The organism is Cohnella kolymensis, from assembly GCF_000829465.1.
GTDB lineage: Bacteria > Bacillota > Bacilli > Paenibacillales > Paenibacillaceae > Cohnella > Cohnella kolymensis.
Map to the genome: position 1 here is coordinate 1 of NZ_JXAL01000003.1, position 230,686 is coordinate 230,686.

Below are 230,686 nucleotides of genomic sequence, written 5' to 3' on the forward strand. Positions count from 1 at the left end.
ATGGCACCTACAATGGTCTCGCCTTACGAAATGGGTCCCAGTATGATGATGCCGACAATGGTGTCGCCTTACGAAATGGGTCCCAACATGATGATGCCGCCAATGGTCTCGCCTTACGAAATGGGTCCAAACTTGATGCCGCCGCCGATGGTCTCGCCTTATGACATTTCACCGTATCCCGCGGCTCCAAATGTATCACCTTACGAGACGTCGCCTTATCCTTACGGGCCTAATCTCATGCCGCCCACGCTATCACCGTATGCATCGCCATACGGCTTGTCGCCGGCATCAGGCTACTTCCCGCAGCCGGGATTTTATGGCGGCGAAGGTATCCAAGGCATTCCTCCAATGCCCGGAATACCTCCGATGCCGCCATTAGCCGCTTGTGATGACCGCGCCGTTGAAAGCGAAGAAATCAAGGAAAATAAAAATAATGATAAAGCAAAGGTGTCGGCATCCCCGGCCAAAAAGAGAAACGCAAAACCGAAATCAAAACCTGCATCGATCCGCAAAAATAAAGTCATACGGAAGCAAAATCTTCCTTGGATTAAATGGTAAGTTAAAGCGCATAACACCGGAACTCCCAGGCAACAATAGAAAAAAAGGAAGAGAAGGGATTCCGGTGTTTCGCTTTCGCATTCTTAGAGAAATCAAAAAGAGATTAAAACGTAAACGCCGCCACATCTGGTCTCTCGGGATTGGGGCCGCAGTCTTTGTGCTAGCTTCTCTCGCCGGTTCCTGGGCTGCTCACCGAATGGTTGCCTCCGGGCCGTGACTGCCTCTATATTGGACGAGTCGTCGGTTGTGTGGTCGGAGAATCTCGGTACGGACCCCGAGCAAAACAACAGCAGCAAGCAGCGAATTTTTACGGCTCTCCGACGATGGCAGGGGCAAGTGGAAATCGTGCTGCACCGTTCCTATCTGTGCGGAGAAGAGACGAGAAAACTGGGCACACACACGACGACACAAGCGGCCGATCTCCTTAAAAGTCACCGGACATGGGAAGGCACATTTGACTCGCGAGGGCAGCTGCTGATCGAAGAGACGGTCGACGATTTATCGCCGTTATGCCGTAAAACGGCTTACATCGGAATGGATGAGAACGGCAATCTGGCTTTATTCGACGGCCCGCCCGGCAAGGAAAATATAATACGCACCTTCTTTCAACTCGATGTTGAAACGCTTGAAACCAATTTGACGGAGGACAGGCTTCATGAGCTTGCTCATGGAATCCGTGTCTCGGATCGGGATGAATATAACAGCGTAATATCGACATTCAGCGATTTCGCCAAGTTTAAATCGCAGCAAGCGATTCAGACGGAAGAACAGGGAAATGAACATTGATTGCACGAAAAATGCGTAAGGGCGCTCTGCCGGAGCGCCTTTTTTCTTTGCTACCAAAGGACTATTTTGCACGAACGGCTGCTTTGTTCTTCCTTGCGGCAGTAGCGCCCATGCCGAACTTACGGCGATGGCCGGGCGCAATGTGTTCTCCTTCTGTTCTCATAGGCAGTAACATTTGCTATAATCAATGAAGCTAGAATGCTAGAGAGAGCGGGGCACCGACATGAGAGTTTTGGGTATCGATCCCGGAATCGCGATTATGGGCTTCGGGTTTATCGACAAAACGGGACATCGCCTCACTCCGGTGCAATACGGATGCATTGAGACGGAAGCCGGTACGCCTACTGAAATACGCCTTAAACAGATCTATGAGTCTTCATGCAAGTTGTTGGACGAATACAAGCCGGATACTGTGGCCGTCGAGAAATTGTTTTTCAACAAGAACGTGACGAACGCCTTCAGCGTCGGACAAGCGCGCGGTGTTTTTATATTGGCTGCGGCTCAGCGGGGACTGCCCATTGGCGAGTATACGCCGATGCAGGTCAAACAGGCGGTCGTGGGCTACGGCGCCGCCGAGAAACGGCAAATTCAGGAAATGGTCAAAATGCTCCTCAAATTAACCGCCGTCCCGAAGCCGGACGATGTGGCCGATGCGCTTGCGGTGGCGATCTGCCACGCCCATTCTACCGTCCTGCATGATAGATTGAACGGAGTGACTCATTCATGATCGATTTTTTGAGGGGACGAGTGGCTCATTGTGAGCCCGAATATGTGGTGATGGATGTGCGCGACATCGGTTACCGTGTTTTTACACCGAATCCCTACGCCTTGGCGAGAAACGAAGAGCCGATTCAACTGTACATACATCATCATGTGCGTGAGGATGCCATTCAGCTATTCGGCTTTGTCACTCGGGAGGAACAGACTCTGTTCCGCAAGCTGCTGGAGGTATCCGGCATCGGACCGAAGGTTGCGCTTGGTGTGCTGGCAGGCGGACGTCCGGAAGCGGTAGCCGCTGCCATCCGGCAAGAGAACGTTGCTTTCTTGACGAAGCTTCCGGGTATCGGCAAGAAAACGGCGCAGAGAATGATTCTGGACTTGAAAGAGAAGCTCGGGGCTGTGGACAGCAATTGGGCGGCGGCGGCAGTCGTGGAACTGGACGGCCCGATTGTGAGCGACAGCGGGTCGGCCTGGGGGGCGGCTCGCGAAGCTCTGGCCGGTCTTGGTTACAGGGATGCGGAGCTCGATCGGGCTTGGCACGTGTTAAAGGATCAAGTCGCAGATGATGAAGCGCCGGACGTACTGATGAAGAAAGCACTGCAGCAATTGTTCCAGGGATAACGGCAAGCGGGAGAGGGGGCCGGAACGATGGAAGACCGAATTGTCACCGCCCATTTGATGATGGAAGACCAGACGGTGGAGTACAGCCTGCGCCCACGTTATTTGGCTGAATACATCGGCCAAACGCAAGTGAAGGAAAATCTGAAGATTTACATAGAAGCCGCGAAGCTGCGGCGGGAGCCGTTAGATCATGTGCTGCTGTATGGCCCTCCAGGTCTCGGCAAAACAACGCTCTCCAATATCATCGCCAACGAGCTTGGCGTCAATATTCGCACCACCAGCGGGCCTGCGATCGAGAGACCCGGGGATTTGGCGGCAATTTTAACGAATTTGCAGGAAAACGACGTCCTGTTCATCGACGAGATCCATCGGCTTCACCGTACCGTCGAGGAAGTACTCTATCCGGCGATGGAAGATTTCGCGCTGGATTTCATTATCGGCAAGGGCCCGAGTGCGCGGTCCGTCCGCCTGGATTTGCCGAAGTTTACGTTGATCGGCGCTACCACACGGGCCGGGCTTCTCTCGGCTCCGCTAAGAGACCGGTTCGGCGTCGTCAGCCGGTTGGAATTTTATACCGAGGATGAGCTGGCTTACATTGTCAGCCGGAATGCGGAGCTTTTCGGGGTCGGTGTCGTAGGGGAAGCGTCGCGCGAGATTGCCAGGAGGTCCAGAGGTACTCCCCGGATCGCGAACAGGCTGCTGAAACGGGTGCGCGATCATGCTCAAGTCAATGGAGACGGTATCATAACCGATGACATCGCACATGGCGCACTGGAACGAATCCAGGTGGATCCGATGGGACTGGACAGCGTGGACCACAAGATGCTGCGTTCGATGATACAGAACTATCGCGGCGGCCCGGTCGGGTTGGATACGATTGCAGCTTCCATAGGCGAAGAAAGCCAGACGATTGAAGACGTATATGAGCCCTATTTGATGCAAATCGGTTTTTTGCAGAGGACGCCGCGCGGGCGCGTCGTTACCCCTTCCGCGTATCGCCACTTAGGGCTGCCTGTACCGGAATACAACGGATGAAACATGACGGAGGCGAATTCCATGACCCAGAAAGCCAGGTTCCCGGTTTCCCGTTTGATGATGTTAGTGCTTATACTTGCTGTCGTTGTTTCCGGCGCCGCGCCGCTCACTTCTTATGCGGCGGTTAACGTGCCGGACCGGATCCGCGTTGCTCTGTTTCTGAATTTGGGAACCAAATACCAAGCCATTACTGCTGCGGCGACTTTGTCATCGTCGGGAGGGCTCGCCCTATCCTGGCGCGATTCGCAGAATTCGCTAAGCGCCGATTCCATTCCGGCCGGACAACCTGCCCGGTTTTCTCTGGACGGCTATCGGGCGATTGTGGCGGAGACGTATGAATTGAACGCAGCGCTGGTCGTTCTGAAGAAGCTTCAAGCGTCTTCGCAAGCGGCATTCGTTACGAAGCTCAGCAAATCCGGCAAGACGGTTTACCAGGTTACCGAGGGTGTGTATCCCACTGCCGGCGCCGCAGCCACGGCTGTGACCAAATGGACGAATGCCGGCGCCGCCGCAGGAGTACAAAGTCTGCAAACCCCAAAAGTCGCCGGTCCTTGGGCGGTAGAAGCCGGTCCATACACGGGCAGGGCGGAGGCTGAAGCGGCAGCGGAGTTGATCGGAGCTGCCGGCCTGGATACCTTTGTCGCTCTCAAACCGCAAAACAACGTGATGAGTTATGTCGTGCGGGTAGGTCAAGAGAAAGACGCATCCTCCGCTGCAGCGCTGCAGCAAGCGGCTTCCGCGGCAAGCGGAGCCAATGTGCGGCTGCCCGCGGCAAGCGAGCCTTACGCCGTTATCCGCAATGATATGACTTACTATGGTTCGGCGAATAGACCCGTGAGCTTGTACGCCGTTCCGCTCACGGGAAACGGTATCCTCAGGGCTGATCCTGAGGGAGAAGCGGGCATTCATGTTGCGGAGCGATCGAAGAGGACATACCGGGGCAGTATGGAAATCAGCGCCGAGACCGGGTCGCTCGCGGTTATTAACGATGTTGATCTCGAGCAATATTTGTACTCCGTCGTAGGTACGGAGGTCAGTTCCGGCTGGCCGCCCGAGGCTCAGAAAGCTCAAGCGGTGGCGGCACGTTCGTACGCATTGGCCGGTGGAATGGGGTTCAAGCTCGCTAACGTCGTGGATACGACGGTAAGCCAGGCGTATTACGGTATCGGAGCCGAGAATCCCAATTCAACCGCGGGCGTTAACGGCACGAAGGGTGAAGTGTTAACCTTTAACGGCAGGATTATCAGCGCGCTCTTCTCTGCGAATGCAGGAGGCATTACTGCGGATGCAGCAGAAGGGTGGGGCAATCCCGATCCTAAAATGGCGAGTGCGGCGATTAGTCCGGATTCAGGTCCGCAGAACGGTAAAATGCAGTGGTACCGCGTTGCTACTTCGACAGGAGACACCGGCTATGTACGCGAAGACTTGGCCGCCGACAGCGGGCAGAAAAACGCGGCAGGCATCGCGCAGCTCCGAGTGACTGGAGACGGCGTTATCGTGCGGTCAAAGCCTCTTGTGGACAGCACTGCGGTGGCGCGCCTGTCAGCAGGCACATTAGTGGTTTCCTTGGGTAAGGTGCCGGAAGTGACGGTGTACAGCTGGGTTGAAGCTCCTAAGACAGCGGAAGAATTGCTCGCTTCGCTGAATAAAAGAGCCAAGACTCCGATCGCAGGGCCTCTCAACACTCTTGAGGTATCTCGCAGAGGACCGTCCGGCCGCGCGATCGAACTTCAAGCGAACGGCGTGAAGGTTGCGATTGAGGATCCGGACAACTTCAGAAGCGCATTGGGCGGTATACGCAGCACATTGTTCTCCATTGAAGAAACGGGCCGGCTCACGGTGAGAGATGCCGACGGCACAGAGCGTCAGCTGGCGGAACAGACGGGTTCGGTGCAAATTCAAGGCGCTGCCGGCGAAGCCAGAACCATCAGCGACGGCAGCTTGTTCGTGTTGGACGGCAGCGGTCAACTGAGAGCTGCGACCGCTAAACCCGAATTCGTAATTTCCGGCAAAGGCTGGGGCCACGGGATCGGGATGTCCCAATGGGGAGCAAGGGGAATGGCGGAACAAGGGTATGACTACCAATCGATACTGAAATACTATTATAAGAATGTTTTGATCGAAAAGGATGCAGATTGATGAATGTTTCTGATTTCGACTTCGAGTTACCGGAGTCTTTAATTGCTCAAGCACCTCTTGCCGAAAGAACCTCTTCGCGCCTTTTGGTACTTCACCGAAAGGAAGGGAGTGTAGAGCATCGCTCTTTTACGGATTTGGCGGAGTACTTGAAGCCGGGGGACACTCTCGTGTTGAACGACACGAGAGTGCTCCCCGCCCGTCTGTTCGGCGTAAAAGCCGAAACCGGCGCGAAGGCTGAAGTTCTTCTGCTGAAAAACCTGGACGGGGACCGCTGGGAGGCGTTGGTGCGTCCCGGCAAGAAGATTCACAAAGGGACGAAGCTGCTGTTCGGTATGCAAGGCGATGAAGCACCCAGTGGCGATCAAGCCGCTCTTACTGCGGTGATCGAAGAAGAAGGCGAAATGGGTGCGCGCACCCTTCGTTTCGAATATGACGGTATTTTTAACGAGCTGTTGGATCGTCTCGGGCAGATGCCGCTCCCGCCGTATATCAAGGAACGACTGCCGGACCGCGAGCGCTATCAAACCGTTTATTCCAAGCATGAAGGCTCCGCGGCGGCTCCGACCGCAGGACTGCATTTTACAGACGACTTTCTTCAGCAATTGCAAGATTCCGGCGTAAAACTTTGTCCGATCACCCTTCACGTTGGATTAGGCACCTTTCGCCCCGTTTCCGTGGACAATCTGGAAGAACATGCCATGCATGCGGAATGGTATTCGGTATCCGAGGAAAGCGCGTCAATGCTGAACGAGGCCAAAGCCGGGAGCGGCAGAATCGTGGCGGTCGGCACAACCTCGGCAAGAACGCTGGAGACGATCGGTCAACGCTTCCAAGGCGGCCCGGTGCAGGCGTGCAGCGGATGGACCGATATTTTCATTTATCCCGGCTACGAATTCACGATGGTGAACGCGCTGCTCACGAATTTCCACCTGCCGAAATCGACTCTTGTTATGCTGGTCAGCGCCCTCGCGGGGCGGGAAGCTGTGCTGGGCGCCTACCGGGAAGCGATAGAGCGCAGATATCGCTTTTTCAGCTTCGGCGACGCCATGTTCATTACCTAGTTTAGAGAGGACAAAACGAATGGCTGTTACTTATGAGTTAATCAAGACCTGCCGGCAAACCGGTGCGCGGCTGGGCCGGCTGCATACGCCGCATGGCGTCATCGACACGCCGACGTTCATGCCGGTCGGCACCCAGGCAACCGTCAAGGGGATGAGCCCCGAAGAGCTGAAAGATTTGGGTGCTCAAATCATACTCAGCAACACATACCACTTGTTTCTGCGCCCCGGCCATGAGCTGGTGAAGGAAGCAGGCGGGCTGCACCGGTTCATGAACTGGGATCGCCCGATTTTGACGGACAGCGGCGGTTTTCAAGTGTTCTCCTTGAGCGAGATGCGCAAAATTACCGAGGAAGGCGTCGCGTTCCGCTCGCATATTAACGGCGACAAAATGTCGCTCACTCCGGAAAGCGCCACTCATGTACAGAACGCATTGGGCGCCGATATCATGATGGCGTTCGATGAATGCCCGCCTTTTCCGGCCGATTATGAATATGTGAAACAATCGACGGAACGCACGAGCCGCTGGGCGGAAAGGTGCCTGAGAGCTCACCAGCGCCCGGGCGATCAGGCATTGTTCGGAATTGTGCAAGGCGGAATGCACAAAGATTTGCGTAAGAAAAGTGCGAAGGATTTGACTTCCCTGGATTTTCCGGGGTATTCTATTGGTGGACTAAGTGTGGGCGAGCCCAAAGCGCTTATGTACGAAGTGTTGGAGGAGACCGTGCCTTTGCTGCCGGGCAGCAAGCCGAGGTATTTGATGGGCGTCGGATCGCCGGATGCCCTGATCGAGGGAAGCATTCGCGGCATCGATATGTTCGATTGCGTCCTGCCGACGCGCATTGCACGCAACGGCACGCTGATGACCAGTCAGGGCCGCATGGTTGTCCGCAACGCGAAGTACACCGGTGATTTCGGTCCTCTCGACCCGGAATGTTCTTGTTACGCCTGCCGCAGCTACTCCCGCGCATACATTCGCCACCTCGTGAAAGCGGACGAAATGTTCGGTCTCCGCTTGACCACGATACATAACCTGCATTTTTTGGTTAACCTCATGCATGAGGTGCGCCAGGCGATTCGGGAAGACAGGCTGGCAGATTTCCGGGATCAATTCTTTGAGAAATACGGCATGGCCGAGAACGAAAGCGGATTTTGAGAAAGGGGGGAATACAGATGTGGTTAGCGGCAACGGGTAACGGCGGCAGCAGTCTATGGATGACACTGCTTCCATTTGTATTGATGTTCGCCATTTTTTATTTTCTGCTGATTCGTCCGCAGCAAAAGAAACAGCGTCAGCGCGGCTCCATGTTGAATGCCTTGAAAAAAGGCGATAAAGTGGTCACAATCGGAGGTTTGCACGGCACCATCGACACGATTACGGACGACACCGTGGTGTTGAAGGTCAACGATGCGACGAAGCTCACTTTTGACCGCGGTTCAATCAATAACGTGACTGCGCGCACCAGCGACGCAACAGAAAGCCAAGCATAAGATTTCGTGCCTTTATGCATTATGCAAAGCCCTCAGCCCGGACAAGCGGTATCCGCTTACCCGAAGCTGAGGGCTTTTCTTCGTTATGAACCGAACGATTCTCTCGTTTTAAGCTTCGATTCGGATTCTAATTGCGGCTTTTCGAGCGAAGAGCGCTCTCCCCAGCTCCGATTTTTAGCCCGATCGCTGCCGCAGCTGTGCCCAGCACGAGGCCTGCGACCATATCCGTGAACCAGTGAATTCCCAAATAGAAAATGGAGAAAATAATAATTATCGCGTTAATCCAAGTAAAGGCTGCCCATTTGCGTATACCGGATCGACCCGCCAGAACGGCCATGGTCACTGAAATCGAAGTGTGCAGGCTCGGGAAACAGTTGTTGATCCCCGATAAAGCCCGGTATTGCTGTTCGAAGGCAGGGAAAGCGTCAAGCATGAGAAATTTCACGTCCGAATGTGCGAACCAGACTTCGTTAACCGGTACAAAAAGATAGAAAGGCACAGCGATAAAATAATTCAGGAGCAGAGCCACGCAAAAAGCGTAAAAAAGCTTCAAGTTCTGATGATAAGTATAAATGCCGACTGAGGCGATCATGACGGATTGGAAAACAACCAAGTAAAAAAAGGCGCATACGAGCGTCAGAATATCGGAGTGTAAAGCGGTCTGCAGCCATACGACCCAACTGCCTTCCCAGCCTGTAACAACGGGTGTCAGGTCATACGATACGCTGATCCACTGCTCCAGCTTCAGCTCATGCTTGTTGAGCAGCAGAATGGCCAGCATACCCGCAAAAACAAGCAGATACTTTTTTGACGACAACATCGATTGCAAGAACATCCGCACCGTGACGAAAGGCTGCCGCCCCGTCCCAAACCAGATCAGCAGGATGACGGTGATGATCGTCCAGATCGACACAGTGGACATGCTATGGAACAAAACCATTTTGCGCCTCCCGTACCCCTCTGGTTGATAAAAGCACCGACTTATTATAGCACATACGGGGGCGGTTATCGCATCACTTACCTCTTGAGCCGGTGTTTACTCCGAGCATTCCGCCGAAGGCTCCGGCAAAGCAGGTTACGGCCAGCAAGATGGGCACGGTCACGGTCCATGCTGCGTCAGCTGCCAGGAAGCTGATTATTAAAATCAGCAAGGTGTAGAACAAACCGTTCGCGGCTCCGAAGTACCAGCCCCGCCGTCCGGAGCGGCGGGCAGACACGAACCCTCCTGCCAGAGAGGAGAAACCGTGGACGCCGAATACCCAAGGAAGAAGCTCTGCCTCGCTGATCGACGAGCCCATCAGCAGAATTGAAATGATAATTGCCCCGATCGCGAGCCATATTGCGGACCAATACAATCCCGAAGCTACCGGTGAAGCCATGCGAAACCCGAGCAGGCGTGAAAGAGGATTCAATGGACAACACTCCTTTATTAATAAACCGTTTGTATCAGCTTATGGCGAAGGTGCAGACGCTAGTACAGGCTGCGCCTCCGTGCAGCGCGGATTGCCAATTTTTCCGCAGGCGGGGTTGGGTATGAGCTCCATGGTACGCGGTGACACTACAAGCGCAAGCACTCAGGATCGGCAAATTAATGCTTCCAAGCCGGGATGGAGGGAAAAGCATGGAAGTGGCAGCGACACTGTTGCGGACTCTGGGTATGTATGTGTTCGTGTTTCTCGTCTTAAGGCTGATGGGCAAACGCGAGATCGGCAAGCTGTCCGTTTTTGATCTGGTCATCTCGATCATGATCGCGGAAATTGCCGCTATGGTGATCGAACAACCCGCCAAGCCCGTGTGGATGGCAATAGCGCCGATCGCCCTCCTTCTCCTCATCCAGATTGGCATTGCGTATATTACATTGAAAAGCCATTTTTTTCGCAGGTGGTTTGAAGGCACGCCGACCGTGATAATACGGCACGGACATATCAACCGTAAGGTCATGGGGAAAGAAAGATACAATCTGAATGATTTGATGACTCATTTGCGGCAGAACAGAATAACGAACATAGAGGATGTGGAGCTGGCCGTTCTGGAATCCACGGGAGAACTTTCTGTAATTCCACGAAGAACCGGCGAGGATGACGGCCGCGGAAATCGTGATGCTCATCCGGACAAGCCGGACGCTTATCCGAAGGTTCGATACGAAATGCTGCCGCTCTCGCTTATTCTTGACGGCCACGTTCAGGATGAAAATCTTCAGAAATTGGGCAAGACCCGATTCTGGTTGAAAACGGAGCTCCAGAAATACGGCATAGATAACTTTAAACATGTTTTTTTCTGCAGTGTGGATCACAGAGGCAAGCTGTATGTGGATAAAAAGTAAGGTCAAGTCCGGCCGGTAACCCGGAACAGCCTGCCGATAATGGGTACGCGTGCGGCGTCATGGCGGTCGATCAGGTTCATCCAGATGAGCAGCAGCAAGTAGATGATTGTGGCTGACAAACAAGCCGTCCCCAAATTCAGGACGCTTAACGGCAGCCAGTGCCGGTTCCAGACCCACATCGCGGCAGCGCTCATAATGGCCGTCGCGGCACTCAGTTTAAGGAAGTCCAGCGGGTGCATGCGAAATCCGGTGAGACGGGCTACGCTTATCCAATTTAACAGCGTGACGAGTACGATATTAACGCCGATAGCGATCACGGCGCCGAGTATGCCGAATTCCGGTTCGGTAGCCAGCTGCACGATCAGGATGATCTTCACGGCGGCCCCCGCGAATGTATTAAACAACGCAGTGCCGGGCCGATTCAACGCTTGCAGTGCGGCTTGCAGCGGCGCTTGCATATACAGGAAAATCGCAATCGGCGCAAACCACTGCAGCATGCCGGCCATCGAATCGTCACCGTACAAAAGCGCACACAGCGGCGCGGCGAGCAATCCCATCAATACGACGAACGGCGCTCCGGTTATAACGGCGAGCCTCATCGATTGATGCAGCCTTTTGTGAATAGTCGTCCAATCTCCCCGTGAAGCGGCTTCGGATAACGAAGGTACGAGAGATACGGCGAGCGAGTAGGTCAGCGCACCCGGCAGCAGCAGCAAGGGGATGACCATGCCCTGAAGGGCGCCGTATTGAGCGGTCGCCTCTGCTGTGCCGATGCCGGCAATCGCCAGACTTCTGGCAGTCAGAATCGATTCCAGCAAATAAGAGAGGGATCCGATCATTTTGCTGCCCGTCACCGGGATAGCCGTACCCAGCAGCTGTCTTACATAATTTCGCTCCATCCTGCTCTCTGTCTTTTCAATCGCGATGTCTGCGGATTTGCTGTTCGCCGGTATGTGATCACGCTTTATTTGAATCCAGAGAACCATCAGCCCGGCTAATTCCCCCGCAACCATTCCGAGCACGGCCCCCGCCGCTGCAGCCTCCAAGCCGAAAGGCAGAAACATCCACGCGAACATGAGGGTGAGCAAAATGCGCACGATCGTCTCCACGGTTTGGGAGAATGCCGTAGGGATCATATTTTGTTTGCCTTGAAAATAACCCCGCCATACCGAAGAAATTGCCACCAGCGGAAGCACCGGTATCATCGTCAAAAATGCGGTATGCACCCTGGCATCCGTCATAATCTGGGAGGAGATCCACTCCGCCAATGCCAGGCACACCGCCCCGGCCGCTAAACTTACGCCCAGCGACAAAGTGAGGGCGATATTCAATATTTTGCGAATCGCTTTTTGATCGCCTCGAGTATCGGCTTCCGCCACCATTTTGGCGACAGCCAGCGGCACTCCGCCGGCAATGAGCGTAAGGACAACGATTGTGAACGGATATACCAATTGAATAAGGCCTACTCCCTCGGCGCCGATCATCCGCGGCAGCGCGATGCGGGGAACAAATCCAAGCAGACGGTTCAAGATCCCGGCTGCTAGAAGAATCATGGCGCCTTGGATAAATGATTGTTTGCGCAATGACAAAGGCATCCCTCTTCTCCCTGGTGACTCTTGCTCTCATATGTATGCAATGGTTGTCCTTCTTCATGACTTCGGCAGGAATTTCGGCTTAAATATAGAATGATAATAGAGCAGGCGAACTCGGAAGCACTCGTCACGGCAGGGAGGGAACACGAGGGTGGAACAGAACGAAGACATTACTCCATCGCTAAGCAGCTCGGAGGCAATGACCGAAACCGAAATGAACGAAATGATCGAACAGCTTTGCCTCAGTAAAGCCGAGGAATTCCGCATGATCGGATATGAACAGGTGACCGGAGCCGACGTGTGGGAATGTGTCAGCGATAAATACCATAAGAAAGGCACACCCCCACTATATCAAGTGGTGAATGATATTTTGTCCCTGAAGGTTACTCAGTTCATGAACTTCATCACTTTGAGCATGTACCGCGGGGAGATCCGCTGAATTAAACAATTGGAAACAGTCTTCTCCTTAGGGGAAGGCTTTCTTTTTGACTTCTTTTTGGGCGGCTAGGTATAATAGGAATATTGAGAATCGAAAGGGGACAGCATCAGAGATGAAGCGATTGGTGGCTTTCGTGCTCGTAGTTGTCATAGGATTCGGGGTAATGGCCTTTTTCACCCCCGGATTACTGCAAGGTACGAAGCTCGGTCTTGATTTAAAAGGCGGTATTGAAATACTTTATCAAGCGCACCCGCTGACCAAAGGCGGAACCGTGACTCCGGAATCTTTGAACAAAACGGCGATGAGCCTTGAAGACCGGGCAAACCGTACCGGTGTCGCCGAGCCGGAAGTTACGACGGAAGGCAAAGATCGAATTCGGCTCAGAATTGCCGTAGATACCGGCAAAACTCCTCAGGAGAGAGATCAAGCGATCCAGAAAGTCCGCGACTTGATGAAGAAGCCCGCCGACTTGCAATTCCGCAGCGCTACAGGCTGTGCGGACGGGTCTTTTTGTAAACCTGAATTGCTGGGAAATGACTTCGTCGAAGGTGCGGCCAAAGTCGAATTTAATGATTTGAACCAGCCTTTGGTAGCGATAAAGGTGAAAGATAAACAAAAATTCGCCGAGATTTCTACGCGCTTGGTGGGGAAGCAGCTCGCTATCTTTTTGGATGACAAGCTTTTGTCGGCTCCGGTGGTGCAGCAGCCGTTAACCACCGGCACCGCTACAATAACCGGTCAAGAATCCCGCCAAGAAGCTCAAGATCTCGCGGATATCATCAACTTGGGCGCTCTGCCGTTAAAACTGACGGAGAAGTATACGCAAAGCGTCGGCGCCACATTGGGACAACAGTCGCTGCATCAAACACTGTTCGCAGGCATTCTGGCGTCTGCACTTATCCTTTTGTTTATGCTCTATTTCTATCGCATACCGGGGTTCGTCGCCACCATTTGCTTAATTGTGTTTGTGTGGCTGCTTTTAGGCGTCTTTTATCTGATGCACGCCACATTAACGCTGCCGGGTATAGCTGCGTTCGTGCTTGGGATCGGGATTGCCGTCGACTCGAATATCATTACTGCTGAGCGAATCAGGGACGAGCTTCGCAGCGGCAAGACGATCTCGTCTTCGCTTCGCGCAGGTGCCAAGAACAGTTTCCGGACGATCATCGATGCCCACATCACTACGATTATTGCCGGCGCCGTGCTCTATTTCATGGGACATGGCATGGTTAAGAGCTTTGCTATCGTTCTGATAGCAAGTATCGTAGTTAATATTGCCACCAACGTATTCCTGCCGCGGTTTTTACTGCAGCTGCTCGTCCAAAGCGGCAAATTCAAAAAACCAACCCAGTATGGTGTGAAGGAGAGTGAAATCAGTGCGCTCTAACGGTAAATTCGATTTCGTACACACAAGCCGCCGGTTTCTGCTCGTCTCTGCCGCCATCCTGTTGATCGGCCTGATCATGCTGGCAGCCAAGGGCTTGCACTACGGCATTGATTTCAGCTCCGGAACTTCGATCGATATTTCAACGAGCAAACCGGTTTCCGAACAGACGCTTAGATCCTTTCTCGATGAACAGAATCTTGGCGGATATGGGTTGACCCCTTCGGAGACCCGCGATACCGTTCGCTTCGAGCAGGCCTTAACCGAACAGCAGGAAAGGCAATTCACGACAAACTTCACCTCGCAGATCGATAAAGATGCATCCTTCGAAGTGAACATCGTGGATGTCGACATCGCCAAGGAACAGCAGACCAACGCCTTGATCGGTCTCGCCGTTGCAAGTCTCGGTATCATGCTCTATGTAAGCATCCGCTTTGAATGGCGGTTTGCGGTTGCCGCCATCGCGGCGCTTTTGTACGATGCATTATTCGTCATTTGCATATTCTCTATCTTTCAACTGGAGGTCAATCTGCCGTTTATCCTGGCCGTCTTGACCATCATCGGTTACTCCATCAACGATACGGTCGTTATTTTCGACAGAATCAGGGAAAACCTGCGTTTTACCAAAATTAAAACCGGCGCAGATTTGGACGCTTTGGTGAACAACAGCATCTGGCAGACGCTGCACCGGTCCGTGAACACGGTAATCACCGTTCTGCTCGCTGCAGGCTGCTTATTCATATTCGGCAGCGAGTCGATCCGGTTGTTCTCGCTCGCATGATCGTCGGTTTGATCAGCGGTGCGTATTCTTCGATCTTCATCGCAAGCCAGCTGTGGCTGTACCTGAAGAAGAAGCAGCCGGTTAAGAAAACGGTAAAAGCGCCGGTTACGCCTTAACGTTACAGAAAAAGGGGTGGCTCTTATGACAATGGAACGACGCTCCGCATTTGCGGAACGCGGCGCTTTGGTTTCTTTCTGGGGGCTGCTCGGTTTGTTTGTCATGAAAGGAACTGTCGGTTGGCTTACAGGCAGCAAAGCCTTGATGGCGGATGCCTGTCAATCGGCTGCCGATTGTGCGGGCTCGGTCACCTCTTACCTTGGGATGCGTAAAGCCGGAGCCTATCCGACTGCCGCATCAAGCCGGGAACAAGGCGCCGCTGCAATTACCATTGTGCTGTCGGCAGTCCTTCTCGTTGCTTCACTTGAGATCGGGATTTCCTCCGTACGGGCCGTCGCCGATGGTGCAGACGAAGCCCCGGGCTGGGGAGCTGTCGCCGCTATTGCGTTAAGCATCGGACTTCGTGAAGGGCTCTTCAAATACAAGCGCAGCCGGGACAGCCGAGTCGGTATCCGCAGTGACCGCACGGCGGATAACCGTTCCGATATTTTCTCTTCGCTCACCGCTCTTGTGGGCACCTCGGGAGCTGCGGCAGGCGAGGCGTTCGGTATGCCGTTCCTGTACGTGCTTGATCCCGCGGCCGGACTGGTCATTGCGGTGTTCGTCCTGCGGATGGGCTACCGGCTTGCCGCCGGAGTTGTGGCAAATCCGGAGCGGCGCATACTGGATCAAGCCGACAACCAGATGCTGCTGGAAGCCGTTCAGCGAATCGACGGGGTTGTCGCGGTGGACGGACTGCAAGCGCGGGAGCACGGACATTATGTCATACTCGACGTGGTCATTCGGGTGAATCCGAGAATCTCGGTGATCGAGGGCCATGATATCGCGCTGCGGATCAGGCGGCACTTAACGAAACGGTTCCTGCATGTATCGGACGTGAACGTTAAGGTGGAGCCTTACGATCCCGGATATCCGTACAAAAGCAATCATCACGATGAAGAGTTGTCTGCGCTGCTGCAGTGACCTTCCCGGTGAACACCTGAATCCGCCGCTTTTGACGGCGGATTTTGTCTTACCTATTACAGAAGTCGTTGATGGAGGAAACAAAGTGATTGCATCCAAATATCGATGGGACGTCCCGGCACCGGATGAGCGGATCGTGCAGCAATTGGCGGATCAGCTGCAAGTCAGCCGGCTGGCTGCGGGAGTATTGGCATCCCGGGGATGGTCGGCTGTCGAGGAAACCGGCGCTTTCCTGCAGCCCAGCGAAGACCAGCTGCTGGATCCTTTTCTGATGAAAGGTATGGCTTCGGCTGTGGATCGCATCTCGCGCGCAGTCACGAATGGAGAGCACATTCGCATCTATGGCGATTATGACGCCGACGGGGTGACCTCTACGACATTAATGAGCCGCCTGCTGCTGCAATTGGGCGCCCGTTTCGATACCTATATTCCCCATCGAAGCAAAGAGGGCTATGGGCTTAACCGGCATGCGATCGATTTGGCTGCGGAAGCCGGAGTCGCTCTGATCGTCACCGTGGACAACGGAATCAGCGCTGTGGAGCAGATTGCCTATGCCGCCGAGCGAGGAATAGACGTTGTGGTGACGGATCATCACGAACCGCCGGACGTTTTTGCCTGAAGCGGTTGCGCTTGTAAATCCCAAGCAGCCGGATTGCCGTTATCCTTTCAAAGGATTGTGCGGAGCAGGGGTTGTGTTTAAGCTCGGACATGCGCTTTTGGGACGTCCGGTTCTGGAGTATGCCGATCTGGCGGCCATCGGAACGATTGCCGACCTGATGCCGCTCACCGGTGAGAATCGGATCATCGCAAGGGCGGGCTTGGAGCTGATGCGGCGCCGGCCATCTCCCGGCATCCGTGCTCTATGCAAGGCTTGCGGGGTGGAGCCAGAGCAGCTTACCAGCGGACGAATCGGCTTCGGACTTGCTCCGCGGCTGAACGCGGGAGGCCGCCTGGAGCATGCCGACAGCGCAGTAAAGCTGCTCTCGGCTGATAATGAGCAGGAAGCGGAGCTTCTGGCGATAGAGCTTGACCGCCTTAACGGCGAGCGGCAAAGGCTGGTCGAACAGACACTCATTGAGGCCGATGATAAATGGCAAAGCAGCTGCGCATCCGAAGGCATGCGCAATGTAATCGTGATCGCGGAAGAAGGCTGGAACGCCGGTATTGCCGGGCTGGTCGCCTCCAAGTTGGTCGAGCGGTATTACCGGCCTGCCGTCATTCTCGCTTGCGATCCGGCGACCGGTCTTTGCAAAGGATCCGCCCGTTCGATCGACGGGTTCGATCTGTACGAGGCCCTCACTGAATATGCCGGCTTAATGGAGCATTACGGAGGCCACCAAGCGGCGGCCGGCTTGACCATTGCCCGGGATCGCGTGGATCAGCTGAGGGAAGGTCTCCATAAGCTGGCTGGGGAGCGGCTCAGCCCTGAGCAATGGCAGCCTAAGAAACGCGCGGATCTAAGCTGCAGTTTGGAGGATCTGACGATTGCAGCTCACGAAGAACTGGCTCGACTTGAGCCGTTCGGCCAGGGCAATCCGACTCCGCGTTTTGTTCTGTCCGGTGTCCGAATCAGCGAAACTCGAACGCTGGGTAAAGAAAACAAACATCTGCGGCTCACCGTGGAGCAGAACGGACGCAAGATCGAAGCGCTAGGCTTCGGTATGGGAGAACACCGTCAGCGCTTGACGCCGGGCTTGAGCATCGATTTATTGGGTGAGCTGGGCGTGAACGAATGGAACGGTACGCGGCGGGCTCAGCTGGTATTTCAGGATTGGAAGACCGATCAATTGCTCATTCACGACAGACGATCGGAAAAAGCGGTTTGGCCGGCATTGGAGAAGCTCCTGCTGAATCGCACCGAAGGCTGCATCATCGGATGCGCATCGCAAGAACTCTATCAAGAAGCTTTATCCAGACTGAGTCATACCGGAATCCCGATTTATCCGCTTGCTCCCGGCGGAGCAAACGCAGCGACCGTATCGGAAACGGCCTCCGCGCAGCAGCGGACTCGACCGCTGAGCGGTTGGAGGGAGTTATTTTTGATCGGGCTGCCCGATAACGAACAAAATGTCCTTATTTTAAAACATTGGCTGCATCCCGAATACGGCGGAGAAACCGTTCATATATATTCCGAGCATGGCAGCCCGCAGGCGGAGGAACCGTATACCGCGTTCCCGGAGCGCAGCCACTTTGCCGAAGTATACGCCAGATTTCGTGACCAGGGCACCTGGTTGGACAGTCCGAACGGCTTCTTGCAGGCAACGGCTTCCGCTGCCGGATGGCCGCTGGCGGTCGTTCGCATGATGGAGGAAGTTTTCATTGAGCTCGGCTTTATTACAGTGCAAGGAGTGACGCGGAAAGTCGAGGCTAAGCCCGCCCGCAAGGAACTGGATGAGTCGGCCCGTTACCGTCGGTCGCGAACGCAGTTCGAAGCGTCCGCACTCGCGAAAATGTCTTCCCGGGAGCTGCATAATTGGCTCACTGCCTGCCATACTGTGAACACCGGCTCCATCCGATGACTCGCCCCGTTACCCTAGCCAGAAGATGGGGAAAAGTGTATAATGCTGTTCGGAAGACAACCAAAGGAGCATGATAAACTTGGATTTTAAAGACTATATTCGGGTAATCCCCGATTTTCCTCAGCCGGGCGTTCTTTTTAAAGATATTACGACATTGCTGAAAGACGCCAAAGCCTACCGCGCGGCCATCGATACGCTGAAGGACCAGGTGTCCGCAATGGATATCGATTTGATCGCCGGTCCTGAAGCTCGGGGATTTGTCGTCGGAGCTCCTCTGGCGCTGTCGCTCGGCAAAGGCTTCATTCCCATTCGTAAAAGCGGCAAGCTGCCGGGCGAAACCGTGGAGGCATCATATGATCTGGAATACGGCAAAGATCGTCTCTCTATACATAAGGACTCGATTCAACCGGGGCAAAAAATATTGATCGCCGACGATCTCCTGGCAACAGGGGGCACAATCGCGACCACCATCAATCTCATCCAGCAGCTTGGCGGACAGATTGTAGGCGCAGCGTTCCTCATCGAGTTAAGCTACCTCAATGGCCGCGAGAAGCTTCCGGGAATCGAAGTCGTATCCTTGATGACTTACTGACCGATCATAACAAAAATGCCGGAATTCATTGCATAACAGCAATGGATTCCGGCATTTATTATTGCAAGGCAATAGAAGTTAATGCGCTTCTTCTTTGTCGTTAGACCAGCCTATGACTTCAAAGAGCTTGAACAATAAGCTCAGCACGATCGCGACCACGGTAGCCAGAGCCATGCCGGATAGCGAAAAACTTCCGAAAGCTACACGAACACCGCTTAATCCGGTTACAAGCACGACGGTCGTTAACAGCAGATTGACGGGCTTCCCGTAATCCACCTTCGATTCGACCAGCATGCGAAGTCCGGAGGCTGCGATCACTCCGAACAGCAGCAAAGATACTCCGCCGATGACAGGCTTCGGGATGTTCGTAATCAAGGCAGAGAATTTACCGAAAAAGGATAGCAAAATAGCCAATACTGCGGCGCCGCCGATCACAAAAGTCGAGTACACACGGGTAATTGCCAGCACTCCGATATTTTCGCCGTACGTCGTGTTAGGCGTTGAACCCACGAAGCCTGACAATATGGTGGACACTCCGTTGCCGAGCATCGAGCGGTGCAGGCCGGGGTCCTTGGACAAATCTTTGCCCACAATGTTGCCGGTGACGACCAGGTGGCTGATATGCTCGGCGACGACAACGAGCGATGCGGGAACGATTACGGCAAGAGCGGCCCATTCGAACACCGGAAACGTAAACGCAGGCAGCTCGAACCAAGCTGTCTTCTGTACGGAACTGAACTCGGCCATGCCCATAGCATATGCCAGCACATAACCGGTGACGAAGCCGATCAGAATCGGAATGATGCGGAGAAATCCGCGCAGCAGAACCGATCCGAATACCGTAACAGCCAAGGTGATGGTGGAGAGCGCAATTTGTCTCGGGTCGGGAGTCCACCCTTCGGATCCATCCGGGATCCATCCTGCCATTCCGGCTGCCACCGGAATCAGTTCCAGACCGATGACGGCAACGATCGCCCCCATGGCCGCCGGCGGGAATACGATGTTGATCCATTTCGTTCCCGCGAGACGAATCACAAGCGCGACCAGCATAAATACGACACCCGACGCAATGAAGCCGCCCAATGCCGCCGCATACCCTGCGGCAGGATTGCTGTGCGCTGCAATGACGGCGCCTGCCGGCGTAATAAAAGCGAAGCTGGATCCTAAATAAGCGGGGATTTTGCCGCGGCAGATCCAGATGTAGAGCAGCGTGCCGATACCGTTCATGAGCAAACAGATTGCCGGATCCACACCCAGCAAGGTCGGAACGAGTACCGTAGCGCCAAACATCGCAAACAAGTGCTGCAAGCTCAGTAAAAGGCTCTGACCGATGGGCGGCCTTTCTAGAACCCCAATTTCTCGACGCATGTCCATTTTCCTCCGTATATTGTTAATCTGACCGTTCACGATTGTATCCGATTCGCGAAAACTCGACAAGCCATTTGTTCCTATTTCTTTATACAGTATTTAGCTGCGTAAATAACCTCATTCGCAATCCCCACAATGAGTCCCAGGCACCATTAGTTGACGTTTCCTGCCGGAAAGAGGCATAATGGAAGGAATAACTTCAGGGGAAACTTCCGGCGCCGGGCGCTGGAGGAAAGGAATTTGGCATGGGCATGGAGCTGTTGCTCGAAAAGGCGTCCTCTTATATGAAAGAACAGGATTTGCAAAAAATACGGGACGCCTATGAATATGCCGAGGAAGCACACCGCGGCCAGTTGCGCAAATCAGGCGAACCTTACATTCTGCATCCGGTAGCGGTTGCCGAAATTTGTATGAGCATGCAGATGGACGTTATTACGGTCATGGCAGCGCTTCTGCATGATGTCGTAGAGGATACCAAAGTGACTTTGGACGATCTCCGCGCACGTTTCGGTGAAACGCTCGCCGGTCTTGTCGACGGTTTGACGAAGCTGGAGAGAATCCAGTTCCGTTCCAAGGAAGAGCAGCAAAACGAAAACTATCGTAAAATGTTCGTGGCCATGGCCAACGACATTCGAGTCATATTGATCAAGCTGGCGGATCGTCTTCATAATATGCGCACGTTGAAATTCCAATCGGAAGAGAGCCAGCGGCGCATCGCTCACGAAACGCTGGAAATCTATTGCCCGATCGCCCACCGGCTCGGGATTAGCGCGATCAAATGGGAGATGGAGGATATCGCCCTGCGTTTCCTCAATCCGCAGCAATATTACCGTATCGCCCACCTGATGAAGCAGAAGCGGACGGAGCGGGAGCAGCACATCTCCGAGTTGATGGACCGGATCCGCGAGAAGCTTGATGAAATGGGCATACAAGGGGATATTTCCGGGCGGCCGAAGCATATTTACAGTGTTTATAAGAAGATGATGTCCCGTAACAAACAATTTAACGAAATCTATGATCTGCTTGCGATTCGCATATTGGTCGATAACGTGAAAGACTGTTATGCGACGCTCGGGATCATCCATACGCTGTGGAAGCCGATGCCGGGACGTTTCAAGGACTACATCGCCATGCCCAAAGCGAACATGTATCAGTCGCTGCATACGACCATCGTAGGCCCAACGGGCGAACCGACCGAAGTCCAGATCCGCACATGGGAAATGCACCGCACCAGCGAGTACGGGATCGCTGCGCATTGGGCATACAAGGATGGCAATGCGGCGGGGGTCGCGCCGGGCAGCTTCGGCGATAAAATGAACTGGTTCCGCGAAATCATCGAGCTGCAGCAGGAGACGCGTGACGCCGCGGAGTTCATGGAATCTCTGAAAATGGACTTTTTCACGGATCTCGTGTTCGTGTTCACGCCCAAAGGCGAGGTGTTCGAGCTTCCTGCGGGCTCGGTTCCACTTGATTTCGCTTACCGTGTGCACACTGAGGTCGGCAACCGGACCATCGGCGCTAAGGTGAATGGACGGATCGTTCCGCTCGATCACAAGCTGAAGACCGGCGATATCGTGGAAATTCTGACATCCAAGCATTCCTACGGACCCAGTCAGGATTGGCTGAAGATCGCGCAATCGTCCCATACGCGGACCAAAATCAGGCAGTGGTTCAAGAAAGAGAAGCGCGAGGAAAGTGTGGAGAAAGGCCGGGACCTGCTGGAGCGGGAGCTTAAGCGCCTCGGTCTCGAACCCCACGAATGGATGACGGACGAGAAGCTGCTCGAGGCGGCCAGGAAATTCACCTTTACCGACATTGAGGATATGATGTCCGCCATCGGTTTCGGAGGCATTACCGCCGCGCAAGTATGCACGAAGCTTACGGAGAAGCTGCGCAAGGAAGCCGAAGAAGCGCAGCAGATCCAATTGACGACGGAAGTCAAGGAAATGAAATCCGGTGCCGGTGCCGCGGAACGCAGACGCCCGACACATGGCGTAAGCATTAAAGGCGTAGATAATTTACTTGTCCGTTTTGCCCGCTGCTGCAATCCGGTGCCCGGTGACGACATCATCGGATATATTACACGGGGACGCGGCGTGTCGGTACACCGGACGGACTGCCCCAACATTCCCGCCGGGGAAGAAGGGGAGGAAGCAGCCCGCGTTATCGAGGTCGATTGGGAGAACGCCGGGGAAGCGAACTACAGTGTGGAAATCGAAATTCTGGGCCATGACCGCCGCGGTTTGTTGAATGAAGTGCTGCAAGCCGTGTCGGAGAGCAAGACACATATTGCTGCAGTGTCGGGTCGTTCGGACAAGAACAAGATGGCCATAATGCATATGACCATTCTCATCCGCAATAAGGAGCACCTTCAGTCGGTGGTAGAGAAAATCAAGCGGGTGAAAGACATATTCTCGGTTCAGCGATTGATGCAGTAGCGCGTCGGCAAGGATGGTGGAGAAGCGTTGAAGGTTGTCGTACAGCGGGTTTCGGAAGCTCGCGTTACCGTAAACGGTGAGCTCGCCGGGCAGATCGGCGCAGGCTTGATGCTGCTCGTAGGCATCGGCCAAGAGGATGGCGAGAAAGATACGGTCTGGATGGCTGACAAGCTGTCGGGCCTCAGAATATTCGAAGACAACGAAGGTAAAATGAATCTTTCCGTACAAGAGACCGGCGGCGCTGTCTTATCGGTATCGCAGTTTACTTTATACGGGGACTGCCGCAAAGGAAGGCGTCCCAATTTCATGGGCGCCGCCCGGCCGGAACACGCCGAGCGATTGTATGAGCATTTTAATGAACAATTGCGTGCGAGAGGGCTGCAGGTGCAAACCGGGCGATTCGGCGCAATGATGGACGTCGCGATTGTGAATGACGGTCCGGTTACGTTAATCGTGGACACCGCGGCGATTGAAAGCTTAGGTGAATGGCAACACTACATGTCGAAGCCTTCTTTGGATAGGAAAGGAAGTTCGACATGAGACAAACGGGCAAGGACGCAAAGCTGCAGCGGCTCATGCGGGAAGTTTTGCTGCCGGATCGCCGCGAAGCAATGGCGTTCGGAGATGGAGGCCGCAATGCGCTCGCTGACCCATCCGGCACCGGAACCGCCGGCGCGGGCCAAGGCAGGCGGCATCCCCCGGGCGTTCGGGGCTAGTATATACTTTGTAATGAAACTGTAATCTGCTGTTCATTGTTCCTTAAAGTTTAAAGACTACTATGTAGATGACCCCCTTTTTTCAATATATTATTGAATGGGCCTGCCGGGATTTCCGGCAGGCTATTTTCTTGACATGACTTAGGGAAAAGCATACAATAAGTAACAATTCTAATTTGCCTTTGATTCGAAGACGGGACAGAGTACTCCGGACCCGCGCCCCCAGAGAGGAAAGCCTTATGGCTGCAAGCTTTCCGGCGACGAACGGACGAAAGACCTCCCCGAGAACCTGATGCGAACGGCACCGGTCGGCATAGTCGACAGCGGGCTCACTAGTATTGCGGCGCAGCCGGGCGTTAACCGGATGAAGCGCAAGCTGAACATCGTTGTTCCGGACCGGAACAGCCTTGATCCGGCTTGAATGACGGGTGGCACCGCGGGAGCATACAGCAGACACGCTCTCGTCCCCGACGATCTTACAACGATCGTTGGGGACGGGAGCTTTTTTATTTTCATGCTGGAATCAGGATCCTCTTTAAGCGAGAAAGGATGAAACCAATGAATTTTCAAAAGCCGCCGGGTACGCAGGACATACTGCCCGCTAACGCCGGACTTTGGCAGTTCGTCGAGAGCAGAGCTCGCGAGCTGTGCCGCCGATACCGGTTCCAAGAAATACGGACACCGATCTTCGAAGCGACGGAGCTGTTCGAACGAGGCGTCGGCGAGACGACCGACGTTGTCGAGAAAGAAATGTACACCTTCACGGATCGCGGCGGACGCAGCATGACGCTCAGGCCGGAGGGAACGGCAGGAGTTGTCCGGTCCTATGTGGAGAACAAGCTGTACGGCGAACCGGATATCGCCAAGCTGTATTATATCGGGCCGATGTTCCGCTACGAACGCTCGCAGGCGGGAAGGTACCGGCAATTCCACCAATTCGGGGTGGAGGCTATCGGCTCAACCGACCCGGCATTAGATGCGGAAGTCATCGCGTTCGGTTACAGCTTCTTCCGGGATGTGGGTTTAACCGGCGTAACTGTGGACTTGAACTCGGTAGGTACTCCGGCGGTTCGAGCGGTATTCAGGGAAAAGCTGCTCGCTTTCTTGCAGCCTATGAAGAAGGATTTGTGCAATGACTGTCAGTCGAGAATGGAGCGGAATCCGCTTCGCGTGCTTGATTGCAAGGTCGATCAATCTAAATTTACAGACGCTCCGTCTATTTTGGACAGTCTGGATGAGGAGTGCGCCGAGCATTTCGCCAAGGTGAAAGCGTGTCTGGATGAGATGAATGTGCCTTATGAAATCAATCCCCGATTAGTGCGCGGTTTGGATTACTACACTCACACCGCTTTCGAGTATAAAGCCCAAGGAATCGGAGCCATCGACACGATTGGCGGCGGCGGACGTTATAACGGGCTCATCGCGGAACTCGGCGGTGATGACCGGCCTGGCGTCGGAGTTGGAATCGGTTTGGAGAGAACGCTGCTTTTGCTGGAAAGCCAAGGCGTGAAACCCGATCTCGGCACAGGCCTCGATGTGTACCTTGTCGCACTTGGCGAACGTGCAGAGAAGGCGTCGGCCGCTGTGCTGCAGCAGCTGCGAGACGCAGGAGTGGCTGCGGACAGGGATTATCAGGGCCGGAAACCGAAAACCCAGTTTAAAGCGGCGGATCGCATCGGCGCGCGTTTCGTAGCCGTGCTTGGCGACGACGAGCTGGATCGCGGTGAAATTTCGCTCAAATTGCTGGCGACAGGCGAGCAGCAGTCAGTACCGCTGAACCAATTGGCCGATGCCATACAAAGTCACACTTCAGAAGTGGAAAAGGGGAACAACTAATCATGATGCTCAAAAATACCGATTGTGGAAAATTGTCCAAGGAGAATGTCGGCCAGACGGTTGTTCTGAACGGATGGGTACAAGGCTGGCGCGATTTCGGCGGCGTCTTGTTTATCGACCTGCGCGACCGCAGCGGCATTGTGCAGGTTGTCTTTAACCCTGCTTTCTCCGGGCAGGCTTTGGAGCTCGGAAATCGTGCCCGGAATGAATATGTACTCGCCGTGAAAGGTAAAGTGGTAGAACGAGATGCCGAGACGGTTAACCCGAACTTGGCCACCGGAGACGTTGAAGTTCAAGTCCATGAGGTCGAAATCATCAACTCCGCCAAAACCCCTCCTTTTCCGATTGAAGATGAGGTGGAAGTCGATGAATCGCTCCGGCTGAAATATCGTTACCTTGATCTGCGTCGTCCCGAAATGCAAAAAACGCTGCAGCTTCGCGCCAAAGCAATGCGCGTATTCCGCAGCTTCTTGGAAGAACAAGAGTTCCTTGAAGTGGAAACTCCGATCTTGACGAAAAGCACCCCCGAAGGTGCCCGCGACTACCTTGTGCCAAGCCGTGTGCATCCCGGTGAGTTTTTCGCTTTGCCTCAATCCCCGCAGATCTTCAAACAACTGCTAATGATCGGCGGAATCGAACGATACTATCAGATTGCGCGCTGCTTCCGCGACGAAGACCTACGGGCGGACCGTCAGCCGGAGTTTACGCAAGTGGACATCGAGACCTCATTCATGTCTCAAGATCAACTGCTCTCCACGATGGAGAGCTTGTTGGCGCGTTTGTTCAAGGAAACCATCGGTGTGGAAGTTCAGACGCCGTTCCAAAGACTCACTTATCACGATGCCATCCATAAGTACGGTTCCGATAAACCCGACCTCCGTTTCGGACTTGAAATTCAAGACGTCACGGACATCGTCCGCAGCAGCGACGCCAAAGTGTTCGCTTCTATCGCCGCTTCAGGCGGTGTCGTCAAGGCGCTCAATGCCAAAGGCTGCGCAAGCTGGAGCCGCAAAGAACTGGACGACCTGCAGCCGTTCGCATCGCGATACGGCGGCAAAGGCATTGCATGGATCACCGTGAAGGACGGCGAATGGCGCGGTCCGATCGTGAAATTCTTCAAACCGGAAGAGATTGCCGCTTTAACGGAGAAACTCGGAGTCGAAGAAGGGGATCTGCTTTGCTTCTCGGCGGACAAACTCAAGACGGCGGCCGACGTCATGGGCAATCTGCGGCTTAAAGTCGGCCGCGACCTCGGGCTGATCGACAACAGCGTCTACCGCTTTGCCTGGGTCGTCGACTTCCCGCTGCTCGGCTGGGACGACGCCGACCAGCGCTGGGTGGCGGAGCACCACCCGTTCACCCGTCCGCGCGAGGAAGATTTGCCCTTGTTCGAGACCGATCCGGGCGCAATCCGTGCGCAAGCTTACGACATCGTGCTTAACGGCTACGAAGTGGGCGGCGGCTCCATGCGGATCTATCGCCGCGATATACAAGAGAAGATGTTCCAAGCGCTGGGCTTTTCGCTCGAGGAAGCGAAGGAGAAATTCGGTTTCTTCCTTGAAGCGTTCGAATACGGCACGCCTCCGCACGGCGGTATCGCCTTCGGCTTCGACCGTTTGGTCATGCTGATGTCAGGCCGCACGAACCTGCGCGAGACGATCGCATTTCCTAAGACGGCGAGCGCAACCGATCTGCTGTCCGACGCGCCGTCGCCTGTTTCGGGTAATCAGTTGGAGGACCTTCACATTCGCCTGTCCGCCAAAGCGGTTGCCGCTCAAGCGAACGGCTAAACAAAGGAGCGAAGCTTACCGATGCTGCATCAGTTCTCCCGCACGGAATTGGCTATCGGGCCGGAAGGGCTGGAGCGCCTCAAAGCCAGTACCGTCGCCGTACTCGGAATTGGCGGTGTCGGCGGTATCGCCGCTGAAGCGCTCGCCCGTTCCGGCATCGGCCGGATTATCTTGATCGACAAGGACGTTGTCGATATTACGAACATTAACCGTCAGATCCACGCCCTGACGACGACAGTCGGACAAGCCAAGGCGGATTTGATGAGAGACCGCATCAAGCTCATCAATCCGGAGTGCGATGCCGTCGCTTTGAGGATGTTCTATACCGAGGAAACCTATGAGGAGCTCTTCAAATATCCGCTGGATTATGTGATCGACGCTTCCGATACGATCGGTTATAAGATTCATCTGATCAAACAATGCCTCGATCGCCGAATTCCGATCATTTCAAGCATGGGGGCAGCGAACAAGATGGATCCGACGCGTTTTCAGGTAGCGGACATTTCGAAAACTTCCGTCGACCCGATCGCTCGTGTCATTCGCCAGAAGCTGCGCAAGGACGGAATCAAGAAGGGTGTCAAGGTCGTATTTTCCACCGAGCTGCCGATGAAACCGCGAGAGGATGTCACTCAGCGCATCGTACCCGATACCGCGCCCAAAGACATCCGCAAGGCTCAGCAGCCGCCTTCGAGCAACGCGTTCGTGCCGCCTGTGGCCGGGTTAATTATGGTGAGCGTCGCCGTTCGTGAGCTTCTGGAAAAAGGAGAGGCATCGAATGGATGAAGCATTGGTCAAAAAGCTGAAGCTGCCGCAGTCCGGGAAAGTGGCCGTTATCGAACCGCCCGAGGGATTTCTGGACCTTATCGGCAGAACGGCGGAAGACACATCTTTAGATCAGAACCAAGCGGCAGCTTACGATTATGTACAAATGTTCGCGAAGGGCGTATCGGATGTGGAACGGCTGGCACCGCTGGCTCTTCGGGCCGCTAAACCCGATGGCATGCTTTGGCTATGCTATCCGAAAGGCACTTCCAAAATCAAAACGGATTTGAATCGCGATCGCGGATGGGAAACGGTAGCAAGTGCCGGCTGGGAAGGCGTTGCTCTCGTATCAGTGAATGATACATGGTCGGCGATGAGATTTCGTCCGCACAACGCGAGCGGAAAAACCCGAGTGCCGCCATCCGAACGACGCGCCGTAACCTCCGTTTCGACTGCTGCTTTAGAGGTTCCAGACGATATGAGAGAGGCGCTTGATGCCAACCCGGAAGCGAAGGCATATTTCGACAAGCTGGCTCCATCGCATCGGAAGGAATATATTAGCTGGATCGTCGAAGCGAAGCGGGAGGAAACGCGCCTTTCCCGCCTCGAGAAGACGATAGAGAAGCTTCGAAGCGGACTTAAACGGCCTTCGGACAAACATTAAACAGCGACCGTTCTCCATCAAGGGGAACGGTCGTTTTTTTTGCTGCGCTGATGTGTAATCGCATTCCTAGATCGATTTAAGGCCTGCTTGGTTGAGCGTCCAAATATGGATTCCTGTACGTTGACCGTTTGTGGTGTAACACATAACTTAGTATGAGCTTTTGAATGACACTCGTGAAAGGATCGGTGAAATGAAGAAATCAACTCAATTCAAGCAGCTTATCCAATCGCCTCAGACTGAATATTTAATGGAAGCACATAACGGTTTGTCGGCAAAAATCGTGCAGGAAGCCGGTTTTAAAGGAATTTGGGCCAGCGGGCTTTCCATCTCCGCTGCATTGGGAGTAAGGGACAACAATGAAGCTTCTTGGACGCAGGTAATGGATGTACTGGAATTTATGAGTGATGCAACATCGGTTCCCATCCTTCTTGACGGAGATACCGGATATGGAAACTTCAACAATGCCCGGCGCCTGGTTAAAAAGTTGGAGCAGCGTCAAATTGCAGCCGTCTGTATAGAAGACAAGATTTTCCCGAAGACAAATTCTTTTATTAATGGTGAAGCGCAGCCGCTTGCGGATGTGGATGAGTTTTGCGGGAAGATAAAAGCGATGAAAGATGCCCAAAACGATGAAGATTTTATGGTCATAGCCAGAGTGGAGGCCTTTATAGCGGGTTGGGGGTTGGATGAAATGCTGCGGCGTGCGGAAGCTTACCGGCAAGCAGGAGCCGACGCCATTCTCGCACACAGTAAAAGGTCCGATCTTGCGGAAATTGAAGCGTTCATGAAAGAATGGAGCGGCAGACACCCGGTCGTCCTTGTGCCAACCAAGTATTATTCAACGCCGACAGTCCGCTTTCATGAATTGGGAATCAATGCGATTATTTGGGCCAACCATAATTTAAGAGCCTCAGTAGATGCCATGCAAAAGATTACCAAAAAAATATTCACCGAGGCGAGCCTCATTCATGTAGAGAAACAGGTCGCACCTCTCGAAGAGATTTTCCGGCTGCAGGATGCGGAAGAACTCCAACAAGCGGAAAAGAAATACCTTCCCTAAACAGATTCTACGAATTAAGCGAAAGTGATTACCCTCGCCAGGCTGAGATGCCTGGCTTTTTACATACATGCATGTCCCTCAATCAAGTGTGATGAGGCGGATTTGTCGGCTTTTCCACGTTTAACTAACACAGGAATTACATCGATTGCATTAACTAACATCAACTCTAATGAAAGGTGACTAGCCCCAACAATCATCCCTAACAACATGAGAGGAGAATCATGAACATGCCAGTGAGATATACCACGAATGTGGACGAACTTCCCGGATTAACCGCTGACGAGAAAGCTTCGTTAAAGCACGTCACGGAGAAGTTCGTATTTCGGCTGAATGATTACTATTTGAAGTTGATCGATTGGTCTGATCCGAACGATCCGATAAGGAGACTGGTCATACCAAACGTAAATGAACTTAGGGAATACGGGCGATGGGATGCTTCCGATGAGGATACCAACTATGTTGTAAAAGGATGTCAACATAAATACGGTACAACCGCGTTATTGCTCGTATCGGAAGTATGCGGAGCTTATTGCCGGTTCTGCTTTCGTAAAAGGCTGTTTCGCGAAGATGTAAAAGAGGCTATGCCGGACGTTCAGCAGGGCCTGGATTACATTGCAAAAACCCCGGAAATTAACAACGTCCTGCTCACAGGCGGAGATCCATTGATTCTCGCAACCGGCAAACTTCGCAATATTTTGGAAGCCTTAAGATCCATAGAGCATGTGCAGATTATCCGGATCGGTTCAAAAATGCCCGTGTTTAACCCCATGAGAATCTATGAAGATCAACAACTCCTCGATGTGATCCGTACTCATTCCACTCAAGATAAACGCATTTACATTATGGCTCATGTTAACCATCCTAGGGAAATAACAGCAGAGGCCATGCAATGTTTTAAAGCGCTCTACGATGCCGGTGCGATTGTGGTTAACCAGACTCCCATATTGAAAGGAATTAATGATGACCCTGTCGTACTCGGTGAATTGCTTGATAAACTCTCATGGGCGGGCGTGACGCCGTATTATTTTTTCGTAAACAGGCCCGTTGCGGGAAACAGCGGCTTCGTTCTTCCGCTGGAAGAAGTTTATCGTATCGTTGAAGAAGCAAAAGCGAGAACTTCGGGATTAGGCAAACGGGTAAGGCTTTGCATGAGCCATACATCAGGAAAACTGGAAATCCTGTCCATCGACAGCGGTAAGGCCTATTTAAAGTATCATCAATCGCGGGATGGAGATTACGGCAAACTGATGATTTTAGATTGTCCTAAAGAGGCTACGTGGTTTGACGAACTGCCGGGCAACGAAAAGTATTGGAGTAAACCGTCTAAAAAAACGACGGACGTCATTTCTGTGAATGAACTGCCGGATGTACCTCAGAAAAGCAGGTGAAAAAATGGATCGATCAAGCAAATCCTCTTCATTCCGGCCTGTTGTCAGTGTCTATTTAGGCAACAAATCCATTCCGCTTAACCGCATGAACAATTATGTGAGATTAATAAAACTTGTGGAAGCTAACAAAGAGGCAAATACGATCCTCAATTTCTTTACGGCAGAGGATGTCGATTTCACTGAGCGGCGAATTAACGGAACTTATTTCAACTATTCGAGCAAGACATGGCAAAAAAAAGAGTTTGGACTTCCTGATGTTGTTTATGTCCGAGGCGGCGGAGAAGAGATAGAGAAACTGCTTGCTGCATTCGACAGTTGGGGAGTTAAGAGGCTAAATCCCATTCCTGCCTTTAATAAAGGTGAACTTTTCGAGCTTTTAAGCCAAGACCATAATGTCAGCCGATTTCTTCCTCCGACCGTAAGTGTTGAAAGTATGAATGATATCAGAAGCGCGATTCAGAGGCTGGGAACCGTATACGTAAAAGCTCGGCGCGGACGAAAAGGAACACAAGTCATGCGAATTGAAAGGCTGGCTAAAAAAGGATATTTATACAGTTATTCAGTATTGGGCAAATTGGTGCGCAGAAAAGTGGCTAGTATGAACGGCGTGGAAAAAGCGATTGTAAATTTTTTCAGCGACAAAAAAGTGATCGTTCAGCGGGCTATTAATTTGGTCAGGGTGAATAAGAATCGCCTCGTCGATTTTCGGGCCGAAGTACAAAGAAATAAAAAAGGAGATATCGATATTGTCGGGATATGCGTAAGGATCGGACGGCAAAATGCCCCGATCACTACCCATGCCACAGCTTACCGATATGACACCTACCTCAAAAAGTTATTCCCGCATTATTCGAATCAACAGATAAGAGCGCTGATTAATAAAATAAAAGCTTTCTTAATAACGGTTTATTTCGGTGTGGAAAAAAAATATGGTCAGTTCGGAGAAATGGGAATCGACTTTGCGGTCGACAGAAAAGGAGATATCTGGCTTATTGAATGCAATGCTCAATCGGCCAAAGTGTCGATCGTCAAAGCTTACGGATCAAAGGCAAACAGAGTATTTTTAAACCCTTTGCAGTATGCAAAGGTCATTGCCAACCTTGACAGGGGCACTGACCGGCAGCACAACAACAGAAGCCAATCGAAGAGCAACAGAAGTCAATCGAACAACAACAGAAGCCAATCGAACAACAACAGAAGCCAATCGAACAACAACAGAAGCCTGTTCAATTATTACAAGAGACATTTCGTCAGGGACAGAACCCGCTCGGAACATGAGATGAGCCATACAAATCATAATGCATATTTCGGCGGTTGGTGACAGGAAGGTGCGACTCATCCATGATTAACACTCGGCGTTTCGGAAAAGAGCTGCAGAGAATCGGTTTCGCTTTTTACAGCGGCGTTCCTTGCTCTTATTTGAACAGCTTAATTAATTACGCCATCAATGAAGGCGAGTATGTGGCGGCGGCCAACGAAGGAGATGGGATCGCCATTGCTTCGGGCGCCTTGCTTGGAGGCAAAAAACCGGTTGTGCTGATGCAAAATTCGGGACTGGCGAACGCCGTATCGCCGCTGGTGTCGCTTAATTACCCATTTCGAATCCCCATACTCGGGTTTGTCAGCTTGCGGGGCGAACCCGGTATCTCTGATGAACCGCAGCACGAGCTTATGGGGCGAATCACGGAAAAGCTGCTTGATTTAATGCAAGTGAAGTGGATCTATTTGTCTTCGGATTTAAAAACGGCCAAGCGCCAGCTTTTATTAGCGGCAAAGTATGTCGATCGGAACCAGCCGTTTTTCTTTGTTGTCCGAAAAGGAACGTTCGAACAAGAGCCGTTGAAAGAGCAGGAATTCTCTTTGCGTGCAAACCGGCAAAAGGCGGTAAAACAGACGATCGATGAATTGCCCACCCGTCACCAGGCGCTGAAGGTGATAGACAGTTGGAAAGACAGCAAGACGGTCCTGCTTGCCACAACAGGAAAAACCGGGAGGCAATTGTATGAAATTAAGGATGCTCCCGGTAACCTGTACATGGTCGGATCCATGGGATGTGTCGGTTCGCTGGGGCTGGGACTGGCGCTGACCAAACAAAGCTTCGATATCGTCTCCATTGACGGAGACGGCTCCATCCTTATGCGTATGGGCAGCCTGGCTACAAACGGATATTACAGTCCTTCCAACATGATTCATATTCTTCTGGATAATAACGCCCATGACTCAACAGGCGGCCAGAGGACGGTTTCTCATAACGTTAATTTCGTTGAAGTCGCTTCAGCTTGCGGTTATGCAAAATCCATCTACGTGCACAACCTCAATGAATTGCATGCGCGCCTGAAAGAATGGAAAGCCGCGAAGGAATTAACTTTTCTTTATATGAGAATCTCTTCAAGCTCAGAGGAACAGCTGGGCCGTCCTGCGATGAAGCCGTACGAGGTCAAGGAAAGATTGCAATTCTATTTGAATGGCGGGAGCCCCCAAGCAATCGGCGAGGGAGAAGAATCATGAAGGAAAGGAGAGGAGCACCTTTGAAGCACAATGTTATTCGCAGCAAAATGAAAAAAGGATACCCGCTTATGACAGATCCGATCCTTTCAAGTCATTTTCCGGATACAGACTGGTTTCAGGAATCAAGCCTCCGAAAAATGCTGCGAAACCATACTGCCGTTTATATCAAGCCGGATGTCGGGAGAAAAGGCAATGGAGTCATCAGGCTAAAAAGGCTGAATCGTTATGAACACGAGATATCACATGGGGAAACCACAATCATTTGCCCGTCGAAAAAACTTTACTCCGAATTAACGAAGATGCTGAATCCCAAAAAGAATTACCTTGTCCAACAGGGCATCGATTTGGCCACCTATCGTAAACGTCCTTTTGATGTGCGTGTCGTCTTGCAAAAACCTTTGAATACATGGCGTGCCACCTTAATGAGCGCAAAAATCGCGCCTAACGAATCCTCTGTCGTCACTAATGTTGCTAAAGGCGCGAAGGACTTAAATGTATATAAAGCGATTAACGGAATCGATCAATCCGTTAACCGGCCGGAAGTTTTGCGTGATTTGCTGGATGTCTCGCATCAAATTGCTCAAAAATTAGACTCCGTGTTTCCGCTCAGAATTTTAGGGTTGGATATGGGCATCGACAAAAAGGGAAAAGTGTGGTTTATCGAAGCCAATACCAAACCGGATAATGTCGGATTGGAGAATATTGACAGAAAGCTCTATCGAAAATATCGCGCAGCGAAAAAATGGATGCGTAAAGGGTGAGTGCTCGTGTCTGTACAGGAATATCATATTAAAAGCAAGCTGGCGGTCGCCTATCAGCTGATCCACTCGCCGGAAGTGTCCCGGCATATTCCCGATACGGATCTGCTGCGTGAATATTCCTTCAAAAAAATGACCAAAAAGTATGACAAAGTCTATATAAAACCGGATCGCGGAAGAAAATCCAGAGGCGTTATAAGAATTGAAAAAGGGAAAAACGGGCTTTACAAAATGCGCCATGGAACGCACACGCAGGAGGTCGATTCAAACGACCTTTGGACAAAAGTTAAGGAAATTGCAGGGGATACCAAATATGTCATTCAACAAGCCGTTGAGAGCGTAACGAATGGCGGACGGCACTTTGATCTTCGCTGCCACGCTGTGAGAGTAAACGGCAAATGGAAAGTCGGCGGTATTTGCGGCCGGTTGGGGCAGCGCGGGAGCATTATCACAACTTCTCATCACGGCGGAACGCGACGCTGCTTGAAACGCTTTTTTAGCCGGCACTTGGGTTATTCCAAGCAACAAAGCTTGAACATGAAGCGAAGACTGGATAAATGCGTTCTAAACACCGTCAGACGCGTAAGCCAAATGTATCCGAATCTTATAGAGTTCGCGGTGGATATCGGAATTGACCGCAAGAAAAGGATCTGGATCTATGAGGTTAATATCGAACCGTTGACCAGAGGCAATTTCAAAATGCTGCCTGACTTGACCTTGTATCGGAGAATTCAATCCATGAGAAGGAAAGCAAAATAATGATGAAAGGAGTGTTTCTGTGTCCGGTATATGGGATCCGTCGAAGTGGGAATTGCACAAGCTTTATTCCAAACATCCCGACATCGGCCGACTAGTGCCTCCTACGGAGGTTTTAAGCTTAAAAACCTTGAAGCGATTGTTGCATGACTACAAAAAGGTTTATATCAAAGGAAAGAATTCGCATACGGGATCGGGAATCATAAAGGCGTGGAAAACCGGTACCGGGTATCGATTTGTTCGAGTAAAGGGCAAGCCGGTTGATGTGCCATCGATAGCCGAACTATATACGAATGTGAAGCGAGGCAGACCGGACAATTCGGTAATCGTTCAAAAAGCAATAGATTTGGCCAAGGTCGAAGGACGCCCTTTTTCGATCCGTCTTATGATGATGCGGGATGGACAAAGGAAGTGGCACTACACGGGAATGCTGGCGAAGGTGTCGGGAGAAGACAGCATCATTACAAATGTTCGGCGCGGCGGAGGTTATGCAACGACAATTGATGAAGCCTTGGCCAAGTCGCTCGGATACAGTCGGCAGCAAATTGCAAAAGTGAAACGGAAGCTTGTACGTATCGGTTTTGATATTATTGACCATTCCATTAAAAGAGGCTATTTATCCCATGAGTCTGGCTTAGATCTCGGCATCGACCGAAAAGGGAAAGTTTGGATTATTGAAGTTAACCTGTGCTACCCTTCCTATGGAATATTTAACCGATTAGAGGATAAAACGTTTTACAATAAAATAAAAAGATTGGCAGCCGATTATAAAAAGAACCGTTAATAAAGTCAGGGGATGACATATACGTGGATGAAAAAACCACATATACAGTCATCCCCTACTATTTGTCATCGGCCGCGTTCGTTTTGATTTAAGGCCGGTGTATCGTTTTGACATGATCCAAATGAATGAATGTGCTGGCGCCGTCCGCCGTTACCAACTCGAGAATGTTGTGGCGCACCGCCTTGAGCAAACCGATTTTCTCGGGGTGTTCTCCTAAATCCAGAATAACAAATTCTCCTTCGAATTTTTTCAATTGCTGGTCGAAGGTGCGGGCGAGTGAAGCGGTGGTCGGGTGAACGGGAAACTTGCCTTGTTCAAGGGCATATGGCGTTGTGTGAGCGTCGTACGGCACAAGCATTTTTAAATGCCGCATGGAAACGTAGAGAGAGCGGTACATAGGAGAATAAAAGACGAAAAAGTCATTCATTATGCTGGTAACATAACCATGAACGGTTTGATTTCCGGCAATATACAGCTCCGAAAACATTCCTTTCGCATTTAACAGCACTTTGCGGTAAGACAACTCCATAGCCAGGTCTAGCGCCGGGTCGGGTGGCGGAGCGAAATTGGATTCGCTGGCCGGGCACTTGGTTAGCTGCTGGATGTGGACTAATGGCACGTACAAAAATTGAATGCCGTTGTGCAGCACGAGTACGTCAGTTCCGAGGTCAATGAGAGTTCCTTTTACAGGCACACGGGTTCCGGAAACGGTAAGAGACACGGGTTGGTTCAGATACATCTCCATGGGATCAGCGGAAGCACCTCCTTTGCTGTCAGGGTGTGATGAGTGCCGTTAGGGGTTATTCACTGCTTATCTGCCGCCGCGTCCGCCTTTGCCCCCGCCGGATCGTTTGCTGTTTGATTTGCTTCCTGATTTGTTCTTATTCCCGCCGGATCCGCTTTTATTGTTGTTTTTGTTTTTGTTTTGATCTTGGCTGCTGGATATCATGACGGTCTTGATATGAAAGGTAGGGATACGAACCAATTCGCGGTCTACAATCAACAATACGTTATCAGAAGCAACTTCTGCCAGGAACCCGTCCAGTTTTTCAGGTCCGCCGCGGTTAATCTGGATGTGCTTGTGGCGCATACGATGGAGCAGGGATTGGAAGCTGGAAGCTGACACATAGCTTCTCGAGCGTCCGTATCTGGAACGATTGCCGCCGGAACGGCCTCCGCCGGAACGGCCTCCCCCGGATTTACCTTCTGATTCTTGCACTCCTTCAGTGATACTTTTCACGTGTGCGCCGTTAACATAGACGATTCCCTCATCAGTGAGAACGACAAGATAATCGCTTGGAATCGCAACCAGTACCCCTTCTACGCTGTCATGCCCGCCTCGATTGATGCGAACCAGACGGCCTACCAGATGCGATGCCTGCCTCGCATAGAAATTATGCTTGTGCGTGTGATGAATAGGGTATACAGGACCCGAATACATGGATCATTCTCCTTTCATAATAGGAAGAAAAATTTTTGTTGATAGATTGACGAACTATTAAACCGGCAGCGTTAAGCTGTTGACAAGCTTGTTTCAATTGAACTCCGCTTTTTCGTCGGTGTGTGTTTTGTCCCTCCTTTGCACTTGTGGGGGAAGTGAATTTATGTTCTATATCTATGTGTACCATCGATTAAAGGACCCGGTTGGTTGTCCGATTAGACTGCAAAATCCGCTAACGGGAGCGGTAATCCGCCCTTCCAGTTCATTATGCGCCTGGCACCTCGGGTGCCTTTTTTTTTATGTTTATGCGGGTCAGCCGCTCATCCGGAAATTTGACTAGACAAGGGCCGTTTCACACATGGCGGGGATACATACGCTAGAAACATATCGGGAGAATCGCGGAAAGGGGGAGAGGAATGTCACTGCCTGTCAGAACGCTGCGAATCAGCGACTCGACAATTGAAACGATGGAGGACAACATATGGAATGACCGTTATTCTTCCGCGTGGATGAAGACAAACGGGAGAACCTCGGCAGTTTCGGTACGTTACCGCGGCGGGCATACCAGAGAATATCCGAAACGCTCTTATGAGGTCGTCAGAGAAGGCCAAACATTCCATTACAACGCAGAATATGATGATCCGTCGATGATTCGCAACTCTCTGTCGTTTGCCTTTTTCCCAATGATCGGGGTACCTGCACCTAGAACTAAGCATGTGCTGCTTTATCTCAACGATGAGCTTCTCGGGCTCTATCTTGAAATAGAAGGTGTTGAAAAATCATTTTTCCGCAGGAGGAAGATCGGCGCATCTTCACTCTTCTATGCGGTGAACAATAAAGCGGATTTCAACCGCTATTTGCCTGATTCTAACAAGCTCAAAAGCTCGCTTCTCGCAGGTTACGAGCACCGATTCGGCGGCCGGCAAGAAAAATTAAAATTAACGTCGTTCATTAGCGGTTTTCATCGAAGACAAGGAAAGGAACTAAGAGAATTCCTTAACGCAAAGTTGGATGTGGACAATTATTTACGATGGCTGACAGGCGCGGTGTTGACCGGCAATTATGACGGCTTTGAGCAAAATTATGCTCTGTACAGGAACCGGAAAAACGGAAAGCTGCGGATCATTCCTTGGGATTACGAGGGAACCTGGGGACGTAACTGCTATGGAAAAATTGTCGACAGCGATTTGGTGTCAGTAGGCGGGTACAATTCTTTAACCCGAAAAATGCTGGAACTGCGGCAATTTCGCGCGCAATACAAATCGATATTGCGTTCCGCATTAAACGGTCCTTTTACAGAAAAGAAATTAATGCCCCTGATCGAAAAGAAGATCGCCGCACTGGCACCGTATATCAGGGACGATCCAAACAGGCGATGGTCCTATCATGAATTCCTTGGAGAACCTGAGGTTTTCCGCAAGTACATTCGTGAAAGACGGTCGATCGTGAAGACGGAACTTGAAGGCCGGAAATAGAACGTACGTTCCTAATATTCTTCCGATTATACAACCTTTCTGTTATGATGAAGTGACAGGAAGGCGGGAGAAAGATGGATTTGTTCAGCTATCGGACGGAATCCGAGCCTCGGGCTCGGCTATTGGCGGATCGAATGCGGCCGGAGTCGCTGGAGGAATATATCGGGCAAGAGCATCTCGTGGGTCCAGGCAAGCTGCTGCGGCGCGCGATTGAGGGAGATGTCGTGTCATCGATCCTGTTGTTCGGACCCCCAGGCTGCGGTAAAACAACACTGGCTCACATCATATCGAAGCAGACGGAAGGCGATTTTGTCAGATTGAACGCGGTAGACGCTTCCGTGAAAGACGTTCGTGAGGTCATCGAGCAGGCCGAGAATAACAAAAATATGTACGGGCGAAAAACAATTCTTTTTCTTGACGAGGTACACCGGTTCAACAGCGCCCGGCAAGACGCGTTATTGCCGGCAGTGGAGCGGGGGACCATTGTTTTTATCGGGGCGACGACGGAAAATCCGTTCCATTCGGTTAACGGAGCGTTGTTGTCCCGTTCGACGCTGTTCCGTCTGCAGCCGCTGGCGAAGGAACATTCTATGACCGCTATGCGAAGAGCGTTGGCGGATCCCGTCAAAGGCCTCGGCTTCATGAAGCTTTCCATAGACGAGGAAGCGCTGGAGCACATTGCCGCTATGGCCAACGGGGATATTCGCCGGGCGTTAACGGCGTTGGAACTCGCCGCGGTGACCACGCCTTCGCAGCCGGACGGTGCGGTTCACATCACGCTTGAGGTCGCGGAAGAATCGATGCGGCAGCCTACGGTACAGGCGGATGAATCGACGCAATACGACGTGCTGTCCGCGTTCCACAAAAGCGTGAGAGGCTCAAGCGATGCGGCGCTTTTCTGGTTTTTATACGCGGTCGAGAAGCTGGGCATGGACCCGATGGTGTTCCTGCGCCGATTGACGGTTGCCTGCAGCGAAGATATCGGGCTCGCGAATCCCCAGGCAATGGTGCAAGCGGTCAGTGCCATGGAGGCTTACCATCGGATCGGCTGGCCGGAATCGAAATATATCGTCGCGCAGGCCATATTGTTCGCGGTAGAAAGCCCCAAATCGAATTCCATCGGCGTAGCGATTGGAGGGATTATCGCCGCTTTCGAGGAACTGAAGTCTGCGGAGGTTCCGCTGCATTTGCGTGACGGACATTACAGCGGCGCCAAGAAGCTTGGACACGACGGTTACAAATATCCGCACAACTACCCCGGTCATTATGTGGAGCAGAATTATTATCCGGACAAGCTTTCCGGCAAAGCATTCTATGAAGCGACGGAGCAAGGGATGGAAGATAAAATCCGGCAGAATCAGCGCACGCGCCGAGGCAAGCAGAAGTGACGGTTTCGGAGCGGCGGCTGTTTTCCGGCGGCCGAATATGGTTAATAAAATAAAAAACCGTTCATATATCCTTGAAATTCGTGATATGAACGCCTTTCGTTTGAAAAATCGGCATAGCGGGCAGGCTCAGTCGAATAGAGATGGTTACTACGGCGATTTACGCGGTTAGCCGTCGTTTGACGGGCGTTTGCAAACCGTCTAAGCTATAATAAAGTCCAAAAGTCTGACTTTTATTGATTTTCACAGTTAATCATTTTCATCATATTTTTTCTTCATCATAAAGGAGGTGTACCTATCCTTTCCGCAAGGCGAGGATAGGAATTATTTGGAAGGTGACCCCTTACCGCTAAGTGTTGACTTGATCTTGATTGCTTTTCTGGTATTTCTGAACGCCTTTTTTGTGGCCGCCGAATTTGCGATGGTGAAAGCCCGCGGATCACGGATCGATACGATGGTTCAAGAAGGGCATAAGAGAGCCAAAATCGCAGCCCATGTCATGGATAATTTGGATGCGTATCTGTCCGTGTGCCAATTGGGAATTACTCTGGCCTCGCTGGGTCTGGGCTGGATCGGCGAACCGGCGATCGCAGCGATGCTTATGCCTGTGTTCGAATCCCTGAATATAAGCGACAGCTTCATTCATCCATTAGCTTTCGTGATCGGTTTCTCGTTTATCACTGTGCTGCATATCGTGCTGGGCGAATTGGCTCCAAAGTCGGTAGCCATCCGCAAAGCCGAGGCGGTAACCCTCCTGACGGCAGCTCCTTTGCATATGTTCAAGAAGCTGATGAATCCTTTTATTTGGCTTCTTAACGGAACCGCCGGACTGCTGCTGAGGCCATTCGGTATCGATACGTCCGAAGTGTCTTCATCCGCTCATACGGAGGAAGAAATTCGTATTCTGGTGAAGGAAAGCCATAAGAGCGGTTTCATCGACAAAACCGAATTGACGCTCGTGGACAACATCTTCGACTTTGCGGATACGAATGCAAGAGAGATTATGATCCCGCGTACGGAGATGAGCTGTTTATACGGCAACCTTTCATTCGAGGAGAACAAGAATATCGCTCTCCGTGAGATGCATACCCGTTATCCCCTATGCGAGAAGGACAAAGACAACATTATCGGCTTTGTCCACATCAAAGATTTGCTGAAAGCTACCGACGGCTCCATTCACGATATCAGGGAGCTGATGCGGCCGATTACCAGCGTGCCGGAGAGTATGCCGATCAGCGCACTGCTCAAGCTGATGCAGAAGCGCAAATCGCAAATCGCCATCTTGATCGATGAATACGGCGGTACTTCTGGTTTGGTAACACTTGAAGACATCATGGAGGAAATCGTCGGAGAGATTCAGGACGAATTCGACGAGGAACGGCCGGATCTCGAGAAGAGAGACGAGAGCACTTACTCCATCAACGGTATGATGCTTATTGAAGAAGTGAACAATCTGTTCGGGCTTGATATTCCGACCGTCGACTTCGATACGATCGGCGGATGGATCTACTCGCAGATTGAAATCCCTCCGAAGAAAAACCAGTATGTGGAGTCTGAGGAAGGCTTCCGCTTCACCATAGAAGAAACGGACCATCTGCGAATCTCCCGGGTGACCGTTACGAGGATAGACGAAGCCGAGTGGGAGCCGCAGGCCGAGACCGGTTGAATATAACAAAAGCTGATCTTATAAGTAGCGATCTACTTATAAGGTCAGCTTTTCTGTTATGGCCTGATTGAAGGATCGCTCCGGTTTACTTCACAATGGTCAGAATTTGTTCGACTTCCTTGCGTGGAAGCTTCCCGGGAACTTCGGCGGGATGACCGAGCGCAATGACCATGTTGACCTGTTTGGTCTCGTCCAGTCCCAAGAACTCCTTTAAAGGTTTCTCTGCGAGCAGTACCGGTCCTGTCATCGGACATGTGGCCAAGCCGCGGGCATGCGCCGCAAGCATAAGATTCATCGATGCGAGGCAGCTGCTCTTGATCCCTTCTTCCCGCCATACTTCATCCTCGACCAGACCGATCGGATCGAATATTCTTTCGCGGAATTTGGATTGATAAGGTGTTGCGAGACAGACAATCAGGGCCGGAGCGTCCGAGAACGCCGTGGCGTAAGGACCGAAAGATTTGACGAGCAGGCGGCCTTCCCTGCTCAGTCCCTTCTGTTCCGCTTCAGCCGCGCGGCGGTGAAGCTCATCCCACGTCATCTGCTCAATGGCTTTGATTTTGTCGGTGTTCGTGACGACGACGAATTCCCATGTTTGCGAGTTCGTATCGCTGGGGGCATACCGTGCGCAGTCGATCAATTCGATGATGTCAGAGTCGGATACCGGACGGTCTGCAAATTTGCGCACGCTGCGGCGTTCCTGTATGAGCTGCTTTAGTGAATCGTAATTCATGTTAGTCTCTCTCCTTCTCCACTATTATAGTGATGGCCGTCGTACGTATCAAGGCATAGAATCGCGTGTCGGAGATGTCCCTCGGAAGTACAGATACAAGAATCCGCACATGGCGGCAAGGGCAAACACAGCTCCGGTGCGGAAAACGTAGGCGAGTCCTAAACTGTCATAGAGGGCGCCGCCTACCGTTCCTGCAATCACGCCTGCCACACCTGTCCAAACCATTGCAAACAAGGCTTGGCCGGAAGAACGGAATTCATCGGGAATGAGCGTCTGCAGAAAGCGCAGGGCCGTAATATAGAAGATAGCAAAAGTGACGGAATGCATCGCCTGCAGTGCAACCATCATCCATGGCTCCGTTGCAGTGCTCAGCAAACCGAGCCGAATCATATACAGAAAGCTGGCGATTGCCAACAGCGTTAATTCCTTGAACCGATGTCCAAACTTAGCCAGCAGGAAAAACATCGGGATTTCACTGACGGAAGAGGCGAGCGATGCCGCTCCGATGACAGTGTCCCGCGCCCCGAGCTCCCGCATGGCAATCGAAAGAAAACCTTCATTCATGCGATGAGCGACGGATACCAGCATGATCATCGCGAAGAAGCCGATCGTATCCACGCGCCTCAGAATGCCCCATAAACCTCCGAATTCGAACTTCTTTAACGAAGCTTGGTAATCGCCTACGATAAAAGAAAATATGAAAGAGAGCCCGATCGTGCACAGCGCAATGACGATAGTCCAGTTCGACCCATACTGCTGCAGCAAGTAACCGAAAGCGACCGCAGATACCGCATATCCGAGTGAACCGAACATCCGTATGGCCGGGAAACTGCGATTCAGCTGATCGGCGGCGAGCAGGGTCATACTGTCCAGCATCGAGTTGACAGGGGTTTGAAACAAATAGAAAAGCGCCATGACACCCGCCATGATGCCGAATTCCTTCTGCGGCAGAAGCAGGGCCAGCGCTAATATTTGACCGGCGAACATCAGGCTTAGAAGCCGGCGCAAGCTTTTCGTCACATCGCTCAGTAAACCGACGATCAGGTTAGCCGCAATGGATAAGATGGGGCCGACGGAATAGATGGCACCGATCTGGAGCTTCGAAAACCCGAGGCTTTCAAAATATAAGGGAAAAAAAAGTCACCACTAAAACCATGCTGGAATAGTGGACGAACTGAAGAATTCGAAGGACAAGAAGCTGCCCTTTAATACTGCTTGAATGATTCATTTACGCGCCTCCCGACAGTCGCGGAACTTCAGATAGAGCCGCCGGTGCCCGGTGTGCACGCCTGAACAGCCAGACCAGCAAGGCTAATTCAGCGAACAATCCTCCCGATAAGGCCAAGGAGCCGATAGCCCCGCTCCAATCCGGCAGCAGAATGGCGAGAACGATGACCACAACGGTGCTCACAACGGCATTCGTTGTTTGTGACTTGAACATGAGCTTCGTTTCTCCATGCGCCATGACGATTCCATTCAACGTATCCAGCCAAGGAAACACAAGCACAAAAGGAAGAAATCCCCGAAGCGCGTGAATGCTGGCTTGCAGCAGTTCGCCTTCGACATCGAGCGCATGGTAGAACATCCAGGAACCGACCGGCGTAAAAGCCATGAGCAGCATAAGTATAGTAGGGATGAATCCGAGCAGCAGCGTGAACTTACGTACTTGATCCGGATTTGTTTTGAAAAATAAAAGCGCGATTTGGTGGAAATACGTGAAAAAGCCGAGCATCAAATTCATCAGACTGCCCGCAATCGCCAAAGATGCCACCGCCAGTGTCGGTCTGTCCGTCGTGCCGAGCAGCACATTCAGAATGGGCATCGCCCAGACGACGATAAGGCTGGAATACAGGAGCGGACTGTAGAAGCCGAATACCTGCTTCGAAGTGGTGACGGCGCAGTCATCGGCTTTAGCCGGCATCTGAGCAAGCAGTCTGCGGGCTTCCAGCCAGCTGATTAAGGCTTCTATCATCATTCCGAACAAAAAAATAACGGCGCCTTGCAAAGCACTGTCGACGCCGACATATAAAAAATACTGGGCAAGGACGAACATGCCGATGAGACGGAATAACATCCCAATCGTCAGCCAGCGTGTTCTCATTTTATAAATAATGACTCCTTGATATAAACAGCGCAAACCGGAGAAAACCGACAAGAACATTAAAGCGTAGAACACGTGGATGGCTTCTCGTTCGACGTCCGGAGCGGCGCCGAAGGCTGTACCGAAAATCAAGTGTCCGACCGGCGTGTAGGCGATCAATGCTCCGAAGACCAGCGTCGAGCCGAATACAAAGAAGCCTATTTTTTTGACAGCCTGAAAGGAGGTTCGGTCTCTCACCAGCGCCGAGCATGTCTGTCTCAGCAGCACAGCCGGTCTCTCGGCTACCGCAAGCATGCTCATCCCGAGAGCGTAACCCGCGAGAATAATTTCCTCGTTGCTCGATCGGGCTAACGTTCCGTTGATGATAACATGAGAGAGATTGATCAGAACGACAGATAGACCCATAGGTATGAAAAACATGAAAAGCCGTCTCAGAGAGACCGGCTCGTTGGAAGTGTTCATCGGGTCAGCTCCTTGGACATGAACGCTGTGTGCGATTGGTAGACAGCTAGTATTATAGCAGATTTTCGGCGATTTTCGGGGATGAAATTCGCAGGTTTAAAAGCTGGATTTCACAAGTGTGAAATGATAAATTAAAGGATGATGCTTTTTGGAGAGGCTGCAAGCAGGTGATAATGTGAAAACGACGACTGATACAAAGGACTGGCTGGAGAGCCAGTTCGTATACAGTGAACGACTCGGAATCCCCGTCCCCCGCCTGGCGGCCGACTGGGATGAGTTAAGCTTGGACATGCAAGCTGCTGTATTGGAGCAATGGGAAATGATTCGCGGCGTCATTCCGGAGCGGGTGATCCGTCTCGAGGCACAGATTCGAATCAAGCAAGACCGGCTGTTTGAAGAGGAAGATTTTGCCGCATCTTGTCGTTTGAATGGAGACATTGCCGATCTGGCCAGCCGGATTAATGATTTGCATATTTGGTTCCGTACCCAGCAAGATCTGGATATGGGCACCAAAAGGCACGGTTGAGCAAGCAAGCGGAGGGCCCTTACACAATGAACAATGGACTATTGGCAGGCCGGCCCCCGCGCGGGCCGTTGACGCTGATGATAAGAGTGTACCGTTACATTCTGCCGGAAGTGCGTGCCGAACTGAAAAGATGGCGCAGGATGGCCGAAGGCATTCCCGATCCGGAGCTGCGGAAGCAAGCGCTGGACAGCATGAACACGAAGCAATTTCATTGTGAAGGCGGCGGTGTGTACGCGGCCGCCAACCTGGAACAGCGGCATGTGCTGATTCCGTTAATCGTAGCCTTGCAAACGATCAGCGATTATTTGGACAATTTGTGCGATCGAAGCACTTCGCTGGATGCGGACGATTTCCGGCTGCTTCACCAGAGCATGCTGGACGCCGTGACTCCTGGAGCGCAGCTTAGCAATTATTACGCGCTGCGAAGCGAGCAGGAAGACGGCGGCTACCTGCAAGCCTTAGTCCTGCAATGCCGGCAATCCATAGCGCAGCTGCCTGCGTATTCGCAAGTGCAGCAGCATGTGAGGGATCTGGTTCAGCTGTACGCCGACTTGCAGGTGCACAAGCATATCTCGCAGACACGCCGCGAAAAGGCGCTGCAGGCATGGTGGGAGCAGCATTGCGAGGAATATCCGCAGCTCAAGTGGAATGAATTCGCCGCGGCGACAGGCTCGACACTGGGAATGTTTATGTTGTTTTTGGCGGCCACCGATTCATCGCTCGATGCACGTCAGGCCGCTTCCATAAGAGAGAGCTATTTTCCGTCAATTTGCGGGCTTCACATCCTGCTCGACTATTTGATCGACCAGGCAGAGGACAGAATGGGCGGAGATTTGAATTTCTGCAGCTACTACAAGGATCAGCAAATGCTGAACGAACGCATGGGCCGGATGGTTGAATCGGCTCGTACGGCTGCGGACCGTCTTCCGTTCGGCTATTTTCACCGGATGATCGTGGAAGGGCTTGTCGCTCTTTATTTATCGGATCCCAAGGTGAAAGACCAGCACGACGTGATGCGTACGGCCAAGCGTTTGATGAAGGGGAGTCCTTGGACCCGGTTTTTTTTCTGGCTGAACAGCAGCTGGATCCGCAAGGCCATGTAACGGCTTCCAGACTTGAGGGAGGAATTGGATATGAGTGCAGTAAAGAAAATAGCCGTTTTGACGAGCGGCGGGGATTCACAAGGGATGAACGCCGCGGTGCGCGCCGTAGTGCGCAGCGCCTTGTTCCGCGGCTTGGAAGTGCACGGGATTCAGCGGGGGTATCAAGGCTTGCTGAATGAGGAATTGAGACCGATGGATATCCGAAGCGTCGGTGATATTATCCAGCGGGGAGGCACGATTCTGCAGACGGCGCGGTGCAAGGAATTCACGTCGCCCGAAGGGCAGCAGCGCGGCGCGGAGGTTCTGCGGAAGCATGGAATAGACGGGCTGGTCGTCATCGGCGGTGACGGCTCCTACCAGGGAGCGAACAAGCTCAGCAAGCTCGGCATCAAGACGATGGGTCTGCCGGGTACGATCGACAACGATATTCCTTTTACCGATTACACCATCGGCTTCGATACGGCTGTCAGCGTAGCAGTAGACGCCATCAATAAACTCCGCGACACCATGACATCGCATGAGCGCTCTTCCGTGGTGGAAGTTATGGGCCGTCATTGCGGGGACATTGCGCTATATTCCGGCTTGGCGAGCGGAGCCGAAGCGATCCTCGTTCCGGAGGTTCCTTTTGATGTGAAGCAGATCGCTTTGCATATGAAAGAAAACTTCAAGAACGGCAAGCGCCACGGCATTGTCGTCGTAGCTGAGGGTGTTTGCTCGGGCGAAGAGATCGCCCGTACGATTGCGGAGCACAGCGGCATCGAACCGAGAGTGACGGTTCTCGGCCATATCCAGCGCGGCGGTTCCCCGACGCACAATGACCGCATTCTGGCCAGCCGATTGGCCGATTACGCGGTGCATAAGCTGCAGGAAGGCGATTCCGGGAAAGCCATCGGAATTCACCGCGGCGAGTTTACCGCAACCGATATAGATGTCGTGGTATCGACGAAGAAGCCTTTTAACACGGAGCTGTATAACTTGGCGATGAGATTGTCTCAATAAGGAGATTCATAATCTGCTCTAAGGTGAACATACGGAGGGCTGCCCCTAGGAAGAACTTGCCGGGGGCGGCCCTCCCGTTTTTTTGGGGCTTTTGCAGCAGGGACGTGAAAGGACGCCGATAATTTCCTCCGTGGACGGGCTGCCTTTTTCCGCATAAGCGATTTTTCCGTCAGACCCGATGATGAACACGGTGCGGGACTGCATGAACAAACCGAGGATTTTACCGACTCCGTAAGCTTTACGGATTTCATCATCCTCATCGGCGACGATCGGAAAATCGTAACCGTACTTGTCGGCGAAGGTCCGATGTTCCTCCACTGTACCGGGATTGACCGCCAGCACCTGAGCATTGTATTTGTCATAGAGCGACTTTGAGTCTCTGACGGCGCAAAGCTGCTTCGTACATCCGGGGGTAAAGTCCTTCGGATAAAAAATGAGCACGACGGGCGAAACCCCGAGCCAATCGCTCAGGTTGACCCTGCCGGCCGTACTGTCTGCAATGAATACCGGTGCGATGTCTCCTATTCCTAACATATGAAAACACCTCCAGTCCTTTTAATAACAGTGTATAATATTCCGGTGAAGTCCAACAAGCGTAAAGAGGCCAAGCTATCGCGTAATCGATAAATAAATCCTTTTGACGCATCGACACTTTTTAAACTATTATGTATGTAAAGTAGTTAAAGTGAGGTGCGAACATGAAAATCGCGATTATTGCAGGAAGCAATCGCAGAAGCTCCACCAGCACCCGTATGTGCTTGTTTATCGGAGAAAGATTAAGTTCCCTGGGTCATACCGTCGAGTTATGGGATTTGTACCGCAAGCCTTTGCCTATGTATGATCCGGATGAGGAATCAGTCGGCGAAGCGGCGGCCGAACTGGGCGCTGTCGTAGCAGAGGCCGATGCCGTCGTGTTGGCGTCGCCTGAATATCACGGAAGCGTATCGGGCGTATTCAAGAATGCGCTGGATCATTTGGATACCGAACATTTTGACGGCAAAATGGTGTTAAGCGTGAGCTCCGCCGGAGGTGCCGTAGGCGTGAGTACGCTGCAGCAGATGCAAACGATCGTGCGGAACGTGCATGGCGTGAATTGTCCGGAATGGATTTCGATCGGCGGTGACCAACGGCGCTTCGACGAGAATGGCGAACCGGCGCACGCGGCTGTTCGGGCGAGGGTGGAAAGAGTATTGAATGCATTCGTCAGTCTGGCGTCTAAATTACGCACCTGAATTACACTTATAAATTGCGGATAACAAAGCCGGCGTCCCATTCGGGGACCCGGTTTTTCTATGTAATTTTACCTAGCGCATATGTCGAAATTCCTTTATAATATCTGCTGAGAACATAATTTCATTTGTACTGAACATAATTTCAAAATGAAGTCTGAAAGTGTTGTGATTTGTTGCAAAACGACAAATTCAAGAAGGTCATCGAAGCGGCGAAAATGTATTACCAGCTGGATTACAGCCAGAACGAGATTGCCGCGTCGCTCGGAGTTTCCCGTCCCACCGTGTCACGACTTCTTCAACAGGCGAAAGCCGAAGGGATTGTCAGCATCGAGATTGTGGATCCGACCGAAGACACGGAACGGCTGAGCAAGTCGCTGCAGCAACGGTTTCAGCTTAATCAAGTGATCATCGCTTTTACGCCGTCCTATGAGGACAGCATTGTTAAAAGGTACATAGGGCAGGCTGCTGCGGCGTATCTGAACGAACTGGTGAAAGACGGAGACACGATTGGAGCTTCATGGGGTTCGACGATGTATCAGGCAGCGCTGCATTTGAATGCGAAGGCGCTCAGAAATTCGTTTGTCGTCCAGCTCAACGGCGGTGTGACTGACGCGGATGTGAGGATTTCTCCATCGGAGATCGTTCATTTGTTCGGCCGTGCTTTTAACGTCACGCCATACTTCATGTATTTGCCCGCTATTGTAGATCATATTGTTGTGAAGCAAGCGATGCTCACCGACCGGCATATCCGCAGCGTTATGGATAAAGGGAGAAACGCGAATATCGCCGTTTTTACCGCAGGCGCGCCTACCCCGGATTCCGTGCTTATCAATTCCAATTATTTGCGTGATGACGAACTCGAAGGGATAAGAAACCGGGCCGTGGGAGACATTTGTTCCCGCTATTATGACTTGAACGGGGATATATGTCTGCCTGAATTGGATGGAAGGACGGTCGGTATTGAGCTCGCGGATCTCCGCAGTAAGGAGCATTCGATTCTTGTTGCCGGAGGGGCTTCCAAAGTGAATGCGATTTACGGAGCGATCAAAGGAAAATACAGCAACACTTTGGTAACCGACCAGATTACCGCAAAAGCATTATTAGACAAACTACAGACACAGGAGAATTGACCTTATGACGCCAGACCGAATTGCAGGAATGATCGATCATACTTTGTTGAGTGCGGTAAGCACGGAAGCGGAGATCGTTCGCATATGCCAAGAAGCTAAGGATTACCGATTTGCGACAGTTTGTGTCAACCCTTATTGGGTACCCGCTGCGGCGCGGGAATTAAAGGGAAGCGGCGTAGGCTTGACTACGGTGATCGGTTTTCCCCTTGGTGCGAGCAGGATGGAAGTGAAGGCTGCGGAAGCGGAAGACGCCATTCAGGCAGGTGCTACGGAAATCGATATGGTACTTAATGTAGGCGCGCTGAAATCCGGACAAAATGACGCGGTAAAGCGCGATATCGAACAAGTGGTGAAGGTTTGCAAAGGAAAAGCGGCTGTGAAGGTCATTATTGAAACCTGCTATTTGACGGACGAAGAGAAACGGTCGGCAGCCTTGATGTGCAAAGAAGCCGGCGCGGATTTTGTAAAAACGTCCACCGGATTCGGAACGGGCGGAGCGACGGTGGAGGATATCGCGTTGATCCGCGAGATTGTCGGTCCGGAAATGGGGATTAAGGCGTCCGGCGGCGTACGGGATCTGGAATTCGCACGGAAACTGGTTGAAGCAGGGGCCACACGGCTCGGCGCAAGCTCATCCGTTGCCATCGTCACCGGCGGCGAAGGTCAAGGCTACTAACCATAGGGAGGTTTGCCTTCAATGAGAACGGTGGATTTAATTACGAAAAAACGCGACGGCGGCGAGTTGAGCGAGCGGGAGATTTATGATCTTATAATCGGATATACGGAAGGCACTGTCCCGGATTATCAAATGTCGGCGATGGCCATGGCTATTTTCTTCCAGGGTATGACTCCGGAAGAGAGAGCGCATCTGACGATGGCGATGGTCCGTTCAGGCGACGTTATCGATTTGTCCGGAATAGCCGGCACCAAAGTTGACAAGCACAGCACGGGCGGCGTCGGGGATACGACAACTCTGGTGCTGGCTCCGCTGGTAGCGTCGATCGGTGTGCCGGTGGCGAAGATGTCCGGCCGCGGCCTGGGACATACCGGCGGCACGATCGATAAGCTGGAGTCCGTCCCGGGCTTCCATGTTGAAATTGACAACGAGCAGTTTCATCGGCTGGTCAATGAGAACGGGGTGGCCGTGATCGGGCAAAGCGCCGACCTCACTCCGGCAGACAAGAAGCTTTACGCGCTTAGAGACGTAACGGGCACCGTGAATTCGATCCCGCTTATCGCAAGCTCCATCATGAGCAAGAAAATTGCGTCCGGTGCGGACGCCATCGTATTGGATGTCAAAACCGGAGACGGCGCCTTCATGAAGACGCTGGAGGAGTCCGAAGAATTGGCCGCCAGTATGGTAGACATCGGCAACCGGGTAGGCAGACGTACCGTTGCGGTGCTTTCCGATATGAGCCAGCCGCTGGGCTATGCGATCGGCAATGCGCTGGAGGTTAAGGAAGCGATCGACACGTTGAAGGGTGCCGGACCGGAAGATCTGACCGAGCTCTGCCTGACGCTGGGAAGCCATATGACAGTGCTTGCCGGTGTTGCCGGCACAATGGAAGAGGCCCGCGGCTTGTTGGAACAATCCATTGCGAACGGCAAAGCATTGGAGAAATTCAAGACGTTCCTCTCGGCCCAAGGAGGCGACGCTTCCGTTGTCGATCATCCGGATCGGCTGCCGACTGCGAAGTACCGTTATGAGGTTCCGGCGAAGGAGGCAGGATTCGTATCGGCGATTGCAGCTGAAAGAATCGGCACCGCGGCTATGCTGCTCGGTGCGGGTCGTGCCACCAAGGAATCGAAGATTGATCTGGCGGTGGGAATCGTGCTGCAGAAAAAGATCGGAGATCCGGTGAACGCCGGAGAATCCTTAGCGGTCATCCATGCGAATACTGAAGAAGTACGGCAGGTTTTTGACGAAATTTACACATCCATTAAGATAAGCCGGGACTCTGTCACACCTCCTTCATTATTAGTTGGAGAAATTAGCTGAAATAAGGACAAGCCGGGCAGAAAATCGGTTATAATCTGAAAGGGGTGATTTGAAATGGGCCAGTTGCTAGGTCGAATGGAAGAAGCGAAATCGTTCATTCAGGCGCGAATGAAAGAAGCGCCGCAAGTCGGTCTCATCTTGGGATCCGGGTTGGGTGAACTCGCCGATGACATTCAAGACGCCGTGCGGATTCCTTACGAGTCGATCCCGCATTTTCCGGTGTCGACAGTAGAAGGGCATGCCGGACAGCTTGTAACGGGCCGACTGCAGAACAAGACGGTTATTGCGATGCAAGGTCGTTTTCATTACTACGAAGGTTATTCGATGCAAGATGTAACCTTCCCGGTACGTGTTATGAAATCACTGGGGGTACAGCAGTTAATCGTCACCAATGCCTGCGGAGGGATGAATCCCGCATTCAAGCCCGGCGATCTGATGATCATCAAGGATCATCTGAATCTAACCGGGGCAAATCCGCTGATCGGCTCCAATGAGCCGGGATTGGGACCGCGGTTCCCGGATATGAGCCGAGCGTATACACCAGAATTGCTCACTCTTGTCCGCGACACTGCGCAGTCACTCGGAATCGAGGTCCAGCAGGGCGTGTACGCCGGAATTTCCGGTCCGAACTATATGACGCCTGCGGAGCTCACGATGCTTCGTACGCTGGGCGGGGACGCTGTGGGCATGTCCACTGTTCCTGAAGTTATCGTTGCCAGCCACATGAGCATGCAAGTCATCGGCATTTCCTGCGTTACGGATATGGCGATCGGGGAAGAGTTGGAGCCTTTGAGCCACGAACAGGTCATCGAGGTAGCCAACCGCGCCAAACCGCGCTTCATCAAGCTTGTGAAAGAGATTGTCGCTCGGTTGTAATCAAACATAAAACCGGTTCATGGAGAATCTCTTTAAGCTGATAAGAGGTTCTCACAGGTCTGCGTTCGTACTTAGTCTATTCTATGGTTTCACGTAATTTATTCCTATATGATTCATAATTCAGGAGGAGAGTTTTTCAATGAGAAAAACAGCAAAAATTTTTACCGGTATTATGCTAGTTGCTTCTTTGGCATTAACCGCTTGCGGCGCCAAGAACAATAACGGCGGAAGCAGCAGCAGCCCGAGCACAAGCCCGAGCCCAAGCGCGACGCCTTCTGCGAGTGCAAGCGCGCCTGCGAGCCCAAGCGCAGCTCCTGCCAGCTTCCAAGTCGGTATGGTTACCGACTCCGGTACGATCGACGACAAATCTTTTAACCAAGGTACTTGGGAAGGCGTACAAAAAGCAGCAAAAGACTTAGGTCTTAAAGAAAAATACTTAAAACCTACCGGAACAACTGAAGCGGATTATATGAAAGAAATCGGTAACCTTTTCGATGCCGGCTACAAATTTATTGTAACTCCAGGCTTCAAATTCGAAACTGCAATCTTCAAAGCTCAAGATAAATACCCAGATGCAAAGTTCGTTCTGATAGACGGAGGTCCACATGCCGGCGACTTTAAATATGTCGTGAAGCCGAACACAGTTTCCATCTACTTTGCAGAGCACGAGTCCGGCTACCTCGCCGGTGTTGCAACAGCGCTTCAAGTTAAGGAAGGCGATGTCGGCTTTATCGGCGGTATGGAAATTCCACCGGTTCAGAAATTCAACTGGGGCTTCCAGCAAGGCGTGAAATATGCCAACGATAACCTCGGAACCAAGATCTCCATTAAGAAAGACAACGTCATTTATCAAGGCAGCTTTGACAACGTAGCTGCAGGTTCCCAACTGGCGGCTCAAATGTACGATCGCGGCGTGAAAGTTATCTTCGCAGCAGCTGGCGGCGTAGGCGTCGGTGCGATCAATGAAGCTAAAACACGCGCAAAAGCAGGTAAAGAAGTTTGGATCGTAGGCGTTGACGTCGACCAGTATGCTGACGGCGTTTACGATGGCGACAAATCTGTCATTCTTACTTCTGCGATGAAGAAAATCGACCATGCTGCTTACGATATGATCAAAGCTGAGACAGAAGGAAAATTCCCAGGCGGACAAACATTGATCTTCGATGCTAAAAACGACGGCGTAGGCCTTCCTGTGGAAAATCCGAACCTGACTCCTGAAACGCTTGCGAAAGTGGATGAGGTGTTCAAGAAAATTCAGTCCGGCGAAATTAAAGTCGCTGCTGAACAAGGCGATCTGCTCAAGTAATCGAATAAAAAAAGACGGTTCGACCGTCTTTTTTTGTTCAACAGACACGATAAGTTTAATGCTTATCGTGCCTGTTGAACCAATGTTAATCATCAGGCAGTCCTGAGGTTTTATAGTCGATTTGGTCAACTATTTTGTCCTGTTCAGAGGGAGGAGCATTCCGTGGACTATGTAGTGGAAATGCTGAACATCAGGAAAGAATTTACCGGTATCGTAGCGAATGACGATATCACGATTCGCTTGAAGCGCGGGGAGATTCACGCGTTGCTCGGCGAGAACGGGGCTGGTAAGTCCACGCTGATGAGTATTTTATTCGGCATGTATCAGGCGGATCGCGGTTCCATTAAGGTGAACGGCAAGGAAGTCCGGATATCGAATCCGAACGTTGCCAACCAGATGGGGATCGGCATGGTCCACCAGCATTTCAAGCTGGTGGAGGATTTTACGGTTACAGAGAATATCATTATGGGCAGCGAACCCCGGAAGTGGTTGGGTCTGGTGATGGACACCAGGAAAGCCGGCAAAAAAATTGAAGAGCTTTCCAAACAATACGGTTTAAATGTAGATCCGTACGCCAAAATTGAGGATATTTCGGTCGGTATGCAGCAGCGTGTGGAAATATTAAAGATGCTGTACCGGAAAGCCGAGGTTCTTATATTGGACGAGCCTACCGGTGTATTGACGCCGCAGGAAGTTCAAGAACTGGGCCGCATTATGAAAAATCTTATTAAAGAGGGCAAATCGATCATCTTGATCACCCACAAACTGAAGGAGATCAAAGCTTTTGCCGATCGCTGCACCGTAATCAGACGCGGTAAGACGATCGGTACGGTCGACGTGGCCACAACTAGTGAAGGCGCTATGGCGGAAATGATGGTTGGCCGGCAGGTGTCATTCAAGGTGGAGAAGACCGACAGTGTGCCGGGTGACGTTGTGCTTCAAGTCAAATCGCTGACGGTGAGGAATAGCAAGAAGAGCCTCGCGCTTAATGACTTTTCTTTAGAAGTCCGCGCAGGCGAGATCGTAGGAATTGCCGGCGTCGAAGGCAACGGACAATCAGACTTGGTGGAAGCGATCACCGGACTGCGCAAGGCTGAATCGGGCAGCATCGATCTGAATGGACAAAATATCACTGCAAAGTCGATCCGAGAACGGATTGAAAGCGGGATCGGCCATATACCGGAGGACCGTCAGAAGCGGGGCTTGATTCTCGACTATACGCTGGCTGAGAATATGGTGCTGGAAGTCTATCACCGTGAGCCTTTTTCACGAAAAGGTGTATTGAAGAATTCGGCTATACGGCAGTATGCGAACCGAATTATCGACAGCTTTGACGTCCGTTCCGGAGAAGGAGCTGTTTCGGCTGCCCGATCGCTGTCAGGCGGCAATCAGCAGAAAGCGATCATCGGCCGCGAAATCGAGCGCAATCCGTTATTGCTCATCGCTGTGCAGCCGACCCGCGGACTTGACGTCGGATCCATCGAGTATATCCACAAACGGCTGATCGAGCATCGCGACAACGGTAAAGCCGTGCTGCTCATCTCACTGGAGCTGGATGAAATCATGAACTTGTCTGATCGCATTGCGATCGTGAATCAGGGAGAGTTGATCGGTGTGGTTAACGCTTCCGAAACGAACGAGAACGAAATCGGTTTGATGATGGCCGGCGTCAAAAGGGAGGAAGGCGCATGAACAGAATAGTCGTCTCCTTGGTCGCCGTACTGTTCGGTTTGTTGGCTGGAGCTGTGCTCATGGCGGTAACGGGGCATAACCCGATTACCGGATACTCCTATTTGTTTGAGGGTGGGCTGAAGAATCCGGAGAGGATAGGGAACACGATGGCTACCGCCACGCCGTTGGTCTTCAGCGGCCTCGCAGTAGCATTCGCTTTCCGGACGGGGTTATTTAATATCGGCGTGGCCGGGCAATTGCTGTTCGGCGGTTTCTGCGCGTCTGCGGTCGGTTTGAATTGGGCTCTTCCGAAGCCGCTGCTGCTCATTGTCATGCTGATTGTGGGATTCCTGGGCGGTGCTCTCTGGGCAATTGTTCCCGGTCTCCTGAAGGCCAGATTCAATGTGCACGAGGTAGTCTCGTCCATCATGATGAACTGGGTGGCCTACTGGACTGTTTATTACGCTGTCCCCGCTTACTTGAAGGCGCAATACAGCGAGACGGAATCGGCGCAGCTTCCTGAAGCCGCATCCTTGAAGGTGCCGTTCTTGACGGAGATGTTCGACGGCTCTTTTATCAATCTCGGACTGTTTGTTGCGGTCATTATCGTTCTTGTCGTTGGTTTCATCATTAACAGAACAACGTTCGGCTACGAGCTGAAAGCAGTGGGTCATAACCGGAGCGCAGCCGAATATGCGGGCATTGCCGTGAATCGCAGCATTGTATTCTCGATGGCGATCTCGGGTGGGCTTGCCGGGTTAGGCGGTGTGGCTCTGTATGCCGGCAATGCGTCCAACATTCAGATCGGCGTGCTGCCTTCTCAGGGTTTTGATGGAATTGCCGTTGCCTTGCTTGGAGCAAATACACCTATAGGCGTTTTCTTATCCGCTATGTTTTTTGGATTGTTGTATTCAGGCCGGGGATTTATGAATGCAATGACTGAGATTCCGCCGGAGATCGCGGATTCGATCATCGCCATCATCATTTACTTCGCTGCCACGAGCATTCTGATCGAACGTCTGATCAGATGGTTTATACGTCGTCGAAGAGCGAACACAAAAGCGAGCACGTCACAAGAAGGGAAGGTGGGAATGTAGCATGTGGACAACGATTACGCAAATCACTCCCTACGCCATTATTTTCACCATTCCGCTTCTGATTACGGCGCTCGGCGGACTGTTCAGCGAGCGAAGCGGCGTCGTTAACATCGGCCTTGAAGGACTTATGATCATCGGTGCTTTTTCCGGTGCATTCGTGATTTTCAAAGTAAATGAAATGTGGCCGGACAACCCTTATGTGCTGTGGTTAGGGATACTCGGCGCTCTAGTTGCGGGTGCGTTATTTTCTCTGCTTCATGCTTTTGCAAGCATTAACCTAAGCGCGGATCAGGTCATTAGCGGTACGGCGATTAACATGATTGCCGGAGCGCTTACGATATTTTTAGCGAGGAACATGACGGGCAGCGGAAATATCGAGCTGACCGGTTTTCAGCCGTACAATGTGCCGTACCTTTCCGATATCCCCGTCATAGGGCCATTGCTGTTCACCAAAACGTATGATACGACCTGGTTAATCTTGCTGGTATTAGCAGTTAGCGCCTACATCTTATACTTGACGCCGTTCGGGCTGCGCTTGAGGGCATGCGGGGAGCATCCGCACGCTGCGGAAGCCGCCGGCGTGAACGTGCAGAGAATGCGGTATATCGCCGTTATCATCTCGGGTGCTTTCGCCGGTCTTGGAGGAGCTATTATTACGTTAACCTACGCGGGTCAATTCACCGGCAGCGTGTCGGGTTTAGGATTCTTGGCGTTGGCAGCCCTCATTTTCGGACAATGGAGACCGCTCGGCATTCTTGGGGCAACCTTGTTCTTCGGTATTGCAAGTACCGTCGCTAATGTGTCCCAGGTCATTCCAGAGCTGGCCGTCATTCCACCGGTCATTCTCAAGGTATTCCCGTACGTTGTAACTTTGATCGCACTCATCGTCTTCTCGAAAACCTCCCGAGCACCGAAAGCGGTAGGGGAACCGTACGATTCAGGCAAGCGGTAAACTGATGTTTAGATGTAGAGGTTCTGCGGAGTGTCACTGCAGAACCTCTTTTTTGTGGAAGGACAGTATGCAATGCTGCCGCGCAGTGTCGAAGTGTCGCGTAAGGCGGTTTAGCCGCCTTACAGGCCGCGCACGGAGCTGAACTCACGCTGTAAGACGGTTTAGCCGCCTTATAGACACCGCCGCGCGGAGCCGAAGTGACGCGTAAGGCGGTTTGGCCGCCTTACATGCTGTACGCCGAGCTGAACTCACGCTGTAAGACGGTTTGGCCGCCTTGCAGGCTGTACGCCGAGATGAAATTTGTGCTCTAAGGTCGGCTACCGGACTTAGAGGCTGTTTAGCGAGCTGAAGTTTGTACTGTAAGGCCGATTTGCGAACTTACAGGCTGCCAGGGCTACCGAGCGTGCTGGAGCTGGTTAGCGGACTTATAGTTGCTTCTGGAACCGAATTAAGGCTGTAAGGCGGTATACCCACCTTGCAGGTCGTGCGCGCCTTACAGGCCGCGTCTGAATAAGAAAGGGCTGACCCCGGCAGATGATCTGCTTGGGACAGCCCTTTGTTCATGTTATGATAGCTTAATATTTCACGCCTGGTGTGTATTTGTTGCCGGCGCTCCAGAGCAGGTATTCCTGAACGCCGGAATCGTTCAAGGCTTTGATTTGCGCTTGTACCTGAGCGGCTCCGTACTTCGTGTAGTGGCCTTTGCCGAGCCAGCTTGCCGTGAAATCCTGAATCCAAGGCCTGATGATCGGCTTCTCTTCGCCCAGAGGGGTAAGTTTCTTGTGCGTGTCGTCCATTGCGCCTTTGATTGTCGCATAAGGGGCTCTGTCAGGATCCTTCTGCTTGAACCACCCTGTGCTGTAATGGCTCGGATAAATCATCGGACAAATGACGTCGACGCCTTTGGAAATTTTCACGAAATCTTGACCGATGCCTTCCGCTGCGGGTACCGAAGCCGCATAACCGAAAATATCGACCGATACCCGTACGCCTAGTGGAGACAGCTCTTTTTTGGCTTGCTCCACGAAAGCCGACACGATGTCGACGCGGGATTGTTCATTCTTGGTAAACTTGAGCGAGCTTGCTTTTTTCTCGAAGCCTTCGGGAAAGCGGACATAGTCGAACTGTATTTCCTTAAAGCCTAGCTTAGCGGCCTCTTTGGCAATTTCGATGTTGTAATCCCACACCTCTGTGCGGTAAGGATTAACAAATCGGTCGCCGCCGCCGTTTTGCCACACCGAACCGTTCTTAGTTACGAAGGAGAGGTCCGGACGTTTTTTGGCCAAAATGCTGTCTTTAAATACCACGATTCTGGCAATCGGATAAATTTTATGCTGTTCCAGTGTCGCCATCGTCTTGCCGATATCCTTGATGAAAGGCTGCGGATGCCCCAGTTGCTTCAATTTCTCATTATCCGTCTTGTATGTTATGTAGCCTTCGTCATCCTTAATGTCGATAACCATGGAATTCAGTTCTGTTTTATCGAGCAAATCGATGAGACTCGCCATTCTTGAACCGCCTGCACTGTATGCCGTTACATAGATACCTTTAACCGTCGGCGCATCCTTCTGAGGATCGCCGGAAGCGGTTTGCTGTTCTGCGCTGCCTGAATCTGCGATTTGTTGATGGGACGCGTTGGCCGCATTGTTCCACATCTTGCCTATTGAACTTGCATCTTGCTGCGGTCCGCTGATCGCCGAGTTAAGAAGCAGGAACAGCGTGAAAATAATATCCATGTTTTTCTCTCCCTATAAGCTCTGTAAGAAGATTATAAACGAGTACAGAGGGTTCAAACACGGGTATTTTGTAGTGTTTTGTAGAATTTTGCCGGGACATTATAAAATTTTTTCTTATATTTCTAATGTATTCTCCACCCAAGGATTCATGAATTTATGACTAACCCATATGCCGGCGAAAAGAGCCAATGACTTCGACCGTCGGCACGATGTTAACGAAAGCTTTCGGATCGATCTCTTTAACTAATCTTTTCAGTTCGGCCAGCTCATAACGGGTGGTAACCGTCATGAGCAAATCCCTCTGCTCGCTGGTGTATGCGCCTGTTGTTTGGATAATGGTAACCCCGCGCGGGATTTGCATCAGGCGTTGGCGGAGCTCCTGCGATTGATTGGTCACAATAAGAGCAGTCACCTTAAGATGGGGGGTATGCATCATGTCGATCACTCTTCCCGTTAAATAGATGGAGAGCATAGAATAGAGAGCGGCATTCCAGTCTTTTTGCATAACACCCAAGGTAACAATGACAAAAGTATTCAAGACGACTGTCAGAATTCCGATAGGAACGTCGCGATAACGGGTAATAATGGCTGCGAGGATGTCGAAGCCGCCCGAAGATCCTCCATATCGAAAAGTTACAGCCGTGCCGAGTCCGACGAGCACTCCGCCGAATACGGCCGCCAGCAATCGATCGTTTGTGATATCCATCAGGGGTATGAATTGCAGAAATACTGTGGTCGCCACAACCGTCACCATGCTGAGAGCAATGAAACGTAAACCTAAAGCCCGGTACCCCCAGAGCAGAATCGGAACATTCAGGGCAAAATACAACCAGCCGATATTCCACCCGCTCAAGTATCCGACGACCATAGCCACGCCGGACACGCCGCTGCTGAGCAGCTGCTGGGGGATGAGCAGCATCTTGAAGCCGCAGGCGACTAATGCGGCACTGATTATCATTAAAAATACGGGTCCGAGTGCGGAAATTCTCTTCATCACATAGCGCTCCTTTTGACAGCATGGAACAAGTATAACGTTAACGTTCCCATGGGAAAAAGATGTCATCCTTAATTGGTCCGTTTTTCCCTGTGCTGGAGTTTACAAACAGGTTTGTGCTATAATGAACTGATTATTTTTTTGGAAGCCGTACTTTCTAGGCCCAACAAGAAGGAGATTGAAAAAGTTTGAGTACATTTGCAGAGTTTGGTTTGGAGCCCGACGTACTTCAAGCCATATCGGAGATGGGGTTTGAAGAGGCGACGCCAATCCAAGCGAAAGCGATTCCTGTCGCCATCGCAGGCAAGGATATGATCGGTCAAGCGCAGACTGGTACAGGTAAAACCGCCGCGTTCGGTATTCCCCTGATCAGTAACATTGACGCTAAGGAAGATCGTATCGTGGCGTTAATCATGGCGCCAACACGCGAGCTGGCCATTCAGGTGGCTGAAGAAATCGAGAAGCTTGGACGTTTCAAGGGACTTCGTTCCTTGGCTATATATGGCGGTCAAGACATCTCACGTCAAATCCGGTCATTGAGACGGAAGCCGCAGATCATTATCGGAACACCCGGTCGTTTGCTGGACCACATTAACCGCAAGACCATCAAGCTTGACGATGTTCGCACCGTTGTATTGGATGAAGCGGACGAAATGCTGGACATGGGCTTTATGGAAGATATCCAATCCATCCTGAGCCTTGTTCCCGATGAACGCCAGACATTGCTGTTCTCGGCGACCATGCCGGCGAACATCCAGAAGCTTGCGCAGAAATTTTTGAGGAATCCGGAACATATCTCCGTTATTCCTAAGCAAGTCAGTGCGCCTTCGATCCAACAATTCTACATTGAAGTGCAGGAACGGATGAAATTCGACGGCCTGTGCCGTTTGCTGGACATGGAGCCTCCTGAGCTTGCAATCATTTTCGGCCGTACGAAGCGCCGCGTAGCGGAGTTGTCGGAAGCGTTGATGAAGCGCGGCTATGCCGTCGACGGACTGCATGGCGACCTGTCGCAGAACCAGCGCGACACCGTTATGCGCAAGTTCCGTGACGGAAGCATCGATGTATTGGTGGCGACGGACGTAGCGGCGCGCGGTTTGGATGTATCCGGCGTAACACACGTTATCAACTTCGACTTGCCGCAGGATCCGGAAAGCTATGTGCACCGGATCGGCCGGACGGGCCGCGCGGGTAAAGAAGGAACGTCCTGGACGTTCGTTACTCCGCGTGAAACGGATCACCTGCATTTGATCGAGAAGGTTACACGCCACCGTATCGCCAAGAAGGCTCTGCCTACCATATCCGAAGCGATGGAAGGCAAGCAGAAGCTGATGGCCGAGCGAGTGATGGAGGTCATCAAGAGCGAAGAGGACGTCACCGAATACAAATGGGTGGCTATGCAGCTGTTGGAGCAATACGATTCCGTCCAACTGCTTGCGGCGGCAATGAAGCTGCTCACTGGAGACAAGAAAGACGTTAACGTAGCCCTTACGCCTGAAGATCCGATTCGCTCGAAGAGACGGAAGTTCGACGGCAATCGCGGTCCCGGCGGAGGCGGCGGTTACGGAAGCGGCGGGCGCAGATATGGCGGCGGCAGCGGTCAAACCGGCGGAGCTTATCGCCAGGGACAAGGCCGCTCGGATTCTCGCGGCGGTTCGACTTATGGCGGGCAGCAACGGAAACCGTATAATGGCGGACCCCGAGGCAGCAGCAGCACCAGCAGCACAACATCACGCGATGACAGCTATCGCGAGGGCAATCGCGGGGGGCGTAACGAGCGCCGCGATGAGGGAAGAAACAGCCGTTCCCAGAGCGAAGACTACGTGAACATCTAAATATTACTCGACTCCATCAGGGAGGACATATACCCCATGGAAATGCGGGGATTGATGGGCGGCTTTTACCGGCTGTCCGAATGGATTATGAGACTGTCGGTCACGAACCTTTTGTGGCTGTTCACCTCTCTGCCGTTTTGGCTGCTCGTGTTCACCTTGTTTATTCCAGGAGCCGTTGCTCAGTGGCAAGCGACAACGGTCATACTGGCAATACTAGCACCTTTTACTTTATTTCCGGCGACCTCGGCTATGTTCTCGGTCGCCCGGAAATGGGTGCTTGGGGACACGGACGTGCCGCTGCTTCGGACATTCTTCAAAAGCTACAAGCAGAATTTCCTGCAGGCGATGATCGGCGGAATTTTGTATGCCGCATTGTTCGCGATACTGATCATCGACTTTCAAGTGTATTGGAAGCAAATCACGCAGTTTCAAGTGATCGCTTACCTGTTTCTGGCGTTGATGCTGCTGATGTTGATCTCACTGCTGCATTTTTTCTCTCTGCTGTCTCATTTTCATATGAAGACAGCGCAGCTGCTGAAGAATGCGCTCATTTTGACAATCGGCCGTCCCGTTCGTTCTCTTATGATGGCCGTCGGGGTAGCAGCCGTACTGTTTCTAAGCGTGAAGTTCCCGTTTCTCATCCCGTTTTTCTTCGGAAGCATGATCGCAGTGTACACTTTCTACAACTTTAATCTGATCATCCAGAAGATGATGCTGCTTAAAGACGCTGCAGATGAGGCAAATGCCGAAGATGCAACGGACGAAGGTAAAGACAACCAGCATATCCAGACTTAGATGATTTACTTTTACGCTCAGTCTGCTTATAATTAAACTATTCCTGCGATGTACGTGACGGCGTTTTATTGTTTTGAACCAATGTTTGTTTCAAGGGAGCTTTATATTGCCAACCGGCTGACATGCCCCCGAAAAGGGACGTCAAAAGCTTGGCTGCGGGCACCCACCTGCTAAAGCAGGTTCAGAAACATGCACGTCGAACGGCATAAGCGGGTTTTTTTTGTTTACTTACCCTTTAATCCCCGGGTCAAGCGTGGTAAGATTATTGGTAGCGCGAATGGCACCCGGAGGGAGAGAGAGCATTGCTGAAGCGAGTGCTGGTCGGATTAATCCGCAGCCACGAACATACGAGTGACAAAGCGAAAGATCCCAAGCTGAAGTCTCATTATTATCGGCTTACAAGAGACCGGGCATGGGAAGAAGTAACCTCGATCTTGAAGAAAATGCAAGGGTACCGGGTATTGCATGAAGTGCCGACGGTTGGCGAAATTGTAATGGAGAAAAAAACAATTTCCGGCCGCACGATGGATATCACCATTCAGATCGTCAGCGAATCACCGGGCAGTACGGCCATCGACATCTATTCGGCCTCCCGCGGATCTCTCGGAGATCTGGGCGCGAACTACCGGATCATCCAGGAAATTTATAGTATTTTGGATCGGAAGCTTGCTTCCTACAAATCCTGAATAAATGTCAAAAAGCGAGCAAGGCGGCTGCCTTACTCGCTTTTTTTGTAGCTCTTGCAAATTAAATTAGCTGCTTAGCCGCCGAAATAGCCGATTCATAATCCGGATGTTCGGTCATTTCCTTAAGTACTTCTACATAAGTGATTTTATCGTTGGTATCCAGTACGAAGATGGCTCTCATGTCAAGGTGCACTTCCTTGATGAATACGCCGTAAGCCTTGCCGAAGCTGTTCTCTTTGTAGTCGGAGAGCAATACGACACGATCTACGCCGGCAGCTGCGCACCAGCGGGCTTGAGCCATTGGCAGATCCGCACTTACGGTTATGATGACGACATTATCGCCCAGCTTGGACGCCTCTTCATTGAAACGGCGGGTTTGCGCATCGCAAACGCCGGTATCGATCGAGGGAACGACACTGATCAGTTTCACTTTGCCTGCGAAGTCTTTGAGTGAAGAAGTTTCGAGCAAGTTCTTGTTGAGAGTAAAATCAGGTGCCGAATCTCCGGGTTTGAGCTCTGGCCCAACCAGAGTGATGGGGTTCCCTTTCAATGCTGCTTGACGTTCTTGGGACATGAATTTGTTCCTCCTTCATTGATAAGACTTAACCTATTCATTATAATCTTTAGCGAAGACCCTTGTCCAATCGCTGAAATCGACGGAAGAGGGCACGGAAGGGGCTATCATATTGGAACTGCGGCAGCTGCAATATTTTGTTCAAGTAGCTAAGCTACAGCATGTTACTAAGGCGGCGGAGGCGCTGCATGTCGCCCAATCGGCGGTCAGCAGGCAAATTCACCGGCTGGAAGAAGAACTGGGCGTCAGGCTCTTTATGCAAAAAGGAAGAAACGTCCAGCTCACACCGATCGGGCAGTTATTTCTGAGGCGTGCGGAAGCGATATTATCCGATCTGGATCGTTCTGTCATGGAGATTCAAGAATTTCTGGATCCGGAGGTCGGCGAAATTCGTCTCGGCTTCCCGCATAGTCTGGGCATTCACCTGGTTCCGCAGGCGGTTGCGGCGTTCCGCAAGCTCCACCCGAACGTTAAGTTCCGTTTTCGGCAGGGGATGTTCGCTTCCCTCATCCGCGATGTCATTGAAGCGGAGGTGGATCTTGCCTTTATCTCTCCGTACCCGGACAAGAATGAAAATGTGAGCGGTGAAGTCGTCCTCACCGAAGAGTTGTTTGCCATACTGCCGGAGAGTCATCCTTTGGCGCTGGAGAATTCCATTCGTCTCATCGATCTGAAGGACGAGAACTTCGTATTGTTCAATTCGGGGTATTCACTGCGAATGCTCGTCGTCGATGCTTGCAAGGAGGCCGGGTTTACACCGAAAATTGCGTTCGAGAGCGAAGAGACGGACACCATTCGCGGCCTGGTTGCCGCAGGTATGGGAGTGAGTCTCCTGCCGGAGATGGCGCTTTTCCAGACCAGCTCTATGATGCCGGCATCCGTTAAAGTGACGGAACCGCATGTGACCCGGACAATCGGTCTGATCAGACGCGCAGGGGAGAAGAAGCCGGCGATGGTCGTGCAAATGTTCCACAGTTTCTTGCTGGAATTCTTTAAAAACCAATACAAAACCCGATGAGACCGGGATGCCGCTAGGGGCCTCAGTACCTTAACTCCCGCATCAGCAAACAAAAAACCCGCCGGAGCTTCATGCTCCGGCGGGTTTCGTATTTCATCCGTTATTCGTCCCTGCTGCTCGTGAAGATCATGATGTACTTGATCAGCTCGAGAAGCGAGATAAGGGCTGCGGCAACATACGTCAATGCTGCGGCATTCAATACTTTGGCTACGCCGCGTTCTTCGTCATTCGTAATGAAGCCTTCCGCGATCATGAGATTGCGTGCGCGAGAGCTGGCATTGAACTCTACGGGCAGCGTGACGAGCTGGAAAGCTACGGCTGCCGCGAAGAAAATGACGCCGGCCAGAATCAAGTTTGCGGCTTGGAATATAAAACCTGCAATCAGCAGAAACGGAGCCGCTCCTGAGGCGAAACGCACCACTGGGAACATGCGATGCCGCAATACCAGCATCGAGTAGCTTTGAGCATGCTGAATGGCGTGACCGACCTCATGACAGGCAACGGAAACCGCTGAGATGGAATTTTCATAATAGACCGGTTCGGACAAACGTACAACCCTGTGTATCGGATCATAGTGGTCGCTGAGAACGCCGGGCACCGGTTCAATCGGAACATCCTGCAGCCCGTTACGGTCGAGCATTCTGCGAGCTGCGTCATAGCCGGTCATACCGCTCATCGTCCGTACCTCCGACCAACGGTTAAACGTGCCTTTCACCCGAAACTGAGCCCACAAGGCAAGGAAGAAAGCAGGAATGATCAGTAAGTCCATAGGGTGAAACCAAATAGGCATTTTCATTTCCTCCATATAGTGAAATAAATTTGTCTTCTTATTTACATCAAATTACTTTTGCTCAAAAGCAGAAGCAGCGCTTCCACGCATGCCGCCGTCTGGGGAGTGAGCGCCCGGAACAGCCGCTTGGCTTGTTGGGGCTTCAGCTGATCCAGCACCGGCTCGAGTTCCTTGACTTCGCGCTCCAGCTGGGTCAAATGACTCTGCAGCTCGGTAAGCTTCCGGCTAATCTCCTGGTCGTGTGTGACCCTGTCCCATGAGGACAGCTGCTCCTGGATTTCTTCCAGGGAGAACTTTTGAGCTTTCAATATTTCTATACGGCGAATTCGGCTTAAGGTTTCATCGTCATACAGCCGGTAATTTCCGGTAGAACGTTTGGCCGGCGCCAACAGCCCGAGTCCCGTGTAATAATCAATGGTTCGAGGGCTCACACCGGCCAAATCGGCAAGCTCGCCGATCCGGTACAGTCGCGGCCCATTCAGGGATCCCTTTGCCACCGATCTCACCTTTCTTTCATCTCTATGCTCTATAAATCCTACCTTTATCATACTCATGCCGAACCATACAGTCAAACGTGATGCTTTCATTTTAATTAAAATAGATAAATCTCGTGTTATGTATGTGTTAGGTTAATATAAATTTTACAGTTTAGGATCGTTTTTTGTTGTCAAATTCTTCGTACCTGACTATAATGACAATAAGTCTTTCTTAATATGTGAGGAAATATAACATTAGAGGAGTGGTTGTAGTGATTAAAAAGACTTTAATAGCCGTGGGTGCGCTTCTGATCCTGTTCCCGACCATGGCGTTCGCGGAAGATCCTTCGGCCGCTCAACTTAACATGGGGCTTAATGCATTATGGATCATGATGGCGGGTGTATTGGTTCTCCTTATGCAAGGCGGGTTTATTTTACTGGAAACCGGCTCTACGCGCATGAAGAACGCAGGTCATGTGGCAGGTAAGACAATCTTTACGGTAGGCTTATGTTCCTTGGTTTACTGGGCTGTCGGTTACGGCTTTACGTTCGGCGGCGATGCAGGAGAAGTGTTGAACAAATTCATCGGCATCGGCAGCTTCTTGTTCGAGCCCGGCTTAGCGGCAGGCGAAGGCGAGAATTATCCGTCCTCCATATTCTTCGTGTTCCAATTGGCCTTCGCTGCCGTGTCCTTGTCGATCGCATGGGGCGGGTTTGCCGAGAGGGCTAAATTATCCGTCTATCTGATTTTTACCGTCGTATTCTCCGCTGTTATTTATCCTGTTATCGCTCATTGGATCTGGGGCGGCGGGTGGCTGGCGGCAGACGGCGCTCAAGACTTTGCAGGTTCAACGGTCGTTCACCTCACCGGCGCTATGGCGGCCCTGGCAGCAACAATCTTACTTAAGCCAAGGATCGGCAAGTTCAACAAAGACGGCTCTGTCAATGAAATTCTCGGACATAACCAGGTGTACACCGCACTCGGCGTACTTCTTCTGTGGGTCGGCTGGTTCGGTTTTAACGCGGGCAGCTGGCTGGCGGTAGGCGACGGATTCTTCGGCTTTGTCGCTTTTAATACGCAGCTGGGGGCGGCCGGAGGCGCTGTGGCAGCCATGCTGATCGCTTGGATGTTGACCGGCAAGGCGGATATTACATCCATGCTGAACGGCGCGTTGGCCGGTCTCGTTGCCATCACGGCGTCATGCGCTTACGTGGATCCATGGGCTGCGGTGGTCATCGGCCTGATTGCCGGAGTTCTCGTTTTTTTCAGCGCGAAATTTTTCGAGAAAATGAAAATCGACGATCCGATTTATGCTCTGTCGGTGCATGGGGCGGCAGGAGTCTGGGGCACGTTGGCGAATGGTTTCTTTGCAACGGAGGAATTAGTGACCAAAGTCGGCATCGGCCAACCCGGTTTGTTTTACGGCGGCGGTGCTCAGCAGCTGTGGGTGCAATTCGAATCCGTCGTCGTTTGCGGCGCATTCGCATTCGCTGCGGCCTTCGGGGTGCTGTGGATCGTCAAGCGGATGTTCGGTCTTCGTGTCACCGAAGAGCAGGAAATTATCGGGCTGGACTTGAGCGAGCACGGAAGCTACGGGTATCCGGAGCAGATGAAAAAGACGGGCATGTCGGCATAATCAAGCGGCTTGCCCCGCATGTTCAAAGGAGGGCAACCCCGATATGCCGGATTTTGAGTCGGAGAACAGGCTGCGGCGTATAGCCGGCTGCCAAGATCTTGAACAGCTGAAATCGATAAGAATTGCGGAACAGCAGAAGTTGGAGGAGGAACTGCACTCCTCGGACTCCCCGCTGCTGGTGAATCGCTTAAATAAGCTACACGACGGCATTATAAGCAAAGCTGTGCATCTGGCGGAAAACGACTTGGCACGGAAGGGGCACGGGGCTCCTCCCGTGCCTTATGCGTATTTGCTGTTCGGCAGCGGAGGCCGGTCGGAACAGACGATGCACAGCGACCAAGACAGCGGGCTTGTTTACGCCGACTCCTTAGACGCGGGCACCGCCGAACGATCCCGGACCTATTTTACTCAATTCTCGGAAGCTGTAGTGGACTCTCTTCTGTTCCTGGGTTACCCGCTGTGCGAGGGCAAGGTTCTTTCCTCCAATGCGGACTGGCGAATGACCTTAGACGAATGGCGAAACAAATTGGACGGCTGGTTTGCCGACCCGAGCTGGGAGAGTGTGCGGTATCTTTTAATTACGGCGGACGCCCGGGCGGTTACCGGCGATACCGGCTTGGCCGCGCAGCTTCAGGAGCATTTTTACAACGAGCTTGCTAATCATCCGTCGATTGCGGGGCGAATGCTGGAAAATACGCTTCGTCATAAAGTTCTGGTTGGATTCTTCGGGCAATTGCTGCCTGAGAGATACGGATCGGATGCCGGAACCGTGGATATCAAATATGGAGCCTACATTCCTATGGTTAACGCTTTCCGTTTATTAGCTGTAAGGGAGGGTATCCGGGCGACAGGCACCCTGGAGAGAATTGAAAAACTGCAGCAGGCACGCGCTTTGAGTTCCGAAGAGGCGGAGGAGGCGAGACAGGCGTTCGCCTTCGTGCTCAAAATGCGTTTGATCGGCAAAATAATTCCGGCGCAGCTTGGCAGAGAGCTGACGGTATCCCTTAAAGAGTCGCTTAAAGCAGGCCGAAAAATCCAATCGAAGCTGCAAGGGGAGATGAAGCACCGCTTCGGCGGGAGGTGACAGGAATGAAAGAGCCCAAAGCCCCGAACGGAATGGGGCGAATGTGGAATCTGTATAAGATGGGGGGATTCACTCCGGCGATTGCGTCCATGCTCGGTTCCTCCAACGCGCAGCAAATGGCGTTCATCCGTTCCATGTCCAGGGAGCAGCGCAAGGAAAGCTCATTGGAGCTGCCGCTGTCGGATATGGAAGCCGTAGTATTCGATCTGGAGACAACGGGTTTTAATGCTTACAACGGAGATGAAATTCTGTCTATCGGCGCTGTGTTAATTCGGGGTGACCGTTTGCAGGAGGCGGAACCGTTCTATCGATTGGTGAATCCGAAAAGAGCGGTGCCGCCGCACATCACGGAACTAACCGGAATTACGAATGATATGGTTGAAAATGCCGCGGATTTAATGAAAGGTTTGCACGATTTCCTGGATTTTGCGGGTAAAAGGGTACTCATTGCGCACGGGAGCGCTCACGACAAACAGTTCCTCAACGCAGCTCTGTGGCGTACGTCGAAAGTGGGTCTCACCCATCGGATGCTCGACACGATGATGATTGCCAAATGGCTGGAGCCTAAGGCCTCGCAATATGGATTGGACGAGGTTCTTGAGCGATACGAAGTGGCGGTCACCCAGCGCCACCATGCGCTTCACGATTCTTTAATGACTGCGGCTTTGTATTTCAAATTTCTGGAGATCATTACGTCGAGGCAAATGATGACTTTGGGAGAGCTGTACGCTTATTTAAGCAGACATTAGCCGTTAGACTCATCCCGCTGTGCCGACAAACGGACCCACTGCCGGCGCGAGTCCTTGCGGTAAGCGGTAACGGCGCCTCTCTCTCCAGCCAGGCTTACAACCCAATATGTACCCCATGGAGTCCATGCGCGTCCGTCTTCCGCGCTCGGCTCGACGCCGCCATCGGGGTGTGAATGAAAAATACCGACGATGCTTCGTTGGTTTTTTTCTGCTTCATAAAAAATGCCGATCCATTCCTCAGGGTGGAAGAAAAACGCATGGGAAGGGTTTGGAGCGGCGTTGCGAACGACTGCAAACCCTTCGGCGATAACCGTGTCGTTAACGATCGCGCCGTAAATCACGCCGCACGTCTCATTCGGCAGCCGTGAACGGCAAACGTCAATCAGATCGGCTTCCACACACGGTAAATAGGATACTCTCCGTATTTCGCTCATTCTGACGCTCCTCCGTCCCGCTGCTGTTACTGTTCCAGTATGCGGGATTTCGGAAGGCCAGACAACGTTACTGAACTTGCTTGTCCGGTTTCACCAGGAAAAATACCAAGCACAACGCGATTAACGATAAAATCGATACGGTAATGAACACCGTTTCATCCGAGATCCCCATCATCCAGCCGAACAAAGGCGGACCGAATGCGACACCGAAAAATCGCAAGCTGCTGTACAACGACGTGATCATGCCTCTCTCCGTTTTCTCCACGGCGCCTGTAATCATCGTGTTCAGACAAGGAAGCACCATACCGGTGCCGATGCTGCTGAATGTCAGCAATGTGATGAACCCGATCAAGTTGTTATTGAACCAGATCGCCAGTCCCAGCGCCACGACCATCATCGAGAGACCGATATTCATGAGCAAGCGCATGAGTACGCCGTTCTTCCGTATGACGCTGCCGGTAATGTACGCGGTAGTTACCATTCCCAGCAGAGGAATGGCGAGGATGAGCCCTTTGCGGACTCCGTCAATTGAGTGGGGAGGCTTCTCCAGAATATCGGACAGGTAGAAAAGAACACCGAACAAGATGAACAGCGCGAGGGATCCGACGAAAAACGAGGCAATCATCCATCTTCCGTGTTTCGCAAAAACCTTGCGAACATCCTTGATGTAGCCTTTCACATTCTTGGGTTCCTGGCGTTCGGGTTCTTTGAGTAGGAATATGACGGCCAGCAGAGACAACACACAGAACACGGGGAACGCGAAGAAAGGCGCATACCATACGATTAGAGCAAAGAGGGCGCCGAGTATAGGGCTCACAACTTTCCCGGAGCCGTTAGCGGCTTCGATCAGTCCAAGCGCCTGGCTTTCCGTGCCCTTCTTATATAGGTCGCCGACAAGGGCCATTGCGATCGGAGCCGTGCCCGCCGCACCTATGCCTTGTATGGCTCGAGCGGTAATCAGAGTCCCGTATGATTCCCATAACGCGCCGAAACCCGCCAATATCCCCGCACCGCCATAAATGATCAATGCCGGTATCATGACGGATTTGCGCCCGAATCGGTCTGACAAATATCCGGCAATCGGAATGATAATCGCTGCCGCCACGGAAAATAAGGTGATGACAAGGCTGCTCTGGAAACGGGTTATATCCATCGCACTTTGCATCGTGGGAAGGATCGGAACGAGCATCGAGTTCCCCAATACGAGCACCAACGGCACGGTTGCCAGGGCGGTGTACTCCCACGCTTTACTTTTACGTCCGCCTTTCGGACCGGTCCGCGACTTGGATTTGTTCGCGTGAGCGTCTTCGGAGGCCGTGTCGGTTCTGAAGCGGGCCCTGGACCTTTGATTGTCGTTCGTTGTTGTGGCGGACATGCTGCTCCTCCTTGTGGGCGAAATGCCGGAATAGAACAGCAATAATTTGCCCCCGGGCACAAGGCTGTATTCACCATTAGTCCCAATGTCCTGTTCCGCTGCGGCTGTCCTCGGCTAAGGTTAGTTGGAACGACAGGCAAAATTGCGTTAAGATGAAGGTAATATGACAACGCGGAAAGAGTGAGGATAGACTTGAATAGAAATGTGCTGATTCTGATCTTTGTCTTGATTGCGGTTGCAGGTGTTCTGGTGTGGAATGGAACGAACCGGAATGCCGCCGAGAATAAACCGGGAGCTGAAGTTACCGGCTCTCCTGCGGATGATAACCGGGCGGCCGCACCGAAAAAAGGCTCCCTGGCGCCCGCTTTGAATCTGTCATCGCTGGACGGCTCATCGTCATACAAGGTCGAGGGCAAGCGGGATAAGGTTCTGATCATCAATTTCTGGGCGGCGTGGTGCGGTCCTTGCGAGTTAGAGGCGCCTGACTTGAGGGATATTTACGACAAGTATAAGGATAAACTGGATCTATATGCGGTGAATGCGACGAACTTCGATAATGTCCGAGATGCCAAACTTTTCGTGAAGGAGCAGAAATTTGTGTTCCCGGTGCTTACGGATGCGAAGGGCAAGGCGGGTGAGGCGTATAAGGTTTACGCTTATCCGACGAGCTTCATTGTGGACATGGACGGAGTCATTCGGCAAAGAATCGATGGCGTGATTTCCCGGGAGCAGTGGCAAAAGTATTTGCAGGAACTGTTGTAACGACGCGAAAAAAGGCTTCGGAAACCGATGGCACCCATCGAGCATCCGAAGCCTTGTCCAAATTCGCGCGCTTAGTGATTCACCAAGCCCAAGGTTTCACGATTCATTGCTTTGATCGTGTCATTCTTTGCCATGCCAAGCAGCGCGTATCGAATGCTGTCAACCAAAGCTTCCCAGCTGGCCGCAATGACGTTCGAGGATACGCCGACCGTGCTCCATGTGTCTTTGAAGTCCGTCGATTCGATCAGCACGCGAACTTTGGCCGCGGTCGTATCTTTCTCGTCCAGCACGCGCACTTTGTAGTCGGTAAGGTGGATATCGCTGATGCCGGGATAAAACGGCTCCAGCGCTTTCCGAAGGGCGTTGTCCAGCGCGTTCACAGGACCGTTACCTTCAGCTACCGTGTACACTTGCTCGCCGCCGACCGTAATTTTCACGATCGCTTCCGTCACCACGGCGCCTGCGGTTTTCTCAACCATGATTTTAACGGAATCGACAGTGAAGACTTCCGTCGAATCTCCATAAGCGTCCCGGAGCAGAAGCTCCAAAGAAGCGTCGGCGCCTTCGAACTGATAACCCTGATGCTCCAGCTCCTTGATCCGGTCGATCACGCTGCGGGATTTCATACTGTCTGCATGAATATTCAGCCCCATCTCCTGAGCCTTGGACAGAATATTGCTTTGTCCGGCCAGTTCGGATACGAGCACTCGTTGCTTGTTGCCGACCAGCTCCGGCGAAATGTGTTCGTATGTTTTGGAATCTTTCATGATGGCCGAGACGTGTATGCCGCCTTTATGCGCGAATGCGGCGCTGCCACGTACGGCTGGTTAACCGCCAAATGTACATTCGCAATCTCGCTCACATACCGAGCGGCGTTGGTCAACATCTTGAGCTGATCATCCGTCACGCAGGAGTAGCCCATTTTCAGTTGAAGATTGGGGAGGATGGAGCACAAATTCGCGTTGCCGCAGCGCTCGCCGTAGCCATTGATCGTTCCTTGCACCTGGCGGGCGCCGGCGGAAATCGCGGCCAGCGTATTCGCCACGGCCAGCTCGCAGTCGTTGTGCGCGTGAATGCCGATCGGCGCGTCAATGACGGAGACGACACGGGAGACAATCTCGCTGATCTCGCCCGGAAGCGTGCCGCCGTTGGTGTCGCAAAGCACGATCCACCCGGCGCCTGCTTCCTTCGCCTTGTACAACGCGGCTAAAGCATACTCGGGATTCGCTTTGTAGCCGTCAAAGAAATGCTCCGCATCGAACAAAGCCTCCATGCCGCTATTCTTCACGAAGGCAAGCGATTCGTAAATCATCGCCAAATTCTCGTCCAGCGTCGTCTGCAACGCGGTATGAACGTGAAAATCCCAAGTCTTGCCGACGAGAGTCGCGGCCTGGGCGCCCGATTCAATGAGATGCTTCAGATTGACGTCTTGTTCGCAGGAGCTGTTCTTGCGGCGGGTGCTCCCGAACGCCGTCAACTTGGAGCGCAGCTTCAGTTCACGGATTCTGCGGAAAAACTCGATATCCTTGCTGTTGCTTCCCGGATTGCCTCCTTCAATATAATGGACGCCCAAAGCGTCGAGCTTGAGCGCAATTTTTTACTTTGTCCTCTGCGGTAAGGCTGATGCCTTCGCCTTGCGTGCCGTCACGCAGCGTTGTATCGAAGATAACTATAGATTTCGACATGGTTGAAGCGGGATGCCTCCTTCGAAAAAACAGGTGAAACTATTATAGCATGGCTATCCCGAAATGTTGAGTATGTTCTTCTGCCGGCTGCTGCCCGGTTTGGTATAATAGAGTGCGACTATAGGAGGTGGGCACGTGAGCGAGAGCAAGCGCAGAATCATACTTCATATCGACATGAACGCTTTTTACTGCTCCGTTCACGCCGCCGAGCAGCCGGAGCTGTACCGCGGCAAGCCTACCGCCGTGGCCGGAAGCGTCGAACTGCGCAAGGGGATCGTCGTTACCAGCTCTTATGAGGCGCGGGCCCGCGGGGTGCGTACGGGAATGACGGTCCACCAAGCGATGAAGGCTTGTCCAGAGTTGATTGTTATCTCACCCGATTTTGACCTTTATCGTAAATACAGCAGGGGATTTATGCGAATTGCCGGCAACTACACGCCGTTAATAGAGGCGGTGTCCATCGATGAATGCTTCCTCGATATCACGGGGAGTTCACAATTCGGCACACCGCTGGAGATTGCGGAGACGATCCGCAGGCGCGTGCTTGAAGAGCTGACCCTGCCCTGTTCCATCGGAGTTGCCCCCAATAAGCTGCTCGCCAAAATGGCCTCCGACATGCGTAAGCCGAACGCCGTCACTGTACTGCGCAGACGCGAGGTGCCGGCGCTGCTCTGGGGCAAGCCTTGCCAAACTTTGTACGGAGTCGGCTCCAAAACGGCGGATAAACTACTAAGGCTTAACATTCGCACCATAGGTGAACTGGCTGCCGCGGATGAACGGGTATTGACGGAGCGCTTCGGTGTTTATGGAGCGTGGATGAAGCAAGCCGCGAACGGCTTGGACGACGCTCCCGTCGAACCGCTCGCCGAAGATCCGAAATCGATCGGCCACACGACGACCCTTCCGGCGGATCTGACCGGAAGGGAGCAATATCGCCGGGTGCTGCTTAATCTGGCCGACCAGACGACAAGGCGTATGCGTCACCGAAGGATGGTATGTTCGACCGTGCAGATCTCGATACGGGATCCGGACATGCGCACCATTACGAGAGCATCCACGCTGAAAGTTCCAACCGACAGCCTCGAAGAAGTGTATGAAACTGCCTGCAGGCTTATGGATACTCACTGGAAGGCGGGAAATCCCGTTCGCCTGCTGGGAATCATCCTTCAGTCGCTGGCGCCCAAAGAGGAGACACCCGTACAGCTCGATTTATTCTCCTACGAGCAGAAGCCTAAACGGGACCGACTCGTAACGGCCATGGATCGGCTGCGGGACAAATACGGCGAGAACGCCGTTTTGACCGCAGGAATGCTGGGTGACGACCCTTCTTCGCTCATCCGGAATAAGAAAGCGCGGGGCACATCGCTGCAAAAAGACTTTCTGCGTGAGGCGTCGACCGGCGATGAGAACGATTATTAAGAACCGATCACGATCGATATGATCTGCATTTTCGTTTGATCTGCGCATGGTTTTGTATTATATTGAAATGTAGTGGACTAATACTATCGTATATGATGGAATGAACCTAGGAGGGTAATCGCTCATGGCTAAGTTTACTTACGTAGATAAAGACACTTGCATCGCATGCGGAGCATGCGGTGCGACAGCACCCGATATTTATGATTATGACGATGAAGGCCTTGCCGAAGTAATTTTTAAAGCAGACGGCAACCACGGCAACACCGAAATCCCCGAAGATCTTTATGACGATCTGCAGGATGCGTCTGACGGTTGTCCGACCGACTCCATTAAAGTGGCCGACAGTCCTTTTAATATGTAACGGATGTTTCAGCAACCCTTTCCCGGGCAGAGCGCCAGGGAGGGTTTTTTTTTATTGAAAGGAGAAGCCGTTGTTCCGATAATAAGAAATAGGGGTATTTTTTATTCGGAGGTGACGGCGTGGACAAGGATTCCAGAATCGAGCAACAGATCCGGCATTTTTATGACAGCGTTCCCAATGTTGACGATGCGCTGCCGCTCAAGGAGCACCTCCTTAAACATGAAGACAGCCGAATGGCGTGGTATTTGCTGGGCAAGCAGTATGAGGGGCAAGGGCAGCAAGCCAAGGCGGCTTATTGCTTCGGGCAGGCGGGGGAGATCTATGAAGCTTTCGAGGACAAGCCTGCTCCGAAGCTGCCCGATGAGCGGTCTGAAGTGCGCAGATCCCGTAAATCCCGAGGAGCCGGGTGGTTTATCGGATCGGCACTGATTCTGGCTCTCGCGGGTCTTGCCATTCTGCTTTTCGAAAATTTCAGTCCCGCAGAAGGAGGAGCTGGAGCTGTTGCGGATGAACGAGGGCAGTCGACAGGCAAGACCATATCCATCGTAAGGACATCCGGCGCCATACAGCCGAAAACTCCCGAGTATGGGATCGGAGCGCCAGACGTCATCGCAGGGATATCCGAACTGGACGGTGACGGCAGAAAGCAATTGAAGGAGTTTCTCACCGGATATAATCCGTCGCAGCGCGTGCTCGTTGTACGATCTCCGAAGGTCGGCAAGTGGACGGATTGGATAAAAAGCGGAAAGCCGGTCGCGTCTCTAACGCGAGAAGGCGATGAGAGCAAAGCTGAAATCATGTGGTACGATCCGAAATGGTGTGTATGTATCCCGCACGAATCGAAAGCGGTACAAACCGGTATGCGAGGATGGAAGCCTTTACAGGAGGAAAAGCTGCTGCTTAGTTCGGCAATGCTTCGTTACCGTCAGCGCACCGGGAAGTGGACGGACACTCCTGAGTCCTTGGCCGGAGCCTATCCCCGCAACACGATGGCCGGATGGACGGAAGCGATGACCGCTTGGTTCCATGAGTTGAAGACCGTCAAAGAGAGGAAACCGAGTGCAAACGCCGGGTGGCCTAGCAGCTCGGGACCGGCCGAAGGCGGCGGCACACCGGCAGCCTCATCGGCGAAATAACCGAGCAGCCGCTGACTGTGATCGTCGATAAATCCAATCACCGGCTGGCCGTGGTCAGCGGGAACGTGCTGCTGAGAAACTATAAGGTGGGATTAGGCGGGGACAGAACGCCGGAAGGAAGCTTCGTGATCAGCGAGAAGGTGCGCAATCCGAACGGCAGGTCCGACGGCGTATTCGGCAGCCGCGGCCTCGCTTTGTCGGACAGCCGTTACGCCATTCACGGTACGGATGAACCTGACAGCATCGGTACGGATGAATCTCTCGGCTGTATCCGAATGCTGCAAGAGGACTTGGAAGAGCTGTACGACCTCATCCTGCGGGAACAACCGTTAAAATAGCAAAAGGGGGTTTGCCCGTACAGCTGCGCACGCCTCCGGAACGCTTCCGGCTTCCGGCTGCACAGGACGAGACAAACCCCGGGAAAGTATACGACTGGTTAACATAGAGCACGAGAGCGCGGCGGCTGTTATACTCTCAAGGTCAGCAGCGTCGCCATAACCGCGACGATCACTCCAAAGCCACTCCGATCCAGATCAGCGCCTTCTTGTTCACTTGGTCTTTTTGCTTGTTGCGCTGTATGGCGGGTGGTTTCTTTTTGGCTGTGCTCATCATAATCAACCTTTCATCATTTGATTCGTCTTATATGAGTCCATTGTAATCGTTTTCGGCTCAAAATACTAGACAAGCAATGGCTGTTGAAGGGGCGTTACTCCCTTTTCTTTTCGGCTTGAAAAGGCTACACTGTTACTGGTTCGAACTGTGCGGCATCTACCGGTTGCTCGCAGCATGGAAAGGATGTTGAACGGTTTGTTGTACAAAATGGCGAAGCCCTTCCTGTTCCGTATGGATCCGGAAAAGGCTCATCATCTCATCGTCGACGGCTTGGGCGCCGCGGCGCGCGTTCCCGGCATGCCTGCGATTCTCTCCGCTCTATGGGGCACCCCGTACAGCCAGGAGCTGGCTGTCGATCTATTCGGTTTTCATTTCAATCATCCCGTGGGACTGGCCGCCGGTTTGGATAAGAATGCAAGGGCGGTGACAGGTCTATCCAGGATCGGTCTGTCTTTCATGGAAGTCGGTACGATCACGCCGAAAGCGCAGCCCGGCAACGAGCTTCCGCGGCTGTTTCGTCTGCCTGAGGATGAGGCTTTGATCAACCGTATGGGCTTCAATAATGAGGGAGCGGAGGCCATGGCCGAACGGCTTGGCAAGGCTGGCCGGCACCGAATTCCTATCGCAGTGAATATTGGGAAAAATAAGGCGACATCCAACGCTGAAGCTGCCGATGACTATCGCGCTTGCCTGCAGAAGCTGTATCCCTACGGAGATTTCTTTGTGGTCAACATCAGCTCGCCCAACACGCCCGATTTACGCGCCCTGCAGCATGGCGACGAGCTGCGGACGCTCCTCGACGCAGTAAAAGAGGAAATGTCCGAGCAGGCGGACAAGCATGGAGACATGCCGAAGCCGATCCTCGTGAAGATCGCTCCCGACAATACCGAGGAACAGCTCTCTTATATAGCGGAAGTCATTTCGCAAAGCGGAATGTCCGGTATCATTGCTACCAATACAACGATAAGCCGGGAAGGGCTGAAGCACCCGGACGCCGGGCAAACCGGCGGCTTAAGCGGCCGCCCGTTGACGAGCCGTTCTACGGAAGTCATTCGCACGCTTTATGCAATGACCCGCGGCAAGCTCCCGATCATCGGCTCCGGCGGCATCTTCTCGGCGGATGATGCCTATGATAAAATCCGCGCGGGCGCCAACCTCGTGGAAGTGTATACGGCGCTCATTTATCGGGGCCCGGGTCTGATGAAAGAGATACACCGCGGCTTGAAGTCGAGATTACAGCAAGATGGGTTCACCCGAATATCGCAAGCGGTCGGCGCGGATCATCGTTAGGAGGAATTCCATGGACGGAAGGGATTGGGGGAAGTTCCTGCTTCCTTATGAACAAGCGGTGGAAGAGCTGAAAGTGAAGTTTAAGGCGCTGCGTTCCGAGCTCAAAGCAAGGGATGAATATGCGCCGATTGAATTTGTGACAGGCCGTGTCAAGCGGATTTCGAGCATTCTTGACAAAGCGCGCAGGCTGTCCGTACCCATGGACCGGATCGATACCGATATCGAGGATATAGCGGGAATCCGCATCATGTGCCAGTTCGTGGACGATATTCATCGGGTAGCGGAACTGATTCGCCACCGTAAAGATCTGGTGCTTGTATACGAGAAGGACTACATTACGAACTTCAAAGAGAGCGGATATCGCAGCTACCATCTTATTGTGGAGTATCCGGTGCAGACTGCGCTCGGCTCCATGCCGGTGTTGGCTGAAATTCAAATCCGCACGTTGGCGATGAATTTCTGGGCGACAATCGAACACTCTTTGAATTACAAATATCGTGACCAGCTGCCGCCGCATGTCAGGGATCGTCTGCGCAAAGCGTCCGAGGCCGCATTCCAGCTCGATAACGAAATGTCGAGCATCCGGCAGGAGATCGTGCATGCGCAGCAGGATTTTGAAGAAAGCTCCGTCATCGTACGCAAGGTGCTGAACATGATTCAAGAGCTTTACTTTTTCCGCCGTATTCGCGAGGCGGCACAGTTTCAACTGAGATTTAACGAGCTTTGGGAGCAGAACGACATGTGGAGTTTAAGGGAGCTGTCCTTGGAAATTCAAGGAGCTCTTACGCGTGCCGCTAAGGATGGTGCCACCTGACATGGCCGACCGGCTGCGTAATGCCGACGCCCTGGCGGCGATGGCGGGCGACCCGCGTTATCTCGCGTTTATCGCACATTTTAACGGTGACCGGGACTATTTCGAATGCCATGAAGTGATGGAGGAGCTGTGGCTGGAGGAAGGGCGAAGCCCGCTGCTTCAAGGGCTGTTGCAGGCTGCCGTCGGATTGCACCATTGGAACAACGGCAACCTGTCAGGCGCAGTCAAGCTGATGACAGCATCGAGGCAGAAGCTGGGCAGGTACGGGGATCTGCTGCTGGGATTGGATTTGGCCGCATTGTGCCGCGATCTCGACATTTCGCTGCAGCGGCTGAAAGCAAGCACGCAGGACGTGCCGTTCCACGCTTTTGAATTGAAGGTCGTCGACGACCGGCTGAGGAAAGCGGTATCGCGGTTCATCGGGAGTCAGGGCTAAGTTAAACCCGCAAAAAAGCGGAACGGCGAGAGGCACTCCCGCGTTCCGCTTGTTCTTTAAACGTCCGGTTTGAAGTTGTCATCGATCAGCTGTCGGATTTCATCAGGCGTTTTGCCTTCTTTGCTCCACTGCTCGATTTTAGCTAATTCCTCGGTACAAATGCCGCAGTGGCCGCTGTGGTCTGTCCACACTACGCCGTCTGCATTTTGGCTTGCCACATAACAGCGGAGCAGAGATTGGTGGGCATCGCTCTCATATTCCATACAACCGCAATAGCAGTTCACTGACTTCATAATATCCTGATACTCGCCGACGATGGAATACAGATGCTTCGTGCGGGAAGCATATTTATCCAGGAAAGAGGGCATTACCGCAAGAGAAGCTTCACGCTCCCAATTCTCGTTGCCGTGCCTTTCCGGTCCTCCGTGAGCATCGGATCCGCCGCCTCCGCAGGCAGCAAGCGCTATGCCGCACGCCAGCACGGATGCCGGCAGAGCAAGCAGCCATTTGGCCTTCATCAATCGTTCCCCTCCGGTTTATGCTTCTCGAAGAACGCTTTGAAATTCTCCGGACTATACCCGCTCGTCCCGGCTTGAGCAATGCCGCCGCTCATCCGATCGCTCTCCACACCCTCTTTGTAATAGACCAAAGTCGGCGTACCGTCGATGTTCATTTTACCGAAATACTCATCGAACTCAAGAAGATTGAACTGATGCATATTGATGCCGAGATCATCTGCGATAGGTTTGATCTGCGGGGTTGTCCTCTTGCAGTGCGGGCAGTCCGAGGCAAAATAGTACACGAAGAAGCTTTCCTTATTGTCGAGCTTCTCCAGCAGCTGCTCGGGTAATATGATTTTATCGTAATTCGGATCATTTAAGATTTCTTTGGTAGCAGGGTATAAATCATCGGCAGGTTTTCCGTAGACCGTATTTTTCTGAAGGCTGTTTAACAACACTAATCCAGCGATAAGTACGACAAGGATTCCAAAAAAAAATGTACAATTTCTTCGCGTTCATCGGCAATACTCCCATCTAACCGTAAATTTTGCGAAAAGCGTGGACAAGCGTCCCTATCTCTCTTAGATTATACAAGATAAGGTTTACAGGTGAAACCGGGGTGCCGGCATTTATACGAAACTGCGGGAGAAGGGATATAGATGAAAACGACGATACGGCTGGACAAGATGCTGGGCAATCTAGGCTATGGAACGCGAAGCGGCATCAAGAGCCTGGTGCGGCAAGGGGCAGTGTCGGTAAACGGACAGAGAGCCAAGGATCCGGGCATGCAGATTCATCCCGAACAAGATCAAGTTATGCTCAGCGGAGAACGGATCGTTTACAGGGATACCGTTTACGTCATGCTTCATAAGCCTGCCGGCGTCGTGTCCGCGACGGAAGATAACCGTGATCGCACCGTGCTCGATTTGTTGGATCCGGAAGTGACGGTGCTGTCACCTTTTCCGGTGGGACGGCTCGATAAAGACACGGAAGGCTTGCTGCTGCTCACGAATGACGGCAAGCTGGCGCACGAGCTGCTGTCTCCGCGAAAGCATGTGCCCAAAACGTACCGCTCGCTGGTCGCGGGAGACGTGGGAGAAGCCGATTATGAGTCGTTTCGGCAAGGCGTGACTTTGGACGATAGTTATGTAACCCTTCCCGCCGAATTGAAAGTACTGGCGGGCAGTTCTCTCAAGGAAAAGCTTGAAGCGGGCGTCTATGAGGCGGAAATGGAAGATGCAAAGGCGCTTGTCAGCTGCAGCCAAACAAACTCCATCGACGGGCCGCTCAGCTGGATAGAGCTGACCATTCACGAAGGCAAATTCCATCAAGTGAAGCGCATGTTTGAGGCGGTCGGTAAAAAGGTGCTGTATTTGCGTCGAATCTCTATGGGTCCTCTCGTGTTGGATCCGGCGCTGGAGCCGGGTCAGTGGCGGGAGCTCACAAGCGGGGAATTGGAAAGCCTGCGTACTTACCGCAAGGAATGAGAAATGGGAGGCACGGCTTTAACAAAACGATGTCGTTTTTTAGTTTAGCGGGAAATCCTACATCTAATTTTGCTCTGAAGTTAGATGGAATTCTTCCACCTAATCGGTCGTATGACATCGAATCATTGTGAAATCGGATTAATTAACGCCTGAATTTCCAGTTATATTGCTGCGAACCGATGTATTCGAAGATTTATCGGGAGTTTTTCCAGTTAAGCTTGGAACTCTTGCGCTTTTTCGCTAATACACGAAAATCCGCAGGCCCTTTTTGCCGCCCGGTTAAATAATGCGGCAAGCTGAGCTCTATGCGGATTTTCCTCAGTCAATTTCAACGGGTTAAAATGTAATCCGTAGGCTCTAGGCTTATCGTAACTGGCGATGAAATCGTCCGTTTCCGGTCCGAGTAAGTCGCAATTTGCCGAATATAATCTACAGGCAAAGCAGGCATAGGAAGGAATCCGCTCCTTGAGCGCTAAATATTCCTGCGAGACCGGCCATATCCGGATTCGGCGCTGCTGTCGGTTTTATGCGGTTCCTGTTCACGCGCAATTTCCGCATAATCGGTGACCCGGTTTTTTCCGGTTGTTTTGCTGTGATACATCGCTTGGTCTGCCCTCTTAAGCAATGCTTCCGCAGATACATCGGGCTCGGCCATACAAAATCCGATGCTTACGGTGACAATGCTCTCCTTTTCCGTTCGGGAACGGATCGTCTCCGCCGCCTGAAGCGAACTCAGGCCCGGCCCGATCAGGAATGCGACCAATTCTTCACCGCCGTACCGTCCCGCGAGGCCTACGCCTTCAGTCTCCTCCATCAGTATGGAAGCGATTTGCTTCAGAACGCCGTCGGCTTTATGGTGTCCATGACTGTCGTTTAATCTTTTGAAATTATCGATGTCGCAAAAGATAACGCCAAGCGGCCGTCCGGTATGAAGCGCCTGCTCCAGTCTCGCCGAGAAATATCTCCTGTTATAAAGATTGGTCAATCCATCCGTAATCGATGACCGGTATACGGATTGAAGCAGCTCAACGACCCGTTCGAATAACAGTATGAAAAGCAGCAGGTAATAAATGACGGGCATGAGCACGGACAGCGTTGCCAACAGCTTGGAATCCGGAATCCAGTATGTACCGGCGATAACGGAAATCTGCATCACCGTAGCGGCGGCGAGACTGGCGAGATATTTGCGGGGCTGGCCGATGTGGGGGGCAAACATGAGTACGAACAAAGGCGCGAGCATCAGCAAGTATCCGTCGAGGGCGGGCGTCGTCTGCAAGCTGTTCGCCCAAGACGCACCCGGCGTGGACGCACCGGGAAGCGATTCTCCCATCGCAATGAGCAGACCGGTCGTAAGCAAGCCGTAGAACCAGAGACGCGTACGCGGACGGCGCCGGTGATACAGCTCAAAAATGGCAAAGTTAATGACGATGAACGCATATACTTGCAATAGCTTTCCGCCGAAATTCAAAAAGGACTCTGCGGGAGTCAGCCCGAGAGCCAGCGTGAGCTGGAGCAGGTGGTGGATTAAAATGAAGATGAGAGACACGAGCAGCGACCGGTAGGCCTGCCTGCGGTTGCTGTGCAGAAGCCGGTATGACATGAATAGCATTAAACCCACAATAACAACTGCTACGGCCGATGAAAACAAGAGACCCAGACGATCCGGTGCGAACGTGGAATCAGGCATGTAAGGCTCCTTAGGAATGATATGAAAGCAAAGCCGGTTCACTTGCAGAACATATGTTTCTAATATATCATAATTTTCATAGAATCAGAAAGCCGGAACGAGGAGGGGATCCCGCTTGAACATCTTGCAGGCACTGTTTTTTCCCCCGGAGCAGCCGGGCGGCGTCTCGTCAATGGTGCCGTACATCAGAGAGCGGTTCCGTAAAATCGGCTGGGAGATGGAAATGTTCTCGCTGCCCAAGCGCATCCGCAACAAAGGCCGTGAAGAGATCGACTTCCACACTTTCGATTGGCGGCAGTATTCAGGCAATGCCGTAGTGGACAAATATATTCAAACCTATAAAGACTACATATGGTGGGTGAAGCTGCGGCTCGCCGGCCAGCTTTACGACCTTATCCATGCTCATCATCCGATCGCCGCTATGGCGATGAAACATGTTTTCCCGGACATACCCGTTCTTATGACCGTTCACTCCAGCTATGAACGCGAGCTTATTCTGGGCGGACGGATTGCTCAGTACGGGCCGGAGCACCGATTTCTCACTTCCATTTACGGCGAATTGGAGCAGCGCACCGACCGTTTGATGACCGTGTCCCATTCTTTTGCGCGCTACATCGGTCAGTATTTGCGGCAGCCGGAGCGGGTCCAGGTCATACCGAACGGATACGACGAGAAAAGATTCAAGCCGATTCCGCATGAGAATCAAGTTATCCAGCTTGTCACCGTGTGCCGGCTCGTACCTGCCAAAGGGCTGGATATTTTGCTGAAAGCCTGTGCGGAGCTCGGAAAAGAAACCGCTCATTCGTGCTGCATATTATCGGCGACGGACCGATCCGGCCGGAGCTGGAGACCATGGCGCAGGAGCTCGGGATATACGATGACACGATCTTTTACGGCTATATGCTGCATCCCGAAGAATTGATGCCTTTCTTCGACGTATTTGTGCTTCCGTCGCGGGCGGAAGCGTTCGGATCGGTATTCGCCGAAGCTGCGCTTTGTTTGCTGGCGTTGGTCGGTACCGACGTGGGCGGCGTATCAGAGCAGATCGAAGACCATGTCAACGGGCTGCTGGTGCCGTCCGAGAATCCGACGGCTTTGGCCGACGCCTTGGACATTGTAATCAATGACCCGCATTTCCGCTACGAGATGGCGCGCGCGGCCTGGAACAAAGCCAAGAAGACTTATTCGCTGAACCGGGTCATCGGAGAGCTGAAGCGGGTGTACACCTCGTTCGAAGATGGAACCGTGAAAGCTTAGACGAACGGGAGCGTGACTGTCTTGGGAGTCCCTTTTACCTTTATACATGCTGCGGATCTGCATTTGGACAGCCCGTTCAAAGGGCTGGCGAAAGTTCCGGCTGTCGTTCGCGAGCGGCTGCGCGAGTCCGCATTCGTTGCGTTCCGGCGGCTGGTCGAATTGGCGAAGCGGGAAAATGTCGATTTCGTGCTGTTGGCCGGCGACTTATATGACGCGGCGGATCGTTCGCTGCGCGCCCAGCTGCGGCTGCAGCGGGCACTGACGGAGCTCGCGGCGGCAGGAATTCAAGTATTTGCCGTGCACGGCAACCACGATCCGGAGAGCGGACGGCAGGCGAAGCTGGACTGGCCTGAACATGTGCACATATTCCGCTCGGGCGACGTAGAATGTCGACCGGCCTATACGAGAAGCGGGGAATTGGCTGCGCACGTGTACGGAATTTCGTATCCAACGCCTGCAGTAACGGAAAATCTGGCGCTTCGCTTCAACAAGAAGGACGGAGCGCCTTTTCATTTGGCGTTGCTGCATGCGAATGTGGACGGCAGCGCAGGTCACGACAACTATGCACCCTGCAGGTTGGAAGAGCTGACTGCGTCCGGCTTTCAATATTGGGCTCTCGGGCACATTCATGACCGCCGCATTCTTCATGAGTATCCTCATGTTGTTTATCCGGGCAATCTGCAAGGCCGAAGCATTCGGGAAACAGGCGCCAAAGGTGCATATATCGTTACGGTGTCAGATGCCGGATCGGTACTGATGCGGTTTAAAGATTTAGCCGACGTGCTGTGGCAGGAAATCAAGGTATCGATCGAAGGCATCGAACGGGAGCAGGAGCTTAAGAACCGTCTCATGCAGGCGGTTGAAGAGCTGCGCAAAGATGCCGATGGCCGCCCGGTGATCGTACGGGTTCAGCTCGATGGGCGAGGTGCGCTGCATGACAGGCTCCTGCAGCCGGCGGTGGTCGAGGAATGGCTGGACGAATTGAGGGAATGGCTGGGAGCTCCCGAGGAAGCCGACGCTTGGGTGTGGCCCGAATCGATAAACGTACGCACCGGCTGTTTATTGAATCTTGAAGAAGCTGCGAATGAGGAAGGCTTCCTGGGCGAGCTGCTGCGGCAAGGACTTGCTGCAGGCGGACAAGCGGAACAGTCCAAAGAGTTGCTGGAACAAGCGTTGGATCGCCTTCGCAGTCACCCTAAGGTTCGCGACTGGCTGCAGCAGAGCAGCCCGGAGCTTCGCGCGGAATGGATCCGCCGGGCGATGGAGCTTTCCGTTTCATTATTGCGGGAAGACGAAACGGCTTAGCCGGAGGAGGGACAGCGGATGTTCATTCGTGAGCTTCAGGTGGATGGCTACGGTGCGCTGCACGGGGTCAAGCTCAGCTTCGAAACACCCGTCACTATCATATATGGCCGTAACGAAGCGGGCAAAAGCACGCTTCTTCGTTTTGTCCGCAGCATGCTTTACGGCTTTCCGACACGCAAGGATCCGGTGGAGCGGGGGGAACCGGTTGCCGGCGGCAGGCACGGCGGACGTATGATCCTGTCGGTATCCCCCGAAGCGGAGTGGGTGCTCGAAAGGTATGCCGAGCGGGGATCGGGACTTATCGTACGTGACGAAAGCGGATCGGATCGGCCTATGCCGCAGCAGGAATGGGAGAGGCTGGCTCTAGGGGGCGTATCGGAGCGGCTTTTTCGTCAATTGTTTGCAGTGACTTTGGATGAACTGCACGAAATTCGTTCCCTTCAAGGCGAGGAGATCGGCAATTATCTATACCATGCCGGCATGGCGGGGGCGCGGCATTAACGGCGGCGCGACGCCGGCTCGGCGGGGAAATGGACAAGCTGTTCCGCCCGAAAGGAACGACGCAAGAGATCAACCTTCTGCTGTCCGCGATTAAAGAGACGGAAGCCTCTCTTCGCCAGGACCGCGACAGTATCGTACATTTTAACGAAACCAATGAAGCTTTAACTATATTAGAGGAACAATTGGCGGTGCTTGAGCTGCAGCTTCCGGACATTCGTTTGCGCACCGCGGAATTGCAGGGGGCGTTCGATCTCCGTGAATGGTGGCTTAAGGGGCAGGCACTTCTGCTGGAAGAAGTGGAGCTGCGCAAGGTGCTGCCCGATCCGTCAGTGCCGTTGTTAGCGCAGGAAGCCCGGTCCGTATGGGAGAGTTTGAAAGGAAACCGCAGTGAAGCTGCGGACAATCTGGCAAAGGCCCGTAAAGCGGAGTTTGAATTGAGGCTTGCTCGGGAAGCCATTTCATGGGACGAAGGATTCGTGGCTTTGCTGCCGGAGCTGGAGAGGTTGGAATCCGTTCGGGAAGGTATTGTCGCCCGCCGGGAAGAAGGCGCAGAGCTTGAATCCGAACGCCGTTTGCTGGATGAATCGGTCAAAGGAATGTTGGCGCGGCTTTCTCCTGACTGGACGGAGGCGGATCTGCAGGCTTTCGGAGGACTGTCCGCGGAACGTGATCAAGTTCGCCGGCTGCAACAGCAGTGGGAGGAAGCGGAACGCGCTGCCGAGAGCTTGCAGGCGGATGTGCGGAGAATCACACGGCAGCTGCACGCTTTGCAGGTGGAGCCGCTTATTGAACGACGGCAAGAGGGCGAGCGCGGAGCCGCGAATGAAAGCTACAGACTGTCATTCATTCCTCGCAGCAGGTCCGATCTGCTGAAATCGTGGCATGCGCTGGAGGACGCGATTCGGCAGTATGAAGGTGCCCGAATGGAAGCTTTGCTGGATTCCGCCGGCAGAATACAGTATCAACGCCGCAAGCCTGCCGGTTTGCTGTATGGGGTCGCAGGGATTGCGGCCACTGCTGCTGCCGCCATGCCTTTCCTGGCCGGCAAAGACAACCCGGTGCCGCCTACTTATCTCACGTTATCCGCCATTTTAATTGCTGCCGCTGCAGGAGTTGTTCTCCTTGCGTTCCGTCAAAGTTCCCGACCGGCGGCGGTACACTCTTCAGGCAAGGACGGCTCTGTAAGGATTCATCGGCGACAGATGGCCGAACGGTTGAGCCGGCTTGTATCGGACAACGAGGCAGCCGCCGCTCTCCTTGCGGAGTCTAACGAAGACGATCTGACAAGGGCTCAAATTGAAGACGGCGTGTGGGTGGAACTGCGGAATGCTGTGTATCGGGAAATCGAACGCCTCGATGCCGAAAATGAGCTGCAGCTAAAGCACACGGAAACGCAGACCCGGCTGCAGGAACTGTCACGAGAAAGAAGCGTCATCGAAAAAGATTTAAAACAACTGAATGATCGATTGTCCGCGCTTCAAGAGGAGTGGCAGACCTGGCTGCAAGCTCGCAAGTTACCCCTGCACCTTACTCCCGACAGCTTGCCGGAGCTTCTCGGTCTGACCGAGCAGGGACGCACGAGCTTACGCCAGCGCGAACGGATTATTGAGCGGCTGGCCGCGGTGGGCAGCACAATCGATCAATTTGAGGAAGCGGCCGCGAAGGTGTGCGAGCAGTATCCACCGCCTGCTGCGTTCGGTCATGATTCGGTTCTGGCGGTACACGGATTGTTTCGCGAAGCGCTGAGGCAGCAGACGGCGAAAGAAGAAGCATTACGAGTGGACAGACTGTTATCCGCCGCGGTTAATGAGGCTGAACGAGCAGGCCGGGAATTGACGCGGGTTGAAAATGTCATTGCGACGTTTTTTAGCGGAGGCTGGCTCGGTTAATGAAGCTGAGCTGGAGCAGCGGCTGAGTATTGACGAGCGATGCATGGATCTGCAAAGGCAGCGCCGCGAGATTGGGCTCCGCCTGGAATCGGGGCGTGACTCTCTGGCGGTGGAGCAGTTGTACGAGCGCTTGGACCGGCACGACGAGTCTTCTTTGCGCGCATTGCTGGAGGAACAGCAAGCAAAGCTCGCATACGCCGAACAGCAAAGAAGCGAGCTGCTCGACCGGAGAGGCCGGTTGACACAAGAGCTGCAGCGCCTGCGGAACGAGTCTGAGCTGGAAGACCGGGCCATGCGCCTGAGCGAGCTGCAGAGCAAACTTGAAGCGCTGCTCGAACGTTATGCGATTCTGGCGATTTCCGACACGCTGATTACACGGACGAAATCGATCTTTGAAGAAGAGAAGCAGCCGGAAGTTTTGCGCCTTGCTTCCCGATATTTAGAACAAATGACGGGCGGCGCCTACATCCGGATCGTCGCTCCCGGCGACAGCCCGGCGCTGCTGGCGGAGACGAAAGAACGGGCTTTACTCGACAGCGCATTTTTGAGCAGAGGTACGCAGGAACAGTTGTTTCTGGCGATGCGGTTCGCCTTGTGCGACGCCGCTTCACGCGAGCATCCGCTGCCGCTGCTTTTGGACGATCTGTTCGTACATTTTGACGAAAAGAGGCTTGAGAACACAATTCCGGTCGTGCAGCAGCTGGCTGCCGCTCGGCAGGTCATTCTGTTCACCTGTCACCGGCATGTGGCCCGGACAGTGGCGGCGGGGATTCCAACCGCCCGAATGATGATGCTGGGGGACCCGGAGGCAGAGGCCCATTCGGCCGGCGTGTCCGGTCGCGGCTGATCAGGAAAAGCCAGGCAAGACTGAGCATGCCGAACATCGGATACAGATTGTCCAGCAGAGGTCCGAACCCGAACTGGCCGGCCAGGAAACAAAGCAGAAGGAGCATGGCGGTCAGCATCCATTGCGACGCGCCTGTTCTCTCTTCCAGCTGGAGCGTCAGCCCGAAAATGTCCGCCACCAGCGTGGTGAAAATTTCCATGAAAATGAGAAATATGTAGATCCAATGAAGCCAGGCTCCAAGCTCTCGTGCGATCCCCGCCATAGGAATCTCGTATTGCAGGATACCCGGCATCCGCGTGGACATGGCTACATGGCCGGCAAGCAGCATAAGCCCGATCCCGAGGCCGCCCATCCATGCTCCGCGCCGCAATATTTTTTTATTGCCGATAGAAGCTCCGAGCGGAACAAGTACAGCCTGGGACATCGAGAGATTAAAGGCGGCGTAGAGGAACGGCGAGAGCCACGCCGCCCACGGCGATGATTCGTTCGGGGCGGTCAGCCAGTGCGCGGAGCTGGGGTGCCGCAAAGTTTCCACGACAAGGAATATTGTAAATCCGATCATAACAGGAACGACGAAGGTGTTGATGGTCAGAATCGCATTCATTCCTCTGCGCAGCAGCATGAAGCACGCGAACATCGTGATCAGCAGGCCGCTCTGGTAGCTTAAATTCAGATGCTCGGAGAAGATGGAGCCCGCTCCTGCGAGCATGACCGCATTGACTCCGAGCAGAATGATCAGCATGACGTGGCTTACCAAGCGGCCGGCTTTCTCACCGAATAGATATTTGTTCAGATCTTCGTACGATTTCGCATTTAAACTTGCGGCGAGCAGCATCACCTTGGCGCCGATCCAAACGAAAAACAGAGTCGAAAGTATAATGAGCAGCGGACCCCAAAATCCGAAACGGGTAAAAACTGCATGACTTCCCGCCCGGATGCAAAACCCGCCCCGACAACGGTTCCGATAAACGTTAATGCGACTTGTATGCTTTTCGCCCACTCTTTCATCCTGCGGAACCTCCCGACTCTTGCTCTTGTGTGCTCTTCTTAACAGACTATGATACGAAACGGACGAGCATGCCTTCAGCCCACAGGCGAAATGTTAACATCCAGGCTTGCTCAGCCGGAAAGATCAGGTAAAATAGAACAAGGACGATGCACGGTCCCGAGGGGGAGGCGAATCGCCGCGCAGTCAGGGTGCTCCAGCTGCCGGCCGTTGCTTCGGGCGTTCTATTACCCGGCCCGGGAGTCGTCCGATTGACCGGGCTTTGAAGGAGCTGTTCATGATAAACGAGGAAACACTTCAAGATCATTTGCGCAAAAAGCCGTATCTGATCGACGCGATAGCCGGAAATTCCGCGATGCTTCTCTCTCTGGGCAAGACCGGCAGGCTTTATCGGCTCTGGTGGCCGCATATCGATTTTCCGCAGCATGTGGATGAAATAAGGACGGGGTTGCAGCTGCATGGAACGCCGGGGGGCGTAACATGGTTCGACGATCCAGCCGGGGGTTGGCGTCACGAGGCGGCCTATGTCCCGCATACGAATGCCTATCGCGTAACGGCGGATCATCCCGATATTCCGGTGAGCGTCGAGCAGACGGATTTTGCAGTTCCCGGCCAGCCTATCATTGTGCGCCGGTATCGATTGACCTATCATGGTCAGGAAAAGCGAGACTTGGACTTTTATCATTACGGATCATTCCGGATTGCAGAAAATGAGCTGTACGCGACAACCGAGTTCCACGGCGAGAATGACGCGCTCGTGCATTTCCGGCACGAGTATGCATTTGCGGTCGGCAGCTCGCACATATGCAGCGGTTATCAGCCGGCGGCGGAGCATGGTTCGGCGCGGAAAGCGGCTGGCTGAACGGCAACGAAATCGATATGCAGCCGGACGGCGCATTGAAATGGACGTTGGCCGGGGTGGAACCGGGTGAAACCGTGGAAATACCGGTATACATAGCAGCCGGCCGCTCACGCGAAGCAGCGTTGAAAGCGTTAACGCTAGCGAAATCCCGCGACTCGGAAGATTGGTTTCGTGAGATGGAAGCATACTGGGCGAACTATCTGGCGAGCGCTGCAGCCTGCCCGAGCGCGGATGAGGCCATCTCGGCGCTTTACGAGCGTTCGCTGCTCGCGATGAAGCTGATGTCGGATGAAGAGACCGGCACGATCGTCGCCGCCCCGGAATTCGATGAATATCATACCCGCTGCGGCGGATACGCCTACAGCTGGGGCCGCGATGCGGCATTTGTTACAACCGCTTTCAACAAAGCGGGACTCGGTTCGTTGTCCGAGAAATTTTACGATTGGGCGGTCACGGCGCAGGAGCCGGACGGATCCTGGCAGCAGCGGCATTATCATGACGGCCGTCTTGCTCCCAGCTGGGGCTTGCAGATCGACGAAGGCTCCTCCCTGCTCTGGGGGATGTGGGAATATTACATTCACTCCGGGCAGCAGCAAGATTTTCTAGACCGGATGTGGCCGGCGGTGGAGAAGGGCGCTTCGTTCGTGGCAAGCTTCCTCGACCCTGATACGGGGCTTCCGCTGCCGAGCAGAGACCTATGGGAAGAACGGGAAGCCGAGCATACGTATTCCGCTGCGGCCGTATTCGGCGGCTTGACGGCGGCCTCGCATTTCGCAAGTCGTAAAGGCAGAGACGATCTGGCCGAATCATGGGCCGATGCTGCCCAGCGGATCGCCGAAGCCATTCAGTCGCGCTGTTGGAATGAAGCGGCAAGCTCTTATTACCGTGGATTGAAGTTGACGGTGTCCAAGGAAACATATGAAGCGGCAATCGCGCGCGGACAAAGCGGATTCGTCCAAGAACGGGGCAAAGGATATCTGCGATACGTAGTAGACCATGACCCTGTCATCGACGTGAGTTTGCTGGGAGTCAGCGTGCCTTTCGGCGCCGTATCGGTGGAAGATGCCAGAATGGCATCCACGGCAGACCGGATCGAGCAGCTGCTCACTTCGCCTAAGGTGGGCGGAATCAAGAGGTATGAGGACGATTCGTATATCGGGGGCAACCCTTGGATTTTGACCACCCTTTGGTTAGGTCATTACCGCACCCTGCAGGGAAGGTACGACGACGCGAGGCAGCTGCTGGATTATGCGGTCCGAAATGTCACTCCATCCGGCCTGCTGCCGGAGCAAGTCGACCGGGAAACAGGCGAGACGGCATGGGTCGTGCCCCTGACGTGGTCGCACGCCATGTTCGTTCTAGCCGTTCATTTGCTCGCAGAGCGCGGGGAATTGTAAGCTAATAAAATAACGCCTTCTTTCGATGGGATGCAAAAGCTCCCGGAAAGAAGGCGTTTTTCATATTTCATTACTGATGAGTTTCAAGGATAATACAGCCTGCGAGTCGGGATCAAGATCAAGCTTTAGCGATCCTCCGGCAACCTGGAGCGAGATGACATTGCTTCCCGCGGGCTGCCGCACGCCGAGCAGCTCTGCAGCTTGCCCGCCCTTCATCCCTTTCGAAAGCCCTAGAATGCCTGACCGGACTTCTGCGGAGCTGATCTCGACGTACACGACTGTGTTGTCATTACTCATTCCTACTGAAAATCCGCGATATTCCCAAATCTGAATGGAGTTATCGTCGCCGGGAAGCACATATGAATCGTCAGGGACTCCGTAAAGGCCGATCACATCCCCCTCAGAGGCGCCAAAACCGATACCGCACAGCGAAGGCGCATCCGCACGGAACGGCACTTCCGGCGGTGCGGATTTGTCCGGGGTATCCTGCAGATCCGCATCCGATAATTCCTCGTTCGAAGACAGCGTGGAGCTTTCTCCCGCAATTTTATGAGAAGCCGCCGGCGGCTTGTCTGAATGGTGGAGAGAATCGGTACCGGCAGAGACGATGTCTGACTTCGTTCCCTCACAGGAGACAAGAGCAGCCGAGAGCATGAACAATCCGAGTATGGCCAATGGACGACTATCGGTTTTCGGCATATTTCCCCTCCATTTTTTTCCTATATATTAGTAGAACCATTTACAACCCAAAAAGTTTCATCGTTTCGAGAAAAATCGAAAAATCAGTGCTTATGTCACAAATGTCGTTGGGTCCGCAGGCTTATCGTATCTCAAGAGATGAAAGGTCTATATCCGAATCTTGCGCCTGCTTGGAGGATGTGATACGTTAAACGGAAAACATGACGGACGGTGAAAGCAGGCTATGGACATTCTCAAAGAGAGGATTCTAAAGGAAGCCAGTGTCATAAACCCGGGAGTATTGAAGCTGGATTCGCTGCTTAACCATGGTGTCGATCCGCAGTTGACGATGGAAATGGGTAAAGAGTTTGCGCGGAGATTTGAAGGAGAAAAGATAACCAAGGTGATTACGGTGGAAGCCTCCGGTATCCCGGTCGCTTTCGCAACGGCGCTGCTGCTTGGCGTTCCGCTTGTATTCGCCCGCAGGAAAAAGACGCTTTTAGGTGAACCCGATGCCTATATCGAGAGGGTGCCTTCGTTCACCAAAGGAATCGTAACCGATTTGATCGTTTCCCGCGAACTGCTACGGCCGGATGACACCGTGCTGTTCATTGACGATATTATTGCCAATGGGGATGCGGCGCGGGGGCTGCTCAAAATAATCGAAAAGTCCGGGGCCGCGTTGGCAGGAATCGGCATCGTGCTGGAGAAATCTTTTCAAGCCGGCGGACAGACGCTGCGGGAGCAGGGTTACCGGTTGGAAACACTGGTGAAAATTAAGTCGCTTGACAACAACGAGATCAGTTTCGGTGACTAAATATGGTTCCTAATATCCCTTTCCCAATCGGTTTTCTATATCGTATAATATGATTACTTGCAGAAGGGGAGGCGAGCAATAAAATGGGAGATATCAACCTGTCGGAGAACTTTTTTTTTAGATAAGCTGGAAAGCTCCAAGAACCATTTCGAGCGCGCGCTCGACTGCAAACACACAGAGTTCGATGACCTGTACCCATACATGATCGAACACCCGCAATTTTTCTGGTATAAGCGTTATGTCGCTTGGTCTGAACTGCTGACGATCGTCAAGCTGTGCGAGGAGATGGACATTCCTTGGTCAGAGCGCTTCACGGAACGTCAGGCCGAATATGTCAATAGCCGGGTCATGTCAAGCAAGGTGTTGGATTGCTGGTATGAAACGAACGATACGCGAGAGCACGTCGGCTGACCCTGTCGGCGAAGCCTAACGGAAAACCCGCCCGGACGAAAGTCCCTGCGGGTTTTTACATATTGGAGGGGTAGACATGTTGAATGATGAACAGTTGGATCGATACCGCGTCGAAGGAACGAAGGCAGGGTAGTGAGGGATGCATTGGAACAGAACGATGTGGTCGGTATCGTCGTAGCATGGGATGACGAGCATTTGCTGATCCGCCGTCCCAATCGCCGTGTAGTCAAGGTGAAACGCGGCTACAAGCTGCAGCCCGCCGATGAACCGAGGCAATGGGATGAATGAAATTGTTGGAACTGTGGGAAATTAGACGCCATAACCATCTATCAACCCACAGGGTGTGCGGAGGCATGATCACATGACCTTAATGGAACAGAAAGTACGAAGCTACAAGGAAAATGTGGCCGGATTGATAGGTGCGCTGCCGGATGCGGCCCAGGCTTACAACCGGTTCACGGAGGAATGTTTTGCGGCGGGGGAACTCGATGAGCGGACGAAGCAATTGATCGCTTTAGGAGTCGCGCTTTTTGCCAACAATGAAGTGTGTACTTATTATCATGTGCAAGAAGCACAAGCAAAAGGCGCGACGGATCGCCAGATTATGGAGACCGCGGCAGTAGCCGGTGCGGCGCTCAGCGGCCATGTGTTCTCGCAAGGCGTCACTCGCGTACAGGGTGCGCTCGGGCTGCAACAGCAAATCGACTGGGATTCTCACCGTGACGTGGAGTTCGCAGAAGATATGAGCACTTGGGTTGAGGCACCACCGTCATATTAAGGACGGCTATTGTCTGAAAATTGCAACTTCCTTAGTGTGGCTTGACTCCAGAGCTGCAGGCGTGCTATGATAAGTCTCGTGATTGCGATAAGGTCAACCTGAACAGCGCGGCGACGCGATGGAAGAACACCCCAAAATCACAGCATGCGGTCGTGGCGGAATTGGCAGACGCGCTAGATTCAGGTTCTAGTGGTGTAACAGCCGTGGAGGTTCGAGTCCTCTCGACCGCACCATACATAAAAGTCTAAGAAGCCTACAATAGTAAGGCTTCTTTTGTTTTTTGAATATTCTCTATTGACTGATCTGATGTTTCGAAAAAATTGAAGTTGTTGACGAATTGTTGACGAATACGGAGCAAGTAAAAAGACGCTGAACAGGGATCCAACGTAGTGATTATCGCACCTCCGATGTCTACTTCTCCCTTACCCATGCCGCGCGGTCGTAACTTATATCATAATCCTGCGTGAAATTGGGAAAGTTGTTACGGTGACAGAGACTAGTATCGCATCGGGAGGAGTTTATGATTTTAAGTGCTGAACAGCTTCGGCAAAAGGCTCATGAACTCGCGCTGATACATGAACCGTTTATCATTAGACGGCCATCGCAGCGTGTGTGGCGGGCGTTTCGTGCCGACGTCGATAAATTGCGCGCGTTCGCAAGCACTTTGAGGGGCGGTGGCTCAGCTTGTTCGCAGCCGGCGGAAGAATGGTTGCTGGATCATGCGGAATTCATCCAGGAACAGGGTCTGGTTGTCCAGCACGAACTTACCGAAACATTCTTAAGGCGTTTACCTCATCTGCGTAAAACCGGCGAGCCGCGGGTGCTTTCGATCTGCGTAGATTTTTTGCAGCATACGGACGGGCTTCTCGACGAGGACTCGTTCGTTTCGTACATAAATCATTATCAGGAGGTGTCGATACTCACAATTGCCGAGGCATGGGCCATCCCGTTAATGATGCGCATAGCCATGATCCGACGGCTGACGGAACTCATGGAACTGATTCGGGAGCGCCGGGAAATATGCGCGATGGTGGAACGGTTGCTGGCGCGAATCGAACCGTCGAAAATGAATCCGGATGCACTGAACGCCGCGCTCGAGCAAGCCGGCCAGGAGACGCCGCTCTCCGGTCCGCTGATCGTCCATCTTGTCAGCCATCTGCGCGAGTGGGCGGACGATTCGGCCGTCGTGCGCGAATGGCTGATGTGCAAGTTGGAAAATGGTCCCGCAAGTCATGATCATATTGTCTCATACGAATATCAGCTTCAGGCCGCATACCAGATGACGACCGGCAATGTTATCGGCGGCCTGCGTAAATTATCACGCTGGGACTGGTCCGATGCGTTCGAGCAGATTTGCTCGGTGGAGCTCACTCTACGCCAGGAAAGCTCAGCCGTTTATCCGCTCCTTGATTTTACCAGCCGCGATATGCTGCGAAAGCGGGTGGAGCAACTGGCGCGCCGCCAGCGAGTGCCGGAAAATCTAGTGGCTAAACAGGCGGTGGATCTGGCCGATAAAGAGCGCCATGACGCGCGAACGAATGATCCAGTCTCGTCGGATGAGCTTCCGCGCCAAGCGTTTGTCGCTTATTACCTGCTTGAAGCTGACGGAGTTCGACGGTTACAGCAGGCATTGAAAATTTGCAACAGCGCCCGGCGTCTTCCGGAAGCAGCGTTATTTCAGCGGCCGACGGGCGTGTATTTTGCGCTGCTCGCAGGGTCGTTTGTAGTGGCGCTGCTGGGATTTGCCGTATGGATCGCCGGCGGCCGGGGCTATACGCCGGCGGAGTGGGCCGTTATTCTGCTCGTGCTGGCCTTACCCGTGAGCGAGTGGGCAGTAGCCGCCACGCACTGGCTGATCGAATGCGCCAAAAGTCCGCGGCCTCTGCTGCGATACGATTTCTCAGAGGATATTCCGGTTGAAGCGGCAACCATGGTTGTTGTTCCCGTCATCTGGTCAACGGTTGAACAGGTGCGGGAATCGGCAGACCGGCTTGAGCTGCATTATCTGGCGAATCGCAACGCCAACATTCACTTCGCGCTCCTTGGCGATTTCGCCGATGCCGGCGAGCAGAGTGTTCCTCAGGACGCCGAGGTGCTGCGGGCAGCTCGTGACAGCATTGAGAAGTTGAACCGTTTGTATTCCGCCTCCGGAGCAAATACGTTTCACCTGTTTCAGCGCGGCAGGAGGTGGAATCCGTCCGAGCGCCTGTGGATGGGCTGGGAGCGCAAGCGGGGCAAATTGGTCGAGTTGGTCGAGCTGCTCAAAGCACGGAAGGAGACGACTTACGAGGTCGTAGTCGGGGAATCGTCCGTACTGCCCTCCATCCGCTATGTCGTTACCCTTGACGCGGATACCCGGCTTCCCATGGGCAGCCTTCAACGGATGATCGGTACGCTTCATTTGCCGTATAACCGGCCTAGGTTCAACCGTAGTCGTACTCGTATCGCAGAGGGTTACGGCATTTTGCAGCCGCGTATCGGCATCAGTCACGAGACATCATTACGTTCCCGTTTGGCCTATCTTTGGTCAGGTGACCCTGGCGTCGATCCGTATGCGTTTGCTGTGTCCGATCCTTACCAGGACGGCTTCGGACAGGGCATTTTTACAGGCAAGGGTATATTCGATGTCGATGTCTTCGCTGAATTGCTGTGCGAACGAATTCCGGAAAACGGGGTTCTCAGCCACGACCTGCTGGAAGGCGGCTTCATGCGCGTAGGATTGCTCTCGGACATTGAATTGATCGATGACCATCCTACCACGTACGGTGCGTTCCAGATGAGATTGCACCGTTGGGTGCGCGGCGATTGGCAGCTGCTTCCATGGCTTTTCACCCGCGTTGCCGACCGTTGCGGCGCAAAGGTCCCGGTCGATCTGTCGGCGCTCACCCGATGGCAGATCATCGATAATATGAGGCGCAGTTTAATCCCGACGGCATTATTTCTGGTTCCACTACTCGCGTTAATCGTCCTCCCAGGCGCTCCTGCACGTTGGTTTATTTTTTGGTTGGCCACGTTGTTCTTACCGCTGATCCGCCAGCTGACCGCCATTCGCACAAAACATCGGCGAACCGGCAGATTACTCCATACGGCCGGGCAAGTATTGGTCACGCTGCTCACGCTGCCTTTTCAAACGACGCTGCTGCTTGACGCGATCGGTCGCACGCTTTACCGGTTGATTATTTCAAAACGTCATTTGCTCGAGTGGGTCAGTTCCGCGCAAATCGAACGCAACACGCGCAGGCGCCATCCTGTTATGCATGGTCTCTATGGCGGATACTTCTTGGTGTTCATCTTCGCGCTGGCATCGCTGGCGAACGGGTTTACGGCCTTGAGTTGGGCCGGTTTGACGCTTTGTGCAATATGGGCATTCGCGCCCTTAGCGGTCATGTGGTTGAACAGGCCCGTGGAGAGTGCTGAGCGGCCGCTTCAGCCGCATCAAGCGGAAGAACTGCGGAAGGTTGCGACACAGATATGGACATTTTACGAGGATTTTGTCACCCGCAAAGACAACTGGCTGCCGCCGGACAATGTGCAAATCGATCCGCCGCGCGGGATTGCGCATCGCACTTCGCCGACCAACATCGGACTTTACCTGACCTGCGTGGTCGCTGCGCGGGATTTCGGATTTATTGATACGCGTGGACTCGTCGAGCGATTGGAACGCACAATCCGCACGGTGGAGCGGATGGACAAATGGCAGGGCCATCTCTACAACTGGTACGACACGTCCACCTGCGAACCTCTTTCCCCGCAATATGTGTCAACGGTAGATTCCGGCAACTTCGTCGGCTGCCTGGTAGCGGTCAAAGAGGGACTGGCCGAGTGGCTCAAGACCGACATCGGGCAAACCGAAAGGCCGCACTCGCAGCAAAATCAATTCAGGACCGCAGACATGTTTGACGTCGCATTTGCCGAGGAGTTGACCTCTTCCGTAGGAAACGGGGGCGATGCACTCAGCATCGGCCTCGGAACAACGCCGGACTGTTCCCCGGACGAATGGTTGGTTCTCGGCGGCAATCTGATCGCCCGTATCGAAGTGTTGATCAATGAGACGGACTTTCGCCCGTTATATGACCACAAGACAAAACTGTTCGCGTTGGGCTACCATGCCGCTCTCAATCAACGCGATGAGATATTATATGACCTGCTCGCGTCCGAGGCCAGACAGACAAGCTTCATGGCCATCGCCCTCGGTCATGTGTCCGTCGCCCACTGGGGGGCGCTCGGGCGGACTATGACCAAGGTGGGGCGGCAGCTTACGCTGCTCTCATGGTCCGGAACGATGTTCGAATATTTGATGCCGACTCTGTTGATGCGCACCTACCGCAACACTATTTGGGACACTACATACCGCGGAGTCGTGAACCGTCAGATGGAGTACGCTCACAAACGGGGAGTTCCGTTCGGAATATCCGAATCGGGCTATTACGCGTTCGATTTTCAGATGAACTATCAATACCGGGCGTTTGGTGTCCCCGGTCTTGGCTTCAAGCGCGGGCTCGAGCAAGATCTGGTCGTGGCTCCGTATGCGACGATTCTCGCGTTGCCCCTCGCCAAGCGGCAGGGGATGGAGGACTTGCGCAAAATGGATGACCTCGGCGCGCGCGGCGAATACGGTTATTACGAAGCCATCGATTTCACGAGCGAGCGGATGCCGGAGGACCGGACGCGCATGGTGATCCGAAGCTTTATGGCCCATCATCAGGGCATGAGTTTTCTTTCCCTCGCAAACTTGCTGCTCCCTTTCAAGATGTACGATCGCTTTCACCGTGACATGCGCGTGCAGGCCGCGGAACTGTTGTTGCAGGAACGTCTGTCCGAGCGGCCCAGCGTCATTAAACATCCGGCGTTGGCTCGTGTGCATGCCCCCGATACAAAGCCCGCCCGGACCCGCGCGCTGCGTGAGTATGTATCCGTGGGCACGCGTGCTCCGGAGGTATGTATTCTGTCAAACGGAACATACATGACAATGGTGTCGAGCAGTGGCGGCGGATTCAGCCAATACGAAGCCGTGGCCGTCTCTCGTTGGCAGGAGGATCCGATCTTGGACGAGTCGGGCAGCTACATCTACATTCGTGATGTGGCCCGCGACGCGGTATGGTCTCCGGGGTTCCAACCCTGCCGTGTGGCATCCCCCGAACAACGCGTGCAGTTCGCGCTGGATCGCGCAATCTTCATGCGCGAGGATGAAGACGTGCAGACGAGTCTTGAAATATGCGTATCGCCTGAATGGAATGCGGAGGTTCGTCGTTTGACGTTGACCAACGCGGGATCCGAGCCGAAGATCCTGGAAGTGACAACGTTTATGGAACTGGCATTGGCGATTCCCAGCGCCGTCAATGCGCATCCCGCCTTCAGCAAATTGTTTATTGAAACGGAATATGCCGCCGATGCGGTGTGTTTGCTCGCACGCCGACGGCCCCGCGAGGGAAGCGAGAAACCGTTGTGGGCCGCACACTCGCTCATTGTGGAGGAGCGACCTCTCGGGACGGTTGAATTCGACACCGACCGGGCGAACTTTATCGGCCGCGGTCATCGGATGTCCGAGCCGCTGGGGATCCGTTCGCGCTTGCGCGGAACGGTGGGCTCCGTGGCTGATCCGGCCTTTGTTATGAGGCGGCAGGTTCAGCTTGCGCCCGGCGAGCGGATCCAGTTGTTCGCCGTCACAGGTGTTGCCGACTCCAGGGACGAGGCGGTGAGCATCATCCGCCGGTTTTCAGGCAGTCAGGCCGTGGAACGAACGTTTCAGCTTGCCTGGAACCGAAGTCAAATTGAGCTTCGCCATTTGCACATAACTTCCGTCGAGGCGACGACCTTTCAAACTTTGGCCGGACGGGTGCTGTTTGCGCCGCCGCTCAAACAGGAGCAGCGGCAGAGCATCGCCGCGAATGCGAAGGGGCAATCAGGATTGTGGGCGCACGGAGTGTCGGGAGACAGGCCCATAATTCTTGTCAGGATCGGGGATCGGGATCATATCGCATTTGTGGCGAAGCTGATCATGGCATACGAGTATTTACGCCGCTTGGGGCTGATTTACGATCTGGTCATTCTAAACGAATCGGCCGGCGGATACCAGCAGGAGCTGCAGGAAGCACTGCGACGCGCTGTTGAAAAAGGTATTGACTGGCAGAGCGCGGGGCGGGGCGGAGTTTTTATCGTGGATGCCGGACAACTACCGGACGAAGACAGAATATTGCTGATGGCTGTGGCGCGTCTCGTACTGCGCGCAGACGGTCCGAGTCTGAAGGCCCAAATTAGGATGCCGCGTCCGGGCGCTGACTTACCGCCGCAGCTCGTGACGACAGCAGGGAGTGAAAGATTCGGCACTCCCGCTCCGGACGACACGCGCCATTGGATGTTTTATAACGGTTTCGGGGGTTTTTCCGAGGATGGCCGCGAGTATCGGATTTTGTTGAAGAACGGCAATCATCTTCCGGCGCCGTGGATCAATGTAATGGCCAATCCTGAATTCGGCTGCCTGATCTCCGAGCTCGGCACGGGCTATACATGGTGGCGCAACAGCCGTGAATGCAAGCTGACCCCTTGGTCAAACGACCCTGTGCTCGACCGACCCGGCGAAGTGTGCTATTTACGTGACGAAGAAAGCGGAGAAATATGGTCCGCAGCGCCGTTTGCCGGGCACGCGGTCAATTGCCATACGGTTTCGCACGGCCGAGGTTACACTCATTTTCGCCATGAACAAAACGGCGTCATCGCGGAAATGACCGTTTTTGTTCCGCTGAACGATCCGGTGAAGGTGGTCAAATTGCGGCTGCAAAACACAACGGACAAGGCGCGGCACCTCTCAGTCACTTATTACGCGGAATGGGTGCTGGGCGTACGGCGCGAGGCAAATACGTCCTTCATCGTTACAGAGTGGGACCCATCGGCCCGGATCATGTTGGCGCGGAACACGTATCAGGAGTCATTCCGTAATGCGACGGCTTTCTTGGGGGTCTATCCGCAAGCGGCGGCAGCAGAAGGTTCAACGGACTCGGGTAAATCGGGGCAGCCCGATTCGCCCGATGCGACCCCGGATGTCTCATGGACGGCGGACCGCACCGAATTTCTGGGCTTTAACGGCACGTTGGACAACCCCGCCTCGCTGCAACGCGAACGGCTGTCGGGTACAACGGGAGCTCTGAATGAAACCTGCGGCGCGGTACAAACGAAATTCAAGGTAGATGCTGGAGCCGAACGGACCGTCTACATATTGCTCGGTTGCGAAGGTTCGCGCGAAGATGCGGTGAAGCTCGCCCATCAATACTGCCGGGACGATTTCTGCGAGCAGTCGCTTGCCGACGTGCGGGAACTCTGGGATGGCATACTGGATAGGATCAAGGTGTCGACGCCGTGTCCGGAAATGGATGTACTTCTGAACGGCTGGTTGATATACCAATCGCTTTCATGCAGGATGTGGGCAAGGTCAGCATTTTACCAGGCGGGCGGCGCGTATGGCTTTCGCGACCAGCTTCAGGATTCATTGGCGCTGCTGCACACCCGGCCGGATCTCACGCGGGCACAAATACTACTGCATGCCGCCCATCAATTCGTCGAGGGCGATGTTCAGCATTGGTGGCATGAAGAAACGCAGCGAGGCATACGGACCCGGTTCTCCGACGATTTGCTGTGGCTTCCGTATGCAACCGCGCGGTATGTAGAGCATACCGGCGACGATAGCATTCTGTACGAGATTGCGCCGTTTCTCCAAAGCGAGCCTTTACGGGACGGCGAACACGAGCGCTACGAGCCGACGCAAACATCCGAACATAGCGGAACCGTTATCGACCATTGTCTGCGTGCGATCGACAGGACACTGCAGCGCTTTGGGGAGCACGGACTGCCCCTGATCGGAATCGGGGATTGGAACGACGGAATGAACCGCGTGGGCGAGGAAGGCCGCGGCGAAAGCGTATGGTTGGGGTGGTTCCTTTGCGATATCCTTAGCCGGTTCACCGGTTTGTGCCGGGAACTCGGCGAGCAGACAAGCGCCGACCGTTACCGGGAAGTACGGGAATTGCTCGTCGAGGCGTTGGACGAGCACGCCTGGGACGGACAGTGGTACCGCCGAGCGTTTACCGACGCTGGCGACTGGCTCGGCTCCATCCATAATGAGGAGTGCCGAATCGATGCGATCGCCCAGTCGTGGTCGGTGATCTCCGGCGCCGCGCCTACGAAAAAAGCGCTGCAGGCGATGCAGTCGTTCGACCGGGAGCTCGTCGACAGGGAGCTTTCCGTCGCACGTCTTCTGACGCCGCCTTTTGACCGCACACATCCGAGTCCCGGTTACATTCAGAGCTATCCGCCCGGAATCCGCGAGAATGGAGCCCAGTATACGCACGGCGTGATCTGGAGCATCATCGCCTGGTGCGGGCTTGGGAACGGAGACAAGGCGTATGAGTTGTTTCACATGTTAAATCCGCTCACACATACGAAAACGCCTAATGAAGTGCGGAGATATGCGGGCGAACCGTATGTGATGTCGGCGGATGTCTATACGGCGGATCCGCACAAAGGGCATGCCGGCTGGACATGGTACACCGGCGCTGCGGGGTGGATGTATCAGGCCGGCATCGAGAGTATTCTGGGTCTTCGCCGACGCGGACAACGGCTCTACATCCGTCCGTGCATCCCTTCCGAATGGCCGGAGTATTCGATCAGTTACCATTATGGGGAGGCATGTTACAATATCACCGTCAAAAATCCGTCGTTCAAATCAACCGGAAGCAACTCTGTACGCATGGACGGACGCGAAATTTTTCGCGTGCAAGAAGAAGCGGAAAACGCAGCGTACATCGAATTGTGCGACGACGGTCGGGCTCACCATGTCGAAATAACGATGTAGCCGCAGCACAAGACGTCCGGGCGCGAACGCGGAAAATACGCATGTTCGCGCCTTTCGCCTCGAAAGTTCGAAGGGAGTGTACCAGGTGAATACAATACGTAAGGCGATCATTCCGGCGGCAGGATTCGGAACCCGGTTTTTGCCCGCTACCAAGTCCCAGCCGAAAGAAATGCTGCCTTTGATCAATAAGCCGGCTATCCAATACATTGTGGAGGAAGCGGTCGCATCCGGCATTCAGGATATTCTCATTGTGACGGGACGCAACAAACGGGCGATTGAAGATCACTTCGATCACAATGTGGAGCTGGAATATTTTCTGAAAGAGCAGGGTAAATGGTCGGAATATGAGGAAGTGTTGGAGATAGCCAAAATGGCGGACATCCACTTCATACGGCAAAAGGAGCAGCGCGGACTTGGACACGCCGTGTTATGCTCCCGTTATTTTGTGGGTAACGAACCCTTCGCGGTTCTTCTCGGCGACGATATTATCGATAACCGGTCCAGCCCGGCGCTTCGGCAGATGATCGGTCAATTTGAGACTCACGGTAAGACCGTCATCGGCGTACAGCCTGTGTTGCCTGAAGAGGTATCCAAGTATGGCGTGATCGCGGGCAGGCAGATCGATAACCTTATCTATGAATTGGACGATTTGGTCGAGAAACCGCATGCCGATAAAGCGCCATCGACTTTGGCTATCGTCGGACGTTACATCATTCACCCCGAAATTTTTGATATCTTAGAGGAAACACCGCCCGGACGGGGCGGGGAAATACAACTAACGGATGCCTTAAAGACCCTTTGCCTTAGCCACGGCATGCAGGCGCGTCTTTTGGATGGGGAGCGCCACGACATCGGGGACAAATGGGGATATGTAAAAGCTACTCTGTCGCTGGCCATGCGGAGCGTGGATTTGCGGGACAAGCTGCATGATTTTTGGCTGGAGCAGTGGAAGGATTCCATAAAGTAACAGTAGAGCAGAGACAAATTGTTTGTGTACCCACAGTACCTCCCGTTTGCCGGGAGGACTTTTTGCGTTCACAAATCAGGCTATGTGACACGCGCTGATCGTCTTTCCAGATTTTTTGAGAAGGGAGGTGTATATAACAATCTGAAATAAAACACTATGATGGAGTAGCTCCATTGTTCATTCAGGCGCAAACGCATCGCCTCTTTTTTCGTTTCCTCATCCTACCGTTAAACTTCTACCCTTTCTTTGGCGGCATCAGATAGGGCAGGCTCACAGCCGAATGCTATCGTTCAAATCAAAGTAGAGGGTACCAGCTATTCTTTACCTTTGAGTGTGTTGAAGAATGTACCAAGGGATGCGGTAATCTCCATCACCATCACGAAGATATCCGGAAAAAGAAATGACGATCTGAATAACGAGGCCGGAAAGCAAGGATTGCAGACGCTGCTGAAAAATTCGTTCGACTACCATTTTAACTTGAATGGTAACGAAGTAACGGAATTCAACGGCCATTATGTGGTTCGCACGTTCTCCTTGCCATCGAAGGTAGATCCCAATCACGCTACTGCGGTTTGGGTTGATGCGAACAATAAGTTTCATTTTATCCCGTCGATTTTTTCCAACTCGAACAGCTTGATGGAAGTAACGATCCATTCTCCGCATAACAGTATTTATACGGTTATTCAGTCCAATAAAAGTTTTACGGACATGAATAATCACTGGGCCAAAGCGGATGTGGAATTGCTGGCGAATAAGCTCATTGTGTATGGAGTGACCGATACCCGTTTTGCACCGGATCATTTTGTTACACGCGCCGAGTTTGCAGCACTGCTCGTACGTTCACTTGGGTTTATTGAGGTGAATTCAGGCCAATTGTTTAAAGATGTTAAAGCAACGGATTGGTATGCAGGGGCAGTAGGCGCAGCATATAAGGCGGGATTGATTGCCGGCAATGAAGATGGAACCTTCCTGCCAAATGAGAAAATTACGCGTGAGCAGATGGTTGTGATGATCGCACGGGCACTTAAGGTTGGGGGAAAAGAACAAAAAGCCGAGGCAAATGTGTTAGATAAATTCAGCGACCGTGCCGAGATTGCAGATTGGGCGGCAGACGCGGCAGCCCAAACGGTTAATGCCGGTATTATCCAAGGCGTGGATTCGACATTTGCCGCCAAGAAGAATGCTACGCGCGCTCAAAGCGCCGCAATGCTGAAGAGAATGCTGCAATACCTGCAATTCATAAACTAATGGACCGCAGGGCTATCTCCAAGTGTTCTTGGGGGGTAGCCCTTTCTCATTAAGCAAATCTTTCAGATCGCCCATCGCCTCGCTGCGGGAACGATAGTACGTTGCGCGGCTGCCGCATCCGCAGTTAGCGAGGGTGTTTCCCACAAAAGCTGAAGTAGTGCCTGTTTTCTCCGGGTGAGCGGCAATAGAGGCGGATCCTGGAAAATGATGCTCTGCAGCTTCTGCTGCAAATCAGGACCGCTGCAATTCAACTTTCGTGCAAGTTCAGACCGTTCCAAAGCAGCGGCATGGCTGACTAATGACAGTGCGGCTTGGACGTCTCCCTCCGTAAAATCGGAGTCCATGCTTTCTTGACTTTCAGTGGGAGAGACTGCCTTGAGAAAAGCAAGCACATATTCACCGAAATCCAAGCTGCGCAAATCCTGCTCATGCACACTGGCGCCATAAGAGGGATGATCCTCAGGTAAACCGGAAAGCGATCGCTTCCGAAACCCCAAATTGAGAAGCAGTTCGTCCGTATCCTCCAGTTTCGTGACGACGACGGAGCGCATGCCGGCAGCCGAAAGGCGGGATAAACTATCGGTGATCAGCATACCGTTCAATTCGTAGAATGAATAATCGGGATCGCTGATAGCGGCAGCAGCCAACAATTGATAGAAAGTATCCGATTGTTCAAGACTCAATTGTTTCATGCGCTCGGCTTCATTCGAAAAACAGGCGTCCAGAACGCCGGGCATAAAGGGCTCCAAAAAATCCATCGTTTCCCGATAGAGCAGCAAGCCGGTCATAAAAGCTAACGGAATCCCCTCTGCCGAGCGAAAGATACGTATGCCCTCCGGAAACCGTTCAGCCAATGAACCTATAAAGTCGTGAATTTTAGCGGCGGATTCAAGAGAAAGGGCCGTCTGACCTTGTTCGATTATCAGTCGTTGCAGGTGGGGCAGATCGCCGTTTCGAAACGAATCCATCGTAAAGGATGACGGATCGGCTGTGAAAATTGAAATGGAACCGTACCGAAAAGCTTCCCGGCAAATGGACAACAAATTAGCGGCAATCCTTTCGTCTCGGATATCAGCTGCTCGAGCTTGCCGTTTTTGGCCAACCCCCTGTTTGTATAAAATTCTAACGCCTCTCGCCGAGAAATGGGGGCTAAGCGCATTTGCCTGACCCGCCCACGCCAAGCCAGATCATTTTTCCAATCCATTGCCAAGTCCTGCCTTGACGCTAGAACGACGAGCAGACCAGTCGCGGAGAGCAGGGGCAAAAACACTTCACGCAGCCAGCCTTCTATTCTGTGAAGGTAATCATAGTTATCGATACATAAAAGGGTTCTTTGACGGGACATGGCGGATACGATATCAACACTGTTTGGCAGAGAGGCTTGCAGCGACTCTAAAAATCCGGCGGGCGTCTCCGTGCAGACGCGGCCATCCAGCCAAATGCAAAGCACATTTTCATCTTGAGCCATATTTATAAATTGGAGCATGAGCGCCGACTTTCCAATGCCGCCCATCCCTGAGATAAACAGCACCTCGGTGGGAGCAGCCTTCTGTGTCAACCAATTCAGCATATAGCTGCGCTCCAGTTCTCTCCCCACAAACAAACGGTTTCGCTCAATGGTCAACGCTTCTTTGAGACTCGGCATGATCGATCACCTGTATTTTCGATTCGAATTAGCATGCTCTGATATTACAGAATATTTCGATATAAGGAGGCCCGATTCCTTTATGAGTAGTGAGCATTAACGAATAATCCAGGGCATCTAGCCAGAAGCACAAGAATCCTTCCCAGGTGACGCGATAGCGTCATCACTTGGGGAGGTTTTTCTTTTTCCGCTGATCGACGATTACCTTATCCCATACCTATTCTCGATGGACGAATAGGATATAGTATTCTACGCGAAGGGAGAGCGATCTACATGTCAAGCTTCCGCCGTGACAAGGAAAGAGCGATTCGAGAGTTAAGGCGTGCACAGGACGAGCTGGAAGAAGCGATTGATTTCATCCGGAGAAACCGGTTCGAAAGAGCGGAAAACGAAATCGCCGGAGCATTATTTTTTCTAGGCAGAGCGATTCGCAGAATCAACAGAGCAGAAAGAAGAGATTAACTTCAAACATGGACAAATAAGCCGCTCGGCGGCTTGATTGTCCGTTTTTTTTTCTTACATAGTAATGTGATCAAGGTCATGATTACTCTCAATCCGTACAAGACATCCGCATAATTAGCGATCAGCTATGCGATAGTCCTGTCCGTTCAAGTGTCCTTGCCATATGTTAGGGGTGTGATGATCAATCACATGACAATCCCGACAAGGCGGTGATTTTTAATGGCATACGCAGGTGGTGCTGGATACGGCGGCGGCCGTATTGCAGCGTTTGCTCTGGTGCTCTTCATTCTGTTGGTGATCATCTTGGCTTCTGGAATTTGTTAAGTTAGAATTTCTCCTGAAGCATTTGACCATCGATTGACCGCCGGGATACATGTAGATGACAACTGAACGCTGACATCGGCGCGACGTCACACTCGAAAGGCTTCGGCAGGTATGTCGAGGCTTTTTTCTTTATTCGGACCGAAATGCCAGCGTAACCTATTGAAAGAAGGAGCACATGCATGGCACTAAATAATCGCCTCACTCCGTTTGTCGATCGCCTTCCTATTCTTCCTACTCTTAAGCCTACATCTAAAGGTCGAAAATCCACCTATTATAAAGTAAGTATGAAAGAATTTTATCAAAAACTTCATCGCGATCTCCCGCCTACCCGCTTATGGGGATACAATGGAATGTATCCGGGCCCTACTTTCGACGTGATGAAAGGTGAAAAAGCATTTGTCAAATGGCTCAACGATCTGCCTTCAAAGCACTTTCTCCCTATTGATACGACCGTTCATGGTGCAGAAAAGACTGTTCCGGAGACTAGAACCGTTGTTCATTTACATGGCGGTAGAACACCGCCCCATAGTGACGGGTATCCCGATGCCTGGTTTACGCGAAATTTTAAACAAACGGGTCCTTTCTTTGAAAGGAAAATATATGAGTATCCGAACATCGAACGTGCCACTACTCTTTGGTATCATGATCACACGATCGGAATTACAAGATTGAATATGTATGCAGGACTCGTTGGATTCTATCTGATCCGGGATAAAAACGAACGATCTTTGAATCTTCCAAAGGACAGATATGAAATACCTCTCCTCATACAGGATCGTTCTTTTAACAAGGATGGTTCATTGTTTTATCCAAAAAAAGCCGACACCAGCTGCTCCGAATCTTCCTACTCCTTCTATCGTGCCTGAATTTTTCGGTGATACAATCTTGGTAAATGGAAAGGTTTGGCCCTTTTTAGAAGTAGAGCCCCGCAAATATCGTTTCCGCTTGCTTAACGCTTCAAATGCCCGCTTTTACCGATTAACACTTACCTCCGGTCAGTCCTTTATTCAAATCGGAACGGATGGGGGTCTGTTGCGATCACCCGTACGTGTGAAAAAAATTCTTCTAGCACCAAGCGAACGAGTTGATGTTATCATTGATTTTTCCAAGTTTAAAGGGCAAACCATCACCTTGACTAATGATGCTCCAGCCCCTTTCCCTGACGGAGATCCCGCTAATTTGGATCCTAATACGACAGGGCTGATTATGCAATTTAGGGTTACATTACCTCTTAAAGGCAAAGATAACAGTTCCATTCCCTCTCGCTTAAGTCGAATTTCTTCGTTACCCGAGAACCAAGCGCGTAAAATCAGGATCTTGCTTTAGTGCAAACGATGGACCGATTTGGGCGACAAATGCTCTTGCTGGATAATAAGAGATGGATGGATCCCGTCACAGAGAAGCCGCGAGTGGATAGTATTGAAATATGGAATTTAATTAACACAACAACAGATACACATCCTATCCATGTCCATTTGATTGATTTTCGAATATTGAACAGGCAGCCTTTTAATGTACAACAGTTTAATGAAACAGGTGAAATTGTTTTCACAGGGTCTCCTGTGTCTCCAACCCCTGGTGAACGAGGCCTAAAAGATACAGTAAGGGCCAATCCCGGAGAGGTTACCCGCATTATTGCACGTTTTGGTCCCTTTACCGGACGATACGTTTGGCATTGTCACATGTTGGAGCATGAAGATCAGGAGATGATGCGGCCGTTTATCGTTAAAAAGAAATGATCGAAAGGCTTCGGCAGCTGTGTCGAAGCTTTTTTGTTGCAAACAATGCTAGCGGTGAAAGCGAGATAGGTGGTGCGCTAAAAATGTTTTAATTTACCAATGGCCGCTTATTCGGGAACTAAAGTATGATTAAATGTAACTAAGATGCGATCGATGAAAGGTTGGTTTCATTGTCCGGAGATAAGGCGTGGATGATTAGTAGGAATGATGAACTCCTGGAAAATGCAAGATGGTCAATCATTTCGTTTATGAAAGCAATAACGCGCGGAAACTTGACTCAACGACACTACGAATACTGGCGTGAATCGAATGGTGATCCAAGCAGATATATGCCTGCAGACCGCATATCTTCGATGTTTAAAGGAGGATGGAGCAAAGCAATAAACTACGGAACACTGGTATTAGCTAATCTTGAGCGAAATAATTGTGTGGTATCCGTTCAAAAAGCATATAAAGCACTGGGAAAAATTCCGTCCCAAAGTTCCTATGATAAATGGTACAAGAAAGCAGTCATTGGGGATAAAGATATCTTTTCTAGTTCAGATATTCTTCTGATAGAGGGTTCTTGGGACGCTGTTATAACAAAAGCAGAGGTTCACATCGAAGAGGAAAAAAGGCTGCAGATCGAAGCCGAGACAAGGCTGCCGCTCGACGAAGAGACAAGGCTGAAAATTGAAGAGCAAGAATGGCTCAAGGCGCAAGAAGAAAAATGGCTGCAGATCGAACAGGAGAAAGAGATCAAGAGCATCGCAGGCAAGCCAAAACCTGCTAAAAGAGTTGCGAAGAGCAAAAGTGAAAAGGAAATTTCCTTGCTCATTAAACAAATTAGGTATCTTTCAAAAAGAATTAATCGGAAGCCGAGTATACCAGAGTGGAATACATATGCAACAGTGCATGAATTTCAACAGGTAAATAAACGAAGTGTCTCAACCGAGTTACAATCATGGATCGATACCTCAAGTAATAAAGACTTTGATTTTTCAGTAAAATTTTATAAGCCGGACGCAATTATGTGCATTCGAAGATGTCAAGTTGCAAGACCCTTTACGCATCTTCCGTTGTTGCATCATTATGCAGCTTATTTTCGCTGGAAGGAACGTCAAAGCTTTCCTACGCCAAGCTTAACGGACATTGATCTGTTATTTGGCAATTGGAGAAATGCTTTGGTACAGGCAGGCTTGTGGTATTAATGAGTGTTATGGTGGGGCTGTGTCACCAAGATAATTATTTTCAAAAGATTGCCATTTTAAGGGTGAGCTAGTATAGTGAAACTACCCGATAAAGTGAATTTATGAGTTTATACATATCAGGCAAAGTTTAAACATATCTATCACCTAGATATATCTGGGAGGTAGATAGAGTGAGTAAGAAAAATGAGGAGAAGGAAATGGCAACTTACACACAGGACAAAAAGAATGAAAAAAAACTGTGGCCGAAGTTAATCCGGCATTTTTGAAAACTGCCAAGCGCCTTCCTGTTCAAGACGGAAAAAATAGTTCTTGATAGAAAAAAATCCTGACCATGTTAAATGGGCAGAAGGATACGATAATTAACAGATGAAGATACTTCCAATGGACATCTTTGAAATTTATCGGGAATAAGAGTGTAATCGAGAGAAACGATTATCGTGGCCCTCTACAGCCCGACGATTGGAATAATGTAATTAAGAAGTCAGATGAATATGCTGCGTTTTGTGAACATCTGGCTAAGGTTGCAGCGAAAAGATCGAGAAAGAAACAATATAAATAGAAAGATCATAAAAAGAACCTTCCGTGTACATTCGGAAGGTTCTTTTGTATGCCGAAGTATAGATTCTCTTTTTCCATGAATAGTTAAATAAAGGAAATTGTATCTTTTTGTCGAATAACTCTTCTGTAGACTTATCCGTTTTTCATCTGCAGAAGAGGAAGGTTAGAACATGAAGAACATTGTTTTGTTGTCGCTAGTATTATTATTCTGTATCGTCCCGGCGGCGACTGCTGCTCCCAAAGAGATCTCTGTGTATCTTGACGGAATGAAATTGCAATTCTCCAGCAAACCGTTTCAGACGGAAGGAACGACACTTGTCCCTTTTCGAGCCATTTTTGAAGCGCTTGATGCAGACATTAGCTATAATTCGAAAACCAAGACGGTAAAAGCAACAAAAGAGGATGTCACGATTCAATTGATCCTCGGTCAAACGGTGGCGTTCCGGAATGGCGATGCGATTAAGTTATTTACCAAACCAAGAAGCGTCTCGGGTGTTACCTTTGTTCCGCTGCGATTCATAAGTGAATCATTCGGTTGTACGATCGGCACGAGCGGCAATCAAATCTTCATCAAATCGCCGCCGACTGCAGGCACCCCGACCCCGGCGCCGACCCCGACACCGACACAAGATCCAAGCACAGGATCGACCCCGCCGGCGCAGTCCTCACCCAAAGCTTTATCCAAAGAGGAAGTGGGCAAACTCTCGAATCGCGTCGTCTACATCGAGGTATTCGATGGGAATGGGAGAACACTTGGCAGCGGCAGCGGAGTTGTTATCGGCTCTGAAGGCGAAATTATAACGAACTATCATGTCATTGATGAAGCAGCTAGCGTAAGAGTCGATTTTAATGATGAGAGGTCATTTACAACTTCAACGTTGCTGATACAAGACCCGCAAAGAGATCTGGCGCTTTTAAAAATACCCGCAACCGGTCTCCCTGCCGTCACAATCGGAAACTCATCGACCCTGGACCTGGGCGAAGAAGTGGTAGCGATCGGTTCGCCGCTTGGCTTTAAAAACTCGCTGACATCGGGCGAGGTGAGCACCACATCCCGGATGGTTGACGGTCATAATTTCATTCAAATCTCCACTCCGATCGATCACGGCAGCAGCGGCGGCGCTTTGTTCAACATGCAAGGAGAACTTGTCGGCATAACGTCGGCCGGAGTGCAAAGCTCAGCTGCGATTAATCTTGCGATCCCATCCAATGATGTCACGACTTTTTTGGCAAAGAGCAGGTCACCGCAAGCTCTGTCCGTTCCGAAACAGACAGCTTCTAAGCTAAGTGCCGCGGAAATGGAAAGCTATTTGAATGCCAACTATAACGTTCTTACATACGAGGATCTCAAGCTTAGTTTTAAATGGATGGTCATTATGTCCGACGAGGGCGATCGATATTTGATCGGAGGCACCATGTACGATGGAACGGAGTGGGCGGACTGGATCGACTACCAAATAGAGGATCGGACAGTTTGGCCAAGTATGCTCTATTACATGTCCGAAGAATTACGTACGGATCTCGGCGTAACCGAAAGCTTCTTCACGCTGTATTTAAACACTCATTTTGATTTCTATCCTTCCGCTTTTCCGGCCGGTTCCATAAAATCGGAGTATCCGGGGTATAGACTGGATTATAATTTCATCTACGGCTCAATGGATTACTCAACCGGTTATTTGCACTTTAACTTGACGCCTGAAGATCCTAATCAAAGCGAGACAATGAGAATGCAGTAAATCCACACAGTTTAACCTTATCCATCATCGAAGTGTACAACTGCTCTCGCCTGCTCTCAGGCGGGAGCCTTTTTTTGTCGACAAGCTATTGAAGCATAGACCCGATCTCTACCATTTTGTGCTTAGAGATATAAGCAGGTTTGTCGTAGTTTAAGAAATGAATCATGTACGTATCCCCGCAATGAGTTATTTTTTCGAGACGTTCAATGTTTATGATATAAGATCGATGGGATTGGACAAAAGGATAATCCAGCTTTTCCATAACGGCACCCAGCGTATCTGCGGTTTCGTACGTTTTATTTACGGTATGAATGTACGTCTTTTTACCGACTTTTTCGATGAAGATAATATCTTCGGTCGGTATGATGTAAGTAGTCCGCTCAGCTTTGATGAACAATTTCTTTTGCATGACGGCGGCGGATCCATACTGGTTTTGCTTGTTTCCGCGAATCATTTGTCTGGCTTTGTCGAGAGAGGATCTTAACCGAATCAATTCTACCGGCTTCATGATGTAATCTAATGCAGAGATCTCGAATGCTTCGACCGCATATTTTTCGTAACCTGTTATGAAGATGACTTGCAGATGGGGAGCCCGCTTCAAGCAGCTTTTGATCGCCTCAAGTCCGCTCAACTTGGGCATGGAAATGTCAACAAGTACGACGTCAGGAGCATGAGCTCCCACGCGGCACAATAGCTCCTTGCCGTCCGCCGCCTCATCCAGAACGATGATATTTGGCAGACATTCAAGCATCCTTCTCAGCAACTGGCGACTGCCGGCATGGTCATCCGCGATGATGACTTTCAACAGTTCCATGGCCTGGTCGCACCTCTTTCCGGCTGAAGTAAGTAGCGCTGAATCAGGTGGCGGAGGGAGACAAAATCAATCGGCTTCGTAAGATAATGCTCCAGGCCGTGCGCGTGCGCTGCTTGAATATCTCCAGGCATCCCGCTGGCACTGATGGCAACAACCGGAATGCGGTGCAGGACCGGATGCTTCTGAAGTTGTCTAAACACTTGAAACCCGTTCATTCGCGGCAGCTGAATGTCGAGCAGAATCAAATCTGGAACATGTCGATTTGCAAGGCTTAATCCCAACTCCCCAGTACCGGCGGTCAGCATGCGAAAATTCGGAAAGCGGCTGAAGTACCGTTTCATCAAAAGTACATTCGGCTGATTGTCCTCGATATACAGAACGGTTTTACTTAATACAGCATCAGATTCTGGTGTGGGTAAGTTCACGTATTGATGGTGAAGTTCTGACCTTGCCGAAGAAATCAAGGGCAGCTCAAACCAGAAGCTGCTGCCTTCTCGAAGCTCGCTTGACAATCCAATGCGCCCATCCATAAGCTCAATCAACTGCTTGACGATCGATAAACCGACACCGCTGCCCTCAACATCATGCTGCCGGCGACCCCGGCGAAAAGGTTCAAAGATGACCTTGAATTGGCCAGGCGCGATCCCAATTCCAGTGTCGCGAATGACGAAACGCAACCGGTCTTGACTGGTGCTGCAACTCAAATAGATTCTTCCGCCATTGACATTGTATTTGATAGCGTTGGAGAGCAAATTGGAGATCACTTGTTGCAGGCGTACGGCATCAGCGAAAATAAATTTATCAAAATCGGCCGGTATATCCGTTATCAGATGAATCTCTTTTTCCAGAAGCATCGGCTGCAGATGGGCAATACAGTTGTTTACAATCGGCAAAATTTCAACCGGCTGCAGAGACAGCGCTAAGTCACCATTTTCGATTCGTGAAAGATCCATGACATCGTTCATGATATGACGCAGCAGCTGTGCGGCTTTTGTAATTTCTCTCACATCTTGTTTTTGCGGCTCTGTTAGATCAGACATTGCCAGCAACTCGGCAAAACCCGTGATCGCATTCAGCGGAGTACGAAGCTCGTGGTTCATTTTCGATAAAAATTCTGATTTCGACCGATTCGCCCTTTCGGCTTCCTCCTTCGCCCTGATCAAGGACTCTTCCATCTGTTTACGTTCTGAAATATCGATGATGATGCCCGACATTCCTGAGATGTCATCCGAAGCATTCAAACTAATCTGCGGCTGCACCTGTACCCAGCGGAGTCCCGAATGTTTAGTGCGGATTTTTGTCTCCCACGTCTTTCCGTTCAGCACATGAAGGAAGTCATTGAGGGATCTCTGTTTTCTTTTATCGATGTTGATGTTAAACCACTGAAATACATCTTTCCCTAAGCTTTCTTCTAACGTATAACCGGTAATTTTCGTCCATGCCGGGTTCAAAAATTGCCAAGTCAAATCAGGGGATACCTGGAAAATGACCTTGCTTAGATTTTCTACCAGCGATGAATATTGATCTCGTTTTCTTGTCAATTGCTTTAGAATCGCATCGTTTTCCATTAACGTGATTACATGCCGTACCATCAACAACAGCACTGCCAAGAACACTAAAATTTTTATTTCAAGAAGATCAATCCAAAGTGAGTAGATGATGAGTAAAGCGCCTATGCACATGGAGGGGAGGGCGAGCTTTATTGTAGAAAGCGGACTTCTTGGCTGCGCTCGCGGTGTTGAATCCTCAGCCGGAACTTTTTTATACATTAAAGCGGCAACACCAATCAGCAATAAACCCAGCGATATGAGCGGATCAAATACACTGTAGTCTGGTCTATTGTGTAAAACAAAAAGACTGTAGCCGAAATTACCCAAAATAAAGCAAGCCCCCCCCGACAACGCCATCGTCGCCAACTTGGGCAGCAGTGCGGGTTTGTGGTTAAATACCAGAACAACGCTTGCAAAAGCCATACATTTAATCTCGCCGAAATACACGAGATTAAATGTATTCTCCCGTGTAAATTGCCAGGCATGCGCATGCCTCAAGCCAACCCAGAACAGCACCGAAGTGAGGAACAACATGATCAGGGTATTCAGGCAGAATTGAACGGATTGCATGACGTTCGTCATCTGTCTGATTTTTATAATGAGCGCCATAAGATATAACAAAAAACAAAGCAAAAACAAGTTGTCTTCCAGATATTCGAGCGGCTCAAGCGTATGGTTGATCATTTCGTTATAAATCCAGGCACCAACACCAAGCATAAAGCTGGCTAGCGCGCAGATCATGGTCAGCGAGAACGCTTTATTATGAGTAGCTACACCACGATGCAAACTGAGCAGGCACATGAAATTAAAGATGCAAGCGCCCAATACAAGAACAGATGAACCCCATTTCATCAGTTCAAGCTGATCCCAAAACAATAAGATCCAGGCGGCATGGACAATCAGATGAAAACAGACATAGTACACCGGCAGTGTTATACGCTTGATCATCTAAATATCACCTGAATTCAATGGTTTGAATTTTATTATTTTCCTCTTTATGGTAAAAACATATGCTCTTATTCATCGAACATGCCTTAATCATAGTTGCTATAAAATGTTATTAATTGGCTAAATTCTTGGCACATTTGACTTATCAAGTGATATCAACTGGCGTGAATACAACACTGAATGGCTGTGTGCGGGTTCGACAAACGGCTGCTATCCGAATTATGATGGGTTCACAGTTTTTCTCAATGACTGGAACTAATCAAAGGTGGCGGTTGACTGCGTGCCATGGACAGAAGCTGCGCGCCTTGTGTATGACGCGGGTGCCAGTGTTGTTACAGATGAAGTATTGATGTCTGTTCCTGCGGATGCGGGGCAGCGCTGTGCACAGTGCGGTCAGACCTATCCTCGAATGGTCCCTATGCATCGTCTCGATCTTTCCCGCTACACTTCATGGGATAGGCATAAACAGCGCAGCAGCAGAGCGTTTTGTCTCCCGTGCGCGTGTATTTTGAGATCGGATGTCTTTCGCAAAAAGGATATCGTCGCCTCGCCTGCCGGCGTGGAGCTGTTGCAGCGCAAATTCTCGGAGGACCGGCAGCGGTTGATCAATATTATATTCAGGGACATTCCTGAGCCGCCCTTTATCATTTGTATACCGCTTGATTACAGAAAACATATCATGCCTGCCGCAAGGATCAACTATGACCGCAATGAGTTTCACATCCAATACGGCGAATATTCGGTATGCGTCCAACCATCCCGCCACACTCCAATGTTTCAAGAGGTGAGCCGTCTTTATTCGGAAGGATGTACTCGTCAGCAGATTTGGAATTCCGCCTTTCGGCACTTCCGCACGGGCCTTTCAGAATATCATCCCTCTTCGCTGCTGCTGCTTCTGCTGGAATTGGCTAGGGAGGGGGAATGTCATGCCGGCGATGATACGGATTGAAGGTACTATAAAAGCATTACAGCCGATTATTCATAGTGCGAACACAAGCGATCCCGGTTTGCTGCCCAGGGATAATGTTCGAGCTCACCGCAAAATGAAGGTGAACTATGAAGGCATCCCGGTAACGGTACCCGTAATCAGCGGCAACAGCATACGCGGAATCTTGCGCCGTTTAGGGGCTGAATGGCTCATACGGCAACTCGGCCTCGCTCCGGATCATCTATCTCCGAAACTGTATTATTTATTGTTTGCCGGAGGCGCACTCGAGAAAGGGGATAAAAAAGGCAGACCGAAAGCGGGGGTGAATGAATCTTCAGCAATCAGGCCAACGGCACTACAAGAGCTGCGGAAGAACCTGCCGTTGCTTTCTCTGCTGGGCTGCGCCTATCAAGTGAATATGATGGAATCCAAATTGAAAGTGGATTTTGCAGTGCCTTATGTGGATGAGGTCGCATCGTTGTATGGAAAACCCGCACCGGGTAAAACCGCTAACCAGATTACGGAATGGATTCACTATTCACGCATGGATCAGCATGATACGGAAGGCACTTCAAACCGGATGATCTTTCAATACGAGTACATCGTGCCGGGGACGGAGTTTATACACGGCTTTACACTCATCGGGACCAGCGAGCTTGAAAATTCGCTCTTCTCTCATCTCTTGGAACTGTTTAGCGGATACGGCTTTCTCGGAGGGAGGTCGGCCCAGGGCCACGGCAAAGTGTGCATGAATTATGCCAGTGACCACAGCACAGTGCCGGCAATGTATGTAACCCACGTTCAGGAGCACAAGACAGATATTATCGAGTTTATGCGAACGTTGTGGGGTGATCGATTGTGATTGCTTCTATCGTACTTCGTTTTGCCGCTGAACAACTCTCAGCATCCCATTCGATCTTCCCCGTTCAAATTCACCGCTTTATTTATGAAAAAATGAATCACAGCAAACTTGCGCGATATTACCACGATTCACCGTCCAGCCCTTTCGCTGTGAAACGAATCACTTTTGTTGCAGCCACGGTCATGGAACTGCAAATCATTTTCTTTCACTTTGAGCTGTTTCAAGCGTTCTGCGCAACTTGCCGAACAGGAGAGACTGTCATTGGCGGCGAGGTGAAGCTGCATCTTACAGCAATAGCCGTACATCCTGAAGACCACCCGGACGCCGGACTTGTATCTTATGAAAGTTTAAATCATATGCCTTTGAAACGCGGCATTCGGCTTTATTTTCGGCATGCGGCTTTTCACAATGGAGGACACACGATCGTTCTGCCCATTCCGCATTATATCGTGAAGAGCTTGCTTCGTAAGTGGATGCAAGCGGGCGGACAACGACTCGTGGAGAAAGAAGTTTGCGATCAACAGTTGGCATCGGGGTTACGGATCACCTCTCATCAGATCTATACACAGCCATATTCACTTCAACCCTCTGTAAAAATAACCACTTTTTCAGGAAACGTACATGTTTTGAACACCCATGAGGATGTCTCGTTACAGAGAGCTCTTCAGAAGCTTATTTATTTCGCGCATTATTCCGGTGTCGGATGGAAATGTGCTTATGGCATGGGAGGTGTCGACGTTCATCCTCTCTGAGATGGATCCTCGCCAATTGGAGAATCTTCAAATCACTTTTCACGTCATGTCGGAAATGATCGTGCCCGAGTATCCGATCCCTCTGGAGACGCTATTGATCTACAGCAACTATTCAGCAGATGCACAAGCTGAGCGTACCGAGACACCGGCGGATCTTCCTGTAGCGCGGCACCCGAGTGCGCCTGAGCTGTACATGGCCAGTATCGGATTTATTCATTCCGCCGGCAGGCATATGCAATTTTTTACGAAAAATATCGCGGCCAAAAAGCAACTGTGGAAGGCGCCCTCTGCACGCGTCGATCTAACGGGCGGTTTCTTTAAAGCGTATCATACGAGGTTATTCACACTCATTCCACCGGTGACAGTCACCTTCTATGCCTATGGAAAGAGGGATGCGATTGACGAACTGGTTCACCGTATCCCTGCGCTTGGCTCCAAGCGCGGTCATGGTTTCGGCAAAGTGAGCAGCGTTCACATCACACAAATCGACGACAACTTATCTTGGATTCATCAAGATCGGCCCATGCGTGCGATTCCGGTCCGTCTGTATCCTGATCGAATCAAAGATTGGTACTATACCGTTTGGAATCTGATCCCGCCGAGTTATTCAGCGCAAGGGAGAGAACTGTGTTATGTTCCGCGACAGGATGAATGGCTTTCGGTTGTTAATAATAGAGGGCCTTCGGTCTGGGAGACAGACACTCTGCCAGTTGCAAAACCGTTAAAGTCCAAACGCGGTAAAAGCAGACATCTATGGCAGGAGGAATAGCGACACGTGTATACGGTATCGGGGTTAATCATAAGCAAAGTTGTAAAGGAAGACTGTACGGAAGGTGTATTGCAGTGCGAGAAAGGCAGGGATCTTCGGTTTCAGGCATTCACCATGCCGCTGATCTCGGCGGGACAACAAATGACCATCGGTGGAGAATGGGCCGATTCGCAGCTTTTGATCACCCGTCGTTATATCTTGCATGCCAAGCTAATTGATGTATTACCCCAGTCACTGATGAAACAGCATACCTGCGTAGTTCGCAGAATAGGCGAGCTAGAGATTGAAGCAGCATCGCGGCATCCTGAACTGCTGGATGAGCTTCTCGGAGCCCATTCAGCTTTATCGGCCAACATCAAACGCTGGATCATTAACCGGTATTCCGTACCCAATCTTATGAATTACTTGAAAGAGTTCGGATTGACAGAAAAACAATATCGGGATCTTTGTCAGGATTTAGGTCCTTCAGTTATCGATCTATTGGAGAAAAATCCATACCTGTTGACACACAGCGGTTCCATTCCTTTCTCAGCTGCGGATAGACTTGCGTCCCGTCAGGGGCTTTCAGCCAAATCCGAACTTCGGGTAAAGGGTGCAATCCGGTATGTGCACCGGCAATATTTAAACGGCGGCAGCAGCTATATCACGTCCAGGGAATTTGAATATAGAGTCCGGACCACGCTTGGCCCGGCGTTCACGGAGGAACAAGCCCTATTTGAAATCGATCAGTTTGTCCGTGATAAGTCTAACGCCATGATCAGAAGCGAGGGTGGTCTATTGTTCGACCGGCATCTGTTTTTTGCCGAGTTGCAGATTGCGCAGCGGTTAAGAGATTTAACCGCTTGGCAGATGCGCCAGCCTGAATCTTTGGATGCCGTGTTGCTCCGTTTGGTTTCCGACGGATTCATCCCGGTTTTGGATGAGGACCAGCAAGCCGCTATCGAAGCTTTTTTTGCGCATCCGGTACTATTCGTGCAGGGAGAGGCAGGAACCGGCAAAACCAGTTGGATCAAGTATCTGCTGGCGGTTCTCCAACAGATGTATCCTGAAGCTTCGGTGAAGTTAGCTGCGCTCACCGGTAAAGCGGCCCGGCGTTTAGAAACGGTGACCGGCGCGCCTGCCCAAACGATTCATAAACTGTTGGGCAGAGGTGTGGAGACGAATAGTCGTATCCTCTATCACCATAAAAAAAAGCCCCTACCGACAGATGTTCTGATTGTAGATGAGGCAAGTATGATCAATGAATATTTATGGCGAGATATTCTCTGGGCGATAGATCGCGGTACGAAGCTCGTGTTTGTCGGAGATCCCAATCAACTGGAGCCCATCGGACCTGGACGTCCCTTCCTGGATTTGATCGAATACGGTTTTCCAGCGGCCACCTTAAAAAGGCATTATCGAAACGACAGCAGTATTTTACAAATGGGCAAGGCGATTCTCGATGGGAACGGCGGCTTTGTTCCGGCAGCGTCGGGAGAAGAAATCGAATTCATTCCGCTGGAGAACATATCGGAGGTGAGAGAGGAGGTCACAAACCAGTACGCGAAATATGGGGGAACTTATCCTGTGGTCACGATGTACAGGGAACAATTCAGCTTGGGAGTCGATCGTTTAAACCCCTACATGAAACAGCGTTTGAATCCTGGCGAACCGGGGGCAGAGGCGCGCATAAGCTTGCACGATCCTGTGATCCAGACCCGGAATACAGAAATCGTGAGTAATGGGGATTTGGGAGTTATAACGGATATTGATGCTGATAAAGGTATTGTTATTTTATTCGATACGGGTGTCGAGGTAACTTACAGCACTTATGAACTGCCGGAATTTGTGGAATTGGCCTATGCCTTAACCACAGCCAAGACACAAGGAAGCGAATATGAAGGGGTTATCATACCGTTGGTCGATATCAAAACCGAGCTGGTCCATCGTCATTCCATGTGGTACCGAAATTCGTTGTACACCGCAATCACCAGGGCCAAGAACAAATTGATTCTGATCGGCAGTTATCAGGAGCTTTCAGACGGCATCAAGCGTACCGGTGTGAGGCGAAATACCAGGTTAAAGAACAGGCTGGAAGCTTATCTCGGATGGAAGGAGCAGACGGATACAGATAAACCTATAAGGGATGACAATCAATGAAAGCTGGATTAAGTTCTTGTTCCGGCATTAAAGTGATGGGTTACACAACCCTGTAAGGGAGAAAATACCGCTGCAATGTAAGCTTGAATACGTATAGAAAGGGGGCAGTGGATTTACGCGCTGCTCCCTTGTGCGTTAAATCAGGATCACGTTCTTCTTTTCTTCAACATTAGCGGTCGCATTGCGTGTATCGACAACCAAATGGGAATGAGTCACTAGCTTATCGTACTTAGCGTTGAATGGTCGGTTAAAATTAAGACGCAGTCATGCGCTTTGAGCTGCCTTTTCGTTAATTCGATACGCTTTATAACCCTGTCACCGATCTCCACCTGCGGAACATACGGATCGTGGTAATTTACATTCACACCAAGATTGAGAAGCTTCTCAATGATTTTAAGGCAGCTGGATTCACGCATGTCGTTAATATCCTTTTTATAGCTTACTCCGACGGCAAGAATCTTGCATTCCTTAAGCTGCTTATACGTAGGCAGATGCCTCAACACCTTGTTGACCACGTACTCGATCATCCGCTCGTTTATGCTGCGTGCGAGCTCAACGAACTTCAGACTGCCGCCGAATTCTGCGGCTTTCCAGGACAAATCAAGCGAGTCGACCGGGACAGATTGTTCGCAGATTAGAGGACCGGGTGCAAATTCCGGCTTTCTGCCTGTAATGGAAAGCACTTCCCAAAGATTGAGTTTCATTTTGTCACTCATCATAAGCAGCTCATTCATGAAAGAGATGTTAATCATTCGATAGGCATTTTCAAGAGTGATGGTCATTTCAGCTGCTTTGGGAGAGGAAACGACGACAACCCGATCAAATACAGCTTCATACAACTGCTTTGCGGATTCCGAGCAACCGGGAGTGACACCGCCGATTACTTTCGGTATCCGGCTTAGACCGATGTGGTGATCACCGGCTTCGTATCGGGAAGGAGAATATACAAGGTTAATGTCTTTGCCAACTTTGAGACCGGTGGATTCAATTAATGGAAGAAGCACTTCCTCCATCGTGCCGGGAAAGGTGAAACTTTCCACAGAAACCAGCTGACCGGGCTTCAAAAAGGGCAAACATTGCTTCACAGCAGCGTAAACGCATCGTATGTTCGGATTCCCGTTTCCGTCCCGCGGAGCGGGAACGCAAATGATAACGGCATCTGATTGTGCGATCATATCGTAAGAACTATCTACCGAAAAACGTCTGCCCGCGAACATGTCGCGAATGTCTTTCGCGGAAAACTCCGATAAGCAGCTTCGACGGGACTCGAGCATTGCTATTGTGTTCGCATCCGAATCTATGCCAAACACTTTATGACCTTTCCTTAAAAACAATCGGCACAGCGGCAACCCTGCGTAACCCAGACCGATCACGCCAATTTTTTTTAACATTCATGTCATATGCCTCATTTCTTGAAGTTGTATATGAATGCCGTGGCGGCACGGTTCAAAGCTGCTTCCATAATGCGGCCAAGTCTTTTATATTCCTTCCTGGTCTTCCATTCCGCCAATAGCCGCAGTATAGACTTAAAAAGGTTGGGATCTTTCAGCGGGTGACAAAGGCAAATCAGGGATATTTCCGCATCCTTGGAGGTGTGAATGTCATAAAAAATCCGCAGATTATCCAACTGCGGGTCGTCTTTGCGAAAAAGGGATGGATGTTCTTGGTGGAATCCTATAATTCCTCTAACGCTTTTAAATGGTAATCCTTGTTTATGAAACCGGTAACCGAGTTCCCAGTCTTCGAAGCCGTAAGTGATGAAACGTTCCTCGAATCCGCCGGCATCCATGAAATGCTTTCGCTTCACGGATACGCATCGTGTGATGAACATAATCCAAGGTGCGAAATCGGTAGATCGGATGGCCCGTTCATAGCTCTTGCCCATACGAGCGGGTACGGCTGCTGAACGAATGCGGCGAAAATCACGGCGAAGATCGTCCGGAGTAAGCACGTCAGCGATTCGGTCGCTGTTTAACCAGTTATTTTTCCATAAGCCATGCGGCTGGAGAATCCGGCGCATTTTCTTTTTTTTTATGGTCGGAAAATTGCGGATAGTATTGCGTGTAAACCGCATGGGTACTCTCCGGAAATCCCGAGATCACGTGCTCCGGGTATCGGTGATGGTACGAGTACAACGTCTGCAAACACTCAGGCACCAGCAGAAAGTCCGCATCTATAAAAACAAGATACTTTCCCTTTGCGGCGTTTGCCCCGACATTGCGGGTATAAGCTCTGCCATGCCTTCCCTCATTTACTATGAATGTCAGCATATATGGCGGTTTATAACCGTCTATGGCCTCAGCGGTTCCGTCTTCCGAACCGTCATCTACAACGATCACTTCAAACCGATTTTTCGGAAAGGTTTGAAGCTCGAGCGATGTCAAGGTCAACATAAGCGCTTTGGCATTGTTAAAAGAAGGGATAACGACACTGAATTTAATGCCCATAGCAAACCTCCTCTTTCTCCAATATACACGGCACGTACTGTCCGGTAACGGCTAATCGTACACAGGCGTTAACTCTATTTTGCGTAACAATAGACGCGCGACCATGGCAGCGCTGCACTCCGCCCCATAGATTAGTATCTAAAGGAGGAGGAATATGAGCAGCTATAAATTGATTGTGGTTAAGGACGGCTTTCCTGTAGAAGTGGTACAGAATCCAACCGACTACCCGTTGATTGGAAGAGGAGGAAACGGGGCGGTTTTTAAGCTTTCAGATGAACACTGTGTGAAGATATATCCTAACAAAGCATTCGCAAGAGCAGAAAGTGCAGCTCTGCGTGTCGGACAAGACTCCCCTGCGTTTCCAAGGCTGGTTAAAAGCGGGCGTAAGTATGTAGTGATGGAGCTGATTAATGGCACTCTGCTGGACGAATATCTGAGAGACAAGGGTGTTCTTGACGAACAGATCACCGAGCAGATCCTGTTTGTATTAAAAGAACTGAAGCGGCTCAGGTTTTCACGGCGGGATGCCCGCTTGAGGCATCTGGTCTTGACCGAAGAAGGAAGCCTTAAGGTCATTGATCATGTAAACTCGCAGACCAAACATTACAAATATCCGGAGAAGCTGCTTAAAGGCTTGGATGAGCTCGGGATGAAGCCCGCGTTTCTCAAGCAAGTGAAACAGCGGGATCCTGAACTTTATCGCAAATGGAAATCCAAGTGAAAGGGAGACAATTCCGCAATCGTGCAAGGCGCAACCATCCATGCCAAATCAGGTTGGCCACATATTAATATTTATAAGACCACCTTACTCCTAAAAGCAGGTGATCCTTCTTTATGGATACCGGCCAAGTACAACCTTCAGTTAAAATCTGCTTTGCCGTGCTTGTTCATAACAAACGAGAAGTCGTCCAGGATATGCTGGATAACATTCGGTTTTACTGTCCGCACAGCTCAATCGTTCTGTTTAACGGCGGTTCGCAGCGTGATCTTTGCGACAACCTGGGTTACCCGGTTTGTCCTGCCAGCCGTAAGCTGACATACGGAGTCACCGCTGTCTATTTGCTGGAGGTAATGGAATGGTTAGAGAGCATTAACTTCGATTATGACTACTTGATCAATCTGGATTCCGACGCACTGTTTGTCCGGGAAGGTTACGAAAACTTTATCGAACAAGAAATGAAAAATTCCGATTACATGGGCGTCGATGTATTTGTCCGGGATCGGAACTGGTATTGCGGCGAGCAGTTGAAAAAAGAGTGGCAACGATGGAAGCCTCTGCTGCTTACCGACACTTTCATAGGCGCGTTTAACGTGGGCCAAGTGCAGAGCCGCCGATTGGTGCGGCGACTGCTTTCCTGGGAACAGTTCGCGTACCTGAAAAACAATCTTCTTCACACAAAAGCGTATGGCATCGACGAGATCATCTATGTGATGATGGCTGACCGGTTCGGCTTTAAGCCCAAATCGTACCCTAAGGAACCAGGTCTCCCGGTGCGTTATCGGCCTCACTACAGGTATCAAGAGATTATCCGCATCATCAATGAACGCCTTAACAGCTTTGTCGTACACCCCATTAAGCGGAAGATGAAAGACGAAGCCAGAACGCTGGTCCGCTGCTTGAGGTGGAGAGCAGCGCGTAAACAAGAAAAAATGCCCGACTACGTTAACTTGAAGGCCGTATCCATCATTCGCAGCAGGTACGGCAATCTTGAAATCATCACCAGAACAAACAACCGGCTGATTCATGCTTGGCGGGATGAACAACGAAAGAATTGGCATAGAAACCCACCGTTTGCAAGCGGGGTAAGCGGCACGCCCTTTTTTACGGAAAGCCGGGATGGGAACTTTCACGTCATCGCGCCTTTGATCAAGGGCGGAATCGGGCATTGGTGGAGAGATAACCGCCGCAGCCGGAAATCGTGGTACGGTCCTGCAACGTTCGGCAAACGACAAATGAATGTCGTTTCGCTCATGAACACGCGCCGCAAGCAGCTGGTTGCCGTTGTTGAAAAGGATGGGCATCTTCGCTCATACAAGTCTCGGCATGGACGGTGGAAATCGAACTGACAATTAAATAGAAGGAAAGGGGGACTTCAATGAAAGGAATAATACTTTGCGCAGGAAAGGGAACGAGAATGCAGCCCTTTACCTTCTCCTCTCCCAAAACTCTATTGCCGGTCGCGAACGAGGCGATCCTGGATCATTGTCTGCGGAGCCTGAAGCAAGCCGGTATCCATGACATCGGTGTCGTTCTAAACCCGGAGCAAACGAGCATTGTCGATCATCTGTTAGGCAAGCACCCGCAAACATCTTTTACGTTTATAAGACAAACCGAGCCGTTAGGCATTGCCCATGCATTGTCAGCTGCCGAATTTTTCATCAGGGATGATCCGTTTGTATTGTTATTAGGAGATATTCTGATAACGGAACCGCTGACTGTGCTGCTTGAAGCTTTCAAGGAGAAACAGGGTGCCGTTATGCTCTCCAAGGTGGACCATCCTCAGGACTACGGTGTCGCAGTCGTCAACGGCAATCGGATTATCCAATTGGAAGAAAAACCGGCTGAGCCGAAAAGCGAACTGGCAGTCGCAGGCGCCTATGTTTTTGATAAAAAGATATTCAAAGCTATTGAGAAGATTAGTATTTCTCATAAAGGAGAGTACGAAATCACATCTGCGATCCAATGGATGATCGGCAACGGTGATTCCATCGGTTATGCGTTGACCAAAGAGCGTTTCTTTGACGTAGGAACCCCCGATCGGCTGCTGGAGGCGAACCGCTTCATTCTAAGGTACAGTCAGGGAACGGAGAATGAGATCGACCCGCTCGCGGTGATGGAGAATTGTACGGTGATTCCCCCTGTGAAGATCGGTACGGACTGTATTTTGAAAAACGTCGTTATCGGTCCTTTTGTATCCGTGTGTATGGGTTCTACTTTATCCGACTGTTCCATAGAGAACAGCATTTGTATGGAAGGCACGATTATTCGTTCGCCCGGTATCCCTGTCACGTGCAGTATATTCGGCCGGTACTCCCGTTTGGAAGGACGCTCGGATGTGAATCGGATGATCTGCGTGCTGGGAGATAAATCGACGGCTATGGTGGTGGAGTAGACGAAACCATCACGTTGTTCGCCGAAAAGAGGTATAACATGAACGTCAAAGCAGTGAGTTATATCCGTGCCATAGAGGAAGGATGGAGCCGGCCTTTACTGTTTCGCTGCGACGACGGCAATCAATATGTGGTTAAATTGCTTAACAATCCGCAAGGCATAAAAGTTTTACCGAATGAAATGATCGCCTTTCGGCTTGGGCGGCTGCTCCATCTGCCTGTCGGAGAATGCGCGATTGTGCATGTGTCGGGAGAACTTATTACCCAATCTCCTGCGCTCAGGGATATGCAAGTGAAGGCCGGCCCTCACCTTGGCAGTGTTTATCGCGAAACGGTAAAAGTTTTACAAAACGCGGATGACCTGACAGGCTGCTGCAACTTGGATAAGGCTGCAGGGATGATCGCCTTCGATCATTGGATACAAAATTGGGATCGTGCGGATAACATCGGCAACATTCTGGTATCTAAGGAAGATGACAACAAGAAGATTGTAATGATTGACCACGCGAATGCTTTTACAGGGAGCTGGACCCTTGATTCGCTGAAAGAAAATCGTACGAATAGATCGGTATATTGGGGTAAAATCTATGAACTTTTTATACCGCATATTAGCGATAAACGGCTATTCAAGAGTGCACTTCGGCAAATTCAGTCACTAAGCAAAGCTGAGCTGTGGACGGCAATGTCCGGGCTGCCGCGGAAATGGTCTGTTTCTCATACAGAGCAGCGTAAGCTGGTGAAGTATTTGGAGTACAGAAAAGTCGCTGCGGGGGAAGCTTTGAAGGATTTACGCAAAAAATTTTAACGAACGAAAACGCCTGGTTATAAATGAGGATGCGTGCCTGTCCAGGGTGAAAGAGGGGAAATCGATGAAGGTCATTATAATGGCAGGCGGAAAAGGGACCCGTTTTTGGCCCAGAAGCCTGGACCAGATGCCAAAGCAATTTCTCGCCTTAACCTCTAATTTGACTATGCTGCAGCAGACTTACAAGCGATTTCGTGAATGGCTGCCGGAACATCTTATCTACGTATGCACTTGGAGAGGATACTTGGACCTGGTGAAGGAACAATTACCGGATTTAACCGACAGCAAAATCATTTTAGAGCCGGAGCAAAGGGATACAGGACCTGGTATCGGGTTGGCGGCTTTGCATTTTCTTCGGCAGGGTGATGACGAAGTGTTGGTTACCGCCGCTGCCGATCACCATATTCCGGATTCTGAACAACTCATGAGTGTATTAATGCAGGCGGAGACTTTCGCCGGTACCGGCTGCCCGATTGTGACGATCGGGGTTACCCCGACACGGCCCGAAACCGGGTACGGTTATATAATGACGTCCGGTACGAACGACCGGGATAACGTATTGAAAGTTCAGACATTCATTGAGAAGCCCACCATGCAAAAGGCACAGCAACTCATACAATGCGCTGATGTTTATTGGAACAGCGGAATCGTGGTCTGGAAACCGTCGACCATTCAGCATTATATGATGCGTTATGAAATGGAGCTGTGGAACGTCCTTAACAGCAGCGGGGATGAATTGGACAAAGGATACTCGCTCCTTCCGCATCGGTCCGTGGATCACGCGATCCTGGAGAAGTCCGATAATCTATACTGCATTCCTGCCCGCTTCGAATGGGATGACGTCGGCACGTGGAAATCGCTGGAGCGAATGTGTCACCCGGATCCACAAGGCAACATTACCTTCGGTGACACCCATACCTTTTCTACGAATAACAGCATCATTTTTTCCGAGCACCAGAAAGCGATCGTGATCGGTGTAGAAGATTTAATTATTGTTTCCACCGCTGACGGGCTCCTTGTTTGTCATAAATCCAAAGAATTACAAATAAAAAAAAGCGTTGAAGGAGGCGGAAACAAAAGGGCATTAAATATTAATTCATCGGAGATGAGCTGCGTATGAATGTGCTTGTCCTTAATTATTATCCCGCGCTCCATCCACCAAGCAGTGGTGGTGAATTGCGATATTACAATTTATACCGGGAGCTCAGCAAGTATTTTAACATTACATTATTGTCCTTTACCCATCCTTTTCACAAAGGCTTCGTTCAGCATACATCTGCAATGAAAGAGTATCGGATCCCACAGGAAAAAGTGCATGAGCATTGCTGGCATAGATTGAGCCGAAAAAAAATCGGTCATGAATTACACGGACTCATGTACGCCAAATGCGGCAAGTATTCGACTGAATACCATGAAATGTTCAGTCGTTTATATAACGAAAACGATATTATTGTGCATGAATTTCCCTACTTACTTTTATACGATGTTTATTTCGGTCAAGACCGCAAACCAAGAATATATAATAGTCACAATTTTGAGACATCACTTGTAAAGTCAATGTATAAAGGGCCGCTTGCAGGCAAATATGTAAAATTTATATCCGGGTTAGAAAACAGGTTAATTCATGGTGCGGACATCGTATTTGCTACGTCCGACGCGGAAAGGGAGAAATTTGCGAAATTCTTTACAGCGGATCCCAAAAAGATAAAGCTCGCTCCTAACGGAACTCATCCTCACGAATGGACCAGGATAAAAAAAGATACCGAATGTAACGCCAGGAAAACGGCGCTGTTTATCGGGTCCCTTCACCGGCCAAACAAAGAAGCCGTTGAATTCATCATTCACGAGCTTGCAGACCGGTGCCCTGCTATTGACTTTATCATTGCCGGCGGCTGCTGTGCTTATATTAAAAACACAATAAAAACAAATGTAGAACGATTAGGAAGAATAGATCAGAATACGAAGCAAGAGCTCTTTTCCCGAGTAGATGTTGCGATAAATCCAATGTTTTCGGGTGCAGGAACGAACTTGAAAACAGTAGAGTGTTTATCCGCTGGAATTCCTCTGTTCACTACCGAGGTTGGAGCGCGCGGCTATAATCTTATCCATAAGCAGCATTGTATAAAGGTTAAGAAAGAAAAATTTGCCGAGAAATTACGGAAATATTGCGAACAAAGGTTTGATCTGCTGCTGCAAATAGCTGAACAAGGCCGCGAGTATGTGAATGAAAATTTCTCGTGGCAATATATTGCGATGAACGTCAAGAACGAGATTGAGGAATTACTTTCACAAAAAACTAACCAAATATAAAAGCTGACGCAGGCCTTACGCCAGCTTTGCATGATGTCAACTCACTGGGTCCCCGAAGAGGGGAATCAATTATTGGATTGTTGTGCCTTCCACGCTTCCAAAGTCCGATCATGATTAAACTTAGATCCTTCAATAACTTGGTCTAACGCGTGTCCGAAATCGATTGCAACGCGTCCGCTCGCCGGGGCCAATCGGCTGACAAGAATCCTTGCCGGCAATCCGGCTGAAATGAGAGCAATTTGCCAATTTCCGTCCTTTGTGAGTTCTTCACAAACCGAATCAATTTCCCCATATCCTTCTAAAGTTAACGTTGTGACAACGGCCACCCCTTTTTCTTCCTGGAAGAAGGGGACCGCTTCGGCTGCTCGACGTCCGACCAAAGCGACTTTGTATTTTTTTAGCCATTTCCAAAAAGAATCAGTGTGAGGCATTTTATGTGTGATCCATGCCGAGCAAATGTATCTTGGGATGAAATCCAGATGTTGAAGCAATTCCTTTGTGAGATTCGCATATTCTTTGTCCGCGGGGACATACGACGAATGTAAACCTGCAATGTCGACGAGCTTTAAAGCTGTTTGCAAGTCTTGCTGCATTTGCTGCGGTGCTCCTGTTGATCCTGAATACTCTCTTCCGTTCCATCCGAGAATCCATTCAGGATACGTATTGTATGCAATACATACTTCAGTGTGGCCAAATCGAGCCAGGGAACATGGCTTCTTATTAACAACTGCTTCTTCCAGTATGCTGATCACTTCTTTCAGGCTCAGCATATAGTTCTCATAGTCGAAGCTTTTCACATTTAGCCTCCTTACATAGCAGATATTTATATTATGAACATTCAATGCAGCCGGCAATGGACAACGCATCTATTTTGCTTGTGTGAATCGTTAACCTATACCGAATACAGTGGTCAAGAATAAGCTAATACGAACTGTAGCACCGATAAATAAGGAGGCCATCATGTTTGAGTCTTTGTCGGTTCTAATCCCTTACAAGCCCGATCATGGACATAGAGATTTGCTCTTTAACTGGGTTCAACGATTTTATGCAGCTGCGATGCCGGAGGCCGAGATTTGCATAGGTCATGATGTCAGTGAACTTTTTAATAAGTCCAAAGCCGTGAACCTCGCTGCTTCCCAAGCTGCCAGGAATGTCTACTTGATTGCGGACGCAGATGTGTTTTTCGATCCTGCGATCATCATTGAAGCTATGAAACAGTTAGACAGTTATGCATGGGTGATCCCGTTTCGCGAAGCTATAAATGTAGCGGAAAACAATACAAAAGCGATTGTACAAAGCGAGGCGAAGTGGCCGTTAGCTGTAGAAGCGTCCGATTTTGAAGTCACCGCTTACTATGAGGCTTTGCCGGCAGATTAAACCTCATCTCACGCGAAAACTTCTGGTCTGTAAGAGGGTTCGATGAGAGATTCGAAGGATGGGGGGGAGAGGATGACGCTTTTACGTGGGCGATGAACACGCTTTGCGGTAGTTGTATCAAAATGGACGGCAGGCATTATCACTTGTGGCATCCTCAACCTGTAAACCCGAATTATCATGCGAATTGCGATCTTAAAAATTTGTATTATGACGCGCTGGGGAATAAGGAAAAGATGCTTAAACTGATTACGCAGCGGGACAACTAGAAGCAAGATCCGTTCAGGTTGTCTGAAAGGAGCAGATGTGCATGAAGGTAGTCATATTGGCCGGCGGATATGGAACAAGGATTAGTGAAGAGTCGTACTTGAAACCGAAGCCTATGATTGAGATCGGCGAATATCCGATCATCTGGCACATCATGAAATTATATTCCATCTACGGATTTAATGAATTTATTATTTGTTTGGGCTATAAAGGCTACAAAATTAAAGAATATTTCTTAAACTATTATCTGTATAAATCGGACGTCACTGTAGATTTTTGTGTTGGAAATCAGCATATCATCCACAATCATAATACGGAGCCATGGAGAGTCACATTGGCAGAAACCGGCTTGGAAACGATGACCGGCGGCAGAATAAAGAGAATTGAACAATATATCGGCAACGAGCCCTTTATGGCCACATATGGGGACGGTGTGGCGAATATCGACATTCCGGAATTAATGGAATTTCATAAAGCTCAGGGACGATTAGCTACGCTTACTGCCACGAGGACTGCAGGAAGGTTCGGTTCTCTAAAAATAACAGAAAATGATGCGGTCGAATCCTTCAGAGAGAAAGTAGTGGGTGACGGCGGCTGGGTTAACGGCGGTTTTTTTGTGTTCCAGCCTGAAATTTTTGATTATATAGAAGGCGACAAGACTGTGCTGGAGAGGGAGCCGTTAGAAAACCTGGCACTAGCCGGACAATTGTCGGCCTATAAGCATCCGGATTTTTGGCAGCCCATGGATACTTTACGCGATAAAAATGATTTGGAAGAACTCTGGAAAAGCAATAAGGCGCCGTGGAAACTATGGACATAGAACAGAAAGGTGCTCGATCAGCAGTCATTACCGGTGCAACCGGGTTTATCGGAGCGTATCTCGTTAGAAAAATGTTGGTTGAGGGTTGGAATATACATCTGATATGCCGAAGCAATGCCAATTTGGAACGAATTAGAGACATAACAAATGAACTTAAATTACATGTTTATGATGGAAGCGCATCGCATTTAAACAGGATTATGGATGAGGCTCGGCCTCATGTCGTTATCCATCTGGCAGCTATGGTGATCACTGAATATACTCCTCTCGATATCGAGCCCATGATCCAAAGTAATGTCTTGTTCGGGACGCAGATCGCGGAGGCTATGGTTCGAGCAGGCTGCCATTATCTGATCAATACGGGGACTTTGCAGCAGCACTTTGAGGGAAAGCCGTATGGTCCGACGTCTTTATATGCAGCAACAAAGCAAGCCTTTGATGATATTCTTGAGTATTATATCGACACGACCCCTCTGAAGGTCGTTACCCTCAAATTGTCTCATGTGTACGGCCCTGATGACCCCAAACAGAAACTTTTCTCTTTGCTAAGACATGCTGCAAACATGGAACAACCTTTGATGATGTCACCTGGCCATCAATTGATCGACTTGGTCTACATCGACGACGTCGTTGAAGCATTTTATCTTGCGGCGATGCGCTTTGATGAACCAATGACGGCAAAACACGAGAAGTATTATGTTTCTTCGGGTCATCCGCTTGAACTGAAAGAATTAGTAAGTCTGTATGAAAAAGTGACCGGCAAAACGATCTCTGTTCATTGGGGCGGAAGGCCGTATCGAGAGAGAGAAATGATGTTTCCGTGGCCAATAGGAGAGCGTGTGCCTGGTTGGCAAGTTACAGTCCTGCTTGAAGAAGGCATAAGAAAAATGGAATGTCCTGCACTGGAATAAAAAAGAGGAGAAGGCGCAGCCTTCTCCTTACCACTTCGTTGCGAGTGAGTATCTGACGTATTCCTCCTTGAGAGGATGATCGTGGCTCCAGGGTTTTTGGAACGTGTTAAAGTGGATGAGCGCCGGATTCTCCACATAATAATTTTCCCAGAGGTGAATCGTCATATAGTTCCATTTCGGATCGAGCTTCAGCCATTTTTCATCTATCACTGCATTCAGCGCATCTTGATCCAACCAGATGATTTTGGAAGGATTATCTCTAATAAAGCGGATCGTTTCATCAGCTATCTGATGTTCTCTCCATTTTTTTAAATTCATCAGCATAACCCCGGAATTAAAGCAGCAGACGGATTTAAGAGATAAATCCTCTACTCTGTCAGCCCCCCCTAAATCCTCTACTGCGGCTAAAAAAATAATCATCGATATCAATGTTCCACAACTGTGTAATATCTTCTTTCAGAATGATATCACTGTCCAAAAATATGGCTTTGTCAATCTTCTTGCTCAAAACATCCGGAGTAAAGATTCTGTAATAATTTTGCAGGGCAAAGTGATGAGATACTTTGAAATTATCCAATATCGACTCATCGATCGTAATAAATTGCGGTAGAACGTTATATTGACTTACAGACTCATTCAGCTTCACTTTCATACCGTCGGTAAATTTGTCATTTATCGTAATGTAAACATGAATAACAGAATCCGCACTTTTATTGTCTAATAAAGAATTTAACATCACCGCCGTATACTGGGCAAATTCATTGCTGGTGGTTGTCACCACATGCACATTGTTCACATCTTTCACCTCCCAATAATGAATATTTGAAAACTATGTCCCTATTTTATTAAGCGCTTGAATGGAATGCTTGTGTGTTTGAGCAGCATTCGTAACAAACGTTAAGAACCGCTCATACATTAACAAGAAGGGGTGCAAGCCCATGAAGCATTATGATTATCTGGTTATCGGTGCCGGAATCATGGGTTTAACAACCGCCCGGGAATTGAAATCGAGGTTTCCGCATAAGAAAGTTGCGTTACTGGAGAAGGAATCAGACATCGCCATGCATGCCAGTGGACGGAATAGCGGAGTTCTTCATGCGGGGTTTTATTACACGGCTGATAGTCTGAAAGCAAAATTTACGAAATTAGGCAATCAAGCTTTGACACAGTATTGTGAAAATCAGAATTTAAAGATTAATAAATGCGGGAAATTAGTCATCGCAGCCAATGAACAAGAATTAAATGGGTTACAACTCTTGAAGCAGAGAGCAGATTTGAACGGGGTGCCATTGTTATGGGTCGATGAAACAGAAATAAAAAGCATTGATCCCAATGCCAGCACCTATCAAAAAGCCCTATTTTCTCCTACAACTTCAACGATCGATCCGCTAGAGGTGTGTCACGCGTTAAAAAACGAAAATGCAAGGAATGGAGTAGAATTCCACTTTAACACCCTATATAAAGGGCATGACAAAGATGTGATTATCACCAATAGGGAGCTGCTGCAGGCTAGCTGCGTGATTAACGCAGCCGGTTTATACGCGGACAAGATTGCGCACGATTATGGCTTTGGAACAAAATATACGATCATTCCCTTCAAAGGAATGTATTTAAAATATGAAAAGAACAAAACCGATGTCGTAACGAATATATATCCTGTCCCGGATTTGCGAACGCCCTTCCTAGGAGTCCATTTCACAAAAACCGTTGACGGCGGAATTAAAATTGGACCTACTGCGATTCCTGCGTTGTGGCGTGAGCATTACTCCGGTATGAAGAACTTTAACTTTCTCGAATTCATAACGATTTTATTCTATGAAGCAAAGTTATTTCTGAACCATTCATCTCATTTTCGCCGCATTGCGAGCGATGAAATAAAAAAGTATAAGAAATCGAACTTTATCAGCTTAAGCAGGAAACTGATTCGGAAAATAGATGAAGAAGGTTTTGGGGAATTTATGCGGCCGGGCATTCGAGCGCAATTGCTGAACAAGGAAACATTGGAATTGGTACAAGATTTTGTTGTCGAAGGCGATCATCGATCCATGCACATTTTGAATGCAGTCTCACCGGCATTCACCTGTTCCATTCCATTTGCCGAACATGTGGTAGATTCCGTTATACAAAAACAGGGCGGGAGATTAACTGCTGATGAATAAAATATTAATTACCGGAAACATGGGCTACGTTGGTTCGGTAATTGTACAGCATTTAAGAAAAGCTTATCCGGATGTTACGCTGAATGGATTTGATTACGGCTATTTTTCTCACTGCTTGATTAATGTCCCTCAACTGCCGGAGTGCAGTCTGAACAACCAGATTTTTGGCGATATCCGCCAATTTTCAGATACACACTTGGAAGGTGTCGATACGTTAATCCATTTAGCGGCACTTTCTAATGACCCGATCGGGAACCGATATGAAGATCTCACGATGGAAGTTAACTTTCATTCGACGATGAGACTGGCTAACTTGGCTAAATTGGCAGGAGTAAAACGCTTCGTATTCGCTTCCAGCTGCAGTGTGTATGGCTTTTCGGAACAGGGGCCGCGGAATGAGCAGTCTCCGGTTAACCCTTTAACCGCCTACGCTAGATCTAAAGTACGATCAGAGGAAATCTTGAAAACATTAGCATCCTCTGAATTCAACATCACATGTTTACGATTTGCCACCGCGTGTGGGATCAGTCCCAGATTGAGACTGGATCTCGTACTAAATGATTTTGTGGCTTCGGCAGTGATTGACAAGAAAATTACCGTTCTAAGTGATGGAACACCCTGGCGCCCCTTAATCGATGTGAAAGATATGGCAAGGGCTGTAGACTGGGCAATAAATCGTGAAGCTGATGTCGGAGGCGCGTTTCTGGTCGTTAATGTAGGCGCAGATCAATGGAACTTTCGGGTACATGAGTTAGCTGAAGCCGTTGCCAGGGCAATTCCGGATCTGGATATTTCATTAAATAAAAACGCTATGCCTGACCATAGGTCTTATAAAGTTAATTTTGATTTATACAAATCATTAGCCGCCGGGTATCAACCTGAGCAGAATCTTGAGACGACAATTAAAGAGCTTAAAGACGGAATAGACGCAATGGGATGCGTTGATAACTGGGATGCCGGAAAATCATTTCTCATACGCCTGCATGTTCTGGAAATGCTGCGAAATAAAGGCTTATTAACTGCAGACTTAAAATGGAAGGCGGGTGGAAAATGATTATCAAACCGCGTGATTTGGCTGGAGTCTATGAAATTGATTTGAGTCCTGTTTTCGATTCCCGCGGGTATTTTAAACGTGTCTATGATGAAGAAATATTTAAATCGTTTGGTCTTGAGCGGCATTGGATCCAAGAAAACCACTCTTTATCAGTAAAAAAGGGAACCGTTCGCGGATTGCATTTTCAATTTCCTCCTTTTACAGAGAGCAAATTAGTCAGGGTCACAAAGGGAGCGATCATGGATGTATTCGTCGACTTGAGAATTGATTCACCTACGTTTGGAGGTTGGGATCGCATTGAATTAACCGATGACAATCATAAGATGATTTATATTCCAAGAGGATTCGCTCACGGATTTTGTACATTAACGGATTCCTGTGAAGTGGTTTATAAAGTGGATAACGTTTATTCTCCGCAGCATGAAGGAGGGCTCTTCTGGATGGATGAATCACTCCGCATCAATTGGCCCGTTACCAACCCGATTATTTCGAATAAAGATGCTGCGTTACCTTCTTTCAAGGATTTTAGCAGCAATCATGGGGGAATCATCGTAAATTAAAAAAAGCACTGTCTTTTAGACAATGGCTTCTTCTTCATCTTCTTCAATTTTTAATGGTTCTTGTTTTGTGGATACCGGCTCGTCAGGCTGATCGTAGGGCACGCGGTCTTCTTCATAGTACATGTCGGCAGCACCTCCTTTTTCACATTATCCCTTCACATGTTTAGCCCCAAATTAATGGAGTGTAATCCGCAAGTAAAACCTAGCAATCATCGATCGGCCAAGTATCCCTGAACAAAGACGGCGTAAACGGCAAAATTCACAGCGTTCGCAGGCTTGCGCAAATACATATTGGGATTGTCATACGACTGAATATCTTTGAGGTACACGGTGGTAGAAGAGAATGCCTCCAACACCCGTTTCGCTTCCGATTTGGACATGCCGAGTTCGGAGCGGAAATAATAGAGAATATGATCTGCAATCGTCTTAAATTCTTTATATTCATCCGGATGCGCAGCTGCATAGGCCAAATGATGCCGAAGAAGCAGATCCGCCTTTATTCGCATGAATGACGCTCCCATACTTGCTTTTATTATGTTACAAATTGTATCATCATGCTTAATCTACTGTAAACGTGTTAAAAAGAGGAGGTTTTGTCGACTAAGGAGATTAAATGTATGCGCTCTCTTGAAAAGATGAGGTTGTTGATATATAGTATTCCCGAACAATAGAAAATGACTGATATTCAGTCACTTCCCCAAGGAGGTGCATCGTTGAGTACCGCAACACAACAAGACAAGTACAACGCCATACTGCAAGCGGCCATCGAAATCATTTCAGAGAAGGGACTGCACAGCACATCCATCTCGGACATTGTGAAGAGAGCGGGCGTGGCTCAGGGAACGTTCTATTTGTACTTCCGCTCCAAGAATGCGCTGATCCCGGCGATCGCGCAGAATCTGATCTCGATCACGATGGACAAAATCAAGGAAAATACGCAGCAGCACGCTGATTTTTGGGAGTTTCTAACGACGTATATCCATCAGATATACAGCATAACCGACGAATACAAGGATGTTATCGTGCTGTGTTACTCCGGGCTTGCGATCGATCATTCCATGGAAATATGGGAGTCTATCTATCAACCCTACTATCAATGGTTCCAAGATGAGTTGAAGCAGGCGATCGCACAGGGTGAAGTTATATCCGGGACGAATGTGCAATGGACCAGCAAAATGATCATAAACTTAGTGGAGAACGCGGCTGAGCGGTTTTACATCGGTCGCGACCAGGATATGACCAAGGAACAGTCCATGACCGAAGTTTTCCACTTCCTCAAGCGCTCAATGACGAATTCTTGAATTTCGTAACAGAAGGATGATCGGCAATACAGGTCATTTTCTGCTGTATTATGACTGACGATCATTATGTTCCTTATTGATACATGGGAGAGGACGCTATGAAAAATGAAACTGTAACGATTGCCCTGCTTCAACTGGCGTGCGGACCGGACATTAAGGCCAACATAGCGCATAGCGTCACGAAAATGGAAGAGGCGGCCGCAAAGGGTGCTCAGATCGTTTGTTTGCAGGAGCTTTTTGCGAGCCGCTATTTTCCTCAGCGAGTGTCGCCGGATGGATACGAGCTCGCCGAGTACGCCGATAACGAGACGCTGAAACGAATGGGAGAATTGGCTGGCGAGTTGGGCATCGTCCTTATCGTTCCTTACTATGAAAAGGCGGGGCGAGGATTGTTCTACAACAGCGCAGCGGTGTTCGACGCAGACGGTACCTTGCTAGGCACCACTCGCAAGAATCATATTCCCGACGGCCCGCAATACCATGAGAAATACTATTTTATTCCCGGAAACACCGGATATCCGGTATATCAAACGCGCTTCGGCACCATTGGCGTCGGCATTTGCTGGGATGAATGGTTCCCCGAAACGGCACGCATTCTTGCGCTGCAGGGGGCGGAAATTTTGTTTTTCCCTTCGGCGATCGGCTCGGAGCCCGATCATCCGGGGATGTCGACTCGCCGTGCTTGGGAAAAAGCGATCTCCGCTCACGGCATCAGCAACGGCGTCTTCGTGGCAGCGCTCAACCGCGTCGGCCAAGAAGATGACATGACGTTCTATGGCGGCAGCTTCGTCAGCAACCCTATGGGCGATATCCTGCAGTCGCTCGACGAAGAAGAAGGCGTACTGATCCACACGATAAATTTGAAAGAAATCGACTTCGCCCGCAATCTGCTGCAGTTTATGCGGGACAGAAGGCCGGAAACCTATGGGCCTCTGCTGACGCGCGACGCCAAGATGTAACAACAGATGTGAAACCGCTATCCATACATCATCGACTACAGAGGAGGCTTAACCCATGTCCATTGATCCGGTAACGCTGAACAATCAGCCGGACGTATCGGGTGATACCAGACAGTACATCAAGAAGGTATTGCAGCTCATTGAGAAAAGTGAAGTGACGCCGGAGGAAGCCGGATGGATTACCAAGGAAACGGTCGAAGGTTTCCGTGAATACGTCAATCCGGGATTTCTGGAATATCGCAAAACAGTGACGCAAGGGGGGCAATTTGCAGCCGTTGAGTGGTCGGACAGCGGCTCCTGCTTCAAAGACGTAAACGGCAAGCAATATATCGATTGCCTCGGCGGATTCGGCATTTATAATGTGGGTCATCGCAATCCGAAGGTGGTTAAAGCGGTCGAGAACCAGTTGAAGCGTCAGGCTCTGCACAGCCAGGATCTGCTCGATCCGCTGCGGGCGATGCTGGCGAAAATATTGGAGCGAATCACGCCGGGCGACCTAAAGTATTCGTTCTTCACGAACAGCGGCACCGAAAGCGTGGAAGCGGCCTTGAAGCTGGTAAAAATGTACAGCGAGCGGACGACGATTATTTCGACGACACGGGCGTTTCACGGCAAAAGCTTAGGTTCGCTTTCCGCTACTGCCAAAGGGATGTTCCGCAAGCCGTTCCTGCCGTTGATCCCCGGATTCAAGCATCTCCCGTTCGGCGATATCGACATGATGCGCAAGACGTTCCAAACCTGCGCTGACGTTGGAGAGGATGTCGCGGCAGTCATGCTGGAGCCCGTGCAGGGCGAGGGAGGTATCATCCTTCCTCCGCCGGATTACTTGCAGCAAGTCCGCGAGTTGTGCGACGAGTATGGAGCGCTTCTCGTATTCGACGAGGTTCAGACGGGCATGGGCCGCACCGGCAAAATGTTCGCATCCGAGCTGTACGGCGTTGTACCGGATATTCTATGCCTGGCCAAAGCTTTCGGCGGAGGTGTCATGCCGGCCGGGGCGGTAGTCGCGAAGGAGAAAGTTTTCAAAAGCTTTTTTCCGAATCCTTTCATGCATACGACGACATTCGGCGGCAATCCGCTCGCCTGCGCGGCAGCGATCGCGACGATCGACGTGCTGCTCGAAGAGAATCTTCCGGAGCGTGCAGGCGAGGTTGGACGCTATATGTTGGAGGAGCTTCGAAAGGCTGCGGCGGGGCACGACGATAAAATCATGGAAATTCGCGGCATCGGACTCATGATCGGCATCGAATTCCACCGGGACGAAGTCGGCTACGAGGTATCCAAAGGCATGTTCGATGAGGGCGTGCTGGTGGCGGGTACTCTCATCAATTCGAAGACGATCCGAATCGAACCGCCTCTCACCATATCTATGGAAGAAGTGGATCAAGTGGTCCGCACGTTCCTTAAGGTGCTCAGCGAAACCAACGCATAAACAGAGGTGTAAACGGATGCCAGCCATTATCGACAGCAAACCGAGAATCGACGGATTTCGCATGCCGGGCGAATTCGAACCGCACCGGGGAACATGGATGCTTTGGCCGGTGCGAACGGACACATGGCGGCTCGGCGCTAAGCCGCGCAGGATGCATTTGTTGAGGTAGCGCTTGCCATAGCCCATTTTGAGCCGGTAACCATCGGAGTATCTGCGGGGCAGTACGAGCACGTGCGCGCCATTTTTCCACCCCCGATCCGTATTGTCGAGATGTCCTCGAATGACGCTTGGATGCGGGATATCGGACCTACTTTTGTGAAGAACGACCGAGGCGAAATACGCGGGATCGATTGGGGATTTAATGCATGGGGCGGACTGAACGGGGGCTTGTATTTTCCTTGGGATCAAGATCTTCTGGTGAAACAGAAAGTGCTGGAAATCGAGAATAAAGACCGCTATGAAAAAAGCGACTTCATTCTGGAGGGCGGCGCCATTCATGTGGATGGGGAAGGCACCCTGATCACGACCGAGCAATGCCTGCTTCATTCCAACCGCAACCCTCATATGACCAAAGAAGAGATCGAGCAGCACTTGAGAGATTACTTGAACATCGACAAAGTGATTTGGCTGAAATACGGGTTGAAGTTTGACGAAACGGACGGGCATGTCGATGAAGTGGCCGCTTTCGTTCGGCCGGGCGTGGTTGCGATGAGTTGGACGGATGATCCGGCCGACCCGCAATACGAGGTGCTGCACGCCGCATTCGAGGTGCTGAGCAGAGAAACCGACGCCAAAGGACGGAAGCTAGAGATACACAAAATCCATATTCCTCAGCCGCTGACGATCTCGGATGAAGAGGCGCGCCTGATCGATCGGGCAAGACGGAGCTACAACCGGGCGACCGGCACCCAGTTCGCGGCGACCTACGTTAATTTCTACATTTGTAACGGCGGCGTGATCATTCCGGCTTTCGGGGATCCGCGGGATAAGGAAGCGTACGAACAGATCAGCAGGCTGTTCCCAGATCGCAAAGTCGTTCAGGTCAACACGAGAGAGATCGCTTTGGGCGGCGGCAATATCCACTGTATTACCCAGCAGCAGCCCAGCTGTGCAAGATGATCGGCAGAGGACTCATTGATATCCAAATAAGGAGGAATGTAAATGGCAGAGCGGTTGAACATGTTCATCAATGGCGAGTGGACACCGTCGCATTCCGGCGCGACAAGAGAGATTCTGAACCCGGCTAACGGCATAGTGATCGGGATCGCGGCAGAAGGTGATGAACAAGATGCGCAGCGGGCAATAGCTGCCGCTAAAGAAGCTTTCTATGAAGGAGGCTGGTGGGGAACGCCCGCAGCGGAACGGGCCCGTTTGCTGTTCAAGGCGGCGGATTTATTGGAAGCCAAAAAGGAAGAGTTTACGAGAATGGAGACGCTGAACAACGGCAAACCGCTGCGGGAAAGTGTTTTTGACGTGAATGACGCCATCGCGTGCTTCCGCTATTTCGCCGGACTCGCGACTAAGCCACACGGCCAATCGTACGAAGTGTCCGATCCGATGCAAGCGATAGTCGTCCGTGAGCCGATCGGAGTGTGCGGACAGATTATTCCTTGGAATTATCCGTTGCTTATGGCCGCTTGGAAGCTGGCGCCGGCACTGGCTGCCGGGAACACCGTCGTATTCAAGCCTTCTGAAATTACGCCATTATCTGCCGTTCGTCTGTTTGAGCTATTCGAGGAAGCCGGTTTTCCCGCCAGCGTTGTCAATCTGGTGCTCGGCGCGGGCGCCACAGTTGGCCATACGCTTGCTGCTCACGATGATGTCGATAAAATTGCGTTCACCGGCGGCACCGCCACGGGCCGGAAGATCATGCAGGCGGCGACGGGAAATCTCAAAAAAATATCCCTAGAGCTCGGAGGCAAATCTCCTAACATTGTGTTTGCTGATGCCGACTTTGAGACAGCAGTAGACTATGCGCTTTTTGCAATATTCGCGAATCAGGGGCAGGTGTGCGCAGCCGGCTCCCGTCTATTGCTGGAAGAGAGCGTGTACGAACGGTTCATGGAACGGTTGGTGGAGCGGACCAAAGCGATTGTCGTCGGCGATGGAATGGCGGACGGTACGGAGATGGGACCGCTGATCACGGAAGCGCACTTGAACAAGGTGCTCCATAATGTAGAGATCGGGAGGCCGAAGGTGCAACCCTTCTCTGCGGCGGCGGCCGGTTAACCGGGGAGAAATATGCAGGCGGTTACTATATGGAGCCTGCTATCTTTACAGATACGACACCCGATATGCGAATCGTGAAAGAAGAGATTTTCGGCCCGGTGCTCGTCGTACAGAAGTTCAAAGATGAAGCCGAAGCGATCCGTCTGGCTAACGATACGATATACGGATTGGCCGGTGCGGTGTTTACGACTGACGGTGCGAAAGCGCAGCGTGTCATCCGCAAACTGCGGGCAGGGATTACTTGGATCAACACCTATCATCCGACTTATAATGAAGCGCCATGGGGCGGCTACAAGCAAAGCGGCATCGGCCGCGAACTCGGTACGATGGGCTTTGAAGAGTATACCGAAGTGAAGCAAATCAACATCAATCTGCAGGTGGAGCCGCTGGGATGGTACGGCGCGAACGGCAGTTAATCCCGAATCGGACATGAGAAGGAGTGGAAACCGATGACACAGCCGCGAAAATTTATTTCCGTGTCCGGCGGACTGCCGGGCGAGAAAACGAAGGAGCTTCTTCGGCGCAGGGAGCAAGCGGTAGCCGCGGGTGTAGGAAACAACTTCCCGCTGTTCGTTGAAAGTGCCAAAGGCGCGTTGCTTCATGATGTGGATGGCAATACGTTTCTTGATTTTGCGGGGGGCATCGGCACTGTGAATGCCGGTCATTGCCCGCCCGAGGTGGTAGATGCGGTGAAAAGGCAAGCGGATTTGTTCCTGCACACCTGTTTCCACGTCGGGATGTATGAGCCGTACGTTGCCTTGGCGGAGAAGCTTGCCGAGCTTACGCCGGGCAGTTTCCCGAAAAAGGCCGTGCTGCTCAACAGCGGTGCGGAAGCGGTGGAGAACGCGGTGAAAATCGCCCGCAAGTTTAGCGGGAAAGCCGGCATCGTATCGTTCACCCGCGGCTTTCACGGCCGCACGCTGATGGGCATGTCGCTGACGAGCAAGGTAAAGCCGTATAAATACAAAATGGGGCCTTTTGCGCCGGCCACGTACAAAGCGCCTTTTCCCTACTCTTATATGCGGCCCGAATCGATGAGCGAAGAGGAGTACGGGCAGTTCTGCGTACGCCAGTTCGAGGATTTTCTGCTGACAGAAGCGGCACCGGAGGAGCTGGCTGCCGTTATTATGGAACCGGTTCAAGGTGAAGGCGGCTTTAACGTACCGCCGAAATCCTTCGTCAAAGGGATATATGATATATGTAAGCAGAACGGAATCTTGTTTATCGCGGATGAAATCCAGACGGGCTTCGGCCGTACCGGTACAATGTTCGCCAGCAAGTATTTCGGCATCGAGCCCGATCTGATCACCATTTCCAAATCGCTTGCTGCAGGGCTTCCGATCAGCGCGGTGGTCGGCAGAGCGGATATTATGGATGCTCCGAATCCCGGTGAGCTCGGAGGAACCTATGGAGGAAACCCGCTGGGCTGTGTTGCGGCACTAGCCGTCATTAAACAAATGGAGAAGGATGACTTAAGCGGCCGATCCGAGGTGATCGGGGAACGGATTCGCAGCCGTTGTACTTCTCTGCAGGCTCAATACCCGGCGATCGGGGATGTCCGGGGGCTGGGCGCAATGTGTGCCGTGGAGTTTGTCGAACCGGATACCGGGAAGCCTGCAAAGACATTGGTCGCAGGGATCGTCCGGGCGTGTTACGAAAAAGGCGTGATCATCCTTACCGCGGGTGTCCATGCGAATATCATCCGTTTCTTGACGCCTCTTGTTATTACGGACGACGAGCTCCAGGAAGGTCTGGACATTATCGCCGAAGCGATCGCGGAAGTCCACCAGACTGCGGGAGCGAACAGCAGATGACTTGGTTCTCGAACAGCCTCCTTCGCGGAGGCTGTTTTCCATTTAATGCGTAATGTGCTCGTCCGTCTCCTCAAAGGCCGGGTGCGGGTGCGCCGGTTCCTCGTCCGTGTCCTCAAAGTCCAGCGGCTGCGCCGGTTCCTCCTCGGTGTAGTTAACGGATGCCGCCGCGGCATGCTGCCTTCGGCGCCGGGTCGCCTCATAAAGTTCATCTTCCAGCCGTTCCGCCTGATCAGGGGACAACGCAACGACAATTTCATTGTTCCTGCCGTCGGATGCTGTAATCAACACGTAGGTGTCAGAGTCGGGTGGAGTAACATTGCTGATTTTCAAATTCATATCGGTAATCTCATATCTGACTCGCATTCCGATCATCCGGGACACCCCATCAAGTTAAATGTTCAATACTGATAAGGTTTCGCGATGTTTGCGGCAATTATTCGAGATCTGCCCGGTACGGCGTGCGCGCTGAATAAATTGCTCTGTAAAGGAGAAATTATAAATCGAGTAAACCAAACAACCAGAGGAGGTCTCAACTTGAAGAAATTCTTGACGAGCATCGCTTTATGCGCGACTTTGTCCTTGTCCCTGATGATTCCGGCATTCGCAGAAGGGAATAGGGGCACGGTGACAAACAACGCTCCGGATTTCGGCAACGGAACGTTCGTAGGTACTGCGGCAGGTGATATGGATGGTGACGGAATTTTTGACGGGAACAACAATAATAACAGAATGAACAACTTTAACACCAACGGCCGGGGCAACAACACGAACAATAACAACAACGGCAATTACAGAGCTAGAGCAGCCGGCGGACGCGCGGACAACAACGGTGTGGACTGGGGCTGGCTCGGTTTGCTCGGCTTAATCGGATTGGCAGGTATGCGGAACAGGAATCGTCAGCCAAGCTAGCACGATCGTGTATATGAAACCCCGCTGACCAGAGTGGCCGGCGGGGTTTATTCGGGTGCCGTGAATGAGCCGAAGTCAGTAAGCTTGCACACCGAGCTTATCGATCGTCGCTTTAATGAAAGCCGGCTCGTCCTCAGGGCGGCGGGAGGTAATCAGGTTTCCGTCGATTACCACCTCTTGATCTACATAATGCCCTCCGGCTTGTTTGATTTCATCTTCTATAGCCGGGTAGCCGGTTAATGTTTTACCGTTCAGCAGGCCGGCTTTGGCCAGTAATTGGGGACCGTGGCAGATGGCCGAAATCGGAATTCGCTGTCGATCGGCCTCCTTAACAAAATCTACCATGGCCGCATTCTCCCTCAACGCGGCCGGTGACTTGCCTCCCGGAATAATGACCGCATCGTAATCGCCCGCGTTGGCCTCCTCTGCCGCCAGATGGGAAGTATAGGTGATCGTACCCTTCTTACCCTTGAGCTCCGCCCCTTTTTGCAAGCTGATTATGACCGCATCGTTCCCGTTTTTCGTCAGTGCCTCGTAAGGGTTTCTCATTTCAGAATCCTCATATCCGTCCGCCAGCAGGAAGGCGACTTTCTTCGTGTTCTGTTTCAATGGAAAACACACCTCTCTTTTTTGCACAACTTAGCAGTGAAATACCCGATGATCCGGCATTTTAACCACCACATCCCTCTCCCAGGGGCGTTCGTACATAAAATTTTCCAATTATACAAATCCTGTTTCAGTACAGGCGGTTATCGTCAAGCGGCGTTGTATGGGAGGATATCGAGATGAGCATTTCGAGAATGCAAAATTTAAGCAGAGCTCTGCTGTCAGTCGTTACTGCATTAATGCTGTGGAACGGCGAAGCCAACGCCATGCTTCTGGTCGGAGCGCGTGAATCCAGAGAGGCTCCCCGTCAGATTGCCTTGGTCATTGATGATTTCGGCAATGACATGAAGGGATCAGAGCAAATGCTGGAGCTGCCGGTCAAGCTGACGGTTGCCGTCATGCCGTTCCTGCCGACCAGCAAACAAGACGCGGAAGCCGCTTACAGGAAAGGTCACGATGTCATCGTGCATCTGCCTATGGAGCCGATTAGGGGCAAGCGCAGCTGGCTTGGCCCGGGTGCTATCTTCACGGATTTATCGGATGCGGAAATTCGCAAACGGGTAGAGGCTGCCATTGATGCGGTGCCGCACGCGATCGGCATGAATAATCATATGGGATCCCGCGCCACTTCGGACAAGCGGGTGATGAGGATTGTTCTGCAGGTGTGCAAGGAGAGGGGACTGTTTTTCTTGGACAGCCGGACGTCTTACCATACGGTAATTCCTAAAGTCGGGGAAGAGCTGGGTGTAAGCGTGATCCACAACGATGTGTTTCTGGACGATGTGTATTCGCGCCGGCATGTGATGCGGCAGATCAGGACCGTGAAGGAGTTTTTGCAGGATCATGAGAGCTGTGTCGCAATCGGGCATGTCGGACCGTCCGGCACGATCACGGCGGGTGTGCTCAAGGATACGATTCCAGATCTCAAATCCAACGCCGTGTTCGTTCCTCTGTCCCAAATGCTCCCTCCGGTCCATCAAATTATGGAGCGAAACAAAGGTAAGCGATAATACCGCTCGCAATTGCAGACGCGATCCGCGTTTGCCCGACGGAGGACGTCAGCATTGCGCGATCCTGCGGATCGCTGAGAAATGCGGTTTCCACCAGTACGGAGGGGACTTCTGTCTTTTTCAGCAAATAAAGCTTTGAAGTGGGCTTAGGCAGGCGGTGCCGCCCTTGCTGCTGATTCAGGCTATTCTGAATGAAGCCGGCCAATAGCGCGCTTCTGCCTTCAGACTGATGGATGGTGACAGGTCCCCGGGCTCGGCCGCGCGTTGACCAGTTCACATGAATGCTGACGAACAAGGGAGCATCTATTTCATTGGCCAGACTTTTGCGCTGCGACAAGTCCCGGCGGTGTCTGGATCTTGTGGCATGCCAGCGGTTATCGTCACTCAGAGCATAATCGCCGGTGCGGTTAAGGATCGTGCGGATCCCTTTGCTTCTAAGCAGCAGGTACAGCTTGCGCGCGATAGCCAAATTGATGTCTTTCTCCTTGATGTCGCGCCAATAGGTACCGCCGTCAATCCCGCCGTGTCCCGCATCGATGACCACATCCGCGGACGGCAGAGCCCTTTTGATATTCGGAGGCTCGGCTCCGACGACATCCTTGTCCCCCGCATCCGGAGCTTTCCAGCCTGTGAATAGCAGCAACGCGCAGCATAACAGCAAAGCACGTCTCAAATCAATCTCCTCCGATCCGAACATTGTAATCGTCGTCTTTAGAGTGGCACATATTGACGGCGCTCATGCAGACCCGCGGCGATTCCGTTATTGGATGCAAAATGGTTTGCGTATTCGCAGAACCGGGCATGCTAGGAGTTGAGGAGGCGTGTCGCAATGAGTGACAAGTCCGATTATTTGAAATATATGACGGAGAGTGTTGTGCGCTATTTGGACAAATCGCCGGAGACGATACAATCCAGACAAGACAAGAAGAGGCGCAGGGAACCCTGGATGACGCGCTGGTTCGGCGTTCTGCCGATGGGGCTCATGATGTGGTGGGGCGGTAAGGAAAAACGCAAAAAGAAAGCCCAGGACGATCTGGGTCAAATGAATTCCACTAATTACCGATAAAAAAATCCGCAGCGTGCGAGCGCTTCAATCGGGATAAAGCGCGTACCTTCCATATGAAGAGCGAGATCCAGCCGTCCGCCCGACCACCGTTGATATCCGACTACCGGTGCGGCATACAGCATGGCCTCACCGTAGGGTTCCGTTACATAGCGCACACGCTGTTTTTTGTTCAAGCGCAGCACGATTTTCTCCATATCTTTATTAGCAAAAGGGGCTTCCTTGGTCAGCCAAGGGAGTCTTTCGTATGCATCAAATGTCGGGTTTAATCGCAACCGGCTGCGGTTACCCGTAAGAAGCGGGGCGGCCGGCCGATCTTCTGCTGCTTCCTCGATCGCGTCCCAATCCGATTGTTTCAAGGGCAGCAGCTCTGCGGTTTTGGCATCGAGCCAATAGCTTTTACCGTCGATCTTCACCTCCCAGACCGCCGCGAGGGGATGAAGGTAATGCCGCACTGCGGAGTACGAGGTACTCGGGGCGTTCGCGGCGATCAACTCGTTGCGGATCAGCGACCGCTTCAATTGCTGCTGCGAGAATAAGGGGAACGACCCGACACCATACTCTCCCATACGGAAGGATCCGTCGGTGACGGCATGCACGACCATATAACCGATATGTCTGCCGTCTTTACTGAATAGCACCAGCCAGCCGTGCGTTCCGGGACCAAGCGCTTGTATTTGCGGATCCGCTCCCTGCCAATCGGCGAACAGCTTCTGTTTCGCGAGTACGGATACCCACTCGTTAACCTGCTGCTCAAGCTTCGACGGCGCTGCAGTTTGCTCCGGCTCCGGCGACGCCGACGATCCGGCAGGGAACGCACTAAACAACAAGGCTGCCGTCAACAACAGGCAGAACACGCGCATTATTTTTACAACAGACGCTGAAATCACTTCGGGACCCACTTTCTTTGGTTAATCGATACCCGGCAGGTGAAACAGACCGCAGTTAAGTACCGTCAGCGTAACCCTCGGCCGGTACTGCCAGTCAATCTCGGCTGCTCGCTGCTCAAAGCGGGCGGTCAGCGCCGCTCTCTGCTCGGCATCCTCACACGCTTCGACCATCGGTTCATAATACAGCCGGATCCGTTCCAACTCGTCCTGTCTGCGTTCTTCCGCTTCGACGGCCCAGGAAAAGTCGGTATTCTTGAGTCTTCGCTCCAACGTGTGTTCCAACTGTGTCATACCTTTACGCAGCGACAGTCCGTTCTTCAGCAGATGTATATTGGAAGGAAGCCGAGGCGTCAGCTTCAGTGACTTCATTTTCTCCAAAAAATGCTCATCGATCACCCCCGTGGCCAGAGAGATGCCCCAACCGTACAGCTCTTCGCGTTTGACATCGCACTCATAACCGACTTTGAAATTCACCCCCAGCCATGCGGTATATGGGTAGGAACTCAGAGGACCCGTTTGTCCCTTGGGCGGTTCTTCGAATAAGGTGATGCAGCGGCCTCCCTGACGAACCATATTAAACAGGTGCTCCAACCGTCTGGACCCGTAATAGATATGTTCCTGCAGAATTCTGCGCCCGGAGTGAGCAGGTAGGACAGCTGAGTAGGCACCTTGCGCTCATCGGCGGGCGGGATGCCGAACGTCCAAGTGTACGTCATCGTTTCAGGCTCAATTCCTGCGCGATCGACGAACCCCCAATAATAGAGGCGGTTGGTCAGCGCGCGGTCCGCCACCGGAGACAGCTTGACCGTTACCTGATTCGGCGTTTTCTCGATGATCTGGCAATTCGTGGCTTCCAGGTAGGAAAGGAGGAATTTCTGCACTTGTTTGGTGTTCATAGCTTTTTCTCCCGCCGTACTTGTTCCCTGGTCTCGAGCATCTTTTCGCCGAGCCCGTCGATCCGTTTGCGCAGATCCTCGCCGTCCGCCGATTCCAGTACCATCTGGGCTAATCTGCGCTCCAACGACTCCTCTTTTTCCATCTTCTCAATAATCTCGTCCAGCTCGCCGATGACCAGCTCGAACATATTGATTTTTTCATGGAGCAGGTGTACGATATGTTCTTCGATTGTTCCGAGTGTACATAGGTTGAAGATTTGGACGTCTTCCGTCTGGCCCAAGCGATGAACGCGCCCGATTCTCTGCTCGACTCTCATCGGGTTCCAGGGCAGGTCGAAGTTAATGATATGGTGGCAGAATTGCAGATTAATGCCTTCACCGCCGGCCTCGGTGGCAACCATCACCTGTGCTCTTCTGCGGAACAGGTCCATCATCCAGTCTTTTTTGCCCCGATTCATGCCGCCGCGGTAGGAAATCGCTTGTATGCCGTGTTCTTTCAAGAAACGCATCAGGTAGTCCTGGGTGGCGCGGTATTCGGTAAAAATGATCACTTTGTCGTTCAGGGTTTGGATGATCTCCATCGCTTTCTCGGCTTTGGTGTTGGCGGTAATGCTCTTGATCAGATCTACAAGCTCCCAGATCCGGGCGGCAAGAGGGGAACCCTTCTCAATTTTCTTGGAAAGATTGACCAGGGTGAGGAAGACCGCCTCCCGGCTCGAACATACCTCGCGCTGCAGGGTGACCAAAGCCAGCATGCTGGTTACATCGCTTTCCGCCCGTGCATGCGTTCGGATGTATTCCGTGACACCTCTGTACAATGCCATTTCCTCCGGCGATAAGAGCAGCGGGACATTGGTTACGAAACGTTTCGTGAAGGAGACGCCGCCGTCGCTGCGCCGATTGCGCACCATCACTTGGCCGATCGCGGCTTGCAGCTTCTCTTCATTCTTGGGAACCCGTTTATCGGCAACGAAATTGGCTGCGAAGTCACCCTCGCCTCCAAGCTGACCCGGCTTCAGCAGAGTGATGAGATTGTATAGCTCCCCCATGTCGTTCTGCACCGGAGTAGCGGTCAAGAGCAGGCAATATTTTTTGCGCAGCTGGTTGATGAATTGATAGTTCGCCGTTCTTTTATTCTTGAGCTTGTGAGCTTCATCGACAATCAGCATGTCATATTCGTTATCCAAAAGGATGGCCCGGTGAGGGTCGCGTTTGGCGGTGTCCATGGAAGCCACCACGACATCGTTCTGCCAGCTGTATTCTTTTTTCTGCGCGGTGGCCGGAATGTCGAATTTGAAGTTGAGTTCACGCACCCATTGCAGCACCAATGAAGAGGGCACAAGGATAACAACCTTTTTGACGAGACCGCGGATCATGTACTCTTTTAAGATCAATCCCGCTTCGATCGTCTTGCCGAGGCCTACTTCATCCGCCAGAATGGCCCGTCCTCTCATGTCATGCAGCACACGGCGGGCGGTCTCGATCTGATGGGGCATAGGTTCGAATTGGGGTAAAAGGGTCAGACACTGCAGGTCGTGAAAATCATGCACAAGCGAGACTTCTTCGGCTTCCAAAGCCAATTGATATAATGACCAGTCGTCCCACGGACCGTTGCGGTCCACACGGCACTCCAGATCATCGAAAGCGTTACGGTCGATATGCAGATCCACCAGCGGATGCAGTTTGCGCGGCGCTTCCCCGGCTGCGGGCGCTCTAGCATTGCCAGGCGTCGGTTGGGAAGAGGGTCCAGCGGTGCCGGACAGGTCCCCGGCGGGTGAAGAGAACGCAATACGCAATAGATGTTCCTCCATAGCCGTTGTAAAATGAGTCTTTCAGAGCAGACATAACCTAGTATGAGCAATCGTATCGCTTTCGAAACAAAAGATGAAAAAGTGAGCAATCATTAGCAAATCGAAGGTTGTTCGCGCTAGTTCGTCATGATTCGCTAATATATGCTATTTGTCCTATGGCTGTACAATATGTGGTATAGTATAATGGCAATCGTACACAATATGTTGTACAATTTACATACATTTTAAAAATGCCTTACGCCCTTATAACAAAGGATTTTACAGCATTTTACCTTGAAAGTTCGGGAGGATACCGGAGTGAAGACAATGGAGACGAAACAGCTGCAAGGGTTGAGTGAGAAGATTTTTCTGGACCGATATGCATGGAAGAACGCAGAGACCGATAACACCAAAGTGGGCGATGTCGTTCTCGTACTTACGAAGGATGATCCCAAATTTCCTGCCAAGGACGTTGGGGAAGTCGTCAAACGTGAGGGACGCAACGTAACCGTGAAGCTCCGCAACGGAGATCTGGTAGAATCCACCGTCGAGAAGCTGACGCTGACGATAGAGAAAACGCCTGAGGAAATGTGGACCCGTCTGGCGAATGCCATGTCCAAGGTTGAAACTTCCCCTGAGAAGCAGAAAGAATGGGCGGACAAGTTCCGATGGCTGCTTGACGATTGGAAGCTCGTTCCGGGCGGCCGGATCGCAGCGGGAGCGGGAGCAAGCGATGAGCTTACGCTGTTCAACTGCTACGTTATCCCGTCTCCTCATGACAGCCGCGGCGGCATTATGGAAACTCTCTCCGAGATGACCGAGATCATGTCGCGCGGAGGCGGCGTAGGCATTAACTTGTCTTCCCTGCGTCCTCGCCGTTCGGTAGTCAAAGGCGTTAACGGCTCCTCCAGCGGTGCAGTATCCTGGGGCGGATTGTTCAGCTACACGACCGGATTGATCGAGCAGGGCGGAAGCCGCCGCGGAGCATTGATGCTCATGATCAACGACTGGCATCCGGATGTTGTGGATTTCATTACGGTCAAGCAGACTGCAGGCCAAGTAACGAACGCTAACTTGTCCGTGTGTGTCAGCAACGCCTTCATGAAGGCCGTTAAAGAAGATCTGGATTGGGATCTTGTATTCCCGGATACGAAGGACCCTGAATATAACGAACTGTGGGACGGCGATCTGGATAAGTGGAAAAAGCTTGGCAAGAACGTCATCCACTATCGCACCGTTCGTGCACGCGATGTATGGACGACGATCATCGAGAGCGCATGGAAATCCGCTGAGCCCGGCGTTGTTTTCATGGAATACTACAATCAAATGTCCAACAGCTGGTACTTCAACCCGATCATCTGTACGAATCCGTGCGGTGAGCAAGGCCTTCCGGCTTGGGGCGTGTGTAACCTGTCGGCCGTCAACCTGTCCAAATTCTACGATGCGGACAATCACGACGTCGCTTGGGATGAATTGTCCCGTGTCGTGCGTTACTCCACACGTTTCCTGGATAACGTTATCGATACGACTCCATATCATTTCCCTGAAAACGAGCGCAACCAGAAGAACGAGCGCCGCGTAGGTCTCGGAACGATGGGTCTTGCCGAACTGATGATCCGTCTCGAAATCCGCTACGGCAGCCCGGAAAGCTTGGAGTTCCTCGATAAGCTGTATGGTTTCATGGCTCGTGAAGCTTACTTGGCGTCCACTGAGATCGCAGCTGAGAAAGGTTCTTTCCCGGCCTTCGATCTGGAGCCATTCATGCAAAGCGGCTTTATGAAAAATATGGTCGACGTGTATCCTGAAGTGGGAGAGGCTGTCGCGAAGCGCGGTATGCGTAACGTTACCGTCATCACTCAGGCGCCAACGGGCTCCACGGGTACGATGGTCGGCACATCTACTGGAATTGAGCCGTACTTTGCATTTGAATTTTTCCGTCAAAGCCGTCTCGGCTTCGACAAGCAATATGTTCCGATCGCGCAAGAATGGCAGGACGAGCATCCGGGCGAGGCGCTTCCGGAGTGGTTCGTAACCGCCATGGATCTCTCTGCGAAAGATCACATCCGTGCACAAGCTGCGATCCAGCGCTGGGTAGACAGCTCCATCTCGAAGACGGCAAACTGCCCGGCAGACTTCACCGTTGAAGAGACTGCAGAGCTGTATGAACTGGCGTTCGAGCTCGGCTGCAAAGGCGTCACGATCTACCGTGACGGCAGCCGCGACGTGCAAGTTCTCAGCACCGCCAAGGATGAGAAGAAGGAAGAAGCGAAAGCGGAGGCAGCTCCGGTCGCACCGGTTGCGGATGAGGCTGCGGTCAGCACGTTGAACTCTGTTCTTAACGCCGCTGTCACTCCTGGTCAGCAGCAAGTATTCGACAAACAATACAAGAGCCGCCCGAAAGTATTGCGCGGAGCGACTTACAAATATAACACACCGTTCGGCATGGCCTACATTACGGTCAACGATATCGACGGCACGCCGGGAGAAATCTTCCTGAACGTAGGTAAAGCCGGCTCCGACGTATTCGCCATGGCGGAAGCCTGGGCCGCGTCTGCTCGCTGTTCCTTCGCTACGGCGATCACGGCGACAAAGTCCAATTGTTGGTGAAGCACCTGAAAGGTATCGGCGGCTCCGGCGCAGTCGGCTTCGGCCCGAACCGTGTCGAATCCATCGCCGACGCAGTCGCTCAAGCGCTGGAAACCCACGCCGGCATCATCAGCCACGAGCATGCTGCAGCTTTTGAAACGCCAATTGCTGCAACCGGCTATGCTGAGAAAACAGTAACTCCTTACACTTCCAAGGACTTGTGTCCATCCTGCGGATCGGCTTCGCTGCTGAATGTAGAGGGATGCAAGACATGCGGGAACTGTGGTTATAGTAAGTGTAGTTAAATTGAGAGTGAACTGTGACCCGAAAGATATAGACACTTTAAAAAAGTGCCCGTCTTTCGGGTCTTTTGCGTTTATAATCATACTTATCTAAGAGGATCGGGGTCACTGACATGTCACACAGAAAGCTATATACGGAATTCCAGATTAGACAACTCGAGTGTAATCCAAACGTTCAGCACGTTACAGACAAGAACATTACTTTTGCCCCAGCATTTAAGGTGACTGCTGTTAAAGCTTACGAGGCTGGTAAAACGCCAATGGAGATTTTCAAGGACGCTGGGTTTAATTTAACTATGTTAGACCGTGAAAAGCCCAAGGGCAGCTTGACGCGCTGGAGAAACGCTTATGCTGCGCACGGAGAAGCTGGTCTTCTTGAGGAACGACGTGGGAAAGACAGCACTGGCCGGCCTTCTGGTAACAAGCTTTCAACTGAGGAAAAATTAAAGCGAGCGGAGGCTAAAATCAAACTTCTAGAAGCGGAGAATGACTTCCTAAAAAAGCTCGAGGCACTAGAGAGGCAGGCGAAACAGAACAAACGTTAACACCTTCAGAGCGCTTCGCACTCATTAATCAAGTCATCCGACTACATGAGTTAAAGAATCGTACGCGCTTTCTGTGTAAACTTGCGGGCGTGAGTGTGAGCGGCTACTATCGGTGGCTGGGCAAACAAGAGGAACGTCAGCTAAGAGAGGCTGCTGACGAGAACGATCTGGCGCTTATAAAACAACATTTTGACCGTCTTACCGGCAAGGCAGGCGCACTGGTGATTAAAATGCGGCTTGAAAACATTGACGGTGTAGTGATGAACCACAAAAAGATACGTCGCTTGATGCGCAAGTACAGTCTTATTGCTAAGGTGAGACAAGCCAACCCATACCGCAAGATGGCTTTGGCCACGCAGGAGCACCATACGTGTCCGAATCTTCTTCAGCGCGAGTTTGAGCAAGGGGAGCCGGAAAAGGTACTCCTCACCGATATTACCTACCTGAGTTATAACAACGGCCAGTGGGGATACCTTTCGTGCGTCAAGGACGGATCGACAAAGCAGATCCTCGCGCACTACCTATCCACATCCCTGGAGGTATCACTGGTAGAACGGACGCTAGATATACTGCTGGAGCGACTCGATGGCAATATTCATCCGGACGCCATCTTGCACTCTGATCAAGGGATGCACTATACACATCCTAAATTTCGTCATCGAGTTAAGGAAGCAGGCTTTCATCAATCGATGTCCCGAAAAGGCAACTGTTGGGACAACGCCTCCATGCAGAGTTTCTTCGGCCATATGAAGGATGAGCTGCAATATAAGGACTGCACAACAATTGAACAGCTACGTGCCCGCGTGGATGAATACATCCATTACTACAACTCGGAACGATATCAATGGACATTAAAAAAGATGACTCCTGACGAGTTCAGGAGCCACCTTTTAACAGCGTAACTTGCGGTTTTTTTTAAACCGTACACTTAATGGGTCACAGTTCAGTTGTCTATGTTGGAGGCTTTCCAGGATCGTATAAAAGGAGACTGCTGATGCAGATTTACACCGCAGCTACACATAAAGAACGTGACTTCACATCCTTCTTTTGGGGGGATATCGATCTTGGAGGTTTCAATATTTTTACCCATATTCGTGAGAGGGTAATACCCAATTTAAAAGTCTTCAATATGGACGAAAGTACTTTTCTTAAATATAGAAACTACGCCGAACCTATAGACAGCGCGTACAGACCTAAGCTATCTCGTATGGTTGGAGATCCACGTTATGAAGTTTTTCAGTCCGTCCTAGAGGTTATGCTTAAAGATGGATTGCGTTTAGAACAAGAAGCACAGCTGCTTTGATTCATCATTTCCTCTTTATGTCTTATTGAACCCGTTCCTCCGACACACAATAAAGGCTTAATTCCTAGAACGCGTCTTTCAATCAATACTATAAAAGGCGACCCATGTAGGTCGCCTTTATACAAAACGAGCCCTGCGGGTCGCTGGGACACCCGAGAGCTCAATAGGCAAGGTGGGTTAACTTGTAATCTACTGATTTTGATTCTTCTTATCCGTTTTAGATTCAAAGATAGTCAGGATCTGAATTGCGTAATTCATGTCATACAACATTCTGTTTTTCACTTCCGTATGAAGCTCCGCATCCTTGGAAATTTCCCGGACCAGATTATTTAAGTGCACCAGAAGGGCTTGTGATTGACCGGCGTCAAACCGCTGCTCCTGTGCAAAGCTTAATACGTGATCCAATCTTTTCTCATACTTGGATCCGGCGCTGACACCGTGGTTAGGCACATAAATCTCGTTAATTTTCCGCTTCATATCATTCAGCAAAATACGCAGAGATTCAGCGGGGTTCCGATCGGGCACGGCAGCCGTGTCGCGATACACACCGAGCTTCAGTTCCTTATCGTAACGGTTGGCGAAAAAGCCGATAAACTCGAACATCCCGCTCCCGCCTATGCCAATCCGAGCAGTTCCCTCGATTTGCCCTGCCAGAATTTTTTTGTCAATGCGCAGGTACGGTCCGAGACCGATTGCGACATAAGCTTTATCCTTGGAGAACGCAAGCGCATTGGCGGAATCCTTCACCACAGAATCTACATCAAACGTGTAGGACATTGGAAGCAGATGATCGATGTAATTTTTGCTGACCCAATCCTTTGCGTCCTGCAGCTTGAACTCCGGAGCGATAGCGAAGTCGCTCATTACGGCAGCCGAAATTTTAATGTCCGGGTTCAAAGCCTTCGCTTCATCCACGATGCGATAAACGAACGTATTGATTACTTGGACTCTGAAGTCTACCCACTCGTCCCACAGCGGGTCGCCGCGATTTAGCGTAATCGGATCCACGCCGTATTTTTCCTCGAACAATCTCCGGGTGTACGTGTCGTATCCGAAATCGTTTGTGTAGTCGCCGGACTCCGGATAGCGTGTGTAATCCAGATGGAGACCTGCGAAGTCATATTTTTTGATCAGTTCTTGGTAAATACCGGCCACGAAATCACGGGCTTCAGGCAGAGCCGGATTCAGCCAATACCACTTGACGCCGTCGTGAGTTTCGTAATTCTCGCCTTTGCGGTTTCGGATGCCCCATTCAGGTTTCTTAAGTGCCAGTTCTTCTCCGATGAAGAAATGCTCCACCCACGCGTGCACATCGATATTGTATTTTTCAGCTTCTTCCAAATAAGCCTGGAGCACGTCAAATCCGTTGTAGATCGGGTTTTGCCGGGTCAACGTATTTTCCGTCGGAAAAATGGTATATCCGTCCCACCAGGTTTCGAGATAGATCGTGTTCAGATTCGCGGCAGCAATTTGTGCGACATGCTCCCTGACTTGTTCAGCCGTCGTTTCCAGCGGTCTTACCCATATGCCGCGATGCTCCACTTTACGGCTTTCAAAATTCATGTAATAAGCTTCATTAACGATGGCGTCAATCTCTGCAGACGTGGAGGATAGCTTTGAATAATCACTTTCCTCCATCTGTGTTTTCAACTGATCGAGTTTTGCCCGGGCATCTTTAATTTTCTGTGTAATCTGGGCGTAAGGCACATCCAGAAACTTGGCCTTGGAACTCTCCAATCCTTGTTCGACGGCCGCTATGTTCACTTCCGCCCGTTCAATATATGATTCGGGAGTAAACACGAGCAAGAGCTCCTTTTTCTCCGGCTTTACCATGACTGTAGCTCCGATGCGCGCATGCTTCTGAAGCCAATCCGCCTTTACACCATGCCCGGATAAAACCATTCCCCGGTCGGGAATAGCTGAGTTGTTGCCTGCGAGGCTAATCACCTTGCCATTATGGTCCACAGTAATTTCGTATCCCCATGGATTCGTCCCGGTACTGGAGCCGTACTCTGAGTCATATACGATCAACTGATCGCCGCCTCTGAATCCCGGATACGGCTGATTGTTAGCGTCATCCCAGCCGGCAGGATTGTCTTCTTTGACTTTGGGATTGAAGGCGTCGTAGGCGGTCTTGACAGCTTCATACAAAGGAACTTCATTGGCGCTCAGCTGTACAGGGGTGCCCGCCGCCACTTTGCCGTTCAAGAGACTGTAATAATTGCTGTCGATATGCACGGATAATACGTAACCGTCCGAAGGGATTGGGGAGTTGCCTTGAAGTGAAACGGCACGTGTAACCTTATCGTTCACAACGGTGATTTCCATGCCCCAAACATTCGTGTTGGTGGATGAACCAAAAGACGGTTGGTACATAACCACACTTGCCGTACTACGGAAACCGTTCACGCTGTCGATCGGCAAGACGACATCGCCGATTAGCGCATATTGACTCGGCATGACAGGAAGCGTCATTCCGGACAGCTCAACGGATTGTCCCACGGCTACGCTGGACAACGCTTCTGTGGCCGAACCTGAGGCGGACAATATATATCCATTTTTCGGAATATAACTGCCATGTTGTCCCCGGGTGTTGACCGCGATCACGGTTCCATCGGAAATAATGTACTCCGTCGTTTCTGCGCCGAAGGTCGGTGAGAATGAGCCGTAAGAGGCAGTGTACATGGCAAATCCGTCAGATGCGCGAGCTTCATTGATGCGTTCTACTGTCACTTCGGTGCCGTTCTGAAAGACGAGCTTAACCGGCGTTGAAGGTGCGGTGGACGTATTTGCTGATGAAAGCGTTGCCACATTGAATGATAATAAAAGACACAATACAAAAGTAACCAACCTTTTTTTGCTCAAATGCGATTCCTCCCTGAATCATAATGGTGTATTACAGAGACCGGCCGCGATTGAAACATGTCGAAGTCCTCGGTGCTAAGCGGAGTCCTCGACTAATAGTGGATGAATGTGAGTAGTTCCTTATTGTCCCTGTCCATAATCATACCCCGACTGGAAATTAAATGTAATTATAAAATAGAAAATAAATCTTTTTTAATATTTGTAAGAGGAGTTATTTTCCATACAAATTTTGCGAATTACGATATTATTAAAATATCTGACATGAGTTTATTTAGGCGGTGTGCGGTGTTAATCCAGAGAAAGTGAAAAGCTAGAACCCTTATGGTTCTAAGCTTTTTTAGAATTAAAAATGGAATATCACACTTTTTTTGATTTTTTTCTATGGTTTTAACTAAATCCAAGACTCGTCATTTTCGAGCCATGCGATGCATTGCCCAAACTACAAACGCGGCTAGCGTCATTGCGCCGCCTGCGATGCACGTGCCGTTCCAGCCCCAGCGCACCCATGAATAAGCTCCGATGGATGAACCGATTGCGCCCCCGATAAACACGCTGACCATGTAAACTGTGTTCAACCTGCTCCTAGCCTCCGGAATCAGCGCATAGACTCGCGCTTGGTTGGATACCTGTGCGCCCTGCACCCCCAAGTCGAGCAAGACGACCCCCACGACCAGCCCCACGAGCCAGGAACCGGCCAGCCAAAAGCAAACATACGAAAGAATAGCGGCCGCTATCATGAAGCCCACCATTCGAGTCGGACTCGCCCTGTCGGCCAGCCGGCCGATGACCGAGGCGGCGGAGGCGCCGACCACGCCGACCAAGCCGAAGAGCCCGGCTATCGCGCTGCCGTAGCCGAAGCCTGGCCCCTCCAAATAGAAGGTCAGCGAGGTCCAAAAAAACGCTGAACGCTCCGAACATGCATGCCGCGATCAATGCGGCTTCCCTTAACGTGCGCTGTTCGGCGATCAGCTTGCCCATGGACCGGATGAGAGCGGGATATGACAGCCGAATGACCGGCCGGCTGGCCGGCAGTCGCTTCCACAGAATAAACGCGAGCGCGAACATGGCGGCCGCGGCGAGTCCGAACATGAACCGCCATCCGAACAACTCGCCGATCAAGCCGGCAACGGTACGTGCCAGCAAAATCCCGATCAGCAGCCCGCTCATGACGCTGCCGATCACTTTGCCCCGCTCTTCGGGAGGAGCCAGCTCCGCAGCGAGCGGAATGATCATTTGCGGAGCGGTTGTGGTCAATCCGACCACGAAGCTGGCCGCATACATCCAGGCCAAATTCGGCGCCGCCGCCACGCCGATTAAGGCCACACCGACGGCAAGCAGCAAGCCGGCAATCAGCTTGCGTTTCTCTTGTATATCGCCCAGCGGGATGAACAGGAACAGTCCTGCCGCGTAGCCGAACTGGGTCAGCATGGAGATCAGCCCCGCCTGTTTGGCGCCGACGCCAAAAGTCCGTCCTATATCCGCTAGAAGAGGCTGGTTGTAGTATAAATTCGCCACAGTGATGCCGCTGGATACCGCCATCAAGAGGATAAGGCCGGGTGTGAGCGGTTTGGTGAGCGCGCTGTTCGCTGCAGCGGCGCCCATCGATTGTGCCATTCTGACGCCTCCTTCTTATGGAATCGTGGCAGTATTATATCACGCACTTACGCGCGGAAAAGGAGGAATGGCGATCTTAGTTCCGATTATGAGAATCGAGTTCCTTGTTTGATAAGACGGTCATTTTCTTCTTGGATTAAGATGGAGGTGCATTTGAAATCGGTGTCGGACAGGGGGAGTGCTGTATTGCGGCAGCCTTGCGACTTGAAAAGGTTGAGCTTGAACCAGATTACGACCGAACGGTGGAGTTTGAGGGAAGCGGTAGAAGGATGCGCGAGGGCGGACATTCCATGGATCGCTCTGTGGCGCCACAAGGTAGCTGCGGCGGGCCTGGCGGAAAGCCGGAGAATCGTCCGCGATGCCGGACTGAAGGTTTCAAGCCTGTGCAGAGGCGGCATGTTTCCGGCAGCCACAGCAGATGAGCGACAAGCGCGGCTTGATGACAATCGCCGCGCGGTGGAGGAAGCGGCGGAGCTGGGCGCGGAGGTTCTCGTACTGGTCTGCGGACCGGCTCCGGATCGAGATATCGACAGCGCCCGCCGGTGGGTTGCCGAAGGGATCGAGAAGCTTGTCCCTTATGCGCAGTCACATGGCGTGAAGCTTGGAATCGAGCCTCTGCACCCGATGTATGCGGCCGAACGCTCGGTCGTCGTTTCCCTTGCGCAGGCCAACGCCTTAGCGGAGCCGCATTCAGCCGATCAGGTGGGCGTTGTCGTTGATGTATTTCATGTATGGTGGGACCCCGATTTGTACCGCCAGATCGCTCAGGCATCAGGCCGCATTGTCGGTTTTCACGTTTCCGATTGGATCGTTCCGACGCAGGACCTCCTGATGGGCCGCGGGATGATGGGCGACGGTGTGATTGAGATTTCCCGCATCCGCGAGAGCGTTGAGGCTGCCGGTTACCGCGGGCCGATTGAAGTCGAAATTTTCAACCAGGCGATCTGGGATGCGCCCGGAGATGAGGTGCTTGCCCTGATGAAGCAGCGTTTCCCGGAGTATGTGTAGACACATATTCGGGCGTGTATTGCCTTTCGTCTTTCACCGTGTGATGCTCCCGGGTTTTATGCAGCGTTCGGTACTTCTGGGGAGGGATCTCGGCCGCATCCTTGAAAATCCGATAAAAAGTGGACACCGTTTCAAAGCCAAGCTCGAAGCAAATGGAAGTGATGTCCTTATCCGTTTCCGTCAGCAATTTCTTTGCCAGCCCGATCCGCAAGTCGGTTAAGTAGCGAACCGGCGTCATATTGTAGTGTTCTTTGAAAATCATGTTGATGTACCGGCTGCTCATGCCCAGTATGCCTGCGATCCTGTCGGCATCTAAGTTTTCGAAGTAATGCGTTTCGATATAATGGCGGATCCGCTCCGCCCGCAGGCTGTTGGCGTCCGTCAACGCATGCGGTTGTTGCGAACGGGAAAGTACGATAAGCATTTCGATTAGAATGATTTTCATCGCCAAGCCGCTTAAATGATGACGGGCAGATTGCTCGAACAGCATTTTTCGAAGGAGCGGCCTAACTTCACTGATTTCATAATGGAAGGGTTTAATCAGCTTGGAATGATGCTCGTCCAGCAGCCGGGTTTTGACCGCATCGTCGAAAATCGCCTGGTCGAAGGCTAGAACAAGCACGGTCAGCTTCGAATCGGACACAATGGCGTGCAAGGCTCCCGGCGCGATGACGCACACATGATCGCCATTGAAAACGCTGTCTTTTCCATCCAGCCTAATTCTTCCTTCCCCTTCAAGAGCATATAAAACCTGATGGACTTGATGATAGTGCTCTTTCACCACATCGCCGTCCTTATGCTTGATTTCGTATAACAAGATTCCCTCATCAGGCAGTTGAATTGCTTGCAAGCTCATGGATCAACACCCCCGCCGACATCAAATTCCATTCATTCTTAGTATAGGATGCCAATTCAATATTTTACAATCAATTACTATCTTTCTTTCGAAAAGGGAAAGGGGACTCGGCTATATGCTCAATGAGTCTGCAGACGTATTGATCGTCGGCGCCGGCGCGTGCGGCGGATTGGTCGCGAAGGAGCTGTCCGGCCGCGGGTTCAGCGTTGTCGTTCTTGAAGGCGGCAAAAGTTACAACCCCGCTGTCGATCTGGCAAACTCCGAAGCCAACAGCGCCAAGATTCAATGGGCGGAACCGAGGGTGTACGCGGGCAAAGACCAGGTCGTTCCGAAAACGGGCGTCGGAGTAGGCGGCGGCACGCTCACTTGGCTGGGCGTCATGCCGCGCTTTCACCGGGCCGACTTTCGGACAAGGACTCTGGAAGGAGTCGGAGAAGATTGGCCGATTTCGTATGAGGATCTCTCGCCGTATTACGCCAAGGTAGAGCGGGACTTCGGCTTAGCGGGAGAGTGCGGACCGTTCGCGCCCGAATCTTATTCGCTTCCGATGCCCGCCCACCGGATGAGTTGGCACGCGCAGGTGCTGGCCAGGGGAGCGAGGAGAGCGGGGGCCCATCCTTTTGCGCCGCCGATCGCGATCAACTCGGAGGAATACGGCGGTCGCCCGGCCTGTATATACTGCGGTTGGTGCGGATCCGGCTGTCCGACCGGCGCCAAGGCGACGAGCCAGGGGACGTACTTGGCGCAAGCGGAAGCCGCCGGGACGCGCGTGATCAGCGAAGCGTTCGTCCATCGCGTGGATTATGACGAAGCGTTGGGCCGCGTGACCGGCGTTCATTATCTCGCTGCCGATGGCCGGGAGCACGAGCTGCGGGCGCGGATCGTGATCTTGTCCGCCCACGCGGTGGAGACACCGAGACTGCTGCTGATGTCCGCCGGTCCCAGCTTCCCGGACGGTCTGGCCAATTCCAGCGGCACAGTCGGCAAATATTTGCTCAGTCATCCGACCTGGCAAGTATTCGGCACGTTCGACGAACCCGTCAACGCCTACAAAGGGATCCAGATGGGCCAGGTCATGGTGCAGGATTATTACAAGCCGGATCCCCGCAACGACTATGCCCGCGGCTATGTACTGATCTCCTACATGATGACGCCGATCACATACGCCAACCTGAGCGGTGATTTCGTCGGGCCGGAGCTGAAGCGGTTCCTGCATGACTATCCCTACACCGCGGCCTGGTGGGCGCACGCCGAGGGGCTGCCGAGCGAGAACAACACAGTCACGCTCGATCCGGAAGTGAAGGACAAGCGCGGCCTTCCGGTCGCCAGAATTGAGATTGAGTGGCAGGAGAACGACATCAAGGTGGCTGCCGCCGCAAGGGACAAAGCCGCCGAGTTGATGGAGTTGTCGGGGGCCCGCAAGGTAAGAATCGGTCTGAACTACGGAGCGCACGCGATGGGGACGTGCCGCATGGGCGACGATCGCCAGACGTCTGTGGTCAACGGCTATGGGCAAACGCATGACATCAAAAATTTGTTCATCTGCGACACCAGTGTTTTCGTGACCGGAGGAGGTCTCAACCCGACGCTGACCGCCATGGCCATCGCCGGCAGGTCGGCGGATTACATAGCGAGCCAAGCCCGGAGGGGCGAACTTTAAACCATTTGATGAGGGAGGCGAGGGTATGGGAACGATCAGCTCCGAACAAGTCGAATTGTTGAGCGAATTGACGCTGGCGGTCATTCCTGAGGACGAGGTCGACCGGGGAGCCGCCGAAGTCCATGCCGGTACGGCTTTGGCCGCCAAAATAGACAGGGGCGTCAACGCCGCGCTTTATTTGCAAGGGCTCGAAACAGCCGGTCTTCTCGCGAAGGAACGGTTCGGTCTCAGCTCAGGCATGACGCAGGAGCAGGCTCTGGACATTTTGCTGGAAGTGAAGAAGCGCCTGCCGGCCTTCTATAAGCAGCTTCGGGCGGACGTGTGCGCGTTATATTTGAGCGAACCTGCGGTATGGCAGCGAATCGGATTCCCCGGTCCTTCGGCGGAGTCGGGCGGGTATCCGGATTTCGACCAGCCTCAATTCAGGATCGGAGACGAACAAACAGCCGGGTAAAAAACATGACAAAAGGAAGGGGGCTTCATCGATGGCGCAAATCAAGCTGGGTGTAATCATGAACGGGGTAACGGGACGGATGGGCACGAACCAGCACCTGATCCGCTCGATCTTGGCAATCCGGAAGCAGGGGGGCGTAATGCTTCCGAACGGCGATTCGATTATGCCGGAACCTATATTAGTGGGACGGCAGGAGCACAAAGTGAAAGCTTTGGCTGAGGCGCACGGAATCGAAAAATGGAGCACCAACCTGGACGAGTGTCTTGCAGATGAAGAGAACGTGATTTACTTTGACGCCCAGATGACCAATTTCCGCGCGCACAGCCTCCGCAAAGCGATCGCAGCGGGCAAGCACATTTACTGCGAGAAGCCGACGGCAGGTTCATTCGAGGAGTCGATGGAGCTCGCCCGGCTCGCCAGGCAGGCGGGCGTCAAAAACGGCGTCGTCCAGGATAAGTTGTTCCTGCCCGGTTTGCTGAAACTGAAGCGATTGGTGGATTCCGGCTTTTTCGGCAAAATTCTGTCCGTGCGTATGGAGTTCGGCTACTGGGTGTTCGAAGGCGATTGGCAGCCCGGTCAACGTCCTTCCTGGAACTACCGCAAAGAAGACGGCGGAGGAATCATCGTCGACATGTTCGCGCACTGGCGATATGTGCTGGACAACTTGTTCGGGAACGTAGTGGCCGTCAGCTGCCTCGGCGTGACGCACATTCCGAAGCGATGGGACGAGAACGGCAGCGAATACGAATGCACGGCCGACGACGCGGCCTATGCGACCTTCGAGCTTGAAGGCGGGATCGTCGTGCAAGCCAATTCCTCCTGGGCGGTCCGTGTCAATCGGGAAGACCTGCTCACCATCCAGGTGGACGGAACGGAAGGCAGCGCGGTTGCAGGTCTGCGGGAATGTAAGGCGCAGCATCGTATCAACACCGGCAAGCCGGTCTGGAATCCGGACATCCCGAATCCGTTCGATTTCCGTGCCCAGTGGGAAGAGGTGCCGGACAACCAACTGTTCGATAACGGCTTCAAGGTGCAGTGGGAGTTGTACTTGAAGCATGTGGCGCTGGGAACCCCGTTCCCGTGGGATCTGCTGGAGGGGGCGAAGGGCACCCAGCTTTCCGAGCTCGCCTTGCAATCCTGGCAGGAACGCCGCTGGATCGAGGTGCCGGAATTGAACATCCGGGAGGAAAGCCGAGATGCCGAAGCTGCTTCTGCCGCGAAGTGACGGTACATTAGCCGCATATACACCTGGCGGCGTCAGAACGTTCGAGATTCCGCGCGGTACTGTGCCGCAAAGCCGCATCGCTTATTCAGCGGCGCATGTCGTCTGCGATCCGCTGGCGGACGCTGATCCCCTGAACCGGGCGATGATTGACTGGGAGGCGACGATGGCGTATCGCCGCCATCTATGGTCGCTCGGCATGGCCGTCGCAGAAGCGATGGATACCGCTCAGCGGGGGATGGGCCTGAACTGGGAGCGGTCCAAGGAGCTCATTGCAAGGTCACTCGCCGAAGCCCGCTCAGCAGGAGGCCGAATCGCTTGCGGTGCAGGAACGGATCATCTGGCTCCGGGACCGACTGTTACCCTCGAGCAGGTGGAGGCGGCTTACGAAGAACAGTGCGGCTTCGTCGAAAGCCATGGAGGACGCGTCATCCTCATGGCAAGCCGCGCGCTGTGCGCCGCCGCGAAATCGCCGGAGGATTACGAGCGGGTGTATGGCAATGTCTTAAGACAGGTGTCGCAGCCCGTTATCCTTCACTGGCTGGGCGGCATGTTTGACCCGAACTTGACCGGCTATTGGGGTCATGATGATTTGGATGAGGCCATGGAAGTCTGCCTGCGGATCATCCGTTCCCATGCCGACAAGGTGGACGGCATTAAAATCTCGCTGCTCGACGCCGACAAAGAGATCGCGATGCGGCGGCGGCTCCCGGCGAACGTAAAAATGTACACGGGAGACGACTTCAACTACGCGCATCTCATCCACGGAGACGAGCACGGCTTCAGCCACGCGCTGCTCGGCATCTTCGATGCGATCGCCCCGGCTGCCGCTGCGGCACTGCACGCATTGGATGCAGGCGATTCCGAGGGTTTCCATCGCATACTGGAGAAAACCGTCCCGCTTTCCCGGCATATTTTTCAGGCACCGACTTACGCTTACAAGACGGGCATCGTGTTCATGGCCTACCTCAACGGACACCAGTCGCATTTCCGCATGATCGGCGGGGCGGAAGGGGCGAGATCGATCGTCCATTTGTCCGAATTGTTCATCCTGGCGGATCAAGCAGGTCTGCTGGAGGACGCGGACATGGCGGCCGAGCGGATGAAACGGGTTTTGGCGGTAGCCGGCGTGATGGCGTGATGGCGTGATGGCGTGATGGCGTCGACATGAAATGACTTTTCCCATTCGTATTTATAAGAAGGAGGAGAGCAAGGTGGCAATAGGCACAAAAGGGATGGATTGCAGGCATTTTATAGACGGCGAATATTTGGACTTATCGACGGGCAGCACATTCGACAACATCAATCCCGCGACCGAAGAAGTAATCGGGCAAGTGGCGGAAGGCGGCAAAGCCGAAGTAGACAGAGCGGTTGAAGCCGCGAAAAGGGCTTTCCACGGCGGATGGAAGCAATCCAAGCTCAGCGAACGTGCGGCGATCCTGAGGAGGATCGGCGACATAATCCTTCAGCGCAAAGACGAGCTGGCTCTGCTGGAGACGATGGATACCGGTAAACCTCTGTGGCTGTCCACCAACGTCGATATGCCACGCTCCGCCGGAAGCTATCATTTTTACGCCAATTTTATTTCCACGATGGGAACCGAAGCCTATCCGAACGAACAGGGGGCTCTCAGCTTCGTCGTGCGCCGTCCGCTCGGTGTCGTCGGGATGATCAATCCGTGGAACCTGCCGCTGCTCTTGCTCAGCGCCAAGCTCGCGCCAGCGCTGGCCATGGGCAACACGGTCGTGCTGAAACCGGCACGCTGGACGCCGATGACCGCGACGCTGCTGGGAGAAATCTGCAAGGAAGCCGGTCTGCCGGATGGCGTGGTCAATATCGTGAATGGCGCGGGGCGGCTGGTCGGCGAGGCGATGTCCGAGCATCCCGATATCCGCGCCATCGCTTTTACGGGCGAAACCTCGACCGGCAAAAGCATCATGAAAGCCGGCGCGGCCAGCCTGAAGCGGCTGTCGTTCGAGCTAGGCGGCAAAAACCCGAACATCGTGTTCGAGGACTGTGATCTAGACGAAGTCGTGGAAACATCTTTACGCAGCAGCTTCATCAACCAAGGCGCAGTCTGCCTTTGCGGATCCCGTATTTACGTGCAACGACCGATTTACGACAAGTTTGTCGAGAAATTCGTTGCCCGTACGAAGCAGCAGATCGTCGGCGATCCTCTGAAGCCGGATACGAATATCGGAGCGCTGATCAGCAGGCAGCATTACGAGCGCGTACTCGAGTATATCGAGTCGGCCAGGGAGGAGGGCGGCATCATCGAGACCGGCGGTAAACCCGCGGAAGTATCGAACCGAGGATTCTATCTGGAGCCGACGATCATCACCGGGCTTACGCAAGAGTGCCGGGTCACCCGGGAGGAAGTGTTCGGGCCGGTAGTCACGATCCAACCGTTCGATACGGAAGAGGAAGTTATCGGCTATGCCAATGACACGCATTATGGCTTGAGCGCGTCCATCTGGACCAAGGACAGCAGCCGCGCGTTCCGGGTTTCGCATCAGATCGAAGCGGGACTAACCTGGGTCAACACCTGGTTTTTGCGTGATCCGAGAACACCCTACGGCGGAGAGAAACAGAGCGGGATTGGCCGTCAAGGCGGCAGTTTCAGTCTAGACTTCTACAGTGAGGTCTCCACGATCTGCATGAAATATTAATATTTAATTCGCTTCTTTCAAAATTAAGTAATTGACAGATAAAAAAAATAACTAACTAAAATAGCAATAAATAGTAATAGTAAACGATACTTTAATAGCGAAGCACGGATGAACATGCAGACTTGGAAGCGATTGCAATTAGGATGTATTCGTACGGGCAGTATATTCGCCTGTTGTGAATAAAAAATGCTGATAAAGGATGGGTTAACAAATGAAGAGACTCTTGGCAACCATCATGGCTCTTGCTCTCGTATTCGCAATGACAGCCTGTGCGACAAAGGATTCCGGGTCTTCCAAAGATCTCATCGGCATCAGCGTACCCCAAGCCCCAACGGGCTGGGTTGCAGCAGTGCAGTACTACGCCGACAAAACCGCCAAAGAGCTTGGCATGAACTACAAACTTCTCGCATCCGCAGATCCCAACGAACAAGCCAGCCAGATTGACGACCTGATCAATATGAAACCGAAAATCATTATTTTGTTCCCGCACAACGACCAGGTTGCCGTCGCCGCACAGAAAATCATGGATGCCGGCATCACGCTGATCAACTATGACCGGACCATCAACCCCGCCAAACCGGATTACTACCTTGCGGGAGACAACTATGGAATCGGTGTCGAAGGCGCCAAATACATCGCCGAGAAGCTCGGCAACAAGGGCGATGTCATTATCAACGGTATAGCCGCATACGGTGACGCCGTGAACGGCGCGCGGGTCAAAGGCTTCAAGGAGACGATTGCCAAGGTTGCTCCCGATATCAAGATCATCGGTGAGTACGACAGCCCCAACGGCGCACCCGAATCCGGATTGAAGACGATGACGGACGCACTTCAGGCAAACAAGAAAATTGACGGCGTATTCTCCATTGATGATGAGCTTTCTGTAGGCCTGTACCAAGCGATTAAAGAGCAGAACCGAACCGATATCAAAGTGATGACAGGCGGCGGCGGAGCCCAGTCCTACTTCAAGCTCATGCCCACTACGGATATATGGCTTGCAAGCGCATTGTACTCCCCGAACATGATCATCGACTGCGTGAAGATGGCCGACGCCATCCTCAAGGGCGAAACTCCGAAAGCGGAAACCATCGTTCCTTCGAAGATCGTGGACAAGAATAATGTAAAAGATTACATCGACGCAAGTTCTCCGTACTAATCGCTGTCCCTAAAGCACCTCACCCGAAACACTGCCGGAATCCGGATTTTTCGGATTCCGGCATACCATCAAACAAGGGGTTGCCAAGATGTCCGAGTATGCATTGAAGATGATCGACATCGACAAAAGCTTTGACACGGTTCCTGTGCTGAAGAACGTGAGCCTGTTCGTAAGGCCGGGCGAAATCCATGCGCTGCTGGGTGAGAACGGCGCGGGCAAAACCACGCTCATGAACATATTGGGCGGCGTGATTGAGGCCGGCAGCGGCAAAATCGAAATCGGAGGCAAGGAAGTAAGCATCCACTCCCCGAGCGCGTCCCAGCATCATGGCATTGCGTTTATCCATCAGGAATTGAACGTGGTAAATGACCTTTATGTCTATGAAAACATGTTTCTAGGCTACGAGTTAACGAATAAGTATGGTCGGATCAATGCCAAAGATATGATCGGAAGATCGCGGGAAATCTTCGACTACATGGGGGTCAAGCTGGATCCCAAAGCGATGGTAGGCGATTTGGACGCCTCGTACAAGCAAATCATTGAAATCGCGAAAGCCCTTCTTCGGAATGCCAATATCATTATTATGGATGAGCCTACCTCCTCTCTTACAAGCGCTGAAATCGAGCACGTATTTGAAATCATGCGCAACTTGAAGGAGAAGTGGGCTTCTATTATTTTCATCTCCCACAAGCTGGGGGAAGTGGTCGAAATCTGCGACAGATACACGGTGTTAAGAAACGGCGAGAAGATCATCGAAGACGACATTCACAAGCCGGAAGGCACAGCGACTCCTGAAATGCTGGCCCGATATATGGTGGGACGTGACGTGTTGAGCGTGGAGGTTTATGAGGAGCATTCCATTGGCGAAGTGATTTTGCAAGTCGAGAACCTTTCCGCCCATCCCGATCTTAAGGATGTCTCCTTCCAGCTTCGAAAAGGCGAAATTCTGGCGTTTACCGGCCTTTTGGGAGACGGGCGAACGGAGCTTGCGAGAGCGATTTTTGGCGATCTGAAGATCCATTCGGGTTCCATAAAAGTGAGCGGCAAGAAAATCGTCAATAAAAGCCCCGAAAAAGCCAGGAAGAGGAAATTCGGCTATGTGCCGGATAATCGGAAAGAAAACGGGATTGTAAAAGACCTTACCGTTACGGAAAATATTACTCTTTCGACCCTTGGCAGCTTCAAAAAGCTATTGGGCATCAATCGCAAAAAGGAAAATGAGGTGGCCGAAGGATTTGTTCAATCCCTAAGAATAAAGGTTCCTTCGCTTGATTCGTATATTACGAGTCTTTCCGGCGGCAACCAGCAAAAAGCCGTTCTGGCCAAATGGCTCCATTCCAAGCCCGAAATTATGATTTTCGCGAATCCCACACAAGGGGTTGACGTCGGAGCTAAAAATGAAATTTACGCCCAGATCATGCAATTGGCCAAAAAAGGCGTCGCCGTGATGGTGATGTCCGGAGAAGCGCAGGAAGTGATCAAAATTTGCGACAGGGTTTGTGTGATGTACCATGGTGAAATCAAAGGGGAACTTGACCGAACCGAATGTACCGAAGAAGCGCTGATGATCCTGTCAACCGGCGGTTCTTTAAACTAAGCAAAAGGTGGATGCGCTTGATGATTGTCAATCAGAAAGTGGCCGAGAGAGAAAGAAGTATGACGCTGTCGCTAGGAAAGGTCTGGGGACAATACAGCATTATTTGGGTGTTACTCGGGATCATCATCATCGCGTCTATTTTTCTGGGCGAGTCCTTCTTGGATATTCAGAATTTTGTAAACATTCTGAGGAACAATGCGATTTTGGGAATATTGGCGCTGGGCATGGCGTTTATTATCATTTCCGGAAACATTGACTTAAGTATCGGTTCGATGCTGGTAGCCGTAGGCGCCATCGCCATTGCCATTACCAATTTCTTTGGCACACTATTTAATCCTGAACTCGGATGGCTGGCGATAGTCTTCGGTATATTGGCGGCTTTGATATGCAGCGCGGTCTTCGGCGCCTTGAGCGGGTTGATCGTTACAAAAGGGAGGGTACCTTCCTTTATCGTGACCTTAGGCTTTCTGAGCATATACAGGTCAGTAAGCATGTACTTCATGGAGGGCGGCGGATTTTTCTCTAACGTTCCGGCCTTTACGAAAATATCAAATTCGAACCTGTTTGGGATCATTCCTCTTCCTATTATTTATTTTGCAATAATTGCGGCAGCCTGCTACTACATCGCGAAATATACCCGATTCGGCCGCCACGTGTATGCCGTAGGAAGCAATGAGAAGGCGGCGCGCCTGAGCGGAATCAATACCGACAGGGTGAAGATCCTCGCGTTCATGCTCATGGGGCTCATGGTGGCCTTGGCCGTCATTATCGAAACCTCCCGGATGAACAGCATCAATGCCACATCCTCCGGCCAGGGCTATGAGCTCAACGCCATCGCGGCTGTTGTGATCGGCGGTGTAGCCATGAATGGAGGCAGAGGATCGATCATTGGAGTTGTCTTTGGCGTCCTGCTCCTGGGAGTTATCAGCAATATCCTGAATATCGCCGGAGTTGACGTGTTTCTTGTCAACGCCATCAAAGGCACGCTTGTTGTACTTGCCGTGCTGCTTCAGCGGAAGGAAGCGGTTAGATAACCCTTTTCCCGGGAGGATAATTCAATGCCATATCCTGTGACGAAAGCCCTACCTTACTTGTTGGAGAAAGAAAAGTGCGCCCTTCTGGTCATTGATATGCAGAATGATTTTGTGCGTCAGGGGGGAAAGCAACAAGTCCCGGATACCCGAAAGACCATTCCTGTTCAAAGGAAATTGATCGATTATTTCCGATTGAACGGATTGCCGGTCGTGTATACCAAGTTTCTGGCATCGAACAAGTATTCTCTGCTGTGGGAATGGTCACCGATGTGCGGGCCGGAGGAAAAGAGCTGCTGGAAAGGCGTCATGAAAAAGTATCTCGACCGGGACGAACCGTTGGACGGCTCCGATATCATCGATGAGCTGTATCCGCATCCGGGCGAACCGATTATCGAGAAATACGGATATAGCGCTTTTCATCATACGTTTCTGGAGGATTTGCTTCGGCATCACGGTGTGGAATACATCGTGGCCACCGGTACCGTGACGCAAATTTGCGTGGAAGATACCGTACGTGGTGCCTTCCACCGACATATCAAGTGCGTGGTGGCGGAAGACGCGGTTTCATCCTTTTCGGATACGCTTCAGAAAGCATCGCTTGAGGGAATACGCATGAAATACGGCCGAGTCGAACTCTCTGATCGAATCATCGATGAATTGGAAGGACGTTGGAGCAATCGATCAACACTCATTCGGTAGTGGGATCCAACTTTTCAGCTTCAACGGTGTGTCCATCTTTGTCTTTTGCGAGAATCAATATTTCCTCGGTGCTATTGGGAAGAAATGCAAACCAACCGGTCGTGCTGTCACTGATAGGGAAATTAACAGCCTGAGTGGAAAAATGGTCTCCGGAGTCAACAAATACACTTTCCACACTTTCATTAAAGAACACACCATAAACCAGAGGAAAAGGTGTAGTTGTATGAATATAGGCATCTGGGCTCTTTAGGTATTGATAATAGACAGATTTATTCTTCAGCACGCTGCTTCCGAATCCACCGCTATGGATCCACTTCCACCCATTCCAGGTTTTTTTCATATATTCAACGGATAAATTTATAGTGTCGCCATTGCGTTTTTGGCTTTCTTCCGTCAATGGCCGTTGATAGAATACAAAAGCACCATTATCAGAAGGCTCCACGTGCACAAGGTTAATTGCATCATAATTTGTAAAATCCATTACTGCTTGCTTCAAGTCTTTCCACTCTTGGCTGCCAGAGATTGCGGCACTCTGAATACCGGTTTCCAACCGATTTTGATACGCATTAAATCCGATACTTAGAATAACGACAAGTGATGTTATAACTAATGCCAGTCGTGACAGTCGGCGAAATCGTTTGGTGTCTGCAGGTTTTGTGGTCACACTTCTTTTAATCTGCTCTATTTGTACAACATTCGGCGAAGAGCTATTTAAAGGCCCCATTCTTAATTGATCATACCAATTGGGTTTTTCGCTATCCATCGATAAAACCTCCTTCCAGCCATGAAGACATTTTAGAGCGCGCCCGATTTAATCTGGACTTTACGGTACCTTCTGATATTTGAAGAATGGAGGCAATCTCTTTAACACTAAGCCCATACTTAGCATCTAAGATCATGACTTCCCGTAGTTTCGCGGGGAGCTTAAAGACCTTGCTCCAAATGTATTGAAAATTCGAGTGTAGAAAGAATTCCGATTCCGCAGAAGGTGAATTGCCGAGGGCTGACAAACGGTCAACGGGAATGACTCTTTTGATCCATGCCGAACGCTGGTGGCTAACTGAAACGTTTCTCGCAATTTTCAATAACCAAGTTTTAAATGACGCTTCTCCACGAAACGCATCCAGCGAGCGGAAGGCCCTGATAAAGGTATCTTGGGTTAAATCGTCCACCAAATCCTGATTTCGGGTTATGAGAAAAATGTAATTGCGGACATCATCCCAATAGCATCGTATCAGCTGGTCAAGCTGGCTATCATCTAATGTATTAACATTCTTCAGATACACGTCATCCACTCAGCTGTCACCTCAAGAAAATAGACTAAACTACGAATGTAAAGGTTCCATTTATTTTCTGAAGATATCATCCTGTTTCATTTCGGCGAGAATTGGGTAATTTTTAGGTGATGTACATGTATATACATTTAACAAGACAATTCTCCTATTGAAAAAGGCAAACTTATCGAAAAGGTAAGGACGCAAAGCCACGGGTCTAAGGCGAAAGCTATGACAGCCGGGTTTCCAAGGGGGCCACAAAAGACCCTTTTTGGGTCTTTTTTACTTTCTTCCGACCTAAACTACGATAATTCGCTATGAGCGGCGGGGGGAGATGATCTATGGAAGACGAAGCATTGAAGAAGATTCTCAATGACCTTGGAGGACTGCGAGAAAAACAAAATAATTTGAATCAAGGAATCAAAAATCTTGAAAGACTCGTGGAAAAAGAAAGACAAAACAAACAAAACTCCGGCATAATTGCGAACACCAAGCATGTTTCGTCTAAACAAAGCTCCATACCTGAGAATGAACCCGATTCCCCCGAAGCTAATTAGTTGTTTGTTACATTCGCTGAAAAGCTTGGATATCCAAGCTTTTTGTTGTTGTCTTATCATGATTCAATTTATCAGTAAACGGGTAATGTTTTAGATTATCTCTGATGTACAGGAAGGTAAATTAGCCATGTTCGAGGCAATCGACAAAAAAGAGCAAGAACGGATAATGGCTTTACGGCGATATCAGATACTTGACACACCCCCGGATGGCGCTTTTGACAGAATTACATCTCTTGCCTCCGAATTGTTAAATGTGCCCGTTGCGATTACCAGTCTGGTGGATACGGAGCGGATTTGGTTCAAATCTCATCATGGAGTGGACTTGCAGGAGGTTCAACGGGAGCCTGGACTGTGCTCGTCAGCCATTCTTCGTGATTTGCCCTATATTCTTAATGATGCCAGTATCGACCCTCAATCGCTTGCACATCCGTTGGTAGCGGGAGAGGCAGGCTTCCGTTTTTACGCCGGTGTCCCACTGACAACTCATGACAACTACAACCTTGGCGTGTTATGTGTGATGGACTATAAACCGCGTACGATTACGGAACAGGAACTCAATATTCTGAAAAAACTGGCTCAAATCGTGATGGATGAAATGGAATTGCGCTTAGCCTCACGCCACGTTGACAGCCTGACAAAGCAAAAGTCCGCATTATTGGCGGTCTTAAGCCACGAAATCCGTACGCCTATGAACGGTATGGTAGGAATGGCAAGCCTGCTGCAATCTACTGAATTGACCGAGGAACAGAAGGATTATTTAGAAATAATGGACACGTGCGGCCAATCATTGCTTACATTGCTGGATCATATCTTGGATTTTTCTAAATTAGAAGCGGGTAAGATGGAACTGCTCATTGAACCATTCGATCTCCGCTCCTGCGTGCGGCAGGTCATGAATCTGTTTGCTGCCCAAGCCCTTAGCAAAGGGGTTGTAATAAGCAGCGAGATGGATTCGAATATCCCGGCTTTGCTGGCAGGGGATATGCAAAAAATTCGTCAAATTTTAATTAACTTAGTTAGTAATGCAGTGAAATTTACGAAGACAGGTAAAATTCATATTGCAGTAGAACTAGATTCAAATGACAGCAATCTAGAGAATGTTAACGTCTATTTTAGGGTTAAGGATACAGGGATCGGAATTCAAAATGAGCAAATGGACCGGTTGTTCTATCCTTTTTCTCAGGTACATTCTAGGCTTTCTCATGAAAACTATGGAGGAACAGGGCTCGGATTGTCTATCTGCAAACAATTCGTTGACATGATGCAAGGGCGCATCTGGCTTGAAGATTCGAGCAATGAGGGTTCGACGTTTACCTTCAACCTCAGGTTGGCCGTATTAGAGTAACTATTGAGAGTCTACGATAAAAAGAAGGCCCGCCCGGATCTCTTTCATCCGGCGCGGGCTTTCGCTCGTCAAGCTGTTTTTCTAATGTTAGGCATAGTTTTTAATGACGCGGCGGGCGCTTACATAATGCTTCGACCAATAAGAAGAGCCCATGCTGGAGATTTTAACTGCTTTGCCAGAGGCGCCTAGCATCTTATTGTTGCCTATATATACAGCGACATGTCCGATACGACCCGCGCGACCCGGATCTTTAAAGAACACAAGATCGCCTTTCTTCAAGTTCGCTTTTGCTACCTTAACGCCTTTTGTAGCCTGTAAAGAGGAACTGCGCGGTAGTGTGATTCCGTTCTTTTTGAATATATATTGTGTAAAGGATGAGCAGTCGAAAGCGTATGTAACGCCTGAAGGTGCCCCGAAACGGTATTTAACGCCCAAATAATTTTTACCTGTGCTTATAACCTTATCGGCCTTGGTTACGGTTGCCGCTTCTGCTTTACCTGCTTGTCCAAAACCAAGAGCGGTAAAACCAATTGCTGCGCAAAGCCCGATGCTGATGACTTTACGGAAGAGTTGTTTGGTGTGCAACAAGATTGTAAATCCCTCCATCAGTAATTTTCAGCCGAAACTTTAACCAATATACCACGCCTAAAAACAATATAATTTTTTCCAAATAGAAAGAAAAGGTAGAGCCATAAAGGGTTTAACACCGCTTATGAGAATTGAATTAGTATTCTCTAATGAAATGCTGTTTTATTGAAGAGGATCTAAAATATCGAAAGAAGTATGCTTCAGTATGGAAGAAATAATCATTGAGCTATCTCTCACGACCATATAAAAATAAGGTCGACCAGAAAGATCTGGTGACCTCATAACAGTTCGTGAATCTCTCGGCACAGCTCTATCAGCTGCCGTTTCCATCATTCGCTACGCGATCTGATCCGTCAGGGGCAAGGGGGGGGGCGGCGGCGTTGTCCTTCAAGCTGCGGATCGCCGCTTTCAGTCTGCCGTCATGCCGCTGCAGAATTTGTTCGGCTTCCACAACATCCGTGCCCGTTTCGATCATCAAGATGGCGGTCTTCGCCTGCATACCGGCCTGCTTCAGCACCTCGATCGCCTGCTGCTCGGTGACGCCGGTGACAGCGCGGACGATGCGGATGGAACGGTCGTACAGCTTGCTGTTGCTGGCACGCAGATCGACCATCAAATTATTGTAGACCTTGCCTAATTTAATCATGACGCCCGTCGTCAGCATGTTGAGCACCAGCTTCTGCGCCGAGCCGCTCTTAAGTCGGGTGGAACCCGCCACCACCTCGGGGCCAACCACCGGCGCGATGCAGATATCGCATACTTCGCCGAGCTTGGAGTTTTGGTTTGTCACGATGCCGACGGTGCCCGCGCCGAGTTCCTTGGCCCGTCGAATGGCGCCAAGCACGTACGGAGTGGAGCCGCTGGCGGTAATGCCGATGACGACGTCTCGGGACGTGACCCCCTTGTCCATAATGAGCTGAGCCCCGCTTTCCGCGTCGTCCTCGCAGCCCTCCACGGCGGTGCGCAAGGCGATATCGCCCCCGGCGATGTAGGCTTGTACCATTTCAGGGTCGGTGCCGTAAGTGGGCGGACATTCGCTGGCGTCCAGCACGCCCAATCGTCCGGAGGAGCCGGCGCCCACGTAGAACATCCGGCCGCCATTCTTCAGGGAGGCATGCAGCAGATCCACCGCCGCGGCGATCGCATCGATCTCTTTGCGGACCGAGAGGGGGACGAGCTGGTCCTCGTCGTTCATCAGCAACAGCATATTCCGGGTATCACACTCGTCGATCGAATGCGTTGCGGGATTGCTCTTTTCGGTCGTTAACTGTGCAAAGTATGAAGTCATGGTTTACCCATCCTTTTCTGTCTGTATATGATGGCCGAGGCGCCTTACCCCTTGATGGATCCCAGCGTCAATCCGGATACGAAGAAGCGCTGCAGCAGGGGATAGAGGATGATGATCGGAAGGGTGGAGGTGATGATGACCGCCGACTTGATTGACATGGCGATCGTACTCTTGTCCGCCGCACCTGCGCCGTCGCCCACCATAGTCGTACCGTTCACGATGTTGCGCAGAAACAGCATGACTGGATATTGGTTGGTATTCAGATAAATTAAGCCGTTAAACCAGTCGTTCCAGAAAAACACGGCGGTAAACAAGCCGATTGTCGCCAGAGCCGGGGTCGAAAGCGGGACGATGACCCGCAGCAGGATGCCGAAGTAATCCAGGCCGTCGATGATGGCGGCTTCCTCGAGTTCTGCAGGAACGGCCCGTATGAAGTTGATCAGGATAATCAGGTTGAACTGGTTGATGGCGAAGGGCAGCAGCATGGCCCAGACCGTGCCGGTCAGGTGAAGATTGGAGATCAGCAGGTACGTGGGGATGAGTCCGCCAGAGAAGAACATGGAGAACACGATCAGCTTCATTATCAACTTGTGCCCGTAGAGAAATCGTTTGGACATGGCGTAAGCGAAGACGGTCGTCGTGAATAGAGCGATCAAGGTGCCCGCCACAGTGTAGAAGATTGTGTTGCCATACGCCTTGAAAAAGTTCGGATACGTGAAAATTTGAATGTAAGCATCGAAGTTCAAGCCGACCGGATAGAACGTTACCTTGCTGTTGATGATCGCGCTGGGGCTGGACAAGGAAAGCGCCAGCATATATAAGAAGGGCACGATGCAAATCAGGATGACCAGAATCATCACCAGGTGAATCAGAAGGTCGACAATCGTCATGGAATGAAGCCTGCGTTGCTTACCCACCCTCTGCAGCTCCTTTCACGAAGTTAGTAGATGCTTTCGCCGGATACTTTCTTGCTGAACCAGTTGGTGCCGGACACCAGAATGACGCCGACGACGCCGCTGAACAGACCGATGGCGGTCGCGTAAGAGTAGTTCTGGTTCATGAGGCCCGTACGGTAGACGAGCGTATCGATGATGTCGCTGACCATGGCGTTGGAGGGGGTATACATGAGCAATACCTTCTCGAAGCCTAAGCTGAGCAGCGAGCCTACATTCAGAATCAGCATGACCATGATCGTGGACATGATGGAAGGTATGGTCACGTATCGAATCTTCTGGAAGCGACCGGCCCCGTCGATATCCGCCGCTTCGAACAACTCCCGGTTGATGCCGGTAATGGCCGCCAGGTAAATAATGGCCGTCCAGCCTGTGAATTGCCAGGTTTCGCTCAAGATGTAGATGGGACGGAAATATTGCTGCTCGTTCATGAAGTAGATCGGACTCATGCCGAACACGTCAACCAGGAACCGATTGATCAGCCCCGAGCTGGGAGAGAGTATCTCGCTCAGAATGGCTATAACGACCACGGTGGATATGAAACGCGGCATGTACGAGATCGTCTGGACGAGCTTTCTGAACTTGACGTTGCGCACTTCGCTCAGCATTAACGCGAAGATGATCGGGATCGGAAAGTTGATCAAGATATTCCCGAAGGATAGCACCAGCGTGTTGTTGAACGCTCGCCAGAAGGCAGGATCGCTGAGAAACCGTTCGAAATAAGCGAATCCGACCCAATCGGTTCCGAACGGGCCCATGCCCGGGCGGAACCGGCGGAAGGCCAGAATGTTGCCGAACAAGGGAGCATACTTGAAGAGGAGCAAAAGAATCAGCGGGATCAGCATCATCACGTACAGCTGCCAGTAACGGCGAAAGTGGCGGAGGCGGGGCGAGTGCGACGTCGCGACGGCCGTCTCTACTCCAGGACGAACGGACATTTCGGTCATATGATCACCTTCTTCTTGGTGTGTGTTGAAAAAGAGAAGGGCCTGCCTGAAAGAGTCGGTCAAGCTCTGACTTCATTCCTATGGCAGGCCCTATTCAATATTTCAGACGGATCGTATGCTTGCCAAGATTATTTTGCCATATTGTCGTTGTAAAGCTGATTGAATTTTTCAATTTGCAGGTTTTTCATTTCCTTGACGTATTGATCCCAATCCGCGTTCAAATCCTTCTTGCCGGTGAGGAAGGCATCGGCCCAGATCTGGAAGGTGTCGAACAGCGGTGTCTGCAGCGAACTGGCTTCTTCCGCGGTCATGTCGTCGAACAACGGGCTGGGAGGAATACTCTGAATGGCCTGATCCATGCCGGCTACGACTTTGTTGATTTGTCGATAGTTCTCGTCGTATTTGGTCATCTCTCTCTCGTTGACCCATACCAGTTGAAGCGGGTCGGCGCCTAAGCCATACTTCAGCTGCATCGCCTTGTAGATGCCTTCCTTCGCGTTCACGATGTCATCCGGATACTTTATCGTGCTGCCGTCCATCGTGTAAGTCTGGCCTTCTACGCCAAGTGCTGCCAGCGTTGCGCCTTCTTCGGAGAAGAAGATTTCGTCGATCGTTCTGACGATACGTTCAAAGTCGGCCCGCTTGGAGGTCTTGGTAGGGAACAAGATGCCGGAGCCGGTGCTGCTCTTCGGCTGGTGATGCGCGCCGTCCGGTCCTTCCAGCGGCGGATACATCTGCAGATCGAATCCCGGTTCTGTAGCCGAAGCCTCGACGCCGCCGATCTGGTCATAGTAGGCATAGCTCGCGAAAGATTTGCCGGTGGCCAGCTTCTGCGCCCATTTATCGCCATCGATCGGTTCGGCCATCTCAGGATCGATCAAACCTTCCTTATAGAGCTTAGCCATGTAAGTCATGTATTGCTTGTACTGGTCGCTGATGGCGCCTGGGAAGTATTCTTTCTTCTCGTAATCCCAGCTTAGCGTATTCGTGCCGGATGCTCCGTTCTTGCCGACACTGACGCCGAAGGACGGCATCGTCATGCGGTACAATACACGGGCGCCGGCGAGGATCGTCAGCGGATAGGAGTCCGGGTTCTCTTGCTTGAACGTCTTCAGCGCCGTGTACAGGTCGTCGAAGGTCTTCGGAGCCGCGAGTCCATGTTTCTTCAGCAGATCCTGACGCATAATCAGGCCGCCGTCGTAGAAAGGCTTGTCAAACAGCGAAGGCAAGGAGTAACGCTTGCCGTCCTTCAGGTTCAGCTTCGCCACTTCCTCCTTCAGCCCGAACTCCTCGACTCTGGCGTTCCAGTTCGGCGTCCATTCCGCGTAGTCGCTGATCGGGGCGAGCGCGCCGTTCAGGGCAAGGGAGGCATTCTCCCCCACGGTCATCTGGTTCAGGATCACGTCGGGCGCGTTCGTACCGGTGTTGAGAGCGAGCGATACCTTCGTCGGGTAATCGGCCAACGGGATGATTTCGAAGGAAAAGTCAACGTTGTACCGCTTCTCGATTTCTTGGATAAGCAGCCAATCTTCTTTGAAGGGAAGCGTCGCATTGTCGGGGTAGTAGATGGACAACTTGAGCGGCTCTTCCTTGCCGGCGGGCGTCGTACTGCCTCCGGGAGTCGTGCTGGGACTCGGCGACGTCGTTCCGTCGCTGCCGCCGGAGCTGCAGGCAAGCAACGTAGTCATCATTAGGACGAATGCTAGTGTAAGCGGTACCAATTTTTTCTTGAACATACGAATGAAGACCTCCCTGGAAATTAAATGTATTACGTGTAGATCGTACAACTTACAAACCCTGTAAGGAAAAATTAACCAATAATTACCTGTTCCTTATGAACGGATAATATCATTTTTTTATTTCAGCGGTCAATACATTTTTTGAAATTTTATTTCAAAAAATGAAAACGGTATCATTTATGTGGCGGAGCAAGCAAAATGGTTAAGCGCCAAGGTATATATACTGAAGATCCTTCGCGAATCTATTCCTCTTTATAGAGAAATGTAACCTCTCAGATGGTGAAACGTCTATTTTAATGAGGGGCAGGTGAGCGTGTGGATTTTTTATACTTAAAGCATTTATCGCAAGGACACGATAAAAATGAAGTGCTACAGAATTTGATGGAGGAATACGGCCAAGATGTTTGGAATTTCGCCTTTTCAGTCACACGTCACCCTGCTATTGCAGATGACATACGACAAGAAGTATTTGTGAAGGCTTTTAACAGGTTGGAAACTTACCGTGGACAGTCGTCTGTGAAAACGTGGCTATTGGCTATCACTCGAAATGCTGTGACTGATTATCACAGGTCGGCGTTCTTTCGTAAAGTTACACTAGTCGACTACATCAAAGAAACCGGGGAACATCCTTCGGCGGAACAACAATATCTCGACAGTCAAAAGATAGATGACGCGTGGAAGGCTGTGATGAGTTTGCCGATGAAGCTGCGAGAAGTGATCGTATTATTCGTTCACCATGAATTATCGATAGCAGAAATCGCACGTCTACTGAAGATTTCTGAATCGGCTGCCAAGGTGAGACTGCATCGGGCGAGAATCAGAGTTAATCAAACGTTTAATGGAAGTGAAGGTGATAGGCATGGGGAACTATGATTGGGAGAAACGGCTAAAGGCTCCTGCATCAACTGGGGGCTCAGATAAAGCGTGGATGAATACCGTACATCAACGTGTAAAGCATAAAAGCAAAAAGTTAAAAGGCGTCACGCCTATGGTGGTGAGCGGGGTAGTGGCTGCTGTTCTTTTTGGGGTTCTGCTTACTAATTTCGATTATCTACGCGGATTGGTTACTGGCTTTAATCCAGAAACTAAGATAACTGCATCTCAATCTCCCATAGATGAGTTGCCAATACCGGCTAACTACCCGCCTCGAAACAAGGCATTTGGAAATCAGGAACAATTGACTGAAGAGGAACAACAAAAAGCGGAATTCTTGCAAAGAATGGCGTATGCTTACCAGAAGGTGCTTACATTGAAAGGCACTGCTATAGATCAGAACAAATCCTTTTCGTTTTCGGATACGATTGAATTTCAGATACGTCAGGGTAAGTATCCAGCCTCTTACGAAAAAGTCACTGCATCTGACGGCACCGTGAGTGAGTTCGGAAATAACAATGAATTCATTTGGCATCAGTCCAATGGCAATAATCAGATCAGCCGCGTACAACCCAGAAACACAGAACTTGAGCCGAGTATGCCTTTTTTCTCCACTTCACCTGACGGAATTCCAACTTATTCTCTACCCACGGATCCCGCCAGGTCGGATCGAGGTCAGAATATTGTAGCACCTTTGCGAAATCTGGGCTGGATGCTAAACGATTTAAAATTGTGGTCGCTAAAAAATAGTGAAGTGTATCTGAGTCGAAAAGTTAACGTTGTTGAAGGAACATTGCCTAAAGATATGGCTGAGAAGTTTCGTGCGTCCAAGTACAAATTATGGATAGATGAAGCGACCGGCATGTTGCTCAAAAAGCAGTTGTTCGACAAAAACGACGTTGTTACTGAAAGTTTCGTTGTAACGTCAATACAGGTGGATCAACGGCTAGACAAGGGTATTATTGATGTCCCAACTGATCTGAAGGCAGTCCAAGAACCAAGGTCTGTACCAGTTCCAAGCTTCCCGACAAATGAAAATGGCCAGACTTACGGCTCTGCATCGGACGCCACTTCCCCGGAAACAGAACCGGATTTAATTAAAGCACATGGTGTGGATGGCACTGAGGGATATGTATTGAAAACAGATTTAGACGGTGAGATGCCAAGGAACCCTCAGGAAGCATTGGCGCAACAGGAGAGTAGACCTGCGGGTGGTCGTGATATCCCACTATATGATGTTGATGGTGAAACAGTAATTGGTGTCTTTCATATTGGACCATAGATTTAATTGGCAATACTTGAACTGTTTGACAAAACATTATCTCTTTAAATTGTTGTTCAGGTACGGGTACTATAGTTCAAGCTTTAGCTCGAATGCGGCGAAGAGTTTTTTGGTTGGTTGCGGATGGCAGGTAATATTAAGTCCGCTCAGTATCAAAATCATTCCGACTGGAGCAACGACGCGAACAATTTCATTCCATCCATGATATGAGTTTAGTAAATTCCTTCGTTGAGGAGCTCAATCAACTGTCGAGACTTTCTCGACAGCCTGACCTCCCTACAGGGAGGGTTTTTTCATTAGGTTTATTCAATTTGAACCATTTTTTCATGACATTAGCTTCGCAAATAAAACAAACTACCCTAGAAATAGAATTACAAATTAACGTTGTCGATTGTTCATACTAGTTCATTTATTTTAGAACGGTAAGCGCTTGCTTCCTTTGTTCTGTTGACAGTATGCGATTGAGTCTCCCTTTTGTAAGAGAGTTCTATTTTTATAATGGGTCTTCCCAAAATCACGGTAAGAGATGGAGTCAATCACCTTGAACTGCGTTAAAACATAGACGGAAGTAAATTCCGTCACATTTCACTCCCATCTAGTGTACGAACTAACCTATCCTAACGAAGATCACTCTCCCCGGTTGCTTGCATTCCTCTGTTAAGCGTGTCCCCTTATTTTTTGATCCCCGCAAACTTTTCGAATAGCTTGGTCCATTTTTCTCGCTCATCCAAAACGATCGCCGGGTCTACAAATTCAATCGGGACATTTTTTTAATGGGGTTTCCATTCTGGTACTTGCGGGTACAAAATTGAGATCTGACATGATCTGCTGACCGTCACTCACCATAAAATCAAGGAACAAAACAGCAGCATGCGGATGAGGCGCATTTTTGGAAACAGCATGCCCATTAGGTCTGGCAATAGCCGTTTCAAGGGCAAACCAATCCAGTGGCGTGCCTTCTTTCTTCAATTGCTCGGCCTTATAGCTGTAGACGGTCAGTGCCATAGGAACTTCCCCCGAGGCGGTAAGATTGGCAAGCAAGGAGTGTCCTTTGCGATTCGATACTTCATTCGTATTCGCGATATTCTCCAGCAGTTTGATGCCATTTTCCTCCCCTTTCAATTTCACCAGCATGGCATACCAATCATAGTCTTCCAATTCCACAACCAGCTTGTTCTTCCATTTAGGATCTAGTAAGTCTTCCCATTTTTTTCGGTAAATCCTCTTTTTTGATTAATTTGGTGTTATAGGCTTGGACAAATACATTAATATAGGTGGGAAGCCAATCCTGATGTGGAGGAACTGCTTTAGGCATTAAATCGGTAATGTATGGCGTTTTGACTGGTTGAAGGAGTCCTTCTCGGTGAAGCGCCTCCATTTCTCCCCCATTATTGTCCACGACATCAACGTTATGGCGACCCGCTTTTTCCTCCAGGATGATTCTTTGCAGGACATTTTCGGAACCGGCTCTCCAGATATTGATTTTTACGCCATATTTTTCTGTAAATTCCTGTGTGATCTTTTGAGCATCTTCAATAGGCAAAGAAGTATATAGAGTTAATTCCCTTTCTTTTTTTAGCTCCTTCCATTAAAATTTGCATCCGATCCGGACCTTCATAAGCAGCCAGTTCGGCTAGGGTTGTCGGGCGTGATTTTGCCTCATTCGCGGGAGCCGAAGAGGTGGTTGCTTCACTAGAAGTAGGCTTGGCTTCTGATGTAATGGATTGTTTACTTGTATTGGATCCACATGCTGCAATAATTACCAACAAGCTTGTTAATAGAATTCGCAAGGCTATTTTCGCCGTTTTATGCATTGTACTATCCCCTTTATCTCTTATTCCAAAATCCCGTGATCTCTTCGCTGGTAGCCACCATGCCGAATCTGTTTTCTACATTTCGAATGGTCGATATATGGTCTGTCATGTCATAGGTAGCACAGCAATCATCAACCAGCGTCACCAAATAATCGTGATGAAGTCCATCCCGGAGCGTACTTTCTACGCAAATGTTCGTTGCCACTCCGGTGAACAAAAGTGACTGAATGCCAAGTGATTGCAGCAAATTATCTAAATCCGTACCTACAAAAGCACTGTATTTATGCTTGATAACGACAATCTCCTCTTTCTCGGGTTCAACCACATAAAATGCGGTCCCCCATGTTCCTTTCCGGCAACTAAGGTTTGTCTTGACGCGATCAAAATTCTTTCCATAACGGCTAAGCCAAGCTTCACTATCTGTAGCCTGATCGTGTTCTGTCGCGACAAAGATAACCGGGACTTGGTTCCTTCTTGCTTCACGCAAAAAAATAGGTCAAACGCGGAATCATTTGATTAACGAACGTTAAGTCCTTTCCCCTTTTGGCACTCGACCCTTCCTTATGGCAAAAATCATTTTGTACATCGATAACAAGAACCGCACAATGATCATGCCAAACCCTCTTTCTTAGATCCAATCCATTCCCCTCCTTTCTTCTATAGTCAAAGTCGATGCCCTGTCCACCCCACCCGGAGAGGACAGTCCACCTTTTCATCAAAAAGCATGACATCCGCGTATTTTCTGTTCAGATATGACTTAGAAGATTGCGGTCAAACATAGATTCCTCCACCACAATGACAGCATGCCCACGCATAATAGCATCAAGGCAGGCCGCCCGTGCCACTCGTTGAATTTGGAGGGTATTTATCCCTAGCTGCTAAACATGCAACAAGCGGTGTCCCAAAGAGACGCAAGCGCCCTTAGTTTGTGAATGACCAACTCGTCTTCACAGGGAGATAGCAGTTGACGATGACTGACTTTTCTATGCTTAGATTCATTATAAAATAGTCATAAAAATATGAATAATCACATTTCTTTATATAATTTATTTATGGATTCAATAATAGTAGGGGAGAAACACTGGATTTATACTAATAAGACACCTAACAGGAGTTAATAGATTCTTTATCAAAATTTTGTATAAGAGCGAACGTATCAAAGAGAACAGGTAGAGAGATTAAAGACTCCTTCCAGTTTCGATTTCCTCAGCTTTACACGGGATTTTATTAGCACAGAGAGGATCTCCCGCCAGAATAAATGGAGTGGCTAGAAAAAGGATATCAGCTGACCATCCTTGATATGATCCGTGATCAACAGATGAGAACTGAAATCTATGGTGCCATTCAAAATGTATCTAATGAGTACGACCTTTTAATTACGCCTACACTTGCCTGTTTGCCAGTGGAAAACAGAACTGACGGAAACACGATGGGACCGACTGAAATCAATGGCGAACCGATTGATCCGCTCATCGGATGGTGGATGACTTATTTCACAAACTTTACTGGACATCCTTCCGCATCCATTGCTTGGTTTTTGTTCAAAAAGAATGTTGAATTAGAGAGAGCTGTTTTTGACGAGAAGTTATCTGAAGTGGAGAAGCTTTTACAAAAAGGAGCAGATCCAGTGGTCGGCGTAGGTCCTTTAGGACCCTCAATATTCTCTTTCGCATCGTACTCAAGTGATAATGTTGAACTAGCGAAACTATTTTTAAAATACGGCATGGATGTTAACGCACGAGAACTATTTACTGAAATGACTATTTTACATGCTTCCGTCATTGAGGGTCGTGTAAACACAGTCAAGTTTTTATTAGAGCAAGGTGCTGACCCGACTCTGGACTCATGGCTGGGTGCTCCTTTAGAGATCGCTAAAAGGCAAAGCTTAGAGGATCCAGAAGGCAATTTTAAAGCCATTATTGACTTGCTTACTTCTTATATCGAAAAGTTTGAAAATAACACAGCTAGTGCCAGTTAGGGGGCAGCTAACTTTGACCGAATACATCGTTGATAAATGGTACTCAGTGAAGTTGTTATTCGAAGCTCGAATTACAGGGGAGCCACGACCCGAGTTGATCGATGATGGTTACGATGAATCGAGAACTTTTGAAGAGAGAATATACTTGATTTATGCCGATTCTTTTGAAGAAGCATATGAAAAGGCGGAACATGAAGCCAAACTATCCGAAAGCAGTCATACGAATCCTTATGGACTAGTGCAGTGGATTTATGTACAGCCGCTGGATTGCTTCACCTGTACGACGAAGGAATAAAAGATAAAACAGAGATATATTCGACGGCAGTTTGATGTGCCAAAGGAAACGACTACCGATGATGTCGTACGGCGTTTTTTATCCGGAAGCAGATGATGAGGAATGATACTGAGAATGAATTTAAAGCGGCTGGAAGAGCAGTTAAAAGCGGGCAACATTGAAAGCGCAGTGGAGATGGTTTCGCAAGCAGGACGAACAGGATACATTGAAGCTGTTCCGTTGCTCATCAAACATTTAAAACAGACCGATGATAGCATTGTGAGAAATGAAATTGCACTTGTGTTAAGTGACAGGGCTGTGAAGAAGCTGTTGTGGTCATCATTGAATTGCTCAAAGACGCGAGAACCTTGGGTAACCGGGGCATGTTGTTATATGCTTTAAAGCCGCTCGATTATTCTGAGCACATAGAACGGTTGGCGGATTTTATGATGCAAGGGAATTTTGAACAGAAACATGAAGCCAAACAATTGATTTTTGAAATGAAAAAGCCTATTCCGACCGGATTAATCGAAAAGCTTAAACTTAAGGTTGAACACGCCATTGTCGATCTAGAAGAAAGGCTTGATTTCCTTTCTGATGTAGCTGACGAGCTAGATACACTGAAAAGTACAACTTCCTAGGCAGGTGGATCTGGTCATGAAGCACCCAGAACTGTACGAGTTAGAATACTTATTTGAGTGCGAGGCATCTGGCATCGAAGCGGGGATTCCATGGGCGTATTGCTTAGCTAAGTTTAGCTTATTGAGAGAGACTAGAAGCATCGAATTTGAAAGTGAGGGTACTGAAGGTTTGAAGGTTGATTTTGATGAAGAGAATTATGTACTTCCACTAATCATTTATACCAAACCACAAATTGAAATCGCTTGGGGTACTTCGCTAGATCTGCAGCGATGATGGGTGGAAGGGCTGGTGTGTTCAGCATCCTGACGACTTCAACTCACGGAAAACGGCCGCTAGGCTCGAAAGCCGTGCGGCCGTAATGAGAAATCCGGTTAACGCATTGAAGCTTATTGCATTTGTTCGAGAAATTCCTCCAGATTGTCCCAGGTGGAGGTTATCCCCTCCAGCATACCCATATCCAATACTGTCTTGAGCGCCTCTTCCGTCGCATATTCGGCGTGGCTGAGCAGCTTCGTTTTGCCTTCATGCTCGAGAAAGGACAGCGTAATCAGCGTCTGCGGCATACCCTCTGTAATATTGCCTTCCGCATCCGAGAATGCGTCGGTATATACAATCCGCTCCGGCTCGACGATTTCCTGGTAAACGACTTTGCTCCATGATTCCATTCCATAATGTTGCTGGCTCTCATCCGTGCATTTCATGCAGAAATGCCATACCCCTCCCTCGCGGAAATCGAGATTGTTAACGACAATCGGCCAGCCTTTCGGTCCAAACCAGCGCTTTAAATGTTCCGCCTCCGCAAAAGCCCTGAATACCAGCTCCCGCGGCGCATTGAAAATACGCTCGACTGTAAACTCCCGGCCTTCCACCTTCGAAATCATTTTGTTTGCAGCATTACTGTTGTTCATTTTAGAGCTCCTCCTTGATTGAATGATAAGATCAATTTGCTTTATTAAAATATTTCATAGTAGGAATATTCCTGTAAAGGAATATTTTTAACATTAGATGACCCCCATTGCGCAAATAATGCTGCTAAGTTTTCCAATGGGGGTTATTTTTATTTATTGCCTCCGGGATCAATTGAAGCTTAACTGGTAACGCTCGCCGATCGTGAGTAATGAATATGATAAAGTCGCGAGCTGACATTAATTTATCAAGTTCTGCTTGTGTATAATCGCCATAACGCGTTTCAAATCGCAAACTGTATAAAAATCCTCCGTCTGTTGCTTTGGAAAACATTATAGGCTGAACACCGCCAATGGCGATATCCGAGGCGGGGAGGACCTCTACTTTATAAGATGAGAGTTCTTCCGGCATAATCTGGGTGTCAGAGAAAAGCAAAACATGATAGGCAACTCCCTTCAGAGGAGCCGATCCTGGAGGCTCTTCCATAGTGACCAATGTGCTTTCTATTGATTCGCCTTTGAGCACCTTCTCGCTTTCAATAGGGCCAACTGTTTGAGTTTGTAACTTGGTAACTCTCAGACTTTCAACAACCGCTCCTTGATCATCATAAAGTTCCTTTTGTAACAACATGCCCATGTCCTTATCCACCCATAGCTTGTATCTGGAAGCATTCGTTTTTTTTAGTTTGTTCCGCCGGCAGTTTTCCTTCAACCACATACACGTGCCGCCCTAACAGTGATTCATCCTTCGCAAAAGACCACAAACTCACATCAACTGCGAGCCACGCATGAGTGCTGAAAGGTGCAACAATTGTCTGCGTGGTTGTTTTATAAACAGAAGACGGAGTTCCGGTTACTCCTGGGGAGACAAAAGAGAATTTTCGCTCATTCGATTCGTCTCTTGTCATGGAAAACTGAAACTTCTGAGATAGTGAATCATTTTTTATTGTGGCTTCGCCACTTAAAAATTGCACGTTTTCATATGGATGAGCCATGCGTTCAATGAATGAAGCTTTCTTTTTTGCATTATTATTCAGCTCATCTTTTCGGGTGTCAGCATCCTGCAATACTGACCAATTGATGGTCAGCTTATCTTTGTTCTTAGCCAGTAACTCTTTTGTAAAATTCACACATCCAGAACCATCACCAATTTTGACGATCCTATCCTTAGCAAGTTTTGAAGCCAACTTACCCCCTAATATTGCCTTCTCATAATATCGCCGGGTCATTTCGCTTTCCCAAAACTCATCCTCTGATAAGCCGCTTCGTTTAATACGGTTTGCCATAATATCTCTAATCGGATTGTCTTTCGGCGACTGTTGCAAAGCATCCCTCTGGAAGGCTATTTCTTTATCTATTTCTTCCTTTGTAGCGACGATGCCCAGTTTTTTAGCGTATTGAACGGTAAGCTCATCTGTAATCATATTGTCGATGATTTGCTCGTCACTTATGTTAATCGGAGTCGCGTTAGGTTGTTTATTTACTTCCTCGATGTTTGCTTTGTATAAAAGAAACTCTTCCGGCATGATCCGGATACCTTCGCCTTCCACAAGCGGCATTTCTGCTTTCGTGGCCGTCTTGCCATGAAACAGATCCGAGAGGGGAGAGACCGTCATACCTATTGCGATGAGGCCAATGACAAATACTGTGAGATACCCGAGTCTAAAACGCACCGGCCGCCGAGACTTTTCAAGATGTTTTTCATGCCGGGCAACGACTTTATCTACGTGTGATAATATGGTCGAATCGTCTATAGGCGACTGCTGTAATTTCGTTTCCAGATCTAATCGGTATTGATCCATCAGTCATTTCCCCTTTCGCTTAGCTTTGCGAAGTGTGTCCTGGCGTGATGCAGCGAGATTTCACTGTGCCTTCAGGGACGCCGATCGTTTCAGCTATCTCTTTTTGAGTCATGCCGTGGTACGCATATAGAATCAGAACCTCTCTGTATTTTACCGGCAGCTTCATCACTTGGATCCACGCGTCATTTAGTTGAATGCTCTGAACTGCTGTTGTTTCTGCCGAAGGATGATTTCCGTTATTGCCGTCCTCGAACCATTTATCTATCGGGATTACCTTTCGAATAAACCAGGTTGTTTTGTAGTTGAGCGCAGTGTTCCTCGTTATTTTCAGCAGCCATGTCTTCATTGAAGCTTCACCGCGAAACGTATCGAGCTTTCGAAGTGCTTTGAAGAACACGTCCTGTAAAATATCGTCAGCCATTTCACGCTTGCCGGATAGGGAGTACGCGTAGTTCCATACGTCTTTTCCATAAGCACGCATGATATCAGTCAGTATTTGATTTTTAGAGTATTCTCCGGTTAAAGCTTTTAAATAATCAAATTCCACCGTGTGCATTCCCCCTGTAACAGATAGACAACGCTAAGCAATTAATGGTTCAATTAATTTGTAAAATATTTCTGTTTAAATACTCGACAAGGAGATTCTATAAGTATTATGGGCTCAATTACATTTAACGTTGTTCCTCCGGTAGAAGCGCTCAAAAGCGATGTTGAGTACTTTAGAATTTCTGAGTATAAGGGTACGGATGGAGTCGCGGTCAAAGTATGTCCGAACGGCCTTCCAGGTATTGTCTTTCAGCATAGCAACGGACAGTCTGCTATCCAAAGTATCGTCACTAGCTCAGGGTACACGGTTCAGCACTTGCCGACCTTATATCTGTATGGACAGATCACGGAGCTTGCAGTAATGAATTTCAAAAGCGGCCCGTACACTACGGTGCAAGCCGTTCTCAAGCCTCATGCCCTAAAATCACTGTTCGGCATAGACGCATCGACAGTGAGCAACGGTTCCATGATGCCTCATGAATTCGCCGCTGAAGACCTGAACACTCAATTGATAACGGCCAAGAGCAGTCAGGACTATATTACTCTGTTTAGCACCTTTCTATTGGACAAGCTTAAACAGACCCACGCCCGGGATCCGTTAATAGAGGAAAGTCTGCATTTTATTCATACCAACATTAGTTCTATCACCGTAAAAAATTTGTTGGCACATTTGCACCTATCGGAGCGGCAATTTGAAAAGAGGTTTGTTCAGTCCGTAGGAGTTTCACCTCAATTTTATCTGTTCGGGGACGTTAGGATCATTCAACATTGGAACCCAGCTGCGTTCAAAACCCAGGTAAGTATTCGCACCTAAAATGAGCGTGTCGACATGCCCATCTCTGGAATGGACGGCTTTGTCCACTATGAAAGCTGTTGCTGAGCAGTTAACGAACCTGACCAAGGTTGTCTTTTCCACCAAACTAAGAGAAGCTGCTTGGGCAAATACGAGATTATTTGACGGCAACATTGCCGAAGTCGTACGGAAGCTAAAGGATGAAGAAGGCGAGGATATGCTGATCATGGGCAGCGGGACCATCGCACAGCAGCTTGCGAACGAAGGATTGATTGACGAATACATGTTTATAGTCACTCCTGTCGTTGCAGGCGAAGGAAAATTTTTATTTGAACATGTTAAACAATTCAGCCTTTCACTTATTGAAACTAAGTCCTTTAAATCTGGAAACATTGTGCTTCATTATGCGGTGAAGAGTTAGAAACAGGAGGGAAAAAAACGATATGAAAACTATGTTTCGATACAATTGGCTGGTCAGAGAGGAATGGTATCGCTGGTGCGAGGAGGTGCCAGAGGAGGAGTTACTCCGCATCCGTACAGGCGGAGTTGGCGGAATTTTACATACGCTGTTTCATATCATCGACGTCGAGTGGAGCTGGATTCGGTCCTTGCAGGGAAAATCGGATTTTCAAGAGAATGTTGAAAATTACAGCAGCCTGGAGAAAATCCGTAAGTTGGATGCAGAATTCCGTACGGAAGTGGAGAACTTTGTTAACTCATGGGATATAAGTATGGAGAATCGGCCGTTTTATGACCCTCAACCAGACGGACGCGTAGATGTCGATGCATGGGGCGAAGTGATGCGGCACGTTATTGCCCACCAAATCCACCATATCGGGCAATTATCGGTCTGGGCAAGAGAAATAGGTAAGAAGCCTGTGTCGGCAAACGTTATAGGAAAAGGTCTTATCCAACCATTAAGTTCAGAGCAATAGCCTTTCCGGAACGCAGCTATAGCTGACGCTGAGGCATATAAGAGTTTTGTGGGTACTGCTGAGTATATGGCTGATTTCGGCAGTTGTTAGGAGGACCAATAAATAATGCGGGTTGCACCGGTGCAATTGCTTTCTTCCATTGATTCTCATCTAAACAGTAGGTATGAGCCATAATATTTGCAGGTGTCAATTTTAAGATATCAGATCCCAGTATCACTTGAGGAGTCGGTGCGTTAAAAATGGCCAATAGATGAGTGTGATCGACTGCAGCCACTTCATAATGCCACCAGCCTTGCGGAACGTTTGCCACATGACCCGGTGCAAGAGGGTAATTTAAAATTTGTTTTGTAAACGGATTAAGTATTGACACCGTAACGGCTCCGGAAATACAGTACACCAACTCTGCCGCATTTTGATGATAATGGGGTTCAACAACGTTATTCCTGCTAAGAAAAATATCAAGCAGCGACACGTTTTCCAGAGTGTTCAACTGTTGAATACCTAAAACATTGATATAGTTTTGGCTATCTTTTTTTACTAAAGTACTTTGATTTAGATTAAAAGTGTATTGGGTATTTGGAGATGTGTAATCTATATAGGAAACCATAACTTACTGCACCTCTTTTTTAGTGTGCCTAAAGACTTCAAAGCAAGTTATGTATGGGCAAATCATGTTGTGCATGTATGTATGAAGACCTCGACAGGGGTCTTCATTTTTTTCTTGTGCCATGAGCTTGCAGCTTGGATATGACGATGTTACAACGGGAAGAATAAGAACATCTAAACCGATTCGCCTGGAGGATACCGTGAACCTGCGTAATTCAAATGCTGATCATTTTGCTTGGCTGTCTCAGTCTAACTCAAAGCCATTTAAGAAAAACCGGCCTCTTCAGATCATGATCATAGTCTTTGTGATCGTCTGGATTATTACTGCGATCAATCCGGTAAAATTGCGGGACTGGCTCTTAGACAACCTGCTGCTATGGGTATGTATCGGGATACTTGCCTTTCTGTATCGAAAATTTGCTTTTAGCAACATCTCATACTTTTTTATAACCCTGTTTTTGATTTTGCATGCGATAGGTGCTCACTACACTTACCAACAAACGCCGTTTGACGATTGGATGAACTTTCTGGGTCACACCAAACGCGATATGTATGACCGGGTTGTGCATTTTGCATTTGGATTACTTCTTGCTCTTCCGGTTCTAGAAATCGTGGTGAGAGTAATGAAATTACGGAGTATTTGGTCGTATGTCGTAACGTTCGCAATCTTATTAGCTTCCGGTGCGTTTTTTGAAATTCTGGAGTTACTGGTAGCGTTGGCAGCCGGCGCGCAGGGAGAAAAGTACCTCGGACTTCAAGGCGATCCAATGGATACGGCGAAAGACATGGCTATGCATGTCATTGGCGCTTTGCCGGCACTCGGTTTGATTGGTTGGTACAGTTACCGTCAGCATAACAAAGGGAAAAAGGATTTTGTCTAATTTTGTGGAATAGTTAGCAAATTACTAATTTTCAGGTGACTCCTATGCCCAATCGATTCTTCTCCAATCATAAAATTAAATTGCAGCTCTATGACGCATTATTCAACCAAACCTCAGACTGTGTCGCCTGAAAATAAAAAAGCGGAGGAGATGCTGCGGAAATCAGAGAAGCTTTCTGTAGTGGGCGAGCTCGCGGCAGGTATTGCACATGAAATACGCAATCCTTTAACAAGTCTTAAAGGTTTTATGCAGCTGTTAAAAGAACAAAACACGAATTACGCAGATATCATGCTGGTTGAACTCGAGCGCATCAATAATATCGTAAACGAGTTTATAAGCATGGCTAAGCCCCATAGTATCAAGTTCGTCAAGATTCATTTAAACTCGCTCATCCAAGAAATCGTATCGTTCATGCAGCCGCAAGCTCTTTTACATAAAGCGGAAATCAAAGTTCACTTTGAAAATGACGTTGACGATTTTGTTTGCGAGCCGAATCAGCTGAAACAATTGTTTATGAACATTCTGAAAAATGCCATCGAGGCCATGCCGAACGGCGGCCAGATTGACATCAGCACCTCCTGGAACCGGCTTGGGACTTGCGGTATGTCATCGCATAGTTGAAGCACACAAAGGAACAATGTCAATCAGAAGCATACTGCATAAAAGTATGACCGTTGAAATCAATTTTCCGGCTTAGCTAAAGTCGATATTGATGCGCCTTTTCGGTTCGTCACGCTGCTTGGGGATGCGAATCTCCAGCACGCCATTCTTGTATGTTGCTTTTACATTGTCCTCATCGACAGGAGCGGGCATTCTTGACGATGGATCTGATTCTCGTTGTAGTCATTTGCCTTCTGCAGAACGCCGCTGATTGACAATACGTTGTTGTCGACATCGATTCGGAGATCTTCCTGATTTTCAATTCCCGGCAAATTGCAGGAAACAACGACTTCATTCTCCGTTTCATGAAGATCCAATGGGAAGCCGATGCCCATCTCCGACTTGTTAAACAGTGAACCGATGCCTTCAGGCCACAAACGATCGATCTCCCGGCGCATTCCCTCTATATGCCTCATTGGATTGTAAGGTCCTAAACTCATTGTAACAGCCTCCTTGTGAGTTAACATATGCGGATTATTTTCTCCCGGTTATAGAGATTTATGCCAAGTATGATGGATGATTGGAGACATACGATGAAGCTGGAAGAAATCATTCAAGAACTATATGCACAAAAATTTGTTGAAGACGAGCATATTGAATTGTCCCCCTTGAGCGGAGGTACGGTGAGCCAAGTTTATCTTGTCAGGAAAGAGGGCGCGCCGCTTCAGGTGTTAAAAGCCAATGATCCGGTGTCCAATGAAATCGAGATCAGGTTCCTGCAGCAATATGCGGATTGCTCGATGCTGCCGCGGGTGTTGTTCAGGGTTACTCATTTGGCTTTGAAGAGGAATTACGGCCGACATGGGGTCACTTCATTAACGAACTCGTAAAGGCAGCCAAACAGATGGGTGAAGGATTTCTGACAGACGAAGACGATTTGATCGTTTCGAGAGCGCTGGAGCTGATCCCGGAACCTGAACGAGTATACCGGATTCACGGCGACTGCGGTGCGCACAATTTCTTTTTTGGAGAGGACGGCGAGCTGACTGCGGTCATCGATCCGATGCCGATTTTAGGTTATCCCTTATACGATCTTCTTTTCGCCTTCTGTTCGACTCCGGATGATCTCAGTCCCGAAACGCTCGCTCCCGCTTTAAACCGGCTTAAGACAAGCTTCAAATCAAGTGAAGTGATCGATCCGTTCATACGCATTTCATTGTACATTAGGCTGGGAAGAGCTCCGACACATCAGCCGGATCAACTGCAGGCTTATCGCGAAGCATGGAATAGATGGACAGAGCGAATATAAACCACAAAAGCTGATCGAATTTGCCCGGATGCTTTAAAACAAGAACAAAGCCGTCTGATTGGGCGGCTTTGTTCTTGCGATTTATAAGATCTCAGTGAGGTGAGCGGCGAACCCAAGCAGCACTCCTCCGAAATAACAGTAAATGAGCTGCATCATATGTGCATTTCTCGTTGGCATGCAAAGATCCCCCCCTGATCCTGTATTAGGATATTCAGGGGGAGATCCCTTTGACATTGCGAATTATTTATCCGCCGGGTGAGAGGTGCGCCTTGTCTCCACCGAAATTTCCAGCGGCATGCGCTGTGACATGCTCCGTACCCGTCTGGGCTTGTGCTCCAGCATTTCGGATGAATATATCGACACCGAAATCCGTCCTGCGCCCGCATGTGCGCGAATCAGGATGGGCTGATTGTACCGGTTCTGAAAGACGAAGTCCGGTCCGTTCCAGCTTACCGTCGCATCACGCCGCGGCGGCACGTACTGAACGTTCCGGCTGTGAGAGTAGCGCTGAACGATTTGCAGGCCTGCACGGTCAACCGCGTTATACAGAGTTGAAGACACCTGACAAATTCCCCCGCCGATATCTTCCGCCAATTCCCCTTGGACGATCACTGGAGCCCGCTTGTACCCCCTCAGCTTTGTCCGCATTCCCACAGTCCGATTAAATGAAAAGAGCTCATTCGGAAAAACGACTTGATTGTTGATGGCTTTAGCCGCGAGCGCGATATTATGTGCCCGGCTGCCGTTACGCGCGTTGAAATAAGTAACGTATTGTCCGATATTTTTTTCACGTATGTAGGCAAGCAATTCGGTATCAACCTTCGGATAGATCGCAGTGCGTGGAAGTTCAATCGAATAAGAACCGCGGCCTAACAAGAATGTGTAAAATTGTTCTGTAAATTTCTCTCGATTTAGCGTGTAGCCGGCTTGTGCAGGCAGGATTTTTCCATTGTCGTCTATTTTAGCATTCACGGGATCTACGGAAATCTGCCGGTCAATCTTGTTCAGCAATTGATCGAACTTGTCGGCATTAACCACAGGTAAAGCGGGCAATGTATATTCAGCGCGATTCACGCTCATCACGGGGCGTCCGCCATCGTAAATCGACAGGGTTCCGGGTGTATTCATATGAAACATACATAAAGGCATGCAGACTGACAACAACCATCTCACCGAATACACCTCTTAAACAAGACTGACTTTCACGAACATACCTTTCCCCACAATGTTCCGAATTATAAAGGCAAGCGGGAGGACAAGATGCGGAAACGAGTTTATTGCGGTGCGGCAATTTTGATGGTGGTTTTACTGTTCCATATAGTCTGCAATGAACAATTCGTTGCTTATGGAGCCGATATTGACCGGAACAATTCCATCACCCTGATTATTCGTTCAAGTCCGGATGCATTATGGGCAACTCGTCATAACATAAGAATTTCGGGAATCGAGCAGGCGCTGAAAAATGCAAAGCGCGAACGACCCGTTTTTTCTCCCTATCTGACCGATGCTTATGTGAACGTGCCGAAATATTCGAAGCAGACCATTTTGCGGATAGAGCTGTCGGGGGACTTGTGGGATGAGCAAGAGGGGGAACGGCTGATCCTGCCGGAGAAGTTTGCGAAAAAGCTGCTGACTCACGTGAGATTGTTAAGGGGCCGCCATTACGGGGAATTGAAGGATTGGACAGAGGCGGATCGTCTGGTATTTCGCAAAAGTGTTTTTTCCGTTAAAGATCTGGAGACAGGCCTTACGTTTCGCGTTCAAAGACGTGCAGGGAGCGATCATGCGGATGTGCAGCCGGTCAGCAGAGAAGATACGAACATCATGAAGCGAATTTACGAGCATGGTTGGAGCTGGAAACGCCGGGCGATTCTCGTGCTAATGAACGGCAGGAGTTTGGCCGCGTCCATGCATGGCATGCCTCATGGAGGTGACGGAATTCCGGACAACGGCTTTTCCGGTCATTTTTGCATTCACTTTTTGAACAGTACCACGCACGGCTCCGACGAGCCGGATCCGGCTCATCAATTAATGGTGCATAAGGCCGCAGGAACGCTGAGACCGTATTTGAACTCCGCATCCGCGCGGTTATTTACTTTGAGTGTGGCGGAGGCGATGAAGCAGCAGGATCCTGAGATTGTCCGGCTTCTGCTGGAAGGAATACAACAAGAAAAATCAGCGTCACTCGCAAATGAATTGGATTCCTTGTCATACATTAAAAAAATCAGGCAGCCGGCACATGAGCAAATGGAAGACCCGGACGCGGCAACAATGGAATTTCAAATCGAGATGCAGCAAAAAGAACGGGCGGGCACTACCGAACTCGCATTTGTTATTCAGCGGTATTCACCCGCCTCTCCTTGGCGGGTCCAGGATCTGTCCATTAACCGATAATGTCAGATGAAAAAAAGGAGTGCGCGACTGTTCCCAGTCGGCACTCCGATTAATCAGGCAGGAAGACTGCTCGCATGCTTCTTATTCTGAACAAGCTGAATGATATACATAATCCCCAATACACCAAAACCGATGATATCGGTTATGAGTCCCGGGACAATGAGACATAGCCCCGCGGCTACAGCGATAATTCGTTCAATCCAATTCATCTGTCTCATCCAATAACCGATCAAGCCTGCTCCGACGCCGATCATTCCGATCATCGCGGTTGCCGTAACAAAAACGGCCTCGTACCAGGTTGTGTCAATGAGCAGCAGTTCAGGCTGATACACGAAGACGAATGGAATGATGAAGGCCGCTATGGCCACGCGTGTGGATTCCACGCCTGTTTTCATCGGTTTCGACTTCGCTATGCCCGATGCCGCAAACGAGGCTAAGGCGACGGGCGGTGTGATATCTGCAACGATACCGAAGTAGAAGACAAACATGTGCGCCGCGACTAACGGAACCGGAACATCCAGCGCCACGAGCGCCGGAGCGGCAATTGTCGAAGTGATGATGTAGTTCGCCGTGGTCGGCGTACCCATGCCCAATACAAGGCTCGCCAGCATCGTCATCAGAAGTGTCGGCAGCAGCATGCCGCCTGACAGATCCAATAGACCGTTAGCGAATTTTAAGCCGATTCCTGTGAGCGTGACAACACCGACGATGATACCCGCACAAGCTGTTGCAGCAACAACTCCGAGAGCGGATCTGGCTCCGTTCTCCAGGGCCAGTAAAATGTCGTTAAACGACATTCGCGACGCCTTTCGGAACGAGGCTACTACTAAGATGGACAATATACCGTATATAGCGGATCGCAGCGGTGAAAAACCCGACATCAGAAAGCCGATAATGGCTATGATGGGAATCAATAAATACAGCTTTTGCAAGACCTCTTTGCTCTTTGGCAATTCATCCGAGCGAAGACCTCTAAGGCCTAATCGTTTCGCTTCGAAATGGACCATGATCCATATCCCGGCAAAAAACAATATCGCCGGAATCATCGCGCTTAAGGCGATTTGGGAGTAAGGTGTGTCCGTAAATTCTGCCATCAGGAACGCGGCGGCCCCCATAACCGGAGGCATGATTTGACCGCCGGTGGAAGAGGAGGCCTCAACTGCGGCGGCAAACTCGGGTCTGTAACCGAGTCGTTTCATGAGTGGAATGGTGAAAGCTCCGGATGTAACGACGTTCGCTACTGAGCTCCCGCTGATCGTACCTTGAAGGGCGCTGGAGAATATCGTTACCTTGGCAGGCCCGCCGATTCTGCGTCCCGCGATCCATAAGGAGAAATCGTTGAAGTATTCTCCCACTCCTGTTCTGTCCAAGAACGATCCGAACAAGATGAAGAGGAAGATAAAGGTGGCGGAAACCGCCAATGGAGTGCCAAGAATTCCTTCAGAAGTAAAATACATTTGGCTGATCAGCCGCTCTACCGACACGCCCCTATGCTCTAGAAATCCCGGCATGTACTCACCGAAATAGGCGTACAGCAGAAAAGCGACGGCAATCGCCACAATAGGGATGCCCACTATGCGCAGTGCCGCCATCAAGACGAGAATGATGGCAATACCGCCAACAATAAAGTCCGTCGTGTTAAAGTTTCCGATCCGGTTAAATAAGGCTTCGTAATTGAAAAACCAGTACAGACCGACTCCGACGCCAAGCAGCGCGAATATGTAGTCGTACCACGGGATTTGGTTATGTCCCTTCCTGCGCTTCATGGCAGGGTATAAGAGGAAGATCAGGCCTAAACCGAAAGACAGATGCACCGCGCGATGAACCTGGTCCGGAAAAGGGGTGAAGAAGCTGACATACAGTTGATAAACCGAGAAAAGAACGGCGAAGGCAAAGGTGAAATACCGCATAAAGCCTTGAAGTCTCCGGTAGGCGAAATCACGGTCGTATTGACCCATAATTTCCTCCAATTGCTCTTGATTCAGCGGCTGTTTGTCGAGTTCGGATGTCTTGTTGTTATCCGCCATGTCGGAGCACTCCTCTCAAATAAGTGAATAAATTCAGCCTGTCGACTTCAAACCTCACAGCCGAGCCAGGCGCACTGATCTGTGATAAGGGTATGACTTTATCGTTCACGTAGAGCGTATGATTGGCAATGACCTGGCCGATGCGCAAGTCGAAGGTGCCGACAACACGGTTCATGTTTTCCGTAATCATTTTTCCGTTTTCCAGACGTAACGTTTCCCCCTCGGCAAGAGAGGAGGGCATACCGACTCCGTAGGTGTCGAATACCACCGCATCAACGACAATTTTACGTTCGGCATTAATGTGGTAACGTTCCTCCACCGGAGTCCGGTGAATGGAATGAATGTAAATCAATTTAAACTTACCGTCCGTATGCATAGGAATCTGATAAACTACCCGGTTGCCAGGCAGTTGACGGATGGTCAACGCGGGAACACTCCAACTCCATATGAAAGCGGCTGCGATAATCACAAATAAAAACAATAAAGAAGATACCAGTTCTGTATCTTCGTGAAAAAAAAAGGTGCGGGGGGGAAGCCCCCACACCCGCAGTTTGCCGGAAGTCATTACTTGACGCCTTTTTCATCAAAGTATTTCTTGGCACCAGGGTGCACTGGAATGCTGATGCCTTCCAAAGCTTTTTCGGTTTTGATTTCATTGGCTTTGGCGTTGATGGCGATCAGCGGCTGCGTATTCTCATAAAGGGTTTTAGTAATGTTATATACGAGTTCTTCATCAAGCTCGGCGCGCACGGTAATAATCGCTTTCACTGCGATTGTTTTAACGTCTGCATCTTGCTTAGGATAAGTTTTGGCTGGAATCGTCTGCTCACTGTAAAACTTGTATTTACCTGAAATAGTGGCGATTTTATCGTCTTCAATCGGGAGGATCTTAACGCCGGTGGTCGCAGACAATTCGTTGACCGCTGCAGTAGGCGCTCCGGCTGTAACGAATGCCGCATCCAAACCGCCGTCCTGCATCTTTTTCGCCGAATCTCCGAAGGCAGACGCTCTGTGCTCAGATCTTCGAATGTGAGATCATAGGCTTCGAGAATTTGACGCGCGTTGATTTCCGTACCGCTGCCAGGTGCGCCTACGGACACTTTTTTGCCTTTCAGGTCCGCAATGCTCTTGATGCCGCTGGATTCGGTGACAACGACCTGAATGGTTTCGAGATAAAGGCCGCCGATTGCAGTCAGGTTCTTAACCGCACCGTCCTTGAACATTTCCGTACCGTTCACAGCGTAATCGGCGATATCGCCTTGCGCGAACGCCAGATCTACTTCTCCGCTGCTGAGCAGGCGCATGTTCTCAACTGCGGCGCCGGTAACTTGAGCTGTCGTATTCGTTTTTACTTGCTCGCTAATCAGAGTCGCGATACCTCCGCCGAGCGGGTAGTATGTACCTGCAGTTCCGCCGGTTGCGAGAATCAAGCTGGAAGCTTATCTCCACCTGCGGCAGGTGCGCTTGCGCCTGAGGATGCTGCGCCTTGAGACGGCTCTGCATTGTTTTTGCCGCCGCAACCTGTCAGTACCAACATGAGGACGAGTGCAAAAAGAAATAACTTGGACATAGGCTTACGCATTTCTCTTTTCCCCTTTCATCTACACAATCTTTATAGTAGTCAGACGATTTCATCTTAGTATAGATTAGAGAATAACGAAAGCGCAATCTTTACTTTTTATTCCTGCTAAGAGGAATGTCCGCCATGGTCAATAGCCCGGTCTGCTTGGATGAGAGCATTGTTTTTGCAGTGTTCACGACGACATTCACCGTAGCGGTATCGCCGAAAATTCCTTGCGGCACAACAAACTCCACTACGCCCAAATCCTTCGTATCCAGGACGATCCGATCCTCTTGGATGATATCGACGGACATAACCAGATCCAGTTCGACCGGAATACCTTCCTCCGTCGTACCCGAAGAATTCTGATGCAGACCGGTCACTTCATTTTTTTTGAGCGGACCGACCGCCAAAATTTTGTCTTCTTGCGCAATGAGAGGATCAATTGTGTTCGTTACCTCGCTCAACGACAGGTTTAATCCGTAAGCGATGAGACGCAGCGACTCCTCAAGCCCCACATGACCGATACGATCGTTCTGCGCCAGCTCGATGAACGCTTCCGGCGTCATCCCGATACCGACTTTCTTCTGCAGCGGGATACGGCGTTTGGATACATCCACCTTGCGGAATACCGAGATTTTGGACAGCGACTGTGTTACGGAAGTAGCGAACAAAGTCATCGCATCCATGATGTAACCGGGATTGACTCCCGTTCCGATTACAAATTGCCCTCTGTCACGGGCGTACCGATCGATCTCTCCGGACAGCTCGGGATGTCTGTGCCATGGAAAAGAGAGCTGTTCGCAGGTCGACACCACAGAGTATCCTTCATCCAGGAGCTGGCGAATTTGCGGCCATACCTGCGCGAGGTTGGATCCGGTGGCGTGCAGCGCGATTTTACGCCCGGATACGGCAGCCGTATCGACTTCGCTTAAATTGCCCACCACGTTAATGCCGACGAACCCGGACTCTGCCAGCTCTCCCGCATCTTTCCCGACTTTTTGCGGATCGATATCTACTGCGCCGAAGAAGCGGATATTGTCCGATGCCAAACAGCTTTGCATCATTTTAATCCCGATGGGACCTAACCCGTATTGGATGACATTTAATTGTTCAGCTTGCTTGAATTGTACTGTCTGCATGAAAATTGACCCCTCTCTTAAACTAAGTTTAGATACACTTTAACATCGAGAGGGTCAGCCCGAAAAATAGGAATAAGTTATACATTTATAACCGGAGATTATAAAAAGGCTGATGTCACGCTTCGTTAGTTATCACGTCAGTGGTTCGCTGAGCGGCCGAGGCGAAAAGGTTTCTACTGAATAAGAGTCCGATGAGGCTTACAAGAAGCAGCAGTCCAAGCAGGAGGATGGCGGATCGAACGCCTTGAAAAGCGACAATCTGGGTGCATACGGCGATGAGAACAACGCGCATGCCCATACCTGCCGTATTAAAGAAGCTGTTCACCCGCCCGATCAAGCGGTTGGGCACCATTTCCATCAGGATGGTGTTCCGCGCCACTCGAGAGCCCGCATTCCCCCAGCCGTTCAGTGTTTTAAACATCAGAAAAATACCGACCAAGGGCACAGAATAAAAGAACACGATTGATATTGTGAAAAGGATAAAAGTAAAGATTGTCGTCGTGTACGGGCCGAACCGGTTCATGAGCAGCGGAACGCTTATTCCGGCTGCCACAGCTCCAACAGCGAATATCATATCCGCGGCGCCCATAACACCGGCTCCGGCATGAAGCACGCTCGTTATGTAGATCGGATAGAGGTAATTGCCCACCATCACGCAAATGAAGGGCATAAGGGCGCATAGAAAGAAGAGAATAAGCAGCGGATTGGTTTTCAGATATCGGTAGCCTTCTGCGACGTTCGACCACATCGAGCCGGCACGAGTAACTGCTACACCTTTGCTCTGTACATAGGGAATGAGCCAGAAAAGTCCGAACCCTGCAAAGTAAGTCATAGAATCGGCAAGCAGCACCCACGCGAAATCCACATGGTCGACGATCAGGCTGGCGAGACTCCCGCAATCATGGAGGTAGATTGATTTTGCACTTCCAGCACGGAATTTAACGTTTTATATTGCTCCTTGGAGAAGATTTCCTGAGTGAAAGCGAACTGTGTAGGGAAATGAATGCTATAGTAGAGAGAGCCGCTGAAATAGACGGCGATCAGCTGCCAAGTTTCCAAGCGCCCCGCATACAAGCCCCAAATAGCAAACACCAGAGTAATAGTGCCTCCCGCCAACTCGCTGCCGAGCAGCATCTTTTTACGGGAAATGCGATCGATATAGATGCCGATTTGAGGCGATAAGAGGAAAAGAACGATCGTCGCCGCTAGTGTGGCGTATCCGTAAATCTCGTCACCGCCCGAGCGGTTCACGAGCATCCATGGAACGCCAATCATGGTAACCCCGGAACCAATGGAAGATAAAACATTCGCAATCATCAGAAACGCCATTCTTCGGTCTTTGAGCATCGTCCACATGGTTAACATCCATAGAGCCGCAGGATCGACAAGCGTCCTCGGTAATGACCGGCACATCGATGTCATTCCACACAACCGAGATCGAGCTGAACAGTGACAAATTCTTAAGCCCAACGGCTTTTATTTCATAAGAATTCAGCAGCTCCAGCATGTCCGCCGGCATCAAAGTGATCCCGATTCCATTGGAAATCAAGTTGGCGATCGTAAGAATCTCAGGTCCGGCGCCGATCGTTTTGGGAATGAACCCTGCAGAAAGGCATGCGCGCTCCAGTAAATAGTAAAGGGAAGGCGAATGCTTGGGGTCATAGTGTAAAAAGGTTTCGTTTTTGAGGTCGTAAAGGTCGATCTCATCTTCACCGGCGAGCGGATGTCCGCTGGACAGCACGGCCTGCAAAGGATGCTCCGGGAACTCGATCCAATTCAGCGGCCGTTGTATCGTCTGCTTCAAATCGATAGGGGTGCGTACAAATGCCAGATGATATTCGTTTTTCTGCACAAGCTCGATCGCCTGGACGGAAGTCGTTTCTTTAATGAAGAATTCCATTGCAGGATGCCGTTCTTTTAATCTTTTAATGAGGTAAGGAACGATACTGCTTGCGGCCGAAGGCACGGCTGCAATGCGAATGGTCGTTTGCGGCACGGCTCCCGCTTGCGTCAGCTCGAGAATCGTCTTCTCTATGTTTTCGAATGAAGGCGAGAGCGTCTTATAGAGATACTCCCCTTCCGCGGTTAACGTGACGTTTCGCGTCGAACGGTTTAATAGTTTAACGCCGAGCTCTTTTTCGAGCACCGTAATTTGCTTGCTGAGTCCGGGTTGGGAGATGTGCAGCTTCTCGGCGGCACGGCTGAAATGAAGCAGAGATGCGATCTCCAGAAAGTAACGTAACGATAAGTAATTGGCGAGCATGAGGTTGGTCTCCCGGTAAATAAGTTAGTTGAATCAATTATAGCACCAAAGCGGCGGGTTCAACTGTTTCCGATCAAGATGGAAATTTGATGACTGCCAATTATAGGGAGTTGCTTTGTCCATACTATAGTTGTATAAAAATTTGGGTAATGGTTAAAAGGTTTATTTATTTCATCATGATCATGCAACACGAATAGAAGGACGGAGGTAAGGGATGATGGCAATACAGGAATCTGCTGCGACCCGGTTTTGGGAGAGCTACCATGGGCCTAATCTGGGCTATATACAGGAAATGTACGACAGATATGTCCGCGATCCGCAGTCTGTAGACAGTTCCTTCAGGGAAATGTTCGAGCGGTGGGGTCCGCCGCCTGAAGAGACAAGGTCGGCAGAGAGCATTTCAACGGCGCCGATGCGGGTCTCTGCGGCGGCGCCAGATCCGCGGTTTCTGAAAAAGCTGGTCGACGCCGGTAAGCTGGCATTGAATATCCGCTTGTACGGACATCTTGCCGTGGAGATCGACCCGCTCGGCCTCAGAGATAAACCGGATACCAGCCTGTTGGAGCCGGAGACGTTCGGTTTGGCACAGGACGATTTGACGGCCATTCCGGCGTCGCTCATTTGGGAGCATGCTCCGGATAACGTGAAGGACGGCTGGCATGCTATTCAGAAGCTGAAGGAGATATATACCGATTGCATCGCATTTGAATTCGGGCATGTGCATGAAGAGGATGAAAGAATCTGGCTGAACCGCCAGGCGGAATCGGGAATCGCCCGTAAACCGTTGGAGGTTAAAGAGCGGATCGCGCTGCTGCAGCGGCTCATTGAAGTCGAGCAGTTTGAGAGCTTTTTGCAGCGGAATTTCGTGGGACAGAAGCGCTTTTCCATTGAAGGGATCGATATGCTGGTTCCCGTAATGGATGAGATTGTACGTGAAATGGCGCATCACGGTGCCAAAGAGATACTGATGGGTATGGCGCACCGCGGCCGTCTGAATGTGCTGGCGCATGTGCTGGGCAAGCCGTTCGGCAAAATTTTCTCGGAATTCGCTCATTCGCCTAACAAAGACTTAATTCCTTCGGAAGGTTCGATCGGCATCAACTACGGCTGGACGGGAGATGTGAAATACCATCTCGGCGCTCACCGTTCAATTAAGGCAGGCGAGACCGTGGAGACGCGCATAACGCTTGCCAACAATCCGAGTCACCTGGAGTTCGTCAATCCGGTGGTGGAAGGTTTTACGCGTGCGGCGCAGGATGACCGCTCGCAGCCGGGATATCCGAAACAGGATTTCGGCATCGCCGGTACTGTGCTGGTACATGGCGACGCTGCCTTCGCGGGCGAAGGAATCGTCGCAGAGACACTGAATTTCAACAGTCTGCCGGGCTTTCAGAACGGCGGTACGATCCATATTATCGCGAACAACCGTATCGGCTTTACGACGGATATCAAAGATTCCCGCTCTACGTATTATGCAAGCGACTTGGCGAAGGGCTTCGAAATTCCGATCGTCCACGTAAGCGCGGACGACCCGGAATCTTGTATTGCGGCGGTTCGGCTGGCTTGCGAATACCGCAACCGGTTCCGCAAGGATTTCGTCATCGACCTCGTCGGCTACCGACGCTACGGCCATAACGAGACGGACGATCCCGAGACGACTCAGCCGGCGATGTATCAGAAACTGCGCGAACACCCTATGGTCAGCGACCTATACGCAGATAAATTGAAAAAGAAGGGCCTCACGAACGACGAACAGATCGCGCAAATCAGGTCTGAAGTGCGCTCCAAGCTTCAAGTTGCCTTGGATGAGGTGAAGGGAAATGAGGACAAAGGCGGCGGGCGCCGATCGGAGCAGGTCAGTTTGCGGAAAATGGCGGATGTTCGCACCGCCGTGCCGCTGGAGCAGCTTCGGGCGATCAATGCGGAGCTGTTGAAGTGGCCGCAAGATTTTACCGTCTATCCGAAGCTCGAGCGGATTTTGCAGCGGCGTGCGGATGCCCTCGAACCGGGCGGCAAAGTCGATTGGGGGCATGCGGAAACGCTGGCATTCGCGGCAATCCTCGCTGATGGCAAGCCGATCCGGCTTACCGGCCAAGATTCCGAACGGGCCACTTTCGCGCATAGAAATCTGGTGCTCCATGATCCGCATTCCGGACGGACATTCTGTCCGCTTCATCGGATCCCGCAGTCCAAGGCTGCTTTTGCGATCTATAACAGTCCGCTTTCCGAGGCCTCGGTGTTGGGCTTTGAGTACGGGTACAATGTGTTCTCGCCGCAGACGCTGGTCATTTGGGAGGCGCAGTACGGCGATTTCGCCAACGCCGCTCAGGTTATCATCGATCAATTCCTGGCTGCGGGCCGGGTAAAATGGTCCCAAAGATCAAGTCTCGTATTGCTGCTGCCGCACGGTTATGAGGGCCAGGGTCCGGAGCATTCCAGCGCACGGCTGGAGCGTTTCCTGCAGCTTGCGGCCGAAGACAACTTCACCATAGCGAATCTGACTTCCTCCGCTCAATATTTCCATTTGCTTCGCAGGCAGGCAGCATTTACAGAGAGCGACGAGGCGAGACCGCTGGTCATCATGGCGCCGAAAAGCCTGATCCGCAATCCGAGGGTAGCATCGTCTCCGGAAGCTTTCGGCGAAGGAAGCTTCATGCCTGTCGTGGAACAGCACGGCCTTGGCGGCCAAGTCGATGCGGTGCAGCGGCTTATTCTATGCAGCGGCAAAGTGGGCATCGATCTGGAAACGGCCATAGACGAGAGCGACCGGGATCGGAGCTGGCTGCATGTTGCCCGTGTGGAACAATTGTACCCTTTCCCCAAAGGGGAGATAGAGCGGGTTATCGGCAGGTTTCCCAATCTGAAGGAGATCGTCTGGGTACAGGAAGAACCGCAAAATATGGGGCCATGGAATTATATCGAACCGCGGATTAAGGCACGGGCTTCCGAAGGCGCAGCGGTCCGGTTCATCGGATTGCCGAAGCGGTCTAGTCCAGCCAGCGGGTTCCAGGAAATTCACAACTATGAACAGCAGCGGATCCTTTCTGTTGCGTTAAGCCGCAGCACGTTGGACGTGAATAAATAAGGGGGCGGGAACGATGAGCGACATTAAAGTACCGGAAATGGGCGAATCCATTACGGAAGGCACGATATCGAGATGGTTGGCGGCAGTAGGAGACAACGTGGGCAGCGGCGATGTTCTGGCCGAGCTCGAAACGGATAAAGTGAATCTGGAAATCAGCGCGGAACAGAGCGGCGTGCTCCAGGAAATCCTCAAGCAGGAGGGTGAAACCGTCCGGATCGGCGAGGTCATCGGTCGGCTGGGTACGGAAGCTCAGTCCGCGCAAAATCCGCCGGCGGAGAATGCTGCCGAACAAGAAAACTCGAGTGAACGGATTTCCGGAGAACAGCCGAATAACGTAGCGGGTTTCACGCCGCCAGCTCCGGCAGACGCCGGAGATAAGGGACCGCAGACAGTCGCTGTGCAACGGGCCGACGAGAACGGGCAGGCAGATCAAAGTGGGCAGGCAGCGTCCCGGACGGCGATGTTTGTCGCTCCTCCGTCGATACGCAGGCTGGCCCGCGAGCAAGGAGTGGACCTTCAGCAGGTTGCAGCCACAGGTGGACTGAACCGGATCCAGGCGGATTCGGTGAAAGCGGGCGCTGAGCAAATCGCTGCCAAGAAATCTCCCGCACCTGCCTCTATGGGGCAGCAAGCCGGCGATGACTCGCGCATCGAACGGCAAAAAATGAGCCGCCGCCGCGCCACGATTGCGAGACGTCTCGTGGAGGCACAGCGGACGGCAGCCATGCTGACGACATTTAACGAGGTCGACATGACCAAAATTCTGGACATCCGCAAGCGGCGCAAACAAGGATTCCAGGATAAGCATGATGTGGGGCTAGGTTTCATGTCCTTTTTCACCAAAGCTGTCGTTGGCGCCCTCAAGGCATTCCCCCGCTTGAATGCGGAAATTCAGGGTGAAGATATTCTGCTCAAAAAGTTCTACGACATCGGCATTGCCGTTTCGGCGCCGGAAGGGCTGGTCGTGCCGGTGGTACGGGATGCCAATCAGCTGGGCTTCGCAGAATCGAGAAACGGATCGGCGAGCTGGCAGCCAAAGCTCGCAGCAACACGCTGGTACTCTCCGATCTACAGGGCGGCACATTCACCATCACGAACGGCGGAGTATTCGGCTCCCTGCTGTCAACACCAATCCTCAATGCGCCTCAGGTTGGTATTCTCGGGATGCATACCATTCAGCTTCGCCCTGTCGCCATCGACGCGGAGCGCATGGAAAACAGACCGATGATGTACATCGCGCTATCCTACGATCACCGCATCGTGGACGGCAGCGAGGCGGTCCGGTTTCTAGTCACAGTGAAAGAAATGCTTGAAGATCCGGAAACGCTGCTTCTTGAAGGTTAAACTAGATATGTCAAAGCCTGTTGAATATTTCAACAGGCTTTTTAATGTGCTGAATGAACGAATCGACCAAAAGGGTTTTTCTAAATAACAAAGAATTTAGAATATCTATCTGCTTTCTGGAATTAGTATTAGCAGGATAGGAGGGAAGCCTTATGCCGGTTGATTGTGTTTTCGGAACTCACCGAGTGTTAGAACCCCAATATTCATTGCCACAACCTGCATGGAAGCTGGATAACAATATGGTTATTTATGAGAGCGAGCTTTTAATAGCTGTCGAAACCCTTAATGTTAATTCCGTCAGCTTTGCCCAGATTTACAACGAATGTGAAGGAGACCGGGAGAAGATTGCAGATAAAATATTAAAGATCGTGTCAAGTCGGGGCAAACTGCACAACCCGATTACAGGTACGGGCGGCATGCTTATCGGCAGAATTAAAGAAATCGGCGCAAAGTATCTTAATTCGCAGAATTTGATTGTGGGAGACAAGATCGCCTCGCTGACATCTCTATCTTTGACACCATTGAAAATACACAAAATTAAAGGGATACATATGAATACAGCCCAGATTGATGTACAAGCAGAAGCCGTCTTATTTCATAGCGCCCCTATTGTAAAGGTTCCGGATGATTTACCGCTTTCGGAAGTCATGGCTGTTCTGGATGAAGCCGGTGCTCCAATGCAGGCATGGAAGCTCGTCCAACAGCATGATACCGTTTTGATTATGGGAGCAGGAGGAAAATTGGGGTTGCTTTGCGCGTTTGCAGCGAGACAGAAGCTGGGTGACAGCGGGAAGATCATTGGATTAGTAAAAACCGGGAAATCAGCTAAAAGGATAAAGTATGCGCAAGTATTCGATGAAATCATATGTGCAGATGCGTTGAAATCTGTACAAACATTAAAAGAGATTTTCGGCGCTTACAATCTGGCTGACATCACCATTGATTGTATCAACTGTCCCGGAACTGAAACATTAGCTGTGTTGGCGACCCGGGCTCGAGGTACTGTGTTTTTTGCTAACTTGGCCAGTAATTATAATATCGCTTCCTTAACAGCTGAGGGCATTGGCAAGGATATAAACATTTTTGCATACAAGGGTTATAGTGACGGACACGCAGAGTTTGCCATTAAGTTGCTTAAACAAAATGATACGTTACGAAGAATGCTCAGTGCCCGATTTGAAAGTAATAACAAGTTAAAAACGGTAAAAAGCACAACGGGAAATTTGGATTTGGATTCGAAAGTGTTGAAAAGCTTTGGTTTGGAAAATTATGTGTTTGAAAGTGATGAAATGAAGCAGATATTAAAGAATGTACTAAGGGTTGCGATGTATGACTGTACCGTATTGATCACCGGAGAGTCGGGCGTTGGTAAAGAAATATTGGCTCAAGCTGCACACAAAGGCAGTGGGCGAACTAATGCTTCTTTAATCAAGATTAATTGCGCCTCAATCCCGCAAACACTATTGGAGTCTGAATTTTTCGGCTATGAGGCCGGTTCCTTTACCGGCGCAAGGAATCAGGGGAAGATGGGTATTTTTGAAGCCGCGCAAGGCGGGACATTATTTTTAGATGAGATAGGTGAATTGCCGATTGAACTGCAGGTTAAGCTGCTGCGTGCTATTCAGGAAAAAGAAATTTACAGAGTCGGCGGTATCAAACCTATCAAAGTGGATGTCCGTATATTGGCGGCGACAAATAAAAAATTTAAAAAAAAATGGTGGAAGAGGGTAACTTTCGAGAGGATTTGTTTTATCGATTAAATGTTTTTCCGATTCACATTCCTCCCGTTCGCACAAGAAAACCGGATATCATTCCTCTTGTCAACTTGTTCTTGGACAAATACAATGAGAAATTTAAAATGAAAAAATATTTCATTGAGGCGGCACTCTCCTGCTTGGTGGATTACAGCTGGCCGGGAAACATCAGGGAGATGGAAAATACCATTCAGAGGATCCTGATCAATAGTAATCATGATGCGATATCAGAAGCAGATATCATGGCAAATCTGAATTACGATATTCAAAAAGCGTCTCATATACCGGGTACAATAAACACTTCTATAAAAGGTTCGTTGGAAGAAACCGAATATAAGATTCTGAAAGAAGCGAAAGACCGGTTTAAGACAACACGTGAAATGGCCAAGTTTCTGAATATGAGTCAGGCAACGTTAATCAGGCGGCTGAAAAAATATAAAATTTAAATTCAAAGAGACTTGGTTTTTTGCCAGGTCTCTGTTTCTTTTTAGTTGGCATATAAATTGCTTCTGAAAGCTGTAAAGGAGGGTTTTGCTATGGAAAAAGGATGCAAGTTTGGAAGCCATCGAGTTCTAGAACCGTCGGGAGCATTACCGCAATCCGCTCTAAAATTGGACAATACGCCGAAGATCTATTCCAATGAAATTTTGATTGATGTCGGCATTCTTAATATTTCAGCAACCGCTTTTACGCGCATTGAGAAATTAACCGGCGGAGATCTGAAGGGAATAGCTGAGGAAGTGATAAAGATCGTAAATGAACGCGGTAAATTCCAATGTCCTGACACAGGATCAGGGGGCATGTTAATAGGTAATGTAGACAAAATCGGTCTGGACCTAAATGGCAGAGCAGGCGTAAAAATCGGCGATAAAATTGCGACGATGGTATCCTTGTCTTTAACGCCATTGTTTATTGAGAAAGTTCTAGAAGTAAACGTGGATACAGATCAACTCAGGGTAAAAGGAAAGGCTGTTCTATTTGAATCCGGCATATATGCAGCTATACCCGAGGACCTGCCGGAAAGTCTCAGTGTTGCCGTAATGGATGTTGCCGGAGCCCCGGCATGGACAGCCAAGTACGTAAAGGCCGGCGATATTGTTGTTGTCATAGGTGCGGGCAAAGCAGGGCTTTTATGCTTACACGAGGCTCACAAGCGGGCAGGTATAACTGGAAAAGTTATTGCGATTGAGTCACAGGCCGCACAATGCGAACTTGTTGAGCGTCTGCAGCTGGCAGATATCGTCATACAGGCGGATGCTGCCCAGCCGGTATCCGTCATGCAGAAGCTGCTCCAAGCGACCGGCGGAAGACTGGCTGATTTTATTGTCAATACGGTCAATGTTCCCAACACGGAAATGGCATCAATTCTCGCTTGCCGTGATCATGGGACTTTGCTGTTCTTTAGCATGTCAACGAACTTTGCCAAAGCCGCCTTAGGGTGTGAAGGAGTAGGCAAGGTGCTGACGCTTCTTATAGGTACCGGCTACACGGAAGGACACGCTGATATCACGTTTCAGATTCTTCGCGAAAACAGTGGGCTTCGGCAATATTTCCACGGACTATACAAGTGATTCAAAAATGAATCAATTTGCTTCAATTCTGATTCATTACATTTCAAAACAGCCGCGGTTCGTTAATTTTTCGGCATATAAAGTTGGCATACTAATTGCTTCTTAAACTTATTGAAGAATCTAATTTTTTAGAAATGGGAGTGGTGTAATTGACCGGCGAGCATATGATTTTGCATTTGTTACTGTGGATTACGGCATTGGGGTTTTTAACGTTTTTTGATTTTGCCGCCAAAAAAAGACTTGGCGTAAAGTCACAAGGCTATCTCAACCTGCGTCTGCCGAAGTCTATAGCACTTATTCTTGCATCCGTTACAGCAATCATTTCCCTATATCTATTGCAGAAAGACCTGATTCAGCCGAATTCTTCGAGTTACCTGGCCATTCCATACTTTGCTGCTATCTCGTATTTTATCGTTTCATTTTTTCGTGAAATCAAAGATGTAAGCGCTTCTAAAGATGTTAGGCGGTAAAACAATGACTAACAAGATCAGTTCTTTAATTCGCGTTCGCATGTCGGCTCATAATGCCCATTATGGCGGAAATCTGGTGGACGGGGCAAAGATGCTTCAACTCTTTGGTGATGTAGCTACAGAACTTCTGATCAAGCTGGACGGAGACGAAGGTTTATTCAAGGCTTACAGCATGGTCGAGTTCAACGCCCCAGTGTACGCAGGAGATTACATTGAAGCACACGGCGAAATCATCCATATCGGAACAACGTCCAGAAAAATGCGATTTGAAGCTCGTAAAGTAATCATACCAAAGCCTGAGATTAATGATTCGGCATGTGATCTCTTAGATGAGCCCATTATTGTGTGCGTGGCGGAAGGCACTTGCGTCACTCCATTGGATAAACAAAGGAAGCACAGTGAGCGATTAGTCGAGTGAAGAGAGGGGACTTAATGCAAAAACTTATTTTGACAGCAGCTATTTCCGGAGCTGAGGTAACCAAAGAGCTTAATCCTGCCATACCTTACACGATTGCAGAAATGGTGAAGGAGGCAAAATCCTCTTATGATGCAGGTGCTTCGATTATTCACTTGCATGTGCGCTGGGATGATGGGACTCCTACTCAGGATCGCGAAAGGTACCGTCAGACGATAGAAGCCATTAAGCAAGAATGTCCCGATGTGATTATACTTCCCAGCACTGGCGGCGCAGTGGGAATGAGTGCGGAGGAACGTTTGCAGCCGCTGGATTTGCAACCGGAAATGGCTACCCTTGATTGCGGCACATGCAATTTCGGAGGCGACGATGTATTTGAAAACACGGAGACAATGATTGAAGCCTTCGCATCAAAAATGATTCAAACGGGTGTAAAACCGGAATGTGAATGTTTTGACAAAGGCATGGTTGATATGGCAATACGCAAAGCGAACAAAGGTCTGATACAAAAGCCGATGCATTTTAACCTGGTTTTAGGGGTGAATGGAGGGATTGCGGCAACTGCCCGTGATTTAACGTTTTTAGTCGATTCGCTGCCTGAAGGCTCCACTTGGTGTGTTACTGGAATTGGGCGAAGTGAATTTCCTATGGCGGCTATTGCCATAACCATGGGCGGTCATGTACGGGTTGGCTTTGAAGATAATGTTTACCTGCAAAAAGGGAAGTTGGCGGCTAGCAATGGGGAACTGGTAGCGAAGGTTGTTGAACTTGCAAAGCTATTGGGTAGGGAGATTGCCACACCCTCGGAAGCAAGGGCCATTTTAGGAATTACCAAGAGTGTTGTACAAATTTAAAGGAGGTATGATAGATGGCGAATCAAGCAGTTAAATCAGGTTCAATGAGCCTTGTTGACTTTTTCATGCTGGGTTTCGGCTCTATGGTTGGAGTTGGCTGGTCGGTAGCTGTGAATGGCTGGTTTGCGAGCGGTGGCGGACCCGTAACGACATTCTTGGCGTTTTTCATAGGGACATTGTTAATGATTCCAATCGGATTTTGTTATGCCGAGCTGACCCCAGCCATGCGTGTAGCCGGCGGAGCGGTAGCATTTGCCTATAGGGCTTTCGGAAAGTTCCCTTCATTCATAGCCGGCTGGTTTATCGCACTAGCCTATATCACTGTTCTTCCTTGGGAAGCCATTTATATTAATGACGTGCTTGCTCTGATTTTTCCCGCACTGAAATCAGGTGAACCCTTGTATTCCATTGCGGGAGCCGGAATCTACACCAACGGCTTAATTATCGGGGTCATTCTCTCTCTGCTGCTCATCTGGATGAATCACATCGGATCGCGGACAGCGATCAAATTTCAAACTTATTTAACGGGGCTGTTGGTCATCGTGGGAGCTTTGGTCATCTTATTTGCATTCATCAAAGCTGATCCGGCTAATCTACAACCCGTTTACGAGAATATAGGAAAAGGTACGCATAGCAACTTTTTCGGCGGCTTGATAGCGATGTTTGCCATGGCTCCATTCTTCTTAGCCGGTTTTGATACCATTCCTCAAGGTGCTGAAGAGGGTGATTCCAGAATTAACTTCGGCAACTTAGGTAAAGTTTTAGTCGGATCCATTCTGGCGGCTGGCGGCTTTTATTGTTTGGTAATCCTATCAACAGGTATGGCAATGCCTTGGAAGGACTTCGCAGGACTTGAACGGCCGGCAGTTGCTTTAATGTTTACCGAGCTTTATGGCGACGGCGCTTTCGGGGTTACCTTGTATTGGATTGCAATGATCGGGGCTCTAGCCGGACTGCTTACCACTTGGAATGGTTTATACATCGCATCTGCCCGTTTATTGTTAGGCATGAGCCGAGCACGTTTAATTCCGGAGTATTTTTCCCGCATTCATCCTAAATACGGGACCCCGGTTGGAGCCAATAGTTTTATCGCCATTGCCACATTAATAGGGCCTTTTGTCGGTATGGGGATTATCGATCCTCTAACAATTGTAGGTGGTACAGCCTTTGTTATAGGATGGTTTGCCGTTGCACTTTGCGCAATACGGCTCAGACAAACCGAGCCGGATATGCACCGTCCGTTTAAGATGCCCGGCGGGGTTGCAACAGCATGGGTAGGTGCAATAATTTCCGCTGCGTTAATTCTGAGCACGTTAATACCCGGCTTACCCAGCTACATGGGGAATTTAGGTATCTACATTTTACTTGGATGGAGTACGCTAGGCTTAGTGTTTTATTTCAGCTCGCAAAGTTATCGTAATGCGATCTCGGAAAGAGAGCGCGCGGCATCCATCTTTCTGGATAGATAATATCAGCTTCGTCAAGCTAGGACCTTGGAGGAGGTACATATCCTTCAAGGTCTTTTTTCTTCCAGCAACAATATTCGACAAAATCTCTCATTGACTATAAATGGAAATAAAATATAATAGGGGCTATAAACATATGTAAAAATCATTTTGCACAAATGTTCATCTCGCGAAGGGGGGCGTGATTTACTCCATTAGCCTGGCTTCACTGTCTTATCGTTAAAGGCGGGATAGCGAATGAATCAGTTAAAAATCCTCGTGGAAGCTGCTACACTGTATTACCAGCTGGATTACAGCCAGCAGGAAATCGCGCACAAATTGGGAATCTCTCGTCCGACGGTATCCAGGCTCCTGCAGCAGGCTAAGCAGAAGGGTATCGTCAAAATCGGAATCTTCGATCCGATCGAGGACGCGGTTACGCTGGCGGAAGAAATCAAGCAGCGCTTTGAATTAAATCATTGCATGATCGTGTCGGTTGCCTCCTCAGATGATCAGCTCATTAAATCCTCATTAGGTAAAGCCGCGGCTCACTATCTGTACGATACGGTGAACGATGGGGACATTATCGGTGTTACTTGGGGAACGACTCTGCATCAAGTCGCAGTCCATATGAAACAGAAATACGTCAGGGACGTTAAAGTCGTTCAGCTGAACGGCGGCGTCAGTTACTCCGAAACCAACACCTATGCAGCCGAAATACTGAACGAGATCGGCAAAGCCTTCTACACGACTCCTCATTTTCTACCTCTGCCGGCTATTGTTGATCAAGCTGTAGTCAAACAAACCATTGTGGCTGACCGTCACATCCAAAGTGTTCTTCAGTTAAGCGAAAAAGCGAATATCGCCATATTCACGGTAGGAGAATTCAGTGAACAATCGACCTTGATCAGAGCCGGCTACTTCTCGAAGGAAGATATGGCGATTCTCAACGAGAAAGGCGCGGTCGGCGATATTTGCTCACGCGTGTTCGACAAAGACGGACGCATCTGTCATCCCAGTCTTAATGACCGTACGATCGGCATTGAACTGAACAAGTTCAAAGAGAAAGAGAAGCGCATTCTTGTCGCCGGAGGTATGAACAAGGTGGCGGGCACCTACGGGGCGCTGCAGGGGCGCTATCCGAATGTGCTCATCATCGATCAATTTTCGGCCAAAGCGCTGCTGGAAATGTCCCAGGAATGAAGGGATCCTATGGATAATCAATTAAAAGACGCGATTTCGAGAGCGGTCATTCAGGCTCTGGAGAACCGCCGCAGTCCGCTTCAGCAAATCCATGAAGTTCCGATCGCAGTATCCAATCGACATGTGCATTTGAGCCGCAAAGCCTTGGACAGGCTGTTCGGCCGCGGTTATGAACTGAAGAAATGGAAAGATCTTTCCCAGCCGGGACAGTTCGCAGCGCAGGAAACGGTCGATTTAATCGGTCCCAAAGGGATCATTCGCAATGTCCGGGTGTTAGGGCCTTCACGGGGCGACACCCAGGTTGAAATCTCATTGTTTGACGGCTTTACGCTCGGAAGCCATCCGCCGATCCGCGATTCCGGGGATCTGGCCGACAGCTCGCCGATCACGATTCAAGGGCCGAGAGGACAATTGAAGCTGGATCGGGGATTGATCTGCGCCGCGCGCCATATCCACATGCATCCGAACGATGCAATCCGGTTCGGTGTTTCCGAAGGACAAAGAGTGAGCATTCAGGTGCCGGGTGCTAGAGCAGTTACCTTTGACAACGTTCTGATTCGTGTATCCCCTAAGTACAGGCTGGAGATGCACATCGATCTGGACGAAGCGAATGCGGCCAACTTGAAAACCGGGCAAATCGGTTATCTCAGCCGGGCTTAAGGAGGGAGATGTTTTGGATCGGCATATTGCCTCCGTAGTCAGGCAAGTTGTGGACGAGTATCTAAGCCGTCTTGAAGCGGAACAGCACAAAACCAAGCTTGTCATCGTGTTGGAATACGAAAGCGTAGAGCAGGATGGCGTTTTGAAAGCGGTTCAATCTCTGACTGCCGCGTATGAAGCGGCGGTTTTCGCCTCAGAAGCCTGGCACACGCAAGCCGTAAATCAACTAAAACCTATATCCGTATTCCAACTTCGCGGCAATCGGAAAGCGCTGATTGAAGCACTGCAGTCAGCCGAGGCGCTCGTCGTACCTTCAATCTCTTACAGCTACATAGCCAAGTTGTCCATGACCATGGACGACGATCCGCCGCTGTATGCCTCCATAGCGATGCAGCTGCAGGGGAAACCGGTTATGATTTGCGACGATAATCTCGCGTTCGACGTCCGGGAAGCTTCCATGGTGTAACCCGGCGAATCAGTTCTTACCTAAGGCAGCTGCAAAATGAGAACGTATCGGTTGTGAAATTATCCGAGCTATCAGCCGCGATAACAAAGCTGAAGGACAGACCCGCTAAAAAGAAGCTCGTCTCTGCCGAACAAGTACGATCTCTAGCGGCTAAGGGACAGCGCGAACTCATTGTTTCGAAACAAGCGATTGTTACTCCAATGGCAAGAGACATCCTCAGGCAGCATGGAATGACCCTCATATTCAAGGATGAGAAAGGGAGGGGATAGAATGATCATCGGACGAGTCGTCGGAAGCGTCGTTTCGACGGTGAAAGAGAGAAGCTGTCGGGCAAGAAGCTGCTGGTCATCCAGCCCTGCGACATGATCACGATTCAGAACGAAGGCAAGCCGCTTGTTGCAGTCGATACGGTCGGTTCAGGCAAGGGCGAGATTGTGATGGTCGTCAGCGGCAGCTCGGCCCGGCAAACGGAAACCACAACCGGCAAGCCGGTCGACGCTGCCGTAGTCGGAATCATAGACCAGATCGAAATCGGCGGACAAGTAACCTTTGAAAAGTCGAAAGGCGGGTGATGCCGAATGAGTGTAAACGAACAGGATATCCGTGCCTTAGTGGAGGAAGTCCTGACGAGACTAAGCGCACCCGGCGCCGCGGCTTCGGTCCGAACATCCAGCGACATTCCTCTGGGAGACGGCGTCTTCGAGACGGTAGATGAAGCCGTGGCAGCCGCTAAAAGAGCGGAAGCGGGAATGGCGGCCGTCTCACTGGAAACTCGCAAAAAAAATGATCGAAAGCATGAGAGTGACCGCAATCGAGCATGCCGAGGAGCTTGCCAAGCTGGCTGTGGAAGAGACGGGACTTGGAAGGGTCGAGCATAAGACGGCCAAAAACCTCCTCGCCGCTCGAAAGACGCCCGGGGTTGAAGATTTAGCCGGCCATACATACACCGGCGACAACGGTTTGTCGATCGTTGAACTGGCGCCTGTCGGCATTATCGGAGCGATCACACCGTCTACAAACCCGGCGGCCACGATTATTAACAATTCGATTTCTATTGTGGCTGCGGGCAACGTCGTTGTGTTCAATCCTCATCCGAGCGCTAGAAAAGTATCGCTTCGTGCGATGCAGCTGCTGAACCGTGCGATCGTTCAAGCCGGTGGTCCGGCAGACGTGCTCACATCCGTTGCCGATCCCACTTTGGAAACCAGCGAACAAGTGATGCGGCATCCGGACACGCGCTGGCTGGTCGTGACCGGCGGCGGGGCTGTTGTGAAGGTCGCTATGGGCATCGGCAAGAAAGTGATCGCGGCGGGACCGGGCAACCCTCCCGCAGTCGTCGACGAAACGGCGGATCTCAAGAAGGCCGGCAAGGATATCGTATTCGGGGCGAGCTTCGATAACAACGTATTGTGCACGGCAGAGAAGGAAGTATTTGTTGTCGACCGCGTCGCCTCGGAGCTTAAAGCCGAGATGGTTAACAACGGAGCCTTCGAGTTGAACAAGCCGCAGCTTGCCAAGCTTCTGGCCGTCATCCTCGAGCAGAAGGACGGCAAATCGTATCCGAAGCGGGAATTCATCGGTAAGAATGCGCATGACATTCTGAAAGCGGCGGGCATCTCGTCCGATCCTTCCACCCGTCTGATCGTAACCGAGACTGCTTTTGATCATCCGCTGGTGTCAACTGAGATGCTGATGCCCATTATTCCGATCATACGTGTTCCGAATGTGGACAAGGCGATCGAATATGCGGTCATCGCCGAAAAAGGAAACCGGCATACCGCGGTCATGCACTCACAGAACATCAGCAACATTACGAAAATGGCCTCTGCGATACAAGCGACTATTTTTGTGGTCAACGGTCCCTCTGTTGCCGGACTGGGATACGAGGGCGAAGGCTTCACAACTCTTACGATCGCAGGTCCGACCGGGGAAGGGCTCACATCCGCGCGGACTTTTACGAGACAGCGGCGCTGCGTCCTGGTCGACGGCCTGCGAATCATCTGAAAGAAATCAAAAGGAGGATTTTTAAATGACTAGAGAAGCGTTAGGAATGATCGAAACAAGAGGCTTGGTAGGAGCAATCGAAGCGGCTGACGCCATGGTGAAAGCGGCGAACGTCACTCTGGTAGGCAGAGAAACCGTAGGTTCCGGCTTGGTTACGGTAATGGTTCGAGGCGACGTCGGGGCGGTCAAGGCGGCTACCGAAGCAGGAGCAGAGGCGGCGCAGCGAGTGGGAGAGCTGATTTCGGTGCATGTCATTCCGCGCCCTCATCAGGAAGTAGAGGCGATCATGCCGAAGCTGAACGTGTCCAATGAACCAGTATCTTGAACAAACGATTCGCGGCATAGTGACGGATTGCGTTGAACGTTATGAAGCGGGCATCGGCTCCGAAGCCATGCTGCGGAAACCGCTGGCAGTCGCCAACTGGAAAATGAATCTCTCGCTTGACGACGCCTTGCATTATGTACGAGAGTTTGATGCCTCTCGCAGGACCGTTGAAGCTGTTGTCTGTCCGTCTCTTCCTTTTCTATTTCCGATGCATCAACTGAGCACATCCATGAACAAACCGCTCAGCTTTGGCGCCCAGAATATGCACTGGAATGAAGCAGGAGCGCATACGGGGGAAGTGTCCGCAAGCATGCTGCGTCAAGTGGGCTGCAGCTATGTGATTATAGGTCACTCTGAAAGAAGAACGGCCGGTGAAACGGATGAGCAGATTCATCGGAAGGTAGCGTCTGCACTGGCAGGCGACTTGACCCCGATCCTATGCGTAGGCGAGTCTGCGGTTGAACGCGTATCGCGAAGAACGACGCAGGTCATACGCCGTCAGCTGACGGCCGCTCTCGAAGGGGTCAAGGATATAGCAAGAGTTGTCATTGCGTATGAACCGGTCTGGGCGATCGGCACCGGCGAGCCGGCGACTGCGGCATATGCCCAGACGGTGCACTCCGACATCCGCGGTATCATCCGGCGAATATCACCCGAATCGGCGGAAAAAGTCCGGCTGCTGTACGGCGGTTCCGTGAAGGCGAAGAACGCATCGGAGTATAGCGCCCAGCCGGACATTGACGGTGTTCTGGTCGGCTCTGCAAGTCTGTCGATTGCCGAATTTCAAGCTATCATTCAGTCGTTCGGAACGAAGGTTGGTGGACCATGAAGAAGCAAATTGCGATCGGAAGCGACCACGGCGGATTCGAGTTAAAAGAAAAGTTGAAGGCGCAGCTGAATGAATGGGGTTACGAGTGTCTCGATTTCGGCTGTCATGACAAGAATGCCGTAGACTATCCGGACATCGCTTTTCTCGTCGGCGAATGCGTCGCCGGTAACGAGAATTTCGTCGGCATTATGCTGGACGGCGCCGGGATCGGATCCGGCATGGTGATCAACAAAATACCCGGAGCACGCTGCGCGGTATGCTGGGATCTTTCCTCCGTGATCAACAGCCGGGAGCACAATAACGCCAATGTTCTGTCCATCGGAGGACAATATATCGGCGAAGGATTAGCGAAGCAAATGGTCAAGACCTGGCTGGAGACACCGTACGCCGGAGGCCGTCATGACCGCCGGGTTACGAAAATGATGGAGATCGAGAGCAGGTTTATCAAACGATCAAAGTAGGAATGCCCATGTATATCGGTAAAGTGGTAGGCACCGTGATCTGTACCCGCAAGGATGAGAGTTTAACAGGCTTGAAGCTGCTGGTGGTGCAGCCGTTGGGCGACGATCTCGCGCCGAAGGGCAAGCCGGTTATCGCGATCGATACGATCGGCAAAGCCGGCAGGGATGATATCGTCTATCTGGCCAAAAGCAAGGAATCCTCGATTCCTCTGGATAATCCTCTCGTGCCTTCGGACGCCGGAGTGATGGGGATCATTGACCAATATTATATTAAATAGGAAAAGGATGAGCGATATGAGCGAAGCGTTAGGCATGGTTGAAACGAAAGGTTTGGTAGGTTCGGTAGAAGCGGCGGATGCGATGCTGAAGGCTGCGAACGTAGGCATGCTGCGGAAAATAAATGTAGGCGGCGGTCTCGTTACCGTATTGGTACGCGGAGATGTCGGCGCAGTGAAAGCGGCCACGGAAGCCGGTGCGGAGGCGGCGAGAAAAGTGGGAGAACTCATTTCCGTACATGTCATTCCGCGTCCTCATCAAGACATCGAGAAAATCCTCTAACATGAAATTGGCTAAAGTGATCGGCAACGTGGTATCGACAGTGAAAACCGAAAGCCATCACGGATGCAAATTGATGGTGGTCCTGCCCGTAGATACGGATGGAAATCCAGCCGGCGATTCTATCATTGCCGTTGACGGAGTCAATGCGGGAATAGGGGAAACGGTACTGATCGTGGAAGAAGGCGGGTCGGCCCGCGACATCATGCGCAATCCGAACGGCGCTTACGACACGGTTATCGTTGGGATCGTGGATGAAGGAATCAACTAAACGAGGTGAGTCCCCATGAACAAAGAGCTGCTGATTGAGGAAATTACGAAGCAAGTGCTGGCTCATTTCTCCGAGATGAAGACAACCGATCATAAAAAGGATGAAACCGGCGCAGCCGCCCCCGTCTTCACTGCCGGTTCGTCCCCAATGATCACCGCTCCTCAGGTGGCGCGCATGATTGACCATACGCTGCTCAAGCCGGAATCGACGGAAGAGCAAATCATTCGTCTCTGCGAAGAAGCGATGGAGCATCAATTCGCTACCGTATGCATTAACCCGTCGTGGGTTTCTACCGCCAGCAAATTATTGAAAGGTTCAGGCGTAGGAGTAACCACCGTTGTCGGGTTTCCGCTCGGGGCGACCAGCACCTATGCCAAAATGGCGGAAGCTCGCGACGCTATCGCATCCGGAGCTGCCGAAATCGATATGGTGATGAATATCGGTGCAATGAAGTCCGGCCTCTATGAAACGGTCAAACGGGATATCGAAGGGGTCGCCCAAGCCTGCAAGGATCAAGCGGTTCTGAAGGTCATCATCGAGACGGGGCATCTGACGGATGAGGAGAAGAAAAAGGCGTGCATGCTGGCGAAGATGGCCGGCGCCGATTTCGTCAAAACCTCCACAGGCTTCGGACCGGGCTGCGCTACTCCGGAGGATATTAAGTTGATGCGGACTACGGTAGGTCCGGAGTTGGGCGTTAAAGCTTCAGCTTGCGTGCGCGATTTGGATACGGCACGCCGGATGATTCAAGCCGGAGCTACCCGGATCGGGACAAGCTCGGGCGTTTCGATCATGCAGGGCAAGAGCGGTCAGGGCTATTAAACTCTTCAACGGATCGAGGAGAATGAACGAATGGAATTTGTTCTGCAGCAAATACGCGCCGGGCGTGTGATGAGAAATGTCACGCTCGATCAATTAGCAAGCCTGACCGGACTTCCAGTCCGCTATCTTGAAGAGCTGGAAGAGTGCCGTATCGATCCTCAGCTGTCATCCCTCGTAAAAATCGCCTCCGCATTAAACCTGACGGTACGGATCGGTGATATTTCAATTTAATACAGCAGTCAGTGAGCCCCCTTCGCTTCGGGGGCTTATTTTTTTGCGGCACATTGCTATATAATTAAATTCTAATAGAGCCCACCATCAAGGAGTACGGAATCAGTGGATAAACAACAGTTCATGAACGGGGTCAAAGACTGTGTGCCCACCCTGCTGGGTTACCTGAGCATAGGATTTGCCGCAGGAATCATAGAGAAAACCGCCGGATTAAGCATAGCGGAGATAGCCCTTCTCAGTACCTTGGTGTATGCGGGTTCGGCACAGTTCATATTTGCGGGAATGATAACGGCGAGCAGTACGGCAGCCGGCATCGTCGCTACTATATTTTTCGTCAACTTGCGGCATTTGCTGATGAGCGCAGCGTTATCCCCTTATTTTCGAAAGCTGTCTCCGGTAAAAAATATGTTGATAGGCTCACTGTTGACCGATGAAACTTTCGGAGTCGCTTCCAATCAAGCCGCAAGCGAGAACAAGATTCATCCGAGCTGGATGCATGGTTTAAATGTGACCGCTTATTTGAACTGGATTCTGGCTAATGTTGCGGGTGCTGTTTTCGGGCAGTGGATTACCGATCCGGAAGGATTCGGCTTGGACTTCGCGCTGCCTGCCATGTTTATCGGCCTTCTGGCGTTACAAATGGTGAGCCGCAAAAAGTACGCCGTTGACATTACGGTCGGTATTTCAGCGGCGATCGTCGGGGTAGGATGCGGATTGCTATTCTCCAGCAGCATAGCGATTATTGCGGCAACTCTCTCAGCAGCGACAATAGGATCGGTGATCGAAAAATGGAAATAACCTGGAGCGTATTCGTTGTTATTGTCGGCGCGGCGCTCGTTACTTTTGTACCAAGAGTGCTTCCCCTTATGGTATTAAGCCGGTTCGAGCTGCCGGCCTGGGCGATGCGCTGGCTTGGACATATCCCGATTGCGGTCATGGCCGCTCTGGTCGGTCAGGAGCTGCTGGGAGGCGGCGGCAGCTTCAATATCACACGTAATGTGGATTTGCTGGCGGGCATTTTGACGTTTTTCGTTGCCGTGAAAACCAGAAGTCTGCTGTTAACCGTCCTTTTTGGAGTCATCTGTGCGTTAGTGCTTCGCTTTGTCATGATATGAAAATATTGCCATTTCTTGCAACCCGGTGCTAAACTAGGAAAATAGCATTTAAGCGAACGGTTAAGCGGGGGAGAGATTTGGTTGAAAACGTTGATCAAATGGGTTTTGCTAGCACTAGTTACTTGTGTGGGCATTTTTCTTCTCACCTATCTGAATAAATTCGTTTTAACTGATGAACCTGATCGCATGCAACTGCTTGTCGCTCACGGAGTCAGCCTGGAGGGTGTCGCTTCTACGCTGCCCGGAAGCGCTGTTGTCAACGAAACCGAAGGCATATTATCGGTCCCATACGGCCGGGTTGAGGAATATAAGGCTTTGGCGCTCCGGGAGACGCTCGTCAAGATGGCGCTGGGAGTTCCATTGGACAATGCGAAGTTGTCATTTGAACATTTTTGGTTTCACGTGAAGGATCAACTGTACAATTATTTAAACGGCGACTTCGGCACCATCACCGGTCCGAACGGCCAATGGGAGATACCCCTAACAGACGCTTTGAAGGGGATGCTGGCGCGAAGTCTCGGATACTTTTTCCCCGGATTGCTGCTCGGATTATGCCTGGCATTCGTTTTGTCGATTGTTGCCTCGCTGAGGCGGGGGGCGGCCAGACTGCTGGACGGAATGCATGCGCTTTTGGTCGGGCTGCCTGACTTCTTTCTGGTGACGATTCTGACGTTCGCCTCCATTTACTGTTATAAGCTTACCGGCGAGCGCCTTTTCCATGTCGCCGCTTTCAGCGATACGGTGCCGTTCATACTCCCTTTGCTGACGATTGCGCTCATCCCGGGTGTGTTGATTTACGGTACATTAAGGCTGGCGATCGAGCGGGAACTAAGCCAAGACTATGTCGTCACAGCGAGATCTAAAGGGTTGTCAGGCAGGGAAGTGCTGCTGACCCATGTGCTCCGCAATGTTGTGGAGGATTTATTGATCGTGATGCCGAAGGCAACCAACTTGGCACTCGCGAGCATGGTGGTCGCTGAAGCGTTTTGCGATATATTGGGGCTTGGCGGCACTATAGTCAGTTCGAAGCTGTCGGGAGTCAGCGCCTTGCCGGCTGCCTGCTTCATTCTCGCTGTCATTTCGATCGTGCTGCATGCGGTTTATGCCTTGCTGCGCAAACGTTTTGTCATACGGGTTAGAGGGGTGGCATAACGAATGAGACAGCGGCCGACGCGGTTGTACTATTTTTCTTGGGCAGTGATCGTACTGATCCTCTTGACGGCCATTTTCGGAGGCATGATCAAGCCGCATGGCATTACAGATGCAGATAAGATCAATTTGTTAAAACAGCAGCAAAACAACCAGATCACATATCAGAAACCTCCGCTCCCGCCCGGCTCAACCTTTTTGCTTGGAACGGATCATCGCGGCTACGATCTTTTGAGTTTGCTGTTGAACGGCTTGAAATACACCTTGGCCATCGTTCTGGCGCTTACGCTGCTGCGTATGCTGTTTGGAACGGCATGGGGCTTATGGGTGGGCGTATCCGGGAAAGGCGCTTTCAT

General features: G+C 50.9%; 224 protein-coding genes, 1 tRNA gene, 1 other RNA gene, 14 pseudogenes and 1 riboswitch (1 of these 241 cut by a window edge). Of the genes and pseudogenes, 169 read left to right on the plus strand and 71 right to left on the minus strand.

The genetic code is table 11. From position 1 onward, the window contains the following. From SD71_RS23840 to yajC, 9 genes and pseudogenes are all read left to right on the plus strand, one after another. Positions 1 to 558: pseudogene (locus tag SD71_RS23840) on the plus strand (hypothetical protein); the annotation flags it as partial. A gap of 213 nt (positions 559 to 771) precedes the next feature. Further along, positions 772 to 1,344 (plus strand): BofC C-terminal domain-containing protein, encoded by a 573-nt coding sequence (locus SD71_RS04015; RefSeq protein ID WP_152619332.1) that lies wholly within the window; start codon positions 772 to 774, stop codon positions 1,342 to 1,344. Positions 1,345 to 1,567: 223 nt separating this feature from the next. Continuing rightward, positions 1,568 to 2,071, plus strand: a complete 504-nt coding sequence (gene ruvC, locus SD71_RS04020) for a crossover junction endodeoxyribonuclease RuvC (RefSeq protein ID WP_041060031.1) — start codon at positions 1,568 to 1,570, stop codon at positions 2,069 to 2,071. Further along, positions 2,068 to 2,685 (plus strand): Holliday junction branch migration protein RuvA, encoded by a 618-nt coding sequence (gene ruvA / locus SD71_RS04025; protein WP_041060034.1) that lies wholly within the window; start codon positions 2,068 to 2,070, stop codon positions 2,683 to 2,685. Before ruvC ends, ruvA begins: the two co-directional genes overlap by 4 nt. 27 nt (positions 2,686 to 2,712) lie before the next feature. Next, positions 2,713 to 3,720 carry a Holliday junction branch migration DNA helicase RuvB gene (gene ruvB, locus SD71_RS04030; RefSeq protein ID WP_041060037.1) on the plus strand — a complete coding sequence of 336 codons (1,008 nt, stop codon included), beginning with the start codon at positions 2,713 to 2,715 and terminating at the stop codon, positions 3,718 to 3,720. Positions 3,721 to 3,741: 21 nt separating this feature from the next. Next, positions 3,742 to 5,859: a SpoIID/LytB domain-containing protein gene (locus SD71_RS04035; RefSeq protein WP_052475927.1), complete on the plus strand. Its 2,118-nt coding sequence runs from the start codon at positions 3,742 to 3,744 to the stop codon at positions 5,857 to 5,859. After that, complete coding sequence (gene queA / locus SD71_RS04040) at positions 5,859 to 6,920, plus strand: tRNA preQ1(34) S-adenosylmethionine ribosyltransferase-isomerase QueA (protein ID WP_041060040.1); 1,062 nt, start codon at positions 5,859 to 5,861, stop codon at positions 6,918 to 6,920. Before SD71_RS04035 ends, queA begins: the two co-directional genes overlap by 1 nt. A gap of 19 nt (positions 6,921 to 6,939) precedes the next feature. Then, the gene (gene tgt / locus SD71_RS04045; protein ID WP_041060043.1) at positions 6,940 to 8,073 is read left to right on the plus strand and encodes a tRNA guanosine(34) transglycosylase Tgt; all 1,134 of its coding nucleotides are present in this window, start codon (positions 6,940 to 6,942) and stop codon (positions 8,071 to 8,073) included. Positions 8,074 to 8,090: 17 nt separating this feature from the next. Further along, positions 8,091 to 8,408 (plus strand): preprotein translocase subunit YajC, encoded by a 318-nt coding sequence (gene yajC / locus SD71_RS04050; RefSeq protein ID WP_041060046.1) that lies wholly within the window; start codon positions 8,091 to 8,093, stop codon positions 8,406 to 8,408. 127 nt (positions 8,409 to 8,535) lie between these two features. Here the strand turns inward: yajC and SD71_RS04055 are convergent, their stop codons facing one another. Further along, positions 8,536 to 9,348 (minus strand): phosphatase PAP2 family protein, encoded by an 813-nt coding sequence (locus SD71_RS04055; RefSeq protein ID WP_041060049.1) that lies wholly within the window; start codon positions 9,346 to 9,348, stop codon positions 8,536 to 8,538. A 73-nt stretch (positions 9,349 to 9,421) separates the two neighbouring features. Further along, on the minus strand, positions 9,422 to 9,820 hold the full coding sequence (locus SD71_RS04060; protein WP_041060052.1) for a TIGR04086 family membrane protein: 399 nt from the start codon (positions 9,818 to 9,820) through the stop codon (positions 9,422 to 9,424). A 209-nt stretch (positions 9,821 to 10,029) separates the two neighbouring features. Between SD71_RS04060 and SD71_RS04065 the strand changes: the two genes are divergently transcribed. After that, positions 10,030 to 10,731 carry a DUF421 domain-containing protein gene (locus SD71_RS04065; protein WP_041060055.1) on the plus strand — a complete coding sequence of 234 codons (702 nt, stop codon included), beginning with the start codon at positions 10,030 to 10,032 and terminating at the stop codon, positions 10,729 to 10,731. Positions 10,732 to 10,733: 2 nt separating this feature from the next. On the opposite strand, the gene spoVB is transcribed toward SD71_RS04065, so the two are convergent. After that, complete coding sequence (spoVB, locus tag SD71_RS04070; RefSeq protein ID WP_235426983.1) at positions 10,734 to 12,326, minus strand: stage V sporulation protein B; 1,593 nt, start codon at positions 12,324 to 12,326, stop codon at positions 10,734 to 10,736. A 196-nt stretch (positions 12,327 to 12,522) separates the two neighbouring features. Between spoVB and SD71_RS04075 the strand changes: the two genes are divergently transcribed. The 7 genes and pseudogenes from SD71_RS04075 to SD71_RS04095 all read left to right on the plus strand — a co-directional run bounded on the left by SD71_RS04075 (position 12,523) and on the right by SD71_RS04095 (position 19,118). Continuing rightward, positions 12,523 to 12,762, plus strand: a complete 240-nt coding sequence (locus tag SD71_RS04075; RefSeq protein WP_041060458.1) for a post-transcriptional regulator — start codon at positions 12,523 to 12,525, stop codon at positions 12,760 to 12,762. 112 nt (positions 12,763 to 12,874) lie between these two features. Beyond that, positions 12,875 to 14,149: a protein translocase subunit SecD gene (gene secD / locus SD71_RS22850; RefSeq protein ID WP_082034027.1), complete on the plus strand. Its 1,275-nt coding sequence runs from the start codon at positions 12,875 to 12,877 to the stop codon at positions 14,147 to 14,149. Next, positions 14,139 to 15,043, plus strand: a pseudogene (secF, locus tag SD71_RS22855) (protein translocase subunit SecF). Before secD ends, secF begins: the two are co-directional and overlap by 11 nt. A 25-nt stretch (positions 15,044 to 15,068) precedes the next feature. After that, a complete protein-coding gene (locus tag SD71_RS04085; protein WP_041060059.1) occupies positions 15,069 to 16,007 on the plus strand; it encodes a cation diffusion facilitator family transporter in 939 nt (312 codons plus the stop codon). An 85-nt stretch (positions 16,008 to 16,092) separates the two neighbouring features. Then, on the plus strand, positions 16,093 to 16,626 hold the full coding sequence (locus tag SD71_RS21900; RefSeq protein ID WP_052475928.1) for a DHH family phosphoesterase: 534 nt from the start codon (positions 16,093 to 16,095) through the stop codon (positions 16,624 to 16,626). Positions 16,627 to 16,699: 73 nt separating this feature from the next. Then, the gene (locus SD71_RS21905) at positions 16,700 to 18,526 is read left to right on the plus strand and encodes a single-stranded-DNA-specific exonuclease C-terminal domain-containing protein (protein WP_161793329.1); all 1,827 of its coding nucleotides are present in this window, start codon (positions 16,700 to 16,702) and stop codon (positions 18,524 to 18,526) included. Between the two features lie 79 nt (positions 18,527 to 18,605). Continuing rightward, on the plus strand, positions 18,606 to 19,118 hold the full coding sequence (locus SD71_RS04095) for an adenine phosphoribosyltransferase (protein WP_041060062.1): 513 nt from the start codon (positions 18,606 to 18,608) through the stop codon (positions 19,116 to 19,118). Positions 19,119 to 19,196: 78 nt separating this feature from the next. On the opposite strand, the gene uraA is transcribed toward SD71_RS04095, so the two are convergent. Continuing rightward, positions 19,197 to 20,486: a uracil permease gene (gene uraA / locus SD71_RS04100; protein ID WP_041060064.1), complete on the minus strand. Its 1,290-nt coding sequence runs from the start codon at positions 20,484 to 20,486 to the stop codon at positions 19,197 to 19,199. 245 nt (positions 20,487 to 20,731) lie between these two features. Between uraA and SD71_RS04105 the strand changes: the two genes are divergently transcribed. The 15 genes from SD71_RS04105 (at position 20,732) to SD71_RS04170 (ending at position 35,946) form a co-directional block, all read left to right on the plus strand. Then, entirely contained in the window at positions 20,732 to 22,924 is a 2,193-nt protein-coding gene (locus SD71_RS04105) for a RelA/SpoT family protein (RefSeq protein WP_041060068.1), read from the plus strand. Between the two features lie 27 nt (positions 22,925 to 22,951). Beyond that, positions 22,952 to 23,464 carry a D-aminoacyl-tRNA deacylase gene (dtd, locus tag SD71_RS04110; protein WP_082034029.1) on the plus strand — a complete coding sequence of 171 codons (513 nt, stop codon included), beginning with the start codon at positions 22,952 to 22,954 and terminating at the stop codon, positions 23,462 to 23,464. Next, positions 23,461 to 23,640 (plus strand): hypothetical protein, encoded by a 180-nt coding sequence (locus SD71_RS04115; RefSeq protein ID WP_041060071.1) that lies wholly within the window; start codon positions 23,461 to 23,463, stop codon positions 23,638 to 23,640. Before dtd ends, SD71_RS04115 begins: the two co-directional genes overlap by 4 nt. A 292-nt stretch (positions 23,641 to 23,932) precedes the next feature. Then, positions 23,933 to 24,061 carry a hypothetical protein gene (locus tag SD71_RS25425; protein WP_268747708.1) on the plus strand — a complete coding sequence of 43 codons (129 nt, stop codon included), beginning with the start codon at positions 23,933 to 23,935 and terminating at the stop codon, positions 24,059 to 24,061. Between the two features lie 137 nt (positions 24,062 to 24,198). Then, on the plus strand, positions 24,199 to 25,476 hold the full coding sequence (gene hisS, locus SD71_RS04120) for a histidine--tRNA ligase (protein WP_041060075.1): 1,278 nt from the start codon (positions 24,199 to 24,201) through the stop codon (positions 25,474 to 25,476). Positions 25,477 to 25,478: 2 nt separating this feature from the next. Further along, positions 25,479 to 27,266 (plus strand): aspartate--tRNA ligase, encoded by a 1,788-nt coding sequence (gene aspS / locus SD71_RS04125; RefSeq protein ID WP_041060077.1) that lies wholly within the window; start codon positions 25,479 to 25,481, stop codon positions 27,264 to 27,266. A gap of 21 nt (positions 27,267 to 27,287) precedes the next feature. Next, positions 27,288 to 28,049, plus strand: coding sequence for a tRNA threonylcarbamoyladenosine dehydratase (locus SD71_RS04130; protein WP_041060080.1), 762 nt, complete (start codon positions 27,288 to 27,290; stop codon positions 28,047 to 28,049). Further along, positions 28,042 to 28,692 carry a YdeI/OmpD-associated family protein gene (locus SD71_RS04135; protein WP_052475930.1) on the plus strand — a complete coding sequence of 217 codons (651 nt, stop codon included), beginning with the start codon at positions 28,042 to 28,044 and terminating at the stop codon, positions 28,690 to 28,692. Before SD71_RS04130 ends, SD71_RS04135 begins: the two co-directional genes overlap by 8 nt. Before the next feature lie 190 nt (positions 28,693 to 28,882). Next, the gene (gene aepX, locus SD71_RS04140; RefSeq protein WP_041060083.1) at positions 28,883 to 29,752 is read left to right on the plus strand and encodes a phosphoenolpyruvate mutase; all 870 of its coding nucleotides are present in this window, start codon (positions 28,883 to 28,885) and stop codon (positions 29,750 to 29,752) included. 227 nt (positions 29,753 to 29,979) lie between these two features. Next, positions 29,980 to 31,140, plus strand: a complete 1,161-nt coding sequence (locus SD71_RS04145; protein WP_041060086.1) for a KamA family radical SAM protein — start codon at positions 29,980 to 29,982, stop codon at positions 31,138 to 31,140. 4 nt (positions 31,141 to 31,144) lie between these two features. Next, positions 31,145 to 32,461 carry a YheC/YheD family protein gene (locus SD71_RS04150; RefSeq protein WP_041060089.1) on the plus strand — a complete coding sequence of 439 codons (1,317 nt, stop codon included), beginning with the start codon at positions 31,145 to 31,147 and terminating at the stop codon, positions 32,459 to 32,461. A 20-nt stretch (positions 32,462 to 32,481) separates the two neighbouring features. Then, the gene (gene aepY / locus SD71_RS04155; RefSeq protein ID WP_200889552.1) at positions 32,482 to 33,648 is read left to right on the plus strand and encodes a phosphonopyruvate decarboxylase; all 1,167 of its coding nucleotides are present in this window, start codon (positions 32,482 to 32,484) and stop codon (positions 33,646 to 33,648) included. A 20-nt stretch (positions 33,649 to 33,668) separates the two neighbouring features. Continuing rightward, positions 33,669 to 34,409, plus strand: coding sequence for a YheC/YheD family protein (locus tag SD71_RS04160; RefSeq protein ID WP_161793330.1), 741 nt, complete (start codon positions 33,669 to 33,671; stop codon positions 34,407 to 34,409). 6 nt (positions 34,410 to 34,415) lie between these two features. Next, complete coding sequence (locus SD71_RS04165) at positions 34,416 to 35,165, plus strand: YheC/YheD family protein (protein WP_161793331.1); 750 nt, start codon at positions 34,416 to 34,418, stop codon at positions 35,163 to 35,165. 19 nt (positions 35,166 to 35,184) lie between these two features. Then, positions 35,185 to 35,946: a YheC/YheD family protein gene (locus SD71_RS04170; protein ID WP_052475931.1), complete on the plus strand. Its 762-nt coding sequence runs from the start codon at positions 35,185 to 35,187 to the stop codon at positions 35,944 to 35,946. An 88-nt stretch (positions 35,947 to 36,034) separates the two neighbouring features. On the opposite strand, the gene SD71_RS04175 is transcribed toward SD71_RS04170, so the two are convergent. Together SD71_RS04175 and SD71_RS04180 are read right to left on the minus strand one after the other, a co-directional pair. Next, a complete protein-coding gene (locus SD71_RS04175; protein WP_041060097.1) occupies positions 36,035 to 36,691 on the minus strand; it encodes a hypothetical protein in 657 nt (218 codons plus the stop codon). A gap of 66 nt (positions 36,692 to 36,757) precedes the next feature. Further along, entirely contained in the window at positions 36,758 to 37,387 is a 630-nt protein-coding gene (locus tag SD71_RS04180; protein WP_052475932.1) for a hypothetical protein, read from the minus strand. 416 nt (positions 37,388 to 37,803) lie between these two features. Between SD71_RS04180 and SD71_RS04185 the strand changes: the two genes are divergently transcribed. From SD71_RS04185 to SD71_RS04195, 3 genes are all read left to right on the plus strand, one after another. Then, complete coding sequence (locus SD71_RS04185; RefSeq protein WP_041060100.1) at positions 37,804 to 38,862, plus strand: CotH kinase family protein; 1,059 nt, start codon at positions 37,804 to 37,806, stop codon at positions 38,860 to 38,862. Between the two features lie 74 nt (positions 38,863 to 38,936). Beyond that, complete coding sequence (locus tag SD71_RS04190) at positions 38,937 to 40,250, plus strand: replication-associated recombination protein A (RefSeq protein WP_041060103.1); 1,314 nt, start codon at positions 38,937 to 38,939, stop codon at positions 40,248 to 40,250. Positions 40,251 to 40,575: 325 nt separating this feature from the next. Further along, entirely contained in the window at positions 40,576 to 41,913 is a 1,338-nt protein-coding gene (locus tag SD71_RS04195) for a hemolysin family protein (protein ID WP_152619333.1), read from the plus strand. 85 nt (positions 41,914 to 41,998) lie between these two features. Here the strand turns inward: SD71_RS04195 and SD71_RS04200 are convergent, their stop codons facing one another. The 3 genes from SD71_RS04200 to SD71_RS04210 all read right to left on the minus strand — a co-directional run bounded on the left by SD71_RS04200 (position 41,999) and on the right by SD71_RS04210 (position 45,209). Next, positions 41,999 to 42,646 (minus strand): nitroreductase family protein, encoded by a 648-nt coding sequence (locus tag SD71_RS04200; RefSeq protein WP_041060109.1) that lies wholly within the window; start codon positions 42,644 to 42,646, stop codon positions 41,999 to 42,001. Positions 42,647 to 42,694: 48 nt separating this feature from the next. After that, the gene (locus SD71_RS04205; protein ID WP_082034031.1) at positions 42,695 to 43,738 is read right to left on the minus strand and encodes an MFS transporter; all 1,044 of its coding nucleotides are present in this window, start codon (positions 43,736 to 43,738) and stop codon (positions 42,695 to 42,697) included. A 136-nt stretch (positions 43,739 to 43,874) separates the two neighbouring features. Then, positions 43,875 to 45,209: a hypothetical protein gene (locus SD71_RS04210; RefSeq protein ID WP_041060112.1), complete on the minus strand. Its 1,335-nt coding sequence runs from the start codon at positions 45,207 to 45,209 to the stop codon at positions 43,875 to 43,877. A 175-nt stretch (positions 45,210 to 45,384) separates the two neighbouring features. On the opposite strand from SD71_RS04210, the gene SD71_RS04215 reads away from it, so the two are divergent. Genes SD71_RS04215 through pfkA form a run of 3 tightly spaced genes read left to right on the plus strand, consistent with a single transcriptional unit; the run spans position 45,385 to position 47,837 of the window. Next, a complete protein-coding gene (locus SD71_RS04215; RefSeq protein ID WP_235426984.1) occupies positions 45,385 to 45,735 on the plus strand; it encodes a hypothetical protein in 351 nt (116 codons plus the stop codon). A 26-nt stretch (positions 45,736 to 45,761) separates the two neighbouring features. After that, on the plus strand, positions 45,762 to 46,838 hold the full coding sequence (locus SD71_RS04220; protein ID WP_041060115.1) for a tetraprenyl-beta-curcumene synthase family protein: 1,077 nt from the start codon (positions 45,762 to 45,764) through the stop codon (positions 46,836 to 46,838). Between the two features lie 30 nt (positions 46,839 to 46,868). After that, positions 46,869 to 47,837, plus strand: coding sequence for a 6-phosphofructokinase (gene pfkA, locus SD71_RS04225; protein ID WP_041060118.1), 969 nt, complete (start codon positions 46,869 to 46,871; stop codon positions 47,835 to 47,837). A 45-nt stretch (positions 47,838 to 47,882) separates the two neighbouring features. Here the strand turns inward: pfkA and SD71_RS04230 are convergent, their stop codons facing one another. Beyond that, positions 47,883 to 48,371, minus strand: a complete 489-nt coding sequence (locus SD71_RS04230; RefSeq protein WP_052475934.1) for a peroxiredoxin — start codon at positions 48,369 to 48,371, stop codon at positions 47,883 to 47,885. A gap of 164 nt (positions 48,372 to 48,535) precedes the next feature. Here SD71_RS04230 and SD71_RS04235 point away from each other — a divergent pair, with 164 nt between their 5' ends. The 9 genes from SD71_RS04235 (at position 48,536) to SD71_RS04275 (ending at position 58,100) form a co-directional block, all read left to right on the plus strand. Next, on the plus strand, positions 48,536 to 49,069 hold the full coding sequence (locus SD71_RS04235) for an NADPH-dependent FMN reductase (RefSeq protein ID WP_041060120.1): 534 nt from the start codon (positions 48,536 to 48,538) through the stop codon (positions 49,067 to 49,069). Between the two features lie 173 nt (positions 49,070 to 49,242). Then, the gene (locus tag SD71_RS04240) at positions 49,243 to 50,199 is read left to right on the plus strand and encodes a sugar-binding transcriptional regulator (RefSeq protein WP_041060482.1); all 957 of its coding nucleotides are present in this window, start codon (positions 49,243 to 49,245) and stop codon (positions 50,197 to 50,199) included. Between the two features lie 4 nt (positions 50,200 to 50,203). Beyond that, a complete protein-coding gene (gene deoC / locus SD71_RS04245) occupies positions 50,204 to 50,875 on the plus strand; it encodes a deoxyribose-phosphate aldolase (protein ID WP_041060123.1) in 672 nt (223 codons plus the stop codon). Between the two features lie 21 nt (positions 50,876 to 50,896). After that, positions 50,897 to 52,198 (plus strand): pyrimidine-nucleoside phosphorylase, encoded by a 1,302-nt coding sequence (locus SD71_RS04250; RefSeq protein ID WP_041060126.1) that lies wholly within the window; start codon positions 50,897 to 50,899, stop codon positions 52,196 to 52,198. Positions 52,199 to 52,252: 54 nt separating this feature from the next. Further along, a complete protein-coding gene (locus SD71_RS04255) occupies positions 52,253 to 53,074 on the plus strand; it encodes a purine-nucleoside phosphorylase (RefSeq protein WP_041060130.1) in 822 nt (273 codons plus the stop codon). A gap of 139 nt (positions 53,075 to 53,213) precedes the next feature. Next, on the plus strand, positions 53,214 to 54,380 hold the full coding sequence (locus SD71_RS04260) for a BMP family lipoprotein (protein ID WP_235426985.1): 1,167 nt from the start codon (positions 53,214 to 53,216) through the stop codon (positions 54,378 to 54,380). Positions 54,381 to 54,542: 162 nt separating this feature from the next. Continuing rightward, positions 54,543 to 56,072, plus strand: coding sequence for an ABC transporter ATP-binding protein (locus tag SD71_RS04265; RefSeq protein WP_041060133.1), 1,530 nt, complete (start codon positions 54,543 to 54,545; stop codon positions 56,070 to 56,072). After that, entirely contained in the window at positions 56,069 to 57,148 is a 1,080-nt protein-coding gene (locus tag SD71_RS04270) for an ABC transporter permease (RefSeq protein WP_041060138.1), read from the plus strand. The genes SD71_RS04265 and SD71_RS04270 overlap by 4 nt, the downstream gene beginning before the upstream one ends. Position 57,149: 1 nt before the next feature. Continuing rightward, positions 57,150 to 58,100: an ABC transporter permease gene (locus SD71_RS04275; protein WP_041060141.1), complete on the plus strand. Its 951-nt coding sequence runs from the start codon at positions 57,150 to 57,152 to the stop codon at positions 58,098 to 58,100. Positions 58,101 to 58,675: 575 nt separating this feature from the next. On the opposite strand, the gene SD71_RS04280 is transcribed toward SD71_RS04275, so the two are convergent. Beyond that, a complete protein-coding gene (locus SD71_RS04280) occupies positions 58,676 to 59,836 on the minus strand; it encodes a putative glycoside hydrolase (RefSeq protein ID WP_041060143.1) in 1,161 nt (386 codons plus the stop codon). Positions 59,837 to 59,996: 160 nt separating this feature from the next. Next, entirely contained in the window at positions 59,997 to 60,830 is an 834-nt protein-coding gene (locus tag SD71_RS04285) for a YitT family protein (protein ID WP_052475935.1), read from the minus strand. A 188-nt stretch (positions 60,831 to 61,018) separates the two neighbouring features. On the opposite strand from SD71_RS04285, the gene SD71_RS04290 reads away from it, so the two are divergent. The 4 genes from SD71_RS04290 (at position 61,019) to SD71_RS04300 (ending at position 64,146) form a co-directional block, all read left to right on the plus strand. Next, the gene (locus SD71_RS04290; protein ID WP_041060146.1) at positions 61,019 to 62,665 is read left to right on the plus strand and encodes a DEAD/DEAH box helicase; all 1,647 of its coding nucleotides are present in this window, start codon (positions 61,019 to 61,021) and stop codon (positions 62,663 to 62,665) included. A 36-nt stretch (positions 62,666 to 62,701) separates the two neighbouring features. Next, positions 62,702 to 63,460 (plus strand): YesL family protein, encoded by a 759-nt coding sequence (locus SD71_RS04295; RefSeq protein WP_041060150.1) that lies wholly within the window; start codon positions 62,702 to 62,704, stop codon positions 63,458 to 63,460. A gap of 37 nt (positions 63,461 to 63,497) precedes the next feature. After that, positions 63,498 to 63,680: non-coding RNA, 6S RNA (gene ssrS, locus SD71_RS22860), on the plus strand. An 82-nt stretch (positions 63,681 to 63,762) separates the two neighbouring features. Then, on the plus strand, positions 63,763 to 64,146 hold the full coding sequence (locus SD71_RS04300) for a DUF1499 domain-containing protein (protein WP_041060153.1): 384 nt from the start codon (positions 63,763 to 63,765) through the stop codon (positions 64,144 to 64,146). Positions 64,147 to 64,207: 61 nt separating this feature from the next. Here SD71_RS04300 and tpx read toward each other — a convergent pair whose 3' ends face one another. Beyond that, the gene (gene tpx, locus SD71_RS04305; RefSeq protein ID WP_041060156.1) at positions 64,208 to 64,720 is read right to left on the minus strand and encodes a thiol peroxidase; all 513 of its coding nucleotides are present in this window, start codon (positions 64,718 to 64,720) and stop codon (positions 64,208 to 64,210) included. Between the two features lie 112 nt (positions 64,721 to 64,832). Between tpx and SD71_RS04310 the strand changes: the two genes are divergently transcribed. Next, positions 64,833 to 65,738, plus strand: coding sequence for a LysR family transcriptional regulator (locus SD71_RS04310; RefSeq protein WP_041060160.1), 906 nt, complete (start codon positions 64,833 to 64,835; stop codon positions 65,736 to 65,738). Between the two features lie 100 nt (positions 65,739 to 65,838). On the opposite strand, the gene SD71_RS04315 is transcribed toward SD71_RS04310, so the two are convergent. Then, on the minus strand, positions 65,839 to 66,528 hold the full coding sequence (locus SD71_RS04315; protein WP_200889553.1) for a zinc metallopeptidase: 690 nt from the start codon (positions 66,526 to 66,528) through the stop codon (positions 65,839 to 65,841). 41 nt (positions 66,529 to 66,569) lie between these two features. Then, positions 66,570 to 67,025: a MerR family transcriptional regulator gene (locus SD71_RS04320; protein WP_235426986.1), complete on the minus strand. Its 456-nt coding sequence runs from the start codon at positions 67,023 to 67,025 to the stop codon at positions 66,570 to 66,572. 251 nt (positions 67,026 to 67,276) lie between these two features. Between SD71_RS04320 and SD71_RS04325 the strand changes: the two genes are divergently transcribed. From SD71_RS04325 to SD71_RS04335, 3 genes are read left to right on the plus strand one after another with little or no spacing between them, the layout of a single operon-like run. Further along, positions 67,277 to 68,641 (plus strand): ammonium transporter, encoded by a 1,365-nt coding sequence (locus SD71_RS04325; protein WP_041060162.1) that lies wholly within the window; start codon positions 67,277 to 67,279, stop codon positions 68,639 to 68,641. Positions 68,642 to 68,684: 43 nt separating this feature from the next. Further along, complete coding sequence (locus SD71_RS04330; protein ID WP_041060164.1) at positions 68,685 to 69,725, plus strand: DUF294 nucleotidyltransferase-like domain-containing protein; 1,041 nt, start codon at positions 68,685 to 68,687, stop codon at positions 69,723 to 69,725. A gap of 5 nt (positions 69,726 to 69,730) precedes the next feature. Continuing rightward, positions 69,731 to 70,474, plus strand: coding sequence for an exonuclease domain-containing protein (locus SD71_RS04335; protein ID WP_041060166.1), 744 nt, complete (start codon positions 69,731 to 69,733; stop codon positions 70,472 to 70,474). Here SD71_RS04335 and SD71_RS04340 read toward each other — a convergent pair. Then, on the minus strand, positions 70,471 to 70,908 hold the full coding sequence (locus SD71_RS04340; protein WP_041060168.1) for a M67 family metallopeptidase: 438 nt from the start codon (positions 70,906 to 70,908) through the stop codon (positions 70,471 to 70,473). The genes SD71_RS04335 and SD71_RS04340 overlap by 4 nt on opposite strands. A gap of 67 nt (positions 70,909 to 70,975) precedes the next feature. Continuing rightward, positions 70,976 to 72,283 carry an MFS transporter gene (locus SD71_RS04345; RefSeq protein ID WP_041060170.1) on the minus strand — a complete coding sequence of 436 codons (1,308 nt, stop codon included), beginning with the start codon at positions 72,281 to 72,283 and terminating at the stop codon, positions 70,976 to 70,978. A 192-nt stretch (positions 72,284 to 72,475) separates the two neighbouring features. On the opposite strand from SD71_RS04345, the gene SD71_RS04350 reads away from it, so the two are divergent. Then, positions 72,476 to 73,045 (plus strand): TlpA family protein disulfide reductase, encoded by a 570-nt coding sequence (locus tag SD71_RS04350; RefSeq protein ID WP_041060172.1) that lies wholly within the window; start codon positions 72,476 to 72,478, stop codon positions 73,043 to 73,045. Between the two features lie 71 nt (positions 73,046 to 73,116). Here the strand turns inward: SD71_RS04350 and cimA are convergent. Beyond that, positions 73,117 to 74,730, minus strand: a pseudogene (gene cimA, locus SD71_RS04355) (citramalate synthase). A gap of 135 nt (positions 74,731 to 74,865) precedes the next feature. Here cimA and SD71_RS04360 point away from each other — a divergent pair. The 7 genes from SD71_RS04360 to SD71_RS04390 all read left to right on the plus strand — a co-directional run bounded on the left by SD71_RS04360 (position 74,866) and on the right by SD71_RS04390 (position 80,798). Further along, entirely contained in the window at positions 74,866 to 76,149 is a 1,284-nt protein-coding gene (locus SD71_RS04360; protein WP_082034033.1) for a DNA polymerase IV, read from the plus strand. A gap of 124 nt (positions 76,150 to 76,273) precedes the next feature. Then, positions 76,274 to 76,510 carry a ferredoxin gene (locus tag SD71_RS04365; RefSeq protein ID WP_041060176.1) on the plus strand — a complete coding sequence of 79 codons (237 nt, stop codon included), beginning with the start codon at positions 76,274 to 76,276 and terminating at the stop codon, positions 76,508 to 76,510. Between the two features lie 119 nt (positions 76,511 to 76,629). After that, complete coding sequence (locus tag SD71_RS04370; RefSeq protein ID WP_041060178.1) at positions 76,630 to 77,646, plus strand: hypothetical protein; 1,017 nt, start codon at positions 76,630 to 76,632, stop codon at positions 77,644 to 77,646. A 17-nt stretch (positions 77,647 to 77,663) separates the two neighbouring features. Beyond that, a complete protein-coding gene (locus SD71_RS04375; protein ID WP_041060181.1) occupies positions 77,664 to 77,984 on the plus strand; it encodes a L,D-transpeptidase in 321 nt (106 codons plus the stop codon). 469 nt (positions 77,985 to 78,453) lie between these two features. Then, the gene (locus SD71_RS04380) at positions 78,454 to 79,548 is read left to right on the plus strand and encodes a quinone-dependent dihydroorotate dehydrogenase (RefSeq protein ID WP_200889560.1); all 1,095 of its coding nucleotides are present in this window, start codon (positions 78,454 to 78,456) and stop codon (positions 79,546 to 79,548) included. A gap of 10 nt (positions 79,549 to 79,558) precedes the next feature. Next, positions 79,559 to 80,362, plus strand: a complete 804-nt coding sequence (locus SD71_RS04385) for a GTP pyrophosphokinase (RefSeq protein ID WP_041060185.1) — start codon at positions 79,559 to 79,561, stop codon at positions 80,360 to 80,362. 1 nt (position 80,363) lies between these two features. After that, complete coding sequence (locus SD71_RS04390; RefSeq protein WP_235426987.1) at positions 80,364 to 80,798, plus strand: DUF309 domain-containing protein; 435 nt, start codon at positions 80,364 to 80,366, stop codon at positions 80,796 to 80,798. A 56-nt stretch (positions 80,799 to 80,854) separates the two neighbouring features. On the opposite strand, the gene SD71_RS04395 is transcribed toward SD71_RS04390, so the two are convergent. Further along, on the minus strand, positions 80,855 to 81,316 hold the full coding sequence (locus tag SD71_RS04395; protein WP_041060188.1) for a PCYCGC motif-containing (lipo)protein: 462 nt from the start codon (positions 81,314 to 81,316) through the stop codon (positions 80,855 to 80,857). Further along, a complete protein-coding gene (locus SD71_RS04400) occupies positions 81,316 to 81,753 on the minus strand; it encodes a thioredoxin family protein (RefSeq protein ID WP_235426988.1) in 438 nt (145 codons plus the stop codon). The genes SD71_RS04395 and SD71_RS04400 overlap by 1 nt, the downstream gene beginning before the upstream one ends. Positions 81,754 to 81,957: 204 nt before the next feature. Here SD71_RS04400 and SD71_RS04405 point away from each other — a divergent pair, with 204 nt between their 5' ends. Next, on the plus strand, positions 81,958 to 82,785 hold the full coding sequence (locus SD71_RS04405; protein ID WP_041060195.1) for a pseudouridine synthase: 828 nt from the start codon (positions 81,958 to 81,960) through the stop codon (positions 82,783 to 82,785). 472 nt (positions 82,786 to 83,257) lie between these two features. Here the strand turns inward: SD71_RS04405 and SD71_RS04410 are convergent, their stop codons facing one another. Next, complete coding sequence (locus tag SD71_RS04410) at positions 83,258 to 84,472, minus strand: GGDEF domain-containing protein (RefSeq protein ID WP_052475936.1); 1,215 nt, start codon at positions 84,470 to 84,472, stop codon at positions 83,258 to 83,260. A 115-nt stretch (positions 84,473 to 84,587) separates the two neighbouring features. Here SD71_RS04410 and SD71_RS04415 point away from each other — a divergent pair. The 5 genes and pseudogenes from SD71_RS04415 to SD71_RS04435 all read left to right on the plus strand — a co-directional run bounded on the left by SD71_RS04415 (position 84,588) and on the right by SD71_RS04435 (position 90,271). Beyond that, positions 84,588 to 85,729, plus strand: a pseudogene (locus SD71_RS04415) (glycosyltransferase family 4 protein). Between the two features lie 21 nt (positions 85,730 to 85,750). Further along, positions 85,751 to 87,034: a metallophosphoesterase family protein gene (locus SD71_RS04420; protein ID WP_041060197.1), complete on the plus strand. Its 1,284-nt coding sequence runs from the start codon at positions 85,751 to 85,753 to the stop codon at positions 87,032 to 87,034. Positions 87,035 to 87,052: 18 nt separating this feature from the next. Continuing rightward, positions 87,053 to 87,535 carry an ATP-binding protein gene (locus tag SD71_RS04425; RefSeq protein WP_041060199.1) on the plus strand — a complete coding sequence of 161 codons (483 nt, stop codon included), beginning with the start codon at positions 87,053 to 87,055 and terminating at the stop codon, positions 87,533 to 87,535. Between the two features lie 29 nt (positions 87,536 to 87,564). Then, the gene (locus SD71_RS04430) at positions 87,565 to 89,424 is read left to right on the plus strand and encodes a coiled-coil domain-containing protein (RefSeq protein ID WP_041060204.1); all 1,860 of its coding nucleotides are present in this window, start codon (positions 87,565 to 87,567) and stop codon (positions 89,422 to 89,424) included. After that, on the plus strand, positions 89,384 to 90,271 hold the full coding sequence (locus tag SD71_RS04435; RefSeq protein WP_041060207.1) for an ATP-binding protein: 888 nt from the start codon (positions 89,384 to 89,386) through the stop codon (positions 90,269 to 90,271). The genes SD71_RS04430 and SD71_RS04435 overlap by 41 nt, the downstream gene beginning before the upstream one ends. Here SD71_RS04435 and SD71_RS04440 read toward each other — a convergent pair. Beyond that, the gene (locus tag SD71_RS04440) at positions 90,153 to 91,271 is read right to left on the minus strand and encodes a YkvI family membrane protein (RefSeq protein WP_326998694.1); all 1,119 of its coding nucleotides are present in this window, start codon (positions 91,269 to 91,271) and stop codon (positions 90,153 to 90,155) included. The two genes, SD71_RS04435 and SD71_RS04440, sit on opposite strands and share 119 nt — an antisense overlap. A 283-nt stretch (positions 91,272 to 91,554) precedes the next feature. Between SD71_RS04440 and SD71_RS24670 the strand changes: the two genes are divergently transcribed. Both SD71_RS24670 and SD71_RS04445 read left to right on the plus strand, forming a co-directional pair. After that, complete coding sequence (locus SD71_RS24670; protein ID WP_235426989.1) at positions 91,555 to 92,139, plus strand: glycoside hydrolase family 15 protein; 585 nt, start codon at positions 91,555 to 91,557, stop codon at positions 92,137 to 92,139. Further along, entirely contained in the window at positions 92,082 to 93,536 is a 1,455-nt protein-coding gene (locus tag SD71_RS04445; RefSeq protein WP_235426990.1) for a glycoside hydrolase family 15 protein, read from the plus strand. Before SD71_RS24670 ends, SD71_RS04445 begins: the two co-directional genes overlap by 58 nt. A 60-nt stretch (positions 93,537 to 93,596) precedes the next feature. Here SD71_RS04445 and SD71_RS21910 read toward each other — a convergent pair whose 3' ends face one another. Beyond that, positions 93,597 to 94,235 (minus strand): hypothetical protein, encoded by a 639-nt coding sequence (locus tag SD71_RS21910; RefSeq protein ID WP_052475937.1) that lies wholly within the window; start codon positions 94,233 to 94,235, stop codon positions 93,597 to 93,599. Positions 94,236 to 94,458: 223 nt separating this feature from the next. Between SD71_RS21910 and SD71_RS04455 the strand changes: the two genes are divergently transcribed. From SD71_RS04455 to SD71_RS04490, 8 genes and pseudogenes are all read left to right on the plus strand, one after another. Further along, positions 94,459 to 95,031 carry a xanthine phosphoribosyltransferase gene (locus SD71_RS04455; protein ID WP_041060209.1) on the plus strand — a complete coding sequence of 191 codons (573 nt, stop codon included), beginning with the start codon at positions 94,459 to 94,461 and terminating at the stop codon, positions 95,029 to 95,031. A gap of 90 nt (positions 95,032 to 95,121) precedes the next feature. After that, on the plus strand, positions 95,122 to 95,442 hold the full coding sequence (locus SD71_RS04460) for a hypothetical protein (RefSeq protein WP_041060495.1): 321 nt from the start codon (positions 95,122 to 95,124) through the stop codon (positions 95,440 to 95,442). 76 nt (positions 95,443 to 95,518) lie between these two features. Next, positions 95,519 to 95,730 (plus strand): annotated as a pseudogene (locus tag SD71_RS04465) (hypothetical protein). Positions 95,731 to 95,803: 73 nt separating this feature from the next. Beyond that, positions 95,804 to 96,127, plus strand: a pseudogene (locus SD71_RS04470) (carboxymuconolactone decarboxylase family protein); the annotation flags it as partial. Between the two features lie 239 nt (positions 96,128 to 96,366). Continuing rightward, positions 96,367 to 96,453, plus strand: a tRNA-Leu gene (locus SD71_RS04475). A gap of 287 nt (positions 96,454 to 96,740) precedes the next feature. Next, complete coding sequence (locus tag SD71_RS04480) at positions 96,741 to 105,065, plus strand: GH36-type glycosyl hydrolase domain-containing protein (RefSeq protein WP_041060212.1); 8,325 nt, start codon at positions 96,741 to 96,743, stop codon at positions 105,063 to 105,065. Between the two features lie 85 nt (positions 105,066 to 105,150). Next, the gene (gene galU, locus SD71_RS04485; protein WP_052475938.1) at positions 105,151 to 106,032 is read left to right on the plus strand and encodes a UTP--glucose-1-phosphate uridylyltransferase GalU; all 882 of its coding nucleotides are present in this window, start codon (positions 105,151 to 105,153) and stop codon (positions 106,030 to 106,032) included. 336 nt (positions 106,033 to 106,368) lie between these two features. Then, the gene (locus SD71_RS04490; protein WP_152619335.1) at positions 106,369 to 107,280 is read left to right on the plus strand and encodes an S-layer homology domain-containing protein; all 912 of its coding nucleotides are present in this window, start codon (positions 106,369 to 106,371) and stop codon (positions 107,278 to 107,280) included. Positions 107,281 to 107,342: 62 nt separating this feature from the next. Here SD71_RS04490 and SD71_RS04495 read toward each other — a convergent pair whose 3' ends face one another. Beyond that, positions 107,343 to 108,068, minus strand: coding sequence for a chalcone isomerase family protein (locus tag SD71_RS04495; protein WP_041060215.1), 726 nt, complete (start codon positions 108,066 to 108,068; stop codon positions 107,343 to 107,345). A 134-nt stretch (positions 108,069 to 108,202) separates the two neighbouring features. Then, positions 108,203 to 108,925 (minus strand): AAA family ATPase, encoded by a 723-nt coding sequence (locus tag SD71_RS04500; protein WP_041060218.1) that lies wholly within the window; start codon positions 108,923 to 108,925, stop codon positions 108,203 to 108,205. Between the two features lie 273 nt (positions 108,926 to 109,198). Between SD71_RS04500 and SD71_RS04505 the strand changes: the two genes are divergently transcribed. From SD71_RS04505 to SD71_RS21915, 4 genes and pseudogenes are all read left to right on the plus strand, one after another. Continuing rightward, on the plus strand, positions 109,199 to 109,387 hold the full coding sequence (locus tag SD71_RS04505) for a hypothetical protein (protein WP_041060220.1): 189 nt from the start codon (positions 109,199 to 109,201) through the stop codon (positions 109,385 to 109,387). A gap of 503 nt (positions 109,388 to 109,890) precedes the next feature. Continuing rightward, positions 109,891 to 111,450 (plus strand): annotated as a pseudogene (locus SD71_RS04515) (multicopper oxidase family protein). Between the two features lie 191 nt (positions 111,451 to 111,641). Further along, the gene (locus SD71_RS04520) at positions 111,642 to 112,640 is read left to right on the plus strand and encodes a hypothetical protein (protein ID WP_041060225.1); all 999 of its coding nucleotides are present in this window, start codon (positions 111,642 to 111,644) and stop codon (positions 112,638 to 112,640) included. Between the two features lie 728 nt (positions 112,641 to 113,368). Then, positions 113,369 to 114,934 carry a trypsin-like peptidase domain-containing protein gene (locus SD71_RS21915; protein ID WP_052475940.1) on the plus strand — a complete coding sequence of 522 codons (1,566 nt, stop codon included), beginning with the start codon at positions 113,369 to 113,371 and terminating at the stop codon, positions 114,932 to 114,934. Between the two features lie 85 nt (positions 114,935 to 115,019). Here SD71_RS21915 and SD71_RS04530 read toward each other — a convergent pair whose 3' ends face one another. Beyond that, positions 115,020 to 115,748 carry a LytR/AlgR family response regulator transcription factor gene (locus tag SD71_RS04530; RefSeq protein ID WP_041060228.1) on the minus strand — a complete coding sequence of 243 codons (729 nt, stop codon included), beginning with the start codon at positions 115,746 to 115,748 and terminating at the stop codon, positions 115,020 to 115,022. Continuing rightward, complete coding sequence (locus tag SD71_RS21920; RefSeq protein WP_052475941.1) at positions 115,736 to 118,246, minus strand: PAS domain-containing hybrid sensor histidine kinase/response regulator; 2,511 nt, start codon at positions 118,244 to 118,246, stop codon at positions 115,736 to 115,738. The genes SD71_RS04530 and SD71_RS21920 overlap by 13 nt, the downstream gene beginning before the upstream one ends. Before the next feature lie 280 nt (positions 118,247 to 118,526). Between SD71_RS21920 and SD71_RS04540 the strand changes: the two genes are divergently transcribed. Genes SD71_RS04540 through SD71_RS04560 form a run of 5 tightly spaced genes read left to right on the plus strand, consistent with a single transcriptional unit; the run spans position 118,527 to position 123,696 of the window. After that, positions 118,527 to 119,195 (plus strand): hypothetical protein, encoded by a 669-nt coding sequence (locus SD71_RS04540; protein WP_152619336.1) that lies wholly within the window; start codon positions 118,527 to 118,529, stop codon positions 119,193 to 119,195. After that, positions 119,173 to 120,036: an RAMP superfamily CRISPR-associated protein gene (locus tag SD71_RS04545; protein ID WP_041060232.1), complete on the plus strand. Its 864-nt coding sequence runs from the start codon at positions 119,173 to 119,175 to the stop codon at positions 120,034 to 120,036. Before SD71_RS04540 ends, SD71_RS04545 begins: the two co-directional genes overlap by 23 nt. Continuing rightward, positions 120,033 to 120,788, plus strand: a complete 756-nt coding sequence (gene cas6 / locus SD71_RS04550) for a CRISPR system precrRNA processing endoribonuclease RAMP protein Cas6 (protein WP_041060234.1) — start codon at positions 120,033 to 120,035, stop codon at positions 120,786 to 120,788. Before SD71_RS04545 ends, cas6 begins: the two co-directional genes overlap by 4 nt. After that, on the plus strand, positions 120,754 to 121,557 hold the full coding sequence (locus SD71_RS04555; protein WP_152619337.1) for a hypothetical protein: 804 nt from the start codon (positions 120,754 to 120,756) through the stop codon (positions 121,555 to 121,557). The genes cas6 and SD71_RS04555 overlap by 35 nt, the downstream gene beginning before the upstream one ends. A gap of 6 nt (positions 121,558 to 121,563) precedes the next feature. Beyond that, on the plus strand, positions 121,564 to 123,696 hold the full coding sequence (locus SD71_RS04560; RefSeq protein WP_041060239.1) for an AAA family ATPase: 2,133 nt from the start codon (positions 121,564 to 121,566) through the stop codon (positions 123,694 to 123,696). Positions 123,697 to 123,911: 215 nt separating this feature from the next. Here the strand turns inward: SD71_RS04560 and SD71_RS04565 are convergent, their stop codons facing one another. The 3 genes from SD71_RS04565 to SD71_RS21930 are packed head-to-tail and all read right to left on the minus strand — an operon-like array spanning position 123,912 to position 126,143. Continuing rightward, complete coding sequence (locus SD71_RS04565; RefSeq protein ID WP_235426991.1) at positions 123,912 to 125,087, minus strand: nucleotide sugar dehydrogenase; 1,176 nt, start codon at positions 125,085 to 125,087, stop codon at positions 123,912 to 123,914. 14 nt (positions 125,088 to 125,101) lie between these two features. Further along, a complete protein-coding gene (locus SD71_RS21925) occupies positions 125,102 to 125,716 on the minus strand; it encodes a glycosyltransferase family 2 protein (RefSeq protein ID WP_161793332.1) in 615 nt (204 codons plus the stop codon). Then, complete coding sequence (locus SD71_RS21930; protein WP_052475943.1) at positions 125,676 to 126,143, minus strand: glycosyltransferase family 2 protein; 468 nt, start codon at positions 126,141 to 126,143, stop codon at positions 125,676 to 125,678. Before SD71_RS21930 ends, SD71_RS21925 begins: the two co-directional genes overlap by 41 nt. 154 nt (positions 126,144 to 126,297) lie before the next feature. On the opposite strand from SD71_RS21930, the gene SD71_RS04575 reads away from it, so the two are divergent. The 6 genes from SD71_RS04575 (at position 126,298) to SD71_RS04600 (ending at position 132,369) form a co-directional block, all read left to right on the plus strand. After that, on the plus strand, positions 126,298 to 126,864 hold the full coding sequence (locus SD71_RS04575; protein ID WP_052475944.1) for a serine/threonine-protein kinase: 567 nt from the start codon (positions 126,298 to 126,300) through the stop codon (positions 126,862 to 126,864). A 113-nt stretch (positions 126,865 to 126,977) separates the two neighbouring features. Continuing rightward, entirely contained in the window at positions 126,978 to 128,210 is a 1,233-nt protein-coding gene (locus SD71_RS04580) for a hypothetical protein (RefSeq protein WP_041060241.1), read from the plus strand. A 29-nt stretch (positions 128,211 to 128,239) separates the two neighbouring features. Further along, entirely contained in the window at positions 128,240 to 129,256 is a 1,017-nt protein-coding gene (locus SD71_RS04585) for a sugar phosphate nucleotidyltransferase (protein ID WP_041060244.1), read from the plus strand. A gap of 38 nt (positions 129,257 to 129,294) precedes the next feature. Beyond that, positions 129,295 to 130,059: a HipA family kinase gene (locus SD71_RS04590; RefSeq protein ID WP_041060246.1), complete on the plus strand. Its 765-nt coding sequence runs from the start codon at positions 129,295 to 129,297 to the stop codon at positions 130,057 to 130,059. 64 nt (positions 130,060 to 130,123) lie between these two features. Further along, positions 130,124 to 131,179: a mannose-1-phosphate guanylyltransferase gene (locus SD71_RS04595; protein ID WP_052475945.1), complete on the plus strand. Its 1,056-nt coding sequence runs from the start codon at positions 130,124 to 130,126 to the stop codon at positions 131,177 to 131,179. Further along, complete coding sequence (locus SD71_RS04600; RefSeq protein ID WP_052475946.1) at positions 131,176 to 132,369, plus strand: glycosyltransferase family 4 protein; 1,194 nt, start codon at positions 131,176 to 131,178, stop codon at positions 132,367 to 132,369. Before SD71_RS04595 ends, SD71_RS04600 begins: the two co-directional genes overlap by 4 nt. Positions 132,370 to 132,434: 65 nt before the next feature. On the opposite strand, the gene SD71_RS04605 is transcribed toward SD71_RS04600, so the two are convergent. Then, positions 132,435 to 133,166, minus strand: coding sequence for a GT-D fold domain-containing protein (locus SD71_RS04605; RefSeq protein WP_041060248.1), 732 nt, complete (start codon positions 133,164 to 133,166; stop codon positions 132,435 to 132,437). A gap of 163 nt (positions 133,167 to 133,329) precedes the next feature. Between SD71_RS04605 and SD71_RS21935 the strand changes: the two genes are divergently transcribed. From SD71_RS21935 to SD71_RS04620, 4 genes are read left to right on the plus strand one after another with little or no spacing between them, the layout of a single operon-like run. Continuing rightward, the gene (locus SD71_RS21935) at positions 133,330 to 133,746 is read left to right on the plus strand and encodes a hypothetical protein (protein ID WP_052475947.1); all 417 of its coding nucleotides are present in this window, start codon (positions 133,330 to 133,332) and stop codon (positions 133,744 to 133,746) included. Positions 133,747 to 133,751: 5 nt separating this feature from the next. Next, the gene (locus SD71_RS26130) at positions 133,752 to 134,012 is read left to right on the plus strand and encodes a galactosyltransferase-related protein (RefSeq protein ID WP_082034060.1); all 261 of its coding nucleotides are present in this window, start codon (positions 133,752 to 133,754) and stop codon (positions 134,010 to 134,012) included. 41 nt (positions 134,013 to 134,053) lie between these two features. Continuing rightward, positions 134,054 to 134,830, plus strand: coding sequence for a glucose-1-phosphate cytidylyltransferase (gene rfbF, locus SD71_RS04615; RefSeq protein WP_041060250.1), 777 nt, complete (start codon positions 134,054 to 134,056; stop codon positions 134,828 to 134,830). Next, positions 134,821 to 135,741, plus strand: coding sequence for an NAD-dependent epimerase/dehydratase family protein (locus tag SD71_RS04620; protein WP_041060252.1), 921 nt, complete (start codon positions 134,821 to 134,823; stop codon positions 135,739 to 135,741). Before rfbF ends, SD71_RS04620 begins: the two co-directional genes overlap by 10 nt. A 27-nt stretch (positions 135,742 to 135,768) precedes the next feature. On the opposite strand, the gene SD71_RS25430 is transcribed toward SD71_RS04620, so the two are convergent. Both SD71_RS25430 and SD71_RS25435 read right to left on the minus strand, forming a co-directional pair. Next, positions 135,769 to 136,161: a glycosyltransferase family 8 protein gene (locus SD71_RS25430; protein WP_082034039.1), complete on the minus strand. Its 393-nt coding sequence runs from the start codon at positions 136,159 to 136,161 to the stop codon at positions 135,769 to 135,771. Continuing rightward, entirely contained in the window at positions 136,118 to 136,537 is a 420-nt protein-coding gene (locus tag SD71_RS25435; RefSeq protein ID WP_052475949.1) for a glycosyltransferase family 8 protein, read from the minus strand. The genes SD71_RS25430 and SD71_RS25435 overlap by 44 nt, the downstream gene beginning before the upstream one ends. 142 nt (positions 136,538 to 136,679) lie before the next feature. Here SD71_RS25435 and lhgO point away from each other — a divergent pair, with 142 nt between their 5' ends. From lhgO to rfbC, 3 genes are read left to right on the plus strand one after another with little or no spacing between them, the layout of a single operon-like run. After that, positions 136,680 to 137,900, plus strand: a complete 1,221-nt coding sequence (lhgO, locus tag SD71_RS04630; protein ID WP_041060254.1) for an L-2-hydroxyglutarate oxidase — start codon at positions 136,680 to 136,682, stop codon at positions 137,898 to 137,900. Continuing rightward, positions 137,893 to 138,954 (plus strand): NAD-dependent epimerase/dehydratase family protein, encoded by a 1,062-nt coding sequence (locus SD71_RS04635; RefSeq protein WP_041060256.1) that lies wholly within the window; start codon positions 137,893 to 137,895, stop codon positions 138,952 to 138,954. The genes lhgO and SD71_RS04635 overlap by 8 nt, the downstream gene beginning before the upstream one ends. Next, positions 138,951 to 139,514 (plus strand): dTDP-4-dehydrorhamnose 3,5-epimerase, encoded by a 564-nt coding sequence (gene rfbC, locus SD71_RS04640; protein WP_041060258.1) that lies wholly within the window; start codon positions 138,951 to 138,953, stop codon positions 139,512 to 139,514. Before SD71_RS04635 ends, rfbC begins: the two co-directional genes overlap by 4 nt. Before the next feature lie 209 nt (positions 139,515 to 139,723). Here the strand turns inward: rfbC and SD71_RS04645 are convergent, their stop codons facing one another. Further along, complete coding sequence (locus SD71_RS04645) at positions 139,724 to 140,020, minus strand: hypothetical protein (protein ID WP_041060274.1); 297 nt, start codon at positions 140,018 to 140,020, stop codon at positions 139,724 to 139,726. A gap of 207 nt (positions 140,021 to 140,227) precedes the next feature. On the opposite strand from SD71_RS04645, the gene SD71_RS04650 reads away from it, so the two are divergent. The 6 genes and pseudogenes from SD71_RS04650 (at position 140,228) to gabT (ending at position 147,249) form a co-directional block, all read left to right on the plus strand. Continuing rightward, positions 140,228 to 140,815 carry a TetR family transcriptional regulator gene (locus SD71_RS04650; RefSeq protein ID WP_041060277.1) on the plus strand — a complete coding sequence of 196 codons (588 nt, stop codon included), beginning with the start codon at positions 140,228 to 140,230 and terminating at the stop codon, positions 140,813 to 140,815. A gap of 98 nt (positions 140,816 to 140,913) precedes the next feature. Then, complete coding sequence (locus SD71_RS04655) at positions 140,914 to 141,774, plus strand: carbon-nitrogen hydrolase (protein WP_041060280.1); 861 nt, start codon at positions 140,914 to 140,916, stop codon at positions 141,772 to 141,774. 55 nt (positions 141,775 to 141,829) lie between these two features. Further along, complete coding sequence (locus SD71_RS04660) at positions 141,830 to 143,206, plus strand: putrescine aminotransferase (RefSeq protein WP_041060283.1); 1,377 nt, start codon at positions 141,830 to 141,832, stop codon at positions 143,204 to 143,206. Positions 143,207 to 143,222: 16 nt separating this feature from the next. Continuing rightward, a pseudogene (gene aguA, locus SD71_RS04665) lies at positions 143,223 to 144,325 on the plus strand (agmatine deiminase). A 42-nt stretch (positions 144,326 to 144,367) separates the two neighbouring features. Then, positions 144,368 to 145,851 (plus strand): annotated as a pseudogene (locus tag SD71_RS04670) (aldehyde dehydrogenase family protein). 33 nt (positions 145,852 to 145,884) lie between these two features. Then, entirely contained in the window at positions 145,885 to 147,249 is a 1,365-nt protein-coding gene (gene gabT / locus SD71_RS04675) for a 4-aminobutyrate--2-oxoglutarate transaminase (protein WP_041060286.1), read from the plus strand. 42 nt (positions 147,250 to 147,291) lie between these two features. On the opposite strand, the gene SD71_RS04680 is transcribed toward gabT, so the two are convergent. Continuing rightward, entirely contained in the window at positions 147,292 to 147,621 is a 330-nt protein-coding gene (locus SD71_RS04680; RefSeq protein WP_041060288.1) for a hypothetical protein, read from the minus strand. 162 nt (positions 147,622 to 147,783) lie between these two features. Between SD71_RS04680 and SD71_RS24685 the strand changes: the two genes are divergently transcribed. Then, a complete protein-coding gene (locus SD71_RS24685) occupies positions 147,784 to 148,158 on the plus strand; it encodes a WGxxGxxG family protein (RefSeq protein WP_041060290.1) in 375 nt (124 codons plus the stop codon). A 75-nt stretch (positions 148,159 to 148,233) separates the two neighbouring features. On the opposite strand, the gene SD71_RS04690 is transcribed toward SD71_RS24685, so the two are convergent. After that, positions 148,234 to 148,767 carry a type 1 glutamine amidotransferase domain-containing protein gene (locus tag SD71_RS04690; protein WP_041060292.1) on the minus strand — a complete coding sequence of 178 codons (534 nt, stop codon included), beginning with the start codon at positions 148,765 to 148,767 and terminating at the stop codon, positions 148,234 to 148,236. 176 nt (positions 148,768 to 148,943) lie between these two features. Here SD71_RS04690 and SD71_RS04695 point away from each other — a divergent pair, with 176 nt between their 5' ends. Beyond that, positions 148,944 to 149,774 (plus strand): divergent polysaccharide deacetylase family protein, encoded by an 831-nt coding sequence (locus tag SD71_RS04695; RefSeq protein ID WP_407637515.1) that lies wholly within the window; start codon positions 148,944 to 148,946, stop codon positions 149,772 to 149,774. On the opposite strand, the gene SD71_RS04700 is transcribed toward SD71_RS04695, so the two are convergent. Further along, positions 149,746 to 150,447 carry an N-acetylmuramoyl-L-alanine amidase family protein gene (locus SD71_RS04700; RefSeq protein WP_235426992.1) on the minus strand — a complete coding sequence of 234 codons (702 nt, stop codon included), beginning with the start codon at positions 150,445 to 150,447 and terminating at the stop codon, positions 149,746 to 149,748. The genes SD71_RS04695 and SD71_RS04700 overlap by 29 nt on opposite strands. Before the next feature lie 156 nt (positions 150,448 to 150,603). On the opposite strand from SD71_RS04700, the gene SD71_RS04705 reads away from it, so the two are divergent. Next, a complete protein-coding gene (locus SD71_RS04705; RefSeq protein WP_041060294.1) occupies positions 150,604 to 150,840 on the plus strand; it encodes a YqzE family protein in 237 nt (78 codons plus the stop codon). Here SD71_RS04705 and SD71_RS04710 read toward each other — a convergent pair. Genes SD71_RS04710 through SD71_RS04720 form a run of 4 tightly spaced genes read right to left on the minus strand, consistent with a single transcriptional unit; the run spans position 150,831 to position 154,305 of the window. Then, a complete protein-coding gene (locus tag SD71_RS04710; RefSeq protein ID WP_041060296.1) occupies positions 150,831 to 151,727 on the minus strand; it encodes a hypothetical protein in 897 nt (298 codons plus the stop codon). The two genes, SD71_RS04705 and SD71_RS04710, sit on opposite strands and share 10 nt — an antisense overlap. A 21-nt stretch (positions 151,728 to 151,748) precedes the next feature. Then, on the minus strand, positions 151,749 to 152,300 hold the full coding sequence (locus SD71_RS25440; protein WP_268747709.1) for a YqhG family protein: 552 nt from the start codon (positions 152,298 to 152,300) through the stop codon (positions 151,749 to 151,751). Beyond that, the gene (locus SD71_RS25445; protein WP_052475952.1) at positions 152,231 to 152,623 is read right to left on the minus strand and encodes a YqhG family protein; all 393 of its coding nucleotides are present in this window, start codon (positions 152,621 to 152,623) and stop codon (positions 152,231 to 152,233) included. The genes SD71_RS25440 and SD71_RS25445 overlap by 70 nt, the downstream gene beginning before the upstream one ends. Further along, positions 152,620 to 154,305 (minus strand): DEAD/DEAH box helicase, encoded by a 1,686-nt coding sequence (locus SD71_RS04720; protein WP_052475980.1) that lies wholly within the window; start codon positions 154,303 to 154,305, stop codon positions 152,620 to 152,622. The genes SD71_RS25445 and SD71_RS04720 overlap by 4 nt, the downstream gene beginning before the upstream one ends. Before the next feature lie 435 nt (positions 154,306 to 154,740). Here SD71_RS04720 and SD71_RS04725 point away from each other — a divergent pair, with 435 nt between their 5' ends. From SD71_RS04725 to SD71_RS04740, 4 genes are all read left to right on the plus strand, one after another. After that, entirely contained in the window at positions 154,741 to 157,020 is a 2,280-nt protein-coding gene (locus SD71_RS04725) for an adenosylcobalamin-dependent ribonucleoside-diphosphate reductase (RefSeq protein WP_407637520.1), read from the plus strand. Next, on the plus strand, positions 157,014 to 157,304 hold the full coding sequence (locus tag SD71_RS26135) for a hypothetical protein (RefSeq protein ID WP_456064329.1): 291 nt from the start codon (positions 157,014 to 157,016) through the stop codon (positions 157,302 to 157,304). Before SD71_RS04725 ends, SD71_RS26135 begins: the two co-directional genes overlap by 7 nt. A gap of 110 nt (positions 157,305 to 157,414) precedes the next feature. Continuing rightward, positions 157,415 to 158,748 (plus strand): IS3 family transposase gene (locus tag SD71_RS22875; protein WP_152619338.1). Its coding sequence is split into 2 segments (ribosomal slippage): positions 157,415 to 157,790 and positions 157,790 to 158,748, totalling 1,335 coding nucleotides; the frame shifts between segments, so codons are not numbered across the junction. Positions 158,749 to 158,777: 29 nt separating this feature from the next. Beyond that, positions 158,778 to 159,149, plus strand: coding sequence for a Wadjet anti-phage system protein JetD domain-containing protein (locus SD71_RS04740; RefSeq protein ID WP_082034043.1), 372 nt, complete (start codon positions 158,778 to 158,780; stop codon positions 159,147 to 159,149). Between the two features lie 189 nt (positions 159,150 to 159,338). Here SD71_RS04740 and SD71_RS04745 read toward each other — a convergent pair whose 3' ends face one another. From SD71_RS04745 to SD71_RS24695, 3 genes and pseudogenes are all read right to left on the minus strand, one after another. Further along, entirely contained in the window at positions 159,339 to 162,014 is a 2,676-nt protein-coding gene (locus SD71_RS04745; RefSeq protein ID WP_052475953.1) for a glycoside hydrolase family 10 protein, read from the minus strand. Between the two features lie 407 nt (positions 162,015 to 162,421). Continuing rightward, positions 162,422 to 162,826, minus strand: coding sequence for an MFS transporter (locus SD71_RS24690; protein ID WP_235426993.1), 405 nt, complete (start codon positions 162,824 to 162,826; stop codon positions 162,422 to 162,424). Between the two features lie 139 nt (positions 162,827 to 162,965). After that, a pseudogene (locus SD71_RS24695) lies at positions 162,966 to 163,628 on the minus strand (MFS transporter); the annotation flags it as partial. A gap of 186 nt (positions 163,629 to 163,814) precedes the next feature. Between SD71_RS24695 and SD71_RS04755 the strand changes: the two are divergent. Continuing rightward, on the plus strand, positions 163,815 to 164,636 hold the full coding sequence (locus SD71_RS04755; protein WP_041060307.1) for a sugar phosphate isomerase/epimerase family protein: 822 nt from the start codon (positions 163,815 to 163,817) through the stop codon (positions 164,634 to 164,636). Here SD71_RS04755 and SD71_RS04760 read toward each other — a convergent pair. After that, a complete protein-coding gene (locus tag SD71_RS04760; protein WP_052475955.1) occupies positions 164,560 to 165,492 on the minus strand; it encodes an AraC family transcriptional regulator in 933 nt (310 codons plus the stop codon). The two genes, SD71_RS04755 and SD71_RS04760, sit on opposite strands and share 77 nt — an antisense overlap. A 115-nt stretch (positions 165,493 to 165,607) precedes the next feature. Here SD71_RS04760 and SD71_RS04765 point away from each other — a divergent pair, with 115 nt between their 5' ends. The 9 genes from SD71_RS04765 (at position 165,608) to SD71_RS21960 (ending at position 175,983) form a co-directional block, all read left to right on the plus strand. Then, positions 165,608 to 167,152: a GMC family oxidoreductase gene (locus tag SD71_RS04765; protein WP_041060309.1), complete on the plus strand. Its 1,545-nt coding sequence runs from the start codon at positions 165,608 to 165,610 to the stop codon at positions 167,150 to 167,152. Positions 167,153 to 167,177: 25 nt separating this feature from the next. Next, a complete protein-coding gene (locus SD71_RS04770) occupies positions 167,178 to 167,606 on the plus strand; it encodes a gluconate 2-dehydrogenase subunit 3 family protein (protein ID WP_041060311.1) in 429 nt (142 codons plus the stop codon). A 31-nt stretch (positions 167,607 to 167,637) separates the two neighbouring features. Continuing rightward, positions 167,638 to 168,831: a Gfo/Idh/MocA family protein gene (locus SD71_RS04775; RefSeq protein WP_041060314.1), complete on the plus strand. Its 1,194-nt coding sequence runs from the start codon at positions 167,638 to 167,640 to the stop codon at positions 168,829 to 168,831. Next, positions 168,803 to 169,969, plus strand: a complete 1,167-nt coding sequence (locus SD71_RS04780) for a dihydrodipicolinate synthase family protein (RefSeq protein ID WP_041060317.1) — start codon at positions 168,803 to 168,805, stop codon at positions 169,967 to 169,969. Before SD71_RS04775 ends, SD71_RS04780 begins: the two co-directional genes overlap by 29 nt. Positions 169,970 to 170,000: 31 nt before the next feature. Next, positions 170,001 to 171,497, plus strand: coding sequence for an aldehyde dehydrogenase (locus tag SD71_RS04785; protein ID WP_082034045.1), 1,497 nt, complete (start codon positions 170,001 to 170,003; stop codon positions 171,495 to 171,497). Positions 171,498 to 171,708: 211 nt separating this feature from the next. Then, positions 171,709 to 172,653, plus strand: a complete 945-nt coding sequence (locus tag SD71_RS04790) for a substrate-binding domain-containing protein (RefSeq protein ID WP_041060322.1) — start codon at positions 171,709 to 171,711, stop codon at positions 172,651 to 172,653. 88 nt (positions 172,654 to 172,741) lie between these two features. Further along, the gene (locus SD71_RS04795; protein ID WP_041060325.1) at positions 172,742 to 174,250 is read left to right on the plus strand and encodes a sugar ABC transporter ATP-binding protein; all 1,509 of its coding nucleotides are present in this window, start codon (positions 172,742 to 172,744) and stop codon (positions 174,248 to 174,250) included. Positions 174,251 to 174,270: 20 nt separating this feature from the next. After that, the gene (locus SD71_RS04800; protein WP_041060328.1) at positions 174,271 to 175,284 is read left to right on the plus strand and encodes an ABC transporter permease; all 1,014 of its coding nucleotides are present in this window, start codon (positions 174,271 to 174,273) and stop codon (positions 175,282 to 175,284) included. Between the two features lie 24 nt (positions 175,285 to 175,308). After that, positions 175,309 to 175,983 carry a cysteine hydrolase family protein gene (locus SD71_RS21960; RefSeq protein WP_052475956.1) on the plus strand — a complete coding sequence of 225 codons (675 nt, stop codon included), beginning with the start codon at positions 175,309 to 175,311 and terminating at the stop codon, positions 175,981 to 175,983. On the opposite strand, the gene SD71_RS04810 is transcribed toward SD71_RS21960, so the two are convergent. Next, positions 175,973 to 176,746 (minus strand): hypothetical protein, encoded by a 774-nt coding sequence (locus SD71_RS04810; RefSeq protein ID WP_041060331.1) that lies wholly within the window; start codon positions 176,744 to 176,746, stop codon positions 175,973 to 175,975. The genes SD71_RS21960 and SD71_RS04810 overlap by 11 nt on opposite strands. Continuing rightward, a complete protein-coding gene (locus tag SD71_RS04815; protein ID WP_041060333.1) occupies positions 176,739 to 177,278 on the minus strand; it encodes an RNA polymerase sigma factor in 540 nt (179 codons plus the stop codon). The genes SD71_RS04810 and SD71_RS04815 overlap by 8 nt, the downstream gene beginning before the upstream one ends. A gap of 146 nt (positions 177,279 to 177,424) precedes the next feature. Next, a riboswitch (cyclic di-GMP riboswitch) is annotated at positions 177,425 to 177,508 on the plus strand. 90 nt (positions 177,509 to 177,598) lie between these two features. Between SD71_RS04815 and SD71_RS04820 the strand changes: the two genes are divergently transcribed. Together SD71_RS04820 and SD71_RS04825 are read left to right on the plus strand one after the other, a co-directional pair. Further along, on the plus strand, positions 177,599 to 177,814 hold the full coding sequence (locus SD71_RS04820; RefSeq protein WP_041060336.1) for a hypothetical protein: 216 nt from the start codon (positions 177,599 to 177,601) through the stop codon (positions 177,812 to 177,814). 127 nt (positions 177,815 to 177,941) lie between these two features. Then, the gene (locus SD71_RS04825; protein WP_052475957.1) at positions 177,942 to 179,159 is read left to right on the plus strand and encodes a GAF domain-containing sensor histidine kinase; all 1,218 of its coding nucleotides are present in this window, start codon (positions 177,942 to 177,944) and stop codon (positions 179,157 to 179,159) included. 87 nt (positions 179,160 to 179,246) lie between these two features. On the opposite strand, the gene SD71_RS04830 is transcribed toward SD71_RS04825, so the two are convergent. The 5 genes from SD71_RS04830 to SD71_RS04850 form a co-directional block, all read right to left on the minus strand. Further along, complete coding sequence (locus SD71_RS04830; RefSeq protein WP_152619339.1) at positions 179,247 to 179,747, minus strand: C40 family peptidase; 501 nt, start codon at positions 179,745 to 179,747, stop codon at positions 179,247 to 179,249. Positions 179,748 to 180,060: 313 nt separating this feature from the next. Next, positions 180,061 to 181,035 (minus strand): N-acetylmuramic acid 6-phosphate etherase, encoded by a 975-nt coding sequence (murQ, locus tag SD71_RS04835; RefSeq protein WP_082034047.1) that lies wholly within the window; start codon positions 181,033 to 181,035, stop codon positions 180,061 to 180,063. A 44-nt stretch (positions 181,036 to 181,079) separates the two neighbouring features. After that, positions 181,080 to 181,952: a carbohydrate ABC transporter permease gene (locus tag SD71_RS04840; RefSeq protein ID WP_235426994.1), complete on the minus strand. Its 873-nt coding sequence runs from the start codon at positions 181,950 to 181,952 to the stop codon at positions 181,080 to 181,082. A gap of 23 nt (positions 181,953 to 181,975) precedes the next feature. After that, the gene (locus SD71_RS04845) at positions 181,976 to 182,935 is read right to left on the minus strand and encodes an ABC transporter permease (protein ID WP_082034048.1); all 960 of its coding nucleotides are present in this window, start codon (positions 182,933 to 182,935) and stop codon (positions 181,976 to 181,978) included. A 128-nt stretch (positions 182,936 to 183,063) separates the two neighbouring features. Further along, the gene (locus tag SD71_RS04850; RefSeq protein WP_041060342.1) at positions 183,064 to 184,671 is read right to left on the minus strand and encodes an extracellular solute-binding protein; all 1,608 of its coding nucleotides are present in this window, start codon (positions 184,669 to 184,671) and stop codon (positions 183,064 to 183,066) included. 318 nt (positions 184,672 to 184,989) lie between these two features. On the opposite strand from SD71_RS04850, the gene SD71_RS04855 reads away from it, so the two are divergent. Beyond that, positions 184,990 to 185,547, plus strand: coding sequence for a sigma-70 family RNA polymerase sigma factor (locus tag SD71_RS04855; RefSeq protein WP_041060344.1), 558 nt, complete (start codon positions 184,990 to 184,992; stop codon positions 185,545 to 185,547). Further along, the gene (locus tag SD71_RS21965) at positions 185,534 to 186,829 is read left to right on the plus strand and encodes a sigma-E factor regulatory protein RseB domain-containing protein (protein ID WP_052475958.1); all 1,296 of its coding nucleotides are present in this window, start codon (positions 185,534 to 185,536) and stop codon (positions 186,827 to 186,829) included. Before SD71_RS04855 ends, SD71_RS21965 begins: the two co-directional genes overlap by 14 nt. A gap of 753 nt (positions 186,830 to 187,582) precedes the next feature. Here SD71_RS21965 and SD71_RS25450 read toward each other — a convergent pair. The 4 genes from SD71_RS25450 to SD71_RS04875 are packed head-to-tail and all read right to left on the minus strand — an operon-like array spanning position 187,583 to position 189,130. Next, positions 187,583 to 188,050 carry an ABC transporter substrate-binding protein gene (locus SD71_RS25450; RefSeq protein WP_200889561.1) on the minus strand — a complete coding sequence of 156 codons (468 nt, stop codon included), beginning with the start codon at positions 188,048 to 188,050 and terminating at the stop codon, positions 187,583 to 187,585. After that, positions 188,013 to 188,372 carry an ABC transporter substrate-binding protein gene (locus SD71_RS25455; protein ID WP_200889556.1) on the minus strand — a complete coding sequence of 120 codons (360 nt, stop codon included), beginning with the start codon at positions 188,370 to 188,372 and terminating at the stop codon, positions 188,013 to 188,015. The genes SD71_RS25450 and SD71_RS25455 overlap by 38 nt, the downstream gene beginning before the upstream one ends. Then, on the minus strand, positions 188,362 to 188,643 hold the full coding sequence (locus SD71_RS23465) for a hypothetical protein (RefSeq protein WP_041060346.1): 282 nt from the start codon (positions 188,641 to 188,643) through the stop codon (positions 188,362 to 188,364). Before SD71_RS23465 ends, SD71_RS25455 begins: the two co-directional genes overlap by 11 nt. Positions 188,644 to 188,656: 13 nt before the next feature. Beyond that, the gene (locus tag SD71_RS04875) at positions 188,657 to 189,130 is read right to left on the minus strand and encodes a cysteine hydrolase family protein (protein WP_235426995.1); all 474 of its coding nucleotides are present in this window, start codon (positions 189,128 to 189,130) and stop codon (positions 188,657 to 188,659) included. Positions 189,131 to 189,901: 771 nt separating this feature from the next. Between SD71_RS04875 and SD71_RS24355 the strand changes: the two genes are divergently transcribed. The 4 genes from SD71_RS24355 (at position 189,902) to SD71_RS04895 (ending at position 191,810) form a co-directional block, all read left to right on the plus strand. Further along, positions 189,902 to 190,621, plus strand: a complete 720-nt coding sequence (locus SD71_RS24355) for an ankyrin repeat domain-containing protein (protein WP_041060348.1) — start codon at positions 189,902 to 189,904, stop codon at positions 190,619 to 190,621. A 13-nt stretch (positions 190,622 to 190,634) separates the two neighbouring features. Further along, positions 190,635 to 190,916: a DUF4288 domain-containing protein gene (locus SD71_RS04885; RefSeq protein ID WP_052475959.1), complete on the plus strand. Its 282-nt coding sequence runs from the start codon at positions 190,635 to 190,637 to the stop codon at positions 190,914 to 190,916. 311 nt (positions 190,917 to 191,227) lie between these two features. After that, the gene (locus tag SD71_RS21975) at positions 191,228 to 191,536 is read left to right on the plus strand and encodes a hypothetical protein (RefSeq protein ID WP_152619340.1); all 309 of its coding nucleotides are present in this window, start codon (positions 191,228 to 191,230) and stop codon (positions 191,534 to 191,536) included. A 16-nt stretch (positions 191,537 to 191,552) separates the two neighbouring features. Next, on the plus strand, positions 191,553 to 191,810 hold the full coding sequence (locus SD71_RS04895; RefSeq protein ID WP_041060350.1) for a hypothetical protein: 258 nt from the start codon (positions 191,553 to 191,555) through the stop codon (positions 191,808 to 191,810). Positions 191,811 to 191,923: 113 nt separating this feature from the next. On the opposite strand, the gene SD71_RS04900 is transcribed toward SD71_RS04895, so the two are convergent. From SD71_RS04900 to SD71_RS04915, 4 genes are all read right to left on the minus strand, one after another. Continuing rightward, positions 191,924 to 192,445 (minus strand): SRPBCC family protein, encoded by a 522-nt coding sequence (locus SD71_RS04900; RefSeq protein WP_041060351.1) that lies wholly within the window; start codon positions 192,443 to 192,445, stop codon positions 191,924 to 191,926. Positions 192,446 to 192,569: 124 nt separating this feature from the next. Beyond that, entirely contained in the window at positions 192,570 to 193,079 is a 510-nt protein-coding gene (locus SD71_RS04905; RefSeq protein ID WP_041060354.1) for a hypothetical protein, read from the minus strand. Between the two features lie 4 nt (positions 193,080 to 193,083). After that, a complete protein-coding gene (locus SD71_RS04910; RefSeq protein ID WP_041060358.1) occupies positions 193,084 to 194,244 on the minus strand; it encodes a SurA N-terminal domain-containing protein in 1,161 nt (386 codons plus the stop codon). A 19-nt stretch (positions 194,245 to 194,263) separates the two neighbouring features. Beyond that, entirely contained in the window at positions 194,264 to 194,791 is a 528-nt protein-coding gene (locus SD71_RS04915) for an RNA polymerase sigma factor (protein WP_235426996.1), read from the minus strand. 108 nt (positions 194,792 to 194,899) lie between these two features. On the opposite strand from SD71_RS04915, the gene SD71_RS23845 reads away from it, so the two are divergent. The 3 genes from SD71_RS23845 to SD71_RS04930 are packed head-to-tail and all read left to right on the plus strand — an operon-like array spanning position 194,900 to position 196,518. Continuing rightward, the gene (locus SD71_RS23845; RefSeq protein WP_052475962.1) at positions 194,900 to 195,604 is read left to right on the plus strand and encodes a DUF6597 domain-containing transcriptional factor; all 705 of its coding nucleotides are present in this window, start codon (positions 194,900 to 194,902) and stop codon (positions 195,602 to 195,604) included. A gap of 40 nt (positions 195,605 to 195,644) precedes the next feature. Then, complete coding sequence (locus SD71_RS04925; RefSeq protein WP_407637516.1) at positions 195,645 to 196,004, plus strand: dihydrofolate reductase family protein; 360 nt, start codon at positions 195,645 to 195,647, stop codon at positions 196,002 to 196,004. Positions 196,005 to 196,026: 22 nt separating this feature from the next. Beyond that, positions 196,027 to 196,518, plus strand: coding sequence for a DinB family protein (locus SD71_RS04930; RefSeq protein WP_041060365.1), 492 nt, complete (start codon positions 196,027 to 196,029; stop codon positions 196,516 to 196,518). 16 nt (positions 196,519 to 196,534) lie between these two features. On the opposite strand, the gene SD71_RS04935 is transcribed toward SD71_RS04930, so the two are convergent. Further along, the gene (locus SD71_RS04935) at positions 196,535 to 197,125 is read right to left on the minus strand and encodes a cupin domain-containing protein (protein WP_041060368.1); all 591 of its coding nucleotides are present in this window, start codon (positions 197,123 to 197,125) and stop codon (positions 196,535 to 196,537) included. A gap of 199 nt (positions 197,126 to 197,324) precedes the next feature. On the opposite strand from SD71_RS04935, the gene SD71_RS04940 reads away from it, so the two are divergent. From SD71_RS04940 to SD71_RS26140, 3 genes are all read left to right on the plus strand, one after another. Further along, positions 197,325 to 198,005, plus strand: coding sequence for a DUF2238 domain-containing protein (locus tag SD71_RS04940; RefSeq protein ID WP_161793334.1), 681 nt, complete (start codon positions 197,325 to 197,327; stop codon positions 198,003 to 198,005). 150 nt (positions 198,006 to 198,155) lie between these two features. Continuing rightward, entirely contained in the window at positions 198,156 to 198,626 is a 471-nt protein-coding gene (locus tag SD71_RS04945; protein WP_052475965.1) for a histidine kinase dimerization/phospho-acceptor domain-containing protein, read from the plus strand. Continuing rightward, complete coding sequence (locus SD71_RS26140; RefSeq protein WP_407637517.1) at positions 198,595 to 198,702, plus strand: hypothetical protein; 108 nt, start codon at positions 198,595 to 198,597, stop codon at positions 198,700 to 198,702. The genes SD71_RS04945 and SD71_RS26140 overlap by 32 nt, the downstream gene beginning before the upstream one ends. Here SD71_RS26140 and SD71_RS04950 read toward each other — a convergent pair. Continuing rightward, positions 198,699 to 199,132, minus strand: a pseudogene (locus SD71_RS04950) (Hsp20/alpha crystallin family protein). The gene SD71_RS26140 and the pseudogene SD71_RS04950 sit on opposite strands and share 4 nt — an antisense overlap. A gap of 42 nt (positions 199,133 to 199,174) precedes the next feature. Here SD71_RS04950 and SD71_RS04955 point away from each other — a divergent pair. Next, on the plus strand, positions 199,175 to 199,495 hold the full coding sequence (locus SD71_RS04955; RefSeq protein WP_152619342.1) for a hypothetical protein: 321 nt from the start codon (positions 199,175 to 199,177) through the stop codon (positions 199,493 to 199,495). Positions 199,496 to 199,509: 14 nt separating this feature from the next. Continuing rightward, entirely contained in the window at positions 199,510 to 199,914 is a 405-nt protein-coding gene (locus SD71_RS04960) for a phosphotransferase (protein WP_052475967.1), read from the plus strand. A gap of 240 nt (positions 199,915 to 200,154) precedes the next feature. Here the strand turns inward: SD71_RS04960 and SD71_RS04965 are convergent, their stop codons facing one another. Beyond that, positions 200,155 to 201,063 (minus strand): VanW family protein, encoded by a 909-nt coding sequence (locus SD71_RS04965; protein WP_041060375.1) that lies wholly within the window; start codon positions 201,061 to 201,063, stop codon positions 200,155 to 200,157. Positions 201,064 to 201,174: 111 nt separating this feature from the next. Here SD71_RS04965 and SD71_RS04970 point away from each other — a divergent pair, with 111 nt between their 5' ends. Continuing rightward, entirely contained in the window at positions 201,175 to 202,308 is a 1,134-nt protein-coding gene (locus SD71_RS04970; RefSeq protein WP_052475968.1) for a hypothetical protein, read from the plus strand. 53 nt (positions 202,309 to 202,361) lie between these two features. Here SD71_RS04970 and SD71_RS04975 read toward each other — a convergent pair whose 3' ends face one another. The 8 genes and pseudogenes from SD71_RS04975 to SD71_RS05000 form a co-directional block, all read right to left on the minus strand. Continuing rightward, complete coding sequence (locus tag SD71_RS04975) at positions 202,362 to 204,335, minus strand: TRAP transporter permease (protein ID WP_052475969.1); 1,974 nt, start codon at positions 204,333 to 204,335, stop codon at positions 202,362 to 202,364. Further along, positions 204,325 to 204,900: a DUF1850 domain-containing protein gene (locus tag SD71_RS21980; RefSeq protein WP_052475970.1), complete on the minus strand. Its 576-nt coding sequence runs from the start codon at positions 204,898 to 204,900 to the stop codon at positions 204,325 to 204,327. Before SD71_RS21980 ends, SD71_RS04975 begins: the two co-directional genes overlap by 11 nt. Continuing rightward, a pseudogene (locus SD71_RS04985) lies at positions 204,900 to 205,765 on the minus strand (TAXI family TRAP transporter solute-binding subunit). The gene SD71_RS21980 and the pseudogene SD71_RS04985 overlap by 1 nt, the downstream one beginning before the upstream one ends. Continuing rightward, positions 205,762 to 205,917, minus strand: a complete 156-nt coding sequence (locus tag SD71_RS25790) for a lipoprotein (protein ID WP_161793335.1) — start codon at positions 205,915 to 205,917, stop codon at positions 205,762 to 205,764. The pseudogene SD71_RS04985 and the gene SD71_RS25790 overlap by 4 nt, the downstream one beginning before the upstream one ends. A gap of 89 nt (positions 205,918 to 206,006) precedes the next feature. Then, positions 206,007 to 207,038 (minus strand): hypothetical protein, encoded by a 1,032-nt coding sequence (locus SD71_RS04990; RefSeq protein WP_041060378.1) that lies wholly within the window; start codon positions 207,036 to 207,038, stop codon positions 206,007 to 206,009. Between the two features lie 115 nt (positions 207,039 to 207,153). Further along, the gene (locus SD71_RS21985) at positions 207,154 to 207,903 is read right to left on the minus strand and encodes an MFS transporter (protein WP_052475971.1); all 750 of its coding nucleotides are present in this window, start codon (positions 207,901 to 207,903) and stop codon (positions 207,154 to 207,156) included. 11 nt (positions 207,904 to 207,914) lie between these two features. Beyond that, positions 207,915 to 208,385, minus strand: coding sequence for an MFS transporter (locus SD71_RS21990; RefSeq protein ID WP_326998697.1), 471 nt, complete (start codon positions 208,383 to 208,385; stop codon positions 207,915 to 207,917). Then, complete coding sequence (locus tag SD71_RS05000) at positions 208,270 to 209,301, minus strand: LysR family transcriptional regulator (RefSeq protein WP_235426999.1); 1,032 nt, start codon at positions 209,299 to 209,301, stop codon at positions 208,270 to 208,272. Before SD71_RS05000 ends, SD71_RS21990 begins: the two co-directional genes overlap by 116 nt. A 217-nt stretch (positions 209,302 to 209,518) precedes the next feature. Between SD71_RS05000 and SD71_RS05005 the strand changes: the two genes are divergently transcribed. The 28 genes and pseudogenes from SD71_RS05005 to SD71_RS05130 all read left to right on the plus strand — a co-directional run. Continuing rightward, on the plus strand, positions 209,519 to 212,386 hold the full coding sequence (locus tag SD71_RS05005; RefSeq protein WP_041060566.1) for a 2-oxoglutarate dehydrogenase E1 component: 2,868 nt from the start codon (positions 209,519 to 209,521) through the stop codon (positions 212,384 to 212,386). A gap of 13 nt (positions 212,387 to 212,399) precedes the next feature. After that, positions 212,400 to 212,913, plus strand: a pseudogene (locus SD71_RS26145) (biotin/lipoyl-containing protein); the annotation flags it as partial. A gap of 182 nt (positions 212,914 to 213,095) precedes the next feature. Continuing rightward, positions 213,096 to 213,730: pseudogene (locus tag SD71_RS26150) on the plus strand (2-oxo acid dehydrogenase subunit E2); the annotation flags it as partial. A gap of 152 nt (positions 213,731 to 213,882) precedes the next feature. Further along, on the plus strand, positions 213,883 to 215,490 hold the full coding sequence (kdd, locus tag SD71_RS05015) for an L-erythro-3,5-diaminohexanoate dehydrogenase (protein WP_052475973.1): 1,608 nt from the start codon (positions 213,883 to 213,885) through the stop codon (positions 215,488 to 215,490). Then, the gene (locus SD71_RS21995) at positions 215,445 to 215,930 is read left to right on the plus strand and encodes an AAA-type ATPase lid domain-containing protein (RefSeq protein WP_407637518.1); all 486 of its coding nucleotides are present in this window, start codon (positions 215,445 to 215,447) and stop codon (positions 215,928 to 215,930) included. Before kdd (SD71_RS05015) ends, SD71_RS21995 begins: the two co-directional genes overlap by 46 nt. A gap of 90 nt (positions 215,931 to 216,020) precedes the next feature. Next, positions 216,021 to 217,055, plus strand: a complete 1,035-nt coding sequence (kdd, locus tag SD71_RS05020) for an L-erythro-3,5-diaminohexanoate dehydrogenase (RefSeq protein WP_041060381.1) — start codon at positions 216,021 to 216,023, stop codon at positions 217,053 to 217,055. Positions 217,056 to 217,204: 149 nt separating this feature from the next. Further along, entirely contained in the window at positions 217,205 to 217,525 is a 321-nt protein-coding gene (locus SD71_RS05025) for a hypothetical protein (protein WP_041060384.1), read from the plus strand. Positions 217,526 to 217,529: 4 nt separating this feature from the next. Next, the gene (gene kal / locus SD71_RS05030) at positions 217,530 to 217,943 is read left to right on the plus strand and encodes a 3-aminobutyryl-CoA ammonia lyase (RefSeq protein WP_200889557.1); all 414 of its coding nucleotides are present in this window, start codon (positions 217,530 to 217,532) and stop codon (positions 217,941 to 217,943) included. Between the two features lie 14 nt (positions 217,944 to 217,957). Continuing rightward, entirely contained in the window at positions 217,958 to 218,794 is an 837-nt protein-coding gene (gene kce, locus SD71_RS05035; protein WP_041060387.1) for a 3-keto-5-aminohexanoate cleavage enzyme, read from the plus strand. 14 nt (positions 218,795 to 218,808) lie between these two features. Next, a complete protein-coding gene (locus SD71_RS05040) occupies positions 218,809 to 220,263 on the plus strand; it encodes an APC family permease (protein ID WP_041060390.1) in 1,455 nt (484 codons plus the stop codon). A gap of 234 nt (positions 220,264 to 220,497) precedes the next feature. After that, on the plus strand, positions 220,498 to 221,442 hold the full coding sequence (locus SD71_RS05045; RefSeq protein WP_041060393.1) for a sugar-binding transcriptional regulator: 945 nt from the start codon (positions 220,498 to 220,500) through the stop codon (positions 221,440 to 221,442). Between the two features lie 9 nt (positions 221,443 to 221,451). After that, positions 221,452 to 222,102: a phosphate propanoyltransferase gene (gene pduL, locus SD71_RS05050; protein ID WP_041060396.1), complete on the plus strand. Its 651-nt coding sequence runs from the start codon at positions 221,452 to 221,454 to the stop codon at positions 222,100 to 222,102. Between the two features lie 13 nt (positions 222,103 to 222,115). Further along, positions 222,116 to 222,568 (plus strand): hypothetical protein, encoded by a 453-nt coding sequence (locus tag SD71_RS05055; RefSeq protein WP_041060399.1) that lies wholly within the window; start codon positions 222,116 to 222,118, stop codon positions 222,566 to 222,568. Between the two features lie 270 nt (positions 222,569 to 222,838). Then, positions 222,839 to 222,934, plus strand: a complete 96-nt coding sequence (locus SD71_RS24710) for a EutN/CcmL family microcompartment protein (RefSeq protein WP_235427000.1) — start codon at positions 222,839 to 222,841, stop codon at positions 222,932 to 222,934. Beyond that, entirely contained in the window at positions 222,931 to 223,140 is a 210-nt protein-coding gene (locus tag SD71_RS05065; RefSeq protein WP_235427001.1) for a EutN/CcmL family microcompartment protein, read from the plus strand. The genes SD71_RS24710 and SD71_RS05065 overlap by 4 nt, the downstream gene beginning before the upstream one ends. 139 nt (positions 223,141 to 223,279) lie before the next feature. Next, positions 223,280 to 224,572, plus strand: coding sequence for an aldehyde dehydrogenase family protein (locus SD71_RS05070; RefSeq protein ID WP_200889558.1), 1,293 nt, complete (start codon positions 223,280 to 223,282; stop codon positions 224,570 to 224,572). A 25-nt stretch (positions 224,573 to 224,597) separates the two neighbouring features. Further along, positions 224,598 to 224,897, plus strand: coding sequence for a BMC domain-containing protein (locus SD71_RS05075; protein ID WP_041060405.1), 300 nt, complete (start codon positions 224,598 to 224,600; stop codon positions 224,895 to 224,897). Beyond that, on the plus strand, positions 224,881 to 225,726 hold the full coding sequence (tpiA, locus tag SD71_RS05080; RefSeq protein WP_052475975.1) for a triose-phosphate isomerase: 846 nt from the start codon (positions 224,881 to 224,883) through the stop codon (positions 225,724 to 225,726). Before SD71_RS05075 ends, tpiA begins: the two co-directional genes overlap by 17 nt. Continuing rightward, positions 225,723 to 226,187, plus strand: a complete 465-nt coding sequence (locus SD71_RS05085) for an RpiB/LacA/LacB family sugar-phosphate isomerase (protein WP_041060408.1) — start codon at positions 225,723 to 225,725, stop codon at positions 226,185 to 226,187. Before tpiA ends, SD71_RS05085 begins: the two co-directional genes overlap by 4 nt. Before the next feature lie 8 nt (positions 226,188 to 226,195). Next, a complete protein-coding gene (locus SD71_RS05090) occupies positions 226,196 to 226,465 on the plus strand; it encodes a EutN/CcmL family microcompartment protein (protein WP_041060575.1) in 270 nt (89 codons plus the stop codon). 16 nt (positions 226,466 to 226,481) lie between these two features. Continuing rightward, complete coding sequence (locus SD71_RS05095; RefSeq protein WP_041060411.1) at positions 226,482 to 226,745, plus strand: BMC domain-containing protein; 264 nt, start codon at positions 226,482 to 226,484, stop codon at positions 226,743 to 226,745. After that, positions 226,702 to 227,013: a EutN/CcmL family microcompartment protein gene (locus SD71_RS05100; RefSeq protein WP_235427002.1), complete on the plus strand. Its 312-nt coding sequence runs from the start codon at positions 226,702 to 226,704 to the stop codon at positions 227,011 to 227,013. Before SD71_RS05095 ends, SD71_RS05100 begins: the two co-directional genes overlap by 44 nt. 147 nt (positions 227,014 to 227,160) lie before the next feature. Next, positions 227,161 to 227,835: a deoxyribose-phosphate aldolase gene (gene deoC, locus SD71_RS05105; RefSeq protein WP_041060578.1), complete on the plus strand. Its 675-nt coding sequence runs from the start codon at positions 227,161 to 227,163 to the stop codon at positions 227,833 to 227,835. 30 nt (positions 227,836 to 227,865) lie between these two features. Beyond that, complete coding sequence (locus SD71_RS05110; protein ID WP_041060417.1) at positions 227,866 to 228,066, plus strand: helix-turn-helix domain-containing protein; 201 nt, start codon at positions 227,866 to 227,868, stop codon at positions 228,064 to 228,066. A gap of 123 nt (positions 228,067 to 228,189) precedes the next feature. Further along, the gene (locus SD71_RS05115; protein ID WP_041060581.1) at positions 228,190 to 228,864 is read left to right on the plus strand and encodes an AzlC family ABC transporter permease; all 675 of its coding nucleotides are present in this window, start codon (positions 228,190 to 228,192) and stop codon (positions 228,862 to 228,864) included. Then, the gene (locus SD71_RS05120) at positions 228,855 to 229,181 is read left to right on the plus strand and encodes an AzlD domain-containing protein (protein WP_041060420.1); all 327 of its coding nucleotides are present in this window, start codon (positions 228,855 to 228,857) and stop codon (positions 229,179 to 229,181) included. Before SD71_RS05115 ends, SD71_RS05120 begins: the two co-directional genes overlap by 10 nt. 81 nt (positions 229,182 to 229,262) lie before the next feature. After that, positions 229,263 to 230,333 carry an ABC transporter permease subunit gene (locus tag SD71_RS05125; RefSeq protein WP_041060423.1) on the plus strand — a complete coding sequence of 357 codons (1,071 nt, stop codon included), beginning with the start codon at positions 229,263 to 229,265 and terminating at the stop codon, positions 230,331 to 230,333. A gap of 3 nt (positions 230,334 to 230,336) precedes the next feature. After that, on the plus strand, positions 230,337 to 230,686 hold the beginning of the coding sequence (locus SD71_RS05130) for an ABC transporter permease subunit (RefSeq protein ID WP_041060426.1). It continues 613 nt past the right edge of the window; the window shows 350 of its 963 coding nt (coding positions 1-350); its start codon is at positions 230,337 to 230,339; its stop codon lies off the right edge, out of view.

What these genes read in the sequence shown, in the direction of transcription:
- ruvC (WP_041060031.1), top strand. Translation starts at nt 1,568, where the DNA reads ATGAGAGTTTTGGGTATCGATCCCGGAATCGCGATTATGGGCTTCGGG.
- ruvA (WP_041060034.1), top strand. Translation starts at nt 2,068, where the DNA reads ATGATCGATTTTTTGAGGGGACGAGTGGCTCATTGTGAGCCCGAATAT.
- ruvB (WP_041060037.1), top strand. Translation starts at nt 2,713, where the DNA reads ATGGAAGACCGAATTGTCACCGCCCATTTGATGATGGAAGACCAGACG.
- SD71_RS04035 (WP_052475927.1), top strand. Translation starts at nt 3,742, where the DNA reads ATGACCCAGAAAGCCAGGTTCCCGGTTTCCCGTTTGATGATGTTAGTG.
- queA (WP_041060040.1), top strand. Translation starts at nt 5,859, where the DNA reads ATGAATGTTTCTGATTTCGACTTCGAGTTACCGGAGTCTTTAATTGCT.
- tgt (WP_041060043.1), top strand. Translation starts at nt 6,940, where the DNA reads ATGGCTGTTACTTATGAGTTAATCAAGACCTGCCGGCAAACCGGTGCG.
- yajC (WP_041060046.1), top strand. Translation starts at nt 8,091, where the DNA reads ATGTGGTTAGCGGCAACGGGTAACGGCGGCAGCAGTCTATGGATGACA.
- SD71_RS04055 (WP_041060049.1), bottom strand. Translation starts at nt 9,348, where the DNA reads ATGGTTTTGTTCCATAGCATGTCCACTGTGTCGATCTGGACGATCATC.
- SD71_RS04065 (WP_041060055.1), top strand. Translation starts at nt 10,030, where the DNA reads ATGGAAGTGGCAGCGACACTGTTGCGGACTCTGGGTATGTATGTGTTC.
- spoVB (WP_235426983.1), bottom strand. Translation starts at nt 12,326, where the DNA reads ATGCCTTTGTCATTGCGCAAACAATCATTTATCCAAGGCGCCATGATT.
- SD71_RS04075 (WP_041060458.1), top strand. Translation starts at nt 12,523, where the DNA reads ATGACCGAAACCGAAATGAACGAAATGATCGAACAGCTTTGCCTCAGT.
- secD (WP_082034027.1), top strand. Translation starts at nt 12,875, where the DNA reads ATGAAGCGATTGGTGGCTTTCGTGCTCGTAGTTGTCATAGGATTCGGG.
- SD71_RS04085 (WP_041060059.1), top strand. Translation starts at nt 15,069, where the DNA reads ATGACAATGGAACGACGCTCCGCATTTGCGGAACGCGGCGCTTTGGTT.
- uraA (WP_041060064.1), bottom strand. Translation starts at nt 20,486, where the DNA reads ATGCGTCGAGAAATTGGGGTTCTAGAAAGGCCGCCCATCGGTCAGAGC.
- SD71_RS04105 (WP_041060068.1), top strand. Translation starts at nt 20,732, where the DNA reads ATGGGCATGGAGCTGTTGCTCGAAAAGGCGTCCTCTTATATGAAAGAA.
- SD71_RS04115 (WP_041060071.1), top strand. Translation starts at nt 23,461, where the DNA reads ATGAGACAAACGGGCAAGGACGCAAAGCTGCAGCGGCTCATGCGGGAA.
- SD71_RS25425 (WP_268747708.1), top strand. Translation starts at nt 23,933, where the DNA reads ATGCGAACGGCACCGGTCGGCATAGTCGACAGCGGGCTCACTAGTATT.
- hisS (WP_041060075.1), top strand. Translation starts at nt 24,199, where the DNA reads ATGAATTTTCAAAAGCCGCCGGGTACGCAGGACATACTGCCCGCTAAC.
- aspS (WP_041060077.1), top strand. Translation starts at nt 25,479, where the DNA reads ATGATGCTCAAAAATACCGATTGTGGAAAATTGTCCAAGGAGAATGTC.
- SD71_RS04130 (WP_041060080.1), top strand. Translation starts at nt 27,288, where the DNA reads ATGCTGCATCAGTTCTCCCGCACGGAATTGGCTATCGGGCCGGAAGGG.
- SD71_RS04135 (WP_052475930.1), top strand. Translation starts at nt 28,042, where the DNA reads ATGGATGAAGCATTGGTCAAAAAGCTGAAGCTGCCGCAGTCCGGGAAA.
- aepX (WP_041060083.1), top strand. Translation starts at nt 28,883, where the DNA reads ATGAAGAAATCAACTCAATTCAAGCAGCTTATCCAATCGCCTCAGACT.
- SD71_RS04145 (WP_041060086.1), top strand. Translation starts at nt 29,980, where the DNA reads ATGCCAGTGAGATATACCACGAATGTGGACGAACTTCCCGGATTAACC.
- SD71_RS04150 (WP_041060089.1), top strand. Translation starts at nt 31,145, where the DNA reads ATGGATCGATCAAGCAAATCCTCTTCATTCCGGCCTGTTGTCAGTGTC.
- aepY (WP_200889552.1), top strand. Translation starts at nt 32,482, where the DNA reads ATGATTAACACTCGGCGTTTCGGAAAAGAGCTGCAGAGAATCGGTTTC.
- SD71_RS04175 (WP_041060097.1), bottom strand. Translation starts at nt 36,691, where the DNA reads ATGGAGATGTATCTGAACCAACCCGTGTCTCTTACCGTTTCCGGAACC.
- SD71_RS04180 (WP_052475932.1), bottom strand. Translation starts at nt 37,387, where the DNA reads ATGTATTCGGGTCCTGTATACCCTATTCATCACACGCACAAGCATAAT.
- SD71_RS04185 (WP_041060100.1), top strand. Translation starts at nt 37,804, where the DNA reads ATGTCACTGCCTGTCAGAACGCTGCGAATCAGCGACTCGACAATTGAA.
- SD71_RS04190 (WP_041060103.1), top strand. Translation starts at nt 38,937, where the DNA reads ATGGATTTGTTCAGCTATCGGACGGAATCCGAGCCTCGGGCTCGGCTA.
- SD71_RS04200 (WP_041060109.1), bottom strand. Translation starts at nt 42,646, where the DNA reads ATGAATTACGATTCACTAAAGCAGCTCATACAGGAACGCCGCAGCGTG.
- SD71_RS04210 (WP_041060112.1), bottom strand. Translation starts at nt 45,209, where the DNA reads ATGAACACTTCCAACGAGCCGGTCTCTCTGAGACGGCTTTTCATGTTT.
- SD71_RS04220 (WP_041060115.1), top strand. Translation starts at nt 45,762, where the DNA reads ATGAACAATGGACTATTGGCAGGCCGGCCCCCGCGCGGGCCGTTGACG.
- pfkA (WP_041060118.1), top strand. Translation starts at nt 46,869, where the DNA reads ATGAGTGCAGTAAAGAAAATAGCCGTTTTGACGAGCGGCGGGGATTCA.
- SD71_RS04230 (WP_052475934.1), bottom strand. Translation starts at nt 48,371, where the DNA reads ATGTTAGGAATAGGAGACATCGCACCGGTATTCATTGCAGACAGTACG.
- SD71_RS04235 (WP_041060120.1), top strand. Translation starts at nt 48,536, where the DNA reads ATGAAAATCGCGATTATTGCAGGAAGCAATCGCAGAAGCTCCACCAGC.
- deoC (WP_041060123.1), top strand. Translation starts at nt 50,204, where the DNA reads ATGACGCCAGACCGAATTGCAGGAATGATCGATCATACTTTGTTGAGT.
- SD71_RS04250 (WP_041060126.1), top strand. Translation starts at nt 50,897, where the DNA reads ATGAGAACGGTGGATTTAATTACGAAAAAACGCGACGGCGGCGAGTTG.
- SD71_RS04255 (WP_041060130.1), top strand. Translation starts at nt 52,253, where the DNA reads ATGGGCCAGTTGCTAGGTCGAATGGAAGAAGCGAAATCGTTCATTCAG.
- SD71_RS04260 (WP_235426985.1), top strand. Translation starts at nt 53,214, where the DNA reads ATGAGAAAAACAGCAAAAATTTTTACCGGTATTATGCTAGTTGCTTCT.
- SD71_RS04270 (WP_041060138.1), top strand. Translation starts at nt 56,069, where the DNA reads ATGAACAGAATAGTCGTCTCCTTGGTCGCCGTACTGTTCGGTTTGTTG.
- SD71_RS04275 (WP_041060141.1), top strand. Translation starts at nt 57,150, where the DNA reads ATGTGGACAACGATTACGCAAATCACTCCCTACGCCATTATTTTCACC.
- SD71_RS04280 (WP_041060143.1), bottom strand. Translation starts at nt 59,836, where the DNA reads ATGGATATTATTTTCACGCTGTTCCTGCTTCTTAACTCGGCGATCAGC.
- SD71_RS04285 (WP_052475935.1), bottom strand. Translation starts at nt 60,830, where the DNA reads ATGAAGAGAATTTCCGCACTCGGACCCGTATTTTTAATGATAATCAGT.
- SD71_RS04295 (WP_041060150.1), top strand. Translation starts at nt 62,702, where the DNA reads ATGGAAATGCGGGGATTGATGGGCGGCTTTTACCGGCTGTCCGAATGG.
- tpx (WP_041060156.1), bottom strand. Translation starts at nt 64,720, where the DNA reads ATGTCCCAAGAACGTCAAGCAGCATTGAAAGGGAACCCCATCACTCTG.
- SD71_RS04315 (WP_200889553.1), bottom strand. Translation starts at nt 66,528, where the DNA reads ATGCCTATTTGGTTTCACCCTATGGACTTACTGATCATTCCTGCTTTC.
- SD71_RS04330 (WP_041060164.1), top strand. Translation starts at nt 68,685, where the DNA reads ATGCCGGATTTTGAGTCGGAGAACAGGCTGCGGCGTATAGCCGGCTGC.
- SD71_RS04335 (WP_041060166.1), top strand. Translation starts at nt 69,731, where the DNA reads ATGAAAGAGCCCAAAGCCCCGAACGGAATGGGGCGAATGTGGAATCTG.
- SD71_RS04340 (WP_041060168.1), bottom strand. Translation starts at nt 70,908, where the DNA reads ATGAGCGAAATACGGAGAGTATCCTATTTACCGTGTGTGGAAGCCGAT.
- SD71_RS04345 (WP_041060170.1), bottom strand. Translation starts at nt 72,283, where the DNA reads ATGTCCGCCACAACAACGAACGACAATCAAAGGTCCAGGGCCCGCTTC.
- SD71_RS04365 (WP_041060176.1), top strand. Translation starts at nt 76,274, where the DNA reads ATGGCTAAGTTTACTTACGTAGATAAAGACACTTGCATCGCATGCGGA.
- SD71_RS04385 (WP_041060185.1), top strand. Translation starts at nt 79,559, where the DNA reads ATGGACGGAAGGGATTGGGGGAAGTTCCTGCTTCCTTATGAACAAGCG.
- SD71_RS04390 (WP_235426987.1), top strand. Translation starts at nt 80,364, where the DNA reads ATGGCCGACCGGCTGCGTAATGCCGACGCCCTGGCGGCGATGGCGGGC.
- SD71_RS04395 (WP_041060188.1), bottom strand. Translation starts at nt 81,316, where the DNA reads ATGAAGGCCAAATGGCTGCTTGCTCTGCCGGCATCCGTGCTGGCGTGC.
- SD71_RS04405 (WP_041060195.1), top strand. Translation starts at nt 81,958, where the DNA reads ATGAAAACGACGATACGGCTGGACAAGATGCTGGGCAATCTAGGCTAT.
- SD71_RS04410 (WP_052475936.1), bottom strand. Translation starts at nt 84,472, where the DNA reads ATGCCTGATTCCACGTTCGCACCGGATCGTCTGGGTCTCTTGTTTTCA.
- SD71_RS04425 (WP_041060199.1), top strand. Translation starts at nt 87,053, where the DNA reads ATGTTCATTCGTGAGCTTCAGGTGGATGGCTACGGTGCGCTGCACGGG.
- SD71_RS04430 (WP_041060204.1), top strand. Translation starts at nt 87,565, where the DNA reads ATGGACAAGCTGTTCCGCCCGAAAGGAACGACGCAAGAGATCAACCTT.
- SD71_RS04435 (WP_041060207.1), top strand. Translation starts at nt 89,384, where the DNA reads ATGTCATTGCGACGTTTTTTAGCGGAGGCTGGCTCGGTTAATGAAGCT.
- SD71_RS24670 (WP_235426989.1), top strand. Translation starts at nt 91,555, where the DNA reads ATGATAAACGAGGAAACACTTCAAGATCATTTGCGCAAAAAGCCGTAT.
- SD71_RS04445 (WP_235426990.1), top strand. Translation starts at nt 92,082, where the DNA reads ATGCAGCGGTTATCAGCCGGCGGCGGAGCATGGTTCGGCGCGGAAAGC.
- SD71_RS21910 (WP_052475937.1), bottom strand. Translation starts at nt 94,235, where the DNA reads ATGCCGAAAACCGATAGTCGTCCATTGGCCATACTCGGATTGTTCATG.
- SD71_RS04455 (WP_041060209.1), top strand. Translation starts at nt 94,459, where the DNA reads ATGGACATTCTCAAAGAGAGGATTCTAAAGGAAGCCAGTGTCATAAAC.
- SD71_RS04480 (WP_041060212.1), top strand. Translation starts at nt 96,741, where the DNA reads ATGATTTTAAGTGCTGAACAGCTTCGGCAAAAGGCTCATGAACTCGCG.
- SD71_RS04495 (WP_041060215.1), bottom strand. Translation starts at nt 108,068, where the DNA reads ATGACCGGCTTGCTGCTCTATCGGGAAACGATGGATTTTTTGGAGCCC.
- SD71_RS04500 (WP_041060218.1), bottom strand. Translation starts at nt 108,925, where the DNA reads ATGCCGAGTCTCAAAGAAGCGTTGACCATTGAGCGAAACCGTTTGTTT.
- SD71_RS04505 (WP_041060220.1), top strand. Translation starts at nt 109,199, where the DNA reads ATGTCAAGCTTCCGCCGTGACAAGGAAAGAGCGATTCGAGAGTTAAGG.
- SD71_RS04520 (WP_041060225.1), top strand. Translation starts at nt 111,642, where the DNA reads ATGATTAGTAGGAATGATGAACTCCTGGAAAATGCAAGATGGTCAATC.
- SD71_RS21915 (WP_052475940.1), top strand. Translation starts at nt 113,369, where the DNA reads ATGAAGAACATTGTTTTGTTGTCGCTAGTATTATTATTCTGTATCGTC.
- SD71_RS04530 (WP_041060228.1), bottom strand. Translation starts at nt 115,748, where the DNA reads ATGGAACTGTTGAAAGTCATCATCGCGGATGACCATGCCGGCAGTCGC.
- SD71_RS21920 (WP_052475941.1), bottom strand. Translation starts at nt 118,246, where the DNA reads ATGATCAAGCGTATAACACTGCCGGTGTACTATGTCTGTTTTCATCTG.
- SD71_RS04545 (WP_041060232.1), top strand. Translation starts at nt 119,173, where the DNA reads ATGCCGGCGATGATACGGATTGAAGGTACTATAAAAGCATTACAGCCG.
- SD71_RS04555 (WP_152619337.1), top strand. Translation starts at nt 120,754, where the DNA reads ATGGCATGGGAGGTGTCGACGTTCATCCTCTCTGAGATGGATCCTCGC.
- SD71_RS04565 (WP_235426991.1), bottom strand. Translation starts at nt 125,087, where the DNA reads ATGTTAAAAAAAATTGGCGTGATCGGTCTGGGTTACGCAGGGTTGCCG.
- SD71_RS21925 (WP_161793332.1), bottom strand. Translation starts at nt 125,716, where the DNA reads ATGCGCCGGATTCTCCAGCCGCATGGCTTATGGAAAAATAACTGGTTA.
- SD71_RS21930 (WP_052475943.1), bottom strand. Translation starts at nt 126,143, where the DNA reads ATGGGCATTAAATTCAGTGTCGTTATCCCTTCTTTTAACAATGCCAAA.
- SD71_RS04575 (WP_052475944.1), top strand. Translation starts at nt 126,298, where the DNA reads ATGAGCAGCTATAAATTGATTGTGGTTAAGGACGGCTTTCCTGTAGAA.
- SD71_RS04580 (WP_041060241.1), top strand. Translation starts at nt 126,978, where the DNA reads ATGGATACCGGCCAAGTACAACCTTCAGTTAAAATCTGCTTTGCCGTG.
- SD71_RS04585 (WP_041060244.1), top strand. Translation starts at nt 128,240, where the DNA reads ATGAAAGGAATAATACTTTGCGCAGGAAAGGGAACGAGAATGCAGCCC.
- SD71_RS04590 (WP_041060246.1), top strand. Translation starts at nt 129,295, where the DNA reads ATGAACGTCAAAGCAGTGAGTTATATCCGTGCCATAGAGGAAGGATGG.
- SD71_RS04595 (WP_052475945.1), top strand. Translation starts at nt 130,124, where the DNA reads ATGAAGGTCATTATAATGGCAGGCGGAAAAGGGACCCGTTTTTGGCCC.
- SD71_RS04600 (WP_052475946.1), top strand. Translation starts at nt 131,176, where the DNA reads ATGAATGTGCTTGTCCTTAATTATTATCCCGCGCTCCATCCACCAAGC.
- SD71_RS21935 (WP_052475947.1), top strand. Translation starts at nt 133,330, where the DNA reads ATGTTTGAGTCTTTGTCGGTTCTAATCCCTTACAAGCCCGATCATGGA.
- rfbF (WP_041060250.1), top strand. Translation starts at nt 134,054, where the DNA reads ATGAAGGTAGTCATATTGGCCGGCGGATATGGAACAAGGATTAGTGAA.
- SD71_RS04620 (WP_041060252.1), top strand. Translation starts at nt 134,821, where the DNA reads ATGGACATAGAACAGAAAGGTGCTCGATCAGCAGTCATTACCGGTGCA.
- SD71_RS25430 (WP_082034039.1), bottom strand. Translation starts at nt 136,161, where the DNA reads ATGATTATTTTTTTAGCCGCAGTAGAGGATTTAGGGGGGGCTGACAGA.
- lhgO (WP_041060254.1), top strand. Translation starts at nt 136,680, where the DNA reads ATGAAGCATTATGATTATCTGGTTATCGGTGCCGGAATCATGGGTTTA.
- SD71_RS04635 (WP_041060256.1), top strand. Translation starts at nt 137,893, where the DNA reads ATGAATAAAATATTAATTACCGGAAACATGGGCTACGTTGGTTCGGTA.
- rfbC (WP_041060258.1), top strand. Translation starts at nt 138,951, where the DNA reads ATGATTATCAAACCGCGTGATTTGGCTGGAGTCTATGAAATTGATTTG.
- SD71_RS04645 (WP_041060274.1), bottom strand. Translation starts at nt 140,020, where the DNA reads ATGCGAATAAAGGCGGATCTGCTTCTTCGGCATCATTTGGCCTATGCA.
- SD71_RS04655 (WP_041060280.1), top strand. Translation starts at nt 140,914, where the DNA reads ATGAAAAATGAAACTGTAACGATTGCCCTGCTTCAACTGGCGTGCGGA.
- SD71_RS04660 (WP_041060283.1), top strand. Translation starts at nt 141,830, where the DNA reads ATGTCCATTGATCCGGTAACGCTGAACAATCAGCCGGACGTATCGGGT.
- gabT (WP_041060286.1), top strand. Translation starts at nt 145,885, where the DNA reads ATGACACAGCCGCGAAAATTTATTTCCGTGTCCGGCGGACTGCCGGGC.
- SD71_RS04680 (WP_041060288.1), bottom strand. Translation starts at nt 147,621, where the DNA reads ATGATCGGAATGCGAGTCAGATATGAGATTACCGATATGAATTTGAAA.
- SD71_RS04695 (WP_407637515.1), top strand. Translation starts at nt 148,944, where the DNA reads ATGAGCATTTCGAGAATGCAAAATTTAAGCAGAGCTCTGCTGTCAGTC.
- SD71_RS04705 (WP_041060294.1), top strand. Translation starts at nt 150,604, where the DNA reads ATGAGTGACAAGTCCGATTATTTGAAATATATGACGGAGAGTGTTGTG.
- SD71_RS25440 (WP_268747709.1), bottom strand. Translation starts at nt 152,300, where the DNA reads ATGGTTCGTCAGGGAGGCCGCTGCATCACCTTATTCGAAGAACCGCCC.
- SD71_RS25445 (WP_052475952.1), bottom strand. Translation starts at nt 152,623, where the DNA reads ATGAACACCAAACAAGTGCAGAAATTCCTCCTTTCCTACCTGGAAGCC.
- SD71_RS04725 (WP_407637520.1), top strand. Translation starts at nt 154,741, where the DNA reads ATGGAGACGAAACAGCTGCAAGGGTTGAGTGAGAAGATTTTTCTGGAC.
- SD71_RS04740 (WP_082034043.1), top strand. Translation starts at nt 158,778, where the DNA reads ATGGGTCACAGTTCAGTTGTCTATGTTGGAGGCTTTCCAGGATCGTAT.
- SD71_RS04760 (WP_052475955.1), bottom strand. Translation starts at nt 165,492, where the DNA reads ATGAGCTTGCAAGCAATTCAACTGCCTGATGAGGGAATCTTGTTATAC.
- SD71_RS04765 (WP_041060309.1), top strand. Translation starts at nt 165,608, where the DNA reads ATGCTCAATGAGTCTGCAGACGTATTGATCGTCGGCGCCGGCGCGTGC.
- SD71_RS04770 (WP_041060311.1), top strand. Translation starts at nt 167,178, where the DNA reads ATGGGAACGATCAGCTCCGAACAAGTCGAATTGTTGAGCGAATTGACG.
- SD71_RS04775 (WP_041060314.1), top strand. Translation starts at nt 167,638, where the DNA reads ATGGCGCAAATCAAGCTGGGTGTAATCATGAACGGGGTAACGGGACGG.
- SD71_RS04780 (WP_041060317.1), top strand. Translation starts at nt 168,803, where the DNA reads ATGCCGAAGCTGCTTCTGCCGCGAAGTGACGGTACATTAGCCGCATAT.
- SD71_RS04785 (WP_082034045.1), top strand. Translation starts at nt 170,001, where the DNA reads ATGACTTTTCCCATTCGTATTTATAAGAAGGAGGAGAGCAAGGTGGCA.
- SD71_RS04790 (WP_041060322.1), top strand. Translation starts at nt 171,709, where the DNA reads ATGAAGAGACTCTTGGCAACCATCATGGCTCTTGCTCTCGTATTCGCA.
- SD71_RS04795 (WP_041060325.1), top strand. Translation starts at nt 172,742, where the DNA reads ATGTCCGAGTATGCATTGAAGATGATCGACATCGACAAAAGCTTTGAC.
- SD71_RS04800 (WP_041060328.1), top strand. Translation starts at nt 174,271, where the DNA reads ATGATTGTCAATCAGAAAGTGGCCGAGAGAGAAAGAAGTATGACGCTG.
- SD71_RS21960 (WP_052475956.1), top strand. Translation starts at nt 175,309, where the DNA reads ATGCCATATCCTGTGACGAAAGCCCTACCTTACTTGTTGGAGAAAGAA.
- SD71_RS04810 (WP_041060331.1), bottom strand. Translation starts at nt 176,746, where the DNA reads ATGGATAGCGAAAAACCCAATTGGTATGATCAATTAAGAATGGGGCCT.
- SD71_RS04820 (WP_041060336.1), top strand. Translation starts at nt 177,599, where the DNA reads ATGGAAGACGAAGCATTGAAGAAGATTCTCAATGACCTTGGAGGACTG.
- SD71_RS04825 (WP_052475957.1), top strand. Translation starts at nt 177,942, where the DNA reads ATGTTCGAGGCAATCGACAAAAAAGAGCAAGAACGGATAATGGCTTTA.
- murQ (WP_082034047.1), bottom strand. Translation starts at nt 181,035, where the DNA reads ATGACTTCATACTTTGCACAGTTAACGACCGAAAAGAGCAATCCCGCA.
- SD71_RS04845 (WP_082034048.1), bottom strand. Translation starts at nt 182,935, where the DNA reads ATGACCGAAATGTCCGTTCGTCCTGGAGTAGAGACGGCCGTCGCGACG.
- SD71_RS04850 (WP_041060342.1), bottom strand. Translation starts at nt 184,671, where the DNA reads ATGTTCAAGAAAAAATTGGTACCGCTTACACTAGCATTCGTCCTAATG.
- SD71_RS21965 (WP_052475958.1), top strand. Translation starts at nt 185,534, where the DNA reads ATGGGGAACTATGATTGGGAGAAACGGCTAAAGGCTCCTGCATCAACT.
- SD71_RS23465 (WP_041060346.1), bottom strand. Translation starts at nt 188,643, where the DNA reads ATGCATAAAACGGCGAAAATAGCCTTGCGAATTCTATTAACAAGCTTG.
- SD71_RS24355 (WP_041060348.1), top strand. Translation starts at nt 189,902, where the DNA reads ATGGAGTGGCTAGAAAAAGGATATCAGCTGACCATCCTTGATATGATC.
- SD71_RS04895 (WP_041060350.1), top strand. Translation starts at nt 191,553, where the DNA reads ATGAAGCACCCAGAACTGTACGAGTTAGAATACTTATTTGAGTGCGAG.
- SD71_RS04900 (WP_041060351.1), bottom strand. Translation starts at nt 192,445, where the DNA reads ATGAACAACAGTAATGCTGCAAACAAAATGATTTCGAAGGTGGAAGGC.
- SD71_RS04905 (WP_041060354.1), bottom strand. Translation starts at nt 193,079, where the DNA reads ATGGGCATGTTGTTACAAAAGGAACTTTATGATGATCAAGGAGCGGTT.
- SD71_RS04910 (WP_041060358.1), bottom strand. Translation starts at nt 194,244, where the DNA reads ATGGATCAATACCGATTAGATCTGGAAACGAAATTACAGCAGTCGCCT.
- SD71_RS23845 (WP_052475962.1), top strand. Translation starts at nt 194,900, where the DNA reads ATGGGCTCAATTACATTTAACGTTGTTCCTCCGGTAGAAGCGCTCAAA.
- SD71_RS04930 (WP_041060365.1), top strand. Translation starts at nt 196,027, where the DNA reads ATGAAAACTATGTTTCGATACAATTGGCTGGTCAGAGAGGAATGGTAT.
- SD71_RS04935 (WP_041060368.1), bottom strand. Translation starts at nt 197,125, where the DNA reads ATGGTTTCCTATATAGATTACACATCTCCAAATACCCAATACACTTTT.
- SD71_RS04945 (WP_052475965.1), top strand. Translation starts at nt 198,156, where the DNA reads ATGCTGCGGAAATCAGAGAAGCTTTCTGTAGTGGGCGAGCTCGCGGCA.
- SD71_RS04955 (WP_152619342.1), top strand. Translation starts at nt 199,175, where the DNA reads ATGATGGATGATTGGAGACATACGATGAAGCTGGAAGAAATCATTCAA.
- SD71_RS04960 (WP_052475967.1), top strand. Translation starts at nt 199,510, where the DNA reads ATGGGTGAAGGATTTCTGACAGACGAAGACGATTTGATCGTTTCGAGA.
- SD71_RS04965 (WP_041060375.1), bottom strand. Translation starts at nt 201,063, where the DNA reads ATGCCTTTATGTATGTTTCATATGAATACACCCGGAACCCTGTCGATT.
- SD71_RS04970 (WP_052475968.1), top strand. Translation starts at nt 201,175, where the DNA reads ATGCGGAAACGAGTTTATTGCGGTGCGGCAATTTTGATGGTGGTTTTA.
- SD71_RS04975 (WP_052475969.1), bottom strand. Translation starts at nt 204,335, where the DNA reads ATGGCGGATAACAACAAGACATCCGAACTCGACAAACAGCCGCTGAAT.
- SD71_RS21980 (WP_052475970.1), bottom strand. Translation starts at nt 204,900, where the DNA reads ATGACTTCCGGCAAACTGCGGGTGTGGGGGCTTCCCCCCCGCACCTTT.
- SD71_RS25790 (WP_161793335.1), bottom strand. Translation starts at nt 205,917, where the DNA reads ATGCGTAAGCCTATGTCCAAGTTATTTCTTTTTGCACTCGTCCTCATG.
- SD71_RS04990 (WP_041060378.1), bottom strand. Translation starts at nt 207,038, where the DNA reads ATGCAGACAGTACAATTCAAGCAAGCTGAACAATTAAATGTCATCCAA.
- SD71_RS21990 (WP_326998697.1), bottom strand. Translation starts at nt 208,385, where the DNA reads ATGCTCAAAGACCGAAGAATGGCGTTTCTGATGATTGCGAATGTTTTA.
- SD71_RS05000 (WP_235426999.1), bottom strand. Translation starts at nt 209,301, where the DNA reads ATGCTCGCCAATTACTTATCGTTACGTTACTTTCTGGAGATCGCATCT.
- SD71_RS05005 (WP_041060566.1), top strand. Translation starts at nt 209,519, where the DNA reads ATGGCAATACAGGAATCTGCTGCGACCCGGTTTTGGGAGAGCTACCAT.
- kdd (WP_052475973.1), top strand. Translation starts at nt 213,883, where the DNA reads ATGCCGGTTGATTGTGTTTTCGGAACTCACCGAGTGTTAGAACCCCAA.
- SD71_RS21995 (WP_407637518.1), top strand. Translation starts at nt 215,445, where the DNA reads ATGGTGGAAGAGGGTAACTTTCGAGAGGATTTGTTTTATCGATTAAAT.
- kdd (WP_041060381.1), top strand. Translation starts at nt 216,021, where the DNA reads ATGGAAAAAGGATGCAAGTTTGGAAGCCATCGAGTTCTAGAACCGTCG.
- kal (WP_200889557.1), top strand. Translation starts at nt 217,530, where the DNA reads ATGACTAACAAGATCAGTTCTTTAATTCGCGTTCGCATGTCGGCTCAT.
- kce (WP_041060387.1), top strand. Translation starts at nt 217,958, where the DNA reads ATGCAAAAACTTATTTTGACAGCAGCTATTTCCGGAGCTGAGGTAACC.
- SD71_RS05040 (WP_041060390.1), top strand. Translation starts at nt 218,809, where the DNA reads ATGGCGAATCAAGCAGTTAAATCAGGTTCAATGAGCCTTGTTGACTTT.
- SD71_RS05045 (WP_041060393.1), top strand. Translation starts at nt 220,498, where the DNA reads ATGAATCAGTTAAAAATCCTCGTGGAAGCTGCTACACTGTATTACCAG.
- pduL (WP_041060396.1), top strand. Translation starts at nt 221,452, where the DNA reads ATGGATAATCAATTAAAAGACGCGATTTCGAGAGCGGTCATTCAGGCT.
- SD71_RS24710 (WP_235427000.1), top strand. Translation starts at nt 222,839, where the DNA reads ATGATCATCGGACGAGTCGTCGGAAGCGTCGTTTCGACGGTGAAAGAG.
- SD71_RS05065 (WP_235427001.1), top strand. Translation starts at nt 222,931, where the DNA reads ATGATCACGATTCAGAACGAAGGCAAGCCGCTTGTTGCAGTCGATACG.
- SD71_RS05070 (WP_200889558.1), top strand. Translation starts at nt 223,280, where the DNA reads ATGAAGCCGTGGCAGCCGCTAAAAGAGCGGAAGCGGGAATGGCGGCCG.
- SD71_RS05075 (WP_041060405.1), top strand. Translation starts at nt 224,598, where the DNA reads ATGACTAGAGAAGCGTTAGGAATGATCGAAACAAGAGGCTTGGTAGGA.
- tpiA (WP_052475975.1), top strand. Translation starts at nt 224,881, where the DNA reads ATGAACCAGTATCTTGAACAAACGATTCGCGGCATAGTGACGGATTGC.
- SD71_RS05085 (WP_041060408.1), top strand. Translation starts at nt 225,723, where the DNA reads ATGAAGAAGCAAATTGCGATCGGAAGCGACCACGGCGGATTCGAGTTA.
- SD71_RS05090 (WP_041060575.1), top strand. Translation starts at nt 226,196, where the DNA reads ATGTATATCGGTAAAGTGGTAGGCACCGTGATCTGTACCCGCAAGGAT.
- SD71_RS05095 (WP_041060411.1), top strand. Translation starts at nt 226,482, where the DNA reads ATGAGCGAAGCGTTAGGCATGGTTGAAACGAAAGGTTTGGTAGGTTCG.
- SD71_RS05100 (WP_235427002.1), top strand. Translation starts at nt 226,702, where the DNA reads ATGTCATTCCGCGTCCTCATCAAGACATCGAGAAAATCCTCTAACATG.
- deoC (WP_041060578.1), top strand. Translation starts at nt 227,161, where the DNA reads ATGATCACCGCTCCTCAGGTGGCGCGCATGATTGACCATACGCTGCTC.
- SD71_RS05110 (WP_041060417.1), top strand. Translation starts at nt 227,866, where the DNA reads ATGGAATTTGTTCTGCAGCAAATACGCGCCGGGCGTGTGATGAGAAAT.
- SD71_RS05115 (WP_041060581.1), top strand. Translation starts at nt 228,190, where the DNA reads ATGAACGGGGTCAAAGACTGTGTGCCCACCCTGCTGGGTTACCTGAGC.
- SD71_RS05120 (WP_041060420.1), top strand. Translation starts at nt 228,855, where the DNA reads ATGGAAATAACCTGGAGCGTATTCGTTGTTATTGTCGGCGCGGCGCTC.